Annotated in this window: 195 protein-coding genes, 6 pseudogenes and 1 riboswitch (1 of these 202 cut by a window edge); of the genes and pseudogenes, 91 read left to right on the forward strand and 110 right to left on the reverse strand. The window is 59.7% G+C overall.

Annotation, left to right across the window (positions count from 1 at the left end):
• The 3 genes and pseudogenes from AB6803_RS16870 to AB6803_RS16880 form a co-directional block, all read right to left on the reverse strand.
• Positions 1-3,788, reverse strand: partial view of an amino acid adenylation domain-containing protein gene (locus tag AB6803_RS16870; RefSeq protein WP_371109971.1) — the beginning only. 10,780 nt of this gene lie to the left of the window's left edge; 3,788 of the gene's 14,568 nt are visible here — the first part of the coding sequence; the start codon lies at positions 3,786-3,788; its stop codon lies off the left edge, out of view.
• Positions 3,789-4,064: 276 nt separating this feature from the next.
• Positions 4,065-4,775, reverse strand: a pseudogene (locus tag AB6803_RS16875) (IS6 family transposase).
• Positions 4,776-4,907: 132 nt separating this feature from the next.
• Positions 4,908-5,123 (reverse strand): hypothetical protein, encoded by a 216-nt coding sequence (locus AB6803_RS16880; protein WP_371110265.1) that lies wholly within the window; start codon positions 5,121-5,123, stop codon positions 4,908-4,910.
• Positions 5,124-5,273: 150 nt separating this feature from the next.
• Between AB6803_RS16880 and AB6803_RS16885 the strand changes: the two genes are divergently transcribed.
• Positions 5,274-7,373, forward strand: a complete 2,100-nt coding sequence (locus AB6803_RS16885) for a TonB-dependent receptor (protein ID WP_371110245.1) — start codon at positions 5,274-5,276, stop codon at positions 7,371-7,373.
• 152 nt (positions 7,374-7,525) lie between these two features.
• Here AB6803_RS16885 and AB6803_RS16890 read toward each other — a convergent pair whose 3' ends face one another.
• From AB6803_RS16890 to AB6803_RS16930, 9 genes are all read right to left on the reverse strand, one after another.
• A complete protein-coding gene (locus tag AB6803_RS16890; RefSeq protein ID WP_371110246.1) occupies positions 7,526-8,650 on the reverse strand; it encodes an ABC transporter substrate-binding protein in 1,125 nt (374 codons plus the stop codon).
• A 29-nt stretch (positions 8,651-8,679) separates the two neighbouring features.
• Entirely contained in the window at positions 8,680-9,909 is a 1,230-nt protein-coding gene (locus tag AB6803_RS16895; protein ID WP_371109972.1) for an MFS transporter, read from the reverse strand.
• A complete protein-coding gene (locus tag AB6803_RS16900) occupies positions 9,906-11,783 on the reverse strand; it encodes an IucA/IucC family siderophore biosynthesis protein (RefSeq protein ID WP_371109973.1) in 1,878 nt (625 codons plus the stop codon). Before AB6803_RS16900 ends, AB6803_RS16895 begins: the two co-directional genes overlap by 4 nt.
• The gene (locus AB6803_RS16905) at positions 11,783-12,922 is read right to left on the reverse strand and encodes an NAD/NADP octopine/nopaline dehydrogenase family protein (protein ID WP_371109974.1); all 1,140 of its coding nucleotides are present in this window, start codon (positions 12,920-12,922) and stop codon (positions 11,783-11,785) included. Before AB6803_RS16905 ends, AB6803_RS16900 begins: the two co-directional genes overlap by 1 nt.
• On the reverse strand, positions 12,919-13,929 hold the full coding sequence (locus tag AB6803_RS16910) for a PLP-dependent cysteine synthase family protein (protein ID WP_371109975.1): 1,011 nt from the start codon (positions 13,927-13,929) through the stop codon (positions 12,919-12,921). Before AB6803_RS16910 ends, AB6803_RS16905 begins: the two co-directional genes overlap by 4 nt.
• Positions 13,926-15,302 carry a Y4yA family PLP-dependent enzyme gene (locus AB6803_RS16915; RefSeq protein WP_371109976.1) on the reverse strand — a complete coding sequence of 459 codons (1,377 nt, stop codon included), beginning with the start codon at positions 15,300-15,302 and terminating at the stop codon, positions 13,926-13,928. Before AB6803_RS16915 ends, AB6803_RS16910 begins: the two co-directional genes overlap by 4 nt.
• Entirely contained in the window at positions 15,299-15,736 is a 438-nt protein-coding gene (locus AB6803_RS16920; protein WP_371109977.1) for a hypothetical protein, read from the reverse strand. Before AB6803_RS16920 ends, AB6803_RS16915 begins: the two co-directional genes overlap by 4 nt.
• A 543-nt stretch (positions 15,737-16,279) precedes the next feature.
• Complete coding sequence (locus AB6803_RS16925) at positions 16,280-17,002, reverse strand: alpha/beta fold hydrolase (RefSeq protein WP_371109978.1); 723 nt, start codon at positions 17,000-17,002, stop codon at positions 16,280-16,282.
• Positions 17,003-17,060: 58 nt separating this feature from the next.
• Positions 17,061-17,609, reverse strand: a complete 549-nt coding sequence (locus tag AB6803_RS16930) for a carboxymuconolactone decarboxylase family protein (protein ID WP_371109979.1) — start codon at positions 17,607-17,609, stop codon at positions 17,061-17,063.
• Positions 17,610-18,347: 738 nt separating this feature from the next.
• Between AB6803_RS16930 and gcvA the strand changes: the two genes are divergently transcribed.
• The gene (gene gcvA, locus AB6803_RS16935) at positions 18,348-19,265 is read left to right on the forward strand and encodes a transcriptional regulator GcvA (RefSeq protein ID WP_371109980.1); all 918 of its coding nucleotides are present in this window, start codon (positions 18,348-18,350) and stop codon (positions 19,263-19,265) included.
• Positions 19,266-19,342: 77 nt separating this feature from the next.
• Here the strand turns inward: gcvA and AB6803_RS16940 are convergent, their stop codons facing one another.
• From AB6803_RS16940 to AB6803_RS16985, 10 genes and pseudogenes are all read right to left on the reverse strand, one after another.
• On the reverse strand, positions 19,343-21,409 hold the full coding sequence (locus tag AB6803_RS16940; protein ID WP_371109981.1) for an acetate--CoA ligase family protein: 2,067 nt from the start codon (positions 21,407-21,409) through the stop codon (positions 19,343-19,345).
• Positions 21,410-21,419: 10 nt separating this feature from the next.
• On the reverse strand, positions 21,420-22,220 hold the full coding sequence (locus tag AB6803_RS16945) for an enoyl-CoA hydratase/isomerase family protein (RefSeq protein WP_371109982.1): 801 nt from the start codon (positions 22,218-22,220) through the stop codon (positions 21,420-21,422).
• A gap of 132 nt (positions 22,221-22,352) precedes the next feature.
• Positions 22,353-23,696 carry an MmgE/PrpD family protein gene (locus AB6803_RS16950; protein WP_371109983.1) on the reverse strand — a complete coding sequence of 448 codons (1,344 nt, stop codon included), beginning with the start codon at positions 23,694-23,696 and terminating at the stop codon, positions 22,353-22,355.
• 90 nt (positions 23,697-23,786) lie between these two features.
• On the reverse strand, positions 23,787-25,757 hold the full coding sequence (locus AB6803_RS16955; RefSeq protein ID WP_371109984.1) for a 3-hydroxyacyl-CoA dehydrogenase NAD-binding domain-containing protein: 1,971 nt from the start codon (positions 25,755-25,757) through the stop codon (positions 23,787-23,789).
• Between the two features lie 164 nt (positions 25,758-25,921).
• A complete protein-coding gene (locus AB6803_RS16960) occupies positions 25,922-26,944 on the reverse strand; it encodes an ABC transporter substrate-binding protein (protein ID WP_371109985.1) in 1,023 nt (340 codons plus the stop codon).
• Between the two features lie 51 nt (positions 26,945-26,995).
• Positions 26,996-27,763 carry an ABC transporter permease gene (locus AB6803_RS16965; RefSeq protein ID WP_371109986.1) on the reverse strand — a complete coding sequence of 256 codons (768 nt, stop codon included), beginning with the start codon at positions 27,761-27,763 and terminating at the stop codon, positions 26,996-26,998.
• A gap of 54 nt (positions 27,764-27,817) precedes the next feature.
• Positions 27,818-28,651: an ABC transporter ATP-binding protein gene (locus AB6803_RS16970; RefSeq protein WP_371109987.1), complete on the reverse strand. Its 834-nt coding sequence runs from the start codon at positions 28,649-28,651 to the stop codon at positions 27,818-27,820.
• Between the two features lie 438 nt (positions 28,652-29,089).
• A pseudogene (locus AB6803_RS16975) lies at positions 29,090-29,446 on the reverse strand (transposase); the annotation flags it as partial.
• Between the two features lie 84 nt (positions 29,447-29,530).
• Positions 29,531-30,239 (reverse strand): annotated as a pseudogene (locus tag AB6803_RS16980) (IS6 family transposase).
• Positions 30,240-30,906: 667 nt separating this feature from the next.
• A complete protein-coding gene (locus tag AB6803_RS16985) occupies positions 30,907-31,830 on the reverse strand; it encodes a LysR family transcriptional regulator (RefSeq protein ID WP_371110247.1) in 924 nt (307 codons plus the stop codon).
• A gap of 106 nt (positions 31,831-31,936) precedes the next feature.
• Here AB6803_RS16985 and AB6803_RS16990 point away from each other — a divergent pair, with 106 nt between their 5' ends.
• The 4 genes from AB6803_RS16990 (at position 31,937) to AB6803_RS17005 (ending at position 35,668) form a co-directional block, all read left to right on the forward strand.
• On the forward strand, positions 31,937-33,019 hold the full coding sequence (locus AB6803_RS16990; RefSeq protein WP_371109988.1) for a 4-oxalomesaconate tautomerase: 1,083 nt from the start codon (positions 31,937-31,939) through the stop codon (positions 33,017-33,019).
• 52 nt (positions 33,020-33,071) lie between these two features.
• Complete coding sequence (locus tag AB6803_RS16995; RefSeq protein ID WP_371109989.1) at positions 33,072-34,073, forward strand: ABC transporter substrate-binding protein; 1,002 nt, start codon at positions 33,072-33,074, stop codon at positions 34,071-34,073.
• Positions 34,074-34,137: 64 nt separating this feature from the next.
• Positions 34,138-34,905 carry an ABC transporter ATP-binding protein gene (locus tag AB6803_RS17000; RefSeq protein WP_371110248.1) on the forward strand — a complete coding sequence of 256 codons (768 nt, stop codon included), beginning with the start codon at positions 34,138-34,140 and terminating at the stop codon, positions 34,903-34,905.
• On the forward strand, positions 34,892-35,668 hold the full coding sequence (locus AB6803_RS17005) for an ABC transporter permease (RefSeq protein WP_371109990.1): 777 nt from the start codon (positions 34,892-34,894) through the stop codon (positions 35,666-35,668). Before AB6803_RS17000 ends, AB6803_RS17005 begins: the two co-directional genes overlap by 14 nt.
• A gap of 440 nt (positions 35,669-36,108) precedes the next feature.
• Here AB6803_RS17005 and AB6803_RS17010 read toward each other — a convergent pair whose 3' ends face one another.
• Complete coding sequence (locus tag AB6803_RS17010) at positions 36,109-36,555, reverse strand: winged helix-turn-helix transcriptional regulator (RefSeq protein WP_371109991.1); 447 nt, start codon at positions 36,553-36,555, stop codon at positions 36,109-36,111.
• A gap of 80 nt (positions 36,556-36,635) precedes the next feature.
• Between AB6803_RS17010 and AB6803_RS17015 the strand changes: the two genes are divergently transcribed.
• Positions 36,636-37,574, forward strand: a complete 939-nt coding sequence (locus AB6803_RS17015) for an aromatic alcohol reductase (RefSeq protein ID WP_371109992.1) — start codon at positions 36,636-36,638, stop codon at positions 37,572-37,574.
• 357 nt (positions 37,575-37,931) lie between these two features.
• Here AB6803_RS17015 and AB6803_RS17020 read toward each other — a convergent pair whose 3' ends face one another.
• The 5 genes from AB6803_RS17020 to AB6803_RS17040 form a co-directional block, all read right to left on the reverse strand.
• Positions 37,932-38,957 (reverse strand): ABC transporter ATP-binding protein, encoded by a 1,026-nt coding sequence (locus AB6803_RS17020; protein WP_371109993.1) that lies wholly within the window; start codon positions 38,955-38,957, stop codon positions 37,932-37,934.
• A 37-nt stretch (positions 38,958-38,994) separates the two neighbouring features.
• Complete coding sequence (locus AB6803_RS17025) at positions 38,995-39,825, reverse strand: carbohydrate ABC transporter permease (RefSeq protein ID WP_371109994.1); 831 nt, start codon at positions 39,823-39,825, stop codon at positions 38,995-38,997.
• A complete protein-coding gene (locus AB6803_RS17030) occupies positions 39,822-40,742 on the reverse strand; it encodes a carbohydrate ABC transporter permease (protein WP_371109995.1) in 921 nt (306 codons plus the stop codon). Before AB6803_RS17030 ends, AB6803_RS17025 begins: the two co-directional genes overlap by 4 nt.
• Positions 40,743-40,812: 70 nt before the next feature.
• Positions 40,813-42,081 (reverse strand): ABC transporter substrate-binding protein, encoded by a 1,269-nt coding sequence (locus AB6803_RS17035; RefSeq protein WP_371109996.1) that lies wholly within the window; start codon positions 42,079-42,081, stop codon positions 40,813-40,815.
• A gap of 56 nt (positions 42,082-42,137) precedes the next feature.
• Complete coding sequence (locus AB6803_RS17040; protein WP_371109997.1) at positions 42,138-43,430, reverse strand: glycoside hydrolase family 30 beta sandwich domain-containing protein; 1,293 nt, start codon at positions 43,428-43,430, stop codon at positions 42,138-42,140.
• Between the two features lie 264 nt (positions 43,431-43,694).
• Here AB6803_RS17040 and AB6803_RS17045 point away from each other — a divergent pair, with 264 nt between their 5' ends.
• Complete coding sequence (locus tag AB6803_RS17045; RefSeq protein ID WP_371109998.1) at positions 43,695-44,879, forward strand: ROK family protein; 1,185 nt, start codon at positions 43,695-43,697, stop codon at positions 44,877-44,879.
• 536 nt (positions 44,880-45,415) lie between these two features.
• Here AB6803_RS17045 and AB6803_RS17050 read toward each other — a convergent pair.
• Entirely contained in the window at positions 45,416-46,174 is a 759-nt protein-coding gene (locus AB6803_RS17050) for an SDR family oxidoreductase (RefSeq protein ID WP_371110249.1), read from the reverse strand.
• A 98-nt stretch (positions 46,175-46,272) separates the two neighbouring features.
• On the opposite strand from AB6803_RS17050, the gene AB6803_RS17055 reads away from it, so the two are divergent.
• Complete coding sequence (locus AB6803_RS17055) at positions 46,273-47,172, forward strand: cupin domain-containing protein (protein ID WP_371109999.1); 900 nt, start codon at positions 46,273-46,275, stop codon at positions 47,170-47,172.
• A gap of 17 nt (positions 47,173-47,189) precedes the next feature.
• Here the strand turns inward: AB6803_RS17055 and AB6803_RS17060 are convergent, their stop codons facing one another.
• Positions 47,190-48,080, reverse strand: coding sequence for a LysR family transcriptional regulator (locus AB6803_RS17060; protein ID WP_371110000.1), 891 nt, complete (start codon positions 48,078-48,080; stop codon positions 47,190-47,192).
• Between the two features lie 110 nt (positions 48,081-48,190).
• Here AB6803_RS17060 and AB6803_RS17065 point away from each other — a divergent pair, with 110 nt between their 5' ends.
• The 3 genes from AB6803_RS17065 to AB6803_RS17075 all read left to right on the forward strand — a co-directional run bounded on the left by AB6803_RS17065 (position 48,191) and on the right by AB6803_RS17075 (position 50,307).
• Complete coding sequence (locus AB6803_RS17065; RefSeq protein ID WP_371110001.1) at positions 48,191-49,060, forward strand: NmrA/HSCARG family protein; 870 nt, start codon at positions 48,191-48,193, stop codon at positions 49,058-49,060.
• A 35-nt stretch (positions 49,061-49,095) separates the two neighbouring features.
• Positions 49,096-49,569, forward strand: a complete 474-nt coding sequence (locus AB6803_RS17070; protein WP_371110002.1) for an SRPBCC family protein — start codon at positions 49,096-49,098, stop codon at positions 49,567-49,569.
• Positions 49,570-49,638: 69 nt separating this feature from the next.
• The gene (locus tag AB6803_RS17075) at positions 49,639-50,307 is read left to right on the forward strand and encodes an NAD(P)-dependent oxidoreductase (RefSeq protein WP_371110003.1); all 669 of its coding nucleotides are present in this window, start codon (positions 49,639-49,641) and stop codon (positions 50,305-50,307) included.
• 55 nt (positions 50,308-50,362) lie between these two features.
• Here AB6803_RS17075 and AB6803_RS17080 read toward each other — a convergent pair.
• The 11 genes and pseudogenes from AB6803_RS17080 to AB6803_RS17130 all read right to left on the reverse strand — a co-directional run bounded on the left by AB6803_RS17080 (position 50,363) and on the right by AB6803_RS17130 (position 61,613).
• A pseudogene (locus AB6803_RS17080) lies at positions 50,363-50,975 on the reverse strand (transposase).
• Positions 50,976-51,119: 144 nt separating this feature from the next.
• Complete coding sequence (locus AB6803_RS17085; protein WP_371110004.1) at positions 51,120-51,683, reverse strand: MarR family winged helix-turn-helix transcriptional regulator; 564 nt, start codon at positions 51,681-51,683, stop codon at positions 51,120-51,122.
• A gap of 73 nt (positions 51,684-51,756) precedes the next feature.
• Entirely contained in the window at positions 51,757-52,554 is a 798-nt protein-coding gene (locus tag AB6803_RS17090) for an ABC transporter ATP-binding protein (protein WP_371110250.1), read from the reverse strand.
• Positions 52,554-53,486: an ABC transporter permease gene (locus tag AB6803_RS17095; RefSeq protein ID WP_371110005.1), complete on the reverse strand. Its 933-nt coding sequence runs from the start codon at positions 53,484-53,486 to the stop codon at positions 52,554-52,556. The genes AB6803_RS17090 and AB6803_RS17095 overlap by 1 nt, the downstream gene beginning before the upstream one ends.
• Complete coding sequence (locus tag AB6803_RS17100) at positions 53,483-54,463, reverse strand: ABC transporter substrate-binding protein (protein ID WP_371110006.1); 981 nt, start codon at positions 54,461-54,463, stop codon at positions 53,483-53,485. The genes AB6803_RS17095 and AB6803_RS17100 overlap by 4 nt, the downstream gene beginning before the upstream one ends.
• 39 nt (positions 54,464-54,502) lie before the next feature.
• Complete coding sequence (locus tag AB6803_RS17105; RefSeq protein ID WP_371110007.1) at positions 54,503-55,729, reverse strand: alpha-hydroxy acid oxidase; 1,227 nt, start codon at positions 55,727-55,729, stop codon at positions 54,503-54,505.
• A 36-nt stretch (positions 55,730-55,765) separates the two neighbouring features.
• Positions 55,766-57,193 carry an FAD-binding oxidoreductase gene (locus AB6803_RS17110; protein ID WP_371110008.1) on the reverse strand — a complete coding sequence of 476 codons (1,428 nt, stop codon included), beginning with the start codon at positions 57,191-57,193 and terminating at the stop codon, positions 55,766-55,768.
• Positions 57,190-58,221, reverse strand: a complete 1,032-nt coding sequence (locus tag AB6803_RS17115; protein WP_371110009.1) for a prephenate dehydratase domain-containing protein — start codon at positions 58,219-58,221, stop codon at positions 57,190-57,192. The genes AB6803_RS17110 and AB6803_RS17115 overlap by 4 nt, the downstream gene beginning before the upstream one ends.
• 90 nt (positions 58,222-58,311) lie before the next feature.
• A complete protein-coding gene (locus AB6803_RS17120) occupies positions 58,312-59,112 on the reverse strand; it encodes a class I SAM-dependent methyltransferase (protein WP_371110010.1) in 801 nt (266 codons plus the stop codon).
• Between the two features lie 406 nt (positions 59,113-59,518).
• Positions 59,519-60,382, reverse strand: coding sequence for a DMT family transporter (locus tag AB6803_RS17125; RefSeq protein WP_371110011.1), 864 nt, complete (start codon positions 60,380-60,382; stop codon positions 59,519-59,521).
• Positions 60,383-60,653: 271 nt separating this feature from the next.
• Positions 60,654-61,613: an MYG1 family protein gene (locus AB6803_RS17130; protein WP_371110012.1), complete on the reverse strand. Its 960-nt coding sequence runs from the start codon at positions 61,611-61,613 to the stop codon at positions 60,654-60,656.
• Positions 61,614-61,799: 186 nt separating this feature from the next.
• Between AB6803_RS17130 and AB6803_RS17135 the strand changes: the two genes are divergently transcribed.
• Genes AB6803_RS17135 through AB6803_RS17145 form a run of 3 tightly spaced genes read left to right on the forward strand, consistent with a single transcriptional unit; the run spans position 61,800 to position 63,138 of the window.
• Positions 61,800-62,114, forward strand: a complete 315-nt coding sequence (locus AB6803_RS17135) for an ArsR/SmtB family transcription factor (RefSeq protein ID WP_371110013.1) — start codon at positions 61,800-61,802, stop codon at positions 62,112-62,114.
• Positions 62,111-62,470: an SRPBCC domain-containing protein gene (locus tag AB6803_RS17140; RefSeq protein WP_371110014.1), complete on the forward strand. Its 360-nt coding sequence runs from the start codon at positions 62,111-62,113 to the stop codon at positions 62,468-62,470. Before AB6803_RS17135 ends, AB6803_RS17140 begins: the two co-directional genes overlap by 4 nt.
• Positions 62,471-62,514: 44 nt before the next feature.
• Entirely contained in the window at positions 62,515-63,138 is a 624-nt protein-coding gene (locus tag AB6803_RS17145; protein ID WP_371110015.1) for an ATP-dependent Clp protease proteolytic subunit, read from the forward strand.
• Positions 63,139-63,451: 313 nt separating this feature from the next.
• On the opposite strand, the gene greA is transcribed toward AB6803_RS17145, so the two are convergent.
• Entirely contained in the window at positions 63,452-63,934 is a 483-nt protein-coding gene (gene greA / locus AB6803_RS17150) for a transcription elongation factor GreA (protein WP_371110016.1), read from the reverse strand.
• A gap of 291 nt (positions 63,935-64,225) precedes the next feature.
• On the opposite strand from greA, the gene AB6803_RS17155 reads away from it, so the two are divergent.
• The 17 genes from AB6803_RS17155 to AB6803_RS17235 all read left to right on the forward strand — a co-directional run bounded on the left by AB6803_RS17155 (position 64,226) and on the right by AB6803_RS17235 (position 81,613).
• Positions 64,226-64,936, forward strand: a complete 711-nt coding sequence (locus AB6803_RS17155; protein ID WP_371110251.1) for a GntR family transcriptional regulator — start codon at positions 64,226-64,228, stop codon at positions 64,934-64,936.
• Positions 64,933-65,844 (forward strand): dihydrodipicolinate synthase family protein, encoded by a 912-nt coding sequence (locus AB6803_RS17160; protein WP_371110017.1) that lies wholly within the window; start codon positions 64,933-64,935, stop codon positions 65,842-65,844. Before AB6803_RS17155 ends, AB6803_RS17160 begins: the two co-directional genes overlap by 4 nt.
• Positions 65,837-67,354: an aldehyde dehydrogenase gene (locus tag AB6803_RS17165; RefSeq protein ID WP_371110018.1), complete on the forward strand. Its 1,518-nt coding sequence runs from the start codon at positions 65,837-65,839 to the stop codon at positions 67,352-67,354. Before AB6803_RS17160 ends, AB6803_RS17165 begins: the two co-directional genes overlap by 8 nt.
• A complete protein-coding gene (locus AB6803_RS17170) occupies positions 67,351-68,697 on the forward strand; it encodes an NAD(P)/FAD-dependent oxidoreductase (protein ID WP_371110019.1) in 1,347 nt (448 codons plus the stop codon). The genes AB6803_RS17165 and AB6803_RS17170 overlap by 4 nt, the downstream gene beginning before the upstream one ends.
• Positions 68,698-68,776: 79 nt before the next feature.
• The gene (locus tag AB6803_RS17175) at positions 68,777-69,628 is read left to right on the forward strand and encodes a glycine betaine ABC transporter substrate-binding protein (RefSeq protein WP_371110020.1); all 852 of its coding nucleotides are present in this window, start codon (positions 68,777-68,779) and stop codon (positions 69,626-69,628) included.
• Positions 69,629-69,722: 94 nt separating this feature from the next.
• On the forward strand, positions 69,723-70,814 hold the full coding sequence (locus AB6803_RS17180) for a glycine betaine/L-proline ABC transporter ATP-binding protein (RefSeq protein WP_371110021.1): 1,092 nt from the start codon (positions 69,723-69,725) through the stop codon (positions 70,812-70,814).
• A gap of 28 nt (positions 70,815-70,842) precedes the next feature.
• The gene (locus AB6803_RS17185; RefSeq protein ID WP_371110022.1) at positions 70,843-71,691 is read left to right on the forward strand and encodes an ABC transporter permease; all 849 of its coding nucleotides are present in this window, start codon (positions 70,843-70,845) and stop codon (positions 71,689-71,691) included.
• A complete protein-coding gene (locus AB6803_RS17190; RefSeq protein ID WP_371110023.1) occupies positions 71,688-72,539 on the forward strand; it encodes an ABC transporter permease in 852 nt (283 codons plus the stop codon). Before AB6803_RS17185 ends, AB6803_RS17190 begins: the two co-directional genes overlap by 4 nt.
• A gap of 18 nt (positions 72,540-72,557) precedes the next feature.
• Complete coding sequence (locus tag AB6803_RS17195) at positions 72,558-73,556, forward strand: 4-hydroxyproline epimerase (protein ID WP_371110024.1); 999 nt, start codon at positions 72,558-72,560, stop codon at positions 73,554-73,556.
• A 101-nt stretch (positions 73,557-73,657) separates the two neighbouring features.
• Positions 73,658-74,668, forward strand: coding sequence for a GlxA family transcriptional regulator (locus tag AB6803_RS17200; protein ID WP_371110025.1), 1,011 nt, complete (start codon positions 73,658-73,660; stop codon positions 74,666-74,668).
• A 231-nt stretch (positions 74,669-74,899) separates the two neighbouring features.
• A complete protein-coding gene (locus AB6803_RS17205; RefSeq protein WP_371110026.1) occupies positions 74,900-75,346 on the forward strand; it encodes a DUF805 domain-containing protein in 447 nt (148 codons plus the stop codon).
• Between the two features lie 3 nt (positions 75,347-75,349).
• Entirely contained in the window at positions 75,350-76,105 is a 756-nt protein-coding gene (locus AB6803_RS17210; protein WP_371110027.1) for a hypothetical protein, read from the forward strand.
• Positions 76,098-77,372 (forward strand): hypothetical protein, encoded by a 1,275-nt coding sequence (locus AB6803_RS17215; protein ID WP_371110028.1) that lies wholly within the window; start codon positions 76,098-76,100, stop codon positions 77,370-77,372. The genes AB6803_RS17210 and AB6803_RS17215 overlap by 8 nt, the downstream gene beginning before the upstream one ends.
• Positions 77,359-78,315, forward strand: a complete 957-nt coding sequence (locus tag AB6803_RS17220) for an AAA family ATPase (protein WP_371110029.1) — start codon at positions 77,359-77,361, stop codon at positions 78,313-78,315. Before AB6803_RS17215 ends, AB6803_RS17220 begins: the two co-directional genes overlap by 14 nt.
• The gene (locus tag AB6803_RS17225) at positions 78,316-79,635 is read left to right on the forward strand and encodes a DUF58 domain-containing protein (RefSeq protein ID WP_371110030.1); all 1,320 of its coding nucleotides are present in this window, start codon (positions 78,316-78,318) and stop codon (positions 79,633-79,635) included. It abuts the gene before it with no gap.
• Positions 79,632-80,711 carry a stage II sporulation protein M gene (locus AB6803_RS17230; protein ID WP_371110031.1) on the forward strand — a complete coding sequence of 360 codons (1,080 nt, stop codon included), beginning with the start codon at positions 79,632-79,634 and terminating at the stop codon, positions 80,709-80,711. Before AB6803_RS17225 ends, AB6803_RS17230 begins: the two co-directional genes overlap by 4 nt.
• The gene (locus AB6803_RS17235) at positions 80,708-81,613 is read left to right on the forward strand and encodes an RDD family protein (protein WP_371110252.1); all 906 of its coding nucleotides are present in this window, start codon (positions 80,708-80,710) and stop codon (positions 81,611-81,613) included. Before AB6803_RS17230 ends, AB6803_RS17235 begins: the two co-directional genes overlap by 4 nt.
• A gap of 228 nt (positions 81,614-81,841) precedes the next feature.
• Here AB6803_RS17235 and AB6803_RS17240 read toward each other — a convergent pair whose 3' ends face one another.
• Positions 81,842-82,648, reverse strand: coding sequence for an aspartate/glutamate racemase family protein (locus tag AB6803_RS17240; RefSeq protein WP_371110032.1), 807 nt, complete (start codon positions 82,646-82,648; stop codon positions 81,842-81,844).
• Between the two features lie 97 nt (positions 82,649-82,745).
• Between AB6803_RS17240 and AB6803_RS17245 the strand changes: the two genes are divergently transcribed.
• The gene (locus AB6803_RS17245; protein WP_371110033.1) at positions 82,746-83,288 is read left to right on the forward strand and encodes a winged helix DNA-binding protein; all 543 of its coding nucleotides are present in this window, start codon (positions 82,746-82,748) and stop codon (positions 83,286-83,288) included.
• Here AB6803_RS17245 and AB6803_RS17250 read toward each other — a convergent pair.
• The 6 genes from AB6803_RS17250 to AB6803_RS17275 all read right to left on the reverse strand — a co-directional run bounded on the left by AB6803_RS17250 (position 83,267) and on the right by AB6803_RS17275 (position 89,030).
• A complete protein-coding gene (locus AB6803_RS17250) occupies positions 83,267-84,058 on the reverse strand; it encodes a cyclase family protein (RefSeq protein WP_371110034.1) in 792 nt (263 codons plus the stop codon). The two genes, AB6803_RS17245 and AB6803_RS17250, sit on opposite strands and share 22 nt — an antisense overlap.
• Positions 84,055-85,299, reverse strand: a complete 1,245-nt coding sequence (locus tag AB6803_RS17255; RefSeq protein ID WP_371110035.1) for an SDR family NAD(P)-dependent oxidoreductase — start codon at positions 85,297-85,299, stop codon at positions 84,055-84,057. Before AB6803_RS17255 ends, AB6803_RS17250 begins: the two co-directional genes overlap by 4 nt.
• The gene (locus AB6803_RS17260; RefSeq protein ID WP_371110036.1) at positions 85,296-86,477 is read right to left on the reverse strand and encodes a thiolase family protein; all 1,182 of its coding nucleotides are present in this window, start codon (positions 86,475-86,477) and stop codon (positions 85,296-85,298) included. The genes AB6803_RS17255 and AB6803_RS17260 overlap by 4 nt, the downstream gene beginning before the upstream one ends.
• Positions 86,474-86,902, reverse strand: a complete 429-nt coding sequence (locus AB6803_RS17265; protein ID WP_371110037.1) for an organic hydroperoxide resistance protein — start codon at positions 86,900-86,902, stop codon at positions 86,474-86,476. Before AB6803_RS17265 ends, AB6803_RS17260 begins: the two co-directional genes overlap by 4 nt.
• A gap of 74 nt (positions 86,903-86,976) precedes the next feature.
• The gene (locus AB6803_RS17270; protein ID WP_371110038.1) at positions 86,977-88,593 is read right to left on the reverse strand and encodes an AMP-binding protein; all 1,617 of its coding nucleotides are present in this window, start codon (positions 88,591-88,593) and stop codon (positions 86,977-86,979) included.
• An 8-nt stretch (positions 88,594-88,601) separates the two neighbouring features.
• A complete protein-coding gene (locus AB6803_RS17275; protein ID WP_371110039.1) occupies positions 88,602-89,030 on the reverse strand; it encodes a hypothetical protein in 429 nt (142 codons plus the stop codon).
• 435 nt (positions 89,031-89,465) lie between these two features.
• Here AB6803_RS17275 and AB6803_RS17280 point away from each other — a divergent pair, with 435 nt between their 5' ends.
• The 4 genes from AB6803_RS17280 to AB6803_RS17295 all read left to right on the forward strand — a co-directional run bounded on the left by AB6803_RS17280 (position 89,466) and on the right by AB6803_RS17295 (position 94,820).
• Entirely contained in the window at positions 89,466-91,001 is a 1,536-nt protein-coding gene (locus AB6803_RS17280) for an ABC transporter substrate-binding protein (protein WP_371110040.1), read from the forward strand.
• A 78-nt stretch (positions 91,002-91,079) separates the two neighbouring features.
• Positions 91,080-92,102, forward strand: coding sequence for an ABC transporter permease (locus AB6803_RS17285; protein WP_371110041.1), 1,023 nt, complete (start codon positions 91,080-91,082; stop codon positions 92,100-92,102).
• 2 nt (positions 92,103-92,104) lie between these two features.
• Positions 92,105-92,962: an ABC transporter permease gene (locus AB6803_RS17290; protein ID WP_371110042.1), complete on the forward strand. Its 858-nt coding sequence runs from the start codon at positions 92,105-92,107 to the stop codon at positions 92,960-92,962.
• Position 92,963: 1 nt separating this feature from the next.
• Entirely contained in the window at positions 92,964-94,820 is a 1,857-nt protein-coding gene (locus AB6803_RS17295) for a dipeptide ABC transporter ATP-binding protein (protein WP_371110043.1), read from the forward strand.
• 12 nt (positions 94,821-94,832) lie between these two features.
• Here AB6803_RS17295 and AB6803_RS17300 read toward each other — a convergent pair whose 3' ends face one another.
• The 5 genes from AB6803_RS17300 to AB6803_RS17320 all read right to left on the reverse strand — a co-directional run bounded on the left by AB6803_RS17300 (position 94,833) and on the right by AB6803_RS17320 (position 101,598).
• Complete coding sequence (locus tag AB6803_RS17300) at positions 94,833-95,534, reverse strand: hypothetical protein (protein WP_371110044.1); 702 nt, start codon at positions 95,532-95,534, stop codon at positions 94,833-94,835.
• 128 nt (positions 95,535-95,662) lie between these two features.
• The gene (locus tag AB6803_RS17305) at positions 95,663-96,487 is read right to left on the reverse strand and encodes a hypothetical protein (RefSeq protein WP_371110045.1); all 825 of its coding nucleotides are present in this window, start codon (positions 96,485-96,487) and stop codon (positions 95,663-95,665) included.
• Positions 96,488-96,702: 215 nt separating this feature from the next.
• Positions 96,703-98,094 carry an FAD-binding oxidoreductase gene (locus tag AB6803_RS17310; RefSeq protein WP_371110046.1) on the reverse strand — a complete coding sequence of 464 codons (1,392 nt, stop codon included), beginning with the start codon at positions 98,092-98,094 and terminating at the stop codon, positions 96,703-96,705.
• A gap of 114 nt (positions 98,095-98,208) precedes the next feature.
• Positions 98,209-100,092 (reverse strand): MFS transporter, encoded by a 1,884-nt coding sequence (locus tag AB6803_RS17315; protein WP_371110047.1) that lies wholly within the window; start codon positions 100,090-100,092, stop codon positions 98,209-98,211.
• A gap of 306 nt (positions 100,093-100,398) precedes the next feature.
• Positions 100,399-101,598, reverse strand: a complete 1,200-nt coding sequence (locus AB6803_RS17320) for an MFS transporter (protein WP_371110048.1) — start codon at positions 101,596-101,598, stop codon at positions 100,399-100,401.
• A 352-nt stretch (positions 101,599-101,950) separates the two neighbouring features.
• On the opposite strand from AB6803_RS17320, the gene paoA reads away from it, so the two are divergent.
• The 4 genes from paoA (at position 101,951) to AB6803_RS17340 (ending at position 106,726) form a co-directional block, all read left to right on the forward strand.
• Positions 101,951-102,586, forward strand: coding sequence for an aldehyde dehydrogenase iron-sulfur subunit PaoA (gene paoA / locus AB6803_RS17325; protein ID WP_371110049.1), 636 nt, complete (start codon positions 101,951-101,953; stop codon positions 102,584-102,586).
• Positions 102,583-103,533 (forward strand): xanthine dehydrogenase family protein subunit M, encoded by a 951-nt coding sequence (locus tag AB6803_RS17330; RefSeq protein WP_371110050.1) that lies wholly within the window; start codon positions 102,583-102,585, stop codon positions 103,531-103,533. The genes paoA and AB6803_RS17330 overlap by 4 nt, the downstream gene beginning before the upstream one ends.
• 3 nt (positions 103,534-103,536) lie before the next feature.
• Positions 103,537-105,732 (forward strand): aldehyde oxidoreductase molybdenum-binding subunit PaoC, encoded by a 2,196-nt coding sequence (paoC, locus tag AB6803_RS17335; protein WP_371110051.1) that lies wholly within the window; start codon positions 103,537-103,539, stop codon positions 105,730-105,732.
• 208 nt (positions 105,733-105,940) lie between these two features.
• A complete protein-coding gene (locus tag AB6803_RS17340) occupies positions 105,941-106,726 on the forward strand; it encodes a carboxymuconolactone decarboxylase family protein (RefSeq protein WP_371110052.1) in 786 nt (261 codons plus the stop codon).
• A gap of 21 nt (positions 106,727-106,747) precedes the next feature.
• On the opposite strand, the gene AB6803_RS17345 is transcribed toward AB6803_RS17340, so the two are convergent.
• Positions 106,748-107,653 carry a LysR family transcriptional regulator gene (locus AB6803_RS17345; RefSeq protein WP_371110053.1) on the reverse strand — a complete coding sequence of 302 codons (906 nt, stop codon included), beginning with the start codon at positions 107,651-107,653 and terminating at the stop codon, positions 106,748-106,750.
• A 137-nt stretch (positions 107,654-107,790) separates the two neighbouring features.
• Between AB6803_RS17345 and AB6803_RS17350 the strand changes: the two genes are divergently transcribed.
• A complete protein-coding gene (locus AB6803_RS17350) occupies positions 107,791-108,180 on the forward strand; it encodes a cupin domain-containing protein (protein ID WP_371110054.1) in 390 nt (129 codons plus the stop codon).
• Positions 108,181-108,282: 102 nt separating this feature from the next.
• Here the strand turns inward: AB6803_RS17350 and AB6803_RS17355 are convergent, their stop codons facing one another.
• Positions 108,283-109,443, reverse strand: coding sequence for a multidrug effflux MFS transporter (locus tag AB6803_RS17355; protein ID WP_371110055.1), 1,161 nt, complete (start codon positions 109,441-109,443; stop codon positions 108,283-108,285).
• Positions 109,444-109,694: 251 nt separating this feature from the next.
• Positions 109,695-110,690: an aldo/keto reductase gene (locus AB6803_RS17360; RefSeq protein ID WP_371110056.1), complete on the reverse strand. Its 996-nt coding sequence runs from the start codon at positions 110,688-110,690 to the stop codon at positions 109,695-109,697.
• Between the two features lie 257 nt (positions 110,691-110,947).
• Between AB6803_RS17360 and AB6803_RS17365 the strand changes: the two genes are divergently transcribed.
• The gene (locus AB6803_RS17365) at positions 110,948-111,709 is read left to right on the forward strand and encodes a transporter substrate-binding domain-containing protein (protein WP_371110057.1); all 762 of its coding nucleotides are present in this window, start codon (positions 110,948-110,950) and stop codon (positions 111,707-111,709) included.
• Positions 111,710-111,839: 130 nt separating this feature from the next.
• Here the strand turns inward: AB6803_RS17365 and AB6803_RS17370 are convergent, their stop codons facing one another.
• A complete protein-coding gene (locus AB6803_RS17370; RefSeq protein ID WP_371110058.1) occupies positions 111,840-112,943 on the reverse strand; it encodes a saccharopine dehydrogenase C-terminal domain-containing protein in 1,104 nt (367 codons plus the stop codon).
• Positions 112,944-113,070: 127 nt separating this feature from the next.
• Between AB6803_RS17370 and AB6803_RS17375 the strand changes: the two genes are divergently transcribed.
• Positions 113,071-113,502 carry an Lrp/AsnC family transcriptional regulator gene (locus AB6803_RS17375; protein ID WP_012649282.1) on the forward strand — a complete coding sequence of 144 codons (432 nt, stop codon included), beginning with the start codon at positions 113,071-113,073 and terminating at the stop codon, positions 113,500-113,502.
• A 10-nt stretch (positions 113,503-113,512) separates the two neighbouring features.
• Here the strand turns inward: AB6803_RS17375 and AB6803_RS17380 are convergent, their stop codons facing one another.
• The 5 genes from AB6803_RS17380 to AB6803_RS17400 form a co-directional block, all read right to left on the reverse strand.
• On the reverse strand, positions 113,513-114,787 hold the full coding sequence (locus AB6803_RS17380; RefSeq protein WP_371110059.1) for an NAD(P)/FAD-dependent oxidoreductase: 1,275 nt from the start codon (positions 114,785-114,787) through the stop codon (positions 113,513-113,515).
• 146 nt (positions 114,788-114,933) lie between these two features.
• On the reverse strand, positions 114,934-115,722 hold the full coding sequence (locus AB6803_RS17385) for an amino acid ABC transporter ATP-binding protein (protein WP_371110060.1): 789 nt from the start codon (positions 115,720-115,722) through the stop codon (positions 114,934-114,936).
• 24 nt (positions 115,723-115,746) lie between these two features.
• Positions 115,747-116,406: an amino acid ABC transporter permease gene (locus AB6803_RS17390; RefSeq protein ID WP_371110061.1), complete on the reverse strand. Its 660-nt coding sequence runs from the start codon at positions 116,404-116,406 to the stop codon at positions 115,747-115,749.
• Positions 116,407-116,439: 33 nt separating this feature from the next.
• Entirely contained in the window at positions 116,440-117,123 is a 684-nt protein-coding gene (locus AB6803_RS17395) for an aspartate/glutamate racemase family protein (RefSeq protein ID WP_371110062.1), read from the reverse strand.
• Positions 117,124-117,200: 77 nt separating this feature from the next.
• Positions 117,201-118,049 carry a transporter substrate-binding domain-containing protein gene (locus tag AB6803_RS17400; RefSeq protein ID WP_371110063.1) on the reverse strand — a complete coding sequence of 283 codons (849 nt, stop codon included), beginning with the start codon at positions 118,047-118,049 and terminating at the stop codon, positions 117,201-117,203.
• A gap of 325 nt (positions 118,050-118,374) precedes the next feature.
• Between AB6803_RS17400 and AB6803_RS17405 the strand changes: the two genes are divergently transcribed.
• Positions 118,375-119,292, forward strand: a complete 918-nt coding sequence (locus tag AB6803_RS17405) for a LysR substrate-binding domain-containing protein (protein ID WP_174053980.1) — start codon at positions 118,375-118,377, stop codon at positions 119,290-119,292.
• Between the two features lie 86 nt (positions 119,293-119,378).
• Entirely contained in the window at positions 119,379-120,278 is a 900-nt protein-coding gene (locus tag AB6803_RS17410; protein ID WP_371110064.1) for an alpha/beta hydrolase family protein, read from the forward strand.
• A 71-nt stretch (positions 120,279-120,349) separates the two neighbouring features.
• Here the strand turns inward: AB6803_RS17410 and AB6803_RS17415 are convergent.
• Positions 120,350-120,541: pseudogene (locus AB6803_RS17415) on the reverse strand (2-hydroxyacid dehydrogenase); the annotation flags it as partial.
• Between the two features lie 65 nt (positions 120,542-120,606).
• Positions 120,607-120,738: riboswitch (TPP riboswitch) on the forward strand.
• A gap of 94 nt (positions 120,739-120,832) precedes the next feature.
• On the opposite strand from AB6803_RS17415, the gene thiC reads away from it, so the two are divergent.
• From thiC to AB6803_RS17440, 5 genes are read left to right on the forward strand one after another with little or no spacing between them, the layout of a single operon-like run.
• A complete protein-coding gene (gene thiC, locus AB6803_RS17420) occupies positions 120,833-122,659 on the forward strand; it encodes a phosphomethylpyrimidine synthase ThiC (RefSeq protein ID WP_371110065.1) in 1,827 nt (608 codons plus the stop codon).
• A 1-nt stretch (position 122,660) separates the two neighbouring features.
• Positions 122,661-123,635, forward strand: coding sequence for a glycine oxidase ThiO (gene thiO, locus AB6803_RS17425; RefSeq protein ID WP_371110066.1), 975 nt, complete (start codon positions 122,661-122,663; stop codon positions 123,633-123,635).
• Positions 123,632-123,829, forward strand: coding sequence for a sulfur carrier protein ThiS (gene thiS / locus AB6803_RS17430; RefSeq protein ID WP_371110067.1), 198 nt, complete (start codon positions 123,632-123,634; stop codon positions 123,827-123,829). Before thiO ends, thiS begins: the two co-directional genes overlap by 4 nt.
• Before the next feature lie 3 nt (positions 123,830-123,832).
• Positions 123,833-124,606: a thiazole synthase gene (locus AB6803_RS17435; protein ID WP_371110068.1), complete on the forward strand. Its 774-nt coding sequence runs from the start codon at positions 123,833-123,835 to the stop codon at positions 124,604-124,606.
• The gene (locus AB6803_RS17440) at positions 124,603-125,226 is read left to right on the forward strand and encodes a thiamine phosphate synthase (protein ID WP_371110069.1); all 624 of its coding nucleotides are present in this window, start codon (positions 124,603-124,605) and stop codon (positions 125,224-125,226) included. The genes AB6803_RS17435 and AB6803_RS17440 overlap by 4 nt, the downstream gene beginning before the upstream one ends.
• A gap of 36 nt (positions 125,227-125,262) precedes the next feature.
• Here AB6803_RS17440 and maiA read toward each other — a convergent pair whose 3' ends face one another.
• The 4 genes from maiA to hppD are packed head-to-tail and all read right to left on the reverse strand — an operon-like array spanning position 125,263 to position 129,485.
• On the reverse strand, positions 125,263-125,895 hold the full coding sequence (gene maiA / locus AB6803_RS17445) for a maleylacetoacetate isomerase (RefSeq protein WP_371110070.1): 633 nt from the start codon (positions 125,893-125,895) through the stop codon (positions 125,263-125,265).
• Complete coding sequence (locus tag AB6803_RS17450; RefSeq protein WP_371110071.1) at positions 125,892-126,917, reverse strand: fumarylacetoacetate hydrolase family protein; 1,026 nt, start codon at positions 126,915-126,917, stop codon at positions 125,892-125,894. Before AB6803_RS17450 ends, maiA begins: the two co-directional genes overlap by 4 nt.
• A gap of 37 nt (positions 126,918-126,954) precedes the next feature.
• Positions 126,955-128,316, reverse strand: a complete 1,362-nt coding sequence (gene hmgA, locus AB6803_RS17455) for a homogentisate 1,2-dioxygenase (protein WP_371110072.1) — start codon at positions 128,314-128,316, stop codon at positions 126,955-126,957.
• Positions 128,317-128,375: 59 nt separating this feature from the next.
• A complete protein-coding gene (gene hppD / locus AB6803_RS17460) occupies positions 128,376-129,485 on the reverse strand; it encodes a 4-hydroxyphenylpyruvate dioxygenase (protein ID WP_371110073.1) in 1,110 nt (369 codons plus the stop codon).
• A 130-nt stretch (positions 129,486-129,615) separates the two neighbouring features.
• Here hppD and AB6803_RS17465 point away from each other — a divergent pair, with 130 nt between their 5' ends.
• On the forward strand, positions 129,616-130,095 hold the full coding sequence (locus AB6803_RS17465; protein WP_371110074.1) for an Lrp/AsnC family transcriptional regulator: 480 nt from the start codon (positions 129,616-129,618) through the stop codon (positions 130,093-130,095).
• A gap of 189 nt (positions 130,096-130,284) precedes the next feature.
• Positions 130,285-131,001, forward strand: coding sequence for a cyclopropane-fatty-acyl-phospholipid synthase family protein (locus tag AB6803_RS17470; RefSeq protein WP_371110075.1), 717 nt, complete (start codon positions 130,285-130,287; stop codon positions 130,999-131,001).
• A 66-nt stretch (positions 131,002-131,067) separates the two neighbouring features.
• Here the strand turns inward: AB6803_RS17470 and AB6803_RS17475 are convergent, their stop codons facing one another.
• Positions 131,068-131,529, reverse strand: a complete 462-nt coding sequence (locus AB6803_RS17475) for an Lrp/AsnC family transcriptional regulator (protein WP_371110076.1) — start codon at positions 131,527-131,529, stop codon at positions 131,068-131,070.
• A 123-nt stretch (positions 131,530-131,652) separates the two neighbouring features.
• Here AB6803_RS17475 and AB6803_RS17480 point away from each other — a divergent pair, with 123 nt between their 5' ends.
• From AB6803_RS17480 to AB6803_RS17490, 3 genes are all read left to right on the forward strand, one after another.
• Positions 131,653-132,444, forward strand: a complete 792-nt coding sequence (locus tag AB6803_RS17480) for a phenylalanine 4-monooxygenase (protein ID WP_371110077.1) — start codon at positions 131,653-131,655, stop codon at positions 132,442-132,444.
• Between the two features lie 200 nt (positions 132,445-132,644).
• Positions 132,645-132,854, forward strand: coding sequence for a hypothetical protein (locus tag AB6803_RS17485; RefSeq protein WP_371110078.1), 210 nt, complete (start codon positions 132,645-132,647; stop codon positions 132,852-132,854).
• A gap of 429 nt (positions 132,855-133,283) precedes the next feature.
• Positions 133,284-135,218, forward strand: a complete 1,935-nt coding sequence (locus tag AB6803_RS17490) for a methyl-accepting chemotaxis protein (protein ID WP_371110079.1) — start codon at positions 133,284-133,286, stop codon at positions 135,216-135,218.
• Positions 135,219-135,333: 115 nt separating this feature from the next.
• Here AB6803_RS17490 and AB6803_RS17495 read toward each other — a convergent pair whose 3' ends face one another.
• The 3 genes from AB6803_RS17495 to AB6803_RS17505 all read right to left on the reverse strand — a co-directional run bounded on the left by AB6803_RS17495 (position 135,334) and on the right by AB6803_RS17505 (position 138,467).
• A complete protein-coding gene (locus tag AB6803_RS17495; RefSeq protein ID WP_371110080.1) occupies positions 135,334-135,675 on the reverse strand; it encodes a DUF779 domain-containing protein in 342 nt (113 codons plus the stop codon).
• Positions 135,676-135,759: 84 nt separating this feature from the next.
• On the reverse strand, positions 135,760-137,277 hold the full coding sequence (gene adh / locus AB6803_RS17500) for an aldehyde dehydrogenase (protein ID WP_371110081.1): 1,518 nt from the start codon (positions 137,275-137,277) through the stop codon (positions 135,760-135,762).
• A 221-nt stretch (positions 137,278-137,498) separates the two neighbouring features.
• Positions 137,499-138,467 carry a GAF domain-containing protein gene (locus tag AB6803_RS17505; protein ID WP_371110082.1) on the reverse strand — a complete coding sequence of 323 codons (969 nt, stop codon included), beginning with the start codon at positions 138,465-138,467 and terminating at the stop codon, positions 137,499-137,501.
• Positions 138,468-138,769: 302 nt separating this feature from the next.
• Here AB6803_RS17505 and AB6803_RS17510 point away from each other — a divergent pair, with 302 nt between their 5' ends.
• Complete coding sequence (locus tag AB6803_RS17510) at positions 138,770-140,491, forward strand: peptidoglycan D,D-transpeptidase FtsI family protein (protein ID WP_371110083.1); 1,722 nt, start codon at positions 138,770-138,772, stop codon at positions 140,489-140,491.
• A 154-nt stretch (positions 140,492-140,645) separates the two neighbouring features.
• On the forward strand, positions 140,646-141,146 hold the full coding sequence (locus AB6803_RS17515) for a GNAT family N-acetyltransferase (protein ID WP_371110253.1): 501 nt from the start codon (positions 140,646-140,648) through the stop codon (positions 141,144-141,146).
• A gap of 73 nt (positions 141,147-141,219) precedes the next feature.
• Here AB6803_RS17515 and AB6803_RS17520 read toward each other — a convergent pair whose 3' ends face one another.
• Positions 141,220-142,212, reverse strand: coding sequence for an alpha/beta hydrolase family protein (locus AB6803_RS17520; protein WP_371110084.1), 993 nt, complete (start codon positions 142,210-142,212; stop codon positions 141,220-141,222).
• 184 nt (positions 142,213-142,396) lie between these two features.
• Between AB6803_RS17520 and AB6803_RS17525 the strand changes: the two genes are divergently transcribed.
• From AB6803_RS17525 to AB6803_RS17555, 7 genes are all read left to right on the forward strand, one after another.
• Positions 142,397-142,723, forward strand: a complete 327-nt coding sequence (locus tag AB6803_RS17525) for a PadR family transcriptional regulator (protein ID WP_042470647.1) — start codon at positions 142,397-142,399, stop codon at positions 142,721-142,723.
• A complete protein-coding gene (locus AB6803_RS17530; protein WP_371110085.1) occupies positions 142,720-143,289 on the forward strand; it encodes a DUF1700 domain-containing protein in 570 nt (189 codons plus the stop codon). Before AB6803_RS17525 ends, AB6803_RS17530 begins: the two co-directional genes overlap by 4 nt.
• Before the next feature lie 34 nt (positions 143,290-143,323).
• The gene (locus AB6803_RS17535; protein ID WP_371110086.1) at positions 143,324-144,031 is read left to right on the forward strand and encodes a GIN domain-containing protein; all 708 of its coding nucleotides are present in this window, start codon (positions 143,324-143,326) and stop codon (positions 144,029-144,031) included.
• A gap of 24 nt (positions 144,032-144,055) precedes the next feature.
• Positions 144,056-144,958 (forward strand): alpha/beta fold hydrolase, encoded by a 903-nt coding sequence (locus AB6803_RS17540; RefSeq protein ID WP_371110087.1) that lies wholly within the window; start codon positions 144,056-144,058, stop codon positions 144,956-144,958.
• A gap of 147 nt (positions 144,959-145,105) precedes the next feature.
• Complete coding sequence (locus tag AB6803_RS17545; RefSeq protein ID WP_371110088.1) at positions 145,106-146,128, forward strand: ABC transporter substrate-binding protein; 1,023 nt, start codon at positions 145,106-145,108, stop codon at positions 146,126-146,128.
• A gap of 49 nt (positions 146,129-146,177) precedes the next feature.
• A complete protein-coding gene (locus AB6803_RS17550; RefSeq protein ID WP_371110089.1) occupies positions 146,178-146,945 on the forward strand; it encodes an ABC transporter ATP-binding protein in 768 nt (255 codons plus the stop codon).
• The gene (locus AB6803_RS17555; protein ID WP_371110090.1) at positions 146,938-147,795 is read left to right on the forward strand and encodes an ABC transporter permease; all 858 of its coding nucleotides are present in this window, start codon (positions 146,938-146,940) and stop codon (positions 147,793-147,795) included. Before AB6803_RS17550 ends, AB6803_RS17555 begins: the two co-directional genes overlap by 8 nt.
• Before the next feature lie 89 nt (positions 147,796-147,884).
• Here AB6803_RS17555 and AB6803_RS17560 read toward each other — a convergent pair whose 3' ends face one another.
• On the reverse strand, positions 147,885-148,061 hold the full coding sequence (locus AB6803_RS17560) for a hypothetical protein (RefSeq protein WP_371110091.1): 177 nt from the start codon (positions 148,059-148,061) through the stop codon (positions 147,885-147,887).
• A 157-nt stretch (positions 148,062-148,218) separates the two neighbouring features.
• Complete coding sequence (locus tag AB6803_RS17565; RefSeq protein WP_371110254.1) at positions 148,219-149,109, reverse strand: LysR family transcriptional regulator; 891 nt, start codon at positions 149,107-149,109, stop codon at positions 148,219-148,221.
• A gap of 272 nt (positions 149,110-149,381) precedes the next feature.
• Here AB6803_RS17565 and AB6803_RS17570 point away from each other — a divergent pair, with 272 nt between their 5' ends.
• Together AB6803_RS17570 and AB6803_RS17575 are read left to right on the forward strand one after the other, a co-directional pair.
• Positions 149,382-150,665: an NAD(P)/FAD-dependent oxidoreductase gene (locus AB6803_RS17570; RefSeq protein ID WP_371110092.1), complete on the forward strand. Its 1,284-nt coding sequence runs from the start codon at positions 149,382-149,384 to the stop codon at positions 150,663-150,665.
• Positions 150,666-150,782: 117 nt separating this feature from the next.
• Positions 150,783-152,315, forward strand: a complete 1,533-nt coding sequence (locus AB6803_RS17575) for an aldehyde dehydrogenase family protein (RefSeq protein ID WP_371110093.1) — start codon at positions 150,783-150,785, stop codon at positions 152,313-152,315.
• Positions 152,316-152,454: 139 nt separating this feature from the next.
• Here the strand turns inward: AB6803_RS17575 and AB6803_RS17580 are convergent, their stop codons facing one another.
• On the reverse strand, positions 152,455-153,846 hold the full coding sequence (locus AB6803_RS17580) for a sensor histidine kinase (RefSeq protein ID WP_371110094.1): 1,392 nt from the start codon (positions 153,844-153,846) through the stop codon (positions 152,455-152,457).
• Positions 153,843-154,517: a response regulator gene (locus AB6803_RS17585; protein ID WP_371110095.1), complete on the reverse strand. Its 675-nt coding sequence runs from the start codon at positions 154,515-154,517 to the stop codon at positions 153,843-153,845. The genes AB6803_RS17580 and AB6803_RS17585 overlap by 4 nt, the downstream gene beginning before the upstream one ends.
• 183 nt (positions 154,518-154,700) lie before the next feature.
• On the opposite strand from AB6803_RS17585, the gene AB6803_RS17590 reads away from it, so the two are divergent.
• From AB6803_RS17590 to AB6803_RS17605, 4 genes are all read left to right on the forward strand, one after another.
• Entirely contained in the window at positions 154,701-155,768 is a 1,068-nt protein-coding gene (locus AB6803_RS17590; RefSeq protein WP_371110255.1) for an ABC transporter substrate-binding protein, read from the forward strand.
• Positions 155,769-156,024: 256 nt separating this feature from the next.
• Positions 156,025-156,969 carry a Bug family tripartite tricarboxylate transporter substrate binding protein gene (locus tag AB6803_RS17595; protein ID WP_371110096.1) on the forward strand — a complete coding sequence of 315 codons (945 nt, stop codon included), beginning with the start codon at positions 156,025-156,027 and terminating at the stop codon, positions 156,967-156,969.
• Complete coding sequence (locus AB6803_RS17600) at positions 156,966-157,457, forward strand: tripartite tricarboxylate transporter TctB family protein (RefSeq protein ID WP_371110097.1); 492 nt, start codon at positions 156,966-156,968, stop codon at positions 157,455-157,457. The genes AB6803_RS17595 and AB6803_RS17600 overlap by 4 nt, the downstream gene beginning before the upstream one ends.
• A gap of 9 nt (positions 157,458-157,466) precedes the next feature.
• Complete coding sequence (locus AB6803_RS17605; protein ID WP_371110098.1) at positions 157,467-158,984, forward strand: tripartite tricarboxylate transporter permease; 1,518 nt, start codon at positions 157,467-157,469, stop codon at positions 158,982-158,984.
• A gap of 40 nt (positions 158,985-159,024) precedes the next feature.
• Here AB6803_RS17605 and AB6803_RS17610 read toward each other — a convergent pair whose 3' ends face one another.
• The 3 genes from AB6803_RS17610 to AB6803_RS17620 form a co-directional block, all read right to left on the reverse strand.
• Positions 159,025-160,191 (reverse strand): UDP-galactopyranose mutase, encoded by a 1,167-nt coding sequence (locus tag AB6803_RS17610; RefSeq protein ID WP_371110099.1) that lies wholly within the window; start codon positions 160,189-160,191, stop codon positions 159,025-159,027.
• 6 nt (positions 160,192-160,197) lie between these two features.
• Complete coding sequence (locus tag AB6803_RS17615) at positions 160,198-162,273, reverse strand: glycosyl transferase (protein WP_371110100.1); 2,076 nt, start codon at positions 162,271-162,273, stop codon at positions 160,198-160,200.
• Between the two features lie 273 nt (positions 162,274-162,546).
• Entirely contained in the window at positions 162,547-170,442 is a 7,896-nt protein-coding gene (locus AB6803_RS17620) for a beta strand repeat-containing protein (protein ID WP_371110101.1), read from the reverse strand.
• A gap of 387 nt (positions 170,443-170,829) precedes the next feature.
• Between AB6803_RS17620 and AB6803_RS17625 the strand changes: the two genes are divergently transcribed.
• On the forward strand, positions 170,830-172,029 hold the full coding sequence (locus AB6803_RS17625) for an MFS transporter (protein ID WP_371110102.1): 1,200 nt from the start codon (positions 170,830-170,832) through the stop codon (positions 172,027-172,029).
• A gap of 32 nt (positions 172,030-172,061) precedes the next feature.
• On the opposite strand, the gene AB6803_RS17630 is transcribed toward AB6803_RS17625, so the two are convergent.
• From AB6803_RS17630 to repA, 8 genes are all read right to left on the reverse strand, one after another.
• Positions 172,062-172,799, reverse strand: a complete 738-nt coding sequence (locus AB6803_RS17630) for an ABC transporter ATP-binding protein (RefSeq protein ID WP_371110103.1) — start codon at positions 172,797-172,799, stop codon at positions 172,062-172,064.
• A gap of 4 nt (positions 172,800-172,803) precedes the next feature.
• Positions 172,804-173,646 carry an ABC transporter permease gene (locus tag AB6803_RS17635; RefSeq protein ID WP_371110104.1) on the reverse strand — a complete coding sequence of 281 codons (843 nt, stop codon included), beginning with the start codon at positions 173,644-173,646 and terminating at the stop codon, positions 172,804-172,806.
• A 17-nt stretch (positions 173,647-173,663) separates the two neighbouring features.
• Positions 173,664-174,632: an aliphatic sulfonate ABC transporter substrate-binding protein gene (locus AB6803_RS17640; RefSeq protein WP_371110105.1), complete on the reverse strand. Its 969-nt coding sequence runs from the start codon at positions 174,630-174,632 to the stop codon at positions 173,664-173,666.
• A gap of 234 nt (positions 174,633-174,866) precedes the next feature.
• Positions 174,867-175,100, reverse strand: a complete 234-nt coding sequence (locus AB6803_RS17645; RefSeq protein ID WP_371110106.1) for a hypothetical protein — start codon at positions 175,098-175,100, stop codon at positions 174,867-174,869.
• 351 nt (positions 175,101-175,451) lie between these two features.
• The gene (locus AB6803_RS17650; RefSeq protein ID WP_371110107.1) at positions 175,452-176,105 is read right to left on the reverse strand and encodes a hypothetical protein; all 654 of its coding nucleotides are present in this window, start codon (positions 176,103-176,105) and stop codon (positions 175,452-175,454) included.
• Positions 176,102-177,319 (reverse strand): plasmid replication protein RepC, encoded by a 1,218-nt coding sequence (gene repC / locus AB6803_RS17655; protein ID WP_371110108.1) that lies wholly within the window; start codon positions 177,317-177,319, stop codon positions 176,102-176,104. Before repC ends, AB6803_RS17650 begins: the two co-directional genes overlap by 4 nt.
• Positions 177,320-177,490: 171 nt before the next feature.
• Positions 177,491-178,513, reverse strand: coding sequence for a plasmid partitioning protein RepB (gene repB / locus AB6803_RS17660; RefSeq protein ID WP_371110109.1), 1,023 nt, complete (start codon positions 178,511-178,513; stop codon positions 177,491-177,493).
• On the reverse strand, positions 178,510-179,685 hold the full coding sequence (gene repA / locus AB6803_RS17665) for a plasmid partitioning protein RepA (protein ID WP_007688717.1): 1,176 nt from the start codon (positions 179,683-179,685) through the stop codon (positions 178,510-178,512). Before repA ends, repB begins: the two co-directional genes overlap by 4 nt.
• A gap of 617 nt (positions 179,686-180,302) precedes the next feature.
• Here repA and AB6803_RS17670 point away from each other — a divergent pair.
• Positions 180,303-181,342: pseudogene (locus AB6803_RS17670) on the forward strand (alpha/beta fold hydrolase).
• Between the two features lie 286 nt (positions 181,343-181,628).
• On the opposite strand, the gene AB6803_RS17675 reads toward AB6803_RS17670, so the two are convergent.
• The 3 genes from AB6803_RS17675 to AB6803_RS17685 form a co-directional block, all read right to left on the reverse strand.
• Positions 181,629-181,937, reverse strand: coding sequence for a hypothetical protein (locus AB6803_RS17675; RefSeq protein WP_371110110.1), 309 nt, complete (start codon positions 181,935-181,937; stop codon positions 181,629-181,631).
• 456 nt (positions 181,938-182,393) lie between these two features.
• Entirely contained in the window at positions 182,394-182,819 is a 426-nt protein-coding gene (locus AB6803_RS17680; protein ID WP_371110111.1) for a DoxX family protein, read from the reverse strand.
• A 381-nt stretch (positions 182,820-183,200) separates the two neighbouring features.
• A complete protein-coding gene (locus AB6803_RS17685; RefSeq protein ID WP_371110112.1) occupies positions 183,201-184,007 on the reverse strand; it encodes a hypothetical protein in 807 nt (268 codons plus the stop codon).
• Positions 184,008-184,373: 366 nt separating this feature from the next.
• Between AB6803_RS17685 and AB6803_RS17690 the strand changes: the two genes are divergently transcribed.
• The 4 genes from AB6803_RS17690 to AB6803_RS17705 all read left to right on the forward strand — a co-directional run bounded on the left by AB6803_RS17690 (position 184,374) and on the right by AB6803_RS17705 (position 188,186).
• Positions 184,374-185,234 carry a hypothetical protein gene (locus AB6803_RS17690; protein ID WP_371110113.1) on the forward strand — a complete coding sequence of 287 codons (861 nt, stop codon included), beginning with the start codon at positions 184,374-184,376 and terminating at the stop codon, positions 185,232-185,234.
• A 233-nt stretch (positions 185,235-185,467) separates the two neighbouring features.
• Complete coding sequence (locus tag AB6803_RS17695; protein ID WP_371110256.1) at positions 185,468-186,475, forward strand: hypothetical protein; 1,008 nt, start codon at positions 185,468-185,470, stop codon at positions 186,473-186,475.
• A 40-nt stretch (positions 186,476-186,515) separates the two neighbouring features.
• Complete coding sequence (locus tag AB6803_RS17700; RefSeq protein ID WP_371110114.1) at positions 186,516-187,073, forward strand: RES domain-containing protein; 558 nt, start codon at positions 186,516-186,518, stop codon at positions 187,071-187,073.
• Positions 187,074-187,229: 156 nt separating this feature from the next.
• Complete coding sequence (locus tag AB6803_RS17705) at positions 187,230-188,186, forward strand: S1C family serine protease (protein ID WP_371110257.1); 957 nt, start codon at positions 187,230-187,232, stop codon at positions 188,184-188,186.
• An 83-nt stretch (positions 188,187-188,269) separates the two neighbouring features.
• Here the strand turns inward: AB6803_RS17705 and AB6803_RS17710 are convergent, their stop codons facing one another.
• On the reverse strand, positions 188,270-189,304 hold the full coding sequence (locus AB6803_RS17710) for a fatty acid desaturase (RefSeq protein WP_371110115.1): 1,035 nt from the start codon (positions 189,302-189,304) through the stop codon (positions 188,270-188,272).
• Positions 189,301-189,459: a DUF4167 domain-containing protein gene (locus tag AB6803_RS17715; protein WP_371110116.1), complete on the reverse strand. Its 159-nt coding sequence runs from the start codon at positions 189,457-189,459 to the stop codon at positions 189,301-189,303. Before AB6803_RS17715 ends, AB6803_RS17710 begins: the two co-directional genes overlap by 4 nt.
• A 326-nt stretch (positions 189,460-189,785) precedes the next feature.
• On the opposite strand from AB6803_RS17715, the gene AB6803_RS17720 reads away from it, so the two are divergent.
• Positions 189,786-190,580 (forward strand): aldolase, encoded by a 795-nt coding sequence (locus tag AB6803_RS17720; RefSeq protein WP_371110117.1) that lies wholly within the window; start codon positions 189,786-189,788, stop codon positions 190,578-190,580.
• Between the two features lie 56 nt (positions 190,581-190,636).
• Here AB6803_RS17720 and ctlX read toward each other — a convergent pair whose 3' ends face one another.
• Together ctlX and AB6803_RS17730 are read right to left on the reverse strand one after the other, a co-directional pair.
• Entirely contained in the window at positions 190,637-191,566 is a 930-nt protein-coding gene (ctlX, locus tag AB6803_RS17725; protein WP_371110118.1) for a citrulline utilization hydrolase CtlX, read from the reverse strand.
• Positions 191,567-191,582: 16 nt separating this feature from the next.
• Positions 191,583-192,632, reverse strand: a complete 1,050-nt coding sequence (locus AB6803_RS17730) for an ornithine cyclodeaminase (RefSeq protein WP_371110119.1) — start codon at positions 192,630-192,632, stop codon at positions 191,583-191,585.
• Between the two features lie 146 nt (positions 192,633-192,778).
• On the opposite strand from AB6803_RS17730, the gene AB6803_RS17735 reads away from it, so the two are divergent.
• The 3 genes from AB6803_RS17735 to eutC all read left to right on the forward strand — a co-directional run bounded on the left by AB6803_RS17735 (position 192,779) and on the right by eutC (position 195,679).
• Complete coding sequence (locus AB6803_RS17735; protein ID WP_371110120.1) at positions 192,779-193,216, forward strand: Lrp/AsnC family transcriptional regulator; 438 nt, start codon at positions 192,779-192,781, stop codon at positions 193,214-193,216.
• A gap of 296 nt (positions 193,217-193,512) precedes the next feature.
• Positions 193,513-194,904, forward strand: a complete 1,392-nt coding sequence (locus AB6803_RS17740; protein WP_371110121.1) for an ethanolamine ammonia-lyase subunit EutB — start codon at positions 193,513-193,515, stop codon at positions 194,902-194,904.
• A gap of 1 nt (position 194,905) precedes the next feature.
• On the forward strand, positions 194,906-195,679 hold the full coding sequence (gene eutC / locus AB6803_RS17745; protein ID WP_371110122.1) for an ethanolamine ammonia-lyase subunit EutC: 774 nt from the start codon (positions 194,906-194,908) through the stop codon (positions 195,677-195,679).
• Positions 195,680-195,715: 36 nt separating this feature from the next.
• Here the strand turns inward: eutC and AB6803_RS17750 are convergent, their stop codons facing one another.
• Complete coding sequence (locus tag AB6803_RS17750) at positions 195,716-196,285, reverse strand: helix-turn-helix domain-containing protein (RefSeq protein ID WP_371110123.1); 570 nt, start codon at positions 196,283-196,285, stop codon at positions 195,716-195,718.
• A 120-nt stretch (positions 196,286-196,405) separates the two neighbouring features.
• Between AB6803_RS17750 and AB6803_RS17755 the strand changes: the two genes are divergently transcribed.
• A complete protein-coding gene (locus AB6803_RS17755) occupies positions 196,406-197,527 on the forward strand; it encodes an aminotransferase (RefSeq protein WP_371110124.1) in 1,122 nt (373 codons plus the stop codon).
• Positions 197,528-197,604: 77 nt separating this feature from the next.
• On the opposite strand, the gene AB6803_RS17760 is transcribed toward AB6803_RS17755, so the two are convergent.
• The 4 genes from AB6803_RS17760 to AB6803_RS17775 form a co-directional block, all read right to left on the reverse strand.
• Positions 197,605-198,048, reverse strand: coding sequence for a type II toxin-antitoxin system VapC family toxin (locus tag AB6803_RS17760; protein ID WP_371110125.1), 444 nt, complete (start codon positions 198,046-198,048; stop codon positions 197,605-197,607).
• Complete coding sequence (locus tag AB6803_RS17765) at positions 198,045-198,311, reverse strand: type II toxin-antitoxin system Phd/YefM family antitoxin (protein WP_371110126.1); 267 nt, start codon at positions 198,309-198,311, stop codon at positions 198,045-198,047. The genes AB6803_RS17760 and AB6803_RS17765 overlap by 4 nt, the downstream gene beginning before the upstream one ends.
• A gap of 155 nt (positions 198,312-198,466) precedes the next feature.
• Positions 198,467-198,991, reverse strand: a complete 525-nt coding sequence (locus tag AB6803_RS17770; protein WP_007688673.1) for a DUF992 domain-containing protein — start codon at positions 198,989-198,991, stop codon at positions 198,467-198,469.
• Between the two features lie 229 nt (positions 198,992-199,220).
• Positions 199,221-200,114, reverse strand: coding sequence for a LysR family transcriptional regulator (locus tag AB6803_RS17775; protein WP_371110127.1), 894 nt, complete (start codon positions 200,112-200,114; stop codon positions 199,221-199,223).
• A 139-nt stretch (positions 200,115-200,253) separates the two neighbouring features.
• Between AB6803_RS17775 and AB6803_RS17780 the strand changes: the two genes are divergently transcribed.
• Entirely contained in the window at positions 200,254-201,609 is a 1,356-nt protein-coding gene (locus AB6803_RS17780) for an MFS transporter (RefSeq protein ID WP_371110128.1), read from the forward strand.
• Positions 201,610-201,615: 6 nt separating this feature from the next.
• On the opposite strand, the gene AB6803_RS17785 is transcribed toward AB6803_RS17780, so the two are convergent.
• Positions 201,616-202,857, reverse strand: a complete 1,242-nt coding sequence (locus tag AB6803_RS17785) for an adenylate/guanylate cyclase domain-containing protein (protein ID WP_371110129.1) — start codon at positions 202,855-202,857, stop codon at positions 201,616-201,618.
• 337 nt (positions 202,858-203,194) lie between these two features.
• Between AB6803_RS17785 and AB6803_RS17790 the strand changes: the two genes are divergently transcribed.
• Positions 203,195-204,361 carry a M20 aminoacylase family protein gene (locus AB6803_RS17790; RefSeq protein WP_371110130.1) on the forward strand — a complete coding sequence of 389 codons (1,167 nt, stop codon included), beginning with the start codon at positions 203,195-203,197 and terminating at the stop codon, positions 204,359-204,361.
• Here the strand turns inward: AB6803_RS17790 and AB6803_RS17795 are convergent, their stop codons facing one another.
• Together AB6803_RS17795 and AB6803_RS17800 are read right to left on the reverse strand one after the other, a co-directional pair.
• Positions 204,362-204,655, reverse strand: coding sequence for a DUF1330 domain-containing protein (locus AB6803_RS17795; protein WP_371110131.1), 294 nt, complete (start codon positions 204,653-204,655; stop codon positions 204,362-204,364).
• A 49-nt stretch (positions 204,656-204,704) separates the two neighbouring features.
• Positions 204,705-205,082 carry a cupin domain-containing protein gene (locus AB6803_RS17800; RefSeq protein ID WP_371110258.1) on the reverse strand — a complete coding sequence of 126 codons (378 nt, stop codon included), beginning with the start codon at positions 205,080-205,082 and terminating at the stop codon, positions 204,705-204,707.
• Between AB6803_RS17800 and AB6803_RS17805 the strand changes: the two genes are divergently transcribed.
• Both AB6803_RS17805 and AB6803_RS17810 read left to right on the forward strand, forming a co-directional pair.
• The gene (locus tag AB6803_RS17805; protein WP_371110132.1) at positions 205,058-206,350 is read left to right on the forward strand and encodes an NAD(P)/FAD-dependent oxidoreductase; all 1,293 of its coding nucleotides are present in this window, start codon (positions 205,058-205,060) and stop codon (positions 206,348-206,350) included. The two genes, AB6803_RS17800 and AB6803_RS17805, sit on opposite strands and share 25 nt — an antisense overlap.
• Positions 206,351-206,414: 64 nt before the next feature.
• Entirely contained in the window at positions 206,415-206,999 is a 585-nt protein-coding gene (locus tag AB6803_RS17810) for a nucleoside 2-deoxyribosyltransferase (protein ID WP_371110133.1), read from the forward strand.
• A gap of 119 nt (positions 207,000-207,118) precedes the next feature.
• On the opposite strand, the gene AB6803_RS17815 is transcribed toward AB6803_RS17810, so the two are convergent.
• From AB6803_RS17815 to AB6803_RS17835, 5 genes are all read right to left on the reverse strand, one after another.
• Positions 207,119-208,114, reverse strand: coding sequence for a Tim44 domain-containing protein (locus tag AB6803_RS17815; protein ID WP_371110134.1), 996 nt, complete (start codon positions 208,112-208,114; stop codon positions 207,119-207,121).
• Between the two features lie 111 nt (positions 208,115-208,225).
• Positions 208,226-208,531, reverse strand: coding sequence for a hypothetical protein (locus tag AB6803_RS17820; protein ID WP_047465348.1), 306 nt, complete (start codon positions 208,529-208,531; stop codon positions 208,226-208,228).
• A gap of 255 nt (positions 208,532-208,786) precedes the next feature.
• Complete coding sequence (locus AB6803_RS17825) at positions 208,787-209,836, reverse strand: DUF2218 domain-containing protein (protein ID WP_371110135.1); 1,050 nt, start codon at positions 209,834-209,836, stop codon at positions 208,787-208,789.
• Positions 209,837-209,950: 114 nt separating this feature from the next.
• Complete coding sequence (locus tag AB6803_RS17830) at positions 209,951-212,143, reverse strand: TonB-dependent siderophore receptor (protein WP_371110136.1); 2,193 nt, start codon at positions 212,141-212,143, stop codon at positions 209,951-209,953.
• A gap of 163 nt (positions 212,144-212,306) precedes the next feature.
• Complete coding sequence (locus AB6803_RS17835) at positions 212,307-213,188, reverse strand: helix-turn-helix domain-containing protein (protein ID WP_371110137.1); 882 nt, start codon at positions 213,186-213,188, stop codon at positions 212,307-212,309.
• Between the two features lie 572 nt (positions 213,189-213,760).
• Between AB6803_RS17835 and AB6803_RS17840 the strand changes: the two genes are divergently transcribed.
• Entirely contained in the window at positions 213,761-215,098 is a 1,338-nt protein-coding gene (locus tag AB6803_RS17840; protein WP_371110138.1) for an MFS transporter, read from the forward strand.
• 203 nt (positions 215,099-215,301) lie between these two features.
• On the opposite strand, the gene AB6803_RS17845 is transcribed toward AB6803_RS17840, so the two are convergent.
• On the reverse strand, positions 215,302-215,655 hold the full coding sequence (locus AB6803_RS17845) for a hypothetical protein (RefSeq protein WP_371110139.1): 354 nt from the start codon (positions 215,653-215,655) through the stop codon (positions 215,302-215,304).
• Positions 215,656-216,015: 360 nt separating this feature from the next.
• Positions 216,016-216,303, reverse strand: a complete 288-nt coding sequence (locus AB6803_RS17850) for a hypothetical protein (RefSeq protein ID WP_371110140.1) — start codon at positions 216,301-216,303, stop codon at positions 216,016-216,018.
• 461 nt (positions 216,304-216,764) lie between these two features.
• On the opposite strand from AB6803_RS17850, the gene AB6803_RS17855 reads away from it, so the two are divergent.
• The 4 genes from AB6803_RS17855 to AB6803_RS17870 form a co-directional block, all read left to right on the forward strand.
• The gene (locus AB6803_RS17855) at positions 216,765-216,965 is read left to right on the forward strand and encodes a hypothetical protein (protein ID WP_371110141.1); all 201 of its coding nucleotides are present in this window, start codon (positions 216,765-216,767) and stop codon (positions 216,963-216,965) included.
• A gap of 488 nt (positions 216,966-217,453) precedes the next feature.
• On the forward strand, positions 217,454-218,338 hold the full coding sequence (locus tag AB6803_RS17860; RefSeq protein WP_371110142.1) for a helix-turn-helix domain-containing protein: 885 nt from the start codon (positions 217,454-217,456) through the stop codon (positions 218,336-218,338).
• 279 nt (positions 218,339-218,617) lie between these two features.
• The gene (locus AB6803_RS17865) at positions 218,618-219,073 is read left to right on the forward strand and encodes a hypothetical protein (protein ID WP_371110143.1); all 456 of its coding nucleotides are present in this window, start codon (positions 218,618-218,620) and stop codon (positions 219,071-219,073) included.
• Positions 219,070-220,941: YadA family autotransporter adhesin (locus tag AB6803_RS17870; protein WP_371110144.1), on the forward strand; the 1,872-nt coding region annotated here is incomplete at its 3' end. The genes AB6803_RS17865 and AB6803_RS17870, both read left to right, overlap by 4 nt.

Consider the following 220,941-nt stretch of genomic DNA (forward strand, 5'->3'; position numbering starts at 1 on the left):
GCATGCCAGTGCTGGCTGTAACGGACTATCTCGAAAGGGGTTCCGGTGAGGGAGAGGCCTTCATGCAGGCCGGAGAAGCGGGCAAGCCCCGGAATGACCTGCTGGCGCAAAGCCAGAGCCACCTTTATCAAGGCAGCCATGCCTGAAACGATTTCCCCATGCCCCATGGTCGGCTTCAGGCAGCTCAGGTAACAGACGGCTTCTCTATCGCCGCCGACCTCATATCGGCCGGCCGCATCCTTGTATCCCGATTTCAGTGCATCGATTTCAATGCTGTCGCCGACCGGAGAGGCGATGCCGTGAGTTTCGATATAGGCGACGGTTCTGGGATCGACATCGGCGGCTGTATATGCACGGATCATGGCCGACCTCATGCCTTCTCCGTTCGGAGACGTCAGCGACATGCCCTTGCCGCCATGCGATACGCCCGAGCCCTTCAGCAGGGCATAGACGACGTCTCCGTCCGCCAATGCCTTGCTCAGCGGCTTTAGCACCACGACCCCGACACCTTCCGCCCGCAGATAACCACTCGCACCGATTTGGAAGGACTTCACTTCATTCTGCGCCGACAGCAGCCCCATGGCTTCATATCGGCTGAAGCCTTTGGGCGAGAGCAATAGGTTCACCCCACCGACGATGGCTTGCTCGCATTCGCCGGCACGCATCGACTGGATGGCACGATGGATGGCGACCAGCGACGAAGAGCAGGTGGTTTCACACAGCTCGCTAGGCCCCTGCAGATTCAATGTATAGGAGATGCGGCTGGGGATCATCGCAGTTGCTTCGGAGGTGATCCCGTAGACGCTGTCTTCCGCGTCCACAGCAATGCAATCCTTGTATTCACCCGCCGACGCGGCGATGAACACCCCGGTTGTCTGCTGCGACAGGCTGGAAGGAGCAATCCCGGCGTGCTCCAGAGCTAGCCAGGAATAGGTCATCAGCAATCGCTGCTGCGGATCCATCAGCTCTGCTTCACGGGGCGCTATGCCAAAGAACAACGGGTCGAATTCATCGATTCCGTCGATGAATCCGCCCCATTTAACTCTCGTCTTCCCTTTTTCTTTGACCGGATCTCCGTAATGGCTTTTCCAGCTCCAACGCGTTTCGGGAACCTCGACAATGCAGTTTCGGCCCTGCTCGACATTCTCCCAGAATGTCTCCAGATCATTTGCACCGGGAAATTTACCCGCCATTCCAACGATCGCGATGAGATCCGTATCATCCCCATCAGCCATGCTTGGCCTCGAATGATGCTCTCGGCTTGGTAAGTTACGACTTCCCTTTTCCTCCGCGAGACTCGATATGTACCGGCTCAATTTCCTGATCGTGGTATGGGAAACCAGCGTAGCCAGCGTCATCTCGCAGCCAAAAGCCTGATTGATCCGTTCAACCAAGGCAGTGGCGGAAACCGAGGTGCCGCCCATATCGAAGAATGCGTCGTCCGGGCCGATGTTTCCGAAATGAAGCACATCTTTCCATATCGACCAGATCTGCTGTTCCAGCGCAGATTCAAGGGGCGGCAGCGCTTCGGACCGGAACAATTCCAGCTCGCGTTCCATCAGCGCCTTGCGGTCGGTCTTCCCGTTCGGCGTCAGCGGCAGGGCCTGCAGGTGAACGAATAGGTGGGGCACCATATAGTCGGGAAGATGCTCTTTCAGATGCGTCCGCAATGACTGCGGCTCAAGCTCCTCGGAGGCCTGCGCCATGTAGTAGCACACCAGATGCTGGGTCTCTTCATGGGTCTTCACCACGACCACGCCGTCTTGTATTGCAGGATGCTGATTCAGCCGTGCCTCAATCTCCCCAAGTTCAATCCGAAATCCCCGGATTTTCACCTGGTGATCGATACGGCCGAGGTAGTCGATGGTCCCATCGGCACGCCAACGCGCAAGATCTCCCGTCCGGTAAAGCTTTGAATCTCCAAGAAAGGGATTGGTTATAAATTTTTCAGCGGTGATATCAGGCCGGTTCCAGTAGCCTTTCGCCAAACCGTCTCCCGCGATGCAAAGTTCGCCAGCGGCACCGACGGGAACCGGTTGAAGCTTTTTGTCGACAATGTAGATTTGTGTATTGGCGATCGGCTTGCCGATGTTGACGTGGCTTTCGCCGTCGAGATGCTGCAACGTCGACCAGATCGTCGTCTCGGTCGGTCCATACATATTCCAGACATCACAATTTGCGGCGATGAACTTGCGCCTCAATGTGTCCGGAAGAGCCTCTCCTCCGCACAGGATCTTCAGCCGCTCTTCATTGTCCCATCCGGCGTGAAACAACATGGTCCACGTCGCCGGCGTTGCCTGCATCACCGACGGCTTGATCCTGCGGATTTCCTGCAGCAAACTTTTGCCGTCCCGGGCGACATCCTCACTGCAAATGAAGCACTGGCCGCCCTTCAACAGAGGCAGATATAATTCCAGCCCCGAGATATCGAAACAATAGGTGGTGACCGCCAGAAGCTTGTCCGTACTTTGCAGTCCGGGTTGTTCACCCATCGAAACAAGGAAATTGGTCAGCGCCCGATGAGGAATCATCACCCCTTTGGGCCTGCCCGTACTCCCTGAGGTATACATCAGATAAGCAAGATCATCAGGCTGCACATCTTTCCGCAGCTCACAGGCTCCCTGGGTACCGCCGACGATCACATCCCAGTCACGATCCAGCGCGACGGCTTGCACCTGCTCTCCCGCCCATGCCGCAACGTTGGAAACCAGACGTTCCTGGGTCAGGATAAGCTGGACACCGCTATCTTGCGCCATATACTTTAATCGGTCTTCCGGATAATCGGGCCCCAAGGGCACATAGGCCCCACCGGACTTCAGAATCCCCAGAAGCCCGACGACCATATCCAGGGAACGCTCGACGCAGAGGCCGACCAGAACGCCCGGACCAATTCCCCTTGACTGCAACCATTTTGCTAGCGAGGCGCTTCGATGATCCAAGTCCCGATAGGTAAGATATCGCTCTCCGAAGAAAATCGCCGGCTTGTCAGGTGTTCTTAGCGATTGGATCTCGAACAGGTCGTGAAAACACGTATCCGCAGGATATTCAAACTTCGTGTTGTTCCATTCATGAAGCAAATCCTGCAGATCTGTTTCCGGCAGAATGGAATAATCCTCCGGAAACAGATCCGGTGCCGACAAGATGGATTCAAGCAAATGAAAATACTGATGCCGGACCCGTTCTATGGTAGGGGCATCAAATAGATTTGCATTATATCTCAGGTAAAAGACAAAAGAGTCGTCTTCCTCGATCACCTCGACGAATAATTCATATCGAGGCGGCTGGTCTGTGCTGACTATGGGGTAGAAACCGCCCGGTTCATCTTTTGCCGATCGGTAGGAAAACAGGATTTGAAAATCGGCGCCGTTTAACGGGGAGGAAGCATCTGTTTCCGCTATTGATGTTGTTTGTTCGGAAAAATATGCGTGGATATGTTCAAATAAATTCCGGAAAGATCTGCTGCCGACGTCTTCGGTCTTGATCGGCAGGATGTCAGCGAACATGCCATTTATGTTGCCGCGCCGATGAGGCGGCAGCATACCGACCACTATATCCTGCTGCCCCGTATAACGGCTCAAATAGACATGAAGCGCACCAAGGAAGGTGGCGCAAAGCGCATCCCTGTCGAGAGCCGAAAAGTCACTCACTCTTTGGCACAATTTTTCCGGAAGAACATATCTGAGATATTGTAGAATCGCGGCGGTCGAGGACCGAGGGCGATCAGTAGGCACATCTAACATCTGAACTCCATGCGACAAGAGAACTTTAGATCGAATACGCGATGCCAACCGCGTATCGAGATGTTGGAGCTTACGGAGCCATGAGGTTAAGTCGGCCTGCCCAGCGATTAGTACGTAGGCGGGAGCGAGGATCTGGACAGATGCGCTAAATGAAATAAATGTGATATTAGCGCTCGTTGGATAGAATCAGCGTTCTTGTCATAAGAGCTGTGCGCTGCGGAACGAATGCACGTTATCGTCGCCACAGGGGGAGTGAAAAACCAACAGTCTAGGGGTATCGCCAAGTTGTTTGAAGCAAGTTGCGCGCGAGCAACTGGACCGAGCTCAGGCGGTCATTTCTTCGGTATAGTCATGCCGGAGGGCAAACGCATCCGCCCTGGCTCGACGGCAAGAGGTGGCATTCATTTTGTGGCGGCGGGGGCGGAAGATCACATTGAGCTGGTCGTGAGCAGCAAGGAACCTCTGCGCTTGCCGGGGTGATTTGAACCGCCCGAATATCTTCTCCCGCTTTCGGGTCGGCCTGTGCGAGACTTCGACCGCGTTGTTGAGTCCTTTGTGGGCCCGATGCTCGGCGCCCGCGGCCAGGGTTCGGATCGGCTTGATATAGCTGCGGAGTTTGTCCGTAACCACAACCCTTGGCGTACCGAACCGGGTCATCAGGCCACGCAGGAAACGCCTCGCGGCCTTGGCGTCTCGACGTGGCTGAACCAGAATGTCGAGCACATTGCCGTCCGCATCGGTGAACCGCCATAGCCAATGCTTTGTGCCATGGATCGTGATCACGACCTCATCGACGTGCCATTTGTCGCGAGGCGCAGGCCGATCGCGCCGGACGCAATCTGCGAAATGGCGACCGAAGCGATTGCCTCAAGGCCGGATTGTTTCCCGGCTGACAATGACGCCACGTTCCGCGAGCAGATCTTCCACGTCGGCCGTGCTGAGCGCAAAGCAATGATAAGCCCACACCGCATAGGCGATGATCTCACGAGCAAAGCGAAAGCCTTTCAGGCGCGGCATTCGATACGGGGTATTCATCCAGCTCGAATAGCCCACGCAGACAAGTCAAACAACTTGGCAATACCGGCAAAAAGCATCGGCCAGGCGACTAAGCCAACTGACGACTGCGCAGAGGTGTTCGATCACGATACGATCCTGAAGATTGAATAGCTATTTGCCGATACCGGTGGCGCCAGCGACCATATCACTGTTCTGTTTGTCCTCATCGACAAGCCTTTCGCTCCTTGACTGCGCAACATCAAAGGCTGGAATTTTCGCAAATTCGAAAACGTCGATGCCTATCCTTACAGGTGCCCGTTGACGCTGCTTCAAATACTGCGGCCATTCGCCTGAAATCCCTAATGTTGATAAGCTCCATTGCCGCATCTGCGTTGCTCAATTCGCACCAATTTTTCTTGACTCAATAAATCATATTATATAGCTCCTAGCGTCGCGTGTAGGGATTAATGACTTCGCGTTTTTAGCGAATCCAAGGGGCATAGTGTGAATAAGCGTATTGGACTTCTGTCCGCGCTGATGGCGGGAGTGTGCACTCCCGCGGTGGCGCAGACTGCGACCGAGTTGCAGCCCATCATCGTCAAGGCATCGGAAAACCCGACTGCCCTGCCGGAGGAATATCCGGGCGGACAGATTGCAAAAGGCGGCCGCGTCGGGATGCTCGGCAACCGCGACGTGATGGATACACCCTTCAGCACGACGAGCTATACGGCCAAGACGATCGAGGACAAGGGGGCAAGCACTGTCGCGGACGTGGTTGCGAACGATCCGTCGGTCAGGAACACCCACGCCTCCGGCGGCATGCTCGATTCCTTCTATATTCGTGGCTTCCCCGTCAACGAAGGCAATTTCGGGGAAGTTGCCTTCGACGGTGTCTATGGCATCGCACCAACCTATCGTGTCTTCACCGATTATGCGGAACGGGTGGAAGTGCTGAAAGGACCAAGCGCACTGCTCTACGGCATTTCACCGAACAGCAGTGTCGGCGGCGCGATCAATATCGTGCCCAAGCGCGCCCCGGCCGAGGATCTGACGCGGGTGACCACCGATTACACGTCCGATCTGCAGGGCGGCACGCATCTCGATTTTGCGCGGCGATTCGGTGAAGAGCAGCAGTTCGGCATGCGCTTCAATGGCAGCCTGCAGGGCGGGAACACCCCGATCGACGATCAGACACAGCAAGCCTATGTCGGCGCGCTTGCTCTTGACTACCAGGGGGAGAACTTTCGCGCGACTGTCGATGTCATTGGCCAGAAGCAGCATTTCGACGCTCCGCAGCGCCCCTTCTTTCCAGTGGCAGGGATCGCCATTCCCGATGCGCCCGACGGCCGGCTGAATATTCAGGAGCCTTGGGAATGGTCGAGGAGCCGGGATTTTTCCTGGCTGACCCGCGCCGAATATGATGTCAGCGATACGGTTACGATCTTCGGCGCGGTCGGCGGCGGCAACTCACATGTCGCAAGACTTTTCGGCACGCCAACACTTTTGAATTCGAGCGGCGATGTCAGCGTCATACCGCAGAACTTTGTGTTCGACGTTGACAGAGTGACGGCCGAAACCGGTGCGCGCGCAAAGTTTGACACCGGTCCGGTCTCGCACGCCGTCACCTTACAGGCCACCTACTTGCGACAGACATTGGATCGCGGTTCCAATTCGGGCACTGCGCAGCTCACCAATATCTATGATCCGGTATTGCGTCCCGAGCAGAACGTGCTGGCGCCGCGAAACGTGGGAAGAGCATCGGAAAGCAACCTGTCGGGCATTGCACTGTCGGATACGCTTTCGATCCTCGACGAACGCGTGCAATTGACGGTTGGCGGCCGCTGGCAGTCGATCGATTCGAAGAATTTCAACGCAACGACGGGAGCGGTCACCTCGTCATCCGACGAAACCGCGGTCACACCGCTGATCGGTCTCGTGGTCAAGCCATGGGAAAACGTATCGCTCTACGCCAACTATATCGAAGGTCTCGGCATTGGCGACACCGCGCCGGCGACAGCCGTGAATGCCGGCGAAACGTTGGCGCCGTATCGCACGAAGCAGTATGAGATCGGTGCAAAGTTCGATCTTGGGCGGGTGATCGTCAGCACTGCCGTTTTCCAGATCGAAAAGCCTTTCGGACAGCTTGAAAGCCAGGGATCCGGACTGGTCTTCGTGAACGGAGGAGAACAACGCAATCGCGGCCTGGAGATCAATGTCGCTGGCGAAGTTACCTCCGATGTGCGGCTGCTTGGCGGGGTAGCGTTCATCGACGGCAAGCTCACCAAAACCAATAATGCGGCCACGGTCGGAAACAAACCGATCGGCGTCCCCTCAGTCCAGGCCAATCTCGGTGCCGAATGGGACACACAATTTCTGGAAGGTCTGACGCTTGCGGCGAACATGATCTACACTGACGGGCAATTCGCCGACACTGCCAACAAGCAGGAACTTGCCTCCTGGACGCGGTTCGATCTCGGCGCGCGTTATGCGACTGAAATCCAGCAACGGCCGGTGACTTTCCGTGCCTCCGTCGAGAACGTCTTCAACAGGGACTATTGGTCGGGCGTTGCAAGCTTCGGCACCATCTCACAAGGGGCGCCCTTGACCGTCAAGCTGTCGATGACAACCGACTTCTGAGGAACAGGACTTCCTGGATCGCCGTGTAAATCGTCGGCGCGCCTGCTCAATTTTGACAGGCGCGCCTTTTCTTGCGAGCAGCTCGACAAGACAAAAGGCCGACGCAGGAAATAGAACTCCGTCGGCCATCACACTTTTTGAGAAGCAGGTTCTTACGGCGCTTTTGACGTCAGGCTGACGCTATAACCCGGCTTGTAGGCGATCGGCAAAAAACGCCGATGATATTCCGCGAAAGTCGCATCGGGATCGAGATCGGCGAAGAGATCAGGATGAAACCACTTTGCCAATTGCTGAATGGCGACGAACTCATAGGGGCTGTTGTAGAACTGGTGCCAGATGCCGTGGAAATTGCCGGTCTTCTGCGCCTGAGTCCCGGTATAGGCATCACGCGTCGAATACCATTCAAGCTTTTTCCGCAGTATCTCGGGATCTGCACCCGGACCGAGCGGGATCCAGTGACCGCCCGGAGCATAGGCCTTCCAGTCGGAACTGGTGACAACGACGTGCTGCGGGTCCGAAACGATGACCTGCTCGGGATTGATCTGACCGAAGGTCGTCGGCAGAAAGTCGCTGCCGATATTGTGACCGCCAGCCACTTCGACATATCTGCCGAAATTTTCCGCGCCAAAGGACAGGCAGCAATCGTCCGAATAGCCGCCGATGCGCTCGATGAACACGCGCGGGCGATCCGGTTTCACTTTATCGAGCACGTCGGTGACGCGGGCGACCGCTTGTCGGCGGAAGGCAATGATTTCCTCGGCCCGCTCCTTGCGATCCATAATCTCGCCCAGCAGGCGGATAGTCCGCTCTGTGTTTTCGAGCGGATGGTGGCGGAAATCGACATAAAGCACCGGGATACCCAGAGAGGCGAGCTTGTCGACATAATTGGCATCCTCATTGGCCCGCATAGCCTCGATGTTGAGGAGGACCACGTCGGGTTTGCGAATAATGGCCGATTCGATATCGATCAGGCTGCCTTCCTGTCCCGAAAAGGTCGGCAATTTCGCAAGATCAGGAAAAACCTCGAGATATTGGGCATAGGTTCCCGGATCGGCTTGGATCAAGTCATTGCGCCAGGCGACGATGCGCGACAGCGGGTCCTTGGGCTCCAGCGAGGCGATCAGATAGAGTTGCCGGCCCTCCCCGAGCAGGATGCGTTTGACCGGCGCATTAAGCGTCACCTTGCGATTGGCCACGTCGGTGACGGTGATCGGTGACTGCCCTTCCTGCGCCAAGGCCGGGGCGTGCCAAAAGGCGAGCAGCACCAGAACGGCCATTGCAGCCTGATATATCGAACGCCGTCTTCTCACGAATAAACCTCTTCTTCGAATGTCTTGCGCGACTTAAGCCATAGAGCCAGTGCAAGGAAAAGCGACACTATGTAAAGGGTCGAAACCAATGGAAATGCAGCTTCCAGACCCAGAAACTGCGTTGCGCCGACACCAGCGGCGATACCCGCGATGGAAGCCACCTGCTGGCAGGTCTGGGCAAGGCCGAGCACGGAGCCTTGTCGGTCGGCTGGCGTCGCCGCCGATATCAGGGCGAGCAATATGGGTGTGGTGCCTCCCAAAAGCGCACCCCAGATCAGGTACATGACGGCAAACAGAACGATCGATGTCGTCAGGCCCGCGAAAGTGGACACCAGGGCACAGCTTGCCGAAATGACGATCATCCAGCCAAGAACCATCGTTCTCGGACCGCCTTTCAAAAGCTGTGCCCAAAGCGGCGCGCCGATCACGAAACCGACGGCGAGCAGCCCATAGCTCAGTCCCGCCATCCAGTGACGGGCGCCGAAGACTTGCGTCATGTACAGGGAGAACGGCACCTGAAGCACCATGCGGCTGGCAAGCAGCAGGCCGATCAGCCAAAGGAGCCCGGTAACCGAGGGATCCTTGGCGGGCACTGATTTCTGGGTTTGCGCCTGGGCGGCAGCGACGGGCGCGGCCCGGCTCGACGGCACGGGAAGCGTTGCCCAGGCGACGAGCGCGCACAGGGCACAGACGGCTCCGGCCGTGAGATTGATGTCCGAGAAGGAGGCGGCGTCAAGAATAAGGCCGCCGAAGAAGGCTCCGCCGAGCGATCCGACATTGGTCGCGACCTGCAGCCAGGCGAACAGCCCTGCCCGGTCACGACCGCCGGTGATCTGCACGCCATAGGCCTGGGCCGGCGCGATATAGCCGGCGAAAGCGCCTTGCAGGAACCGCAGCGCAAGGATCGTCCAGACGTCCTGAGCGAAGGCGACGAACAATTGCGTGACGGCAAGCCCCGCAAGCGCGCGCACCATCATCAGCCGATTTCCGTAACGATCGCCCATACGGCCCCAAAAGGCGCTGGTGAGCGAGATGCCGATCATCGGGCAAACATAGACGCCGATGCTGGCAAGGGAAAAGACGCTCTCCGAGGTGCTGAGCGTCTCGATTTGAATCGGCCAGAAGGGGCCGCTCATCTCCATGGCGCCCATGGAGATGAACTGCAATGCGAAGAGAAGCAGAAAGATCGGTCCGAAACTGCGGATCGCAAGAGCGGCATGCTTCATTTCGCAGCCGCCAGCGGATTGTCGAGTTGATGCTCGACCCGGTAGTCGCGATATCGCTCAAGATGCATCCGCAGGACCGAACGCGTCGGCCAGGGCTTTTCAAGAAAGGCTTGCCGCTCTTCTTTCCAGAATACATCCGACAGCATCCGAGGCCTCAGGACATCGAAAGCCGCCTGCGTTTCCTCGCGCAGGATCTGCCATGGATCGTCAATTGTGCAATGCTCCACAAGGCACAGGGCCATCTCGTGAAGATGGCAGACGAAGCAGGCATCGATCACGAAGGAGCGCACGAGGCTGATGTCATCGTTGAACGTCGTCGGCAGGATGCCCTTGCGGCTGAAAGGTGCCAGCCGATAGCCACGCTCCTCGAAAAGTGGCGCGAAGCTGCGCCCGTCCCCGAAGTCGCGAATGAGCAGCTTCCGAGGATTGCCTGACCTGTCAAAAAGTATGGTGCTGTTTTGCTGGTGCGCCTCGAAAGCAATGCCGTAAAGGAGATACATGGCAAGTGTCGGCCGGATGACCGTGCGGGCATAGGCACGGAAGAAGGCGGACGCCCTCTCCTTCTCCACCCCCGAATTCCGGGCGATCAATTCGCAGACGAGCGGCCGCTGAACCACTGGACTTTCAGCGAGAAGAGCGGCCACTGTCACAGGGGTGAGGCCATCTTGACGGGCGAGCGCATTCACCTCGCGATAGACAACCGACAGGAAACGGCCCGGATGCTCGTCGCCGGTCTCCGGATCGTGCAGAATCGCGCCAAGCTCCTCCGTAAAAATCTCAAGAGAAGCCTTGAGCAGATCCTCACTCGCGAGAATATCGCTTATCAGGGTGCTGAGGCGCGGCCCCATATGGATCGACTTCGCCTGCAGGGTTCTCTGCTCGCTGGTCATCCAGATGGCGACCGGCAGCTTGATGAAGGGCTGCGGTTCCGGAGTATCCGGCAGCATCGTCCGGAAGGACATGGCGGGAATCGTGACGATATCTGGGCCGTCCACATCGAGAATGCCCGAGGCGATCTGTGACGCAAACTCGCGGCGAACGAAGTTTTCGAGATGCCACTCGTGGATCGGCAAGGGAAGCCAGTCGCCCACTGTCCTTCCCCGGTCGATAAGACGATCACTCCACCGTTCCCACAAATCCGAAAACGCGCTGGCAAACCACTCGGAATAGTCGGTGACATGCGGCATCGCCTCGACATAGGCCCAATCCTTGCGCAAGGCGGCGATCCGAAGCGGGACGCGGGCGCCGAATTCCGGCGAGAGAGCGCTGATTTCTTCCGCCGACAGTCCGGGCTTGGCCTTCCAGGTGGGATAGAAAGGGTGGCCCTCCAATGAACCCCATTGATCGAGCGCCATCGCCGCCAAATGCGTCGGCAGGCTTTTTTCGAGATGATCGATGAAGCCGGTTGCGCCGGTGGCCGCTATCGCATAGCGAAGCTCGACGCTCCATTCCTCGCGATAGCCGCGCGCCAGCACGTCATTTTTCATGCTGTCTTCCACATCCCGCAGAAGAACCTCGAAGCCGTCAGGCGCGGATGCGACATTGAGGGCCGGCGCGATCTCCTTGAGAAGAGACGCTGGATCATCCAGCCTTCGACGAACGCCGCCTTCCTCGATCACCTCTATGACGCCGCGATTGAGCAAGGTGTCGGCTGGCGCCTGCCTGAGGCTGGTAAAATGCAGGACCCGGCGCGTCGCCCAAAGCGGCAACCATGCCTGATCGCCGCTTTCAGCCCATAGCAGGGCCTTGGCGTCGAGCAGTTTTTCGGCAAAGGCGCAGCGAACCAGACGACGGATCGCATTCTGCGCGGCGGCCTCCCGAAGCCGCCGATCGGCGGACGTATCCTGGTCTCTTTCAAAAACGATATCGGTCATCAAGCAACCCCCGGCCAGTTGGTGGGAATATGGGCATGCGAGGGTTGAGGCAATGCGCCATGATAGTCCCGCGCCCAGGAATAGGTTTTCGCAATCGCCGGGATCGGCACGTGCAGGCGCGAGGCCACCTCGACGAGAAGGGCGAGCCCGAAGGCGATGTCTTCGTGAAAGGCCCTGCTATCGCGGTCGATCAGGTAACCGGCACCGTGAGGATTGGGCACAAGCGGCGCCTGGATTCCGGCATAAGCACGGTTGGTGCGCAGCAGGGAATACATGCTGCGATCATCCTCGATCTGATCACCGTAGGCCTCGATGAGCTCCTGGCGCAGCGGCTTGACCGAGCTCAGGTCGATGTCGAAACGCTCTCGCGCCGCGTTGCAGATCGCCTGATTTTCGGCGTCACAGGCTTCCAGCAACTCTGCTCCTTCGCGCGGGCAATCGCTCCACCAGTATAAAGGCGTCTCGAACGGTTTGTCGTGCCATGGGGCTTCGGGACCGAGGAGCCCGTAAAGGACGGCGGGATGCATCAGAGCGTTGCCCGGCGTCAGGGTGATTTCGAGATAGTTGTCGAGCATGGTAACCGGCGCTTCGAAAAGCTGTCCAAGCATGTGTTGCAGTCGGCTACGGTCGGCCGCGCTTTCGCGCGCATGCAGGGCGGCGAAAAGCTCGGCCTTTGCGCCGCCCATGCGAACCTGCTTGCCGGCAATCAGCTCGAATGCGGTATGGGGCACGTCTTTCATGCCCCAAATCACCACATTGTCCTGACCGGCAAACGCCTGTGCGGCCAGCCAGTCAAACCCGCAAAAACCGGGAATGGCGCCGACATAGACCGGCTTGTTGCGCGGCAGGTGCGGAGCGATCTTCGCCAGAAGATCGGGACGGACATGGGCCGGCTGCGTGATCACCACGATATCCGTGTCTTCGAGCGCTTGCCCGGGATCGATGCCGACATAATCGGGCCGCCCGGAAAGTACCTGACCCTCCGGAGCAAGCGCCTGCCATATGTCGTTTCCAGCAGCCCACTGCTCGGCCACCGAAGCGGAGCTGGTCAGCACGGATACCACCGTCTCCGGTCGTTGTTTGAAGAGGACGGCGTTCAGATGGCCGGTACGACCTGCCCCGCAGATTGTTACTTTCATGCTGCCCGCGCCCTGTTTGCCAACCAGCCGTCGAGTTGGTCAGCGATCGAAGGATCGAGAAGGCCACGCTTTTCCATCCACTCGTCGTCAAAAAAGGAGCTAAGATATTTCTCGCCTCCGTCGGCGACGGTCGTTACCACGTTGCCGCTCAGTTTGCCGGCCACGATGAATTCCAGCGCCTTGTAGATGGCGCCGCCGGTCGAGCCGCCGACCAGAAGCCCCTTGCGCCGGGCAATATAGCGGGCCGTCTCGAAGGCCTGGATGTCAGTGACCTGAACGCCTTCGTCGATGCAGGAATAATCGAGCACCCTGCCGACCTCGTCGCCGGCGGGTGTCCCCGTGCCGGACTGGTAATAGGGGTAGCCCGGCTTCCCGAAGACGATCGATCCGGCGGGCTCGACGGCAATGGTCTTGATGCGGGCATCATGCTTCTTGAGGCCTTGGGAAATACCAGTCATCGAGCCGCCGGTGCCCACGCAACCGACGAATGCGTCGATGCCTTCAGGCAGCTGGGTCAGAAGCTCCTCGACGAAACCGGCATAGCCTTCGGGATTTGCCGGATTGTCGGACTGGTTCATGAACAGTGCGTCCGGAAGCTGGGCGCCGAGTTGCGAGGCGAGACGCTGGCGTTCGACCACGGCAACCTCATCCTCGCGGTAGGTGCCTTCGACATAGCGGATCTCCGCCCCTAGCGCCCGCATCGTGCGGATCTTGTCGGGAGCGGCGTGATGGTCGACCACGGCGATGAAACGCATGTCAAATTCAAGGGCGGCGAGCGCAAGGCCGATGCCGGTATTGCCGGAGGAGGATTCGACGATGGTACCGCCCGGCTTCAAGCGACCATCATTCAGCGCGGCAACCACCATGCTACGCGCCATGCGGTCCTTCATCGATCCGCCCGGATTGTTCTTCTCGATCTTGAGGATCAGGGTCGCGTTCCGACCGGGCAGCGCTATCGACATCAACGGCGTCTGGCCGATAAGCTGGGTTATCGTCGTATAAGTCATAGGTACATCTCCAAATCGTCGAGGGTGAGAAAGGGCGTGCCGTCTGCATCGTGATGCACGCGCAAGCGCTTGGGCATTGGATGGCGATGGAATTCGTTTTCGAGCAGATCCATCTGGTATCCGGCCGTATTGGCATAGACCAGAAGATCGCCAGCGCGAGGCACCGCTGGGAAATCCAGCCAGCGGTTGGTGAGCACGTCCTCGTCGAGGCAGCTATGGCCTGCGAGATAGGCCTTGATCGGCTTATCGGCAGGCGTGTAAGCAGCAACGGGAACGATGATCGGATCGATCAGGAACTCCGATGCGAACCAGGTCTCGCAGGCACTGAAGCTGCTGCCTTCCACGAAGATCACCGCCGTATCCGGCCCCAGCGCCTTTACGCGGCTAATCCTGAAGACGGAGACGGCCGCTTGGTCGGCCAAGGCGCGGCCGGGCTCCAAGGCCAGCGTAAGGTTCTCCTCCCTGAAATAGTCGGCAATGCTTCGGCCGTCGTCGAGTTCCGCAGCAAGCAGGCAGCCCAGCCAATCGGCGGCGGAAATCTCTCCGCCATAGGGATAGAAGGAAGACGGCAGTTTCCTGTTGCGATAGTCCGCGGCGCTCTGACGCTCGATGTGAGCTTGGTAAGCACTTGCGTCGACATAGCGTATCGGCATTCCGCCGCCGATATCGATCATTCTGGGAGCGAGGCCGATCGCCCGCGCCTCGCTGATCAACCGGGAGGCTTCGCGGATTGCGACTGCCCGCGTTTCCCAGCGATAGCCCGAGAGATGGAAATGCAGACCGTCGAAGCGAAGCCGACTATCGGCAACAATGACTGACAGGCAAAGCCGCACATCATCCGCGTCCATGCCGAAACGACTGCCAACCTGGCTGCCCGGCCGCAGGCGCAGCAGCACCGGCTGCGATTCTCCATCCTCCGGCAGACGGGCAGACAGATCGTCCAGCTCTTCCGGCGAATCGATAGAGATCAGGGCCTTGCAGGCAATGAGCGCATCGTGAAATGCTCCTGTTTTCGCTGGGCCGGTTGCGACAATCCGCTCTCCGGTGGCACCGAGCGCCAGCGCGTCTTGCAATTCGTAGAGGCTGGAGACGTCGACGCCGATACCGGCATCAAGCGCGGCATGCATCAAACCCGGCGACTTGTTGACCTTCGCTCCATAGTAGAGCGCGTGATTTATACCGTTTTGCGCGAGCAGGCCTGCCAGTGCATCTACATTTTCGCCCAATGCCTCGGGGCTTACCAGATGAAATGGCGAGCCATGTTTCTCCGCCCATTCGATCAGCAGCGTACCATTGCAGCTAATGAGGTCGGCTGTTCGGGGCCTCAGAATGGGAGAGAGACCGGCATCGGATCCTTGCCTATACAGCGTCATAGCGAGGCCCCCGCGCCAGCGGTCGCAAATGAGGCGTGCGCTCCCGGCCAATCCGAACGCAGGCGCTCAAGCGGTACCATGCACGGCGGCAGAGGCATATCGACGATATGGCGCGTCGTTTTCAACGGGAATTTGCCGCCGCTTCGGGCCATGGCGAAAATCTTTTCGGGCGTGATGGTTTCGCCGCTACGCCAGCCTTCCACCCGGACGAGATCGTAGCTCAGCATAAAGACAGGGACAGCAGTCAGCTGCAGCCGTCGTGCAACGCACAGGCGATGGTGGCCGTCCATGACGAGAAGCTCGTCCTTCTCCATCATGATCGGCACCGTCCAGTAGCCGGCCTGGAGGATCTGAGCCTCAAGAATTTCGACACGATCTGGATCGACCTCCTCGGTCGGGATCAACTGATCGGGGCATAAGAAATGGTATTTCATCGATCCGCCTTCTTGGTCCGTGGCTGTTGGCGAAGGCGATAAAGATGAGAGATTTTGTCGAGTTTAAGGCAGCGAGTATTTTAATTTTAGGCCACTATAAATTGTAGTAAAGCGGTAAAATCTTCGAACTACGCCAGGCGTAAGCGTTGCAAAACACGATCAAGACACGCGATGATAGTAATCTGATTTCTCCGTCAGCCTCGCCCATTGTAATATGCAGCCCATGCTTCAGACGCGGCGTGGCTTTTTACCTGACGACTATCGACGACGACATAAATATGATGGCTTTCATCATATTTATTGGCGAGTAATTTAGATAATTACTATCATGCATTGTGCAAACATCACTTTGGCACATTGCGATGCCGTCGGGAGGGGGCATCCACTCCATCAGTTCTGCGTGGAAACCAACACCCAACTGCAGAACAATCCCGCACCATTAAGTGCCCAGTGGTAGGCACGTCCGCCGAAGTTCAAAAAAGGGGCTCCTCAAGGAGTAAATCGGCTACCGTTACACTCGAGGCACGATCTAAGCGCTTCACGTCAGGGAATGTTGTTGAATATATCAAACAGCGCCTCGGGCGCATCCAACATGGGGTCGTGGCCACTCTTATCCAAGACGACCGTGCGCCAGCTTGCATCCTTCTGGCAACGGTCAAGTGCGGCATCGAATATGGGCTGTGGGAAGAGCGGGGTCCGCACATAGATCTTGGTCGGCACGCGATCACGCGCGCCCGTCAAGCTAAGCCTTTCGAGAGACACGCCAAGCGGTTGCGGAGTGATCTTGGAATCGAGCCATGCAGCATTTTTGGGATCCTGTATGCGAAGGCCCACTGCCGTTGGGCCGGGCCGCGCGAATTCACCTTTCTCCTGCGCCGCCAAGAATGCCGCCTTTTGCTGCTCGTTCAGGAAGTCAAAACCGCACTGGCCATCGTCGGGCAGGAAAGCATCCAGGTACACGATCCCGGCGACTTTTCCTTCCAACCTCTCAATGGCTCCGCTTACTACCCAGCCCGCGTAAGAATGCCCGACGAGGACCGCGTTTTCGAGGTCCTCCCACCGAAATACGTTAATCACATCGTCTACGTGCGTCGAAAGCGTGATCGATCCGCTTAGCAGGTGGGAGCGTTCTCCAAGGCCCGTCAACGTCGGAGCGAACACACGATGACCGGCGGCGATCAATAGATCAGAGAGGTGACGCCATACCCAGCCGCCATGACCGGCGCCAGCGACAAGAACAAACGGCCTAGGCGATTTTTGCTTCATAAAGTGTCTCGGTGACAAGGATTGGGAGGGTTTCAACTGGGTATTGGCCCGGCCGAGGTTACTGCGGGAAAGCCGCAGGCACGCCCTCCGGCAACGGAAGTTCGAAGGTGTTTACCGTCATCGCGACAAGCGTGTAATAGCCAATAAGCCCGATGAGATCGACAAGGCCGTCGCCGCCGATAGCCGCCAGTGCGGATTCGTAGGTCCCCTGCGATAGGCGTCGGGTAGTGCAGATTTCTACTGTCACGGCGTAGGCCGAACGGCCGGCGGCATCCTTTATGTCCGGCATGGCACCCAGTCGGATCGCTTCTATGACGTCAGCTTCAACACCTGCCTTAAGGGCGTCCTCTCTATGGGCATGCCAGGGCAGTTCCGAATTCCAAATCCGCGCAAGCGTCAACACGGCGATTTCCGCAAGGCGCGGCTGTAAAGAACAACCATATCGGCAATATTGGCCCAGAGCCTGTGCCGTTTCGGCCAATTGGGGGCGATGCAGCCATAGCGCAAGCGGCCCCCTGACGCGACCGCGCGGACCGCCGGCAATCGTGGAGTACACCCTTTGTTGTTCGGGGCTAAGATCATCCATATCCGGGTAGGCCAGCCGCATTTTATCTCCTCCACCTCCATCCAATTTCCACGCGGCGCGTCGAGGAACTATCAATTTCTCCCCGAGATCCTTGCATCATCCAACACCGTTCCAAAGCGCAGCCGAAAGCCGGCTGCGTGCAGGTCAATCCAGGCACAGAAACCGCACGAGACAAGCGCCCATTTCCGCGGAGGGTGCCCTTGTCTAATTGCTGCTTCAATTGACATTCGAGGCTCTTTTGCCCAATTAAAGATTGGCCATCATAGCCGCAAACACCGCCGGTGCGACATATTGGGCACGGTCGTCGAGAGGGCAATGGAAGAACGATAGGGAAGCTTTTTATCGAGTGTCTAGAACCCTCTTAGGTAACTGCTAGCACTACCGAGGATCTGGTTTTTTAAGCAAGTATGGAGCCGGCGAACCGTGCGGACGCGACGGCTGATGGCCGCATTGAAGTGGCAGGGGGCTTATTCAATGAGAGACTTGCTGCTTCTTGCCCGAAACGCCGTGAGGGGATTGAAAGAGAGCCACCCGAAACCCAGGATAGCAAAGGCGGGACTGACACTGACACTCCGGATTCTTTGGGAGGATTCGGTCGTATATCTCACGCTCCAATCTCCACAGTTCGACGATTGCCGGTTTGAATTGACTTTGAATGAAAAGAGATGACATTCGTTTCACAATTAAGGAAACCTGGAGCAATGGCAGCGGCCGGTCGACGCGCCATTATCGAGGAAAGCCAGGGCGTTTCGAACTTATATGCCAATATCCCTTCCTCCACTCAATCCGCTTCGGGCCTTTGAAGTCGCCGCGCGCCTTAACAGCTTCACACTGGCGGCAGACGAATTGAACGTATCCCAGGTGGCCGTGAGCCGTCAGGTGAAAGCGCTCGAGAACTACCTCGGCGTTGTTCTTGTCAATCGCCTGCACAGGGGCATTGAACTTACGCGCGAGGGGAAAGACCTTTATCGGGATATTACTGGTGCGTTTCATCAGCTCGGCGAGGCCGCGAAGCGGGTCTCACGGCGTGGACGTCGAGATATTCTCGCAATTCAGGCTTATACAACTTTCGCGCAACGCTGGCTGATCCCGCGCCTGGTTCATTTTCATACCGCCAATCCTCGCATCGAAGTGAGGCTGTCGTCGTCCGCCGTTGCGGCAAACTTCGAGACGCAAAACCTGGATGCGGCAATCCGTTCCGGTGATGGAAACTGGCCCGGCCTTCATGCCGAGAAGCTCGTAGAAGTAGACCTTGTGCCCGTATGTTCTCCAGCGCTTCTCGAAGAATTTCCTTTGAAGGTTGCAAACGATCTATCCAAGGTCCGTCTGCTTCACTCCATGGCCCGGCCAAATGACTGGGCTACGTGGCTTGAAAAAGCAGGTGCGAAGGTGGATGCCAGCCAAGGTGTCCGCTTCGAAAACTCGGCGCTCGCCTATGAAGCGGCATCGGCTGAAGTTGGCGTGGCGATAGCGGTACGGGTTTTCGTGGAACGCAATCTTCGATCCGGTGTCCTTGTCGCTCCCTTTGCCCAAACGTGCCACACAGGCGATGCGTATTATTTGACATGGCCCCGCAATACCCGCCCATCCCAGCCCTTGATGAAGTTTCTGAGCTGGGTCCGTGAGCAAATGGATAAAGACGCCACGTCGCAGGCCACATTGACGGCTGGCGATTGAAGAGCAGGAGCCAACTCAAGCGCCCCAGCTCTTACAGGGCAGTGAATGGCTCTGTCTTGACGATCATGCCTTCAGTACTACCCAAGCACGACGAGAGCGTCACCAACTCGCACGCCCTGTCCTTCAGGAAGTACGAACACCGGGTTGATCTCAGCTTCCATCAGGCGGCCATCGAGCGCCTGCGCCATGTCGGCAAAGGAAAGGACCGTCTCGATCAGACCCTCCACATCGGCGATCGGTCTGCCGCGGAAACCCTTCAGCAGCGGCGCACATTTGAGCTCGTCGATCATCGAAACGGCCTGGGATCGGTCGATGGGAAGCAATCGAAGCGAGACGTCCTGGTAGAGTTCGGTGGTGACCCCTCCTGCACCCAGCAAGATATAAGGTCCAAGTTGCGGGTCGCGGTTGAACCCAAGGATGAGTTCGACACCGCCCTTGACGAGTTCCTGAACAAGGAAGCCGTCAATGCGGGCATCCACCCTTGAGCGCACCTTCGCAAGCATCTCGATACAGACGCAAACGACCCGTTCGGGAGGGACATCGATTTCGACACCTCCAACTTCGGATTTGTGCAGAATCTCGTCCGACAGAATCTTGATCACGACAGGGCCGGCAAAGCTTGCCGCTGCGTCTCCTGCTTCTTGCGGGGTTCCGGCGACAACTTCACGCGTGACCGGTAGGCCGAAGCGTGCATAGAGCGACTTGGCGACGGCTTCGTTCAGCGCGCCCGCAGCGAAATCGGAGCAATCGACATTCGGTATCGGCCTTGTGTTTGGCGGCGATGCCGTTCCCGATCTATACAGAGCGGCGAGTGCCGAGGCACAACTTTCAGGAGCCGCGAAGGCCGGCACTCCGTTGCTGTTCAGATGTCTGACGATACCCGGCGCTTCCGGGCTGACGTAGGCGATAAGAGGTTTGTCGGTGATGGCCATCGAATCCAGCAAAGGGCGCGACACGACCTCGGGCTGGCCGATCGAGGAAGAGCCGACTACGACCGCAATCGCGTCGTAACTCGGGCTATCTGCGAGTATCTTTAGGATTGAACGAAACAAATCTGGGCGAAGGCCGGCAAGAGTAACGTCGATCGGATTTCGGTCCAGAACCGCTTCGCGCAGATCAAGCCCCAGAAGTCTCGAGGCAGTTTCGGGATCGGGGGACGGCATCTCAAGGCCATTGAAGCCAATATTGTCCGCAACGATCGTTGCTGCACCACCGGTCGAGGTAACAATTGCAATGCGTTTTCCACGAATGCGCCGGCCCGACGCCAGGATTGCTGGAATATCCAGAAGATCTGCGAATGTTTGCGCGCGAATGATGCCAAGCTGTTTGAAGAGAGCGTCGTAAACCTCATCGGCACCGGCGAGCGCACCCGTATGCGAGACAGCGGAGCTAGCGCCGGTTTCCGACCTTCCGACCTTGTAAGCGACAATGCTTTTTCCCGCGTTGAGGACGCGCTGCGCCGCCGCCTTGAACTTCGCCGCGTTTCGGATCGTTTCGAGATAGAGTGCCACCACCGTGGTCGCCGGATCGTCGACAAGGCAGTCGAGGAAATCGGACACTTCCAGATCACATTCGTTGCCAGTCGCAATCAACTTGGAAAAGCCAATTCCGCGCCCCACGGCGCGTGAGAGCAGCGATCCCATGATGCCACCGCTTTGCGATAGCAGCGCGATCGAACCGGTGGGAAATTCCTCCAATTCCATAGCGCCGGTTGCGGTAAGCATGATCTTGTCGGTAAGGTTGGCAAGGCCGATTGTATTCGGTCCGAGAATGCGCATTGCCCCGGCAGCCTCCATCAATGCAGCCTGCCTGATGCGCCCTTCTTCACCGCTTTCGCCGAAACCGGACGCCAGCACGACGGCTGCTTTCGTGCCGGCCTGCGCCAGTTGCCGGACCGACTCGATAACGCGATCCGCGCCGACGAGCACCAGGCCGAGTTCCGGCGAGGTCGGCAAATCCCGCGGATCGGCATATGCTTTGAGGCCAGCGATCTCCTGATATCTCGGATTGATGGGATAGATTGTTCCGCCGTATCCATGCCTCTGAAGATAGGCGATAGGCCTTCCCGTAAGTTTGGACGGATCATTGGATGCACCGACAACGGCAACGCTGGCAGGTCGGAGAATGATATCGACTAGGTTCATATTCCACCTATCACTTTGCTGCCTTGCTGAGGAAATCCTCGACGGACGAACGATGCTCGGCCGTCGTGTAGCAGATGGCTTGTGCTTCACGACCGAGGGCGAAGATTTGCTCGTCGGTGCTCTCGAACGTCTTGTCGAGAATGGCCTTTGTGAGTGCTATAGCTGCCGGCGACCCTACACATAGTTCCTCGGCCCATGCCTGCGCATCTTCAAGCAGCATGGAAGAGGAGGTAACGCGGTCGACCATGCCGATGCCGAACGCTTCTTCCGCCTCCAGGATACAGCCCGTCAAAATCAGTTCCTTGGCCTTTGCAAGCCCGACGCGTCGGGGCAGGAAATACATCCCGCCACCGTCCGACACCAATCCCCGCTTGATGAAACTCATCGAGAGCTTTGCGTTTTCCGAAGCGATGATGAAATCACATGCGAGCGCCATGTCGAGGCCCAGACCGAAGGCGGCTCCATTGACGGCGGCGATGACTGGCTTTGCAACCCCGTGAATGGCAGCAATGCCCTTGTGAGTGGACTGCTGCCGCCTCCAGCCGTTGAAAGCAACCTCGCCGGCAGGTGCTTCAAGCCGTGCCCGCATGCCGCCAATATCCCCGCCCGAGCAAAAGCCCTTGCCGGCGCCGGTCAGAATGATGCCGCGAACTGCCTTGTCTGCTCCCGCTGTGTCGAAGGCGGCAATCAGTTCCGCCCGCATCTGGTCATTGATCGCGTTGCGCATGTCGGGCCGGTTAAGCGTAATCGTCGCAATGCCGTTTTTCTCGGTTACAAGAACAAATTCGGCGGAGTGGTTTGCAATAGTCATTGGTCTACAGTCCTGAGCTAGATAAGGCGGAACGACATACGCCTCGGCATCTTCCGAGTTCATATGGATGTTGGCTTTGCATGATTGTCTCAACCGATTTTCGCGGCGAGTTAGCCCAACAAAAAGTTGGATCTATTCAATGAGCGGTCCCGGCAATTCGTTGCCGTGGAGGAGTGCTTGCTTTAGGTCTGTGGCAGCAGCTCCCGACAGGACCGAGCCAGCAAGCTCGTCAAATTTGGCAGCGATTTCGACACTGCCAAGCGGATCTTCAGGATCACCCTTTCTGGTTTCCTGCAGGCGCTCGAAAACGCGACCGTCACGCAAAGTGACCTTGATCCTGGCCATACGCTGACGGGGATAGAGGTCCGACAATGTGGCATCCTCTTCAACGGCGATCACTTGCATGAGCGCCCTTATCTCCTTGTTTGCCAAGGCATCATCATCGAACGCGCGCAGACGGACGTTACCGAGCAAGAGATCGGCGGCAAGGCAATATTGGACACTGAACCTGGCCTCCTGAGCGGTTTCGGGCTTGCTCCTGTCGCACATGCGTTTGGTAGCTCCGTATCCGCTGACATGGATCGAAGAAATATCCGCGTTGTTGAAGCCGGCTTGCGCCCTCAGGACCCGCAATCCATCTATCGACGGGAAGATGTGGCCACAGCATCCATGGTTCTTGACGGTTATCCGTTCGATTGGCGTCCACTTGCCAAGCCCCTCCAACGCTGCCGCCCAATCTCCGCACGAGTTGCTTGTCGCAGCTGCAAAGCCCGAACGGCCGTGAAGGGCTTCCACGGAGCCGGTCATACCTCTGGCTGCAGCAAAAGCCGCCAGCATTCCCGCTTCTGCGGCATGCCCGGCATGCAGTGCCTTTGCCATGCCGACATCGGAAAGATTTTGCTGGTGGCCGCCTGCAAAGCTGGTGGCGAGGGAAATGGCATGGGCGATTACCTCGACGTCGCAATCCAGGAGCAGTGCACAGGCAACCGCCGCGCCGATCGTGCCAACGGTTGAAGTGGTATGCCAATATTCATAGTGACTTGGCTGGATGGCGAGCGAAATCCTGCAGCCGACCTCATATCCGCCTATGATCGCCCGATGCAGATCGTCCAAGGACAGATCGTGATACTGGGCTAACGCCAGGGCTGCAGATATTGTCGGGCTGCCGGGATGATAGCCTCCATCTCGGAAAATGTCGTCGAACTCGACAATATGGCTGCTGGTTGCATTGAGAAGGGCTGCCGTCCTTGGCGGCTTTCTGCTGTTGTCGATATAGCAGATTGCGCCACTCGCCGTAGACTGATCTTGAAAAACGTCAAGCAACAAGCGCGCCGGACGCTGCTGGCGCCCCGCCAGGGTGGTTGCGAACCAATCGAGGATCGCATGGCGCACCGCCTGACGAGTATTGTCGCCGACGAGAGCCGATTTCCACGACGCCGCTTGGGCGGCTAAGCAAAGCTGAGGATTGTCAGGCAATTAGCGCCTCCCTAAAGTCCCATGCAACTACCGCTTCATGGCGTAATTAAACCCGAACGAGACTCTTTTCCGAACTCTCGGAGCCATCGTTCATGCGATTGGCAGGAGGTGTGCCTTTGACATTTCCAGCATATGCATCGGCCCTCCGCGGAAACGGGGGAAGCCGTAGCCGTTGATCATGACGACATCGATATCGGCGGCGCTCTCGGCGATCTGTTCTTCCAGGATGGCCAGCCCCTCGCGTTGCATAGTCTGCAGGATCCGCGTGATAATTTCGGCACCTGTGAATGGTCTGCGTTGACATCCCGCCTTTCGGCTTTCATCGAGAATGATCTCGATGACCTCAGCGTCAGGTTCGGGACGTCCGTGGGAATAGTCGTACCAACCCCTGCCTGCCTTACGTCCGAGGCGCCCCGCCTCGCATAATCTGTCGGCTATGCAGGCCGCCCTCCCTTCGGACAGCTTTTCAGATCTCTTCGCCTTCCTTTGGGCCCAGGCAATATCGAGACCGCTCATGTCCTGCACTTCGAATATTCCCATCGCAAAGCCGAATTCGCGCATGGCGGCATCGACGTCGGAGGGAGTTGCGCCCTCCTCCAGCATCAACTCGCATTCACGACGATACGACGCCATGATACGGTTGCCGATGAACCCGTCGCATACCCGCGAAACGACTGCGATCTTCTGAAGATGCTTTGCCAGCGCGCCGGCGGTAGCGAGCGCTCGCTCGCCCGTGACGCGCCCTCGTACGACCTCGAGGAGCTTCATGACGTGGGCGGGCGAGAAAAAATGCAAGCCCAGCACACGTTCCGGATATCGGGTCGAGGCTGCAATGGCGTCTACATCGAGGTAGGACGTATTCGTTGCGAGAACCGCATTCGGCGACATGACGGCATCGAGCCTCTCAAATACCGACGTCTTCACATTCATGTCCTCGAATACTGCCTCTATTACCAGCTCACAGTCCTTCAGCGCCTCCAAGGAATTACGGCAGACGAGTCGGCCCAAGGCCTCCGCATCTTTTCCTTTCGCCACTGCTCCACGCCTTGCGCTTTCACCGATCGTCTCCCGGACCCTTTCAAGCGCGCGCGCCACCGCCCCGTTATCCTGCTCGACCAGGATCACCTTGGAGCCGGCGAGAAGAAACGCCGTTGCAATTGCCGCGCCCATCGTACCCCCGCCGATGATACCAATATGACGGAGATCGGCAGGGTCGGCGGCGATCGCCTTCAGGCTCCTTCCAGCCGCACGCTCGGCAAAAAAGACGTGCCTCAGCGCCCGCGACTCCTCCCTATCCGCAAGACGCAAAAAGCGCTCGCGCTCGTTTTCAAGCGCAATTTCCGGCTGGAGAAGCATAGCCTCTTTCAGAGCAGCAAGGGCTTCCAACGGAGCGTTGGCGCCTCTCGCTTTCGAGCGGATTGCCTTTTCCTGTTCCTCCCAATTGATATCGGCAGATATCAGAACCGGTCGCTCCAGCAACGAAGCCCTACCCGCGCTTGCCAAATTGATCGCCAATGCCGCTGCCGCGTCTTCGATGCTGCCGCCGGGAATGTCGTCCACCAATCCCCATTCAAGGGCCTGGGTCGCAGATATCGGCTTGCCGCTTGTCGCCATTGTTATGGCGTGTTGCATTGGAATGAGACGCGGCAGGCGGACGGTGCCGCCCGCGCCGGGGATAACGCCAAGTGTTACCTCAGGAAGACCCAATTTTGCTCCCGCTGCCGCGACGCGGCCGTGACAGGCCATGGCGAGCTCCAGACCGCCGCCGAGGACGCTGCCGTGAAGCGCAGCAACCCAAGGGCGCCGAGAACTTGCTATCTCGTTGAGAATGTCCGGCAGATATGGTTTCTGCGGCTTTCCAAGTTCATTGATGTCGGCTCCGGCGACAAAGGTTCGACCAACGCCACGAAGCACAATGGCGATCGCTTCCTTTGAGGTCTCGATCTCGCGAACCACTTCGAGCAGCCGTTGGCGTACCGGTTGAACGAGCGCATTAACAGGCGGATTATTGATGGTGACGAAGACGATGCCGTCATGGATGTCAAAACCTATCAATGCCAATGGTATTCTCCCATTATTGTAATGGCTTCGGCCAAAGCACCGACGTCATCGCGCGTACTGTGTTTTTGCATGGCAGTTTGGTCCGCCTGCCCCGCTTGCTCGACGTCGAGAACATTGGCTCGCACTGAGCCTGCATGCACGGCAGCCGCGGCCGGCTTTGCATGTTATTGAAGGAGACCCTTCACCGCCTGTTCCGAGTAGCTGCTATCGAAGTAACTTTCAGGCGAACCTGCAATTGCACTGCCTTGAAGATCACTCAGGAATTTTATGACTCGCGAAATGGTCTCGGCCTTCAGCGTGGGTGTTTCAGGGTAGGTCCCGAGGTTTGACTTCCAGGCAGCTTCGAACACTGCGTCCGGGGTCGATTCAAAGCGGCTACGCACGGCTGCCTTTGCTTTTTCCGGTTCCTTGCGGATCATATTATCCGCCTTTGCGATCGCACGGAGGAACTTCACGGCCAGATCGCGGTGCTGGCTCAACCATTCCTCTCTCGCCGAAATGGCTATCGAGGGGTAGCCTGCCAACGGCTCGTACTGCCCGGCCGACATGTCGATGAGAAGCTTACCCTTGTGGTCCAGAACGGCGATGTCGGACGCCGGCGATGACAGGGCGAAACCATCGATACGATTGCGGGCGAATGATGCGAGCATCGCCCCGCTGTCATTCATGTAAAGCAGGCTCATGTCGCTTTCTGGAGATAGTCTTGCTGCAGCCGCCAAATGGCGTACGAGGAAGTCGGCGCTACCGCCCGAGCCGGCCGCCGCGATGCGAAGACCCTTGAGTGCTGCAAGCCGCTTATCCATGGGCATATCCGCAGTGAGCCCGATACGGTTTGCCGTTTCCTCGGTCACGACGATATTGCTGGCATATTGGCCTATCATCGCGCCTATGAGCTTGACCGGAGCGCCTTTCTCTTTGGCGTTGATCGCATTCTGTACGGCACAGGAGCAAATATCGACGCTCTTTGAGACAAGGCCCGACATGGCCGCTCCGCCTCCCTTGAACTTGATCAGTTCGACATCAAGCCCCTCCTCCTTGAAAATACCGCCATCCGCCGCAACGAACAGGGGAAGGTGAACGAAGCCATCTGTTCCGAGACCGACGTTGATCGTTTCCGACGCTCGCACGGGGTTGCCGATGAAACCGGCGGCAAACATGAGGGCAATGATAATTGAGCGATAATTCATGGCTTCCTCCCAATGAATTTTGGATGTGGTCTGATCTGCCGATCACCTCGACTAGATCGTCAGCTCTCGCTCATTCGCCACCGTTTTCCATGGCATGAGCAGCTTTTCGGCAAATTTGACGGCTGCCTGCAGGCACAGCGCCAGAAAGATAATCGCGATCAAGGCTGCGAAAACGCCACCAGTATCGAGCTGCCCCGCGGCGTCTTGAAGCAGGTAGCCGAGACCGCGATTGGACGCCATGATTTCACCGACGATGGCGCCAATCAGCGCATAGGGAACGGAAAGCTTGAGCCCGGTGAAAACCCACTGGATCGCGGAGGGCATGATGACCTTGGTCACCAGATGGCGTTCCTTTGCACCCATGAGGCGCAGTATTTCGACGAGTTCGCCGCTGACGCTTCGAACGCCGCTGTAAGTGTTGAGGAATACGAGAAAGAAGACGATCGCAGCAGTCAGAATGATCTTCATCTCCATCCCGATGCCGAACCACATGATGAAAAGCGGCGCGAGCGCGACCTTCGGAAGGCTATAGAGCGATATGAGAATAGGATCGAGCAACTGGGCCAGCGTTTCGTTCCGACCGAGAAGGAGGCCGACCGTTATACCGACGCTTGCTCCCACGATAAAGCCGCCGAGTGTCTCGACCAGCGTAATCCAGCCGTGCGCAAAGAGGCGCCCCGTTATCACCAGTGTCCAGAAGCGTTCGGCCACTTCCATCGGGCTACTGACGAAGAAGGGATCGGCAAACGTGCCCGATGCGAATTGCCATATGACCAGCAAGGTCAGTATTAAAACAATCCTGCCCAAGAATATGTTCATGATAGTTTCCTCCCGATCGTTCGGTGCGACAAACGCCAAGTCATGGCAAACGTCTCAGTGCTTGTCCTCAATTGACGGTGAGAGGATATCCCAGAGGTCGGCACAGAGTTTTTGGTAGGTCGTATCCTTGCGAAGCGCGAGGATCGACCGCTCGCGGGGCAGAGGAACTTCGAAGTCCTTGACGATTGTCCCCGGACGTCCGGAGAACACGAGACAGCGATCGCCAAGCGCAATAGCCTCGTCAATGTCATGCGTTACGAAAAGAACCGTCTTCTTCAACCTTCTGGAAAGTTGAAACAATTCAGTTTGCATCTTTATCCTGAGCTGTGCGTCAAGAGCTGCGAAAGGCTCGTCCAGAAGCAGCGTTTCGGGATCATAGGCCAGAAGCCTCGCAAGGGCCGCGCGCTTTCGCATACCGCCCGACAATTGGCTCGGATAGGACTGAACGAATTGTGTCAGCCCCACGAGATCAACGAGTTCTTCAACTCTCGCCTTCCTGTCGGCCTTGGCCATCCCATTTATCTCAAGAGGGACGGAAATATTGCCAGCAACAGTTCGCCACGGGAGAAGATGATCGCTTTGGGTCATGTACCCGGTGCGGCCGTTCACGTCGGTGATCGGCACCCCTCGATACAGGACGGAGCCGACCGTGGGAGAAAGCAATCCCGCCGTCAAATTGAGCATGGTAGATTTGCCGCATCCGGAAGGACCGACGATGGTCACGATCTGACCTTCCGATATGTCGACATTGATGTCCCTGGTCGCCTGGATTTCAGCTTGACCGGCTTTGAAAGTCTTGCCTACGCCCATAAAGGAAATGACACTGTCGTTGACACATTCCAGCGGAGAAGCAGAAATCGTCTTTTTGGTTCTGTCCGTGGCCAACATAACTCCTCCCAATCCATTTCGATCACATAGCGCACGGATACCAACAGCTTCAGCTCTCCCTGCCCATCAGAAATATCTCGACGAGCGGGTACAACGGCTTGACGAAGCGTCCGACCGTGTCGTGATCCTCTCAGACCAAGGGCTTAAAAAGTCTGGCGCACTGGGTGCCTCCCCGCTCCTGCCGCCAGACGCCTCGTCAAAAACAATGGTAGCGTCGTTGGGAAATGGTGCCTTTCCCCCCGATACGAGGCAACCAACTTTCCCGATCTCCTTGCCCAATCAAAAGTTGGCCATCATATCGAGCAACGGCCTGTCCGGACTTTCGACAGATCAATCTCAGTTCCTTATCTACGAGTGCTAATTGCGTGATGACAAAGCTGAATTAGACCGTGTTGCACGGATCAGGTCGTAATCAGCATCTAGCCTTTCGGCAAATGATCAGCTGACACGCCCGTAGTTGGCCCGCCCGAAGTCGGACATGCGGTTCAGCGCGTTAGCGGCGATGTGCGTTTCGGTGGTCTGGTTTTCGATGTTCCTGGCATGCAGGCGATCGCCGATGACCGACTTCCAGCGCCCTATCTGAGTTTCGATCCGGGATCTCTGGTTGTAGCCGGTCGCAGCCTGCCAGGCCATCCAGCCGTGTTTTGCGATATGCTCGATATGCTGGTTCCGCTGGTAATTGCCGCCGGGAACAGCGTTCTTCGGAGGCGGGACGACGACATCGACCTCGTATCCGAAAGCGGCCGCCAGGCAATCTGAAACGCCAGAGCCATCATAGGCGCCGTCTGCCAGAAACCGACCTACTGGTGCGTCGACAGGTCCAAGAAGAGCATCGTAACGTTAACAGGCGAGGAGCAGATGGGTGGCGGCAGACATCGCTCATGCGTGAGCGATTTTCGTCCACAAGTTCATCGCTGCGGCACGCAGTTTGCGGGAATGGCTGAAGGGGATGTCATTGTGCGGGATGTGGAACAGGTTGGCAATTGGATCATGGATGGAGACGAAGCGTTGCAGATGCCCCTGTGACTTGAAGCGCTTCACGATCCGCTCTCGCCGCCGGACTGGTTGGTGGGAATTCTCCGCCCGTTTGTTAAGGCCCTTGTGGGGGGCGATGATCGACACCGGGCATGATCTCCCGCTTTGCAGCGCCGTAGGATCGAAGCTTGTCCGTGATCATCACCCGCGGCGCCCGGCCGTGGCTCTTCAAGAGCTTGCGCAGCAGGCGCTTGGCCGCTTTGGCATTGCGGCGGCTTTGCACGACAACGTCCAGGACGAAGCCGTCGTGATCCACGGCGCGCCACAGCCAGTGCTTGTTGCCCCGGATCTCGATGACTGCCTCATCGAGGTGCCACTTGTCGCCAAACTTGCCTGTTGAACGCCGGCGGATCTCGTTGGCAAAAGTACGGCCGAATTTTTCCACCCACAATCGGACCGTCTGATGCGAGACAATGATCCCGCGAGCAGTCAGCATATCCTCGACCATCCGCAGGCTGAGAGGGAAAAGGAAATAAAGCCACACCGCGTGGACAATGATTTCGGCGGGAAAGCGATGGCGACGGTACAGAGGATCACGGGCAAGTCTGGTCATGCCGCCAATTCACACATTTTGATCGCCGCCCGGTTAATGTGACAGTGCCATCCTTATTGCAGCGGTGATGTTACCGCTGTTCCTGTTTCTCGTATTCGCGGCGGCGGATGCGTTGGGCTTTCGTTCGCCGACCGCGTCCTTGGGGTAGCCGTCCACGCGGTGATAATCGAGTTCGCCATAGGTAGCGTCGTTAACGTCGTTGGCGGCTTCGCAATAGTTGCCTTGGCGATCTGGGGAAACTTGTATTTTCCGGAGACGGCGCACCGGCTCCTGTCGCTCATCCTTATTCCCGTCGGTTTGTGGCGCGTGTGGCGGGGTGTGGTGATCTGGATTTCGGGTGATCGGACGCAGCCATCGTCCGATCAAGCAAAAAAATCAGGCGAGGCGCTGAGACCGTTTAGGGGCATAGGGCTGAGAGGGTCACTTGAACTGGTGGAGTTGGAGCCTTCGAATGGTCCGCAATGCCTTCGGGGAGTGTTACTCGGAGCGGGCGCGGCTGTCCCCCAAAAATACCCAAACTCCGGATTGAAAAAGGCCGCCACACCGGGCCTCCGTCATCCCGCCGGATCTTCGCTATGCGAAAATTCCCCCAAATGCCAAAAATCGAGGTAACCGCCCTCAGCTCGAAGATTGGTGTTAAATTCCGTCATGACTTGCGCCGCGGGGGTCAAGTCACGACGGAACCCAACAGTTCTGGCCGTTTCCAGGCCGTCAAAAGCATATCGATGAAACGGTCTGCTGCGGGGGACAGGGTGGCACTCCTGCGTCTGACAATGCCGATCGTCCGGGTGACGACAGGATTGACGATCGGGCGGGTGACGAGAAACGGATGCTCCTCCTGCGGCGTTGCCAGCCTTGGAAGCACGGAAATTCCCAATCCCGCCTCGACCAGTCCCAGAGAGGTATTCAAATGGGTGACCTCATAGAACCAGTTGAGCCTCAGATTCGCCCGGGCGAGCGCCGCGTCAAGAAGTGTGCGGTTGCCGCTGGAGCGATCGACCACAACAAGTGGGTGGCCCTCGAGCTGGTTCCAGTGGATCTCGTCAAAGGCGGCAAGCGGATGGTCTTTGCGCATGGCCAGCACGAATGGATCGTCGATCAACGGCTCGAACGATAGATCCGGATCGGAATTGCCCATCAAATTAATACCGAACTCGACTTCTCCTCGAGCCACCGCTTGTAGCCCCTCATTGGCGGTCAGATCCCGGATCCTCAGCCGTATGTGAGGATAGTCGCGGCCAAAGGTGCGAATAACGGTCGGGAGGAAGTAGAAGGCGGCGGTCGGTACGCAGGCCATCGTTATCAGTCCGCGACGCTGTGATCCACTGTCCTTGATGGCAAACAGCGAGCCGTCGAATTCCTCCAGCATGCGCCGAACGAGTGGGATCATCTCTTGACCGGTGGCCGTCGGCGCCACATGGCGTGTGGTCCTGTCGAGCAGCGGCGCGCCGATCGATTGTTCCAGTTTCTGGATGCGGCGCGTCAAAGCCGGCTGAGAGATGTGTAAGGCTTCCGCGGCCCGATGAAAGCTTTCGAGCTCGACCACGGCCTGGAATGCGCGAAGGTCCAAAATCTCGCAATTGATGCTCATAATGAAATAATCCTTCCGAAAATTGCATTTCACAAATAACCCGCTCTTGCGCATATTGCAACAAGCCGGTGGATTGATCCACTTTATGAAACTTAGAAGGTTTGTTATGAACGATTTGGTGCGGATTCCTTGCGTCTTGATGCGCGGCGGAACCTCTCGGGGGCCGTTCTTTCTGAGCGCGGACCTGCCGTCGGACGCCGCCAGCCGCGATGCGGCTTTACTGTCGATCATGGGGTCGGGCCATCCGTTGCAAATCGATGGCATAGGTGGCGGAAATCCCGTTACCTCGAAGGTAGCGATCATCGGTCCGCCAAGCGTCGCCGGCGCCGATGTCGACTATCTATTCGCTCAGGTCCGGACCGACCGGCAGATCGTCGATTACTCGCCGAATTGCGGAAATATGCTGGCGGCCGTCGGGCCCTTTTCGATCGAAGCCGGTTTGGTAAAAGCCCGGGAGACGGAAACGCTCGTGCGTATCCATAATGTCAACACCGGCAAGGTGATCGAGGCGAAAGTGCCGACCCGCAACGGCGAGGTGATCTATCTCGGCGATGCCTCGATCGACGGCGTACCGGGGCTTGCCGCGCCGATCGCACTCACCTTTCTCGACGCCGCGGGCGCCAAGACCGGCAAGCTGCTCCCAAGCGGCAACGCATCGGATATCATTGACGGTCTGAGGGCGACGATCATCGATTGCGCCATACCCATGGTGCTGATGCGCGCCGCCGATCTCGGTGTAACCGGATATGAAGACGCCGCCACGCTATCCGGAAATGAAGAGCTCATCGCGCGCATGTCGGCGATCCGCATTCAGGCCGGTGAGATCATGGGCATGGGCGATGTGTCCGACAAGGTCATTCCGAAGCCGGTCCTGATCGCGCCGCCGCAGAAGGGCGGTACGCTTGCGGTTCGTTATTTCATGCCGAACGACTGCCATCCGGCCCTTGCGACGACAGGTGCGGTCGGCATAGCAACTGCGGTTGTCACGCCGGGGACGATTACCGCCGATCTTGTGGGCGGCGCATCTCTTCCGACGACCGTGCGACTTGAACATCCGAGCGGCCGTCTCGACGTCGAACTGGAGACGCGCGGCGGTTCGACCATCGCCGGTCTCGTACGGACAGCGCGTCGCCTTTTCGAGGGCTACGCGTTTGCCAAGCCCGCCGAGTTTGTCGAACACGCGGCTTAGACCATTACCAATCGATCCGGTGAGGACCGGATATAGTCAGGGAGGAAATTCCATGCGCAATTATCTGCTCGCGGCAACCGCCATCATGGTGCTTGCCAGCGTCGCCCATGCCGAACCGGTTCGGATGAGCGTCGGCTCCTATAATCTCAACAACCTGCCATTCCCCATCGCCGAAAGCCTCGGCTTCTACAAGGAAGAGGGGCTGGAGGTGACCACGGAGAACTTCGCTCAGGGTGGCTCCAAGGTTCTGCAGGCCCTTGTCGCCGGCTCGACCGACGTTGCCGTCGGCTTTTATGATCACACGATCCAGATGCAGTCGCAGAGCAAGCATGTCGTCGGCTTCGTTCAGCTGGCCCGCAATTCGGGGCTGGTCCTCGTCGGAAAGAACGACACCGATTTCGATCCGGCCAAGCCGGCAACGATCAAGGGAAAGAGCATCGGCATCACGGCGCCGGGCTCATCCTCCGATTTCTTCATTCGTTACTATCTTCAGCAGCACGGCTTGACGGAAGACGACATCTCGATCATCGGCGTCGGCTCCGGCGCTGCCGCAGTGGCGGCCTTGCAGCAGGGGAAGGTCGATCTTCTTGTCAATTACGATCCGGCCGCGACGATCGTCGTCGAGCGCGGCATTGGCAAGATCCTGATCGACGCTCGCAGCGATGAGGGCGCCAAGGCCGTCTATGGCGGTATCTATCCGACCTCGGTTCTCTATGCCAATCAGGCCTATATCGAGGCCCATCCGGAGGTGATCCAGAAGGTCACCAACGCCACGGTCAAGGCACTGCATTGGATGAGAAATCACTCAGCAGCCGAAATCGTCGAGCAGCTCCCTGACGATTTCGTCTCCGGCGACAAGGCGACCTACATCAAGGCGGTCGAGAACGCAAAAGCGATCTTCTCGAAGGACGGCCTGTTCGTCGCGCAAGATACCGAGACGCCGCTCGCCGTTCTCAAGAGCTTCAACGAGAGCGTCCACAAGGCAACAATCGATCTCAATGCCACCTACACGAACAAGTTCGTAGAGGCCGCAGCCCAGCGCGCCGCCAACTAAGAGGCCTCCAATGTCAGTGACAGCAAGGAAAATTCAGGCTGTGCCCCAATCAAACCCGACACCCATGGTTTCCATCAGCGGCGTCACCATGGCGTTCGGATCATTCGTGGCCGTCGAAAACGTCAACCTGGCGGTCGGCGACGGAGAATTTCTCTCCATCGTCGGACCGACGGGCTGTGGCAAGTCCACCATCCTCAACGCCATCGCCGGCCTTTTGAAGCCTTCGGTAGGCGAGGTCTCGATCGACGGCGCCGCAGTGAAGGGCGTCCAGAACAATATCGGCTATCTCTTCCAGCAGGACGCACTCCTTCCCTGGAAGACGGCTTATGAGAACGTCGAGCTTGGTCTGAGGTTTCGTGGCGTGTCCGCCGGCGAACGGCGTGAGAAGGTCATGGGATGGCTTGAAAAGGTCGGCCTCAAGGGCTTTGAAGCCCGCTTTCCGCACCAGCTTTCCGGCGGGCAGCGCAAACGCGTGCAGATGGCGCAGGCCTTGATCACCGAGCCCAAGGTCATCCTCATGGACGAGCCGTTTTCGGCGCTGGACATCCACACTCGCCATCTCATGCAGAACGAGCTTCTCAAGCTGTGGCAGGAAGATCGCCGCGCCGTGGTCATGATCACGCATGATCTCGAGGAGGCGATTGCACTCGGCGATCGTGTCGTCGTTCTCGCCGCCGGCCCCAGGAGCCGGGTAATCGAGACCTTCGGCGTCGATCTGGAACGGCCGCGCGATGTCGCAGAAATCAAACTAGACCCGAAATTCATGACCCTTTATCGCGACATTTGGGCGTCGCTGCGCGGCGAAGTGGAGAAAAGCTATGCAGGCCATTAACGTTCGTCTCATCCAGATAGCGCTTCTGGCGATCATCCTTGGTGGCTGGCAATTCGGGGTTTCGTCCGGGGTAATCGACCGCTTCTTCTTTCCGGCGCCATTGGACATCGTCAAACAGGTTACGACCTGGATCAGTGATCACGGCTTCTACAAACATGTCGGCATCACGCTCGGCGAGACCGTTCTTGGCTACCTGATCGGGACCGGTCTCGGCGTGGCGGCGGGCGTCTGGCTTGGCCTCAGCCCGTTCGTCGCCAGAGTTCTTGATCCTTTCATCAAGGCCGTAAACGCAATCCCGCGCGTCGTGCTCGCTCCCATCTTCGTTCTCTGGCTGGGGCTCGGCCTCTGGTCGAAGGTCGCACTGGCGGTCACGCTGGTCTTCTTCGTCACATTCTTCAACGCGATGCAGGGCGTCCGCGAAGTCAACCCGGTCATCCTGTCCAATACCCGCATCCTCGGCGCCAAGCGTTCCGACCTGCTTCGCCACGTCTATTTCCCGGCCGCTGCGACCTGGATCCTGTCGTCGCTGCGTACCTCCGTCGGCTTTGCCGTCGTCGGCGCGATCATCGGCGAATATCTCGGCGCATCGGCGGGTCTCGGCTACCTCATCGCCCGCTCGGAAGGCAATTTCGATGCCGTCGGTGTTTTCGCAGGCATCATCATTCTCGCCGTCTTCGTTCTGATCATCGACCTGATCCTCGATGTCATCGAAAGGAAGCTCATCACCTGGCGTCCGAACGCCGGCGAAGAGCGTCCCGCCTGAGTTCACTCTCCGAGAAATTAAGGAGGGCAGCCTGACTGGATGCCCTCCTGTTGAATTCCGCCCTGTTGACCCGTTCATCCTCTTGGCGTTGAACCGAACTATGACGCCGTCGCCACTCACAGCGTCGTCAATCGGCCCTTTAATTGCGGGATCTAGTCAAGCCTGTTTTGTCCGTGCCGGGGCCATGATACTTTTCGAGGTCACGGCCTCATGATGATGTTCGTCTCGGATGACCGCTATCATCGACGACCACAAGCAGAGCCGGGTCTAAGAGCTAATGCCGTGGAATTACCGGATCGGATAAAATTAAGCTAACCAGGCCGAAGGAGTTCGCCCGCAATCGGATATACGCGGCAACGGCAAGCCTCGAACATCTCGTACTAGCACAACCCTGAACTCAATCGGTCTCGCACACGCCCAAGGGCCGCTCGACACTCTTATCAGAACGTCTGCCACGACGGCTTCTCATGCGGTCGGGAATCGTATTCCTCACGTGAAGTCCGAAACTGATCCGAGTTTTCGACGACCCACGTCCAAAGCGGGATCATGCGGAGCAGTAACCCCATTCCCAGCTCGGTAAGCTCGTATTCCACGCGTGGCGGCATCTCCACGAGATCATAGCGTGTGACCAGCCCATCTCTCTCAAGCTGTCGGAGAGTGCGTGTGAGCATCCTCTGAGTGACGCCGTGCATTCTGCGGCCGATATCCGCATGGCGCAGGCGGCCATACACACCCAACGTATGGATGACACCCAGCGACCAGCGGTTTCCTGCGTGGGTCAGCACTTCGCGTCTTACGCCGTCTTCGTCTTCGCGAAGACCATCGCAGACGGCTTGAGAGTAGCTGAGGATTTCATCTCTAGTCAGTGTCCTGCCCTCCGGTATCACGCGTGTACCTTCTTACGACCGCTTTTGAAAGATGCCACTTACCGGTCATATCAACGATGAGATTAGGAAGGATTTCCAAAATGAACTCTTCGCGAACAGTAAAGGCACAGTCGATCCTGGTTATTGGTGCCGGAGAACTTGGCATGCCGGTTCTCCGCAATCTAGCGCGTAAAGCCGAAAGTCATGAAGGGACAACGATCAGCGTCCTGTTGCGAGCCGCGACAGTCGAATCCAACGACCCGGTAAAACAGCGTGATGTCTCCGAAATACGCGAACTGGGGATCGAGATCGTACCGGGCGATATCCTTGCTGCTTCAATAAGCGAGCTGGCAGCGATCTTTGCGCCTTATGATACGGTGATCGGATGCGCAGGCTTTTCAGCTGGCAGAAACACTCCAATGAAACTCGCAAGGGCTGCGCTGGAAGCCAACCTCAAGCGGTATTTCCCCTGGCAGTTTGGCGTCGATTTCGACATCATAGGTCGTGGCAGCCCTCAGGACCTGTTCGACGCTCAGATCGATGTACGTGAACTCCTGCGTGGCCAGGACAAAACGGACTGGGTGGTGATCTCCACTGGAATGTTCACGAGCTTCTTGTTCGAGCCGATATTTGAGGTCGTCGATCTCGAAAAGAACGTGGTCAACGCGCTGGGCAGCCTGGATACAGAAGTCACGCTGACGACCCCTGATGATATCGGTGCCTTGACCGCAGAGGTAGTCTTTGCTCAACCGACGATCCGCAACGAGATCGTCTACCTTGCTGGTGACACGGTGACGTACGGCGAGGTTGCTGAGAAGCTTCGGAAGGTGCTTGGGCGTTCATTTACAAAAGCGGAATGGACAGTTCCTCAGCTCAAATCAGATCTTGCACAGGACCCTGACAACCACATCAAGAAATATCGGGCGGTCTTTGCGGAAGGTAAGGGCGTGGCATGGCCGAAGCACGACAGCTTTAACGAGCGAAATGGCATCAATGTCACGACCGCCGAAGAGTGGATCAGGAAAAATCTTCGCTCCTAAGGGCGATGCGGCTCGGCGGGGACAAGAACCCGCCGAGCCCATTTTACGTGGATTGCGGAGTGAAAATGCATCTGAGGCGGGTCGCCGCTTCTTTCCGCCGCTTTCGTCAATGGCTGAACGCGACCATCACCCCGATGATCCGCTCCATCGGGGCGCGGACCTTCGAGGACGTTGCCGAGCGGTTGCCGATGGTCATCGAAGAAGTCTGCAATGCCAAGCGGCTACACTCTGCCCTTGGCTATAGATCGCCAATGGAATTTGAAACCCAACTTGCCCAGCAAGCGGCTTACTTTGAAGCTCCTCGCTGGTCCAGCCCCAGGGGTTCACTCCATGATCGCCAGCCCCACTCGAATTCGGTCATCCTACAGGGGAGCGAATTGCATTGTCCGGCAGGCGTAGTCCCTGCTCGTCAAATCGATGGAGATGATTCATGTCGGGTGTCATATAAACCGTCTCGCCAGGTTTGATTTCCTGATGCCCGACGACCCGAATGACGAGTTCTCCTACATCGGATTGCACATATGCGATCGTCTCGTTGCCAAGGTGCTCGACCACGCGTAGCCTGCCGGTCCAGGTGCCTCCTTCGCTCCCAACGTCAATATGTTCAGGACGAATACCTATCGTGCTGGCGCCGTACGCTCGGGCGGCGTCGCCCGCGATCAGGTTCATTTTCGGCGAACCGATGAAGGTCGCAACGAACTCGGTTCTAGGTTCGCTGTACAAGTCCATCGGCGCGCCGACTTGTTCGATACGGCCGGCGTTCATGACCACGATCTGATCGGCGAGTGTCATCGCCTCGACCTGATCATGGGTCACGTAGATCATCGTGGCTTTTAGGCGCTGATGAAGATCGGCGAGTTCAACCCGCATCTGGCTACGCAAGGCTGCGTCGAGGTTCGACAATGGTTCATCGAACAGGAAGACCTCCGGATTTCGCACGATGGAGCGACCGATGGCGACGCGCTGTCGTTGCCCGCCCGAGAGTGCTGCCGGCTTTCTCTGCAGGAGGGATTTCAGATGCAGGATCTCGGCTGCGGATGCAACGCGGGCCCGACGCTCGTCTTCCGGTACCTTTGCAAGCCTGAGGCCAAAATCGATATTTTGCTCCACCGTCATATGTGGAAACAACGCATAGGACTGAAAGACCATCGAAATGCCGCGTTTGGACGGCTCCGTGTCCGTGACGTCTCGCCCACCGATGGCGATCAAGCCTCGTGTCGGCTTTTCCAGCCCGGCGATCATGCGCAGCAGCGTCGATTTTCCGCATCCGGATGGCCCGACAAGGACCGTAAACGAACCGTCTGGTACCCGAAGGGTCAAATTCGGGATCGTTTCAACGGTACCGAAGGTCTTGTTGATGTCGTTTAGAATTACGTCAGCCATGTCTTCCTCCGGGTTTTATTGGTTGCGCTCACAATGATCATCCCTTCACCGCACCGCCGGTTAATCCGGCGACGATGTACTTCTGCGCGGCGACGAAGAAGATGATTGCTGGCAGTATGGTGAGCGAGATAAACGCAAGGATACGGTTCCACTCCACCAGGTATTCGCCTCTGAATTGCATCATGCCAAGTGGCCAGGTGAAGAGATCACGTGAGTTGATGACGACCAGCGGCAGCAGGAAATTGTTCCAGCTTTGCACAAACACGAAGACGCCGACTGTCGCGAGAATGGGCGTGGAAAGCGGCAGAGTGAATTGAAAGAAGAAGCGGATGTAGCCGCAGCCTTCCACATAGGCGGCTTCAAAAAGCTCCTTTGGTAGCTGTTCGAAGAAAGTTTTGAACAGGAGGATGGATAGCGAAAGGCCAAAGGCGGTTTGTGGCAGGATCACAGCCCAGTAGCTGTCGAGCAATCCAAGGTCTCGAACTTTGATGAAGAGTGGCAGGATTGCTGTTGCGAACGGAAAGACCAGGCCGGCGAGCAGATAGGATTGGATCATGCGTGTGCCGAGAAAGTGGATCTGTGCGAACACATAGGCGGCGGCCGCGGCCACGATGAGGGTCAGAAAGACGGTCGAAAGAGAAATGAAGAGAGAATTACCCATATAGCGCCAGAAGCTCGGAGCGGTGATGAGCGCACCATAGAATTCCAGATTCCACTGGGAAGGCAGGCCGAAGGGGTTGCTACGGAGCTCGCCATTGGACTTGAAGCCTCCGAGTATGGCCACAGTCAGAGGCCCCAAAACGAAAGCGGTAAAGAGAAGAAGGATTGTCATGCGCCCGAGCGCCGGCAGAAAGCGGAAGCTAGTCATACGTCTTTCCTCTTCATGGTCGCACGTTGGTAGAAGATCGCCACACCGACAGCGCTGACGAACAGGATCACGCCGACGGCACTGCCAAAGCCGATACGCTGGCGGGTGAGGCCAAAGGAATAGAGATAGGTCACGATGGTGTGGGTCGAATTCGACGGGCCGCCGTTGGTGAGCGGGATCACGACGTCGAAGAGCTGCAAGGAGCCGACGATCGCGAAGAAGACCGAAACGCCGATCGCCGATTTGATCATGGGTACCTGGACATGCCGGATGACGTTCCATCGGCCTGCGCCTTCCAGACGTGCTGCCTCGAGCAGCTCCTTCGGCACGTTCTGCAGGGCGGCAACGTAGATCATCATGTGGAAGCCGAAATATTTCCAAACGACGACGACCGTAACGGCCGCAAATGCCCATTGCCGATCGGCCAGAATGAAAACAGGTTCCATGCCCAGTATTTTGAAGACTGCGGCAGCAACACCCGTATTGCCGTCGAAGACGAAACTCCAGATGAGCCCCGATGCAATCTCCGCCAGGATGTAGGGAAGAAAGAAGATAAGACGGAAGAGCGTGTTTGCTGGCGTCTTTTCGTAGACGAGCAGCGCCAGACCGAGCGCCAGCGGCAGCTGCACGAAAACTGAAACAATGAGGATAATGAGCGTGTTGACGACTGCGCGGTAGAAGATGTCGTGGCTCAGTACCTGTTTGAAGTTCAAGAGACCGATGAAGTCGGTAGGTGTGCCGTACCCGTTCCATTTGAACAGGCTGTAATAAGCGGCATCGAAAAGCGGCAGGGCCACGAACAGCGTGAACAGGATGAGCGCAGGTGGAAGCATCAGCAAAATCGCGCCATTTCCCGCCTTGAACAGGGAGCCAAGGCCGGCGTCGCTTTTGCCTTGCAAGGTGGTCAGGGTAGTCACATCCAAATCCTCCAGGGACCGGTTACGTCTGACGGCCGGGCGGCGATTGCTGCGCCCGGCCGCTTGCGGGTCAGTGGGTGGACCAGGCGTCCTGAACCGTCTTTGCCGCCTCTTCCGGTGTCGTCGCCCCCTGCGCCAGATCGGCGGCAACATCGTTGATTGTCGCACCGACATCCGCACCCAATTCCTGATCGAGGAAGAGCTGATGGTAGGTTGATGCACCGAGCGCCTCAGACATCTTGCGCATGAACGGATTGGTGATTGCCGTTTCCGCACCATTGGCTACGGGAATGAAGATGCCGGCAGCGCCGCCCTTCTTCTGGTTTTCCAGGCTTGACAGCGACTTGAGGAATTCGACGGCCTCGGGCGGCGCTCCCTTGATGACGGACCAGCCGGTAATTCCGCCAAAGGTGTCCGATGGCAGGCCATCGCCACCGGGAACAGCGGGGAAGCGGACCGTCGTCAGCTTGTCGTCGGGGACACCCTTGCCGGTCACGGAATTTTGCTTGGACGTGCCGTAGTCCCAGTCACCCATCAGGTGGAACAGCGCCTTGCCGTCGCCGAACTGGCCTGTGGCTTGCTCATAGGTCGTGTCCATGAAGCCCGGCTGGAACGGTTCCAAGGCAAGCAATTGCTTGAAGTCTTTACCGGCCTTGATGAACGGTCCGGCGGCAAACCCATCGTCTTTGCCCGCGATGGCGGCCGCCAACCCGGCCTTTCCTGCTTCCCTGAGCATGAGATAGCCGTAGTAGAAGTGGAGCGGCCACTTGTCTTTCCCACCCACGACAATCGGCGTTACGCCCGCGGCTTTGGCCTTTTTGACGGCGTCCAGAAAGTCGCTCCAGGTTTTGAGCGCCTCCGGGTTAATGCCGGCTTTCTGCGCGAGTTCCTTATTGGTCCAGAAGACGACATCGCTGGCGCCGAGCGGTACGCCGTAAACCTTGCCATTGACCGTGAAGGCCTGGACGCTTGCGGGCGACAGAGATGATGCCCAATTGCCTGTGAAGGATGCCGAAATATCTTCGAGCACACCCGCTGCGGCTTGATCCCGCAGGACGCCACCAGCCCAGGAAAAGATGATATCGGGTTTCTGGTTGGACTGAAGAAGCGTTGTCAGCTTCTGCTTATAGGCTTCGTTTGCCAGGTATTCGAAGACGACGTTAACGCCCGGATGCGTCGTCTCGAATTCCTTTACGATCGTGTCGTAATAAGCCTTTTCGTCTGCTGGAACTTCAGCGCGCAGCACGCGGACGGTGGTGTCCGCAAGCGCGGCAGAGCCAGTCAGAGCGAAGAGAAACACAGCCGTTGTAAAGCGGCGCACAGTAGATGCACGGTTCATAGAGTATCCTCCCTTTGGGTTGAAGCGGCCGGCTGCTCGATGCCGCCGGCTTGGTGTCAAAAGACCAAGGTGTTTATGGACTGCGGCTGGAGCGTCACGCTGACGGCCCCAACGTCACTTTCGAGCGTTACAGTTCGCTCGCTATCGAGGCGATTCTGGATCACATAGATCAGCGTGCCGTCGGGATTGCGAAAGGCGAGAGAATTCGCTGCCAGAGGCCCCGCCGTCTGCAGGACCTGTGCGCCTGGGCGCACATAGGCCGCGAAGTGCTTCATCACGTAGAATTCCGGATTGAAGGTCGCGCTGCGTGTTGCCGGATCGACGGTGATCATCGCGTTCTGCTCCCACCCCCAACTGCTTAACCCGCGTGGTTCGAGCACCATGTTCCAGTAGACATAGGCCTCCGAGCCATTCGATAGGTAGTGTTGAATGAGGTCGAACACGTAATGCGCGTAATCCCAGGTATTCGCGCCGTCGCCGCACTCGTTCTCCGTCTGCACGATCGGCAGGTCGGGATAGGCTTGGCGAGTACGCTGGACCGCGAATTTACCCGCCCACTGGAACCCCATACCCTTGACGAATCTCGCGGTCTGCGCGTCGGAAAGTATGGTTCCAGCCCAAGCGTTGAAGTCACCCCGCTCGACTGTGCCGGCCCAGATCTCGGTGCTGAGGCTTGCAGCCTGGAAGGCTGGTCCGAGATCGTCGCGAATGAAATCGCGCATCTTTGCGCCCGTCCATTTGCAAGACGGGAATTTCTGATCGGAGTTGGGCTCGTTCTGTACGTGAACCGCATCGATATGAATGCCGATGTCTTCATAAGCTTTCAAGAAGCGAACAAAATATTCGGCATAGGCTTTCCGGTAAGACGGCTCCCATACGAGTGTTCCGAAATTATAGGCCATCGGAAACTTCATCCAGGTCGGAGGGCTCCAGGGAGAAGCGAAGAGGTAGAGATCTTCGCCTCGCACCTTGCGTGCCGCCTCGATGTAGGGAATGAGATATTTGTGGTCGCGGGCGATGGAAAAATTTTCCATCGCAAAGTCACTTTCAGTTTCGTTGTGGCTGTACCAGCTTTCGGCATAGTCACTGGCGCCGATCGGCAGACGGCAATAATTGAACGCGCAGCCTTTTGCGCCAAACAGCTCTTCCAGAACTCCCAGACGATCGGCATCGTTCAGCAGCGCTAGCGCCTTCCAGCCGAGTTCGTTAAAGCAGCCACCGAAGCCCTTGAAATTTGCCGTGATGGCGTCACCAGCCCGAAGCGAAACCAGTTGGCTTGCGTCTGCGGCTTTTGTCGTGGTGGAGGCCCATTGTCGTGTTGGGCAGGACGAAATCCACTCGAAAGTCATGTCTTGATCCGTTTCTCTGGGCGCCGGCGAAGTGGGCGCGGCATAGCCTTGCCCATGGGCTCGTTCCCGAAGCCATGGGCTTGTAATGGTCCTCGATCCGGCGTGTCTTTGCCGATCAGCTGGTTCTGTTTGTCTGGAGTTCCTCCCAGACGCCAATTGGGCGTGTCCTCACACTGTCGCAATTGATCTAGGGAGGATATCTATCGCAATATAGGCGCATTTGCAATACTTCATTCACTGAATGAAGTAAGTTTAGGAGAGGTCATGAAACTCAAAGGCGATCAGAACACGACAAGGGCTTTGAACCGTCGCCTTGTGCTCAATTGCCTTCGACGTGAGGGGGCTTTGAGCCGCGTTGATATCATCGCCATGACCGGGCTCAGCCCCGCGGCGATCAGTGGCGTTGTTGGTGAGTTGATCAAGGAGGGCTTCGTCATCGAAGGCGAAGTCGGCCGCAGCAGTGGCGGCCGCAAGCCTATACTTGTCAGTATTGATTACGGCTGTCGCTATTCCCTGGGGCTGAAGCTGACCCAGGGCCGACTTGAAGCCACCTTGACGGATCTCTCCACAACACCGATCGGCGCATGGACCGTTTTGCTGTCCGAGCAAACGCCAGCAGCGGTGGCTGCGGCGGCACGACAAGCTGTCGAGCATCTCTTGCCTGACGAGAGTGAACGCAGAAAAAAGCTGATTGGGGTCGGCCTAGCCATGCCGGGGCTCATTGATGTCAAGCGTGGCGTCTGCCTTGTGTCGCACCGGTTCGGTTGGCGGGACGTGCCGATCGCTGCTCTATTGGCAGCGCAGGTCAAGGCGCCGGTTTGGGTGGACAATGACGTTAACGCTTTCGCGATCGCGCAGCAGCTCTTTGGTCACGGCCGTTTGCGCGCGTCCGTGCTCGTGCTGATCATCGGTACGGGGGTCGGTGCGGCCTTGATCATTAACGGGCAAATTCATCATGGCGCGCGCTTTGCCGCGGGTGAAATTGGTTTCGCAGTCGAAGAGGGTCATGGAAATGCGGCTGCCGAAAGCCGCCGCAGCTGGGAGCAGCTCTTTTCTGAACCGGCAATGGTCAGGGCGTGGGGGCAAATACGCGAAAGCGGTTCGAGTGATCCTCTTCCTGCCGCGGATCTCGAACTGGCTGCCGCACAGGGAGATCCACGCGCGAACGCTTATCTGAACAAGGTTGGCCATGACATCGGTCTGAGACTTGTAACCATGATCGATCTGATCGACCCCGAAGTGGTCATCGTTGGTGGCGAGGCAATCCGTTTCGGGTCTCCCCTGGTGGAGCCGATAATATCGATCGTAAGAGAATGCTGCTTTGAGACCCCTCCACCAGTCGAGATAGATTGGGAAAACAATGTCTGGTCGCGGGGCGCGTCAGCGCTCGCCATTCAGCAGTTCTTCGACTTCGAAAGTACGGGTGCCTTCGAAAATGATGTTTCATAGTTCCGAACGAAGAAAACTTGCCACACAGAGTGTCGTCCCGGCGAAACGGCCTTCGTGCGATGGCCTCTGATCTCCTGCCCTTGTCACGGTTTGAGCATCTGTCGGCGACGCACGGAATGTCTTTAAAGGGATATCACGAGCGTCGCCACAGAGGTGAATGAAGGCTAAGAATGCTACTGCTGACACGCTCATGTCTTGAATGCAGCGCGCCGTAGACCTCCAACCCGGTGCTGTCGATGAGAACATGGACGGGCCTTTTTCCTGGGAGTCGATGACCTTGCCGTTTGTCCGGCGATCGCCAATTTGTTTGCCCAACGGCTCAGCGCCGTACGGTCGGGAACGGCGAGATCCAGTCCTATCAGTTGCAGCACCGACGTTCAAAAGCGCTGCGCACCGCCCCGAAGATCATGGTGACGAGAGTCCGGTTGAGCGACTGAACATCACTAAAGGTTATCGAACGTTACGCCCTTCTTTCCGGCGTCTTCATGATGATCTCGATACCCTGCCTCGGCATCTGGACCACCGCCGGATCAAGTTCAGGCCACCGAGTGGCCCGCCTCGCGGAACCAGGTTTGCGCATCCGCGCCGGCGGGAATTTTCATGGGTGCGGCCGGTTCCGTTACGGCACGCCAGACTGCCTCTGCCACGTCATCCGGCGTCGTGAATTCTGTGCCGGAACGCAGCGTTGTCAGGTAGTCGAGGACGAATGCGCTATACGGCTCGGGGATATCCATTCCCATGCGGACGACGGCATTTTTGCCGAACCCTGTGGTCGGCGCCGAACCCGGGAGAACAAGTTTCGCACGCACTCCGAACAGAGCGGCTTCAAGAGCGAGACTTTCGGTGAAAGCGTTTAGCGCTGCCTTGCTGGCGCTGTAAACGGAGAGTGCGGGCAGCGGCTTGATGGTGACGCTGGAGCTGACGTTGACGATGACGCCTGAGCGACGGATACGCATGTGCGGAAGAACGGCTTTGGTCATCGCCATCGCGCCGAACACGTTCGTTTCGAACAGCTCGCGGATTTTCGACATCTCGGCGCCTTCCAGTACATTGAGCATGCCGACGCCTGCATTGTTGACCAGAGCATCGATCGGCCCGGCCGCTTCGACCGCCTTCATGATGCTATCCGCGTTGGTCACGTCCAGCGCCAGGATTTTGAGCCTTTCGTTAAGGGGTATCAGATCGGTCTGCGGAGTACGCATGGTGGCGACCACGTCCCATCCTGCCGTCACAAATGTTTGCGCGATGGCGAGACCGAAGCCGGATGAGCAACCGGTGATGAGGATGTTTGGCATGTTCTGTCTCCTGACGATTAACTTGCCAAGAGATGGACCAGCCAACTCGGACTTACTATATTTGATTATCCGAAATCTTTTAGTATGAGTCTGAAACCATGACCGATCCAGTGGCCGAAGTCGTTTCCCTGCTCAAGCCAAGCCCGTCGATCTCAAAGCTGGTGACAGGCGGCGGTCAGTGGCTCGTCGAGCGCACGGAACTTGGAAGCCCCTTTTATTGCGCGGTGGTCGAAGGCCATTGCCGGATGACGATCACAGGTCGTGAGCCGATGCTTTTGACTGCCGGCGACTTCGTTCTGGTTCCGGAAATCTTCTCGTTCACGATGAGCAGCCTGGAACCGCCGCCGCGCGGAGCGCTTGCCCAGCGTCTTGAGACCAGCCCGGGTGTCTTCCGGCTCGGAGACCCAGAAGCGCCCGCCGAAATCAAGGCGATGGTTGGCCATTGTGCCTTTGGCTCGGATGACAAGGCTCTTCTCGTTTCGCTGCTACCGGAGGTCATCCATGTCCAAGGCGAAGAGCGACTGATGATGCTGGCCCGGATGATAAACGACGAAACGAGAGCCGACCGTACCGCCCGTGAGATGGTGCTTCAACGGCTGTTGGAGGTGCTGTTAATCGAGGCTTTGCGATCAACGGCAAGCGCTGCGGCCCCGCCCGGCCTCCTGCGCGGTATGGCCGATCCGCTGCTGGCACCGACCTTGCGTCGAATCCATGCGGATCCCGGTCGCAGCATGACTGTGGAAGCACTGGCTCATGACGCCGCCATGTCCCGTTCGACCTTCTTCGATCGTTTCCGGAGGGAGGTTGGCGTGGCCCCGATGGAATACGCGACCGGCTGGCGCATGGCGCTTGCGAAGGAGCTGCTCCGCGACGATGTCGCCACGGCGGAGATCGCACAACGCGTCGGCTACGGTTCCGTAAGCGCGTTTAGCGTCGCTTTCAACCGCCATGTCGGAATGCCTCCCGGAGCCTATTCCAGGAAAGGCGCAGCTGCATAGAGCTGGCTTAGATAATGCTACCTGCCAATATAAGCAGCCAGTTCGTCCGGCGTTCCGTTGGGAAAAGCCTGTTTCAAGAAATCCAGGAACGCCGAAACGCGAGCGCTGAGCAGTCGCCGGGATGGGTAGAGTGCCCATAGCGCGACCTCCGATTCCTCAATATCTCCCCAATGTAGCAACGTGCCGTCAGCAAGATCGTGGCTCACCAGCGAGATCGGCAGGCGTGCAGCGCCGACACCTACCCGTACCGCATCCCGCACCATGATGATCGACGACAATGCAAGGACTGGCTCGATACTGAATGTCGCGGACCCTGCTGATGTCGTGCATTTCCAGGCCTGCCGATGACCTGCGCCTCGCACTACGCCCGGCACTGGAGCGTCTCCAACCGGGCGGATAAGCTCGGGGCTTGCAACGACAACGAGCCGGTCGCGCAGGAAGACTCGGCCGACGAGGGCTTCGTCTGGTTCCGGGTTGACCCGGATGACCAGATCATAGCCTTCCTCGATCATATCAACGGCTCTGTCTTCAGTGGTGATTTCCAGTCTCACATCCGGATATTTCAACGCGAAACCTGCGGCAATCTTTCCCATGGCGGTCTGGGACAACAAGAGTGGCGCGCTGATCCGCAACCTGCCACGCGGCTTCTCAGCGCCCGAGGCAATACTGGCTGCCGTCTCATCGAGTTCCGTAAGGAGAGCGGCTGTCCGCTCGTGAAGGGCACGTCCCTCCTCGGTGAGCTTTAGGTTACGCGCGCCACGCTCGAACAGCCGGAGTTCAAGAGCAGCCTCAAGTTCTGTTACCCGTCGCGACAGGGTCGCCTTCGGACGACCGGAGGCCCGCGCCGCTTTGCCAAAGCCACCATGGCGCGCAACGAGATTGAAATCGGCAAGAGCGAGGAGGTCCATGAGTGTTCCACCTGTGAGACGGAGTGTCCAAATAAACGATCTATCGGGCCATCAATGAACCTTCCATATTCCGGGTGTCAAGCGAAACCAACCAACCCGGAGATACTCCCATGACCATTCTTGTTACCGGCGCCACAGGCAATATCGGCGGCCAAGTTATTCAACATCTTGTCAATCGCGGCGCCGATGTCCGCGCTCTCGTCCGCGATCCCTCGAAGTCAAGCTTTCCGGCGGGTGTTTCCGTCGTAAAAGGCGACTTCCTGGACATCGACTCCCTGCGCAGTGCCTTCGATGGCGTGTCCACGCTGTTTTTGTTGAATGCGGTCGTACCCGACGAGTTCACCCAGGCTCTGATCGCGCTTAATGTCGCCCGCTCGGCAGGCATCGAACGGATCGTCTATCTCTCGGTCATCCACCCTGACGTCTACGTGAACGTACCGCATTTTGCCGGGAAGTTCGGCGTCGAGCGAATGATCGAGCAGATGGGCTTGGCAGCGACGATCTTGCGCCCCGCCTATTTCATCCAGAACGATCTGACGATCAGGGACGTGATCACTGGCTACAGCGTCTACCCGATGCCCGTCGGCGACAAGGGTCTCGCCATGATCGATGTGCGCGATATCGCGGAGATCGCCGCCCTTGAGCTGCTTCGTCGCGAACAGGCTGCACAGCCGCTCCCACTCACACGCATTAACTTGGTCGGCCCAGACACCCTCACCGGAGCGGACATCGCCGCCATCTGGTCGGACGTTCTCGCTCGCCAGATCAACTATGGCGGTGGCGATACTGCTGCCTTCGAGCAAAACCTTAAGCAGTTCATGCCGGCCTGGATGGCCTACGACATGCGCCTGATGGGCGAACGCTTCCTGACCGACGGAATGCTGCCCGAGGGCGGTGACGTCGAGCGACTGACGACACTTCTCGGCCGTCCGCTCCGCTCCTATCGCAACTTCGCCTCGGAAACCGCTGCCTCTGCCTGAGGCAAACGCCCACAGTTCAACTAAGGACCATCACCATGATCTATTCAACAGCTACCGTGCCGGTAAATCCGGCAGGCGAGACAAAGCTCACCCGCGATCAAGTCTGGAAGGGCTTGGAACTGAAAGTTCGAGACGCCCGCGAGTTTCTCCCGCCGGGTCTCTGCACTCGCTGCGATGTCGTCGAGGAAAGCGCGACCCACTTCGTGCGCGAGGTCACCATCGCCGGTTCTGACCTGCGTGAGATCATCACCCTCGAGTCGCAAAGCAAGGTCACCTTTTTCCAGGCCACCGGTCCGCGTGAAGGCGCTATCGTCAATGAGTTGTTCGAGGATGAGGCCGGCGCGTTGCAGCTGAAATTTTACTGCTACATCGGCTTGCGCGGCAAGCAGCCGAACGGCCCTGAGGAACATGCAGAGCAGACGCAGTTCGATAGTGACAAGGGCTACAAATCGGCCGTGCTGTCGACATTGAAGCGAACCCGCGAACTGCTCGCAGAGGGCAGACTCTGATTACCCCCAGCATCAAACCCGACAGGGCGGCCTCCTGAGAGGCGCCCTGCCTTAAAGAGGACCGAAACCATGACCACCTCCGTTACTGAAACACATCTCGTCGCTGCACCGAAGATCCTGATCCTCGGCGCAACCGGGCCAACCGGCCGCCACATCGTCAGCCAGGCCGTCAGCCGCGGCTACGATGTCACCCTCCTGGTGCGCTCGCCGGAAAAGGCCGCAGACATGAAGGGAGCGAAGATTGTCGTTGGAGACGCCCGCGACGAAAAGGTGCTGCGCCAGGCCATCAAAGGTCGGGACGCCGTCATCAGCGCAATCGGCACACCCGCAAGCCCATTTCGCGAAGTCACGCTTCTTTCGACCGCAACCCGAGCGCTTGTCAGCGTCATGAAGGCAGAGCGCGTTTCGCGTCTCGTCGCCATCACCGGTATGGGCGCTGGCGACAGCGCAGGACACGGTGGGTTGCTGTTCGACAACGTATTTTTCCCCCTGCTTTTGCGCAAGGTCTACGCCGACAAGAACCGGCAGGAAGCCATCATCAAGAACAGCGGACTCGACTGGACCATCGTCCGACCATCGATTCTCAATAACAAGCCGAGGAGCAACGCGATCCGGACACTCACGGATCTAAGCGACTTCCATGGCGGCTCGATCTCGCGGCAAGACGTAGCGACCTTCATACTCGATCAGATTAGCAGTGAAACCTGGCTGCGCGGATCCCCGTTGATTACTGGGTGAAAGCGTTGGCGCATGGATCAGCACATGAGCGGAATTTGGTCTTTGATGGCCCCGCTTATTTGGTTGCTCCCGCCGAGGCTGGGCAGCGAACGGATTTCGGGCGTCCGCAGGCAAGCATTCGGTTCAGGATGGCAACTCCGATCGCAGCTTCTGTCTGTTAAGCAAGGAATGACCGAGCACGCAAACGCGGTCCAACGATGCCTTTGTATCGACCGATCGCAGTTTCAACCAAAGCTCGTTTGCCATCACCGGTGGACGCCTGCCATGTCAGCCGGCCATCTATCTGCAGGGAGGCGATATGGTCGTCTCTCTGGCATGCGGCTTGGATGTTGGGCCGTTCCACCGCGTTCGAGCGCGGTGGAATGACGACCTTTGCGCCTGCGCTGTGACGGGGAACTGCGTCGTAGGTTGGAGTGCCATCATAAGCTCCATCGGCGGTGAACTGGCTGATCTCATCGTCGATCTGATCATTGCCAGATCCGAATAGAGAGGCTGGCCTCCTCTCGTCTTGCGTCGTGGGCAGCCCAACCGCCAAGTGCTTCCGGCGTTACCCAAAGGGTCATACTGCCACGGCGGCGAAGGCCCGCCTCATACTCCGCCCAGTTCGTCACTTTGAACTGCATCTTACCGATGTGATGGCGGCGGGCGGCGTTATGTTTGTGCGGCATGCGGGATCGACCAGCCTATTTTCGATCCCGGCCACATAGATGCTAAACGTTGAAATTTGATCCCTGCACCAATTCCCACCAGCGCGGCACACCCTGAAGCCCCTTATCCGCGAAGCCATGGGTTCGCCGGGTTCGTTTCCGTCCCTATTGGTCGTCCCCCGAGGCTGCAGTGCGAGCATCCGACGCGACCGCGTGCCAACCGCGCGCGACCGCGCCGGCGCAGGCATCCTCGATACGGTCAAGCATGGAGTGCAGACTTTCGCGCTCGCCCTCAGAGAGGCTCTCCAGAATGCGCGCTTCCATGGCCTGGCCGATGGCAACGATCTCTTCGAGCACCTTGTAACCTTCCGGCGTCAGTTCGACCGCGGAGAAACGCCGGTCGCCGGCGCCGGCATTGCGGCGGGCGAAGCCGAGCGAGACCAGTTGCGCAATGCCACGACTGACGGCGAACTGATCGAGCGCGCCGGCATGGCAAATCTCCTTGCTGGAAAGGCCCGGCCGGCCACCGGCGATGGCGAGAATCCGCCAGGACGCCTGGGACAGGCCGTAACGCGGTCCATAATAGGACGCGAGCAGTTCCGCCGTGCCGCTGGCCACCAGAAACATGCGGTAGGGAATCCAGCGGTCGAGTCGGAAGACGGGCTTCTCCGTCTGTTCCCCCTCGCGTTCCTCCACCATGGCGTCTGACAAATCGTCTTTTATTTGCATATTGCAGATTTATTCCAACACAGGACCAAAAACAAGCAACGGGCCGCCAGCGCGGCTCTCGCTGTGGTGCTCATCAACCGAGCAGAAGGCGATCTTCCGCGACCTCGCTGCCGCTCGCCGCACCGAAGAGAGCAATCAGATCGGCGACATTATAGCCGGCGCGAGTCTCGCCCGCGACGTCGAGCACGATGCGGCCGCCACTCATCATGACCGTTCTCTGACCGTGATCGAGCGCGTGACGCATGCTGTGCGTAACCATGAGCGTGGTCAGGCGCTGGCTTTCGCTAATCTCCGCCGAGAGCGTCAGAATGCGCGCCGCGGCCTTCGGATCGAGCGCCGCCGTATGCTCGTCGAGAAGAAGAAGCTTCATCGGCAGCAGTGTCGCCATGAGCAGGCTCACCGCCTGGCGCTGACCACCGGAAAGCGTACCGATGCGCGCCTTAAGTTTCGTCTCAAGCCCGAGGCCAAGACCGGCGAGCTGCTCCTCGAACCGCGCACGGTTCGCGCGGCCGCCAAGCGCGAGCGAAAATCCGCGCCGCCCGGAACGGGCGTCGGCAAGCGCAAGATTCTCCTCAACGGTCAGCACCTCGCAGGTGCCGACCCGCGGGTCCTGGAAGACCCGTCCGATGAAACGGGCACGCGCCTGGGTCGGCAGACGCGTCACGTCAACACCGTCGATGACGATCCGACCGCGATTGGGCATGATCGCACCGGCGATAGCCGACAGGAGCGTCGATTTGCCGGCGCCATTGCTGCCGATCACGGTCACGAACTGCCCCTCCGGGATCGCCAGCGACACGCTACGCAGCGCGGCCACTTCAAGGGCAGTCCCGGGATTGAAGGTGACCGACACAGTGTCGAGATTGAGCATCATGTGGCCGTTCCTTCTACCTTTGATGGTTCCGTAAACCGCGACCGCCTCAACGCCGGCAGCTTCCTCAGGCGCGCCTTGGAGGCAACAACGGCAACCGCGACCACGACCGCCGTAACGAGGTTCAGATCCTGCGCCTGGATCCCAATCACCCCGCCGTCGAGCGCCAGCGCGATGACCAGGCGATAGATCAGCGCGCCGAGGATGCAGCCGAGCGTCGCCCGCATGACCGATCCCGCGCCCACGACGGTCTCGCCGATGATCACGGCGGCAAGGCCCGTCACGATGGTACCAATACCCATGGAGACGTCGGCCACACCCTGGCTCTCGGCATAGAGCGCTCCGGCAAGGCCGACGAGGCCGTTGGCAAGCGCCATGCCGAGCATGATCATGCGGCCGTTGTCGACGCCCTGCGCTTCGGCCATCCTCGGATTGGCGCCGGTCGCGCGCAGCGCCAGCCCGATCTTTGTGGCCAGGAACCAATCGACCGCGAGCTTTGCGGCGACGACGATGCAAAGGAGCAGCACCGTATTGGCCCAGACCCCGAGTGCCGCGATCCCGTCAATCCAGGAGAATATGGTGTCGACGCCGTAGAGCGATACGTTCGGCTTGCCCATGACGCGCAGGTTGATGGAGAACAGCGCAACCATAGTCAGTATCCCGGCAAGCAAGTTCATGATTTTCAACCGGACCGACAGGAAAGCCGTGGTGAGGCCCGCGAGCGCACCGGCGGCAAAGCCGAGGAAAGTCGCGATGATCGGCGGAACGCCAGCCACGATCGCCGAGGCTGCAACCGATGCACCGAGCGGGAAACTGCCGTCGACGGTCAGATCCGGGAAGTCGAGCACCCGAAACGAGAGATAGACGCCAAGGGCGACGAGGCCAAACAGCAGGCCCGCCTCACAGGCTCCGGAAAGGGCGATCAGGCTCATTGTGCGATCACCTTCGCCGCGCCCAGTGTAACCGCCTCGGACAGTGTTACTCCCATCTTCTTGGCCGATACGGCATTCAGATAGAGATCCTCGCTATCGAGCGTGCCGACCGGGATATCGCCAGGCTTGGCGCCGTTCAGCACCTTGGCCGCGATCTCTCCAGTCAGCCGACCGAGCTTGTAATAATTGAAGCCGAGCGCCGCCATGGCGCCTCGTTCGACCGAGTTGGTATCGCTGGCATAGACCGGGATCCTTGCGTCGACGCCAACCTTAACCACGCTTTCGACCGCCGAAACCACGGTGCTGTCGGTCGGCAACAGAATGACGTCGGCCTTGCCGACGAGACTGCGCGCGGCATCCGGCACGCCGGCTGACTGTGCCGCCGTCGCCTCGATAATGCTCAGGCCGAGCTTTTCGGCCTCGATCTTCATGTCGGCGACCTGCGCTACGGAATTGGCTTCGCCGGCATTGTAAATCACGCCGACCTTGGTCGCGCCCGGTGTCAATTTGTGGATCAGCTCAAAGGTCAGATTCAAGGGCTGTTTGTCGCTGGTGCCGGTCAATGCACCGTCAGGACGGGCAAAACTGTCGACCAGTTTGGCGGCGACCGGATCGGTGACGGCTGAGAACACGATCGGGATCGCACCCTTTGCCGCAGCTTGACAGGCCTGTGCCGAGGGCGTCGAAATGGCAACGATCAGGTCCGGTGATTTGCCGGCGAAAGTTTTGGCGATCTGTGTCTGCGTCGGCATACTCCCCTGCGCGCTCGCCACATCGAGAGTGATGGTCTTGCCGTCCACGAAACCGGCATCGGCAAGCGCGTCGACAATGCCCTTGCGCGCCGCGTCGATAGCAGGGTGCTCGACGATATAGGTAAGCGCTACCGTCTTGCCGGCGGCAAATGCCGTCGCTGCGGACAACGGTACAAGAAAGGCTGACAGGACGAGGGCATGAAAGAGAGCAGTTCTACGGCGCATGGGATGATCTCCTCGGGATGAGTACTTGGGAAGATTTGTTCAAGCGGCAACGAATGCCTGTGGACGGGACAAGGCAGGCTCACGGGGGACCACTACCCGCTCGGCCTGGACGAGTGGCGGCGGCAGGCGGAGCCTCGCGGGGCCGATGTCGGCGATGGTCGGTGAGCCCATCATCGCCTGCGCAACATCGAGTTCGCCGGCGATGATGCCCAGCGCCCGAAAGACTGCCTCCTCCCCGCCGCTTGCGAGCGCATAGAGCGTAGCGCGGCCGATCTGTACGGCGGTGGCGCCAAGGGCGAGCGCCTTGACGACATCGGTGCCGCTGCGAAACCCGCTGTCGACCAGAATGGCCAGCCGGCCACCGACGGCTGCGACGAATTCCGGCAGGATGTCGATGCTTGCCACGGCACCGTCGAGCTGACGGCCGCCGTGGTTGCTGACGACGATGCCGTCAAGCCCCAGTTCCGCTGCCCGCGCGCCCTGCGCCGGATCGAGCAGGCCCTTCAGGATCAAGGGACCCTTCCAGCGGTCGCGTATGAAGGCGATATCATCCCAGGAGACGGTGGGGTCGAGCTGCTGTTCCATCACCTCGGCAATGGTGCCGGCGGACCTGAGGTCGAACTCGGCCGCCATGACCTCAAGCCGCGGCGCACCGGCACGCGCCATTCGCAGCGCCCAGCCGGGATGGCTGGCAAGGCTCAGGAGCTTCTTCGGCGTCCAGCGAAACGGCAGCGAAAACCCGTTGCGCGCGTCGCGCAAGCGTCGGCCGGGAACGGCATTGTCCACCGTGATTTCGATTGCCTCGAAGCCGAGCGCTTCGGCCCGTTCCAGGAGCCTGAGGCTCACCTTGCGGTCGCGGAAGAGATAGAGCTGGAACCATTTGCGCCCCTCGCCCGCAGCGCCAACGGCCGCCATCGTAGCGGTTGCCGCCGAGCTCATGACGAAGGGAATACCGGCGCGGCCGGCCGCGCGCGCAAGCGCAAGATCGCCCCAGGGCCAGGCCGCGCCGGCAAGCCCGGTCGGACCAATGATGACCGGCATCGCCATGGGTTTGCCAAACAGCGTGATCGCCGCGGAACGATTGCCGACGTCAACCGGGGCCGAACCGACGAGGCGAATCCGGTCGAGGGCGGCCCGGTTTTCGGAAAGCGTCAATTCCATACCGCCGCCACCATCGAAGAAATCGAAAATCATTTTCGGTAACGCTCGTTGCGCGGCTATGCGGAACTCGGCAATCGAGGCCGGACCTTGTGGTCGTTCGGACATGAATTTTCTTGTGCCTCCCTGAAATACACGTCTCATTCAACTGAAAGGGGGAGCCTCGGCGAGAGTGAAGATCTTGCCGGGGTTCATGATGTTGTGAGGGTCGATGGCGCGCTTGATCGCGGCCATCACGCGGACGGCCTGACCGTGCTCGGCGACAAGCGCGGCCATCTTGCCGTGGCCTATGCCATGCTCGCCGGTCGAGGTGCCGTTAAGAGCAATGGCGCGGCTGGCGAGCCGCTTGCTCAACACCTCGACGCGATGGCGCTCGTCCGGATCGGCGGGATCGAAAAGCACGCAAAGATGGAAATTGCCGTCACCGACATGGCCGCAGATCGGTGCGACAAGACCGAGTTCGCTCACATCAGCCTTGGCGGCGAGAATGGCCTCCACCAGTCGCGAGACCGGCACGCAACTGTCGGTCGGAAGGGCGCTCGCGCCGGGACGGAGCGCGAGATTGGCCCACCAGATATCGTGCCGGGCCTGCCACAACCGGCTGCGCGCCTCGGCCGAAACCGCCGTCTCGAACCGGCTCGCTCCGGCCGCATGCGCCTCCTCCTCGACCAACGGCAGTGCCGCGTCGACCGCGCCGCGGCTGCCATGCAGCTCGATGAACAATGTCGGTTCGACCGGCAAGGCCAGTTTCGAGTAGCGGTTTACGGCTTCGACCTGCAGCTCGTCGAGCAACTCGATGCGCGCCAGCGTATCGGTGAGCCGTGTCGCCACAAGCACGAAGCCGACCGCCTGCTCCAGCGTCGAGAAACTGGCCGAGACCGCAACAACGTGATCCGGAATCGGATGCAGCTTGACCGTTACATCGGTGACAATACCAAGCGTGCCCTCCGATCCGACCCAAAGCCTTGTCAGGTCGTAGCCGGCGGCCGACTTGCGGGCATGGCTGGCGGTCCGGATCCGATCACCGTTGGGCAAGACCACGCCAAGCGAGATGACATTGTCCTTCATCGTGCCGTAGCGCATGGCGTTGGTGCCGGAGGCACGCGTCGAGGCCATGCCGCCGAGCGAGGCGTCGGCGCCCGGATCGACGGGAAAGAACAAGCCCGTATCACGCAGCTCGGCATTGAGCCGCTTGCGGGTCACCCCCGCTTCCACGGTGGCGGTCATATCGTCCGGTTGGACAGCCAGGATCCGGTCAAGCCGCGAAAGGTCGACGCAAACGCCGCCCTGCAGAGCGGCGACATGGCCCTCGCAGGAGGTGCCCGTTCCGAAGGGGATTACCGGTATGTCGAACGTGTGGCAGATGGCGACGATCCGCGACACCTCCTCGGCCGTTTCCGGAAACACCACCGCGTCAGGCGGATGCGGCAGATGCCAGCTCACGTCGCGGCCATGCTGATCACGAACGGCCACGGCCGTGGTTAGCCGATCGCCGAAATGCGACTTCAGACGGTCGATCGCTCCGCGCAGATGGTCATCGCGGCCCCCGGACAGGTTGGTCGCGGCCGTCATCGCCCACCCTCCGTCTGATCATCGGTCCATTGAAATGCCGGAGGCGGTTCGTTCCCCCGAGGACGGAGTGTCTCATCGCTGCGGGTCCGCAGATGATGGCCGGCCATCGGAAAAGTGCCGAGCACGACAATCTCACGGGCGTGCTGGCCGAGAATGCCGAGCGCGGCGGCGACGGCGGGCATGCGCGGGTCGCCCTCGAACTCGCACAGGAAGCGCGACGGTACGAACTGACCGCCGACAAGATAGCTCTCGAGCTTGGTCATATTGATGCCACTGTCGGCGAAACCGGCAATGGCGTGGTAGAGGCAGCCCGGCCGATTCTCGGTGCGGAACACGATGGTCGTCAGTGGCTGGGGTTCGTTTTCGAGTGGCTGCGGTTCGGCGGAAAGGACATAGAACCGCGTTGTATTGTGCGGATCGTCCTCGACGTTGCGCTTGAGAACCTGCAATCCATAGAGGTCGGCGGCAACATCGGACGCAATCGCCGCCTCGCTCGGGTCATCGCGTAGCGCGACGATCTCGGCGGCGTGCGATGTCGTCGAAGCCGCGACAACCTCGAGATCGAGAGCGGCGATGAGCCGGCTAATTTGACCAAGCGCCACTGGATGGGAATGGACGCGCCGGATGCCGGCAAGCGAAGCCCCTCGCGGTGCCATCAGGCAATGCTCGACACGCTGAAAATGCTCGCCGACGATGTGAAGACCGCTATCGGGTACGAGCCTGTGAACATCCGGGACACGACCCACCAGGCTATTCTCGCAGGGCAGAAGGATACGATCGACCTCACCATGCGCGACGCTCCGCACCGCCGCTTCGAGGCTTGGCATGGCGATGCGGGTTGCGGCTGGGAAGGCCGCTCGGCAGGCAACGTCCGCGAAGGCGCCGGGCCGACCGTTATAGCCAACGGAATGGACCACCCCATCCGATTTCAACCAGCCCTCACCCGAGGAGAACCGCTCGGCCTGCGGGTCAAGAACGATCGAGGGCGGCAAAGCCCCGGATTCATTATGGGCTGCAGACAACGTCATAATGGCAATCTCCGGAATTTGACGCGCAGCCAGGATATGCCACGACTGGAGCCAGTCCGTTCCGCGGCAGCATCGGCAGGCGTCTATGGTTCAATTGCGGATCGGCAGCCGTGTCGTTTCCATGACCGTCATCGGCCAGAGCAAAGCAATGCCCTTGCCATCGGCGACGACGTCGAGATGGCGCTCGGCGGCTATCAGACAGTCATCATCGCTGAAGGCCTCCGTTGCGGAGAACAGCAGCCAGAGGAAATGACCGAGATCGGCTTTGGTCCTGAAACGCCAGCGCGTGGTGACATCAGTGAAACGCGGCTCTTCCCAACCCGTGAGCGCGCACAGGCTCGTGGCGAACTCCCGCGACAGAAATGCAACCTCGTGACCGGTGCAGCAACTCCGCGCGATAAAATCGTCGAAATAGGCGGCAACCCGGGTGCCGGCAAAGATGTCGGCGATCACAAACCGACCTCCGGGCTGCATGTGAGCGGCAACCGCCTTCCACGCGGCGGTCTTGTCGGAAATATGGTGCACGGCGCCGCGAGACCAGGCGGCATCGAAATTGCGGATCGGCAGGTCGAGCGTATGGGCTGCCTGGCCGAACACCTTGATCCGGCCACCAGCCTCGGCTTCGAGATCATCAAGCTGCTCGGTCGAAGGATCGGTCGCGACCAGAAGGCCGGTAGGGCCGAGATCTTCAGCGATGGCCCGGCTAAAATGGCCGTTCCCCGCACCAATCTCCAGAACGCGCTTACCGGTCAGCGGATGCAAAAATCTGCGCATCAAATCAATGTCGTCGCGCCAGACATCCGGAAATAGATGAAGCGCATCACGATAGGTCGCCGAACGGCGGCCGGAAAAAACAACCTCGGGCTCGATTGCTGAGGGTGACATATACATGGCCACATGCCTCCAAGTGTTGCGGTGACCTGAGCATCTCCTCAATTTCAATGTTAGCGAGCAATTCTCGTCTGGATTGCTCTTAATGATAAAAGTACATCATACATTTTATTGGAAATCAATTGCTATTTGCAAGTAAAATAGACATGCATAAAATTTATGCAATTAGCGCAAATTGGGGCAAATTTGATATCGTTATTTCGATTTTCGACGCGCGCTCGGTCGACGTGATGGTTACCGCCGCTATGGTCGAGCCGGAAGGTGGCGAGCCATTGGACCTCTTCCGTCTTCATGCGTCTACACACAGGCCGCGGCCTTGATCTCGGCCACATTGAATGTGGATTAGAACCTCAAGCGGGATCCGAATTGACAGCCTTCGGGAAGAACGCCGCAGGGGCGCCTGCCTTCAGGCGTTCAGTACCAAGATATTCCCGATGAGAATCGTCGCACCACCGAAGGCAAGATGCAGGTCGACATGCAGCCCTTCGAACAAGACCGATAATGCGATGGCCACGATCGGTACCACCGAGAGCGCATAAGCAGCTCGTGCTGGGCCGACTTTCTCGACCAGCGTGAAATACATGAAGAAGGTGGCACAAGATGCAACGATCGCAAGATAGGCTAATTGCGCGACATAACTGGGTGTGAGGGCCACGGTAAAGGATGCTCCAGCCATGATCGTCCAGGCGAATGCGAAGCCACTGCCGCAAAACGCACCCCAGCCCATCAGCACCATGATCGGCACGCCGCGCCGTTGGTTGCGTGCTGCGATCGCCGTTCCCGCACCCGTCGCAACTGCGGCGACGCCGGCCCAAACGAAGCCTTCCAGGGTGTGCGGATCGAGATGCAGTGCAAAGATCTGCGGTGCAGCGACAATCGCAAGACCGGCGAGGCCACAGCCAATACCGATCATCGCTCGACGGCTGATCCGCAAATTTAAGAGCACGCTCCCGGTGAGAGCCGCGAACAGTGACGAACTCGACAAGACCAACGCCGCGATCCCGCTGGGCACCCCCTTCGTTGCCTTGTAGAAAGCGATGAACGCCAGACCAAAGAACAGCACCCCTTGTGACGCGACCCAGATGCGGTCATCCCGCGCGATCGTGACTGGTTTGCCCGTAGCGAATGTATATCCAAGCACACACATGCCGACGAGAAGCATACGAATCGCCACGGAAAGTTCTGGTGCTGCGGCACTTGCCTGGAGCGACGTTACGATCGCTCCCGACCCCCAGAACAGGACGGTTGCAAGAAAAAGGGCTGTGGTCATCTGACATCCTTTCCCGACGCGCCTCCCTCGACAGCGTCATTGCCTATTCGACGACTCGGTCGGCACAACGACGCCGGATCGAATAGCCGATCCTCAAAAGATTCTCTATTTATTTGTAAAATGCAACTATTATGAAAACACACTGGCGATCCGCCCTTCGTTCTTCGGCATCCTATAGATGTGAAGAGCTCGAGCAGGCGGCCGATGGTTCACTAGAGTCCATCGATGGTACACTCGACTGTTTTGCGCGGCAGAATCGGAACTTGAGTGCTTACCGGGCCAGTTCAGTCGCCGCCGTTTGACCTAGGCCGCCGGAGATGGCCTCGTTTACCGCCAAATCTGCCATGGCAAGAGCAGCCTCGCGGGTCTTCGCAGCCGCGATGAAGCGGCCATTATGGCAGAAACTCGCCCCCTTGACGCCGCAAGCCGCCTCCAGATCGTCATTGGTGAGACCGGCCCAGGCCGCGGGCAGATCCGCGCGCAGCTCAAACCCTTCGTCCGCGCGGCGGATGCCGGTCAGGCACCAATCCTTGTCGCGCGGGTGAACCACAAACAGCAGATGATCGGCGCCCGCCTTCACGATGGCCGGACGGAAGGGCATTCCCATTGGAAGCTCCAGGATGCGGCCATGGCCCGTATCCTCGATTGCCTGATGCACAAGCGCCTCGGCCCGCAATTTTGCGGCGATTTGACCTATCCGTGCCTCGACGAAACTACGAGCAATGGAAAGGGCATTTTCGAACCCGCGGTCTTCAGCCTTGGGGTCGGTCTCGTCAAAAACGGGCTTCAAGGTTTCCAGCAGGGCCGGCAGCGTGAGCCCGGCCAGTTGCCCTGCGACGGAGGGGCTAAGTGCGCCATTGTCCACCAGATCGACCGGCAGCACAAAGCCGGTATCGAAAGAGGTGTGCACTGCCTCGATATGCGCTTCCGAAAGGCCCAAGGCGGCAAGATAATCACGACCATAATGCTTCCAGATCAATCCAAACGAACTGTAGGGCTGGCCATTCTCCCGCAGCGGTGCTCCGCGCTGATGGTGATCGAAAATCCGCTCTGCGGCATCATATTGTCCGCCGACATCGTAGATGATCCGGTCGGCGCCGGGCGTGATCCATTCCGGCGCCCTGCTGCGGATGATACGAGCCTGCGGGAAAAGTCGGGTCAGGATGACGCTGGACAGCAGTTCGTCAGCATGGAAGCCACCGGAATGGGTGACGAGGAAATCTGGGATCATGCCGGGATGCACCTTGTTATTCGCAAAGGGGGGCTTCTAGGGTTGGCACCAGATAGCCGTTGCTGGATGTCATCTCAACCCGTCATTCACTCATTTGAGTGCGTTGACCCGGCCATATAAGCTCGTGACACTCTTCAAGCCTATATTGAGCTTGCGAATCTCATAAGTGTGTGCTTATGTGTTTGCATGATCGAGACCGATATTTTCAAGGCTCTGGCCGACCCGACCCGCTGCGCGATCTTTGAGAAACTGGCGACCGGCAGCATGAATGCCAGCGCCTTGCGCGAAGGCATGAAGATCAGCCAGCCGGCCATGTCACAGCACCTTTCGGTTCTGCGCAATGCAAGACTGGTACGGGAAGAACGGCAGGGCCGGTTCGTGAACTACGAGGTCGATCCGGATGGCCTGGTACTCATCGCCGGATGGCTGGCGAAGTATCGCGCCTACTGGCCGGCGCGCATCGATGCTCTGAAAACCTTGCTGAAGGATATGGACCAATGATCGACATCGAGGCCGACGAGCAGACGAAAGACCTCGTGCAGGAATATCAGCTCGACGCGCCACCCGAAAAGGTCTGGCGAGCGATCAGCATTCCCGCGTTTCGCGAGAGATGGCTGCCGAAAGGAGACCTGGCTGACCCCAATCCGGTGTCTTCGGCACCGGGTGAGGAAATTCGCTACAGAATGCGGGACGGCGAGCCGCCCTTCCTCGAAAGCATCGTGACGCTTCAGATCAGGCCCAATGCCGTTGGCGGCACCAGACTTAAGATCATTCATGAGCTGGCGGACGCCCGACTAGAACGTCGTCCGCCAAGGGCTGCAAACAGCAACCGGCTGTGCGTCATGCGCGCCGCCTGAGACTTCGGTTCTCCCAAGAAAATCTGGAAAAAAGGAATTCGCCCATGCGCGAAGCGATGCAACTCGTCCCTATGGTCGTCGAACAATCCAGCCGAGGAGAGCGGTCTTTCGACATCTACTCCCGCCTTTTGCGAGAACGGATCATCTTCCTCAACGGCGAGGTGAACGACGGTGTTTCGGCGCTCGTCTGTGCACAACTCCTCTTTCTTGAAGCGGAAAACCCGAAGAGGCCGATCCATCTCTATATCAATTCGCCGGGCGGCGTCGTGACCAGCGGCCTCGCCATGTATGACACCATGCGCTACATCCGCGCGCCAGTGCATACGCTCTGCATGGGAACGGCGCGCTCGATGGGATCGTTCCTGTTGATGGCGGGTCAGCCCGGCGGGCGGACCGCCTTACCCAACGCCAGCATCCACATTCACCAACCGCTAGGTGGCTTCCAGGGACAGGCCTCAGACATGCTTATCCATGCCGAGGAGATCAAGAAAACCAAGCATCGCATGACGCGGCTCTATGCCGAGCATTGCGGACGCAGCTATGAGGCGTTCGAGCGCGCGATGGATCGCGACCACTTCATGACAGCGGAAGAAGCACTGGAGTGGGGTCTTATCGACCGCATATTGCAGGTGCGCGAAGAAGATCCGGACGTAGCCGCAGAGACCTGATTGCGATCGGGGCTTTCCCGATCAAGGCGACTGACGCCTCTCGGAGATATATTCGGCGGGAAATGCATGCGGCGGTCCGATGCAGCACTGTCATCTACTTGGTTTCCGCATTTTGGTTGGAGACTACGTGAATCCATAAACTTGCGCAGGCTGAGCCGATGGAGCTAAGCAGGTGGTGCTCTCAGCCAGGCCGGGAGGTAAACGACTTGGCGAGGGGATCAGCTGGGGCTCCGAGAGGAGCAGAGGGGTTTCTCCCGCCCTCCCAGCACCAGCCTGTATCACCGCGGCGTTTGCACGGCGACCAAATGGACGTCTACGAGATGGCAATGATCTCGAGTTCTTGATCGCCCGCCCCCACGACATCCCCAACGGCTTTGCCCATCAAAAGCCTTGCCACCGGGGAGACGTAGGAAATCGATCCAGCCTTAGGATCCGCTTCGTCCTCTCCGACGATACGATACGTTTGCACGCGCCCATCGTTACGGCTGAAGGTCACCGTGCTGCCAAAGCCAACAATGTCGATTGAACTGGGGGCGGGAACAAGCTGAGCCGTGCGAACTCTTTCTGCAAAGTAGCGCGTATCGCGCAAGGGGCTTGCCGCTTGCCGGCGTCGTTCATTCACGTCTTCGATTGTGCTTGCGGCAACATAGGCCTCGCGAGCGAGCTGGAGCTGCGACTCCAGAGCCTTCAATCCCGCTTCCGTCACCAGGTTCGGGTGCGGTGAAACCGGACGGTCAGGCAGCAGGGTTTCCGAAGCAGTTTCGAAACTCTCTTCCTTGGTGAAGGCAACGGCCAATGTCTAACTCCGTCCAGGTGCGATGCGGTCTTGCAGCCGATGGGGCGATAGTCCCACGCTTTTCGGAACCATCCATACACCGACAACAGGCCGATCGCCAATCGTGACCGATCCGTGCCCTTCAAGGTGCGAGAGCGGGAGCGCAAGCTCCATAAATTGTATTTCTATAATATTGCTATTGTGTACTTAAAAAATACAATTTTGTTGACTCATGCCGAAACCCATGCAAACTTTCTGACATCGGCCATCAAGCGCGCCTTGGAGTGGCACCAAACTGTCCGGAGGTTCTCGATGAAAAGCAGCAAAAACAGTCTGTACGACGACCTGAAGCGCCAGATCCTGACCATGGAGCTTGATCCGGACGAGGACCTGGACGAGGCAACTCTAAGCGAGCGCTACGGGCTTTCGCGCACGCCGGTGCGGGAGATTTTTCGCCGTCTTGCGGGTGAAGGATATATCGACATCCGCGAAAACAGAGGTGCTCGGGTCATCCCGATGAACCACTCGACGCTCAGGAACTTCTTTCTCGTCGCTCCGATGATCTACGCGGCGATCGGCCGTCTGGCGGTCCAGAACTTCAAGCCCAGACAGCTTTCCGATCTTAAGGATACCCAGGAGCGCTTTCGCGCGGCAAGCCAATCCACTGACCCGCTTGCCATGGTTCTGGAGAACAATCGCTTTCACGAGATCATGGGCGAGATGTCGGGCAATGTTTACCTGCAGCCCAGCCTCGGACGGCTTCTCATCGATCACGCCCGCATCGGTCATACGTTCTTCCGGCCACGCAACGAAAACATGAACACCCGCTTGAGGCTGTCGGTCGAACATCACGACGGCTTCATTGCCGCGATCGCCGCGCATGATGAAGACGCCGTGGTCGATCTTGTTTTCGAGCATTGGGAACTCTCCCGCGAGAACATGGAGATGTTCATCGCACCTGAAGGATTGAAGGCGGACGCGCTCGTGGGAACCGTTTCCGCATCGTTGGAGAAACAGTCGTGAAATTTGAAGGCATCTACCCGCCGGCGGTTACGCCCTATGCGGCCGACGGCACTATTGACAGGCAAGCATTTGCCGACGTCCTGGAGTCCCTCGTCGAGGCCAAGGTTCATGGCATCATCGTTGGTGGATCGACCGGCGAGTATTATGCCCAGACAGCCCAGGAGCGCTTCAATCTCGCAGCCCATGCGAAGGATGTCCTTGGAAGCCGGATGCCACTGATTGTCGGCACGGGTGCGACGCGCACCGAGGACTCCGTCGCCTACGCCAAGGCAGCCAGGGAAATCGGCGCAGACGCAATCCTCGTCTCCTCTCCTCCCTATGCCATGCCGACCGATCGGGAAAATGCAGTCCACGCGCTTGCGATCGATCGGGCCGCTAATCTGCCTATCATGCTCTATAACTATCCCGCCCGCATGGGCGTTTCCATGGGCGAGGAATACTTCTCCCGCGTCGGCAAGTCGAAGAACGTCATCGCCATCAAGGAAGCCTCCGGCGATATGGCGCGCGTCCATATGCTGGCACGCGACTTCCCACATATCGGCCTGTCCTGCGGCTGGGATGACCAGGCGCTCGAATTCTTCGCCTGGGGCGCGCAAAGCTGGGTTTGCGCCGGCTCAAACTTCCTGCCGCGGGAGCACGTCGCGCTCTACGAGGCGTGCGTTCTCGAAAAGAATTTCGACAAGGGTCGCCGGATCATGTCCGCGATGCTTCCCTTCATGAACGCGCTGGATGGCGGCAAGTTCGTGCAGTCGATCAAGTTTGGTTGCGAGTTGAGCGGACTGAAGGTTGGTCCGGTCCGGGCACCGCTTCGTCCCCTCAATTCCGAAGAGAAACGCGCCTTTCAAACCGTCGTCGCCAATCTCAAGCGCACGGTTGCGCAGATCACATCGGGAGCCAACCATGCATGACGTTCTGACCGCGGGTGAATATGCAGCAATAGCGCAGACGCTCGAGCTTCCCGGAAACGCCTTTATCAACGGCGCGTTTCGTCCGGCCGCATCCGGAAGAACCTACGAGACGATCAACCCTGCCACCGGCAAAGTCCTGACCTCCGTCGCTGCCTGCGATGCCGAAGATGTCGACTATGCCGTCAGCAAGGCCAAGGAAGCCTTTGACGACGGTCGCTGGCACCTGCGTTCGCCTGGAGAACGCAAGACGGTTCTCCTCAAATTCGCAAAGCTCTTGGAGGAAAACAGCCATGAGCTGGCGGTCCTGGAGAGCCTTGATAGCGGAAAGCCGATCCGTGAATGCCAGACTGTCGACGTGCCGGACACCATCCACACGATCCGCTGGCATGCGGAACTGATCGACAAGATCTACGACAACACCGCTCCCGTCGGCGCGAACGCCTTGACGCTTGTCGTGCGCGAACCGATCGGCGTCGTCGGTTGCGTTCTGCCATGGAACTTCCCATTGCTGATGCTGGCCTGGAAGATCGGGCCCGCACTTGCCGCGGGATGCTCCGTGATCGTGAAGCCGGCCGAGCAGACCTCATTGACGACCTTGCGTGTTGCCGAACTGGCCCATGAAGCCGGCATTCCTGAGGGGGTCCTTAACATCGTCACCGGGACCGGCAAGGATGTCGGGGAGCCGATCGGTCTGCACAAGCATGTAGACATGGTCAGCTTCACCGGCTCGACGACGACCGGAAGACGGTTCCTTCGTTACGCCGCCGACAGCAACCTGAAACGCATCGTGCTGGAATGTGGCGGCAAGAACCCTGCCGTCGTCATGGACGATTGCGAAGACATCGATCTCGTCGCCGAACAGGTCGTGGCCGGTGCATTTTGGAACATGGGCGAGAGCTGCTCGGCGACCTCAAGACTCATCGTTCACGCCTCGATCAAGGATGAGTTGCTGACGCGTGTCGGCGCCTATCTGCGTGACTGGAAGATGGGAGATCCGCTCGATCCGGAAAACCGTGTCGGTTCACTGGTGAGCCCGGAGCATTTCGAGAAGGTGAAATCCTATCTCGATCACGCCGCCAAGGAGAAGCTCTCCGTGATGTTTGGCGGTCAGACTGACAAGTCGATCTTTGTGGAGCCGACGGTGATCGATGGCGTCGGTCGAGACAGTCGCCTGTTTCAGGAAGAAATCTTCGGACCGATCCTGTCGGTCACCACCTTCAGCACCCTGTCGGAAGCCATCGCACTGGCCAACGATACGCCCTACGGCCTGGCGGCATCGGTTTATACCGGCAGCCTTCGCAATGCGATCAAGCTTTCCCGCGAAATCCGCGCGGGTGTGGTGACCGTCAATTGCTTTGGCGAGGGCGACGCGACCACGCCGTTTGGCGGCTTCAAGGAGTCGGGCTTTGGCGGGCGCGACAAGTCGATCCACGCGCACGACCAGTACACCGAGCTGAAGACGATCTGGATCGATGTCTCGGATCGGTCGGTGGACGAGACGGTCAGATGACCACCAAGTCCGTTAAGCGTCTGCCGGTGGAAAACGGCATCTCGGGCTGGGAGGCGCTCAGTCAGCGTTCGTTTCCGGTCCGGAGCCTGGAAGGCGACGTGACGGCGGACTGGCTGATCATCGGCGCCGGTTTTGCAGGCCTTTCCGCCGCGCGTCGCCTGCTCGAGCTTCGCCCGGATGACAGGATCGTCATTCTGGAGGCGAGCGAAGCGGGCAAGGGCACCGCGGGCCGAAATTCGGGCTTCATGATTGATGTTCCGCACAATCTCTCCTCCGGCGAATATTCGAGTGGCGGCACGGACGCCACCCGACAGGAGATGGCTCAAAACCGCTCTGCGATCGCATTCGCCACGCAGGCGGCGGCCGAATACGGAATGTCGCGTGAGACTTTCGACCCCTCGGGCAAGATCAATGCCGCAGCAACGGCGCGGGGCATGAAGCTGAACTCGAGTTTCGGCCAGTCCCTGAAGGGCGCGGGCGAGGAGCATGCCTTCCTCGACGCGGCCGAGATGCGCGAGATCACCGGATCGGACTACTATCTCGGCGGGCTTTATACGCCGGGCGCGGTCCTGATCCAGCCGGCGGACTATATCCGCCAGTTTGCCGCCGGGCTTTTGAGCAAGGTGGATATCTTCGAGCGTTCGCCCGTCACGTCGCTCGCGCGAGAGAATGGGACCTGGACGGCTGCATCCGCGCGCGGAACGGTCACTGCGCCCAAGGTGATACTGGGCGTTAACAGCCACATAGAAGATTTCGGCCATTTCCGCGGCCGTCTGATGCACATCTTCGCCTACGCCTCGATGACCGCGCCGTTTCCGGCGGAAGACTTCGGCCGCGATGTCTCGGGGCGTGATAGATGGGCGCTGCTTCCAGCGGATGCGATGGGCGCGACGGTTCGCAAGATTAGCTCCGGCGGACAGTCGCGCATCGCGATCCGCACCAAATACACCTACGAGACGACCATCAGCGTAACGGACCGGCGCATGGCCAGGATGGCCGAAGAGCACAGGAGCTCGCTGGATGCGCGGTTTCCGGGTCTGAAGGACATACCGTTCGCACATAGCTGGGCGGGGCGGCTCTGCCTTAGCCGGAACCACGTACCCGCCTTCGGCGAGATCGACGAAGGGCTTTACTCCGCCTGCTGCGAAAACGGGCTCGGAACCGTGAAGAGCACCCTGGCCGGGATGATGGCGGCCGAACTGGCGACCGGGACCACATCCCGGCATCTCGAACAATACATGGATCACCCGCAGCCTGCGAGGCTGCCGCCGAAACCGTTCGCATGGCTCGGCATCAACTCGGTGATCCGATTGCAGGAATTGCGTGCTGGCCGCGAAGGATGACCCTTCAGCCGCGCAATGGCGAAGACCGGGCACGCCAGGTCCTCGGTAAAAATGGGAACAAAAAACTAGGAGAAAAGCCGTGAAGACATTGTGGAAAGCATTATGCGCCGCTGCGATGGTCGGAATGACCATGCTGCCGGCACACGCGGAAGAAAAGACGATCATGATGGGGACGCTGTCGTGGGAAGACCTGACGCCGATCACCGGGATTACCAAGAAGGTGCTTGAGGATGCCGGTTACACCGTCAAGGTAACCGAATTCTCCGAATGGGGCATTGCTTACGCTGCGCTCAGCAAGGGCGACATCCAGGTCCTGGCCTCACAGACCGACTATGTGGCCCAGGACTACTGGGACAAGAACAAGAACCGCCTCGAGAAGATTTCACCCGTCTCGCACGGTCTCTATCAGGGCATCGCCGTTCCAAAATACGTGCCCATCGACTCGCTCGAACAGCTCAACGAAAACGCCGACAAGTTCGGCGGCAAGATCATCGGTATCGAGCCGGGCTCTGGCCTGATGCGCGATGCCTCGAATGCAGTCAAGGACTACGGTCTCAAGCTCCAGCTTGTCGAGGGTAGCACAGCCGCCATGTCGGCAGCGCTGAAGTCGGCTTATGACCGCAAGGAATGGATCGCTGTCACGATCTGGGAACCGTCATGGATGGTCCAGAAGTACGAGGTGAAGTACCTCAAGGACCCGAAGGGCGTCTTCCCGCCGCCGCAGAGCTACTACTGGATCGGCCACAAAGGCTTCTCGGCGGACCACCCGCATGCGCGCGAAGTCATGGCCAGTGTCTACGTCCCGATCGCGGACATCACCTCCATCAACGGCGCGGTCAAGGACGGCAAGACCATGGACCAGGCCGTCAAGGACTGGACGGATAGCCACGCGGATCTCCTGAAGCGTTGGGAGAACATCAAGAAGAACTAACCGACGGATTGATCGCCCGGTCCTTCTCCGGGCGGTCAATCCCAACATCAGTCGACAAGAGAAGCCAGCTTTGAACTGGTTCCAGGGGATCGAGATGAACAAATCGGATATCGGCAACAGCGACATTTTGATCGACTGCCAGTCGATCTGGAAGATCTTCGGCGACAAGGCCGGCGCGGCCGTAAAAGCTGTGGTGGAAAAAGGGCTGACCAAGAAGCAGGTCCTTCAGGATTACAACTGCGTTGTCGGCGTCTCCAATGCCAGCCTTCAGGTCCGTCGCGGCGAGATCTTCTGCATCATGGGATTGTCCGGCAGCGGAAAATCCACGCTCATCCGGCTTCTCAACAGGCTGATCGCGCCGAGCCTTGGCAAGGTGCTCGTGAAGGGGCAAGACCTTGCCACGCTGAGCGCCGCGGACCTCCGCCGGACGAGAGCCCGTCACATCGGAATGGTGTTTCAAAGCGTAGCCCTTCTGCCGTATCGAACGGTTCTCGAGAACGCTGCCTTTGGGCTGGAGGTTCAGGGGATCGGCAAATCGGAGCGCAACAAGATAGCGGCCGAGGCGCTCGAGAAGGTGGGCCTCGCCGACTGGCTGTCTCGTTACCCGGCAGAGCTGTCAGGCGGCATGCAGCAGCGCGTGGGCCTCGCTCGTGCAATTGCCGCCAACCCGGAAATCATTCTGATGGACGAGCCCTTTAGCGCGCTCGATCCGTTGATCCGACGCCAGCTTCAGGATGAGTTTCGGCAGCTGACGAAGGAGCTGGGAAAGTCGGCGGTCTTCATCACCCACGATCTGGACGAAGCGATCCGCATCGGAGACCGGATCGCGATCATGAAGGATGGTGTCATCATCCAGGTCGGCACGGCTGAGGAGATCGTCCTCAATCCCGCAGATGATTACGTGGCGGAATTCGTCGCCGGCATATCCCGTCTCCACCTCGTCAAGGCCCACTCGGTCATGAGTTCGGTCGCTGAGTATCAACGGGTCTATCTGAATTCCGATATCGCGACGCTGACGACCACGACGCCGGAAGCGGACATCGACGAGCTGATCGGTCTCACCATGCAGTCCGATCGCGATGGCATCGCGGTGGTCGATAGCGGCTCTGTCATCGGCGTCGTCACCACCCGAAGTCTCCTGCGAGGCGTCAAAGGCACGCAACCTGACGAACTTGGCGCGGCATAATCCGTATCTCTAGTTGGAGCGTTCCGAGATGGACAGTTCAAGTTTTGCAGATGCCTTCGACACGACGACGGACGCCGCACTCGAATGGGTCAGCGACAATGGCGGGTTTGTTTTCGACTTCTTTCGAGCCCTGCTTGAGGGGTTGTACGACAGTGTCCTCTGGGCGCTGGATTTCGCGCCTTTCTACGTCATTGCAATCGTCATCGCCGCCCTGGGTTGGCGGTTGGTCAATGTGTGGTTCGGCCTGTTCGCGGCCGTGGCCCTGGTGTTCTGCGCGGCGATCGGCCTCTGGCCCGAGACCATGAGCACGCTGGCGCTTGTCATCACCGCCACATTCCTGGCGTTGCTTGTTGCAATTCCCGCTGGTGTTCTCGCAGGGTTTGTACCGGCGCTCGATCGGATACTCGAACCGGTCCTCGATCTTATCCAGACCATGCCTCCCTACATCTATCTGCTGCCAGCAATTGCCCTTCTCGGATACGGGCCTGCAACGGCGCTGGTCGCAACCGTCATTGTCGCGATGCCGCCGGCATTTCGGCTGACCTCTCTCGGTATCCGGATGACGCCGGTGGAGTTCGTGGAACTGGGTCAGGCCAGCGGCATGACCGGCCTGCAAACATTCTTCAAGATACGATTGCCGTTTGCGATGCCGAGCATCATGGCGGGAATAAACCAGAGCCTGATGATGGCGTTCGGGATGGTGGTGATAGCCGGGATCGTTGGCTCCGGCGGGCTTGGAGAAACGATCTATGGTGCAATCCGAACGCTCGATATTGCCAAATCCATCAACGCCGCGATTGCGATCGTTGTCTTGACGATGGTTCTCGATCGACTGGCGCAGGGCGCTGCGCGCGTCAGCTATGGAGGACGGATATGAATCCTTCAATTCTGGACTATTCGCCGGGAGTGTTGCTTGCGCCGACGGTCGACTGGCTCAACACCAACTTCCACCCGCTGTTCGCGACGATCAGCGCCGTGATCGAAGCCGTGTTGAATGCCATTGAAGCCGTACTGCTGTCGCTGCCGCCTTACGCGATGATCGCCTTGGTCGTCATCCTCGCCTTTTCGGTCGCCGGTTGGCGAGTTGCTCTTCTTGCCGCATTCGCCCTTGGCTTTTGTCTGGCAGCCGATCTCTGGGTGCCTTCCATGCAGACGATCTCGCTCGTTACCGTTGCCGTCCTCATCTCCGTCGTGATTGCCTTCCCGCTCGGGATCCTCGCATCGCGAAACAGGAGCATCGAGGCAATTATCCGGCCCATTCTCGATATCATGCAGACCGTACCGCCCTGGGTCTATCTGATACCGGCCGTCATGATCTTCAGCCTCGGACGGGTGCCCGCGATCATCGCGACGATCGTCTACGGTGTCCCGCCCATGCTGCGTCTGACGACGCTTGCCTTCCGTCAGGTGCCGAACGATCTGAAGGAGCTCGGCCAGGCAATCGGCGCGTCGCCGACCTCGATCCTCCTCAAGATCGAGATCCCGTCGGCCAAGCCGACGCTCGTGGTCGGTCTCAACCAATGCATCCTGCTCTCCCTGGCCATGGTCGTCCTGGCCGGCCTCGTCGGAGCGGGCGGTCTTGGCGCGGAGGTAACCAGAGGCCTGACACGCATGGAGATGGGTCTCGGGCTTCGCGCCGGGCTGTGTATCGTCGCGGTCGCTCTTCTGCTCGATCGACTTTCGCGTGGCGCGCTTCAGCGAAAGCGCGCGACACCCACATTCTAGCATCTTCGGAGTCTACCCATGCGCCGCAGTTTCTTTTGCATCGATTCACACACCTGCGGGAACCCGGTTCGCGTCGTCGCCGGCGGCGGACCGTTGCTGCCACACGTCCCAATGGCGGAGCGTCGCGAGATCTTCGTCCACGACCATGATTGGGTTCGCAAGGCGCTGATGTTCGAGCCGCGAGGCCATGACATCATGTCGGGCGCGATCATCTATCCGTCCGTTCGGGAAGATTGTGATTTTGCCGCCCTGTTCATTGAGGTTAGCGGCTGCCTTCCAATGTGCGGGGCAGGGACGATAGGCCTTGCGACCGTGGCGATAGAAGAAGGTCTGATCACGCCGAGGGTGCCGGGCAGGCTGTCGATCGAGACGCCAGCCGGGAAGGTCGACGTCGACTATCAGCTGAAGGACGGTTTCGTGGAGGCAGTCCGGCTCTTCAATGTCGCGAGCTATCTCCATAGCAAGGACGTCGTTGTCGACGTCCCCGGTTTGGGTTCGCTGTCGGTCGATATTGCCTATGGCGGGAATTTTTACGCCGTTGTCGAGCCCCAGGAAAACTGGAGCGGACTGGACGCCATGAGTGCCAGCGATATCGTCCTGCTCAGCCAGAGACTTCGCGATGCGCTCTCTGCAGTCTGCGATCCGGTTCACCCCGATGACGAACGCATCCGGGGTGTACACCACGCGATCTGGTGTGATGCGGCCGGCAACGAAAACTCGGATGGTCGTGGCGCCGTCTTCTATGGGGACAAGGCCATTGACCGATCTCCCGGCGGGACGGGAACCTCGGCGCGCATGGCACAGCTTCATGCTCGAGGCCGTCTTGGGATCGGCGATTCATTTCGCAATGAAAGCCTGATCGGAACGGTGTTCGAAGGACGCATCGAAGGTGCCGCCATCGTGGGCAATATGCCAGGCATTTTGCCGAGCATAGGCGGGTGGGCCAGGGTTATCGGCCACAATACAATCTTCGTCGACGACCGCGACCCACTCGCCCATGGTTTTCAAATTCTGTAAATGACAAGGGGATAAGGACGGAGCATCTTCCATCGAGACGGCTAAGGTCGCATGCCTGACAGTGCTGGCACTTTCGACGGCATGAAACACGAGGTTCTGAAATGAAGACGAGAGATCACGTGCAGCCTTCCGGCAATGCCGCGCAAAAGAAACGGCTGAAGATCGGATTCGTGCTCGCGAGGTCCTTCACCCTCTCGGCCTTCGCCCTGTTTGTCGATACATTGAGATTGGCAAGCGACGATCTGGATCGATCCGGCCGTGTCCTTGCCGATTGGCACGTTCTCGGCAGTACCCGGCACCTCATCACCGCAAGCTGTGGTGTGCAGGTGGCGCCGACCTCAGACTTCGTCGATCCCAGCCAGTTCCACTACATCGTCGTTGTCGGGGGATTGCTGAACCTGGAAAACCCCGTTGACCGCGAAACCGTCGAATTCCTGCGGCTGGCCGATACCAAGGGCGTGCCGCTCATCGGGTTGTGCACCGGCTCCTTCATCCTTGCGGAAGCCGGCTTGATGAAACGGCATCAGACATGCGTGAGCTGGCTGCATTATCAGGCCTTTCGCGAACGTTTTCCCGATCACGATGTCCGCTCGGATCGCATCTTCAATCTCGACCGGACGCGCGGCTCATGCGCCGGCGGCAGCAGTGCCGCCGATATGGCCGCGTCGCTCGTGCGGCGCTATATCAGCAGGGATGCGGAGCGAAACGCGCTGGAGGTGCTACAAATCGAGAAGGCACGGTCCTCGACGGACATCCAGCCCCGGCGTCCTCTCTATGAGGATTTCGAGGATACCCGCGTGAAGGCGGCGCTGATCACCATGGAGCAACATCTCGATGGGGAGCTTTCGATCGAGAAGCTTGCTGCATTGGTTGGGTTATCCCGCCGGCAGCTTGAACGGATTTTCCTGGAAAAAGCAGGCATCTCCCCCGCCAAGGCTTACAATCTCGTCCGGCTCGAGCGCGCCAGGACACTTTTGACGCAAACCAAAAGCTCGGTGATCGAGGTCGCCCTGGACGTCGGCTTCGAAAGCGCCTCGCATTTTTCGCGGTGCTGCAAGCGTATGTACGGACGGACACCAACGCAGATTCGAGCCGCCGCGGGGCAATCATGATGTCTTGGAGCCATGCGTGCGAATGCATCGCTGCCTATGTATCCTTGACCTTAAACGGGATCCGGACGGGATTTGTCGATCCCTGCTACGCAAATGAGACCTGAGACGATCCGCTTATTGCAATTCTAACGATCAAACTGTACCTCTTTCTCTCGGGATCACCCTTGAACTAGGACAACGTTGGGACTGACGATCGCGGCACGTCCCACAAGACAAACGGAGCCCCAAAAGATGGGATTTGCTGAAGCTGTTCGGACGGTTCTGAAACTAAAATACGCTACATTTTCCGGTAGGGCTTCTCGCTCGGAGTTCTGGTGGTTCCAGCTATTCTATCTGCTGGTGGCGTTGGCAATCGGATTGACCGCTGCATTGACTGGTGCCGTTTCCAATCTCGAAGATGGCCCCTCATCCTTGTTCATTGCGCTCGCAGTTATCGGCGGATTGTTTGCGCTCGCGGTATTTCTGCCGCAGCTAGCCGTTCAGGTTCGCCGTTTTCACGACCGCAACATTTCCGGTTGGTGGTATCTCGGGCTGTGTATCTTGAGCATGATTCCTTACGTCGGTTTCATCGCGGGTATTGCGATCTTTGTCATCACTGTGCTGAGGGGCACGGAGGGGCCAAACAAATTCGGCCCGGATCCGTTGCGTCCCGAAGCGAGGGCCGAGGTTTTTGCCTAGAGCATGTTGATGCGTGGCGCCGGCCTGTTGGTACTGGGCCTATTTTTAGCTGTATCGGCTCAATTCCAGCCTGTGCGGGCGCAAGGCAATAGCATTGAGCCCGTCGGAAGAATTGATCACCCCACCAGTACGGTCGGTGCTGAATATGCCTCGCAATGCCTAGGGAATGGGCTGCGCTGCACGCTCGTCTACGCCGACACGGCCAAAGCGGTTGAAACGGCGCCGACTGTAACATCGTCTCCCGAAAGGCCGTCATTTAGCCCACGAGATCCGATCGTAACCGGTCCGCTGGGCATTGTCGTGGTCCTCGTTGGGCTTGTGGCAATCATCGGCCTGTGGATGCGCTTCGGAAATGGTGGCGTATTGCTGTCGCCTGCTCCGCGCGAAATGAAGCAGCGCCAGGGAGAGACGCCAGAAAACTGGCATTCCCCCACACCTGAAGCGCAAGAGCGGCCGAACGACTTCCTGCAACGAATTGCGGCGATGGCAGACCGACGGCAGGCGCTTGTGCTGCTTCTCAGGCATTGCCTGCTTCACGCGGCGGATGTCACGGGAACGCGGCTTTTTCGTTCCGACACCGAGCGCGCGGTTCTCGGCCGCTTGCCGGCGGGAATGCCGGGGCGCGACCGTCTCGAAAATCTGCTGAACGAGGCGGAGCTCGTTCACTATGGTGGCCGCGTTCTGGCGGAAAGCCAGTTCACCGCTCTCCTCGCCACGGCACGCGGTCTCCTTTCGAGCGGTCGATTGGCCAATGCGTAAAGCCGGCCTCATATTATTTCTGGGACTGCTGCTCGGACTGGCAGCTTGGGCGCTATTCGGATCGTCGCGGGACAGCGGTTATGATCGCTCGCCTCTCGGTAACAAGGGGCTTCAGTTGTGGCTGCAAGCCAAGGGAATAGCCGTTATCCGATCCGATGTTCATGTCACACGGGCACGTTCCGAAGTCTCGCTGCGGATCCTGCCTTTGCCGGCATCTCAAGGCGATACCGCCGAAACACAGGCAGACGACGAGAAAAACAGCGATCGCTTGGAGTCCTGGATCTATCAGGCAAAGCTCTACGAGCTGCCGACGCTGATCATATTGCCAAAATGGCGCGATAGCGTGGTGAAGGATGAGGTTGCGCGGGAATCCGGGCTGCTGCCATTTGCCGATATCTATCGCGATCTGGAAAGGATCTACCGTCCGGATCTATATCTCAAGCGATCTGGGCCAGACTTTGAAGAAGCACAGCTAACCCTGATGCCGGACAAGCCTGAAAAGGTAGCCCTGTATCGGGCGCAATTGTTCGACCGTTCCAGCCTGCCAAGTCATTGCACGGAGCTTGCCGGCATGCGCTCAGGTGCCCTGCTTTTGCGTTGTGAGGACGGCGTTACCATTTACCTCTTGTCGGATCCCGACCTGTTGAACAATCATGGGCTGGCTCTGGCCAATAACGCCGCCTTCGCTGTGTCGATGATCAGGAATTTGCGCGGAGCCGATGAGACACGGCCGGTTTATCTGGATACAAATGGCCAGCTGCTCGATAGCGAGAAACCGGTTGATGAGGGCAAGACCTATGAGCGCTCCGCGACCGATCTGAAGCGATTTTTCGCCTACCCATTGTCGGTCATCTGGGGAACGATCCTGCTCGTCGTCGCGATATGTTTCTGGCGGGGAGCCTATCGCTTCGGGCCGCCTTTGGTCGAGACATCTCCCAACATTGAAATATCGAAGACGGCGGCGATCGAAGCCACGGCGAGACTGCTGCGCCTGTCGGGCAATGACGGCCGAATGACAGCGCAATTCGTACAACATCTGCTTGCGGACAAGGCGATATTGCTCTTTGGATCCGGAGCCGGAAATCAGGCGGGCATAGAGCGGATGTTTCAACGCCTGGCTCGTCGCGATCAGGTATCGGCGCATGCATTGCAATCGGCGGCTCAGGCGCTGATCGAACGAGGAGATGTCATGACGCGGTCAGATCTACATCGCAATCTCGAAACATTCAGGAAATTGCTAGGGAGCACTGAGCTTGGATCTAGGTGAATTTCGCAATCTCATCGCTACGGTTCGTGGCGAAATTGGCAAAGCGGTGCAAGGGCAGGACGCACTTATCGACCTCGTTCTCATCTCGATTTTTGCCCGTGGGCACTGCCTTGTCGAAGGCCCTCCCGGCACGGCCAAAACCCTGCTTGCCCGTGCTGTTTCCGCGGTGATGGATCTGGAATACCGCCGCATCCAGTTCACGCCCGACCTGATGCCCGGCGATGTCCTCGGCATCAACCTCTTCAATTTTCAGACCAATCAGTTCCATTTGACCAAGGGGCCGGTTTTCACCGACATCCTCCTTGCCGACGAAATCAATCGCGCGCCGCCGAAAACGCAATCCGCCCTGCTGCAGGCGATGAACGAGCGGATGATCACGATCGACGGCACCGACTATTCCCTGGGGTCGGATTTCTTTGTGCTTGCCACGCAGAATCCGATCGAGCAGCAGGGCACGTATCCCCTCCCCGAAGCACAGCTCGATCGCTTCCTTTTCAAGCTCGTCGTGGACTTTCCCGAACGCGCCACCGAAATCGCCATTCTGGCCAAGCATGCGGGGCAGGCCCTGCAAACAGATCTGCGCAATGCCGGAATTCGGCCGCTCGTCTCGAGCGCGACGCTCGCCGCAGGTCGGGCGCTGATCGATGAGATCCATCTGGACAGCGCGATTCTGGCCTATGTCGTCGACCTGGTGCGCGCCACACGCTCCGATGCCGATATTCTTCATGGCGCATCCACTCGCGCCGCCGACGCCCTTGCATCCGCGGTCAGGGTACGCGCGGCTTTTGAAGGCCGAGATTATGGGCTGCCGGACGATGTACAGGCGTTGCTGGTACCAGCACTGCGTCACCGCATCGTGCTGTCACCCACGGCGGAAATCGACGGACGGACGGCGGATGAGGTGCTCCGCAACATCAAGAACCGCGTGGATGCGCCCCGTTAAATGCGGCCATCGTCACGCCTGATCGCTCTTGCCCTGATTTTGACTGCTGTGACCGTCATCACCAGCGTGTGGTGGCCCGACATGAGCTTGCCGCTGGCCTGCGCGTGGCTGGCACTTGCGGTATTGACAGTCGGCGATCTCACACTGTCGAGCTTCTCGAGCCGGATGAGGATCGAAATCGACCTGCCACGGCAGGGCTTTGTCGGCCAGACTGTGCAGCTTACCCTCGACATATCGCCACGGAAGCGCTCACTGCCCGCCAAAATTGAAACGCGCCTCGATCTCGCTCCCGAACTTGCCGTTGGTGACAGCAGATTGGCGGTGGCCACGTCGGATGCCGAAAGGAAACACACGAAGACCTCCATCAGCCTTCGCCTGACAAAACGGGGGCAATACGCGATCCACAATCTGTGGCTAAAATGGCCGTCGCGATTGAAGCTGCTCGATATGATCGCGCGCATGCCGATCAAGAAGGAAATCACTGTCATGCCCGACATATCGCCCGTGCTGTCGGGGGCGATACAGACCCAGATACTGCCGCTCGAAGCCGGCCAGAAAGATTTGCGGCTGCGTGGCGAGGGATCGGAATTCCATCAACTGCGCGAATTTGCGACCGGCATGGATCCACGCAGCATCGATTGGAAGCGATCCGCCCGAATGCGCAGCCTGGTTGTGCGCGAGATGAGGGCTGAACGGAACCACCAGATCATATTGTGCGTCGATTCCGGACGCCTCATGGCCGAACAATTAGCCGGATTACCGAAGCTTGACCGCGCCATCAATGCGACACTCGCAATGTGCTGGGCGGCAGGGCTTGCCGGCGATCTTGTCGGGTTCTACAGCTTCGACAGCCGCCCGCGCCTGTTCGTGCCCGCCTTACCTGGACGATCCGCGTTTCCGCGCCTGCAGACGCTTTGCGCGCAACTGCGTTATGAAACTCAGGAAACCAACCATACGCTGGGGCTGACCCATCTATCCGGACGGCTGAAACGGCGTTCGCTGATTGTGATATTCTCCGACTTCGTCGACAGCATCACGGCCGAGCTGATGATCGAGAACATACAGGTCCTGGCTCGACATCATTTCATCGTCTATGTCGCGTTGCGCGATCCCATGCTAGCAAAGCTAACGGAACCAGAGGAGATGACCCTGGACACCGTTGCCCGCTCCGTGGCCGCCCGCCAGATCCTGCAGGAGAGGCGTGCCGTACTGGAAAAGCTGGCGCGCTTGGGTGTGCTTTGTCTCGACAGTACGCCCGATGCGCTGACCGCGGATCTCGTGGCGCGCTACATCGAAATTAAATCGCGCGAGATGATATGACTGAAATCGAGATCGATGACAGTATAGAGATGGGCATGACGGTAAACACCGGTGCGACGCAGAACGATACGCTTCGTTCCGCGCGGTTTCGGCTGGAGCGTGAAACGCATTGGCGTCGTCTGGACGGGCTCGTGACGCGCGCGGAAAAAGGGGGCGCCGCAGCCCTGAGCTACGATGAAATCCGGGATCTCGCCGCGGAATATAGGCAGGCGATGAATTCCCTGAGCGTCGCACGCGACATTTCTCTCGATCGCGCCTTGATCGCCTATCTCGAAAGTCTGTGCGCGCGCGCTTACCTGGTGGTCTACGCTCCGCAGGAAAGCCTTGGCGGCTTGACGACCCGTCTGTTGACACATGGCATTCCGCAGGCGGTGCGGCGATCAGCGCTGCCTCTGTTCATAGGCTTTCTGGCACTTATCCTGGGGGCAATCGTCGGATACAAGCTGTATGTTAATGACCCCAGCTGGCTCTATACGTTCGTACCTCCGGAATTGGCCGATCAGCGAACGCCGGATGCGTCGGCCGATTATCTTCGCTCTACGATCTATGGCGACGAGCACCATGGCGGTGACAAGCTGGCCGCGTTTTCGACATACCTCTTCTCCCACAACACATCGATCGTAATCCTGATCTTTACGCTTGGAATTTTCCTGTCGATACCGAGCTTCATCCTGACCTTCTATAACGGCTTGATGCTGGGCGCGTTTTTCGCGATGTTCAATCAGAAGGGGCTGGGCTACGATGTGTTCGCATGGCTCTCGATCCATGGAGTGACCGAGCTTGCGGCAATTGCCATTGCCTGCGCCGGTGGCGCAAGGCTTGGTCTGGCTGTTCTTCTTCCGGGTTCACGAAGCCGCAGAGAGGCCTTACGCCATCAGGCGCATGATGCGGTGAAACTCGCTATTCTCGCGGCGCTGATGCTTATCGCGGCGGCGTTTATCGAAGGTTTTCTTCGCCAGCTCGTCCAGGACCCCACCCTGCGCCTGGTCATTGGTTGGGGGATGGGGGCCTTTTGGGCAAGCTGGCTGCTATTGGCGGGTCGCGAAAACAAAACTCCGCGCGAGGCTCTGGGATGAACCAACATCTTCAGGGCGACAAGCGCATGGAACAATTCGTTCCGCCGGAAGGGGTGCCGATCAATTTCGCGATCGCCTCGCTCGGAACGCGTTTAGGAGCACAGTGTCTCGATTTCATCTTCACCTTTCTGCTGGTGTTGGTTTGTGCGATCGCCATCATCCTCGGCGGCTCCCTGTCTCCCGAGGCCGCGGAGACATTGATTATCCTGTTGGCGTTCCTGACACGCACTCCCTACTACATTCTTTCCGAGCTCATCTGGAATGGGCGCACGCTCGGAAAGAAGATAACCGGGATTCGCGTCGTCAACGTCAATGGGCGCCGCCTCACGCCACACCAGGTCACAGCAAGAAACCTCATGAAGGAGGTGGAGATTTTCACCCCCCTAACCCTGGTTCTTGCCGCAAGCTCGCTGTCGGCGGTGGAAATCGGTTTGACGATCGCCTGGGTTCTGGTGATCGTGATCGTCCCCCTGGCCAATCGGCGCAGACAACGGCTTGGCGACATCATGGCCGGCACTTTGGTGGTCGACAATCCGCGTTCCGTGCTGTTGTCCGACCTTGCAATAGCGGCTCCGGCAACCCTATTGTCGCAGGCAGAGTTCGATTTCCTCCCCGAGCATCTCGATGTGTATGGGAAGTACGAGTTGCAGACGCTTGAAGACGTCCTTCGCGACCCGACGAAGAATTCCAACAATGAGGAAGTCATACAGATCGTCAGAACTATTGTCCGGAAAATCGGGTATCGCGACCCCGTCAAGCCCGGCCAGCAACTGCTTTTCCTGACGGCCTTTTATCGGGCGCAACGCGAGCATCTGGAGACGTTGAGGCTTTTTGGCACGCGCCGCGAAAACAAATTCCACCAAGCTGAAAAGGAGGCCGGGAAAGCGGGGATCGAGACCTGATCACTGTGCCTGAGCCGCCCTTGCCGATTGGTCGACAGCGCTCCCCATGCTTGAGACTGCCTTCCTTATCTGCATTGCCATCAACGCCGTTCTTTCTTTGGTGCCCTTGGCTTTTGAAACACCAAGAGCCCGCTGGTTCAATGGTGGATTGCGCCGAAGCGCATCTGCTGTGGGAGGTTGGCGCCATTGGGCGCGGACAATCTGGCGCCAACGACCGGATGAGATCGCTCACACGTCGTCTGCAAACAACGGCGTTTGCCGGCCATGGGAGACGAAGCTGCGGAAATCCTTGACAGCCTCAGTGGTCGCGAGCGAGCAGAAGGGACCACGGCTCACCTCGATGCCGTTGAGCTTGCGCAGGCGCACGTCCATTTCGGCGCTCTTCAAGACCACCGCCGCCGTATTGACCACGGGTGCATGCAACACCTTGAAGCCATATTCGCCGCCGACCAACAGGCCGGGCAGGATGCCGGCCGGCACCACGACATCGGCACCATCTCGCACCAGCGGTTCGGCGCAAGCGGTGAAGGCTGCGAGCATGCGCTTGCGCGCCTCGTCATCGCCGGCAAAAGCGGCGCTGAAATCGGACGGCACGCAATTCATGCCGGCCACATGTTTGACCCGGCCGCCCAGTCCGTAGAGATCGGCCTGTTCGTAGTGCCAGGTCTGAAAGACGTCATCGAGGGTGACGAGCGCCATGCGCCGGCCGAAGCGCGCGGCATAGTGCATCGAGACCTCGCCCGCACCGATCACCGGGATGGCCAGCGCCGACTTGAGTTCGTAAAGGCCCGGATCCTGGAAGTGGCCGAGAACCACCGCATCATAGCCGCGCTTTTCAGCCTCCAGCCCGTTGTCGATCGCGATTGCCGCGCAACGGAATTCCGCCAACCGGCCGAAATGCCGGTCCGGCGGGCTGATGCCGAAAACCTCGACCGTCGTGCCGGGTTCGGCGATGCCGTTCAGATAGTCCGAAAGCTTCTGCATGTAAGCGGCGCTGGCCGTGGCGTCGATGAAGCTTTGCCAGAATATGCGCATTGTTCCCTCATCCTGTTCGTTGTCGCGCGTCGTTTTGCTCTCGTCAAAACGGGAATTTAAGGCTTTAATCGTAGCCATATCCACTCTGGAGAGCCAAATGAATTCGCCTGCAGCACCCGAAAATCCACTCGAAGAGACGGCAACCGAGGTGTCGGAAGCCGCGCTCACCGAATTCGAATGGTCGCTGTGGCGGATTTCCGCGGCCTTCGTACGCTGGCAGTCGGAATGTGCCAGCGAACTTGCCGGATCGAGCCTCAGCGGTCTCGACACCGCCGTCCTCCATACGATCCGCTACCGCAACAAGCCCAAGGGCCTTGCCGAAATCACCCGTCTGCTCGGCCGCGACGACACCGCCAACATTCAATATGCGATCAAGAAACTGCAGACCCTGCAACTGATCGAGCGGGTCAAGGGCCGGTCGCGCAAGGATACGCTCTACGTAACCACGCGAAAAGGAAGCAAGCTGACGCAGGACTACCGCACCCTGCGCCGGCATTTGCTGATCTCGCTCATCCAGAAAATGGACCACGCAGAAAAAGGGCTCGGCGACGCCACCGAGATGCTCGAGCTTTTGACGAGCTTCTACGACACCGCCGCCCGGCGCGTGGCGATCGGCCCTCATCCCGTCGAGCGCGACTGAACCAAAGCCAGCACGCGCAGCGGGCTTCCCGATCCACCCTCGATCTTCAGCGGTGCGGCAAGGATCATCGCGCCGGTTGCCGGCAACTGGTCGAGATTAGCGAGGCATTGCAGCCCGTAGCGGCCGGCGCCATGCAGATAGTGATGTGCCGGATAGGGCGGGGAGAAATGGCCCGCCTGCCCAGCATCGGTGCCGATGGTCTCGGTGCCGAAGCCGAGAATGTCGCGCTCGGTCACCAGCCATTGCATGACCTCCGCATTCGGCCCCGGCGTGTGTGCGCCATCGGCGAGAAGATTGGCATAGGCTGCACCCTTGCGCTTCGACCAATCGGTGCGAAGCAATAGCCAAGAGCGCAGCGGAATTCGGCCATGCTGCTCTTCCCACGCCGTCACATCGGCAATCGTCAGCAGGAAATCGGCATCCTCAGTGCTTTCACGCGAGCAATCGATGACGCAGGCCCGCCCAATCATGTCCGCCGGCGGCAGCGTATCGACCGAATTGAGCGGCAGATCGCGGCCCGTATACCAGTGGATGGGCGCATCGAAATGCGTGCCGGTATGTTCGCCGAAAGAGAGGTTGTTCCAGTACCAGGCCGGCCCGCCGGCATCGTAACGGGAAATGCGCTCCATGCGGAAGGGCGCGGACTGGCCAAGCTCCGGCGGCATGACAATGACGGGAAAGTCCGGCGAAAGCGTATGGGTGAGGTCCACGATATGGACACCACCGGTGGCAAGCGAGCCTGCCAGAGTTTCAAGAATATTCGCGCTCATTGTCCGGCCTCCCGTTCGACGGCCTTCGGATTGTCGAGAAGCCGCGCATGCAGATCCCTGGCGACGTCACCGACATAAATATCCTCAAGCCCACGCTTCAGCCCGTCGACAACGGCATCGGCCAGCGCCTGAGGGGCAACCTTCGGCGGCGGCACAGTCTGGAACCACTCGGTGTCGAGCGGCCCGGCAAAGGCATTGATCACCCGCACGCCTCCGGGACGAAGCTGTGTGCGCAGCCATTGCGAGAGCGACAGGCAGGCGGCATGAGCGGCCGAATGCACACCGAATTGCGGGTCGCTGCTAAGTGCATGCACCGATAGGATATTGACCCAGGCAGCAGCGCCCGCAACGCCATCCGCACCACGCGCCCGCATCACTGGCCCGAAGGATTGGGCAAGGCGCATCAGGCCCATGACCGTATGATCCATGGTGTCGCGCACGGTGTTGGCCGCGCCCGCATCGAAAAGCTGGGCAGGTCGCACATGGTCGGCGGTATTGATAAGGAGTTCGACCTTGGCGCCGATATCGGCGGCCAGATCCCGCACCGACTTCTCGCTGGTGAGATCGAGATCGACGATCTCGACACCGTCGATCTCCTCGAGCTTTTTCTCTTCATCGAAAGGCTTCCAGCGGTCGGCGATGCCGACATAGATCGTGGCCGCACCCGCTTTTTTCAGCGCGGCGACCAGGGCCTGCACCGCCGGGCTGCGACCGTCGGTGATCAGCACGCGCCGATGCTTCGGGTCGGCTGTCATTTCACGCCATTGAGGATCGTCTTCCATATGCGGCGTCTCCAAAACGGGTTTGGCGAAGAAAACGGCCTGGCCGCTTTTGTCGAGTTGCAGCGACAGCGTCACCCGGCTGCCGGCGCCGGCACAGTCACCATGCAGATGCGTGACCATGCTCGGCCCGCAATCGAGCTGAACGAGCCCCACCCGCCACGGCATATGCTCGCGAAAATAGGGATCGCTGGTGACCTCGACCGAAGTCTCGGAAAGCAGCGTGCCACCCGCCGGCGCATCGATGAAGGGAAGCGCTGCCGACAGGCAGCGGGGGCAGGCGTCGCGTGGCGGATAGGTGTATGTTCCGCATTCGGCACAGCATTGCAGCATGAAGCGGCCGGTGGCGGCAGCAAGCGTTAGCCCCTGGGCCTTTCGGCTGCGCGCCGATGGCGGCAGCAAGGGCACTTTGGTGCGGGAAAGCGGGTTCTTGCGTGGTGGTTTTGCGAGCGGACGGGTCATGCCGATTGCCTCGCCAGGATCGCTGCCGCCGATGCCAGGCCACGATCGTAATTGATCATGCCGAAGCCGGATACGAGACCGATTTTTGCGTCCACCACCTGTGTGCCGCCCGCCAGGCCCAAAAGCTGGCGCATGGCCTCGACGATGCCGAGATGGCCGCCGGCAGCACCCGCCTGCCCGACCGAGAGCTGCCCACCCGAAGTATTGTGCGGAAAGGAACCATCCGTCGTGAACGTGTGCTGGCGCACGAAATCCGGTCCCTCGCCCTTGTCGCAAAAGCCAAGATCTTCGAACTGCATCATGGAGATCACCGGATAATCGTCATAGGTCTGCACGAAATCCATATCATCGGGAGTCAACCCGGCCATGCCGTAGAGCTCGTCGCGATCCATCACCCAGCCACCGCGCGTCTGCACGGCGTCATCGGGGAAAGCATTGTGGCGCTCGATCGCCGACAGCAGCCGTACGAAAGGAAGGCGAAGCGACACGGCAGTTTCCTCACGCATCACTAAGAAAGCCTCAGCGCCGGCGCAGGGCATGACGCAATCAAAGAGATGAAACGGCTCGGCAATCGGCCGCGCCGACATATACTGTTCCAAAGTCAACGGCTTCTTCATCAGCGCATGCGGATAGCGCAGCGCATTGTCGCGTTGCGCGACGCAGAGCTTGCCGAAATCCTCGCGCGTTGCGCCGTAGCGATCCATGTAGGCACGGGCGATCAGTGCGAAACTGGCATTGGGTCCACCGGCGCCATAGGGATAGGAGGTGTCCTGTGCAAACCGGGAGAAATTGGCGAGCGTCTTGCGAAACGTATCGACCTGATTGGTATCGGCCGCGACACAGGCGACGATATCCGCGTCACCCGCCTGCACGGCGCGCGCCGCGCGCCGGATCGAGACGATGCCGGCTGCACCGCCCATCGGCACATGATCCAGCCAGCGCGGCATGAGCCCGAAATGTTGCGTCAGCGCAATCGCCGTATCCGGCGCCATAGTGAAGCTCGAGACGGCAAAGCCGTCGAACTCCTGATGGCTGATGCCTGCACCATCGGCAAGCGCCCGTAACGCCCGACCAATCCACCAATGCGCGCTCTCGATCGAATAACGCTCGTAGGGCACCGTCACCGGCACCGCCAGAACCACGTCGTCATAGGATTTGCGGACGCGCGAAGCCGTCATCCGGCCACCGTCAGCACGACATCGACATTACCGCGCGTCGCGTTGGAATAGGGGCAGCGCTCATGCGCGCCGGCCACGATCTCTTCCACCAGAGCCCTATCGATGCCCGGAAGCGAAGCGGTGAGCTCGACGGCGAGCGCATAGCCGACCGGCACCGGGCCGATGCCGACCTTGGCGGTCACGGATGTATCGTCGGCAAGCGCGATTTTCCGGGTGCGCGCGACCAGTTTCACCGCGCCAAGGAAGCAGGCGGCATAGCCGGCGGCAAACAATTGCTCTGGGTTGGTGCCCTCCCCGCCCGGTCCGCCAAGTCCCTTCGGCACGGAAAGATCGACGGCAAAGCTGCCATCTGCGCTTTGTGCCTTGCCGTCCCGTCCGCCGAAAGCGGTGACGGCGGTTTCATAGAGGATCTTCTCCGGGGTCATGTGATCTCCTTAGAAAGGATTTTAGCTTTTATTTATTGTATAACAGACATGCTCATCATTCGGAAGGCTCTGCTTCAGCCACCCCTACGGATCGCCGCCTTCAGCTTGCGCAGGTCGATTGCCGAACCATCCGCGACCGCCTTCCCCGCCATGGTCTTGATCTCGCCGCGCTGGAGCTTCTGGGTGGAGCTGACAGGCAGCTTTTCGGTAAAGACCACGTAGCCGGGCAGCTTGTGATAGGCGATGTATGCGCCACAAGCCTCGATGATGTGCGAGGCGCGCGCTATCGGATCGTCGCCAGTTGCAGCCTCGCTCTCGACGATGAAGGCGAAAACCTCCTCGCCGCGCAGATCGTCCGGCACCGGTGTCACCGCCGATGCCTTGACGCCGGGGAACTTGGCAAGCGCTGCCTCGACTTCCAGCACGGCAATATTCTCGCCGCTGCGACGCACGATGCTTTTCTTGCGATCGAAGAAGTAGAGCAGTCCCTTCTCGTCGGCATAGACGACATCGCCGGTGTGGAACCAGCCGCCTTCCCAGGCCTCCTCTGTCGCTTTCTCATCGTTGAGATAGCCGCTGAAGAAGCCGTCTCGCGGGTTGTCGCCTAGAGCCCGCACCAGAAGTTCGCCCGGCGTGCCCAATGCGACCGCGTGGCCGGCATCGTCGACGATCCTGTATTCCATACCGACACGCGGCCGGCCGATGCAGCGCAGTCCCGGCGTATAGTCGTCGGCCGCCGTCGTGGTGACAGCCCGCCCGCCGGTCTCGGTCATGGCCCATGCCTCAACGATCGGAATGCGATAGCGCGCCTCGAATTCGACCTTGTGCCGGGCATCCACGCCGGGGCCGAGCGCAAATTTGACCTTGTGCGCGCGTTCAGCCTCGACAGGCGGCATCTGCAGCAGGATGGCTGGTATCACGCCAAGGCAATGAATGATGGTCGCACCGGAATCGGCGATCGAGGTCCACCAGCTCTTCGAATGGAAGCGATCCAGCGGCACGATCGCACCGCCTCTCATGATCATGCCGACCGCCGTGCAGCCGAGCGCATTCATATGGAACATCGGCAGCGGCGTGAGCGCGATCTCGCTGCCTTCCGCCATGTCAGCGACGCCGCCCTGGGTGGTGTACCATTCGGCAAGGCGGATGAAATAGATGTTGGAGAGCATGCAGCCCTTGGGCTTGCCGGTGCTGCCGGAGGTGAAAAGCAGGGCGCACTCCGCGTCCGGGCCGCCCGACCAGGCCTCCAGTGCGACAGGTGACGGCGGAATGTCGTCGTTCGTCCCGATCACCGTGACCTTGCCGGGATTGATGTCGGCAAGGTCGGCCAGCCGCTCGGCAATCGCAATCAGCAGCGGCGCCTCGGCCATGTCGAGCTGGAAGAGAAGTTCGTCGCGCCGCAGATCCGGATTGATCGGCACGATCGATGCGCCGATGGCATTCAACGCCAGCCAGAAGGTGAAGAATTCCGGCCGGTTTTCCAGAAGCAGGGCGACCCGCGAGCCGAGACCATAGCCGGCGGCCGCAAACCTCGCACTGAGCGCGGCGACATCGGCATGTACCTCGCCATAGCTGTGGCGGAATCCTTGCGGCGCGTAAGGAAGGCCGGCGCTTACCGGCGCGACCAACAGCGGCGCTTCGGGATTCGCGCGCGCCCGGTCTTCAAACAATAGATAGGGAGAATGTGTCATCTTGTCCTTCAGTCGCGCTCGAGAAGACCTTTGATCAGGAACATCTCCGCCTCATGGATCGTGCCGAATTGGATCCATTCCGCGTCGGTCTGGGTTTGCAGCCGCCAGGTTAGCAGCGTAACGACGCATGCGTCCGGCCCCATCTTCAACAGGTCGCCCGGAATGACGCGGGACATGTTGCGGAACTGCATGGCCTCCTTCGACCCACCGACCTCGTAGTCCACCTGCAGACGCGCCCGGTCCACATCGAGGCGGACATAGGTCTCCTTGCCGGAAAAAATCGATGTGCCGCAGAAGAGGCCCGGCTCGACCTCTCTCCGGTCGAAGCTGCCCCATGCCCAGCGCCCTTGCTTCAGCCCATCCGACATCAATTCGAATGCGATCGCGGCGGGGCGCTCCACCATGATGCTGCTGGAATGGCAATGCGGGTCTAGCATCAACGTCCCCTCTTCGGATTTTACCGGAGCAATAGGTTCAATTCGCTCAAACAACATTTTAAGCATAAAATAACTTGAAAGAGCGTCAATGTTTTTTTCGATCTGGACCGGATCGGACGCATGCCAGCGCCGGGGAAGAAGCAACACCTCGCGCTAGTCTTCGCCTGAAACGTCCAATTTCCTAGCTTTTCGCCCAGCATGTCCTTCGCCGGGCCAAATTCGAGCGATCAATAAATTTTAGGCTTGAAGTAATTTTTAGCCCGTTCTACGATCCCCTCAATTGCTAAGGGGAAGCCCGTGAAAAGAGGCTAAAATAGCAAAAACCAAAAAGCCCTCGGCAAGATTGCAGGCTTGCGTTCAACAACCGCCGCAGGCTCACCGGCCCCTATCACTGCGCAAAGCAGAGAGGCCCGTGTGCACACCAGAGGGATCGTGATGACTTTTGAACTAGACCGCAGAAATCTCCTGCAGATGCTCGGCCTTGCTGCAGTCAGCGGCGGCGTGCTCTCGCGCGCAAGCTTCGCCTATGCCGCCGACACCGACAGTGTCTCCATCGGATGGCCGAGCGACGTGCCGTCCTGGGATCCGAACCAGCGCTTCGTTCCGGATGCGCAACCGATCTTCAAGCTGGTTTTCGACCAGCCGCTCGATCAGTCGCCCGATCTGAAGCTCATCCCCAATCTCATCACCAAATGGGACCTTGCCGCCGACGGTCTTTCCATGCCGTTCGAGATCCGCAGCGACGTCAAGTTCCACAATGGCGATCCGATGACGATGGAGGACTTCAGCTACACCTTCGTCGATCGCATCAAATCCGGCCTGAAACTCGATATCGCCAATTCCTGGCGCAATCTCACCGCGATCGAGGCGATATCGCCGACCAGCGGCATCATGAAATTCTCCGCGCCGACCCCGACCGCGCCGCAATGGCTGGCTTTTCTCGGCAGTTATCTCGTTCCGAAGAAATACATGGAATCTGTCGGCCAGGATGGCTTCCTGAAAAAGCCTGTCGGCACAGGACCCTACAAGCTTGTCGACTACCAGATGAATTCACGCATCGTGCTCCAGCGCAACGACGACTATTTCGGCGCAAAGCCGAAGATCAAGAACGTCACCATCGAAATCATTAAGGATCCCTCGGCACGCACCGCCGCTATCCAGTCCGGCCAGATCGACCTCACCGTCAATATCCCCGTCCGCGAGGCCGAGCGCCTCGGCAAGACGGAGGGGCTCACCGCCGAGATCAATCCGTTCACCCGCATCATCCTGCTGCAGATCCGCAACGACATGGGCTTTTCAGACGAGAATGTCCGTCTTGCCGCCCATCACGCCATCGACAAGGCGGCCCTTTCCAAGGCCTTCTATGGTGGCGCGGCCGTTCCGCTCTCGGTACCCGCGACGCCCGGCACGCCCGGTTTCGTGGAGGGCTACAGCTTCAAATACGATCCCGCGCTATCCAAGGAGTTGCTTGCCAAGTCTGGGTTCAGCGCCGACAAGCCGGCGACCATCACGCTTGCGGCCACCAACGGCCAGTTCCCCAGCGATTTCGACATCGCCCGCGCCCTGGTGCAGATGTGGGGGAAGGTCGGCATCAAGTGCGAAATCCAGCAGATCGAATATTCGAAATATTTCGAGCTCAATCGCGGCGGCAAGCTGCCGGAAGCGACCCTCTACAGCTTCGACAATGCCACCGGCGACCCTGAGATCTTCTCCGGCTACCTGCTCAACCCGAAAATGCCCTTCGGCGCATGGAAGGGGATGGAGATCGGCCAGAAGGTTCTCAATCTCTTCGCCGAGCCTGTCTATGACAAGCGTGTAGCCGGCTACCGGGATCTTGCAAAAGAGGCTGTGGAAACCGGCGCCACCATTCCGCTCCTGCAGAGCGTGCAGACATTGGTCCGCAAAAAGAACCTCGCTTACGTCAAATATGGCAATGCCTGGATCCTGGGCAACACCATGTCGTGGTCGTGAGTTTGCGCCGCATCGCTTGAGAGACCATGGGGTCCGGGGTCCTCTCCGGGCCGCATTCCTGGCTTCGTAAGACAAGGCATGCGCATGTTCGTAACCATCGCCAAACTGCTGGTAAAACGTGTTCTGACCGCGATACCGATCCTGCTCATCGTGTCCGCGCTGCTCTTCTGCATCCTGCGCGTCCTGCCGGTCGATCCCGCGGCGATGTCGATGCCGCCCAATGCCACGGTCGATGAGATCGAGGCAATGCGCATGGAGATGGGGTTCGACCGACCTCTTATCGAACAATACGGTATCTGGCTCGGCAAGCTCCTGCATGGCGATATCGGCCGCTCGATCCATTTCCGCCAGGACGTGTCCTCGCTGATCGGCTCGACGCTGCCCGCCACCATCGAGCTGGCCATCCTTGCCATGGTCGTCGCCACCGTCTTCGGCCTCGCTGGAGGGCTCCTCCTGTTCTATGTGCGCGGAACGCGTGCCGAGGCCGTGATGGATTTTCTCTCCATCCTGCTTTTGTCGCTGCCCGAATTCCTCTGGAGCCTGTTCCTGCTCCTGATCTTCGGCGTCTTCTTCAATCTCTTGCCGTTTACCGGACGCCTCAGCCCCGGCTTCGAGCGGCCGATGGTGACAGGCTTCCTTCTGCTCGACAGCCTCATCACCGGTAACATTGCGATCTTCTGGGACGCGATCAAACATATGATCCTGCCGAGCCTTGCCCTCGGTATAGCGCTGTCGCCGTCGCTCATGCGCGTGCTGCGATCGAGCCTTCTCGATGCCTATCAGGACGACTACATTCAGCAGGCGCGGCTGCGTGGCCTCTCCGAGAAGCGCATCCTCATCCGCCATGCCCTCAAGAACGCCATCCTGCCGACACTCAGCCTGATGGGCGTGCAGTTCGGCTTTCTGTTTGGCGGCACGCTGCTGGTGGAACTTATCTATTCCTACCCGGGCATGGGCAATCTGATGGTCGATGCGATCCGTAATGCCGATCTGCCGATCATTCAGGGCGCAGGGCTGACCTACTGCGTCGCCGTCCTCGTCATCAATACCGCGGTCGATAGTCTGTACCTGATCCTCAACCCGAAACTGACGGCGCGCTGACCATGAAACATCTTCCGCTCTGGTTGAGATCCGGCCGCGTTCAGACAGGCCTCGTCATCATCGCCATCCTGGCAGTCTGCGCGATTTTTGCGCCCTGGATTGCGCCCAACGATCCGAACGAACAGAACCTTTTGTCCATCCTGACGCCGCCGGCCTGGGCGGATGGCGGCGATGCGATGTTCCCGCTCGGCACCGACAGTCTTGGCCGCTGCATCCTCTCGCGCCTGATCTTCGGCACGCGCGTTGCGCTCACCGTCGCCTTCACCGCGTCGATCGGCGCCATGATCATCGGCGCGATCCTGGCGCATATCGCCGGCTATTTCGGCGGTTGGGTCGATTGGCTGATCGGGCGCATCGTGGAAATCTGGCTCTCTTTCCCGCCCGTCATCCTGTCGCTAATCCTGATGGTCGGCCTCGGCACCGGCATCCGCAATGTGATCCTCGCCATCGTGCTCGTCGACTGGACGCGCTTTTGCCGGGTGCTGCGCAGCGAGGTGCTGGTGCTGCGACGGCGAGACTATGTCGCCGCCGCCCAGCTCGTCGGCTTTTCCCATTGGCGCACGATCACACGCGAAATCCTGCCCGGCACGCTGCCACTACTGATCACGCTGATGAGCCTGGAAATGGGCGTCGCCGTTATCGTGGAGGCGATCCTCTCCTTCGTAGGCATGAGCGTCGGTGCCGACACGCCGGCCTGGGGGCAGATGATCGCCGACGCCCGGCAGAACATTTACGAGGCGCCGCTCAATCTCCTCTGTCCGGTCCTTGCGATCTTCTTGGCGGTCTTCGGTTTCAACATTCTCGGCGACGGCCTGCGCCGATCCCTCGACACCCGCCTGACGCAGACGGAGAGGAGCTGACATGACCATATTGGCTGCACGGAACCTCTGCGTAGACTCCCTCGGGGGCAAGGAATCCTTCCCCGTCCTGAGCGATCTCAATTTCACGCTGGAGCCGGGCAAGATCCTCGGCCTCGTCGGCGAATCCGGCGCTGGAAAGTCGATGATCGGCCGCACCATCTCGCAATTCCTCCCGAGTGGTTTTGCCGTCACCAAGGGCACGCTCGAATTCGCTGGCGAAGACCTTGTGACGATGATGCCTGCGCGCCGCCGCAATCTGCTCGGCCGCGAGATCGCCTTCATTCCGCAGGAGCCGCTCTCCGGCCTCAACCCGGTGCTGACCGTCGGCCAACAGATGAAGGAACATCTCCTCCGAATTGGCCTTGCTCCGGGCGAAAACTGGCGGAAGCGGGCGCTTGCCGAATTCGAGGCGGTGCATCTGCCGCATGGCGCGGCACTGCTTGGTAAATACCCGCATCAGCTTTCCGGCGGCATGTGCCAGCGTATCCTGATCGCCATGGCCTTTGCCAGCCGGCCGCGCTTGCTGATCGCCGACGAGCCGACCACTGCCCTCGACGTCACCATCCAGGCCCGCATCGTCAAGCTGATCGCCGAGATGCAGAAGCGCGACGGCACGGCGGTCATCTTCATCACCCATGATCTGCGGCTCGCCTCGCAGATCAGCGACGAGATCATGGTGCTCTATGCCGGGCGCCCGGCCGAGCGCGGGCCCGCCAGGCAACTGTTCTCGGCGCCGGCGCACCCCTATACACGCTGCCTGCAGCTCGCCAATCCGACCATCAGCGGGGAGCGCCGCGGCCTCTATATCCTGCCGGAGCGCATGCCGGGGCTGCGCGTGCTCAAGGATATCACCGGCTGCCGCTTTGCCTCCCGCTGTCCGAATGCCATTGCCGCCTGCACCGAGGCCGAGCCGCCGCTTGCGGAAATCGCGCCCGGCCATATCGCTGCCTGCATCCGTACCGAAAAGACGCCTGACATCACGCCGCCGCCCCTGGCGCCGTCCCGTAACGTTGAAACGGCGAAGACCTATCTGCAGGGCGAGAACCTGACCAAGGCCTATACGGTCGCCTGGAGCCCCTTCAACAGGAACCCCAAGTTCCGGGCGGTCAACAGCGTCGATTTCACGCTCGGTGAAGGCGAATTCGTCGGCATCGTCGGGGAAAGCGGCAGCGGCAAGAGCTCGCTAGCGCGCCTCGTCGTCGGGCTGGATACACCGACAGAAGGTCGTCTCACGCTTGCGGGCCGCGATATCACCGCCAATGGATCATCTGAAAAAGCCTATCGCCGCGAGTATATCCAGATGGTGTTTCAGGATCCGCAATCAGCCCTCAATCCGCGCCGTCGGGTCGGTAGCATCGTTACCCAGGCGAATGAGGCGAGTGGCCTCCACGCCGGCAAGCGCGAGCGCATGGACCGCGCCGCCGAGCTGCTCGCAGAGATCGGCCTGCCGCCGGATGCGGCAATGCGCTTCCCCTCGCAACTGTCCGGCGGCCAGAAGCAACGCGTCAATATCGCTCGCGCCCTCTGCACGGTGCCGCGCATTCTGGTCGCCGATGAGATCGTATCGGGCCTCGATGTCTCGGTTCAGGCGCAACTGCTGGATTTGCTGTTGAAGTTGCGGGACGAACACGGTTTCTCGATGATGTTCATCTCGCACGATCTTTCCGTCGTGCGCTATCTCTGCGACCGCGTCCTGGTGATGTATCGCGGCGAGGTGGTGGAGAGCGGGGCGACCGAAACAGTCTTCGCCAATCCGCAGCATCCCTATACGCAAAGCCTGCTCGCCTCCGTACCGCCGGACGATGTCCAAGCGGAATGGTCGCCGGTATTGGCCGAAACAGGGTATCAGGTGGAATAGGAACGCCTTCGTTTACGGCACGATTATCCGTGTCGCCATCGGAAAGTGCGAATTGCCGCCGTCAAAGGGTGGGAGCGTCTTGAAGTCCTCGCGCATGGCAATGCGCGCGGGAGACTGCAAAGCCGTTTGCAGGGCGGCCGGGCTATCGAACATCACGCGGTTTCGCTGAATGTGGTTGACGCGCTCCCAGGGCAGGAAGCCGCACCAGTCGACCCGTGACAAAACCTCGATCTGGCGGATGTCCGGAAAGGTGCGCATGACCTGCGGATGGTGGCTGACATAATGATGCAGCCAGGCGTTCAGATCCTCAGCGGGGCCTGGGTAGTGAACCACATAGCTGCACGGCAATTCGCCCTCACCGGTGCGCAGCCTGCCGTCATCGACCGGAAACGGCCGCACATACATTGCCTGCTGCGTCGCCCTGGCGCCTTCTATGCTGGTGAGAACGTCGGGGGCGGCAAGCTGCTGGAGGTGGCCCGAGGGGCCGACAGCATTTTCGAGCGCGGTCAGATCCTCAAAATAGAGCTGGAGACCAAGGACCGGCGACCGCTCGGTCCTGTTGTACATGTCCTTGGTCGTTTCGGGCGTATAGAGATTAGCGGAAATAAGGGCCGGCGTTGCCTTGATGATTGCAGCAACGGTTGCAAGATCCGCTTCGCTGATTGCGCGGTCGTCGTCGGAGCTTTCGAAAAAGGCAAGATAGGCGAAGGCCATGTCGAACTCTCCGTGCTCGCGAGAAAACGGTGACAGGCCAAACCGGTATTCAAAGCCCACCGCGGAGATTTCAGTATCAAGCGGCGCAATGGAAAAAACAAGTTTAAACTTAAACTATATCGCGCCGATCAGCTCCACCACGCCTCGCGGCGGCGCCATGACAGATCGCTCTTGCGGCTTTTCCCCGCCGCCTTCCTGTCGCCCTTCAAGTGATCCATGTAACCGCCAAGGACACTGTTGATGAAAACATGAGACTTGGTCCGGTTCGAGCCCAGAAACTTGAAGCTTGCTTCCTTATCCTGCTTCATCTGCTGGACGATCTTCCAGAAGACGAAACTGTCGTGGCTTTCCTTGAGGGCCAGGAAATAGCCGGACGAATAGGTGCTTTCGAAACGCTCGACGAAGGTCAATATTTCGCGATGGTGGAGATTATATCCCACCCATCCGCATTCCGGGTATATTTTGCGGTTGAGATAGGCCGCGAGCTGGTTTCCCCGCGGGGCAATCCTGTCGATCAGGTTGCGCGGGATCTCGCTGTGCGTGAGCGTATCGGCATCGAGCCATATCAGCTGATCAGCCGACGTCCGGTAACGCCGGATGGCATCGGTAACGGCAAAGACCTTGTTGGAAAAGCGAACGGCGTCCCACCGGTAATCACGCTCCAGGCTATTCGTGGATAGGCGTACTCCGTTGGCCAGCGGGTTTTCCGCGAAGTCTTTCCGAAATTCGAGCAAGCGCGGCAGCGTCTCATTGTGGTCGAAAATCTGGAGCCGGTCATCCTTCTCCTCGACATGCACATTCTCGGCGTAGACCACAAGCGAGATATCCTTGGGCCAATATTTGAGAAACGTCTCGATGCATTTCTTCCCATAGTCGCGATAGCCTTTTTCATGAAAGGTCGTCACGACGACATGCTTTAGCTGCTCCTGCCGCCAGAAATTCGGGAAAGGCATTGACGATTTAGCTCCGCGACAAAATTGGTATCAATCGGCCCCGGTTATGGGTGAACCGTGTCGTTTCAGTGGCTCGCGCTCTGAACGACATCCCGATATCTAGCCCCCAATTGTGTCTGAACGTTTCCAACCCATGAAATTTATGGGGCATGTTATTTCGAAATATGACGAACGCGCCGACATGTCCCTATCACTGGATTCGAGGTCAGCCCGGCTCAAATCGACAACACCTTGCCGGTGTTGAGAATATTGTTCGGGTCGATAGCGCGCTTGATGCGCTCCATCAGCGCCAGCTCTTCCGGCGTGCGGGATAGCTTGAGATAGGGCTTCTTCAGGAGACCGATCCCGTGTTCGGCGGAAATCGTGCCGCCCGCCCGGCCGACGACCGCAAACACAAGTTCGGTGATCTCCTTATGCGGCTGCACCTTGTCAAGCGAGGGGATATTGCAGACGAAATGCAGATTGCTGTCGCCGATATGACCGTAGCTGAGCGCAATTGAATCCGGCCAGCGGCTCTTCATCGCTGCTTCGATCTCGCTTACCACGCCACCCGCGATACTGGTGGGAAGGCCAACGTCGAAGGCGGTCTGCGGCCCCATCAGCCGCCCATATTCCGAAACGCTGTCGCGAACCGCCCACAATTCGCGGGCTTCACGCTCGGAGGACGACAGGACCGCGTCGGACACCCAGCCCTCTTCAAGGGCGTCGGACAACAACTCTTCCAGCATCGCCCGATTTTCGTCGGCATCGCGCCCACCCGCTTCGATCAACACATAGATGCCGTGTGGTTCGGAAAGAGCTCGGCGCAGCTCCGGGAGATTGCCGGTCATGAAATCATAGAAACTCGGCCACATCACCTCGAAGGCGATCAGTGCCGATCCCATGCGCAGCCGGGCACTCTTCAGCAGTTCGAGCATGGCCGGAAAATCGGGGCAGCCGCAAAAGGCGCTGGCGAGCGCCGCCGGTTTTGCCTGCAGACGCAACACGGCGCGGGTGATGATGCCGAGCGTCCCCTCGGAGCCGATGAAGAGCTGCTTCAGGTCATAGCCGGCATTGTTCTTCAGCATCTTGTTGAGCGACCGCACGATCGTACCATCGGGCAGCACCACCTCAAGGCCAAGTACATGCTCGCGCGCCATACCGAACCGGATGACGCGATTGCCGCCGGCATTGGTGGAGAGATTGCCGCCGATGACACAGGAATCGCGGGCGCCGAGATCAAGGCCGAAGAACAGTCCCGCGTCCTCCGCTGCCCTCTGGATGACGCCGAGCGGCGTTCCGGCCTGCACCGTCATCGTCGCCATGACGGGGTCGATTTCATCGATGCCGCTCATGCGGTCGAGCGACAGCGCGACACCGCCTTCGATCGGACGGGCGCCGCCGGCAAGACCCGTCAATCCACCCTGCGGCACGACCGGGATCTTAAAGCGATCGCAAAGCCTGAGTGTCGCCGATACCTGCTCGGTCGTGCGCGGACGCACCAGAGCCAATGGCATGACTGGCGCAAGCCCCGCCCAGTCATTGTGGAAACGCGCCGGGATATCCGCGCCAAAGAAAACGTCGGCGCCAAGCGCGTCTCTGAGCGATTGAATAAAGTCTTCTCTCATCAAACCATGGCCTCGAATTGCCTGAAATATCGGCCAAGTCTGATCCCAGATTTGCTCAGGAGTAAACATAAAAAGGCCCGGCGCGATCGCTCGCGCCGGGCTTTTCTTGCACCGTTACTTGATGGCTTCGAGATCGACGCCCTTGGTGTCGCGGATGAAGATGAGGCCGATGACCAGCGTCATCGACGCAATCGCAATCGGATACCAAAGGCCATAATAGATATCGCCCTTGGCGGCACTCATCGCAAAGACCGTTGCCGGAAGCAGGCCGCCGAACCAGCCATTGCCGATATGATAGGGCAAGGACATGCCGGTATAGCGGATGCGGGTCGGGAACATCTCGACCAGGATTGCGGCGATAGGGCCATAGACCATGGTCACGTAGATGACGAGAATGGTCAAAATGGCGATGGTCAGCGGCCAGTTGATGGCGGCGGGATCGGCGACCATCTTGAAGGCACCACCGTTCGCCACCGTGTAGACCGGCATGTCGGTTGCGCCGGCGGCGTGTTCCGCTGTGAGCAGCTTTGCCTTGATCAGATCGGCAACCGGAGTGACCGTCTTTTCACCGGCCCGGACCGTTGCCGCGTTCAAGCCAAGTTCCGGGTTGGCCGTGATGAAGCCATCCAGCTTGGCGTCCGGCACTTTGGCCGGATCGCGCGCCAGCGGGAAGCCCGCTTTCTGCAGGGCGAGGTTCAGGTCATGCGTGAAGGCGGCGCTCTTTGCCGCAGCCGTCGCCCCGGCGGCAACCGCGTCATAGGAGGCCACGATCGTGTCGCCAACCTTGACCGTTGCCGGCTGGCCGGCGGGACCTTCGACAACTGCGTAGGGCACCGAGCTCTTGGACAGGAACGAGGTGGCAATGTCGCAGGAGTTGTTGAACTTCGCCGTGCCGACCGGGTTGAACTGGAAGGTGCAATCGCCGGGTGCCGCCGTCACGGTGGCGCGGATGGTTTGCTCTGCCTGGGCGAGTGCCGGATTTGCCGCGTAGGTCAATGCCTTGAACAACGGGAAATAGGTGAGGATCGCCAAGGCAAGTCCGGCCATGATGATCGGCTTGCGGCCGATCTTGTCGGACAGCCAGCCGAACACCACGAAGAAACCGCTGCCGATCAAGAGCGCAATGGCGATCATGATGTTGACCGATTGGCCATCGACCTTCAGAACATTCTGCAGGAAGAACAGCGAATAGAACTGGCCCGCATACCAGACAACGGCCTGACCTGCGGTGAGACCAAAAAGCGCAAGCAGCGCGATCTTGGCGTTCTTCCATTGTCCGAAGGCTTCCGACAGCGGCGCCTTGGAGCCCTTGCCCTCTTCCTTCATCTTCTTGAAAGCCGGCGATTCACTGAGGGACAGCCGGATCCAGACGGAAATACCGAGAAGGACGAAGGACAGGATGAAGGGAATACGCCATCCCCAGGCAGCAAAGGCATCCTTGCCGAGCCAGTTCTGCACCACCAGGATGACGATGAGCGACAGGAACAGCCCGAGCGTTGCCGTCGTCTGGATCCAGGATGTGTAAAAACCGCGCCGCTCGTTGGGCGCATGTTCGGCGACATAGGTCGCCGCGCCACCATATTCACCGCCAAGCGCCAGGCCCTGCAGCATGCGCAGCGCAATCAGAATGACTGGGGCGGCGAGACCCCAACTGGCCGAACCGGGCAGGATACCGACCAGGAAGGTCGACAGGCCCATGATCAGGATGGTGACGAGAAACGTATATTTGCGGCCGACGAGATCGCCGATCCGTCCGAAGACCAGCGCGCCGAAGGGCCGGACCAGGAAGCCCGCCGCGAAAGCGAGCAGCGCGAAAATATTGCGGGTTGCCTCCGGATAGTCGCTGAAAAAGGCCGCTCCGATAAAGGCGGCCAGGGAACCATAGAGATAAAAGTCGTACCATTCGAAAACAGTTCCGAGCGAAGATGCGAAGATCACCTTCTTCTCTTCCCTGGTCATCCCTCGACCAGAAGTCTGGTCCACAGACGTGGCTACCATTCCTAATTCCTCCCAATTGCACCAAGGCCATGACGGCAGTGCCCGCGCCATGTCCCCCCAACATTCACATTGCGCATGGGTCCCCCGGCCCTTCTGGCGCGGGAAACCGGCGCCGATGGATGCCCTCAAGATTTCCTCCCCAAGAGGTCCTGCATCCAATGCAGGGGAAGTGTTGGCTAAAAATTGAAAAATGCAATGGCTGCAACTTGCGTCCACCGTCTAAAATTGTGTGTAAGGTGCCAAAAGACGAAGGGATTGCCCCGAAGCGGGGCTTAAGCCGCGCCGGCAGCGGTCGAAGGGCCGTGCTCACGCCGGCTGAAGCCTGAGACGTTGCATCGGCGGAAAGGCGAGCGCGATGGCCACGGCCCCAAGCCCGACCATGGACGACCCGATGAACAGCCAGGAATAATTCCCGAACGTATCGAAGATCCAGCCGCCGGCCAGCGGACCGAACGCCATGCCTATGCTCGACAGCATCGTCGCCGCGCCAAAGACGGTGCCGATGACGCGCGGCCCGAAATATTCTCGCGCCAGCACCGCATAGAGCGGCATGACCCCGCCATAGGCGCTGCCAAAGATGACGGCGAGCGCATAGAATTCGCCGAGTTGGCTGACAAGCAGATAGGTCGCGAGCGCCACGGCCTGCACCAGGAGCCCTGCGACCAGTACCGGTTTGACGCCGATTCGGTCGGCGAGCGTGCCATAGAGAAGCCGGCCTCCAAGCCCCGCCAGCCCCTCGACGCTGTAGATGCTGACCGCCGCCATCGGCGCGACACCGCAGATCGTCGCGTAGCTCACCATATGGAAGATCGGCCCCGAATGGGCGGCACAGCAGGCAAAGAAGGTGCCGCCAAGAACAAGAAACTGCGGGGAGCGGAATATCTGTCCGAGCGGCACGCGGGGACCGTCGACAGCCGCATCGACGGCGGGATCGTTGGTGCTCGCGGGCGGGCGTCGCACCAAGAGTGCCGCCGGCACCAGCAGGACCCAGGCAAGTATGCCGATCAGCATCATCGCCGTCTGCCAGTCATAGGCCGAAATCAGCCAACGGGCGAAGGGCGAGATCGTCATCGGCGCAACACCCATGCCGGCGGAGACCAGTGAAACGGCGAGGCTGCGGTTCTTATCGAACCATGCCGTCGTGGTCGCGATCATCGGCGCGAAGAAGGCGCTGGCTGCCAGGCCGACGAGAATGCCGTAGGTCAGTTGAAACTGCAGCAGCGATGTCGCTCGGCTCGCCAGCACGAGCGCCAGCCCCAGCAATACTGCTCCGATCAGGACCACGATACGCGGCCCGAAACGGTCGCTTGCCGCGCCCCACATGAAACCACCCAGACCCATCACCAGGAAGTTGAGGGTCATGGCGCTCGCGATGCCGGCATGCGACCAATTGGTGGCGGCCACGATCGGAACCTGAAAGATCGCCAGCGAAAACATCGCGCCGAGTGCGACACAGGTCATCAGCGCACCGGCGCCCACGATCACCCAATGATAGGAAATGCTCATCCGCTCAACTCCCCTGCCCACGAGATCAACCGTCAGCCCGACAGTCGCCGTACCGACTATGATCTAATGACGTTCGACCCCACCCGATTTCGACATCGCCTTCTCAATTCTTCTCGTACGAACCAATTTTTTCGACATGCCGTTCATTTATGAACTCAGTTCATAGGCCTTATCAAAAATCGATCCCTAATCGACGCGGCTACCGCACCCTACTTCTTAAGCCGGGTCAGTAGTCCGTTCAGGTCCCTTGGATCGAGCGGGTGCACCCGACAAGTGTCGAAGCTGTTGCAACAGCGTTTGCCGCATGAGCCGCGCTTTATGCGCTTCACCTCATCATGACATGGAGCTTGATATGCACAATCCTGTCGACCTGGAAATCTCCCGACGCGACCTTCTGGTGGCAACTGCCGCATCCGTTGCGGTCACGGCGGCACCGTCTGTAGCGGGCGCTCAAACGCCCACCCCCGAAACGCCCTTCTCCGCCAAGGTCTCCTTCACCGTGAACGGCGAGGTTCGCGACCTCGATATCGACACGCGCACGAGCCTGCTGGACGCCTTGCGGGAACATCTGCACCTCACCGGAACCAAGAAGGGCTGCGACCATGGCCAGTGCGGCGCCTGCACCGTCATCGTCGATGGCCGGCGCATCAACTCCTGTCTGACGCTTGCCGTCATGCACGAGGGCGACACAATCACCACCATCGAGGGGCTCGGCAGGCCCGGCAACCTCCATCCTATGCAGGCGGCCTTCGTCAAGCATGACGGCTTTCAATGCGGTTATTGCACACCCGGCCAGATCTGTTCGGCCGTTGCGGTGCTCGAAGAGATCAAGGCCAACGTGCCGAGCCATGTCAGCGGCGACCTGACGGTCGAGGCAAAAGTAAGCCCCGACGAGATCCGCGAGCGCATGAGCGGCAATATCTGTCGGTGCGGCGCCTATTCCAACATTCTCGATGCCATCAGCGAAGTTGCGGGGAGACAAGCATGAAAGCCTTCAGCTACGAACGCGCCTCCTCGGTCGAGGCAGCCGCAAAAGCCGCGGCAGGCATCAAAGGTGCAAAATTCATCGCCGGCGGCACCAACCTGCTCGATCTGATGAAGTTGCAGATCGAGACGCCGACACATCTGATCGACGTCAATGGTCTGGCGCTCGACAAGATCGAGGTAACGCCCGAGGGCGGGCTTCGGATCGGTGCGCTGGTGCGCAACACCGATCTGGCGTCCGACGAGCGGGTCCGCCGCGACTACGGCCTCCTGTCGCGCGCCCTGCTTGCCGGCGCTTCCGGCCAGTTGCGCAACAAGGCGACGACCGCCGGCAACCTGCTTCAGCGCACGCGCTGTCCCTATTTCTACGACACCAACCAGCCGTGCAACAAACGCCAGCCCGGCAGTGGCTGCGCGGCCATTGGCGGCTTCAGCCGCCAGCATGCGGTGATCGGCGTCAGCGACGCCTGCATCGCCACGCATCCAAGCGACATGGCGATCGCCATGCGCGCGCTGGACGCGACCGTCGAAACCGTACGGCCCGATGGCGCCACACGCCGCATCCCGATCGCCGATTTCCATCGCCTGCCGGGAGACACCCCGCATGTGGAGACGGTGCTCGAGCCCGGTGAATTGATCACCGCAGTGACGCTCCCCAAGCCAATCGGCGGCAAGCACATCTACCGCAAGGTCCGCGACCGCGCCTCCTATGCCTTCGCGCTGGTCTCGATCGGCGCGATCGTGCAGCCGGATGGAACCGGCCGTATTGCCGTCGGCGGCATCGCGCACAAACCGTGGCGCGTCGAGGCGGCCGAAGCCGATCTTCCGAAGGGCGCAAGAGCGGTTACGGATAGGCTGCTCGCCGGCGCACATCCCACCGAACAGAATGCCTTCAAGGTTACGCTCGTCGAGCGCACGCTCGGCGCTGTTCTTGCCGAAGCAAGGGGATAAGAGATGAGATTCGACACACCAGCCACCACAAACCCGATCGACCAGCTCAAGGTGGTCGGCCAGCCCATCGAGCGTATCGACGGCCGGCTGAAAACGACGGGCACGGCCCGCTATGCCTATGAGCAGCACGACGTGGTGCCCAACCAAGCCTATGGTTATGTCGTCGGTTCGTCCATCGCCAAGGGGCGGATCACATCCTACGATCTCGCCGAAGCGCGCGCGGCACCCGGCGTCATTACCATCGTGACGGCAGCCAATGCCGGCAAGCTCGGCAAGGGCCGTTTCAACACCGCAAAATTGCTGGGCGGGCCTGATATCGAACACTACCATCAGGCCGTTGCCCTCGTCGTCGCCGAGACCTTCGAACAGGCCCGCGCGGCGGCGCAGCTCGTCCGCATAGGCTACGCAGCCGAAAATGCCTCCTACCTGCTTGCCGGGGCAAAGGACACAGCGGCGACACCGGACCGGGGCACGCCCGATACCGCCGTCGGCGACTTTGCCGGGGCCTTTGCGGCCGCCCCCGTCAAGCTGGATGAAGCCTACACCACACCCGACCACGCGCATGCGATGATGGAGCCGCATGCCTCGATCGCGGCGTGGACCGGCGACGATCTGACGCTGTGGACATCGAACCAGATGATCGCCTGGAGCAAGGGCGACGTGGCGACGACGCTCGGCATTGCACCGGACAAGGTTCGCCTGATCTCGCCCTTCATCGGCGGCGGCTTCGGCGGCAAGCTGTTCATCCGCACCGATGCCATCCTTGCCGCACTCGGCGCGCGTGCCGCCCGCCGGCCGGTCAAGGTGGCGCTGACGCGACCGTTCATGTTCAACAACACCACGCATCGCCCGGCAACGATCCAGAGGATCAGGATCGGCGCAACGCCGGACGGCAAGATTACCGCGATCGGCCATGAAGGCTGGTCCGCCAATCTGGAGGGCGGCGGGCCTGAAAATGCCGTGCAGCAGACACGGCTGCTCTATGCCGGCGCCAACCGGATGACGGCGACACGCCTTTCCGTTCTCAACCTGCCGGAAGGCAACGCCATGCGCGCGCCGGGCGAGGCGCCGGGCCTGATGGCGCTCGAAATCGCCATGGACGAGATGGCGGAAAAGCTCGATCTCGATCCTGTCCAGTTCCGCATCCTCAACGACACGCAGGTCGATCCGGAAAACCCGGAGCGTCCCTTCTCGCAACGTCGATTGATCGAATGCCTGCAAACCGGCGCCGACCGCTTTGGGTGGAACGACCGCAATGCCAGGCCCGGCAGCCGGCGCGACGGACGCTGGCTCATGGGAATGAGCGTCGCCGTCGGTTTCCGCAACAACCTGCTGATGAAGTCCGGCGCGCGCGTCCGGCTCGATAGCCGTGGCGTCGTCACCGTCGAGACCGACATGACCGACATCGGCACGGGAACCTACACCATCATCGCCCAGACGGCTGCCGAGATGATGGGCCTGCCCATGCACAAGGTCGAGGTCCGGCTGGGAGATTCCTCCTTCCCCGTCTCCGCCGGTTCCGGCGGTCAATGGGGTGCCAACAACGCCACCTCGGGCGTCTATGCGGCCTGCGTGAAGCTGCGCGAAGCGGTTGCCCAGAAGCTGGGCTTCAATTCGGCCGATATCGTCTTTGCCGACGAGCAGGTCCGCTCTGGCAACCGATCCGTTCCACTCACAGACGCCGGCGGCGACGGCCTGGTCGGCGAGGACAGCATCGAATACGGCGATCTCGACAAGACACACCAGCAGTCGACCTTCGGCGCCCACTTCGTCGAGGTCGGTGTCGACATGGCGACCGGCGAGACACGCGTCCGGCGCATGCTGGCCGTCTGCGCGGCGGGGCGCATTCTCAATCCGATCACGGCACGCAGCCAGGTGATCGGCGCGATGACGATGGGCGTCGGCGGGGCGCTGACGGAGGAACTCGCCGTCGACACGACAAGGGGCTTCTTCGTCAACCATGATCTCGCGGGCTACGAGGTGCCTGTCCATGCCGACATCCCGCATCAGGACGTCATCTTCCTCGACGAGACCGACCCGATGTCATCGCCGATGAAGGCCAAGGGTGTCGGCGAACTCGGCCTTTGCGGCGTCGCCGCCGCCATCGCCAACGGCATCTACAATGCAACCGGCGTCAGGGTGCGTCATTATCCCATTACCCTCGACAAGCTCATCCACGACCTACCCGAGATGAGCTGACCGACCTTCGGACAGGCGGCTGAAAGCTTCCGCTGCCTGTCCTGCTCCAACAGCAGACCTGCGGCCGTGAGGCTGTCGGCCCACTCATGAACTGGTCGCATAAGCCCATGCGGTCCGGGCGATATAATCGCGGGATCGGGCACGCGCTATACTGCTCGGCGGAACGGGCGGAGCGGTATATCCGGACACCCAACGAAAGGACTTGTCGATGAAGCATCTTATCGCCACCGCCGTCATCATGGGACTGCCTGCACTGGCTTTGGCTCAATCAGAACAATCAACACATAGGTTCGACATGCCGACGACATCGATCGAAGAAATGAAAGCCGTCTCTCCTGCCCTGGAACATTATGCTAGAGAACGGCTTGCCGCCGATCTGTGGAAGCGCACGGACCTCAACCCACGCGACCGGAGCCTCGTCACAGTGGCCGCGCTCATTGCCACCGGCCAGTCGGGCGAGCTGCCGCAATATATGGATATGGCCTTGGAAAACGGCGTGAAGCCGGCCGAGATTTCAGAGACCATCACCCATCTCGCCTTCTATACCGGCTGGCCGAATACGATGTCGGCGCTCAAGGTCGCCAGGCATGTCTTCCAGAGCCACGGCATCGGCGCCGACCAGCTTCCGCCGGCCCAGGATGCCACCCTCCCCTTGAACGAAGACGCCGAAGCACGGCGGGTCGCGATGGTCGATCAAGCATTGGGGCCGGACTTCAAGGATCTGGCGTCCTATACGACCGACGTCCTGTTCAAGGACCTGTGGCTACGCCCGGCGCTTGCGCCGCGTGACCGCAGCCTCGTCACCATCAGCGCCCTGGTCGCCACCGGCCGCGTCGCCCAGCTCACGGGCCACACCAATATCGGCATGAACAACGGCCTGACGAAGCAGGAAATTTCCGGCGCAGTCACGCATCTGGCCTTTTATTCCGGCTGGCCGAACGCGATGTCGGCGGCACCGGTCGTGAGGAAAGTGTTCGAAGAACGCGGAAGCTGAGCCGGAGAAGAAACGTCCGGATTAAGCCGGCCCTCGATCCCGATAGCGCAACGCGTCCACCAGCAATGCGAAGGCGGCCGAGGGCTGGCGCCTGCTCGGGTAATAGAGATGATAGCCGGGAAAGGACGAGCACCAGTCCTCCAGCACGCACACCAGGCTGCCGTCGGCAAGATGTTCTCTGACATGATCCTCCATCACGAAGGCCAGACCGAAGCCGGCGACGGCGGCGCGGGCAATCATGTTGCTGTTGTTGAAGACGAGTTGTCCATCGACACGCACCCGCACCTCGCGCCCATCCTTCTCCAATTCCCAGGCGTAAAGACCGCCGGCACTGCGCAGGCGTAGGTTGATGCAACGATGATCGGCCAGATCCTGCGGCACGAGCGGGACTTTTCTCTGCTCGAAATAGGCGGGCGAGCCGACCACGATCATGCGGACATCGGGGCTGATACGTGTCGCGATCATATCCTTGGCAAGCGCCTCGCCAAGCCGAACCCCGGCATCGAAACGTTCCGTGACGATATCGGTGAGCCCGGAATCGATGCTGAGCTCGACATGGATATCCGGATAATCAGGCAGGAATTTCTCAAGCGCCGGCCACAGGACAGTGTTGGCCGCATGTTCGGAGGTGGTGATGCGGATCGTACCGGCTGGTTTCTCGCGCAATTCGCCGAGCGAGGAGAGTTCCGTGCCGATACTGTCGAGCGCCGGCTTCAACGTAGCAAGCAGCCGCTCCCCGGCTTCGGTCGGCGCGAGGCTGCGGGTGGTGCGGGTCAACAGGCGCACGCCGACCCGCGTTTCCAGCCGCCTTATGGTATGGCTCAATGCGGATTGGGAGGTGCCGAGCTTGGCGGCGGCACGGGTAAAGCTCCGCTCCTCGGCCACGATCAGAAAAGCATTGAGATCGACCAGTTCCTCGCGTCGCATTCATGAACTCCAGACATGACTACATGCGACTTATAGTGGCTAATTGTCGGAATGTCCCACGACTAGGTTAGCTTTGCGATTTTTGGAGGCTGGCGGCCATCGACACGGCCGGCCGCCTCTTTGCAAGGAGACTGAAAATGCAGATCAAACACAACGGCGCGCAGCCTTCGCGAAAGGGACCCGAGGACTACTTCACCGGGACGGTACGCGTCGACGCACCGTTCAGCGGCAGCGGCAATCTGAGCGGAGGAACCGTCACCTTCGAACCGGGCGCGCGAACCGCATGGCACACGCATCCGCTTGGCCAGACGCTGCTGGTGGTGTCCGGTCTCGGCCGGGTACAGCGGGAAGGCGGACCGGTCGAGGAGATCCGCTCCGGCGATATCGTCTGGTTCGAGCCCGGCGAAAAGCACTGGCATGGCGCCGCGCCTGATTGCGCGATGTCGCATGTCGCCATCGTCGAAATGCTGGATGGCAAGGCCGTCGACTGGATGGAGAAGGTCACCGACGGGGAGTATGGCGGCTGACGGCACAATTCGACGAAGCATGAAGGAGATCAGCCGCGGGTTGCAGTAGCGCCCGCGGCTGATTTTTTGTATTCGCTCGATAGTGTCGCGGATTGATGTCGATCAAACCTTCCGGCCTGAGGCGAGCGACCGTGCGCAAACGAAGCTACCGATCCCGGCAAGGGCGATCACCCAGCCCATCGGCCACGGCGTGCCGTCGGCAAAGGTGCCGACGAGGGCCGAGCCGAAGATCCCGCTGCCGTAATGGAGCGCACCGACCAGCGCGGACACGGTGCCGGCACGCTCTGGAAAATCGGTCAGCGCGCCGGCAATCGAGTTGGCGACGATGAAGCCGGTTGCGGAGACGAACAGGAAGAGCGGCACGACAAGGCCCCACAGCCCACCCCAGTCCGTCCATGCCGCCACGGCAAGCACGATGCCGGAAAGCGCGGCGGCGGCACTGCCATGGAGCAGCAGGCGGTCACCGCCGAAGCGGGACACCAGCCGCGAATTCACGATATTGGCGATCATGATCCCGACAATGCCGATGGCAAACAGCAGACCATAGAGCCCGGCCGGCACATGATGATAGGTGATATAGGCGAAGGGCGTACCCGCGATATAGGCGTAGATGCCGCCATAGAGGAAGCCGCCGGTGCCCGCATAGCCGAGCAGGCGGCGATGACGCAGAAGCGTACCATATCCGATGATCGCGCGCCCAAGCGGCTGGAGGTTGCGCCGCTCGACCGGCAACGTCTCCGGCAGCGTGAAGACCGCCGTAAGGGTCAGCAGCCCGACACCCACCAGCGTCCAGAAGATCGCCCGCCATCCGGCAAGCGCAAGGATCTGTCCACCCACGACTGGCCCTAGCAAGGGCGCGATCGCCATGACTGTCATCAGCGTCGACATCATCTGCGCCGCACGGTTGCCTTCGTAGAGATCGCGCACCATCGCCCGCGACAGCACGACCCCAGCACAGGCCCCGACCGCCTGTACGATACGCCATCCGATCATTGCCGAGGCGCTGCCGGCCATGGCGCATCCGGCCGAACCGATGACGAACAGCACAAGCCCGATCGCCACCGGCAGGCACCGCCCGTAACGGTCGCCAACCGGACCCCAAAGAAGCTGCCCGAGGCTGAAACCGATGAGGAAACCGGAAATCGTCAACTCGATGGCGCCCGTGTCGGCGCCGAGATCCCGGCCCATCGCCGGCATGGCCGGGAGATAGAGATCCGTCGAGATCGATGCGAAGCCCATGAGCGCGCTCAGGACCGCGAGCACGCGCCATCCGTGGCTTGCGGCCCCAACGATCTTTCCCGTGTCTGGAGCATCTGCAACGGGAGTGCCGGCAGTTCCTGTTGTTAATTTGACTGCGGTTTTCGCCTGGTTGGGCATCGGGTTACAGTTCCTGTGCGATCGAGCGGAAGACCGTGCCGTTGATGTTCTCAAACACGGCCTGCTCCACTCTTGAAAAGGATGGAGCCCGCGCGACAGGCACACGGGCTCGGATCACAATAGGGATTGCTGGCGTCTCAGAGACCGACGGTCTTCAGCAGGTGCTCGGGATAGCGCTCGCCCTCGACACCGATCTCGGCCGCCGCGCTCTGGATCTGCGCCAGATCGTCTGGCGTCAGTTCGATATCGGCGGCGGCGAGGTTTTCTTCCAGCCGGTGCAGCTTGGTGGTGCCGGGGATCGGTACGATCCAGGGCTTCTGCGCCAGGAGCCAGGCAAGGGCGATCTGGGCGGTCGTCGCGCTCTTTGCTTCGGCGATGCTCTTGAGCAGGTCGATCAGGGCCTGGTTCTTTTCCATCGCTTCCGGCGTGAAGCGCGGCAAGAGCTTGCGAAAGTCGTTCTCGCTAAGCTTCGTATCCTTCCCCATCGCGCCGGTCAGGAAGCCCTTGCCGAGCGGGCTGTAGGCGACCAGGCCGATGCCGAGCTCCTCGCAGGCCTCAAGGATACCGTTCGTTTCCGGGCCGCGCGTCCAGAGCGAATATTCGTTCTGCAGCGCCGTGATCGGCTGCACGGCATGCGCGCGGCGGACCGTTTGCGCGCCGGGCTCCGACAGACCGAAATGCTTGACCTTGCCCTCGGCAATCAGATCCTTGACGGCGCCGGCCACATCCTCGATCGGCACGTTGGGGTCGACACGATGCTGGTAGAAAAGATCGATGACCTCGACGCCCAGCCGCTTGAGCGAGGCGTCCGCCACCTTGCGGATATTCTCCGACCGGCTGTCCAGACCGTTCGATTTCCGGGTCTCAGGATCGATCGCGAAGCCGAATTTCGTTGCGATCACCACTTGATCGCGAACCGGCGCCAGCGCCTCTCCGACCATTTCCTCGTTGGTGAAAGGACCATAGATCTCCGCCGTGTCGAAGAAGGTGACGCCGCGTTCGACCGCCTGGCGGATCAGCGTGACCCCTTCCTGCGTGCCCAGTGCATGACCGTAGCCGAAGTTCAGGCCCATGCAGCCGAAGCCGATGGCCGAAACTTCAAGCCCGCTTTTGCCGAGTATACGCTTCTTCATTGCATTTCCTCTTGGCCCACCCGTCGTGAGCGTTCGGTTTTATGATGAAGAGAAAATAGACGACGCCATGCATCCCGATTAGACGGTGGAATTGGCATGACGTTATCTCTGCAGTTCATGAATGCTTTGCGGGGTGCATCAGGCAAGCGAAACGGGCAGATTGTCGCGACGCCTGGGAACGGCTTTATTCTCTATCCCGTTCGGAACGATTCTTGCTTCCATCAGACGTGTTCGAGCATGCAGAGAAAGAGAGAACAATGAAGAGAGCGTATTTCCTGGCGACGGTGTTCGCGGCGCTGAATTTGACAGCGAGCATGGCCGTCGCCGAAGACGGCGCACTGGCAGAGATCCAGAAGGCCGGCGTGATCAAGATCGGCACGACGGGCGACTACAAGCCCTTCAGCTACAAGGGCGCGGACGGCACCTTGACCGGTGCGGACATCTCCATGGGCAAAGATCTGGCGACGAGCCTGAACGTCAAGCCGGAATTCGTGATGACGACATGGAAGACCATGCTGGACGATTTCAAGGCCGGCAAATTCGACGTCGCGCTGGGCGGCATCACGGTCAACCCCGCGCGCGCCGAAGTCGGTGACTTCTCAGTGCCCAATGTCAGCGACGGCAAGCGCCCGATCGCCCGCTGCGCGGACAAGGACAAGTATGCGACGCTGGAAGCGATCGACCAGCCTTCGGTCCGCGTGATCGTCAATCCGGGCGGCACCAACGACAAGTTCGCCCATGAGCATTTCTCCAAGGCGCCGATCCAGGAGTTTGCGGACAACAAGGCAATCTTCGACGAGATCGCGGCGGACAAGGCCGACGGCATAGAGGTGGATATTCAATCCAAGCTGCATCCCGGCGTGCTGTGCCCGGTTGCCGTCAAGGAGCCTTTCACCCATTTCGACAATGCCTATCTGTTGCGCAAGGACCCGGCATTGAAGGCGGCCGTGGACGCATTTATGCGCAAGCAGCTGGACAGTGGCGACTGGAAGAAGAAGCTCGACGCCGCGATCCAGTAAAAACGATCAGGGCGGCTTTTGCCATGTTTTGCGCAGTGAGCGCGTACAACGAAGGGAGGACGGCTGTCTTCCCTTCGTTAGTATCTGCAATGTAATCGCCGATAACGTCTACCGGCAATTTCCCGTCAAATCAGCTTGCCATCTTCCGCGTATCCGCGGCCTGCTCATAATAATGGCCGAACTGGCTCTTCAGGAACAGGTCGAGCCCGATATCCTCCTGACGGACGAAACCGCGATTGGGCAGATGTCCGTGGCTGAGCATATCGAGCACGGCGCAAATGCTCGATGCCGTGGTGATCTGGATGGCACTCATGGGGCGTCCGGCAACCAACGCGCTATAGACCTTGTTCGCATAGGTTTCCTGCACGAGACGGCCGTTTCTCCAGCCGGAAACGGTGACGAAAATGATGACGACGTCCTGCAGGGTCGACGGCAGAGAATGCTCGAGGATGTCCTTCAGGACTTCGCGGCGATGGCGCAGGCCGAGATCGTTCAGAAGCGCTTTCATGATCGCCGCATGCCCGGGATACCGGATCGTGCGATAGTTCAGCGTCCTGACCTTGCCCTCCAGCGTTTCGCAAAGGGTGCCGAGCCCGCCGGAGGTGTTGAAGGCCTCATAAGTGACGCCATCCAGCGAAAATTCTTCCCGCTCTTCCATCGCCGGGACCTGAACGAGCTTCCCCTCGACGATTGCCTCGCAGGGCTCGATATATTCGTTGATAACGCCGTCGGTGCTCCAGGTCAGATTATAGTTCAGGGCATTGGACGGATATTGCGGCAGAGCGCCGACGCGCAGGCGGACGCTGTCGAGGCTGTCGAAACGGCTGACGAGGTCGTTGGCGACGATCGAGATGAATCCCGGCGCCAGCCCGCATTGCGGAATGAAGGCGGTGTTTGCGGTTTGCGCGATGGCCTTTACCCGTCTGGTCGATGCGACATCCTCGGTCAGGTCGAGATAGTGAACACCGACCTTTGCTGCCGCTTCCGCAATCGCTATCGTCAGATGGAACGGGGCGGCGCTGAGAACGGCGAAGCTGCCGGAGAGAACTGTGGTGAGCGCCGAGGGGTCCGTGATGTCAACCTTGGCCACCCGCAGCGCAGAACTGGTTTCGATTTGCGCAAGGTGATCTTCGCTGCGGTCGACGACCGTTACATGGTATTCGCCGGAATGAACAAGCAGGCGGGCAATCGTCGATCCGATCTTGCCAGCGCCGATGATAACGATGTTTTTCATATCAGTCCCCAAACAGTGATCGTAATTTTTATACTTTTTTTATTCTCGACAGCTTGGTTGATTCACAGCGCTGGAATGATAAAAATGAACGGTAATTTCCTACAAAATGCCGTTGGATTTGATCAGAATGACGTTATCGGAAAAAGACCGGCAGCTCCTGTCCTTCCTCAGCGAAAACGCCCGGATTCCAACCGCCACGCTCGCCCGCAAACTCGGGCTTTCGCGCACGACCGTGCAGACGAAAATCGAGCGTCTTGAGCGGGATGGCGTGATCGCCGGTTACGGTGTTCGGCTGTCTGATGGCTTCGAAAGCGGCCTGGTGAAGGCACATGTGCTGATCACATTGACGGCAAAAATGCTCGGCCGCGTGACGCAGGAATTGCAGGCGATCCCTCACGTCAGGTCGGTCTATTCCGTCAGCGGCAGCTTCGATCTGATCGCGATTATCGCCGCCGCGTCGATCAGCGAACTGGACAAGGTGATCGACAGGATCGGCGAGATGGACGGCGTCGAGAAAACGCTGTCATCGATCATTTTATCGACCCGCATCGACCGCTGACGGCAAGGCCCTATCGGAAGCGCGATGCCGCGAAAGGCCCGATATCGATCGGCGGCGGCCGTCTGGAAAACGAGGTAGCGACCAGCTCTCCGGTTTTCGGGCCGGCTGCAAGCCCGACATGGCCGTGACCGAATGCGTGCATGACGTCGGCCGTGGCACTTGAGCGCGAGATGACGGGCAGGCCATCGGGGGTTGAGGGGCGGTTGCCCTGCCAGCGCAGAACTGTCAAATCCTCCGGGTTGTTCCCGAGATCCGGATAGGTGCTGAGAAGCTGCCGCAGCAGGATATCCGCCCGCCTCCAGTCGGGCGCAGCATCGACGCTCGCCAGTTCCACCTGCCCCGAAGCCCGCAGCCGGCCGGGCATCATGGTATTGGCCATCTTGCCGTCGCTCGGCATGATCGGAATGCGCGGCCCTGTCTTCGGATCGACGACCTCGACATGATAGCCTCTCTCGCTTTCCAGCGGGATGCGGTCGCCGACCATTCTTGCCAACGCCTTCGAGCGAATTCCAGCCGCGATGACGGCGCCGTCGCATTCGATCGGACCGGCATCGGTGTCGACCGCCAGCAGTCGCCCGTCCTTTAGCTTGAAACCGGTTGCGCCTGCCTTCACCAGCCGAGCCCCTTCACCAAGCGCGCCCTGCACCAGCAACGCAACGTAAGCGCCGGGGTCGATACAATGCCCCCCGGCCTCCACGAGCACGGCAAATGTATAGCGCCGATTGAGGGAGGGCTCGAAAGCCTGCAGCTCCTCGCCCGACAGTTCCCGCCACACGACACCATTGTCACGCCGCAGCCGCCAGGCGAAAGCGTCAGCCTCAAAGCTTGCCCGATCTGGATAGACATAGAGCAGGCCGTCCTGCCGGATCATGTCCGCTTGCCCGCAGTCGGCCGCAATGGCGCGATGGCGCATCGGCGCGTCGGACAGCAGCGAAGACAGGATCTTCGCCGTCCGCTGCACCTTGGCAAGCGTCGAGCCAGCGCTGAGAAAACGCAACAGCCATGGCGCAAGCGGCAAAAGATGTCCCCAGCGAATGGTCAACGGCCCCTCAGGATCGAGAAGGTAAGCCGGCACTTTCTTCCAGAGGCCAGGAACCGACATGGGGATGATCGAGGCCGGGCTAAGGAAGGCGCCATTGCCATAGCTCGCCGCCTGCCTCTCGCCCGGTTCGCCCGGCTCGATGATCGTCACACGATGCCCGTCCTTCAGCAGCGCAAGCGCGCTGCAGGCGCCAACGATGCCACATCCGATGACGGCGATGTGCTTTGGGGCGGTGTTTGGCATTCTGGTCCCTCGAAAGAACAATGGATGATGTTGTCCCATGCGCTGCATACAGCGCATGGCTGCGCGAGGCAGGAGCGCTGTCCTGCGTCAACCTCAAGCGTTGAATTTGATGCCCCGGCCTGTTTGCCGAAGCGCAGCAGGCGCGGTCAGCTTGGATGCGGCGGGCCTGCAAGCCCTGTATGAAAGTGGCTGAGAAAGCTGCGTGTTGCCGGATGGCTCGGATTTTCGATCATCTGCCGGGCATCGCCCTGTTCGACAACGCATCCGTCGCGCATGAAGATCACCTGGTCGGCAACATCGCGCGCAAAGGCCATTTCATGCGTCACCAACAGCATGGTCATGCCTTCGGCAGCCAGCGAGCGCACCACCGAGAGAACCTCGCCAACCAATTCGGGATCGAGCGCCGAGGTCGCCTCGTCAAACAGCATCACTTCCGGCTGCATGGCAAGAGCGCGGGCGATGGCGACGCGTTGCTTCTGCCCACCGGACAGCTGTTCGGGCTTTGATTTGGCCTTGTCCGCCAGGCCGACCTTCTCCAGCAGCGCATGTGCACGCTCGCGAGCCTCGGCCTTGGTCACGCCAAGCACCGTGACCGGCCCTTCCATCACGTTTTCCTCGACGCTCATATGCGGAAAGAGGTTGAAGCTTTGGAAGACCATACCGGTTCTCGCGCGGAAGGCTGCAAGCTCTCTATCCCGCGGGAGTTTGGTTGAATGTGAGAAATCCATCGTGTGACTTCCCACCCGGATATAGCCTTTGTCGGGCACGGTCAGCAGATTGATGCTGCGCAATAGTGTCGATTTACCCGAACCGCTGGGGCCGATCAGCGCCACGACACTGCCTTTCCCGACACTCAAGGTAATATCCTTGAGGACCTCCACCGGGCCGAAGGACTTCTTGACGCCTACGAGTTCAATCATCTTGTCGTCAGACATGGCTGCATTCCTTCTCGGCGCGCATCATTTTGCCATCCGCGCTTCCAGCCTATGCGCGAGGCGCGTGAGCGGAAACAGGATGATGAAATAGATCACCGCAATCATCGTATAGGTTTCCAGCGGGCGATAACTCGCCGAGGTGATCAACTGGCCCTGATAGAGAAGATCCGGCACGGCAAGCACCGACAGCAGCGACGTGTTCTTCAACTGCAAAACGCTCTGGTTCACGAGCGGCGGCAGCATGCGCCTCAGTGCCTGCGGCATGATCACCCGGCGCATGAGCTGATGGCGGCGCATGCCGATGGCGCGCCCGGCGTCCCATTGTCCGGCATCGACGGAGACGATACCGCCGCGAATGATCTCGCTGTAAAACGAAGCGCCGTAGAGCGTCAGCGTGATGAACGCCGCCACCGCCGGCGTCAGTTCGATGCCCGACAGGATCGGTAGCGCGTAATAGCACCAGACGAGCTGGACCAGCACCGGCGTACAGCGGAAGATCTCGATGAAGCCGGTCAGGAGCAGGCCGACGATCTTGATATTGGAAAGCCGCGCCAGCGCAATCACACAGCCGACGGTAAGCCCAGAGATCACCGTGATAATGGTGAAGCCGCAGGTGTAGAGCGCGCCGATCCAGATCAGCTTGCTATATTGCAGCAGAAAGCCGAAATCCCATTGATAACCCACTGAGCAATATCCCTCTTTTATTCTATTCTGCGGCTATCCAGCCTGCGTTCCCGCAAACAGCCAACGGCCCATCGTCAGAATGTCGAAGACCGGAAGGCCGAAACGTCTGGCAATTGCCGCCGAGAACGGAGGCAGGTTGGTGCACTCGAAAACGATCGCGCCGATATCGGCCTCGCGCGCAAGAAGATCTTGCACCGCCTCGATCAGCTCCCTTTCGAGATTATCCCGATCATAGGCCTCTCCACGCTCGATCAGACCGTGAAAATATCCCTCTTTCGGCAAGCCCACCGTCGGTGTGTCAGGATCGGCGCCGGCCTGCTCAAAATGCGCTGGGGTCAGCGAATTGCGCTCGTAGGTCACGACCCCGACACGCTTACCCGCCGGCAGGCACCGCATGACGAGCGGGATCTGCATCAGGCTCGATGTCGCCACCGGCAGCGAAAGTCGGCTTGCCAACAGCGACTGTCTGAGCACGAGAAAGCCGCAGGAGGTGGTAAGCGCGCGCGCACCTTGCCGCTGCAACTCTTCGCCGGCTTCAAAAAAAGCTTCGAGGAGGCTCTCGTCTCGCCCCGCAACCACGGTTCGCGCGGTTGCGCCGGACACTTTCCGATAAAGAACCGGGAAGGGCCAGCTCTTAGCATTACCGACATCGCCGACCGGACGTTCGAATGCCGTGTCCAGCATGATGATACCGAGCGCGTTGGCAGGGTCAGACATGAATTGGCAACCTTTTTACCAGGAAGCACCGAGCGTGCGTCCGGGCCGGGCGTTGCCGCACGGCCCGATTGCCCACGTCAGAATTGAATCTCGGCGGGAATTTCCTGCTTCTGCACGCCGACCAGTTCAAGGCTGGAGGTGATCCAGCTCGTGACCACGCCGGAGGAGCGGTTATACTCCAGCCAGTTGTCGACGAAGGTGCGAAAACGGGCGCTGTCCTCGACACGAACGCCGGCGCAGGTCGGCTGGCGGATGGTCGGTGTCGGAACGAAGATCTTGCCGAGATTTGGGATCTTCTTGATCGTCACGAGCGATAGCATGGCGACCTGAATCACCAGGTCGGCGTGACCTGCTTGAACCGAAAGCGTCGCCTCGTCGGCCGTCTTCAGCGCGACCAGTGTCGCCTGCGGCAGGACGCGGCGCGCAAAAAGGTCATGGGTCGAGCCGATATCGACAGCGACGCGGATCTCCGGCTTGTTCAGCTCGTCCCAGGTCTTCGGCTCCAGACCGGGCTTGGCGATGACGGTAAAAGTGTTCTGCATGATTGGGCGGGTGAATTCGACAACCAGCGCCCGGCTGGGCGTGGGGCTTAGGCCGAACATGATGTCGATCTTCTTCGACTGCAGATCCAGCACCGCGTTGCCCCAGGTCGTCTCGCTGATCTCGACTTCCGCTTCCATCGACTTGGCGAGATCGCGCGCCATGCTCATGCAGAAGCCGGACCATTCGCCAGTCGCGATGTCCTTGTGGTAATAGGGCTCGGTCCCGACGATGCCGGCGACGCGCAGCTTCTTGCTATTGCGGATCCGGTCGAACGTCGATTCATTCGGCGCCGTCTGCGCCAGGGCGGGCGTGGACAATGCCACCGCTGCGGCACCGGTCGCGGCGACCCCGATGAGGCCTGCGAAATCTCTGCGTTTCATCATGTTCATTCCCCTTTTTGTTTGATGATTGATGGAGTGCTTGTTTGCAATAGGAAGGATCAGCTCCCGCGCTCCGATGCCTAAAGCTCGGTTTGAAGCTCTTGTCCGACGATCGAAGAGGCGCGTTTTGCAACGCATCCGACGCCTGTCGTGTGAGCTTCGCCGTCGCAAAAGCGGGCTTGCAAGTTTCTCGTTCCTTTGCGGGCGTCTATTTTTCGCGCACCTGTTACAATTGCCCGATTAATGGCCTGCCGCGCGTGAAAACACAAAACTTGAAAACTCGGTTCGTCATGAGTATTTGTCATGCCGAAGACATAATAGGGACTTCATGCGTCGCTTCCTTCCTTCATTACCGGCCCTGCAAGCATTCGAAGCTGCTGCTCGCCACATGAGCTTTACGAAGGCGGGGGAGGAGCTTGCGATGACGCAAAGCGGCATCAGCCGCCATATCCAGAATCTCGAACGCTATCTCGGCGTCCGGCTGTTCGAGCGCTCCGGATCGAGGCTCGTGCTGACCGATCCCGGCGCCAAATATTTCCAGGAGATCGAACAGACGCTCAACAAGCTGGAGGAGGTTTCCATCGACGTCGTGCGCGGGCGCAAGGCCGATGCATCGCTGATGATCGGCGCCTATCCCACGCTTGCCGCGCGGTGGCTCGCACCGCGGCTCGAAGGCTTTGTACAGGGAAATCCCGATATGCCGATCGAGATCATGCTGGTCGATCCCAAGCTGGATTTCGACCACAGCCGGATCGATATCGCCATCCTGCGAGGGGTGGGCTCCTGGCGGAATGCGCGCGCCTCCTTGCTGTTTCCAGAGGAGCTTGCCGTCGTCGCCTCCCCGAAGCTGATCCCGGCGACGACGAAGCTCGACTGGCTCGATTTCGCCCGGTTTCCCACGCTTCAGAATGCCAGCAGGCCGAGCCTCTGGCTCAACTGGCTGCGGGCCGCCAATCTGAGCTACAGCGGCGCCATCCAGGGGGTCCGCTTTGCCCATAGCGAAATGCTCATCAACGCTGCCGTCAGCGGTCTCGGCCTCGCGGTCGTGCCGGTGCAATATGTCGAGCGGGAACTGGAAAGCGGCGAATTGCATTTGCCTCTCGGAAAGCCCGTTCGCTCCAGCGAATCCTATTGGGCCGTCTATTCGGAGCGCAAGTCGCAAAAACACAGCGTCATCGCATTCCGCGACTGGCTGCTGCATGAGAGCCGGAAAAGCCGCCAAGTGACGGGTGGGACTGCGGCGTAACAACACCCCGGCCTGTCCTTGACCGCACTGCCTTTTTCTCTAGTCTTCATCGGTATTTGCAACACCGTGGCCGTTGAGGATTTAATATGTTTGGAATGACGAAGGCGAGCAAATTTGGGCTCGTGTGCCTGGCCGTGGCGGCCATCTCCAGTTTCGCGTCCGCCGCCGAGACGAAGGTTTCCTTTAGCGTCGACGGGCAAAAGGTGATCGGCACTCTAGCGACGATCGATAGCAACCCCAAAGCACCCGTCGTTGTCATGTTCCACGGCTTTAGTGGCTCGCGCGACGAACTGCCAATCAAGGACACCAAGGACGGGGTCTTTTCCCGCAGCGCCCGGCTTCTTGCCGAAAGCGGTTATGCGAGCCTGAGGATCGACTTCCGCGGATCCGGGGAGAGCGACGGCAAATGGGCGGACACCACCTTCTCCGGCCAGATCAAGGATGGCATTGCGGCGGTGGACTGGCTGACGGCCAGCGACAAGGTCGACGGCTCCAGGATATCTATCCTCGGATGGAGCCAGGGCGGCCTCGTTGGCGCTCATGTGGCCAGGGCGCGACCGGAGGTCAAATCGGTGACCTTATGGGCGCCGGTGGTGACGCCGCTTTATACCTACGGCAACCTCCTCGGTGCAGAGAATGTCGCGAAAGGATTGACCAGCCCGCCGGACACGGAGATCACCGCTAGGTTGCCCTGGGGCGTCGATACCACACTGAAGGCGTCCTTCTTCAAGGAAATGCCGACCACCAGCCCAATCGCGGCGATTGCGCATTACCCCGGCCCGCTGCAAGTCATTGTCGGCAGCAAGGATACGACCGTCACGCCTCAGCCGGCATCCGGCCAGGTCCTCCTCGACTATCATGATGGCGAGGAGCGTCTGGACGTTTTCGACATGGATCACGTCTTCAACGCCTTTACCGGGCCGCAGACGATCGACAGCCACCTGGTTCCTGCAACGCTGGAATGGCTGAAGAAATTCAATCCCTGATAAGGTCACAGATCAAATGAGCGGCGTTGCGTCCGCTCATCTTTTCTCCATTAAGATCCAGCTTCAGCTCTTCAGACGACAGCTGTCGGCAGCGGTATGCCGGCGAAATGGGCGTCGAGATTGGCAAGCACCAGATCGGCCATTGCCCGCCGGGTCTCGTGTGTGGCGCTGCCGAGGTGCGGTGCAAGAAGCACGTTGTCCACGTCGAACAGCTCCTCCGGCACACGGGGTTCGTCCTCGAAGACATCAAGCGCCTCGCGGCCATGCTTCGGTCTCATTGCTTCACCTGTGGGGTTGACATCACCCGAACCGAGAGCATAGCCTTCACGACATTCACCAGGGGGGTCCCGGCAAGGGGCTGAGATACTGCTGGACAACTCGGCTTTGCCGATTGTGGCGCAGTGACCCGTTGAACCTGATCCAGTTCATACTGGCGTAGGGACGGTGCAAGCGCTCGAAAGGCTTATGGATTCACGCGTGGAATCCTTGGCCGGCGTCTTTTCATCATTCCGGCTGAGGACTGGGTCTCCAATCGCAACTTGGAGCCTCAAACCATGAATATCGCCGCAAAGAATGTAACCCCGACAGTCACCACCGGCCCCTTGCCGGCATCCCGGAAGATCTACATTCCCGGAGACATCCACCCCGACATCCGCGTACCGATGCGCGAAATCAGCCTCCACCCGACCTCGGGCGAGCCGCCGGTCATCGTCTATGATTCCTCCGGCCCTTATACGATCGAGGGCGCCGATATCCGTATCGAGCAGGGTCTTGCCGAACTCCGTCGTGATTGGGTACTCGCCCGTGGCGACGTCGAGGCCTATCAGGGCCGCCATGTCCGCCCGGAAGACAATGGCTTTGCCAGCGGCGACAGGCTGACGCCCGAATTTCCCACGCTACGCCAGCCGCTGCGGGCAAAGGACGGCAAGGCCGTCACCCAGCTCGCCTATGCGCGCGCCGGCATCATCACGCCCGAGATGGAATTTATCGCCATCCGCGAAAACCTCGGCCGCAGGGCGCAAGCAGAGGCCATGGTCCGCGACGGCGAGAGCTTCGGCGCCCATATTCCGGACCATGTGACGGCGGAATTCGTCCGCCAGGAAGTGGCGGCGGGACGTGCGATCATCCCGGCCAACATCAATCACCCAGAAGCCGAGCCGATGATCATCGGCCGGAATTTTCTGGTCAAGATCAACGCCAATATCGGCAATTCGGCCGTCACCTCGTCGATGGCCGAAGAGGTCGAGAAAATGGTCTGGGCGGCACGTTGGGGCGCCGATACCGTCATGGACCTTTCGACCGGCCGCAACATCCACAATATCCGCGAATGGATCATCCGCAACTCACCGCTGCCGATCGGCACCGTGCCGCTTTACCAGGCGCTGGAGAAGGTTGAGGGCATTGCCGAGAACCTGACCTGGGAGGTCTATCGCGATACGCTGATCGAGCAGGCCGAACAGGGCGTCGACTATTTCACCATCCATGCCGGCGTGCGGCTCCACTACATCCCGCTCACCGTCAACCGCGTCACCGGCATCGTCTCGCGCGGCGGTTCGATCATGGCCAAGTGGTGTCTCCATCATCACCGCGAGAGCTTCCTCTACGAGCATTTCGAAGAGATCTGCGATATCTGCCGCGCCTATGACGTCTCCTTCTCGCTTGGCGACGGCCTGCGCCCCGGCTCGATCGCCGACGCCAATGATGCGGCCCAGTTTGCCGAGCTGGAAACGCTTGGCGAGTTGACGAAGATCGCCTGGGCCAAGGATTGCCAGGTGATGATCGAAGGCCCCGGCCATGTGCCGATGCACAAGATCAAGGAAAACATGGATAAGCAGCTCAAGGTCTGCGGCGAGGCGCCCTTCTATACGCTCGGGCCGCTCACGACCGATATCGCACCCGGCTACGACCACATCACCTCCGGCATTGGTGCGGCGATGATCGGCTGGTTCGGCACGGCGATGCTCTGCTACGTCACGCCGAAGGAACATCTGGGTCTTCCGGATCGCAACGACGTCAAGACCGGCGTCATCACCTACAAGATCGCCGCCCACGCCGCCGATCTCGCCAAGGGGCATCCGGCCGCGCAATTGCGCGACGACGCGCTGTCGCGCGCCCGCTTCGAATTCCGCTGGGAGGATCAGTTCAACCTCTCGCTGGACCCGGAAACCGCGCGCAGCTTCCACGACGAGACGCTGCCGAAAGAGGCACACAAGGTCGCGCATTTCTGCTCCATGTGCGGCCCGAAATTCTGCTCGATGCGGATTTCGCACGACATCCGCGCCGAGGCACAGAAGGAAGGTCTGGAGGCGATGGCGGCAAAATACCGCGAGGGTGGCGATCTCTATATGCCGGTCGATGCTGTCGAGCCCTCGGCCGGCTGAGATGCGCGTCCTTGTCAAAGGGGCCGGCGTCGCCGGCCTCACGGTCGCACATGAACTCCGCGCGCGTGGTGCGGAGGTGAGCGTCTTCGATCCGTGCCCGGGATTCGGTCGCGCCGCATCCTGGCTCGCGGGCGGGATGCTCGCGCCCTGGTGCGAACGTGAAAGCGCCGAGGAAGCCGTGCTCTCACGCGGCCTCGACGCCAGTGAGCGCTGGGATGCTATCCTCCCGGGACACATCGTCCGCAACGGAACGCTGGTGGTCGCACCGGCGCGCGATCATGGTGAGCTGAAGCGCTTCGCCGGCCGCACGACGGGTTATGAATGGCTGGAGGAAGACGCGATTTCCACACTGGAACCGGCGCTTACCGGACGCTTCCGGCAGGGCCTGTTCTTTCCCCGCGAAGCTCATCTCGATCCGCGGCGGGTGTTGAGCGCACTGCAAGAAAAGCTCGGCAGGCAAGGCGTCACCTTCGTCAGCGAGACTGCAGGCGGACAGGATTTCGACGATATTGTCGACTGCACGGGCAGAGCACGCATCGGACAGACCCGCGAATTGCGAGGCGTGCGAGGCGAAATGCTCTACCTTCGGACCGATGAGGTCGAACTCATCAGGCCTGTCCGGCTGCTGCACCCACGCATTCCCGTCTATATCGTGCCTCGCGGCAACGGCCTTTTCATGGTCGGCGCAACGATGATCGAGACCAAGTTCGACGGGCCAATCGCGGCGCGTTCATTGATGGAATTGCTGAACGCCGCCTATGCCCTGCACCCGGCTTTTGCGGATGCCGCCGTCATTGAGACCGGCGCCGGTATCCGCCCAGCCTTCCCCGATAATTTTCCGCGCGTCAGGCGAGAGGGAGACGCAGTCATCCTCAATGGTCTCTATCGCCACGGTTTTTTGCTGGCACCGGCCATGGCCGCTGAGGCCGCTGATCTTGTCTTTTCCCGAACCATCATAGGAGCGCATTCCCCATGAGACTGATCGTCAATGGCGAGCCCCAGACTATCACTGTCACGACGCTTTCCGAGCTGCTGGCTACGCTGGACTATGAGGGCGACTGGCTTGCGACCGCCGTCAACGGCGAACTCGTTCATCGCGAGGATCGCGCCGACCGCGCCCTCAATGACAATGACAGGATCGAAATTCTGACCCCGATGCAAGGAGGCTGACCCATGCTTGTTCTCTATGGAACCGAAGTCGCGTCGCGCCTTCTATTGGGCACCGCCCGCTACCCCTCTCCCGCCATTCTCGCCGAGGCCGTCAGACAATCGGCAACGGAGATCGTAACCGTGTCTTTGCGCCGCGAGACCGCCGGCGGGCGCAATGGCGGCGCGTTCTTCGAGATGATCCGCGCACTCGGCGTCCGAGTCCTTCCCAATACCGCCGGCTGCCATGGGGTTTCCGAAGCCGTGCTGACGGCCAAAATGGCCCGCGAGGTGTTCCAGACCAACTGGATCAAGCTCGAAGTGATCGGCAATCACGACACGCTACAACCGGATGTCTTCGGGCTCGTGGAGGCAGCGCGCATTCTCGCCAGCGAGGGCTTCGAGGTGTTTCCCTATACGACCGACGATCTGGTGGTGGCCGAAAGGCTGCTGGACGCGGGTTGCAAGGTCCTGATGCCCTGGTGCGCGCCGATCGGCAGCGCCGCCGGGCCGCTCAATCTGTCTGCTCTTCGGGCGATGCGGGCGCATTTCCCTGATGTGCCGCTGATCGTCGATGCCGGCATCGGCCGGCCGTCGCATGCGACGACGGTCATGGAGCTCGGCTTCGATGCGGTGCTCTTGAACACCGCCGTTGCCGGCGCCGGCGACCCAGCCGCCATGGCCGGCGCCTTTGCCAAGGCGATCGATGCGGGCTGGCAGGCCTTTGGCGCCGGCATGCTGGAGCCGCGCGACATGGCAGTGCCATCGACGCCGGTGATCGGAAAGGCGGTCTTCGCATGAGGCTCGACCCCTTCTACCTCATCGTCGACAGCGCCGACTGGATCGCCCGGCTGGTTCCGCTCGGCGTCAAGCTGGTACAGCTCCGCATCAAGGATCGCACGCCGCCGGAGATACGCGCCGAAATCCAAAGGGCTAAGGCGATCTGCGCGGCGCATCAATGCCAGCTCATCATCAATGACTACTGGCAGCTTGCCATCGAAGAAGGATGCGACTTCATCCATCTCGGACAGGAAGACCTGGCCGTCGCTGATCTCAGGGCTATCCACTCGGCGGGCCTGAAGCTCGGGCTTTCGACGCATGACGAGGCAGAACTGGCGACAGCCCTTGCCGCCAGCCCGGACTATATCGCGCTCGGCCCGGTCTATCCGACCATCCTCAAGAAAATGCCATGGGCGCCACAGGGCCTCGACCGTCTGCGCGAATGGAAGGACCGGATCGGAGGACTGCCGCTCGTCGCCATCGGCGGTTTGAACCTGGATCGCATTGCGGGCGTGTTCGAGAACGGCGCCGACAGCGCCGCTGTCGTGACGGACATCACGCTGAACGCCGATCCTGAGGCGCGAACCATGGAATGGATCGCCGCAACCAATCAAGTCAGGATGAATGACGACGCCGTGTGAAGCTGCTCTTCACACTCCCCCTGGTCCGGTCGGCCATTACGGTTTCACGCGATCGGGATGTGCCGCCTGAAACGCCGGCAGTTCCGCGCATTTGCCGTCGATACCGGCGATGCGCCCGAAATCGGTCAGGTCCACGCCCCAGCGGCGAGCATTGTAGACTTGTGGAACAAGACAAAGGTCAGCCATCGTCGGGTGATCGCCAAAGCTGAAGACACCATCGCCATCGTTGAGCATGGCTTCCAGTTTACGCAGCCCATCCGAGATGAAGTGCTTCATCCATTCCTCGCGGGCCTCAGCCTTGCCCGTCAGGGTCATGACCTCTGCCACGACATGCATGTTGCATATGGGATGGATGTCCATGGCGATCGCATAGGCGAGCGCTCGAACCTGTTGCCGACCCGCCATATTCGATGGCAGCAATCCGCTCTCCGGTTGCAGCTCGGCTAGATATTCGATGATCGAAAGCGACTGCGTCAGCGTCCTCCCGTCGATCACCAATGTCGGCACCAGACCCTGCGGATTCAGCGCAAGATAGGCCGGCTTCTTGTGTTCGCCCTCCAACAGGTTGATCGGCACCGTCCCGTAGTCAATCCCGAGCATCTTGAGCGCAATACGGACGCGATAGCTCGCGGACGAACGCCAATAGTCGTAGAGGACGATTTTGTTCATCGCGAGCCGTCCGCATCATACCGCTCGACAGTCTGCTCGATGGCCCCGAAGATCGAATGCCCGTACCGATCCTTCATCTCGATGCGGACCTGATCGCCGAATTTCAGGAATGAAGTTCTCGGCGATCCGCTTTCGATGGTCTCGATCATTCTGATCTCGGCGATGCAGGAATAGCCATCTCCTCCACCCTCGATCGGCTTGCCCGGCCCTCCGTCCAGCTTGTTGGACACCGTTCCCGAACCGATGATCGTGCCTGTCACCAGATCGCGGGTCCTGGCGGCATGGGCGATCAGCTGGCCGAAATCGAATGTCATATCGACGCCGGCATTCGCCTTGCCGAAGGCCCTGCCGTTCAGGCTCACGAGCAGCGGCAGATGCAGCTTGCCGCCATCCCAGGCCTCTCCAAGCTCGTCCGGCGTCACCGCCACCGGAGAAAAAGCCGATGCGGGCTTCGACTGGAAGAAGCCGAATCCCTTTGCCAGTTCTTCGGCTATCAGACCTCGCAGGGAGACGTCGTTGACAAGCATCACCAGCCGGATGGCACACCGAGCAACTTCAGGATTGGAGCCCATGGCCACATCGCCAACAATGACGGCGATTTCGCCTTCCATGTCGATCCCATAGGCCTCGTCGGCCGCGACGATCGGATCGCGCGGTGCGAGAAAGCTGTCCGAGCCGCCTTGGTACATCAGCGGGTCGACCCAGAAGCTCGCCGGCATCTCGGCATTGCGCGCCTTGCGCACCAGCTCGACATGATTGACATAGGCCGAGCCGTCGGCCCACTGATAGGCCCGTGGCAAGGGCGAGGTGGCGTCGTGCTCGTGGAACCGGATCGTTGGCTGGGCACCGGTCTCGATCCCTTCGGCAATCAGCGCCAGTCGCGGCGCCACATGCTCCCAGTCGTCAAGGGCTGCCTGCAGGGTGCGGGCGATATGACCGACCTCGGAGCAGCGGGTAAGGTCGCGGGAGACGACGACGAGCCGGCCATCCCGTGTGGAATCTTTCAATGTCGCGAGCTTCATGTCCTGGTCCCAGTGTCGGAGGATGAATGGCCGGTCTTCACTTGATGCCAGGTGTCCCGTCGAACCTGCGTTCCAACCCGTCCCAGCATTCCAGATAATTGTCCTGGAGCGTTTCGAGCTCCGCGGCGTATTTTGTCACCTGCTGCGGGTAGCGGGTCTCGAACATGAAGGCCATGGTGTGATCCAGCTTCACAGGCTTGAGTTCGGAAGTGGATGCCTTTTCGAAGCCTGAAGCGTCCGGCCCATGGGGAAGCATCATGTTGTGCAGGCTGATCCCGCCCGGCACGAAGCCTTCCTCCTTGGCATCATACTGACCATGGATCAGGCCCATGAATTCGCTCATGATGTTGCGGTGATACCAGGGCGGGCGGAAGGTATGCTCGGCGACCAGCCAGCGCGGCGGAAAGATCACGAAATCGACGTTCGCCGTGCCCGCACTTTCGGTCGGCGCGGTCAGCACGGTGAAAATCGACGGATCAGGGTGATCGAACAGGATCGCTCCGACGGGGGAAAATGTCCGCAGGTCGTATTTGAAGGGCGCGTAGTTGCCATGCCAGGCGACCACATCGAGAGGCGAGTGGCCGATGTCCGTGACGTAGAACTTTCCGCACCACTTCACATGCACGCGACAAGGCGTTTCCTTGTCCTCGTATGCGGCGACCGGCGTCTTGAAGTCGCGCGGATTTGCCAAGCAGTTCGCACCGATCGGCCCACGATCCGGCAACGTGAATTTCGCGCCGTAATTCTCGCAGATATAGCCGCGCCAGACCTTCTCGTCGCCTTTGCGCAGCACCTTGAACATCATGCCCCGGGGGATGAGAACTATCTCCAAAGGCTCGACATCCATGATGCCCATTTCGGTGAACACGCGGATAGCGCCGACCTGCGGGACGATCAGGAGTTCGCCGTCGGCGTTGAAGGCATAATCATCCACCATGTCCTCGTTGAAGACATAGACATGGGCGGCCATCCCGGTCTGCGTCAGGACATCGCCCGCGGCCGTCATCGTCCGCACGCCCTCAAGAAAGGTCAGCTTTTCCTCCGGCGCCGGCACGGGACCCCAGCGAAGCTGGCCAAGGGGAAGCGAATGGTCGTCCAGACAGGGCGCGGATTTCCAGAGCGGATAGGAGGCATTCGAAAAGCGACGGGTATGGCGCACGCTCGGGCGAATACGATAGAGCCAGGATCGTTCGTTCGTCCCTCGGGGAGCGGTGAAGGGCGAGCCGGAAAGCTGTTCGGCATAAAGACCGTAGTTGCATTTCTGCGGACTGTTCTGGCCCTGCGGCAAGGCGCCCGGAAGCGTTTCCGTTTCAAAGTCGTTGCCGAATCCGGGCATATATTGCAGCTTATCCACCACCGAGGCCTCTTTGTCCGAAGCCTGGGTCATTGTCTGGTCCATCGCTCAATTCCTCCCGAAAACTGAGGGCGATCCCACGCAGGCGCAGGATCGCCTAGAGATCACTCGGCCGCAGTACCGATCACGCCACGTTTGATCTGATCCGCCTCGATCGACTCGAAAAGGGCGCGGAAATTGCCTTCGCCAAAACCCTCGTCGCCCTTGCGCTGGATGAATTCGAAGAAGATCGGGCCAATGACGGTTTTTGAGAAGATCTGCAGCAGGATCTTCGTCATGCCGCCATTCACCACACCTTCGCCATCGATGAGGATACCATGTTTCTTCATGCGCGCGATGGGTTCGTCATGGCCGTTCACGCGTGCATAGGACATATCGTAATAGGTTTCCGGAGGGCCGGGCATGAAGCGCAGCCCATTGGCGGCGAGCCTGTCGGTGCCCCCGTAGATGTCTTCCGTTCCGACCGCGATGTGCTGGATGCCCTCGCCCTTGTACTTCTTCAGGAATTCCTCGATCTGGCTTGTGTCGTCCTTCGATTCATTCAGCGGAATGCGGATCTTGCCGCAGGGCGAGGTGATGGCGCGACTCACCAGACCGGTGATGCGCCCGTCGATATCGAAGAAGTGGATCTGCTTGAAGTTGAACAGTTCACGGTAAAAAGCCCACCACTTGTCCATGTTGCCGCGGAAGACGTTGTGGGTCAGATGGTCGAGATAATAGAAGCCGACCCCTTCGGGACGCGGGTCGCGCTCGCCCAGCCAGTCGAACTCGGCGGCGTAAGCCGACCCCTTTTCACCATAGGTCTCGATGAAATAGAGCAACGAACCGCCAATACCGACGATCGCCGGGACATCGAGCGCCTTGTCGTCCCCCTCATAGGGAACGGCACCTTTTGACACCGCATGATCAAAGGCATGTTTGGCATCGACAACGCGCCAGGCCATTGACGGGGCGGCGGGACCGTGCTCTCCAACGAAACGGGCGGCATGGCTTCCCGCTTCGGCATTCAGGATATAGTTGATATCGCCCTGCCGCCAGACGGTGATGTCCTTCGTCTTGTGCCTGGCGACCGGAACATAGCCCATGCGCGTGAAGAGCTCGCGCAGCTTCTCAGGCTCCGGATGGGCGAATTCAACGAATTCGAAGCCGTCGGTACCGGCTGGATTGTCAGCGCTGATTTCCGGCGGCGGCGCATCATGCGGGAAAGGGCCCATTTTCTCCTCCAGAGAAATTTGTATTTCGACTGCGCAAAGTGTGATCCAAAATGCGTGCAATGTGCTTGCATTCTTTATGGGTAGAGAGGATTTTATGCACGGATCGTGAGGATTTAAGGGATTTCGCGCAATGGATGAACAGCTCGATAAGTTCGACTTACGCCTGCTCCAGGAGCTGCAGAAGGACGGCAGGTTGACGAACAACGAATTGGGCGAGCGGATCGCACTTTCACCCTCGCAATGCTCGCGTCGACGGACCAGACTGGAGGTTGAAGGCTATATCCAGGGCTATCAGGCCAATCTGGATAGGCAGAAGCTAGGCCTGGATATGCTGGTGGTCATTTCGGTGACGCTTGCGACCCACAACAGAGACAATGCTCAACGATTTTCCCAGCTAATCAGCGGACTGCCGGAAGTCCTCGAAGCCTATGCGCTGACCGGTGAAATGGACTATCATCTGAAGGTAGCGACCCGCGGGCTCGCCGACCTCTCGAGATTCGTCAACGATGTCCTGCTGCCCCACGAGTCCGTGCAGCACGTAAAGACGTCGATTGTTCTCGACACCCTCAAAACCTTTGAAGGATTCCCCGTGCTCATGCCACATGGCTGACATGGCGCTTTGATTTTCCAGGAGCGCCAAAGATGCGGATCAAACGAAGCAGGTTTTAAAGCGGGCGACGGCTGATTTGGCCGCACTCATTCCATTGAGCGCAATCCGAACGGAGAGCTTGCTTTTCGGCGCATGCTCGCGTTCCAATCATCCTTTAAAAATACACTGCCTTTTCGAGGAAAAATTTATATGGAATGCGTCGAAGGACAAACACGACATCTCGAAGAATTCGCAAAAGTCCTGCTTGGATGTCATCACCTGTATCACCCGACCACCGATTCCATTGCTCTGCTCAATACTGTCAAAAGCCGGCGCCAAATCGAGATATTCGATTATAGCCGCTCTGCAGACGCGTTTACCCGCGCATTCGGAATACGCAATTCACTGAAGTGCCTGCAGGCGCTCCTCAATCTCGGAACCGCGATCCACAGATATCGAAGAGTCTGCGATCTCGGCTGCGGTTCGGGCGCATTCAGTCTTGTCTTTGCCTATCTCGCCGGCAATCCCGACCTTGAACTTCATGGATTGGATGCATCGGAAAGCCAGCTTTCCCTGGGCAGGCAGCTCATGTCGGCTGCTCGGCTTCCGGGACGGTTTGCGTTCGAGCAGCGAAGCCTTCCAGCGAGGATCGGCTACCTGCCCGATCTGGCGATTTCGTCCTACTGGTTCTGCGAGAACGCACATGTGATCGCCGATCCCGAACTGTTCGATCTCATGGTCGGATGGGAGTTGCTGATCGTCGATTATGAAAAGATAGTCGATCGTATCGAGAGCTGCCTTCCAAAGCACTTCAGCGTCCTCGCAAGACACAGTGCGGACGTGGAAATTCCAGCGGTACTGACTGAGTTTGTCGCCCAGGAAAAGGCAAAGGTTCATAGCATCCACATCCGCCGAGTGACGGGCTAGGTATGCCGCGGAGCTGGCATGGCCTGCGGCTTTAAAATATTAGCCAGCTATTTTTTTTGAAGAGCGCTAGAGCGGCAGCTCGGTCGAGAATTTCAGCTCGCGCAGCACGAAGCTCGAGACGACCGTGCGCACATGCGGGTTGCGCATTAGATAGCGGGTCATGAAGGCCTCGTAGCTTTCCACGTCCCTCGCCCGGATCTTCAGCATATAATCGAAGGCGCCCGACAGCGCGTAGCACTCCATGATTTCCGGCCGTTCCAGCACCACCGAGGCGAAAGACGCGACCGCCTCTTCATGGTGATCCTCGAGCGTCACATGCGCGATCACGCAAAGCTTGAGATCGAGTTTTCCGGGATCGAGCAGCGTCACGCGCTTGCGCACGACTCCATCCGCTTCCAGCTCCTGGATCTTTCGCCAGGCCGAGCTTTGCGACATTCCGGCTTTTTCCGCCAGATCCGCCAGCGAGAGGCTGCCATCGGCCTGAATCAGCTGCAGAAGCTTACGGTGAAAATTCCCAGGTTCTTTCATTTTCCGCACCAGATCCGAGAATATTTGCCATCAGCATGCCAATATCCAGCAGGAAAGAAAAGAAAATCCTCCAAATCCGGAGCATAATTGCAAGAATATCGCGGTATCTGGGAGGATCGAGCTATGGTCAAGGAAAGCAGCTACACCGCCAAATTGCCCGGCCCGGATGGCCTGTATGCCTACACCGCCGAGGAGGATGCGATCTGGGGCGAACTCTACGAGCGCCAGTTGAAGCTTCTGGCCAACATGGCCTGCCGCGAATATCTTGATGGCGTCAAAACCCTGGGGCTGAAGCCGGACAAGGTCCCCCAGCTCCTCGACGTCAACCGACGCCTGAACGACACCACCGGCTTCGGCGTCGAAGGCGTGCCGGCGCTCATTCCTCCCTCGCGCTTCTACGAACTCCTGTCGCAGGGCAAGTTTCCGCTGGCAACCTTCCTGCGCCGCCGCGAGCATATCGACTATATCGAGGAGCCGGATCTGTTTCATGAGGTCTTCGGCCACTGCCCGCTGCTGACCCACCAGAGCTATGCCAATTTCGTACGGCATTTCGGCGAGACCGCCGTCCGCCTCGGCAAGGGCTATTCCTGGCATCTGTTCCGCATCTTCTGGTTCACCGTCGAATTCGGCCTGATCAACACGCCGGAGGGCCGGCGCTGCTTCGGCGCGGGCATCGTCTCATCGCCAAGCGAGGCCAAGGCCGCCATGGAAGGCAAAGCCTGTGAGTTCCGGCCGTTCGATCTGCTGGATGTTCTCAGAACGCCTTACCGGATCGATATCGTCCAGCCGATCTACTATGTCATCGACAGCTTCGCCGACCTTGAGGCGATCGTCGAGCAGGATATCGAGAGCCTGATCCTCAAGGCAAAGTCGTTGGGCGATTTCCCGCCAGCGTTCGAAGCCAAGGCCTCCTGAGCCGAAGATCGGCCAACCCTTGGCCGCTCCTCGAACGTGGAGCAATAGATGCTCAAGGTGAAAAACTGTTCCTGAGCCAATGGTTGTCGAAGACAAGGAGCGGTTTTCTGGTTAAAGAAACCATCAGATTTAAAATGCCACAGCGACCTTTGCGCGTCAGATGCGACGCGGGGCGCTGTAGCGTCAATCAGGTATGTTCGATGAACGAAGACGATTTCATTGCTCTTTGCAAAGACGGAAAATTCAAGGAAGCGCTTGCGCTCGCTTTGCAGGGACGTGAGAAAGCGAAATTTTCACCCAGCCGGTTTTCCATGGACAAGAACACAGGAAAACCGATCTTCTACCGCGGCAACAAACGTGTGGAAATGGATGCCGAGGGGGAGTGGCAGCTGGCGAAAAATACCCGGTAATCTATCGCGTCGATTGCGAGCGGTAAGCTCCTCACGATCCACCGTCGCAACCCGCAGTCTGCTGGGCAGGCGACTGCGTCCCATCATTATTGCAGGGCCTCGTTGCCGTACTATGAGCGGCAATCAACATGATTGAAAAGCACATCCGTAGAAATTGAAAGGCCCGAGCGATTATAAACTTCTGATAACGCCGGGTTTGTATTTTATAAATACTTTGACGGTTACATTATTAGATGGCCGTAATATTGATTAGCGTTAATAATTTCGTCAGGCTGGCATAATATTTTATTGATGCAGCGCCTTCGGCGAAGAGCAGGACGCTCCCTCTCTGTAATGTCTCCCCGACCCCGAGGCAGGCAGTCGCTAACGCGTGCGATCACCCCCCAATCGCAGAACATTGCCTGCTTTTCATCACGCGCGAGCCAAGCCATGTCATTCCTGCAGAACGCCAAGATCAGAACCAAAGTCCTTTCCATCATCATCCCGATCTGCCTGATCGGGATCGCGGGTGTCCTCGTTGTTTCGAGCCAATACAAGGATACCGTCGCAACCTATTCCGATTTTATTTCGAATGACGAAACCGCCGCCGTGGAGATGTCGCGTGCAAGTCAGCGGGTGACTGCGCTCAGCTATAATGCCTATCAAATCCTGGTCTACAGCTCAAAAGACCCGGAAATAGCAAAAATTACCAAGGACTATGACGACAACAAAAAGGTCCTTCTCGAGCGGCTGGCAAATGCCAAGCGTCTCATGCCCGCTGAGGCGACGGCGATCGACGCACTCACGGTTCAGGCCAACAATATCATTGTACTGACTGATCAGGCCGTGAAGGCTGGTTTGGTTGACGACAATGATACGGCTAACCGTCTGTTGAAGCAGGCAGACCCCCTTATCGACAAGGAGATGCAGACGGTTCGCAGCTGGCTCGACGCCTTGAACAAGAGCATTGCTGCCGAAAGTAAAAGACTTAGCGAGCAAACGGTCCATACCATCACCTATACCTTAGTTGTGCTCGGCATCATCTTTGCCGCGGCAATCCTAGTTGCCCTCCTGGTCTCTGCCCGTGGCATCACATCGCCGATCGAGCGGCTGCGCGCCCGCATGGCGTCGCTGGCCAAGGGCGAGACCGAGGAAGCCGTGTCCGGTATCGAGCGCCAGGATGAGGTCGGTCATATGGCCGCAGCCGTGTCGGTCTTCCGCGACAATGCAATCGAGCGCATCCGCCTGGAGCAAGAAGCCGATGCCGGCCGCAATCTCTCGGAAAAGGAAAGGCTGGAACGCGAAGCGCAGAAGGCTAAGGATGTGGCCGACACCCAGTTTGCCGTCGATGGACTGGCCGCGGGCCTCGCCGAGCTTTCAAACGGCAACGTGACCTATCGCATCGACAAACCCTTCGTTGCCCATCTCGATCAGCTCCGGGCCAACTTCAATTCCTCGATGGCGAAGCTCCAGGATACGCTGCGCGCCGTCGGCGACAATGCCCAGGCCATCGAGGCCGGCGCAAACGAGATCCGCTCGGCATCCGACGACCTTTCCAAGCGGACCGAACAGCAGGCTGCTTCAATCGAGGAAACCGCCGCCGCGTTGGAAGAGATCACAACCACCGTCAAGGATTCCACCCGGCGGGCAGAGGAAGCAGGTTCGCTGGTCGGCCGCGCCCGCATCGGCGCGCAAAAATCGGGCGACGTCATGCGCGAGGCGGTTGCCGCAATGGAGACAATCTCGAAGTCATCGAGCGAAATCAGCAACATCATCGGCGTCATCGATGATATCGCCTTTCAGACGAACCTCCTGGCGCTGAATGCGGGTGTCGAGGCGGCCCGTGCCGGCGAAGCGGGCAAGGGCTTTGCGGTCGTCGCCCAGGAGGTGCGTGAACTGGCGCAGCGCTCGGCTCATGCGGCCAAGGAGATCAAGGCGTTGATCTCGACATCCGGACAACAGGTTCACAGCGGCGTCGACCTCGTGACAAAGACCGGAGATTCGCTGCAGCAGATCGTCAAGGAAGTCGAGGAGATCGACCATAATGTGCGGGCGATCGTCGAAGCCGCTCGCGAACAGGCAACCGGCCTTCAGGAGATCAATACGGCGGTCAACACCATCGATCAAGGAACGCAGCAGAATGCCGCCATGGTCGAGCAGTCCACCGCGGCCAGCCACAGCCTCGCCAAGGAAGTGGCTTCCCTGAACAATCTGCTCGGCCAGTTCACCCTCCAAAACGGCCGAAACCAGCAGCGGCCGGCGGCGGCCACCCAGCAGTCGGCCCCGGCAGCCTCGCCGGCGCGATCGCTCCGTGCCAAGCTTGCCGGTGCCTTCGGGGGGTCGGGCAGCGCTGCGGCAACAGCCGGTGCATGGGAAGAATTCTGACGAGTACGCGATGCTCAAGGCGCAAGCACTTGCGTGAATTCAATGTGACAATTAAGGCGGCCGATCATCACGATCGGCCGTTCTCATAGGGTTCTACCGCTATGATCCGAAATAGCTACGATCCCGGAACGGCGCAGATGCGTGAGCGCGTCAGGAAGCGCACCTCGCGGCCATTGTCGAGCGAGAACATGCCGCCCCGGCCGGGCACGACGTCGATGATCAGTTCCGTGTGTTTCCACGCTTCGTATTGCGGCCCGCTGATATAGACCGGCGCACCGCCGATTTCCCCTAGCTGCACATCATGATCTCCGACGATGAAATCGTTCTGCGGATAGCACATCGGCGAGGAGCCGTCGCAACAGCCACCCGACTGATGAAACAGGATCGGCCCGTATTCTGCCTGCAAGGTCCGGATGAGATCGAGGGCGGCCGGGGTGGCGCTGACCTGATCGTTCATGATGCTTCCTCCCAATGAAGTGCCGGAGGCGGAGCCCATTGCTCCGCCTCCGGCGAGTTGCGCTCGGAACAGGCGTCTCCGGGCTCAGAAGAAGCCGAGCTTCTTCGGGCTGTAGCTGACGAGCATGTTCTTCGTCTGCTGGTAATGCTCCAGCATCTTCAGGTGGTTTTCACGGCCGATACCGGACTGCTTGTAGCCGCCGAAGGCCGCGTGCGCCGGATAGGCATGATAGCAATTGGTCCAGACGCGCCCGGCCTGGATGGCACGACCGAAGCGATAGCACGTATTGACGTCGCGGCTCCAAATACCGGCACCGAGACCGTAAAGCGTGTCATTGGCGATCGAAAGCGCCTCGTCATTGTCCTTGAAGGTGGTCACGGAGACGACAGGCCCGAAGATTTCCTCCTGGAAAATCCGCATGCGGTTGTGGCCTTTGAAGACGGTCGGCTTGACGTAATAGCCGGCAGCCAGATCGCCCTGCAGGACATTGCGCTCGCCGCCGATCAGCACCTCGGCGCCTTCCTGTTTGCCGATGTCGAGATAAGAGAGGATCTTTTCCAATTGCTCGCTGGACGCCTGCGCGCCGATCATCGTCGCCGGATCGAGCGGATCTCCCTGGACGATGGCTTCGACACGCTTCAGAGCCTTTTCCATGAACTTATCGTAGATGGACTCATGGATCAGGGCACGGCTCGGGCATGTGCAGACTTCACCCTGGTTGAGAGCGAACATGACGAAGCCTTCGATCGCCTTGTCGAGGAAATCGTCGTCCTCCTCAGCCACGTCCTTGAAGAAGATGTTCGGGGACTTGCCGCCCAGTTCCAGCGTGATCGGAATAAGGTTCTGGCTGGCATATTGCATGATCAGCCGGCCTGTCGTCGTCTCGCCGGTAAAGGCGATCTTGGCGATGCGCGGGCTGGAGGCCAGTGGTTTACCGGCCTCGAGACCGAAACCGTTGACGATGTTGAGAACACCGGGCGGCAGGATATCGGCGATCAGTTCGGCAAAGACCAGAATGGATGCCGGGGTCTGTTCGGCGGGCTTGATCACCACGCAGTTGCCGGCGGCCAGTGCCGGCGCGAGCTTCCAGATCGCCATCAGCAACGGAAAGTTCCACGGAATGATCTGGCCGACGACGCCGAGCGGCTCGTGAAAGTGATAGGCGACCGTATCATGGTCGATCTCGGAGAGGCTGCCTTCCTGCGCCCGGATGACACCGGCGAAATAGCGCAGATGATCAATGGCAAGCGGAAGATCGGCTGCCGTCGTTTCACGGATCGGCTTGCCGTTGTCCCAGGTCTCGGCCTGCGCCAGGAGCGCCAGGTTGTCTTCCATCACCTGGGCTATTTTGTTGAGCAGAAGGCTGCGCTCAGTCACGCTGGTGCGGCCCCAGGCATCCTTGGCGGCGTGGGCTGCATCGAGAGCGGCTTCGATGTCCTGCGCATCGGAGCGGGCAATCTCGCACAGCACTTGGCCGTTGACCGGCGAGGTGTTTTCGAAATAACGCCCTGATTTCGGTTCGACGAATTTGCCGCCGATGAAATTGCCGTAGCGCTTCTTGAAGTTTGGTCTCGTGGTTCGGTGAAATTCTACCTTGTTCATTGGTTTTCCTCCCTGGCGAGGTCTTCGGGATACAAAGAACTGCATTGGCGAAGACAGCGCAATTGTGACAATACCGCCTCCCGCGGCATCGACATCACAATGGCGCCGTTCCTGCCGGTCTGTCTCCCCAGGTGATGAAACGGAATCGGTCATCTGTCGCAGTTTTGCGACAGATGACAATCGGAATGTCGGTGCTGCCCCCGCGCTCCTAAGACCAGCGGTTAGTCAAAGCCGAGCTTCTTCAATTTTCGATGCAGGGTGGCGCGGCTGATGCCCATGGTCATCGCTGCAGCGGAGACATTGCCCGACGTGCGAGCGAGCGCGCGCTGAATCACGCTACGCTCAGCCGTCGCATAATCCGATCGGACATTCTTGCTTTGGCCGAGTAGATCGGCTGCCGGCAGCGGGCGGCTGAGCGCTTCGTCGGTCAGGCCGAGAAGATGCCGGGCCGAACGGGACGCACCGATGACGAGATCGTCGTCGTCGACGGCAAGCAAGGCGTTCGCGGCGCGCTCCTGTAGGGGGTCGGCACCGCTCTGCGCCAGCACGATCCGCGCCTTCGGGAAAGCCAGACGGAAGTTTTCAGCCTCGACATGCCGGGCGGCTTCGCCGACGGCAAGCCCAATCAGCTTGACGAAATCCTCCGTCAGGTCGGACCGGGCCGAAGAGACGTCGATAGCCGCCATCAGCCGGCCGCGATGATCGAAGATCGGCGCGACCGTGCAGGACAGCGCCGTGTTGCGGCTGAAGAAATGCTGGTCGCGATGGATGGTTAACGCGCGCTGTTCGGCAAGCGCCGTGCCGATGCCGTTCGTGCCGGCGCGCTCTTCGCTCCACACCGCACCGGTCCAAAGGCCCATCTTGCAAAAGATCGCGTCGTCAGCGGCTGATCCGCGCCGATCGACCGGCACGCCGTCCTTGTCCGCCAACAGCACGCAGCATCCGGCACCGCCGACCGCCAAATAGAGGCGGTCGAGGCTGGCCTGCGCCGCCTGCACAAGCGACCCCAGACGCTCCCGCGCATGTCTGAGCTCGGCTTCCGTCAAAACATCCGGCGGCGCACCGTCTTCTGGATCGAGCCCGTAGAGGCGCATCGAACGGCTCCAGGACGCAATCACAGCCGATTGCGCCGCCGCGCTTCCCACGAGGGCGGATTGAACCTGCGAGGCATGCAATTCATGGTCCGACATTCCCACGGTCTCCTCCCAAAGCCCAAGCGGTCGTCAGTTGCGGGAGAGGGTAGCGTTGCCACGACTGCCGTCAAGCTAAGTTTGCAAACAGTCATATAACCGGCATGTGGCTGGATCAGGTGATATCGAGGGCGAATGGTATTTTGAGAATGGGCGCCAATGCCGTTGGACGGGAAGACATGCGTAAGCTTTGTGAACAAAATTTAATGTGCTGTTAAGATTTATTTAAACGCCTTAACCTAAAAATCGGGCTTATAGGAAACCCCTCTTTCCCCTCCTCAATCCTCTGAATTTTCATAGAAATGTCGATCCTTCACACGTTCAGTATAAAGAGCGGTCGTCTCGTGGAATTGACATTCAGTTCCGGGGCACGCAGGCGCAATATTGTGGCATCGGGCCGCAAGAACAGGCAGGCAAAGTCTCGTATCCTGACTTTGGCTGGCGTGCTCACGATGGCTTATCTCGCCATATGCGGAAAGCTCGTCTACTTCGACTCTCAGCCGGCGGTCGATACGGCGAATATCCCGTCTGGTCCCGTGATCGCGTGGCGCCCCGACATTGTTGACCGTAACGGCGAGCTTCTGGCGACCGACATACGGACGGTGTCGATGTTTGCCGAGCCGTTTCATATCGTCGATGTCGACGAGGCGGTGGAGAAGCTTTCGACACTCTTCCCTGACCTCGATAAAAAGACGCTGTATCAAAAGCTTTCCGACAAGCGATCGCACTTTGCATGGCTGCGGCGCCAGCTGACCCCGAAACAGCAGAATGAGGTTCTGGGGCTTGGAATTCCAGCAATCGGCTTCCGTCCGGAGGTAAAGCGTTTCTATCCGGGGGGGCGCACCGCCGCCCATATCCTCGGATATGTCGACATCGACAACCATGGTGTCGCTGGCATCGAGAAGTATCTCGATGGGCAGGGGCTTTCGGATCTCACCTCCGCCGGCATGACGAGCCGCGACAGCCTGCAGCCTGTCCATCTGTCGATCGATCTTCGTGTCCAGAACATCGTACACGACGTCGTGTCGGATGCGATCGGCCAATATCAGGCTCAGTCGGCCGGTGCGGTCATCCTCGATATCCATACCGGCGAGGTGCTGGCCATGGCATCGGCTCCCGATTTCGATCCGAATGACCCGCAGGCGGACATCAAGGGTTGGCTAAATCGCATGTCCGATGGCACCGACGAAATGGGCTCGGTGTTCAAGACGTTCTCGATCGCGATGGCCATCGACACCGGCACGATCAAGCTGACCGACACATTCGATGCCAGTGCCCCCCTGCACTACGGCGGCTTCACCATCCACGACGACCGTGACGTTCCGCGACGCGCGCTGTCGGTCCCAGAAATCTTCCGCTACTCGTCCAACATCGGTACCGCCAAGATCATGGACAAGGTCGGGATGGACGTCCAGAAGGCCTATCTGACCCGCTTCGGCTTGCTCTCGAGGATGCAGACGGAGCTACCCGAGGTGAAAGCTCCGAGCCAGCCGAAAGTGTGGAAGAAGATCAACTCGATCACCGTCGCCTTCGGCCATGGCGTCGCCACCACGCCGATGCAGACGGCAGTTGCTGGAGCTGCCCTCATCGACGGCGGTGAGCTGATCGAGCCCACCTTCCTACCACGAACACAGCAAGAAGCTGAGAAGACCGAAAAGATGATCGTCAAAAAGAGCACCAGCGACGTCATCAAATATCTGTTCAAGCTGAACGGCGAACAGGGCACCGGCAAGACCGCCGATGTCCCCGGCTTCCACGTCGGCGGGAAGACGGGCACGGCGAACAAGGTCATCAATGGCGTCTATTCACACAAGCTGAGCTTCAATTCCTTCCTCGCCGCTTTTCCGATGGAAAACCCTAGATATGTGGTGCTGTCCTTCATCGACCAGCCGCTGACGGGTTTGCACAATTTGAACCTCGCAGCCGAAACGGCGGCACCCATGGTCCACGACATCGTCAGCCGCGCTGCGCCACTGCTCGGTGTCGAGCCGAATTTTGGGCAGAATCTGCTGAGCGCTTACTGAGCAGGCAAAGCCATATCGATGGAGTGCACTGCACTGAATATGTCCTTTGATGGCGCAGCATGTGCTGTCACGTTGATCCGCGGCAAAGCTCTCATTCAAGTTAGGGATTACATTGGTGTACACACCACCCGCCTCATTGCCAACGCCTCGGCTGATGTTGCGCGCTGCCCGCCGAGAAGATGCGGCATCCTTGTTCGAGGAGTATACTGGGAGAAACGAAGCTTCGCATTATCTACAGCGCCGCGCCCACCCATCACAGGCCCGAACCGAGGCAGTCATTGACGCTTGCGGGGAAGGCAATTGGCTGACAGGCACCCGCTTTGTCTGGAGCATTCTTCGTCGCTCCGACGAAAAGCCGATAGGTCTGTTTCTGATGTTCATCGACGGGAGCAGCGCCGAGATCCACTATGGCCTTGGGCCTGCATTCTGGAGCCAGGGATTGGCCACCGAGGCAGGCATTGCGGTGATGGACTGGGTCACCCGGCAATCATCGCTGTTGGAGGTTTCGACCTCCTGTGCCGCCGAACATGTCGCCAGTCTTCGAATGCTCGAAAAAATTGGCCTTCGCCGCATGCAGTTGCTCCCCGGTGAGCTGTTGCTGGGCGAAACAGGTATCCGGGTGGATGCCTGGCTCTATAGCTGGACCCGCTCCTGAGATCAGTTTGCTGCAAATTCCCGGGTTTTATCGAATAGCTGGGAGTTTCGCCGCTTCATTCCGACAGGGTCGATCATGGCGATCGCGCTTCCACCAAATGCTGACGGAAGAAAGCGACTATCGCGTCATTGAAATCTCTGTGAAAGGCCGTTCGATCGAACCCTGGAGCATCGATACAAGCGTCCGAGGACGGCCGTATTTCCGGACAGGGCGTCAGGAATGACAAATGCATGGCTTTGGGGGCGACCCTAAAGTCCGGCTTGTTTGTCAATATGTGGGCAAGCATCGCGACATCTTCCGGCGATGCTCCACCACCGCCTCCGAGTTCCGCCCCCCATAGCTGAAGTGGAATTCTGACATTCTTCACGCTGTCAATGGTCTGGAAGACGACGCTTAAGGGATCCGCCACTACCATTGCCTTGATGCGAGGATCGTGGGTCAACGATTGAAGTGGCAGTTTCGGCCGTAGAGGGTGAGCCTGGGTGGAGGGTGGGCAGCCAGTTGCTTTCGGGTCTGCACACCGCGGCGGCAGCTTGTTGAAATCCGGATTGGCCCCGGCGATCACAAGACCCGTATAGCCGCCCTGGGAAAATCCGTAAAAACCGACACGTTGCGGATCGATCTTGGCGGCGTCAGGGGAGGTAGTAAGCATAAAATCAACGGTCCGCTTGATGTCGACAGGGCGCTCGACCAACACTCCCAAGCCGTTTGCGCGGCTCATGTCGGCGTAATTTGCGTGCGGATGGTTGATGGCAACGACAATAAAACCCGCATCGGCAAGCGCTTCGGCAGTATCATGGTGGCCGAGATACCAGCCGCCATAGCCATGCGAGATGATGATAAGCGGGAGTTTTTCACCCGCAATCGGACAGTCCGGTACCGCTGGCACAGACAACGCTCCGATCCTCATTTCTGCAGGTGCTTCCAAACAAGGCGACCACATTGCCGCGTCGATTGCCGGGCCATCCGCACCGCCGGGAACTTGAATAAACTTCAAGCCAGCGGCATGGGTCAACGGTGCGATGAGACAGAGGGTAGCAGCAAGCACTCGGCTTAAGCGGATCATTATATTTGCTCCATTTGACGAGAGATACTCGCGTTCAATCGGCAGAGAGCTGCCAAAGGAAATTAGCGAGGGGCAAGCTGACGACGATGGTTCGCAGGCTGCAAGCGCCCACATCTGGCTATTAATCCACTACCTTGCATAAACAGATAGCTTGTTATATGCATATTGTAAATCCGAGGCATTCATGACCGACTCGATCCAAGTTCAATTGCGAAAAGGCGCCCTTGATCTCTGCGTCCTGGCCGTGCTGTCGCGGGGTGAAAGCTACGGCTATGAAATTGCCAGCACACTGGTCACCGCCGTCGGCATGGGGGAAGGCACGATCTATCCGCTGATGCGACGAATGCAGAATGACGGCCTGGTGGCCACCCGCATCGTCGAATCGAGCAACGGTCCACCCCGCAAATATTACCGGCTCACGCCGCTCGGCCGGACGATTTTCGAAGCCCATCGCCGCGACTGGCGCTCCTTTGCGGGCGCCGTCGATAAACTTCTCGAGGATTTGCCATGACCAGGGACGCCTTCTTGCGCACGCTGAGACTGGGGCTTGCCGGCCTGCCGCCTCAAGAGATCGAGGATATCGTCGCCGACTACGCTGCCCATTTCGCCGAATCCGATGCTTCCGGCCGCAACGAGGCGGAGGTCGCGGCGGCGTTGGGCGACCCGGCCAGAATTGCCAGGGAACTGCGGGCCGAGGCTGGGCTGCGCCGTTTCGAGGCCCATTGGAGCATGTCGAACATGTTGGCGGCCGCGATGGCCCTGGCCGGTCTTGCCATCGTCGATATCCTTTTCCTGCTGCCGCTGCTTCTTGTGACGGTTGTCATCACCTTTGGCCTTGCGATTGCTCTGGCGAGCATCGGCGCGGTCGGGGTAAAAATCATCTTGACTACGCTGCTGTTCGACTTCGGCGGACCGGTGATCGGAATACTGGCGCGCCTGCTCATCGGCGCCGGACTGGTGAGTTGCCTCCTGGGCGGCGGCGCTCTGCTCCTGATGGGACTGGGTGCTGGCATACGCATGCTCGGCCACTACGCCCGGCTGCATTTCCGCCTGGCTGAACTGGACCAGCGCGCTTGAGCGCTGCATGACACCACGTTGAAGGAACGGGACAATGACTGGAAAGTTGGCATTCGTCGCGACAGCAGGATTGATCGGTGCAGTCGTCTTTCTGGCGGTGGGTATCGGACTGTCCGGACGGGATTGGGCCGAGGCGGGGCATTTGTGGGGGGCGATGCCGTCCACCTGCGGATCAGCCGCATCCACCAGCCAGCAGGTTATCCTGCCCTTTACCGCCGTCGACAGGCTGGTGATCAACCTGCCGGCCTCGGTTCGCTACCAGCCGGGAGACAAGGCGGAGGCAATCGTCAGCGGCGATCCCGCTCTTCTCGACCATGTTCGGATGGAAGGCGGAAAGCTGAGCCTGGATTGCGATCCGGGCTGGGTTGACACCCGGCTCGATGTCAGCCTGTCGGGACCGGCGATAACCGACTGGAAATTGCTTGGCAGCGGCAATCTCACCCTGTCACAAATCAACCAGCCTCAGCTGCGGCTGAGCATCCGGGGAAGCGGCAGCGTTGCCGCGACCGGAGCCGCCGATACGGTCGACCTGGATATCTCGGGTTCGGGCGCGGCGCGGCTCAAAAACCTGACCGCAAAATCCGCCGAGATCAAGGTTCGCGGCAGTGGCGATGTACAACTTGCCGCGCAAGTGGATGCCGACGTCTCGATTTCCGGAAGCGGCAATGTCGAGCTCTTCGGCCGCCCGGTCTTGCGCCGCTCGGAAATCAGAGGCAGCGGCCGCATCGTGCAAGTGCCGTAACCGTTCCCGCAGGACAATTAAGCCATGTATCGACACGCAAACACGCTTTTCCCGGATTTCGATGACAGGCACATCGAGACGACCCAGGCCGAGTTGGCCGTACTGACGGGCGGTTCGGGGCCGGCGGTCCTGCTTCTGCATGGCTATCCGGAGACACGCTCTGCCTGGCACCACATCGCACCGGTTCTCGCAACCCACTACAGCGTGATCATCCCCGACCTGCCCGGCTACGGCGACAGCCGCCTTGTCGGTGACGCCCAGGGCGCCGGCTCGAAGCGCCAGATGGCGAAATGTCTGCATGAAATGATGAAAGCGCTCGGCCATGAACGCTTCACCGTCGTCGGCCACGACCGGGGCGGTCGCGTTGCCTACCGCATGGCGCTCGACTATCCGGAAGCGGTGACCGCGCTCGTGTCGGTGACGGTGGTGCCGACGCCGGAAATGTGGGAAGGTGCCAGCAAGGCTTTCGGCATGGGCGCCTGGCATTGGTTCATGATGGCGCAGCCCGCGCCCCTGCCGGAAAAGCTGATGGCGGCTGATCCTCGCTTCCTGATCGACCTCACTCTCGACAAGATGGCTCTCGGTATTGACCGGCTTCACCCGGTGGCGCTCGAGGACTATCGGGTCGCCTTCGACAGGCCAGAAGTGCGGCACGCCATGTGCGAGGACTATAGGGCCGGCGCCACCACCGATGAAGCCGACGATCTCGCTGATCGCGCATCGGGGCGCAAGATCCAGGTACCGGTCCTTGTTCTGTCCGAGGCAGGACGGCTCTATGGCGGCGGCCGGGAACCGTTGAACATATGGGCGGACTGGGCCGAAAATGTCGAAGACATCGGTATTGGCGGCGGCCACCTGCTGCCTGAAACCGCAGCCGAGGAGGTGCTCGGCGCGCTGCTACCCTTCCTGGAGAATATCTCTCGATGACACGCGACGGGTAGCCTGCCCCCTTGTCTGAAGCTTAGGCGCAGAAGGTACCGGAGACATCGTCATAGTTGGTTGTCTTCCACCGCGGGCAATGGCAAACAGGAGCTAAGACGCCCCAGGCGCTGCCCCATCGGAGGAGATACCGGAATGACGCTTACCTTGAACCGCCGTCAGGCGCTTATCGGCATGGGCGCTGTCGGCGCTGCGACCGCCTTCGGCATGCCGGCGCGTGCGGCGACCCGCAATCTTGCGGTGCTGCATCTTGCCAGCCATGCGCCGAGCTTCATCGCCTATGAACGCGGCTACTACAAGGAAGCCGGGCTCGACATCGACCTGAAATTCTTCGAAGCCGCCCAGCCTATGGCCGTGGCGATCGCCTCCGGCGACGTCGATTTCGGCGTGACCGCGATGAGCGGTGGCCTGATCAGCCTGGCGCAGAAGGACGCGATTAAGGTGATCGGCGGCGCGCTGACCGAAGAGAAGGGCACCGTCGGCGCCATCATCCTCGCCTCGAACAAGGCCTATGATGTGGGCCTGACGGACCCGTCAAAGCTCGCCGGCAAGAGTTTCGGCATCACCACCGCCGGCTCGTCCTTCCATTTCATGATCCACAAGATCGCGCAGGCGAACAATATCAAGCTCTCGGACATCCAGCTTCGCCCGCTGCAAAAGCTCGGCGCCATCATCGGGGCGCTGTCGACCGGGCAGATCGATGCCTGGGCGATCCAGCCGAATGTGGCCAAGCAGATGCTTCGGGAAGGTGCTGCCAAGCAGATCGGCCTCGTTTCCGACTATGCGCCGAACTACCAGGTGACGACGGCCTTTACCTCGACCAAGAATGCCAAGAGCGAGCGCGAGCTGACGGAAGCCTTCGTCAAAGCCTATTCCAAGGCGATTGCGGACTACAACGCGGCCTTCGTCGACAACAAAGCCAATGATGCTGAGCGCGACGACCTGGCGAAGATCGTTCACAAATACGTCGAAAGCGACAGCCCCTTCGAGACTGCCAAGCAGAACCTGATCGACGGCGCGATGCGTATCAACAACGGACTGGCGCTCTCGCTCGGCAGCTGCGTGGAGCAGCTCGAATGGTTCAAGTCCGAAGGCATGGTCAAGGAAGCGATCACCAACGACCAGCTCTTCGACACGTCCTACGTCAAGACCATCTGACGGCCGAGGCTGAATGCGGGGGCTTTCACCGCTCCCGCCTGGAGGACACATGGACCTGAAGCTCAAGAATGTCAGCCATCGGTACGGATCCGTAGAGGTTCTGAAGGACATCTCGCTCGACATCCCGCAGGGCCAGATCGTCTGTCTGATCGGCCCATCAGGATGCGGCAAGTCCACGCTGCTGCGCTTCCTCGGTGGTCTCGAACGCCCCTCATCGGGCGAGGTCCTGCAAATCGGCAACCCGCCGGCGGGTTCGCTCAATCCGCTCACCTACGTGTTCCAGCATTTCGCCCTGCTGCCTTGGCGCACGGTCGAGGGCAATATCAAGCTGGTGCTTGAGGATCACGGTCTCAGCAAACGCGAGATGGACACGATCGTCACCGATGTGCTTGAGCGCACGCGCCTTTCCGAATTTCGGCGCACCCTTCCCAAGCAACTCTCCGGGGGCATGCGCCAGCGCGTTGCCATCAGCCGGGCGCTGGCGGTTCGCCCCGCTGTCATGCTGATGGACGAGCCGCTTTCGGCGCTCGACAGCCAGACCCGCGAACTGCTGATGGATGATCTGATCTCGCTCTGGACCCGCCAACCCTTCACATCGGTCTATGTCACCCACAACCTCAACGAGGCCGTACGGCTGGGTCACCGTGTCGTCGTCCTCTCCCGCCGCCCCGGACGCATTCGCGACATCGTCGATATCGATATTCCGCTTGCCGATCGCCATCTCGGCGATCCGGTGCTGGAGGAAAAGCAAAAGCAGCTCTGGGAGCTGATGCGGGAAGAGGCCATGGCCGCCGACAAGGAGCTGGTCAATGTCTGACATCACCACATTTTCAACGCCGTCAGGCACGGCCGATGACGACAATGCCGGAACGAATGCGGCGCCGGTTCGCGCTGTCGCCTTTCGCGGTGGCGGATTTGCCCCGACGCCGGTTCGCGGCATGGCGATCGCTGTTTTCGTCATCCTGATCGCACTTGCCGAAATCGGCACCCGTACCGGCATCATCTCGAACCTGACGCTGCCGCGACCGTCGGCGGTTCTTGAGACCTTTCTCCAGCTCTGGCGGACCGGGCTGCTCTGGCAGCATCTGCTGCCGTCGCTACAGCGGCTTTTCGTCGGCGCCGCCCTCGGCATTACCACCGGCATCTCGATCGGCGTCTGCATCGGCCTTTTCAGCCATGTCCGCGCCGGTCTCGTGCCGCTCGTCGCTGCGTTATTTCCGATCCCGAAGATCGCCCTGCTGCCGCTGTTCGTCATCTGGTTCGGGATCGACGAAACCTCGAAATACGCGCTGATCGCCTTCGGGACATTCACGCCCACGGTCGTTGCCACCTACGGCGCCGTCGACAATGTCGACCGTTCGCTGATCCGCATGGGCCAGAGCTTCGGCTTGAGCTGGTGGTCGATCGTCCGCAAGATCGTCCTGCCGGGCGCTTTCCCGGCCATTCTTTCCGGTCTTCGCGTGTCGATCTCGATCGCGATCATCCTGCTGGTTGCCGCGGAAATGCTGGGCGCGCAATTTGGCGTCGGCGCCTATATCCTCGAAGCGGGCTCGCTTTATGATCTTGAAAAGCTATTCACCGGCGTCGCCATCTTGTCGATGATGGGCCTGATCGTGAACTTCGTCATCGCCCAGATCGAACGGCGCTTCCTGAACTGGCGCGGATAGTCATCCGTCCCTATCGCTCGCCGATGTCCAGTGGACTTGCCGTAAGCGACAGGATCAAGGAATGCGGCGAGGAAACCGGGCCGGCAGTCTCAGCTATTCGCTGTTCCAAGATTGTCGACTGGCATCGTGGCCGCTCTGTCGACCATGTCGGTCTTCGGCGCGCGTCCAAGCGACGAACGCTCGACCTGCACCGACCGCCACTCGCTTTCGAGACGATCAACGACGTGTAAGGGTATCTCGTTCCGCACGGCTTCACGCTCTTGCATCAGGACCTCCTTGGTGTGAGGCTCTTTGGATGGCACGAAAGAAATTCTTTGTAAATCATAGCATTAAAGGGTTTAAACGATTGAATTTATTTTAATCGATTAGAGATTCCTCAATTTGCAGGCACCCTCGACTTCTCCACAGGGACAGGGTGATCCTTCAACGCTGATTCACAATCCACTCGCGAAAGCGGACAAGCGGCGGGTATGCCAGGCGCTCGAACGGACAGGCAAGATAATAGCGCTCATCGCTTTCCAGTTCGTTGGACGAGGCCGCTACCAGCTCCCCGCGCTTGAGTTCCTCCTGGATGAGAAATGTCGGCAGCAAGGCGACGCCAAGGCCAGAGATGGCAGCCTGAGCGGCGGTGGCGAACTGATCGAACAACATGCCCCGCACACCGGAGGCAGGGGCGCCGTTCGCGGCCAGCCATTTTTCCCAGGCATCCGGCCGGGTTGTCAGATGCAAGAGCGGCACCTGCAGGAAATCGGCGGGCTCCACCAGTCGGTGGCGGGCGAGGAAATCGGGGCTGCAGGCCGGCACAGTCCGCTCCGACATCAGGAATGCAAGTTCGGCGCCCGGCCAATGCGGATGGCCGAAATGGATGGCGGCATCGATCGAATCCAGCCGAAAATCGAATGGTGACAAACGGGTCACCAGATTTATGGTGATGCCCGGATTGGTCGCAAGGAAATCGCCGAGCCTCGGGGCGAGCCAGCGTGTCCCGAAAGTCGGCAGGATCGCCACGTTCAATGTTCCGCCATTCGGGTTGGCGCGCAGGTCGAGCGAGGCCGACGAAATCCGCCGCAATGCCTCGCGGATTTCGCGGGCATAGCTGTCGCCGGCAAGCGTCAGGCGGATGGTCTGGCGCTCCCGCACGAACAGCTCCACGCCAAGCTGCTCTTCCAGCGCCTTGATCTGGCGGCTGACGGCGCTCTGGGTCAGATCCAGTTCTCTTGCCGCAACGGTAACACTGCCGGTGCGTGCCGCTGCCTCGAAAGCGGATAGCAGGGACAAGGAGGGCAGAAATCGTCGCGGCGTGATCATGTTCATTCCCATACGGAATTAACTCTTGAAGAAATATCAATTTCTTCCACGAAAATGCCGCCGTAAAGGGGAAGAAGCGGAATAATCGGAATGATGTCGCCATATTTCCATGAGCGTCGCTCCCTTCGATCTGCCCAACCGTTGCGAGATAGGCCAATGCAGGCTACTGCTTTCATCTCCAGACACAGGCTGCGGCCGGGCCACGCGTCTCTCAGGATGCCGGTTCCAGTTTGCCGCACAGGCATTGCCCGATATTTTCGTATTGATGGACAGGATCGATGCTGAACAATCCCCGCTCTCACGGCCTTTGGGAAAAGACCGCGCCCGCCGGTCCCGTCACATCAGCGCTTGCCGGCGATCTCACCACCGATGTCGTCATCGTCGGTGGCGGATACACCGGCCTCTCGGCAGCCCTGCATCTAGCGGAGGCTGGTCAGTCGGCGGTGGTTCTGGAGGCGGTCGAGATCGGCTTTGGTGGTGCCGGCCGCAATGTCGGCCTGATCAATGGCGGCATGTGGGTGATGCCGGACGATATTCCCGGCGTGCTGGGACCGGTCCACGGCGAGCGGGCGCTCAATTTGCTCGGCGGCGCGCCGCTTCTGGTGCGCGAGATCGTCGAGAGACACGAGATCGCCTGCGAGATCGAAAAGAACGGCACGCTGCATCTGGCCGTCGGGGCCGATGGCCTGAAAGAACTGCAGGAGCGGCATCGCCAATGGACCGCCCGTGGCGCGCCGGTGCAACTGCTGTCTGCCGAAGAGACTGCCCGCCGCGTCGGCAGCGCCGCCTACACCGGGTCGCTGTTCGATCCGCGCGCCGGCACCATCCAGCCGCTTGCCTATGCGCGCGGCCTGGCGCATGCGGCCATCCGTGCGGGCACGAAAATCTTTACTGGCAGCGCCGTCATCGCCACCGAACGCCAGGGCGATGGATGGAAGGTGAGCACGGCGCGTGGCTCGGTCTCCGCAAAATGGATCGTCGTCGCCACCGACGCCTATTCCACTGGTCCTTGGGAGCATGTGCGTACCGAGCAGGTGCATCTGCCCTATTTCAATTTCGCCACCGTGCCGCTCGGCGACAATCTGCGCAAATCGATCCTGCCTGGCCGCGAAGGCTGCTGGGACACGAAGGAAATCCTGTCCTCTTTCCGCATGGACCGGGCCGGACGTCTTGTGATCGGCAGCATCGGGGCGCTGCGCAACACCGGCCTGGCTGTTCACAGGAGCTGGGCGCGGCGGTCGTTGAAGAAGCTGTTCCCGCATCTGGGCGACATCGCTTTTGAAAGCGAGTGGTACGGCAAGATCGGCATGACCGACGATGCCGTTCCTCGCTTCCATAAATTCGCAGAGAACGTCATCGGCTTTTCCGGCTATAATGGCCGGGGCATTGCACCGGGCACGGTGTTTGGCAAGACGATTGCGCACCACATCCTCGGTGATATCAGCGAAGCCGAGCTTCCCTTGCCGCTGACCGCGCCAAAGGACCCAAGCTTTCGTGCCGCCAAGGAATTCTATTACGAAGCCGGAGCCCAGATCGCTCATCTGACCAGCGACCGCTTCTAGCGAGGCCAATTCAAAAGCCGGGCGCGGACAGAGATCAGGTTAGACAACTCTTCCGTCCCACGCCGACAGTCACCAGATATCACCGAACAAGCTTCCATCAGAAAGACGATAACGACCATGTCCACACTAGATCTTGCCTTCGAAGTCTCGAAAATCCTGACCGACCTCGGCGTTTCCGCTGATCGCTATACGGGCGGAACGCTTGCCGTGACCTCGCCGGTCACCGGCGCCGAAATCGGCCGTCTCAGGGAAGATTCGGCAGCCGACGCCAAGGCCGCGATCGACAAGGCACAGGACGCCTTCCTCGCCTGGCGCAATGTGCCGGCACCGAAGCGAGGCGAGCTCGTCCGTCTGCTTGGCGAAGAGCTGCGCGCCGGCAAGGCGGCGCTTGGCCGTCTCGTCTCCATCGAGGTCGGCAAGATCACCTCCGAAGGTCTCGGCGAAGTGCAGGAAATGATCGACATCTGCGATTTCGCTGTGGGCCTGTCGCGCCAGCTCTATGGCCTAACGATTGCCACCGAACGCTCCGAACACCGGATGATGGAGACCTGGCATCCGCTCGGCCCGATCGGCATCATCTCCGCCTTCAACTTCCCGGTCGCCGTCTGGTCGTGGAACGCGGCACTCGCCATGGTCTGCGGCAATTCGACGATCTGGAAGCCCTCGGAAAAGACGCCGCTGACGGCGCTTGCCACACAAGCCCTGTTCGAAAAGGCGCTGAAGCGCTTTATCGCCGAGGGTGGTGAGGCCCCGGCCAATCTGTCGACACTCATTATCGGTGGTCGCGATCTCGGCGAAATCCTGGTCGACCATCCGAAGGTTCCGCTGGTCTCCGCCACCGGCTCGACGGCCATGGGCCGCGCCGTCGGTCCTCGGCTTGCCAGCCGCTTCGCCCGCGCCATTCTCGAGCTCGGCGGCAACAATGCCGCGATCGTCAGCCCGACGGCCGATCTCGACCTGACGCTGCGCGGCGTCGCCTTCTCCGCCATGGGTACCGCCGGCCAGCGCTGCACGACGCTGCGCCGTCTCTTCGTGCATGAGAGCGTCTACGATCAGCTCGTGCCGCGCCTGCAGAAAGCCTACGGCTCAGTCACCATCGGCAATCCGCTGGAACAGGGCACGCTGGTCGGCCCGCTGATCGACAAGCAGGCCTTCGACAGGATGCAGGCAGCTCTTGGCGAAGCGAAATCCGCTGGCGGCAAGGTGACCGGCGGCGAGCGTGTCGAAAACGGGTCTGCCGATGCCTTCTACGTCCGTCCGGCTCTGGTCGAGATGCCCTCGCAGACCGGCCCGGTCGAGCAGGAAACCTTCGCGCCGATCCTCTATGTGATGAAGTACAGCGATTTCGACGCGGTACTGGCGCTGCACAATGCCGTGCCTCAGGGCCTGTCGTCGTCGATCTTCACCAATGACATGCGCGAGGCGGAAGCCTTCGTTTCGGCACGTGGTTCGGATTGCGGCATCGCCAACGTCAACCTCGGTCCTTCCGGCGCCGAGATCGGTGGAGCCTTCGGCGGTGAAAAGGAGACCGGCGGCGGCCGCGAATCCGGTTCGGATGCCTGGAAGGCCTATATGCGCCGCGCCACCAACACCATCAATTACGGCCGCACTCTTCCGCTCGCGCAAGGCGTCAAGTTCGACGTCGAGTAAAAGAGCTAACCGAACCAATGGATGGGGCGATAGTCCGCCCCATCCACAGCCCCCCAGAACGAAGTGCTTGTCGGACTGGTTCCCGGCGAAAGCTTCTTCGGTCTGCCCGGCAACAGTGCGCGATCAGGCGGACTCCCCATCAGCCCGATTTGCCGGGGAAGATCACGGAGGCTTTCAGCCCTTTTCCGCCGGCTCCTTCGCCAAGCGTCAGCGAGCCGCCGAACAGGCCGGCGATCTCCTCGACGATCGGCAGCCCCAGTCCCATTCCGGGCGCCTGCCCGCCTCCCCCGCGGGCAAATCGCTGCCGCACACTTTGTCGTTTGTCGAGCGGGATACCCGGGCCGTTGTCTTCCACGTCCAGGCGGACCGCCTCTCCCTTTGCCTGCACGCGCACAGTCACCTCCGTCCCGCGTCCGGCATAGGCAATCGCGTTCTCGATAAGATTACGCAGAAGTTCGCCGATCAGAAGCGGCTCAGCTCGAATGAGCGCGCTCCCCTCACCTTCAAAGCCGAGATCGATACCGGCTTCGCCGGCGCCGGGAACATGGTCGCCGGTGATCCGCTGTGCAAGCGACACGAGATCGAGGGCCGTCTGCGATTGCGGCTCTTTCGAAGCCGCCGCTTCGACTTTCGCCATGAGCAGCAGCTGCGCCAGGATGCGTTCCGCATGAGCCACTGCCTCGTCGCCCTTGCGCGCGGCCTCCCGCGCCTCGTCGAGCGACGTCGCGCGCGCCGACAGCGCAAGCTGGGTACGGATGATGGCAAGGGGCGTGCGTAGCTGGTGGCCGGCATTTCCGGTGAAATGGCGCAATGCATCAAGCGCCGATTGCAGCCGCACCATGAAGGAATTGACCGTCTCCACCAACCCCTCGACCTCGCTCGGCGCGGATTGCCGGATCGGGTGGAGATCGTCGGGGCTGCGCTCCGCAATCGCTTCGCCAAGACGGTAGAGCGGCCGAAGCGATACGGTGACGGCGATCCAGACGATAATGGCGGCACCGAGAATGAGGATCAGAAGGCGCAAGGCCGAGCGGAGCAGAATGGCCTGCGTCAGCTGCGTGCGGCCGATCGTCGTTTCGGCGACGGTCACCGTAAACGGAACCGAATTGATGCCCGTCGACGCCGAACGCTCGAGCACAGCAAGCCGGATCGGTTCGCCGCCGAACATGTGATCGGCGTAGACCGCCGCCTGTCCCTTCATGTCGGCAATCGATGGCAGGTTCTGATAGCCGGTGATGAACCGGCCGGGCGGACCATCCACGCGGTAGAAGACGCGATCCTGGGCCGCCGATGTCAGCATTTCCAGCGCGACATAGGGAATATCCACTTCCAGCGTGCCGTCTTCGGCGACGACGACGCGTTCAGCGATAGCAAGCGCCGAGCCAGCGAGAACGCGGTCCGAAACGGTGTTTGCGGTTGTCAGCGCCTCGCGATAGGTGTCGGCCAGCGCAACGACGCCGATGACGACGGTCGCGATCAAAAGCCACGCAAGCAGCCTGCGACGGAGGGAATAGGCGGACTGTGCCTTCATCCGCCCGCCAGCTTATCGAGATAATAGCCGATGCCGCGTGCCGTCCTCACCGTCAATCCGTGCGGCGCGAGGCGCTTGCGCAACCGGCTGACATACTGCTCAATGGCATTGGCGCTGAGATCGTCGTCGAAGGCGGTAAGAGACTGGATGATCGCCTCCTTGGCAACAACCCTGCCGGCGCGCATGAACAGGGTTTCGAGAAGACCGAGTTCGCGGGCGGGAATATCGATGGGAACGCCATTGGCCGAGAAGGTGCGTGAATTGAGGTCGAGAGAGACGTTGCCATAGGCAACAAGCGACGCGCGAAGCCCCGCTTGCCGGCGCAGGAGCACGCGAACGCGTGCCTCGAATTCGCTGATGTCGAAGGGCTTGATCATATAATCGTCGGCACCCAGATCGAGGCCGCGCACCTTCTCTTCCTGCGTGCCCCGCGCCGTCAGGATCAGCACGGCCGCCTTGTTCTGGCGGGCGCGCATGGCCCGGAGCACATCGAGCCCGTCCATCTCCGGCAGGTTGAGATCGAGGATAACGAGATCGAAGGTTTCGGCGGCAGCCGCCGCATTCGCGGAGGCACCGTCGCCCACCACATCCACGGCATAGCCGGCCCCACGCAGGATCGCGAAAAGCCCTTCGGAAAGTGCCTTATTGTCCTCAACCAGCAATATACGCAAGATGACTGTTCTCCCCCCAGCCCGCATCCTAGCGCATTCCGCCTTGGACCGGAATCGATTTGGAAAAGCGCCAGGCAGCAATCCAAGGTGTTACGGTACTTTTCCGCAACCGAAACGACAAGCGGAGCTCGGGCAGGTGGGCATGCGCTTGTGAACGATCTGTCGCTGCGGCAATATCACCCCATGCGGTTTCTTTCGGTCCTCCTTACCATCTGCCTCAATGCGAGCCTTGCCGCCGCGGAGCCGGTTGTCTTTCCGGCGCTCTCGGGGAATGAGAAGGCGCCCGAGGTCATCGTCTACTCCTCGCTGGACGAGCCGCTGGCGACGCCGATGATCCGGGGGTTTCAGGCGGCCAACCCCGATGTCGCCGTGCGCTACGAGGACATGCTGACGGGGGAGATCTACGACCGGATCGTCAAGGAAACCGACGCCGGCGGCAGGACGGCGGATTTCGCCTTCTCCTCGGCGATGGATCTTCAGGTCAAGCTCAGCAATGACGGATACGCCCAGCGTAGCGACCTGCCCATGAGCGGCCGCTGGCCAGAATGGGCAAACTGGCGCAACACGGCCTACGCCCTGACTTTCGAGCCCGCCGTCTTCGTCTATCACAAGCCGAGCTTCACAAGCGAGAAGCCGCCCTCGACGCGCGCGGAACTCGTCGACTACCTGAAGCGGCACGGAAACGACGTCCGTGGCCGGATCGGCACCTATGATATCGAGCGATCGGGTGTCGGGTTTCTATTCATGGCGCGCGACCAGGAGCAATTCGGCGATATCTGGTCGGTCATAAAAGCCATGGGGGCGGCCGGCGTGAAAGTCTATTCGACCAGCACGGCCATTCTCGAGCGCGTATCCGACGGCCGCTTCACACTCGGCTACAATATCCTCGGCTCCTACGCCGCCAATTGGGCCTCGCGTTACCCCGATGTCGGCATCGTTCTGCCGCGGGACTATACCGTCGTCATGTCGCGCATCGGGCTCGTGCCCCAAGCGGCGGCCTCCCCGGATCTCGGAAAGCGCTATCTGGCATTCTTCATGTCCAAGGAAGGCCAGACGATCATGGCCCGCGAGCTGCAGATCCCGGCGGTAAGCCCGGATGTCGCCGGCGCCAACACCGCCAATACCATGCGCGAAATGCTCGGCGGCCAGTTGCGACCCGTGCCGGTCAGCCCCGGCCTGATGGTCTATCTCGACCAGGTCAAGCGGGCGCGGCTGATTGCCCGCTGGAACGAAGCCTTGCGCCTGCAATAGCTCCACTCAGGCAATACTCGTGCGACATGGGACCGGCCGATGTCAGCTAGATGTCAGCTTCCTGTGATGGCTTGCAGCTCTTCATCATTCGTGGAGGCGAATGATCGAAGCGTATGGGAGGAGTATTTCATCCGGACCCGGCGCAAGCAGGCATTTGACGTCCTGGCGCCGCTTAATCGATGAAGCCAATCCCCGTCCGCAAAGAGGATGAACATCGCGCCGATCTCCAAGGAGCGCGCCCGACGGAGGACTAATCTTGAAACAGTTTTTTCTGGCTTCCATGCTTGCCGGCGCCCTTGCGCTGCCGGCTTTCGCGGCGGACTACACCATTATGGCACCGGCCAATCCCGGTGGCGGTTGGGACCAGACCGCCCGCTCCATCCAGTCCGTGATGCAGCAGGAAGGGATCTCCCGTAATGTCCAGGTGCAGAATGTGCCGGGAGCCGGCGGCACCATCGGTCTGGCGCAGTTCGCCAGCCAGGCGAGCGGCAATCCGAATGCCCTGATTGTCGGCGGCTACGTCATGGTCGGTGCCATCCTGACCAACAAATCGCCGGTGTCGCTCAAGGACGTGACGCCGATCGCGCGCCTGACCGGCGAGTATGAAGCGATCGTCGTTCCCGCTTCCTCGCCGCTGAAAACCATGAGCGATCTTGTCGAGGCATTGAAGAAGGATCCGGGCTCCGTGTCTTGGGCCGGCGGTTCGGCCGGCGGCACCGACCATATCGCGGTCGGCCTGATCGCAAAGGCGGCGGGCGTCGATCCGACCAAGATCAACTACATCGCCTTTTCCGGCGGCGGCGAAGCGCTGGCCGCCATTCTCGGCAGCCAGGTGACGGCCGGGATTTCCGGTTACGGCGAATTCGAATCCCAGGTGAAGTCCGGCGCGCTGCGTCTGCTCGCGGTGTCGAGCGGCGAACGCCTCGACGGTATCGATGCGCCGACGATCAAGGAAAGCGGCCTCGACGTCGTGGTCGAAAACTGGCGCATGATTGCGGCGGCACCCGGCTTGAGCGACGAGCAGAAGGCCGCCGTGTCGTCCGACGTCGAAAAGCTTGCCAAGTCCGCCGGCTGGCAGGAGCTTCTGAAAACGAAGGGCTGGGAGGACACCTATCTCGCCGGCGACGCCTTCAACGAACAGCTCGCCAAGGATATTTCCGCGACCGAAGGCGTCCTCAAGGACATCGGGCTCGTCCAATGACGACGGGCAATTCCCCTCCGACCCAGACACGCCGCCCGGATCGGGCGGCGCTTGTCATCGCCGCCTTTCTCGCCGCCCTGGCCGGCCTGATCTTCTGGGACAGTTCGCGGCTGGCGAAAATTGCAAGCTATTCGGGCATCGGTCCGGCAAGCATCCCCCTCGTGATCGCCGGCGGGCTGCTGTTTCTGTCCGCCTGGACCGTGCTTGCGGCATTGCGCGGCGATTTTCCCGTGCGCGAACGTCAGGAAGTTGCGCCCGTGGTCTGGATCGTCGGCGGGCTTGCCGCCCAGATGCTGCTGTTGAAGCCGCTGGGTTTTTCGATTGCGACCGGACTGCTTTTTGCGGCGACCGCCGCCGCTTTCGGCAAACGCAAGCTCTGGATATCGATCCCGCTCGGCATCGCGCTCTGTCTCGGAGTCTGGCTGATTTTTTCCGGGCTGCTGCAGCTGTCGCTTCCAGCCGGTCCGCTCGAACATCTATTTTGGTGAGGCCCCGACGTGAGCACATTTGATTTTCTGTTGCAGGGCCTGATGATCGCGGCCCAGCCGATGAACCTGCTTTACGCCCTGATCGGCGTTACGCTGGGAACGGCTGTCGGCGTGCTTCCCGGCATCGGCCCGGCGCTGACCGTGGCGTTGCTCCTGCCGGTGACCTACAAGCTCGATCCGGCGGGGTCGCTGATCATGTTTGCCGGGATCTACTATGGCGGCATGTATGGCGGCTCGACGACCTCCATCCTGCTCAACACACCCGGCGAAAGCGCCTCGATCGTGACCGCGCTCGAGGGCAACAAGATGGCGCGGGCGGGTCGCGGCGGACCGGCGCTCGCCACCGCCGCTATCGGCTCCTTCGTTGCCGGCCTGATCGCCACTCTGGGGCTTGCCTTCATTGCACCGATCATCGTCAAGCTGGCGTTGGTCTTCGGTCCGCGCGAATATTTCGCGCTGATGGTTCTGGCTTTCGTGACGGTTTCATCGGCCTTCGGCGATTCCACCCTGCGGGGCCTGACATCGCTGTTCATCGGCTTTGCGCTTGCCATCATCGGCATCGACCAGCTCAGCGGCCAGGCGCGCATGAGCTTCGGCGTTCCGGATCTGCTTGACGGCATCGAGGTGACGACGCTTGCCGTTGCCATGTTCGCCATCGGCGAATCCCTCTACATCGCCGCGCAGGGCAATCGCGGACCCGACAAGATCGAGGCGGTTAAGGGATCCGTCTGGATGACGGCCCAGGATTGGGCGCGGTCTTGGAAAGCCTGGCTGCGCGGAACGCTGATCGGTTTCCCGATCGGCGCCATGCCGGCGGGCGGCGCCGAAATCGGCACATTCCTGTCCTATGCAGCCGAAAAGCGCCTGACCAAATATCCGGAAGAATTCGGCAAGGGCGCGATCGAAGGTGTGGCGGGTCCGGAAGCTGCCAACAATGCGTCGGCCGCAGGAACGCTCGTTCCGCTTCTGACCCTCGGCCTGCCAACGACGGCGACGGCGGCGATCATGCTTGCCGGTTTCCAGCAATATGGCCTGCAGCCCGGCCCGCTGCTGTTTGTCACCAACCCGCAGCTCGTCTGGGGCCTGATCGCCAGCCTGCTGATTGCCAATTTCATGCTGCTGGTGCTCAACCTGCCGCTGGTCGGGCTTTGGGTGAAGCTTCTCACCATTCCGAAGCCGTGGCTTTATGCCGGCATTCTCCTGTTTGCCACCCTGGGAACGATCGGCGCCAATCCGTCGGTTTACGAACTCGGCATGCTGCTCGCCTTCGGCGTTCTCGGCTATGTCATGCGGATTTTCGGCTATCCGATCGCTCCGGTCGTGGTCGGTCTCATCCTCGGGCCGCTGGCGGAGCAGCAGCTTCGACGAGCGCTTGCGATCAGCCAGGGCGACGTCACGGTGCTGTTCACCTCGCCGATCTCGGCGGTGCTGCTGCTGATCGCCGCGGCAGCGTTGATCGTACCGTTGATCCTGAGGGCGCGCGGACGCGGTGAGACTCTATCGCAGCTTGCTGCCAACGAGGATTGAGTTCCCCATTGTTGTCCAGTGTGGCTGTTCCGGACGCTCGTTAAGGCGTCTGGAGCGGCGGATGCAGGAATGCCGGCATCGACATATGATCGGCGCTTGCGGATAGATAAAGCCGGGCGGTGTCCAGCGCCTCGCGGATCGTGACGTCCATATCGAGATAGCGGTACGTCCCGAGCCGGCCGACGAAGGTGACGGAAGTCTCTTGGAGGGCTCGCCTGACGTATTGGGCGAGCTGCTCCTTTTCCTCCATCAGGCGGATCGGATAATAGGGGATATCGTCCGGGCCGCAGGCCCTGGAAAATTCGCGATAGCAGACCGAGCCGGCATGGTCTTCCCATGGGGAGAAATGCTTGTGCTCCGTCACGCGCGTATAGGGCACGGAGACATCTCCGTAGTTCATGACCGCACACCCCTGGTAGTCGCCCTCGTGGGTGAAGCGCTCGAAATCCAGCGTGCGATATCCCAGACGGCCATATTCATAGTCGAAATAGCCTTCGAGCGGGCCTGAATAGAATATGTGGTCAAAATCCTCGCGCAGATCGCCGTGAAACCTGGTTTCCAGACGGACTGCTATATTCGCATGATCGAGAATTCGCCCGACCATGTCGGTATAGCCGTTTTCCGGCATGCCTTGATATTTGTGGAAGAAATAGTTGTCGTCGTAGTTGAAGCGGACCGGAAGCCGTTTCAGGATAGAGGCCGGAAGCTCGGTCGGCGCACAGCCCCATTGCTTCTGGGTATATCCCTTGAGGAATGCTTCATAGAGGTCATTGCCGACGAAGCGCAGTGCCTGCTCTTCGAAGGTCTTCGGATCCGTTATGCTTTTGTCGGCGCGCTCCTCGATGAAAGCACGCGCTTCGTCCGGCCTGAGCGTCTTGCCGAAAAACTGATTGATCGTGTGAAGATTGATGGGCAGGGAATAGACTTGGCCCGAACTCGTCGTCTTGACGCGGTTCTTGTAGGGCATGAACCTCTCGAAGAGGTTCACATAGTCCCAGACTTCCCTGTCATCCGTGTGGAAAATATGCGGCCCGTAGACATGCACCATGACGCCGGTCGCCGGATCGCGCTCGGTGTGGCAATTCCCGGCAATATGGTTGCGCGTATCGAAGACGTCGATTTCGTGACCCGCCATGGCGAGTTCACGACCGATGACCGCGCCGGAAAGCCCGGCACCGACCACGGCAATTTTCTTGATCCGCGGCATTCCCGATCAGTTCTTTCCGGCTGCATGCGGTGTCGAGACTGCGGCTTCCTGCGTCCACAGTCGGCTGTCGTGCGGAACCGGCGCGTAATCGTGCCATTCGACCAGCTTGTCGCGGTAGGCCTTTCTGTAGGCCCGATCGTCCGAAAACGCGATATTGTCCTGAACGAGGTCCACCCCGATATCGTAGTAGATGTCGAGGTTGCTCAGATCGGGCACCGGTGTTTCGCCGCGTTCGCACTCTGCCTGCATCTGCCAGAACAGTTCCTCGAGGCGAAGGGCAAGCGCCGGAATGTCGCGCAGGGCGGATGTCTCTCGTTTCGCCTGCAAGGATTCGCGGATGTCTCTCAGGCTTCTGGGATTGTTCGCAAAGCCGATCGCCCTTTCGATATAGTCCTCTGGGTCCGAGCAGATCAGCTCCGGCACGCCGGCGGCGGCAACGATGCTATGGCAGAAGCGGGCCGCAAAGCTCTTGCCGGGGAATGTCAGGACAGGCAGTCCCATGGTCAGGGCATCGCCCGCGGTTGAGTGTGCCCCGTAGGGAAACGTGTCAAGGAAAAGATCGGCGACCGCGATCCGGGCGAGATGCTTGGCATTCGGCGCTTTGGGCGCGAAAATCAGCCGCTCCGGCGCGACACCGGCATTCTCCGCCAACTGACGCAAGCGTTTATCCACATCGTCGCCGCCGGTGAGCAGCCAAAGCACGCTGCCGGGCGTTTCGGAGAGAATCTTCATCCAGTGTGCAAAGGTTTCCTGCGTGATCTTCTGCATGCCGTTGAAGCAGGCATAGACGAAAACACCGTCCGGCAATCCGGCTTCGGCGCGAGACGGTTTTTCGGCGATCACCCTCTTGCGATCGAGCGGCTGATTGCAGGCAATCCGCAGCACTTTTTCCGAGTAATAGATCTCGTTCTCGGGTGGGATGATGTGTTCGTCCGCGATGATATAGTGATGGAACGGGCTGGCCATCGAACCCGGATAGCCGCAGAAATTGACCACGACCGGTGCCGGTCGATAGGCAAAGATCTTTGTCCGGGCATGTTTGGTATAGCCGTTGACGTCGACGAGAATATCGATGTCGTCATCGGCAATCTGCCTTGCGGCGTCCACATCGCTAAGCGCGCCGATATCGCGCCAGCAATCGACGACGGCTTTCATGCGTGCCTGGGTCGCATCACCCTGCACAGGATCGCCACAATAATAGGCGTAAATCTCAACGCTCCGCTTGTCATGCAGCTCCAGCACTTCCCTGAGCGCAAAGCCAACCGCATGGTCGCGCAGATCTGAGGAAACATAGCCGACGCGAAGGCGTTGGCCGGTCCCGGTCTTCTGTTTCGGCGTCTTGCGCGTGAAGCCGCTGGTATCGGGACGTCCGACGAAAGACTTATTGTAGCGGTAGGCCTTGGCGAGCTGGAACAGTGGATCGTCGGAAAAACAAGCGAGCGTCAGCGGCGACATGGCATCGAGCAATTGCCGCGTGGAGACATGGTCCGACGAGATCAGCGTCGGCCACTTGCACTGGCGCTGGCGCAGCGCGCTCCAATGTTGCCCGGCTTCCGTCTTGTCGGGCCGCAGCTCGATTGCTTGCCACAGAGAGGTTTCCGCATCTTCCAGGAGACCGGCATTTTCCATGACGCGACCGATGTGCTGAAGTGCCAGGAGGCGATGCGTCAGCCGGTCGGGCGTGCTTTCTGCGGTCAGCTCCACGAAGCTCCGCCATTGCAGAATTGCCTGTGTGGCAATGCCGCTATCTTCCAGCGCCCGTCCCAGATTGATATGCGCCGGCCCAAAGCGCGGATCGAGTTTCAGGCACGCCCGCAATGCATGGATCGATCCCGCGACATCGTCCAGCTGCCTGAGGGTCACCGAATAATTGAAATAGACGAGATGCAGGAAGGGATGGGATTCGTTGAAGGCAATCCAGACCTTATAGACCTCTGCCGCCTGTAGCCTTTGTCCGGCAGCGCTTCGGCCTTCGGCGAATTGGAACAGATCCGTGAAGGAAAGGCGCTGGGTGCGCGCGAGCTCCAAAATTCCAGCAAGAGATGGAGCAGGAGTCGAAGCTGATGCATCATTGGTGACCATGGACATCCCACGAATTGACGGCCGGCATTGCAACCATTTGTGAAATGGTCGTCCGTCATTAACTGTGCTAGCTTGCTTTAAGCATGTCACGCGCCTGCTCTCTGAATCAGCAGGGCCTCGTCAGCCATCAACAGATTTCGTTCGGCGGGCTCTCATTATTGCCCGGCAAATGTCATAGCAAATTTCCAATGCGACCAGACATCAACGGTGCCCCTTTCGCTCCTGAGGCGCCGTCCGGCTTCAATGAGATTGCAAGCTGATCAAAGACAAAGATCATCCACCCACATAATGCGAAATGACCGCCGCGATCTGGTCGGAACTCAGATGCCCCATCTGGGATTTCATCAGAGTATCCAATTGCGCGCTCGACAGGCTCGCTATGTCTTCGGTGGACAATCCCGCCACGCCGGTTGAGCTGAACGACGCGATATCGTCAGTTGAGAAGGTCGCCAGCTCCGCCGTGGTCAAGGCCGCAACTTGCGCCGAAGTCAGGCCGCTGACCTGGCTCGAGGTCAAGGCCTCGGCCTGCTCCGTCGTCAAGCTGGCGATGACGCTGGTCGTCAACCCCGCAATCGCGCTCGAATTGAGGAGGATGATTTCATCCGTGGAGAAGAGAGCGAGATCGTCCGCGTCCAGCGCGGCAAGCTGCACTGCGTTCAGCGCAGTGAGCTGCGACGTGGTCAAGGCAGCGATTTGAGCCGTGCTCATGGCCGCGACCTGGCTATAACTCAGCGAAGCCACCTGGTTTGTGGTCAAGATGGCGATCTGATCGGTGGACAGGGCGGTGACAAAAGCCGTTGACAATCCCGACATGGCGTTCGAGCTGATCGCCACGAGTTCGGCGGTCGAGAAGGTTCCCAGATCTTCCGTGCTCAGGCCCGCCGCACCGGCCGAACTCAGGGCGGCAATCTGCGTGGTGGAGAGCGTTTCAATCTGCTCGATACTAAGGGCTGCGACCTGGGCGCTGCTCAGACCTGCAATGCTGGCCGTACCCAAGGCGGCAATCTCGGCCGTGGAAAGCGACGCGATAAAACCCGTCGCCAATCCTGCTACGGCACTCGAACTGATCGCCGCGATATCGGCAGTTGAGAACGTGTCGAGATCATCCGTGGTCAGGCCTGCGACGCCGGTCGACGTCAAGGCGGCAATCTGGCTGGTGGAAAGCGCTTCGATCTGTTCAATGCTCAGAGCACCGACCTGGACGCTGCTCAGGCCCGCGATGCCGGCCGTGCTCAGCGCCGCGACCTGCGCGGTCGAGAGGGCGGCGATATCGGCGGTGGTCAGGACAGCAACCTGTTTGGAACCAAGCGCCCCGACCTGGGCCGTCGTCAACGCCTCGATCTGGTCGGTACTCAGCGTGGCGATCTGCGCTGTGGTCAGTCCGGCAACCCCGGCCGCGCTCAAGGCTGCGATCTGGGCTGTCGAAAAGCCTGCGATCGTGTCCGTAGACAATCCTGACATGGCGCTCGAACTGATGGCCGCGATGTCGGCGGTCGAGAAGGTCTCGAGATCGTCCGTCCCCAGGGCTGCAATCTGCTTGGAGCTGAGCGCGCTGACCTGGGCGGTGGTCAGGGCCTCGACCTGGTCGGTGCTGAGCGTGGCAATCTGCTCGGTGGTCAGGCCGGCAATGCCAGCCGTGCTCAGGGCCACGATCTGCGCGGTCGTCAGGGCTGCGATCGTGGCCGTCGACAATCCCGATATGGCGCTCGAACTGATCGCTGCGATATCAGCGGTCGAGAATGTCTCAAGATCGTCCGTTCCGAGCGCGGCAATCTGCTTGGAGCCGAGAACGCCGACCTGCGTCGTCGTCAGGGCCTCGGCCTGAGCGGTACTCAATGCGGTAATCTGCTCGGTGGTCAGACCGGTGATACCGGCCGTGCTCAGCGCCGCGATCTGCGCAGTCGAGAGGGCGGCGATATCGGCGGTCGTCAAGACGGCAACCTGCTTGGACCCGAGCGCCCCGACTTGCGCGGTAGTTAGGGCCTCAAGCTGGCCGGTGCTCAGGGCCGTGATCTGCGCGGTGGTCAAACCCGCAATGCCGGCTGTACCCAGAGCTGCAATCTGCGCAGTCGAAAGGGCCGCCAGAGTATCTGTCGACAGTCCCGATATGGCGCTTGAGCTGATCGCCGCGATGTCGGCGGTCGTGAACGTCTCAAGATCGTCCGTTCCGAACGCCACAATCTGGGTTGAACTCAGTACCGCGACTTGGGGCGTCGTCAAAGCCTCGACCTGGTCGGTACTCAATGCGGCAATTTGCCCGGTGGTCAGACCAGCAATGCTGGCCGTGCTCAACGCCGCGATCTGCGTGGTCGAGAGGGCTGCGATATCGGCGGTGGTCAAGACGGCAATTTGCTTGGAGCCAAGCGCACCGATCTGGGCGGTGGTCAAAGCCTCAAGCTGGCCGGTGCTCAGAGCCGTGATCTGCGCGGTGGTCAAACCCGCGATGCCGGCCGTACCGAAAGCCGCGATCTGCGCCGTCGAAAAGGCCGCCAGCGTGTCCGTCGACAGTCCCGATATGGCGCTCGAGCTGATCGCCGCGATGTCAGCGGTTGAAAAAGCCTTAAGATCATCGGCTGCGAAGGCCGCAATCTGGGTCGAGCTCAGCACCGCAACCTGGCTCGTCGTCAAAGCCTCGGCTTGTTCGGTGCTCAATGCGGCAATCTGCGCGGTGCCCAGACCGGCGATACCGAGGGTGCTCAAGGCCACGATCTGCGTGGTCGAAAGCGCAGCGATATCGGCAGTGGTCAAGGCAGCAACCTGCTTGGAACCGAGCGCGCCGAGCTGGGCCGTCGAGAGGGCCGCAGCCTGCCCGGTGCCCAGGGTAGCGATCTGCGCGGCGGTCAGGCCCACAATGCCCGACGTGCTGACCGCAGCAACTTGCGCGGTGGAAAGGGACGCGACAGCTGCCGTGCTCAGGGCAGTGATCTGCGTCGAATTCAACACCGCAACCTGCTTGGTCAGCAGGGCATCGACCTGGCCGGCTTTCAGGGCGGCCATCTGTTTGGTGGAAAGGCCGGTGATGCCGGATGTGCTCAGCGCCGCAATCTGTCCGGTCGAGAGAGCAGCGATCACCGCCGTGGACAATCCCGATATGGCGCTTGAGCCAATCGCCGCGATATCCGAGGTCGAGAAGGTCGCTATGTCGTCCGTATCCAGAACCGCAAGCTGGGAAGAATTCAGCGCTCCGACCTGGGCCGTCGTCAGGGCCTCGGCCTGTGCGGCAGTCAGGGCGACGATCTGTTTGGTGGAAAGGCCGGTAATGCCGGATGTGCTCAGGGCAGCAATCTGATCGGTCGAGAGGGCGGCTATGACGGCTGTGGACAATCCCGATATGCTGCTCGAACTGAGCGCCGCGATATCCTTGGTCGAGAAGGTCGCGATGTCGGCCGTATCCATCGCGGCAAGCTGTGTAGACGTGAGGGCCGCGATCTGAACAGAGCTCAGAGCCTCAAGTTGGGCGGTGCTCAGGGCAACGATCTGAGCGGTCGAAAGACCTGAAATGCCGGATGTGCTCAGGGCGGCAATCTGATCCGTCGAGAGCGCAGCTATGACGGCGGTGGTTAATCCGACGATGACACTCGAACCGATTGCCGCGATATCCTTGGTCGAGAAGGTCGCGATGTCAGCCGTGCTCAAAGCTCCAACCTGCTTGGAGATGAGAGTTCCGACCTGAGTGGTCGTCAACGCCTCAGCCTGTGCGGTGCTGAGAGCGGCAATCTGTTTGGTGGAGAGGCCGGTAATGCCGGACGCGCTCAGGGCAGCGATCTGCGCCGTGGAAAGGGAGGCGAGAAGGCTCGTGCTCAGGGACGCGACCTGTGTCGAACTCAGCGCCGCAACCTGTTTGGTCAGCAGGGCGTCGACCTGGCCGGTGCTCAGAGCATTGATCTGTTCGGTGGTCATACCCGTAACGCCGGACGCGCTCAAAGCGGCGATCTGATCCGTCGAAAGGGTTGCAATGGCCGCCGTTGACAATCCCGCTATGGCACTCGAGCGGATTGCCGCCATATCCTTGGTCGAGAACGTCGCCAGATCATCCGTCTCAAGAGCGGCAATCTGGGTTGAACTCAGCGTTGCAACCTGGCTCGCCGTCAGCGCCTCGGCTTGCGCCGTGCTCAGGGAGGCGATCTGATCGGTGGTCAGGCCGGCAATTCCCGCAGTGCTGAGCGCAGCCACCTGCGCAGTCGACAGGGCAGCAATAACAGCCGTGCTCAAGACAGCGATTTGGTCTGAACTCAGCGCCGCAACCCGTGCGGTGGTCACGGCGGCGATTTGCGCCGTGCTCAAAGCGGCGATCTGGCTGGTCGTCAGACCGGCAACACCTGACGCGCTCAAGGCAGCGATCTGATCCGTCGAGAGGGCCGCAACAACAGCCGTGCTCAGGCCCGACATGGCCTTGCTGGTGATCGCCGCGATATCGGCGGTCGAGAAGGTGGCGATGTCATCGGCTCCCAGGGCAGCGATCTGGGTCGAGCTCAGCACCGCGACCTGGGTCGTCGTCAAGGCCTCAGCCTGCGCCGTACTCAGAACATCGATCTGACCGGTAGTCAGACCCGCCATGCCAGACGTGCTTAAGGCGGCAATCTGCACGGTGGAAAGAGATGCGATAATATCGGTGCCCAGCGCAGCGACTTGCGTTGAACTCAACGCCGCTATCTGACTGGTGAGCAAGGTGGCTATTTGACCGCTGCTGAGAGCGTCAACCTGTGTGGTGGTCAAGCCTGCGATGCCAGCCGTACCCAGAGCCGCGAGCTGCGCCGTTGAAAGAGCGGCAATGACAGCCGTGTTTAAGCCCGATATGGCCTTGCTGGTGATCGCTGCGATGTCGGCGGTCGAGAACATCGCCAAATCATCTGTCTCCAGAGCGGCAATCTGGGTTGAACTCAGCGCCGCAACCTGGGCCGTCGTCAACGCCTCGGCCTGTGCCGTGCTCAGAGTATCGATCTGGTCGGTGGTCAGACCCGCGATCCCGGAACTGCTCAGGGCAGCGATCTGCGCTGTGGAAAGGGATGCAACGACATCCGTCTCCAGGGCAGCGACTTGCTTTGAACTCAGCACCGCGACCCGGGCGGTGGTCAAGGCGGCAATTTGCGCCGTGCTCAGGGAGGCGATCTGGTCGGTCGTCAAGCCTACGATGCCGGCAGAGCTCAGGGCTGCAATCTGACCCGTCGAGAGGGCTGCGACAACAGCCGTGCTCAGTCCCGACATGGCCTTGCCGGTGATCGCCGCGATATCCGCGGTCGAGAAAATGGCGATGTCATCCGTCCCGAACGCGGAAAGCTGTGTTGAACTCAGCGCGGCGGCCTGGACTGTCGTCAATACCGCAACCTGCGCCGTTTTCAGGGCGGCGACCTGGTCGGTGGTCAGACCCGTGATGCCGGAGGTGCTCAGGGCCGCGATCTGTGCGGTGAAAAGAGATGCGACGACATCCGTTTGCAGCGCCGCAACTTGCGTTGAACTCAGGACAGCAACCCGGCTGGCGGTCAAGGCAGCAAGCTGGCCGCTACTCAGTGTTGCGACCTGGCTGGTCGTCAGGCCGGTGATCGCGCTCGTGCTCAAGACAGCAATCTGCGTGGTGGAAAGTCCCGCGATCAGACCCGTGCTCAGCCCCGATATGGCTTTGCTGGTGATCGCAGCAATATCCTCGGTCGAGAAGGTCGCGATGTCATCCGCCCCCAAGGCGGAAACCTGCGCGGAGCCGAGTACCGCAATCTGGGTCGTCGTCAGGGCCGCCGCCTGGCCGGTGCTCAGGGCTGCAATCTGGCTGGTCGTCAGACCAGTGATCGCGCTCGTGCTCAGCGCAGCGATCTGATTCGTCGATAGAGCCGCTACAAGGCTCGCGCTCAAACCCGATATGGCTTTGCTGGTGATCAACGCGATATCGGCGGTCGAGAAGGTGGCGATGTCATCCGTCCCCAGGGCCGCGATCTGGGTCGAGCTCAACACCTTCACCTGCAAGGTGGTCAGCGCCTCGGCCTGCGCAGTGGAAAGGGCATCGACCTGGCTGGTCGTCAGGCCGGTGATCGCGCCGGTGCTCAAGGCAGCAACCTGCAGGGTGGAAAGCACTGCAATATCATCCGTGCTCATGACCGCGATTTGCGATGCTCTGAGAACGCCGAGCTGGGTCGTCGTCAAGGCGGCAACCTGCGCCGTGCTCAAGGAGGCGATCTGGCCGGTCGTCAGGCCGTTGACCATACGCGTGCTCAGAGCTGCGATCTGGTCCGTCGTCAGGGCTGCGATCTGGGCGGTCGTCAGGCCAGCAACCGTGCTCGTATTGAGGGCCGCAATCTGATCCGTCGTCAGGGCTGCTATAACAGCCGTGCTCAGTCCCGCTATGGCCTTGCTGGTGAACGCCGCCATATCGGTGGTCGAGAAGGTGGCAATGTCATCCGCGCCCAAAACGGCAGCCTGGGTCGAACTCAGCACCTTCACCTGCGAGGCAGACAAAGCTTCGGCCTGCGCCGTGGAAAGGGCGGCAATCTGATCGGTCGTCAGACCGGCAATGCCAGCGGTGCTCAAAGCGGCAATCTGCGCCGTGGAAAGGGAGGCGACGATATCCGTCCCCAGAGCCGCAATCTGCTTGGAACTCAGCGCTACGATCTGGGTCGTTTTCAAAGCTTCGGCCTGCGCCGTGCTCAAAGAGACAATCTGATCGGTGGTCAAACCCGCAATGCCGAGTTTGCTCAGGGCTGCAATCTGATCCGTCGAGAGGGCGTCTATAAGCCCCGTGCTCAAACCCGCAATGGCCTTGCTGGTGAGCGCCGCCATGTCGTCGGTCGAGAAGGTGGCGATGTCATCCGTGCCCAGAATCGCGATTTGGATTGAACTCAGCACTGCGATCTGCGTCGTCGTCAAGGCCTCAGCCTGCGCGGTGGAAAGAGCAGCAATCTGGTCGGTGGTCAGACCCGTGATGCTGGAGGTGCTGAGGGCGGCAACCTGCGCGGTGGAGAGCGCCGCGATATCGTTCGTGTCCATAACCGCGATCTGCGATGCCTTGAGGGCACCGAGCTGGGTCGTCGTCAAGGCGGCAATTTGCGCCGTGCTCAGGGCGGCGATCTGACTGCTCGTCAGACCGGCAACCGCAGTCTTGCTCAAGGCGGCAACCTGCGCGATGGAGAGCGCCGCGATATCGTTCGTGTCCATAACCGCGATCTGCGATGCCTTGAGGGCACCGAACTGGGTCGTCGTCAAGGCGGCAATCTGCGCCGTGCTGAGCGCTACGATCTGACCGGTCGTTAGGCCAGAGATCGCGCTTGTGCTAAGGGCGGTAATCTGATCGGTCGAGAGGGCCGCGATCATGCTGGTGCTCAAGCCCGGGATGGCCTTGCTGGTGATTGCCGCGATATCATCGGTCGAGAAGGTGGCAATGTCATCCGTCCCCAGGGCGGCGACCTGGGTTGAGCTCAATACCTTCACCTGCGAGGTGGACAGTGCCTCTGCCTGTGCCGTGCTGAGTGCTACGATCTGGCTGGTCGTCAGGCCGGTGATTGCACTGGTGCTAAGAGCAGCAATCTGCGCGGTGGAAAGCAACGCGATGTCGTTCGTGCCCATAACCGCGATCTGCGATGCCTTGAGCGCGGCGACCTGGGTGGTCGTCAAGGCGGCAATCTGCGCGGAACTCAGAGCAGCGAGCTGGCTGGTCGTGAGGCCCGTAATGCCGGAGGTGCTCAAGGCAGCGACCTGATCCGATGACAGGGTTGCGATAGAGGCGGTGGACAAGCCGGATATGGCTTTGCTGGTGATCGCCGCCATATCGTCGGTCGAGAAGGTGGCGATGTCCGCCGTGCTCAAAGCGGCGAGTTGCAATGAACTAAGGGCACCGACTTGAGACGTGCTCAACGCTTCCGCCTGGTCCGTCGTCAAGGCGCTGATCTGCGTGGTGGTGATCGCCGCGATCTGAAGCGAGGTCAGGCTTTCGATGTCGGAGGCCGTCAGAACCGCCAACTGGTCCATGGTCAAACCAACGATGGCACTTTGTGAAATGGCGCTTAGCTGCTGGGTGCTGAGGACTTCGACGTCTTCCGTGTCCAACGCCGCGATTTGAGCTGACGAAAGCACATTGATCTGTTTTGTGGAAAGCGACGCAACGTCTTCCGTCGTCCAAGCCGCAACGGCGGCGGTGGAAAGCGACCTGATCTGACTGATGCTCAGGGAAGAAACGATCGAAGTCATGTGTGAAAACTCTTGCGTTAGCTAATACAAAAATCCAGCGCCTCGAAGGCCGGCATCGCCCGTTTGGCCAGGTTCTGAAAAACGAACGGTATAAAAATTCAACGCCCGGCAAAGAGCAGCATAGTCAAATTGGCTTGCCCGAACCTGTGGTTGACAGAGTGGTGGTGGTCGGAGCGTGTGCGCTCTTCCGGGCGCGATGCCACTTCGTTCGACATGGACGGAACCGGACTGCGGGGAGAGTTTCTGCGCAGCATTGCGGCGACTGATTTCCATTTCTTCAAAAGGAGTTAGTCAGCGTGAAATTTCCCATGAATAGGGGATGGCCAATGCCATATCTTCTGCGCCATTCTCCCCCCACCTTTAGCCCTGATCCCTGTTTGGAGACCCATGATACCAAAGCTCCCCCGACAGCTATGGCTGCTGGCCGCCATCGCCTTCGTGAACTTTCTCGGCTTCATGGTTACGCCATTTCTGGTGCTCTACCTCACCAATGCCGTCGGCCTGTCGATCGAGACGGCGGGTATTATCCTCACCGTTTTTGGGATCGGCAGCATTTTGGGCGCATGGGCCGGCGGCCATGTCAGTGATCGGATCGGTTCGGAGAACGTCCTGATCTTGAGCTTTCTATCGAGTGCCGCCGCCCTGTTTCTCATCCCTGCCCTCGGCGATAGCATCTCCATCGGGATTGCCATTGCCATCATGGCATTTGCAAATGGCGCGTTTCGGCCGGCCTATGATGCCTGCGTGGTTCGCCTGTGCCCAGAGGATGAACGTTCGCAAGCCTATGCGGTTTATGTCGTGGCGATCAATGTCGGCGCCGGTATAGCCGCGGCGATGGCGGGGCATTTGTATGCCCGTCAACCAGGCCTGATATTCTTCATCGATGGCCTTACGTCTGTGGTCGCGGCGATTGCCGTGTTTGTTTTCCTGGACAGATCGGCACCGCGTCATGTCGCTCCCGCGGCGAAGGCGGATGCATCGAAGCCTGCGGGGCTGCCCTATAGAAATATGGAATTCATTCTCCTGTGTTTGGCGGCCTGCGTCCTCGACATGGTGGGGCGCCAGACCTCCGCCGCCCTGCCTCTTTTCGTAACGTCCTATTACGGCATGACGCCGGAGCAATACGGAAACCTGCTGACATTGGGCCATTTCGTCTTCGCAGCCGCCATATTGCCCGTGAGCCGCTGGGCTAAATCGAGGAACCATATGGCCGTGACGCTGATCGGGATGATGATCGTGGCCGTCAGCTTCGGAGCCCTACCTCTCGGCGGGAGCGTGGCCGCTCTGGTCATTCTCTACCTGCTGCTGACGGCGGGACAGCTGATGTTCTATCCCGCCATCATGGCCATGGTCATGGGGCAGGCGGCGCGCAGCGGTGGCAAAAGCGGCGCCTATATGAGTTTCTACCGCACGGCTCAAGCCGCTGCCGGTATCGTGGCACCGGCCATCGGTACATTCATCTATGTTCAGTTCAGCCCGACGTCGTTGTGGCTCGGCTGCTCGCTCATCACAGTCCTATGCGCGATCCTGCTTGCCATGCGGCTGATGCTTCGCACGTCATCGGATCGTGAGGCGCTCGAACCCTAGATCGAGGTAGAAAGCGTCAGCAAGATAACGCCTTAAGATGGCTGCAGCGAAGCATTCAGCGACAGGAGCAGCTGTCTCTTCGCAACCTCGAAAGCCTCTGACGCGCGATCGCGTTTTCTTGGCAGATCGATGCTGATCTCATCGAGAATGCGGCCCGGCCATGGCCGCATGACGACAATCCGGTCGGCAAGAACAAGAGCCTCGTCGATATCGTGCGTCACGAGAATGAGCGTAGGGCGGGTCTCGGACCATATGTCGAGCAGGTGGTCCTGCAGATCCGCACGCGTGAAGGCATCCAGAGCTGAGAAGGGTTCATCCAGAAGCAGCACCTCCGGCCGGGTGACCAGCGCACGCGCGATCGCCACCCTCTGGGCCTGGCCGCCTGATAGCTCCTTCGGCCAGCGGTGACCGAGTTCCGCAAGGCCGACTTTTTTTAGCGCGGCCTCGACCCGGTGACGGCGGTCATCGCCCTCGAGTTCGGCAAGTCCGAAGCCGACATTGTTGGCAACACTCAGCCAGGGCAGAAGACGGGGCTCCTGAAAAATGAGGTTGATCAGTGAATGCGGTTTGACGACCGGCTCGCCGTTCAGCTCGACCGTTCCGCGCGTGGGCGTTTCGAGACCGCTGATCAGCCGCAGCAGCGTGCTCTTGCCACAACCCGACCCGCCGATGACGGCGACGATCTCGCCCGGCGCCAGGTCGAGCGAGAATCCTTCGAGCGCGCGAACGCCGTTTGCATAGGTCTTTCCCAGATGTCGCAGTGTCAGCATCGGCTCACCCCTCCCGCCTGTAGTTGTCCTGCCATGTCAGGAAAGGCGCCGTTACGGCCAGCAGCAGACTGTCCGTCAGCTTGCCGATGACCGCGAAGGTGATGATGGCGGCCATGATCTGGTCGGGCTTGCCCATTTGTTGACCGTCGACGAGAAGATAGCCCAGCCCCTCCGAAGCCCCCATGAATTCGGCGGCGACGACGAACATCCAGCCGAGACCAAGACCGGATCGCAAGGCGGTCACATAAGCGGGAAAGACCGCTGGCAGCATGACCCGCCGCACCAGCGCAAAGCCCGATAGCCGGAAAATCCGCCCGACCTCGACGATCTTGCGATCTACCGAAAGGATGGCGCCCGATACGCCGAGATAGACTGGAAAGAAGACGCCAACGGCGATCAGCGCCACTTTCGATGCCTCAAAGATCCCGAACCAGAGGATGAACAAAGGTACCCAGGCGATCGAGGGAATGGAACGAAGTGCCTGCAGCGACGGATCGATCAGCCGGCGCGCAAGTCCGAAATATCCGGTGACGGCACCGGCCATGGTGGCCGCCACGGCACCGATGATGAATCCGAAGAACACCCTGACGGTGGTAATGCCGATGTGAGTAGAGAGCTCACCGGACTTCGAAAGTGCCCATAAGGTTGCGGCAACCTTCGACGGCGGCGGCATGAGACGACCGGAAAACCAGCCGGCCGCAACCGCGACTTCCCAGAACAGCAGCCCGAGGGCAGGTAGGATGATGGCGACCGTCGCCCTGCCGCCTATTCCATAAAACGCAGACGCCGCGACTGAACGCGACGCCTTTGTTTCCGTTTCGATGCCGGTCCCGGCCAAGTCTGCCATGGCGTTGCCTTCGGTCTTTACTGCGTTTTCCCGACGGCGAAGCGATCGTCGATCAACTCGCTCGTGATTTTCTGGATATCCACGTCAGCGGGAAGGACACCGGCACTCTGCAGGGCAATACCGGCTTTCGAGATCGTGTCGCGCTGCTGATCGCCAATCGTTGACTGGGAGATGTCCGTGCGCTCCAGCTGCTTGGCGATTACGTCGTCCGGCAGCTTGGCAGCTTCGACCAGCGCCGCCTTCAACGCGGCGGGATTGGCGATCGCGTCAGCTCGTGCCTGCTCGTAGACGGCGATGACGCGCTTGACGATATCGGGATGTTTGGTGGCGAAAGTCTCTGTGGTGTTGAGCACGCCCCATGTGTTGTTTTCCGGCTTGCGGTAGAAGAGCTTTGCCTTGTCCTCCACTTCGGCGGCCGCCATCAGCGGATCGAGGCCAGCCCATGCATCGACATCCCCGCGCAGCAGGGCAAGCTTTCCGTCGGCATGCTGCAACAATACCAGCTTCACATCCGATTGTTTCAGCCCGGCATCGGCCAGGGCACGAACGAGAAAGATGTGCGGATCGGTACCACGGGTGACCGCGATCGTTTTGCCCTTGAGATCTTGAACAGTGGAAATCGGACTATCGGCCCGGGTGACCAGGGCTGTCCATTCGGGGCGCGAAAAGACATAGATCGATTTGACCGGATTGCCGTTCACCCGTGCGATCAAGGCCGCGGCACCCGCGGTCGAACCGAAATCGATCGAGCCGGCATTCAGGAACTCCAGCGCCTTGTTCGAGCCCGCGGACTGTACCCAGCGGATGCTGATATTATCCTTGGCGAATTCCTTTTCGAGCAGGCCTTCCTTTTTCAGGAGAAGCCCGACGGGATTGTAAGTCGCCCAGTCAATCCTGATCTCGGAAAGATCAGCCGCTTGGGCCGAGGCCAGCCCAAAACCTAAAGCCGCGACGACACCGATCATTGCCGAACGAAACACACCCATATCCTTCCCCTCTTCCTGGCTATTGCCATTTACACATTGGGGGTACCCTACGGTCATGGGTGCCGGGGCGTGAAAGCTGGAATGTCTATTTCTATAGAATTTATAGGAATATTTTTCTGTAAGTGGAGCAGAATGGGTGGCGCTCTGCATTTGATTGGGAATGGGGCCAACAGAGCCAACGGTACGCAGCGGCGTAGGTCGCACGACGAGCGTTTTCCACAACAACAATTATCGTCATGCTTTATCGGGATTCAGCTCGGGAAAAAGTTTCTCAAGCGGGACAATGATACCCATCATGGCCTGCCCCATGATTTCAGCGAGAGCTCCCCTTAGCTCCCTCGAAAGCTCGGTGTTCTCAATCGATGTGACTTCTTCGGCGAGCTTATTGAGGATGGGATCTAGTGAAACCACGAGGTCTATAATTCGCTTCGCGTGGGCTTTGTCTATGATCATCTTTGCATTTCCCATGTCCTGATCATCACATGCAGCCTATTGTATTTCGTCTCCAACAAAATAGAGGCTGATTGCGGATATCAGTTTGATCTGCGGTCGTTTGCCACCCAATCTGCCCCACTTACTATTTTTCTCAATGAAGGTTGTGCGACTGGCTGCTCTTCGGTCAAATACTGCAAGTGCCTTGCGTCAAAGGCCGAATTTGAGTAGATTTAACTCAGATATTTGCTTCTGGTTGCCCTTGGTTGGAAAAATAATCGGCCATTTAAGCATTTGAATTAGCGCTATAAGTTTTCTTAACGGAAGCAAAAAACCGGATAATTTCCACTATCCCGACAAGCGCATGGATGCCTTCATCATCATCCACTAACATCCTCCATGGATTCTGGTCGTTTTTGAGCCGGATGGGACTCCTGGCAAGCCTGCGATAAGACGATCGAACACCTCCATGTCGTACCGATATTCAGACGAGTTATCGATAGTCTCCGTCACCGGGAGATTGTCTGGTAATGCCCATTTGACCCGTCTTGGAAGTATGATCGCGAGCGTTTCGTACCAGATGTGAAGAGAAGCTTGCAGGCGAGCGTGAAGATCGAAATTCGTCCTCATCTTGATAGTATCTTGCCCCCTCTGCTGCCTTGCGACGCGTGGATCGATCCTCTTGACGAGGTAGAGATCCGCAAAGCCCAACTGGCACTTTTGCAGCGCATCCCGAGTGGCTTCCATCTGATAATGCCAATGGCTCTCGGGTGCTTCGCCTATCTGCCATAGACCCCAGATGTAATGCAGCTTCAAGGGATCGGTATCACAGACGGCCCTTTCCTGTTCGCGCTCGATCTCAATGGCCTCAGACCAGCGTTTCACATTCCAATCCGTCCAGAGAAGGGCAGCTCCGCGTGCGTCTGCATTCCTGTCCGGCCGGAGCTCGGGATAGCTCTCCTGAACAAGAAACTCCGAGGCATGCTGTCGGCACCAGGTCGTCTTACCGGCGGCGCTGATCCCTTCGACGACGATGATCATGATGCCTTCCTTGCCTCGGCGTCACGACCCCGCATTTGTGCCATCAGCATCGGCCCGAGGGAAAACTCGCCTCGACGTGCCCTTGCGGTGAGATTGCGCAGATAGCCACCGGCTGAGCTGATGTGCTGTGCTTTTTCGAGGAGACAGGCCATGACGACAGCCGTGTTTTCCGGTCCCATGGTATCGCAAGCATCCTGATAAGCGCCGGATGTCACACCCAGCATGGTTCGAACGACAACGGCTGCTGTCATCAGCTCTCGCCAGCTGGCAATCCCCCCGGAAGGGCCATAATTGGCGATCTCTGGGCAGGCTCGCAATACCGTGGTCAAGGGATAGGCCTTGATCGGCTGTTGTGAGAGTTTGCCGATTTGCTCGGCGGGCTGGTCTGGTTCTACGGATGTTGCAGCCTGAGGGCTCGCTTCAGATTCTATTTGGGATTCGGTATTTGAATTCTGTATATGCCGGTCATTTTGAACATCATTGGCAACTGATTTTTCGGAAATCAGCTGTGTTTCCAGAAGGTTGATGATCTCATTGCGCAGCATTTCCATTTCTTCGGCGATGGGAGCGATATCCACGGCTGTTGGCGTGCGTGGCAGGGTGTTGACCAGGCTGAGATAATGCCTCTCTATCGCCTGCCAGTCACCGGGAACGCCTTCTTCGATCGCGGCGGCAATCAGCTTGCGAACATCACGGCGGCAAATGGTGAGCTGCTCCTTGGCCTGTCGGAGATGTTTTCTCTCGGCGGCAATCTGCTGCGCGAGATCCCCAAGCTCCTCGGAACGGGCAAGCAGCGGCGCCAGATTGAAGCCATAGGCATCTTCGACAGCCCCTGCCCCATCCTTGCGGGCAAAGCGCTTGCCGTTCGGGCTATCCTTGCGAAGGATCAGGCCGGCCTCGACCAAGGCAGCCAGATGCCGCCGCAACGTCGTTCCGGTAATGCCATGGGCTCGAACAGTGAGCTGATTGTTGGAGGGAAAGACCACCAGCCCTGCGTCCTCGCTGAGTTCCTTCTCCGGATAGAAGGTCAGAAGAGCATTCAGTACCGCCAGCGTGCGATCTGAAATGTTCAGCAGGGGTCTTGCTTCGCAGACATCGCGAAACACCCGCCATTTATCGACAGTCTTGCCTTGTCTGATAGACGTTGCCTTGATCTGATTTCTCATCAAGGCAAGCGACATCGACCGCCGCCCGAAGGGCGTCGTGATATGCATCTCCATTTCCTTCACCTTTTAACAGGCAAAAGAAAGCCGCTCACCAAAAACGGTGCCAAAGACTCTTGACTATGATTCGCGGAAATGTGATTCTCGTATTGCTACATACTGAGAAGGGCTTCCGCTACGGCAACGTTCGGGGGCCTTTTTCTTTTGCTATTCAGTCTCCTGTTACAGCTTGGTCTTGTTCTGCGCGGTCTGTGGAGATTGATCGAGATATTCCTCGTGCAATCCCTCCATTCGACGCAGCAGGTAATTCACGAAATCGTCCGGGACGGCTTTCGTGAAGGTAAGCTTGGTTCCCGCCTTGGCGTAGTTCACGACAGCAAGGGTCATTCCCTTGGAAACGACCTCCTGGGTGCGATCCGCAGGGGCTGTGGGGGCATTCTCGGCCTTGGAAACGGCATTCAACACGGCCGCGAACCTGTCATCGCTGGACAGCGACTGAACGGTCAGCTCTTCCAGCACCCGGTCTGTGACCGCTTGGGCTTTGGCATTGGCGCTCCAGCGTTCGGCCAGTTGCGCCCAGCGCCGGCGGCCGGTCTCGGGAGCAGCACCGATACGCGTCAGGACCGCTTTCGGAAAAACCTTGGCGATCTGCAGCATTTCGGAAACATGCGATTTGCCGGTCGCGAGCGATGAGCAGATCACCTCGCGCTTGAAGCCGGCCTCTTCCTGGCTGAGAGCGAAAACGCATTTCTCGATGAAGGACAGGTCGTCGCGATTGGCGTTTTCCTCGCCCTGGATGACGATTGCCTGTTCGTCAGTGAGATCGCGAACGATGGCGCGGAACTTGATGCCAAGAAGCTTTGCAGCGGCAAGGCGGCGGCGTCCGAAGACGATCTGAAACCGGCTGCCCTCGCCCGGCATAGGCCGAACGAGACCGGGCGTCGTTTGCCCGTGCTCACGCATGGACTGGACGAGATCCTGCAGCCTGTCGGCATCATAGGCGCCGTCAAACCGATCCCGGATGGAGGACGGCAAAACCGCGTCCACGTCGAGTTGGATAATGTGATCGGCACCCTGCAGCAGCTTGTCGGCAAGCTCGCCACGCTCCTGCAACTGCCTAACGCCGGCTGCGACCTTCAGAAGATGCGGCGACGGCGATGTTGTTGGAGTGGGCACGGACGTCGTGTCCTGGCCGAGGCCGACCAGGACGTTGGCAAACATGCCCTTGGAATCTTTCCTGCTCATTCGCGTCCCCATGCTCTCGAAAGAAGCTCTTCGATTTCGGCATTTGCCGCATTGATCGATTCGATCGCCCTGTCATAGGTTTTGGGCGCGGAAAATCTCGACCGCTGCACCTCGTAAAGGCTTTGTTTCCAGGTCAAGGCATCGGCAACCGCGGTCGATTTGATCACGGAGTTAAGCAACAGGTCCTCGCCGAAAACCTGCCGCATCAGCGCGGTCATATTGGCCTGCGGATGATCGTTCGGCTCGAACTTGGTGATCAGGAACTTGGCGAAATCCCATTGGGCCGACGTGCCAACCTGTTCGAGGATCTGCATGTAGGACCCGGCGAGTTCGAGGAACTTTGCCGTGGAATCCACATCGAGCATATGTGCCGGAACCGGTATCAAAACGCCTGTCGCCGCAGTCAGGGACGATAGCGTCAGGAAGTTCAGCGACGGGGCCGAATCCATCAGGATGATGTCATAGCGATCAGCCACTTGCTCCAGTGCCTGCGATACGCGCAAGAGGAAGCTCGTGCCGCCGGACTTGCGCATTTCCAGCGCAACGGCAGTTTCGAACTCCGTCAATTCCAGGCCGGCGCAGATGACATCGAAGCCGGCGATGTGGGTCTGATGAATGACTTGCTCGGTCGGGATCGGATCCTCGAAGCGGATGGCGGAATAAAGCGTATCGCCGTCACGGTAATCGAAATCCGGCAGACTGCCGTGCAGGCTGGTCAGCGATGCCTGGGGGTCGAGATCAACGGCCAGCACGCGATACCCTCTCAAGGCGAGGTAATGACCGAGATGGATAGTGGTGGAGGTCTTGCTGGAGCCGCCCTTGAAATTGGTGATTGCCAGGATCTGGCATTGCTCCTCGCCTACCCTGCGTGGGTTCATCCACTTCTTGCGGCCGTTCTGCGCCAGATGCATACGCAATTCGAGGATCTGCTCGAGCGTATAGAGACGCCGCCCATTGGCGACTTCCGGCGTCGGCCCCTGCTCCTTCAGCGAAACTTGCCTGATATAGGCTTCGGTCACGTTAAGCAGCGCGGCAACCTCGGGAGAGGTGAACTTGCGCATCGTGCGCCGGGCATGCGGGGGGAACTGGGCTAGGCTGAGATTGCCCAATGCGGTATCCAGCTTCGCAGAGAATGTCTGCATGAAGGCGAGGCTGCTCAGATGTCGGGTCATGGTTTTCTCCCATTTTTGGCCACGTTACTAAGCGCCTTTATGGTTGGGTTTTTGTGACTGGTTTCTTTATTTACGCAGAAAGTCGGTACTACCGGCAATTTCCGTAGATAAGAAGTACTCCGATTCTATGATTCGGGGCAACCGGGCCTAAAATAGCGTTCCCCGCGGGGAACTTTCGGTCTGTCGCTGTCAATTATGCGTCATCGAAAACGAGTTCCCCGCGGGGAACGCTGGCCGATCTTGGCATCTTCAATGGTTGGTCGCAAACGGTGATAACGGCATTCGCTCCCATTTATGTTGGGCGGCGTTCGCCAGGCGGGTGGTCGCTGCGAATTGGCTTTGCGATGCGCTCTCCCGGTCCGTGAAATCCGACATGTCGATGTCGAGATGACGTTCCGGTTCCTCCGATCACCACTGTCCTCAATTTGCTGGTGATCAATGCCAGTGTCGTGGGATTGATCTTCGGCTCGTGAATCGTGGTTGAAGGATCGCCTGCGCTCCAAAGTATCTGCGCTGGAGACTCACATTGCCAGTTAAAACTGTCCGATTGGGACGCATGGCGGAAGCGCGGGCAAGTCTTCCCGCCAGGCAGAGTCATGCTTGTTGGAGAAAGGTCAATGTCCGAAAACATCAATCGCCCTCGCCGCGGCTTCTTTGCTATTGCGCGCCGGCGCACTCGCTACCAATCAACTGGCCTGCCTGGCTCTGCCGCGGCGTAGTCCAAGGAGACAAAGTCGGCGGTCAAGTCTGGAGCCAGCGCGTCGTTCGCTTCACTGAAGCAGATTGACGCCGGCGTGCTGACCGTCGGATATGCGGAGGCAGGCCCCGCCGGTGGCGCTCCGGTCGTTCTGTTGCATGGCTGGCCCCATGACATCCAAAGCTTCGTTGATGTTGCTCCGCTGCTCGCATCACGAGGCTACCGCGTGATTGTCCCACATCTGCGTGGCTACTACGGGACGCCAGGCATTCTTTCGAGCGAGACTGCGCGCAACGGTCAGCAGTCGGTCGTGGCTGTCGATATACTCGACTTGATGGATGCACTGAAAATTCCGAAGGCGATCCCCGGCGGCGTTGACTGGGGCGCGCTCGGCCAACATTCTGGCGGTGCTCTGGCCCGAACACTGCAGGGAGCTGGTCTCCGTCAGCGGCTCTTTGATCGGCAGTCAGGAAGCCAACAAGATGCCGCTGCCGCCGAAGGCCGCGCTTCAATGGTGGTGCCAGTATTATTTCGCCGTCGAGCGCGGGCAGGAGGGCTACGATAAATACCGGCGCGATTTTGCCAAGCTGATCTGGCAGATTGCCTCTCCGAAGGGACTTCGATGATGCGCAGTTTGATCGCAGCGCCGCAGCCTCCGACAATCCGGATCACGTTGCCATCACTATCGACAATTATCGCTGGCGGCTGCGACTGGCGAAGGGCGAGCCGCAATATGATGAGCTGGAGAAGCGCCTGGCAATGGCGCCGGTGATCAGCGTGCCCACGATTAACCTGGAAGGTGACGCCAACGGCGCGCCGCACCTTGATCCCGCATCCTACCGCGGCAAGTTTTCCGGCAAGTATGCGCACCGGATGATCGGTGGCGGCATCGGCCACAATCTGCCGCAGGAGGCGCCGCAGGCCTTCACGCAAGCGATCATCGACGTTGACGGCTTGTGAGCCTTCAGGCGGATCGATGGGCAATGGCTGAGAATGCCAATGCCCATCCGGTTCCATCGGTGCGATGAAGACGGCGCCGCAATGAGGTTCACGCTGCGCCGATGTCAGCATGTTTGTTTGGTAGAGGAAATTTCGATTTGGGGTGGCGCGCGAAGTTCTTATCCGTCGGCACAGATCCATTGGTCGCGACCTGTATGCGATATTGAGATTGCTGGATCACTTCAGACAGGGACGGGGAGGTGAGGGCCGTCGGCTCGGGTCGGTTGTGAGCGGCGTCCGGGCGAGGTCAGATCGTCGAGTATTCGATTGGGATAGGCCATCGTTTCATCCAAAGGCAGTAGACGATCGGCTCCATTCGCGACGACATGAATGATAAGCCCGATTTCCGCCAATGAGGTCTTTCCGGCAACCGGGTCGCCAGTCCGAAGCCGGCGGCGTTCAATCGGTCGGTGTTGTCTTCTGCTGGTTCGGTGATCGCCAGCTGCGTCTCGTTCCCGGATTCGGCGCCGAGGCCAAGTCCGAGCGCGGTGACGATATCGATGCATGCGGTAATCGCGGTTTGATCGCCGAGACAGGCTGTCGCGAGCGCGCTCATGAGGCTGCCGACGTTGAAGAACGAGGCTTACTGATCTGCTTTTGGCTTTCGGCCCCGAAACCGTCGCCGGCCCCCTAGAGAAAGAAATAGCAATAACGGAAGTAAAGACGTTCTAAGCTTCTGTTTAATGTCGGGACGTGAGCAACCCTATGGGCTTCATCACAAGGCGATGGAGGATTGCTGAGGGCACATGGGGGGTAAGTGGAGCAGATTAGGTGGCGCGACTCGAATTTGAGGAGCGAACGGCGAGCGTCAAGTTTAACCAGTAATAACTCTGCGCTTGGGCAGGAAACTGGGTGCTAAGCTACATGAGCGCCTCATATGCGACCGGAGTGCTGTAACCCCGGCCTTAACGCGTGCAGCTCTTCGACAAGCCCGCCACCTGTGCCAGCGCATTGTTCATCTGTCGTCGAAAGGGGAAAAGTGCGGCAAGCTTCAGATCATGATGAAGCTGCGTCACACTCTGTCCGGCCAGAGTGTCCACTTTACGGCAAATACCCGACCCGGGCCATGTACCGCAGCGAAGAGCAAACCCGCCACGAAAACAAAGTGATCCACGAAGAAGCCGAATTCAGCTTGGTTGCCGGCCCAAAGTGCAGGACCATGGAATGAGAATCCGAGGAAGATGACATAAACCGCTGCAGCGAGCGCTGCCGGGACAAATAACGCACCGGTCAGGAAAGCGGTGGCAAGTAGCACTTCAAGGATCGCGGCGCACCAAGCCAAGAATAATGGGAACGGGAAGCCGGCGGCTGCGATATAGCCGGCAGTCGCGCCCATATCCATGAACTTGAACGAGACGGCCATCACGAAGACGACGGTGAAGATCAGGCGAGCGATGAGAATGGCAGCAGTCTGCCAAATTGATTGAGCGTTTTCCACGATATTCCTCCAGGTTGACGCGGTTGATGCTCCAAGGACGGCCAACAGAAGGTGATTCCGACAATGAGGATGGAAATTATTTGGCGGTGCTGATCCCCTGCAGCATGAGCAAGTAGTCGAAAGCGCTCTTCCTAAGGTTGGAGGCTTACGTCCTCTCGGCAGGGGCCGAATTGCACAAAGCATTGCTTTGCCCCAATCCACATGAGGGTGTGTGGGGCAAAGATGAACGCTATGCGCTCAGTCAAAGAGGAAGCATGGCTATACGCGCATCGTCCAGATAGCCTCGCTCGGAGCTCGGGACGAAAGCCCGCGGCTTGTTCAGTGCCGGAATCTTATTCCAATCGTCCGACATGAGGCCGCGGGCCAGGCTCTGTCTGCCTGTCACTGTTGTTTCCGCACGGTGCCAACGGTCAGCCGGCCGGTGCTCCCGTCGGACAGCTTCACCTTCCCCCACGCCGACATGAGGTCCGGCGCTCTCGTGACCACGGCCTGCCCAGTGCGACCGTCCGAGCATTTGACGAGAAGAGTAATTGTCGGGCGCCGGTCCTTCAGGTCGTAGGTACCGGAGCATTTTGCCGACCGCCGTGACGACTTGACCGAGAATCGGCCATTGCCGCGCGATGCTATCGTCGAGCCTTTGAATGTCTCGCCGGAATCCATTTTCGCCAAAAGCGGAAGAACGATCTCATCCTGTCCACCGCCCTGTGGCTTCCGTGGGGCCGAACCTGCGATCTTCAAAGCCCTCGCAATGCTTGGAGCCATGACGCGGCTCGCGGCAAACTCAATGTAGTCATCATAGGGGATCGCACCCTTGGCGTAAGCGGTGAGGATTCGGCGGCAAAACTCGCGACGGACATTGGCCGCGGGAACGTTCATGAGCTTTGCAAGCTTCTCTTGTGCTTCCGGTGTGATGCCACGGTGGCTACAATCCTCGATATTCCAGTTGAGAGCCGCGGGATCACTCAATATATTTTTATCATATTCATAGCCGCTCTTGCTCGCGACCGATGCGGCATTCGCCGACACAGAAAAGGCCACCATAGTGGCGGCCACCAAGATCATAAGCTTTTTCATTCTGCCCCTTTTTCCTCTGGTATGCTTAGTACTCGCGCATCGCCTCGGATGAGATTTCAGCGATGGTAAAAACAGATATTCCAGAATACGGCGCCTGCCGGTCCCGATGTCCAACGTGGCTGGCACCGTTCAGCTTGTTTTATCTGAACTTGTATCTCCCATTTTTCAATCCCCTTATACGTGCATTATTTTTTGACGTTGAGCGAGCGTTTTCGGCTCATCAGGGAGAACAGCGGCGAGCTTTGCAATGTCTCTGGTTTCGGGGCCGGGCTCCCGATGTCGCATTGGCAATCTTATGACGTGCAGCCGCCATTATACGATGGTTCAATATCGCTGATGCGGCGACAGGGCTATATATCTCCCGATCAAGGCATGGACGCAGACTAATGGCAGTCGGCAGATTTGCATAGTGTACGATCTAAATGTCTTGATAGACGGTCGGACTCCGGTCGCGTCGTGTTGCTTTAAAGCGAGGCTGGCATGGATATAACACGCCGACAATTTGCCGCTCTGGTATGTGCCTTGGCGGTTCCCCTTCCTCGAGGCGCTTGGGCGGATGAGGGCAACGCGCTATTCTGGGACGCGACCCGAGCAGATCGTTCGATCACCATATTCGGCTATGAGCGCATCAACGCGCAGATCGTGCCGGATATTGTAAGCGATGGAGATCGCATATCCGACGAGGCCAGTTCGGTTTATACCGATTTCAGCCCAAATGTTGCATTGCAGACGCTTTCGGTGGATCGAAAACAATTATCTCCCGTTCTTCCCGAACTGTCGTCGACGGATGCGGATGATCTGCGCCGCATGATAACGGCGGTGGGAGGCCCTCCGCTTGAACGCCTCTCGGGATTTGAGGTGAGCCTGTTTCTGATGGGCGAGGGGCAGCATCGTCCGGTTCCGAGTGTCGGAGGTGTGATAACAGATCATGTTCGCTCCGGCGGAAAACAGCTGTCCCCGTTGATAAGCGATGCGGAACTGAGATCGATATGGCATCCGCTGGATACTGCCGCCGTGAAATCAGTGGGGGCACATCAGGTCAGCTATCTTCTCGAAAAACGCAAGCAGCTGGGACCTATTGGCGGCTATCTGGAAACGCTTTACCAGCAGCGACGGGCGCCTGAGATCATGACATTGACAGCGGAGATCGCCCAGAAAGGGGTCGTCGATCCGCTTCGCTCTCTCGGAGGCGAGCAAATCAAGTCCTTACTTCTCGCGCAAATCCTCAAGATTGATTCGGTGAAAAATTTTATTCTGCTGCCGTTGGGCACCTTGGCGGGCGACGACGGCATCCTGCAGATGATGAGATCAAATGGCTTTGAAATAAGATCATTGGCATGAGGAAATGTGGTCGCGGTACTAGCCTCCGTTACGGCCTCGTTCAATAAAGCGGTTTACGACTATAATTGCCAAATCGGAAAAGGCTTTGGCTGAATCCTCTGGAAGGGACTGGTCGTTCTTTTCAATGTCAAGGAAGTCGATATTGTTGCTGCCTAATTTTGCCGAATGCTGCCGGTAGCCTTGCCGGCAGAGCGCACACAGATGCCAAACGCTTCAACAGGAGATTTCATTCCGTGCGGTCGAGATATGCTCTTCTGAGTATCGTCAATATACTCAGCCTCTGCACCGTCGCCCTCGTCTTCTCGGCATCGCCGAAATTATTTGCCGCAGGCCGGACATCGGACATGCCGTTGTGGCTAAGGGCTGACGTCGGTGAAGGTGACGGCCAGATCGCGCAGCCGGTCTTGCAGAGGGCTCGTGCGCTTTACATGCGCAAAGTCAGCGAAGGCAAGGTCAGCAATCCCTGCTACTTTGCTATGGATGCCACCCGTCCAAACGATTTGGGTGACGGCAAATCGGGCGGCCGGTTTTACATTGTCTGTGAAGCCGCCCAGACGTTTCGTGTCATTTCGTCCGGACACGGCAGCGGCCGCGATTTGAAGGGCGTTGTCGATTTCGCCAATGGACGAGAGTGCGCCCGGAACTTCGGCAATGCGATGGATTCGAACCTGACCGCCGGCGGCGCTTATATGACGGACGAGACGAAGACGACGTTCAAGGGCTACTACCGTGTCTCTGGAACAAAAGACGCACCCTTGCTTCGCTCGTTTGTCCAATTTGACGGCGAGGGCGAAACAGCCAATGCACGGCAGCGCGCCATCGGTGGGCACGCAGCCGCGGTGGTCGCGGGCGTTTGCCTGAAGAAAAATTCGGAGAGCCCCTACGCGAACCGGGACGGATACGTTCCGCTCGGCAAGCTGGTGGAATATGCGGGCGGCCGCAGCGACGGCTGCACCAGCTGGACAGCATCGGACGCCAGCCAGATCCTCTCCATGGTGAAAGGTAATCCCACGACGCTCTACATCTATCCTGAATCAGCCGATATAAACGCCGTGGCCAAAGCGGTAGCCAGTGGTCGCGCGCCATCGACAGCCGGCTTGTATTGGAACGATTCCTGCTTGAAAGAAATCGGCGCTCCGAAGTTCTGGTCGAAAGAGACCTTGGAACCGATCATTGCCCAGTACAAAATAGATCATCCGGCGCCGCCACCGCGGCCAATACCGATTTGCAACGCGCCATAAGGTTTGTTTCCCAGCGGGGTCTCCCGCTATGTAGGTCTTCATGGAAGCACACGTTACAAAGGATGAGCCCGCAGGCGCTTTTCGCAAAATCAGTGGTCGTTTTTTCCGTTCGGTCGTCACCGAGCGCCTTGATCATGTGCTCGATCCTCCGGATGCATCGAGCGCCGGACGCTATCATCGCCTTGGTCAGCCGACGCTCTATATGAGCGCTTCGCTTGAGTGGTCAATCATCGCCATCTCCGGCTACATGCGCGAAGACCAGCGTCCGCGCGTTGTCGTACCGCTGCTTGTCAGCGACGCGATGGTTGTCGATCAGCACGACCGGCAGGCATGTGAGCAGCTTGGCATCGATCGGGAATTATCCAACCTGTCTTGGCGCTCTGCTTTAGCTGCGGGTGGGGAACCGGCATCATGGCGTACCGCCGATGCGGCGAGGGCCGCCGGCGCGGACGGCATAATCGACCGGTCAAGATTGATACCCGGCGGTTGGCATCTGAACCTGTTTCGCTGGAACGCGCTCGGTGGCCCCTCGGTCGAGGTTTGCGGTGAGCCTGTTGAAATCAAGCTCTCTGAAAACGGCCCGAAGTGGGGGCTGTAGCAACGGAGGTTGCGATCAGCCTCACACCTCCCGGCTTGAATGCGAGCCTGCGCCCATCCATCTAAGTCTTACGCAACAGCGCCATGGCGAACGCCTGCACCAATGTGGGTCCGCCGGCGGTAGCGACGATGGGCGCCGCTGTTGAAGGATCAGATGATGGGTCTCATAGATAAAAATATTACGGCCGCCGACGATGGCGCGCTGATAGATGCTTATTCGCAATCCATAGCAAGCGCGGTCGACATGGTCGGCGCGGCGGTCAGCCGCATCGAGCGGGTGGGCGGCAGGGGCGGGCACGGCTCCGGCTTTGCCATCTCGCCGGACGGGCTGATCGTCACCAACAACCATGTCGTCGACGACGCCAAGCTTGTCCTTATCACCACGCCGGACGGTTCGGTCATGGAAGGACGCGTGCTGGAGCGCGACGTCGACACCGACATTGCGCTTATCCGCGCGAATTCCAGCGTCAGCGCCTGGGCGCGTCTTGGGGACTCCAAGCGTCTGCGCCGGGGCCATATCGCCATTGCCATCGGCAATCCGTTGGGTTTCGAATGGACGGTGACCGCCGGCATCGTGTCGGCGCTCGGACGCTCGATGCGGTCGGCAAGCGGACGGTTGATGGACGACGTCATCCAAACCGATGCCGCGCTCAATCCCGGCAATTCCGGCGGCCCGCTGGTTTCCTCCGGTGGCGAGGTCATCGGGGTCAACACGGCCGTCATCCAGGGCGCACAGAGCATCGCCTTCGCGGTCGCCTCCAACACGGCGAATGTCGTGGTTTCGGAGATCCTTCGCTATGGCTATGTCAGGCGGGCTTTCATCGGCATTGCCGGTGACACGATCGAGCTGCCACGCCGGATCGCGCTTGAGGCGGGTACCGGGCAGACGACATCCGTGCGTATCCGGCGGATCGAACCCGGCGGCCCGGCCGAGCGTGCCGGCCTCAGGGATGGTGATTATATTCTGGCGATCGACGGTATCCCGGTCGGCGGCGTTGACGATATCGTCCGATTGATGAGCGGCGACAGGATCGGTCAGGACACGGATCTGCTCGTCTTCTCGGTCGCGGGCCGGTTGGAGAAGCGCACCTTGCTACCGGTCACCCGATCGTAGGCCGGAGAGGGTGAGCTCGAGAGCTTTGATGTTTTCGAGCGTCCGAAACTTTTGTGGATCTACCGGAGCCGGAGACCAGCCATTCAAAGCGCCCTTTGGCGCCTTGCCTCGCGAAATGAAACGAGCCGGTGGGTTTTTTCGTCCCAAAGGACGAGCTTGACGCAGCGCAGGCTGTCCAAAAGGGTGATGCGGCTGACATTGCCCAGTTCGGGATGGTCACGCAGCACTTCGGGAAGGCGGTAGTAGGGCACCCGGCTCGAGAGATGATGCACATGATGGATGCCGATATTGCCGGTAAGCCATCTCAGCACCAGCGGCAGGTCGTAATGGGATGCGCCGTGCATGGCGGCATGTTGAAACTGCCATTCCGGCGGCTTCGACCAATGCGTGTCCTCGAATTGGTGCTGGATATAGAAGAGCCAGACACCGGCCGCGCCCGCCAACAACACGATTGGAAGATGGACGAGCAAAAATGGAACGATACCGACCGCCCAGATCAGCAGCGCTGCAATGACGGCGACGGCAAGATTGGTGGCCATGGTCGATATCCACGGAACGGGGCCTGAGCGCATCATGCCGAAGGGCAGACGCTGCTTGAGCAGGAAGACCCAGACGGGTCCGATGCCGAACATGACCAGCGGATGCCGGTAAAGCCTGTAGCCGAGCCGCCCCCACCAGGATTGTGCATTGTATTCGGCAACGGTGAGGGTGGTGATATCGCCGACGCCGCGCTCATCGAGATTGCCGGCGGTGGCGTGATGCTGGGCATGCGCCCGGCGCCAATAGTCATAGGGTGTCAGGGTCAGCACCCCGATCGCGCGTCCGGTCCAGTCGTCGATGCGGCGGCGTGCGAAAAAAGAGCCATGACCGCAATCATGCTGGATCGCGAACAGCCGCAACAGAAATGCGGCGGCGGGGATGACCAGGATCAGGCCGTACCAGAGACCATAATGAACGGCCGCCCATGCGCCGGCCCAGAGGATGGCGAACGGAACGGCGGTCACCGCAAGTTCGAATGTACTGCGCCCGGCATGCGGATTGCGATATTTCGAGAGAACCTTGAGCCAAGCCTTGTCGCCAGCGTCGCTGGGTTGCTCAAAGGTGGACGTGGCGTTCATTGTGGTTGGTCTACCTTCTGTGCGGGCGAGGCGAGCTCTGCGGCGCCGCGGAAATAATGTTCTGCTTGCTGATAATAGGTTTCGGCTTCGATGCAATCTCCCGCCAGGGCCTTTTCGCGAGCAAGCGCGATATAGTGATCGTAGCGGGACGGCAATCGAAAGTGCCTCAATGCAATTGGTATCGTGTTTTTCATGTGGTCCGTAAGCGACCATCGAACTCGGCTGCATTCATTTTTGGGATGACAAGATGAAGAGCGGCATCGAAAATTCGGTGGCGATTAAAATGCGATATCACCCTTTGTGCTTCTCTTGGAGCACGGACAGCCAACTCAATCATTCGATGATGAGAAATCGATATCGCTGCAATGTGGCTGTTTCAAGTTCAATGACGAGGGACGTTTGCATTGACAAGAAGCGCCTGCCACGGATCAATACCGGCTAAGCAACCTGAAAATACGACGGTCTCATCGAAGGATTATCCATGGCACATTCACTAAAGACCCAGACCGCTCCCGGTGCCGCAGGCCCAAATCAGCCGGCCCTCGACTCCGAGGAAGTCTGGCAGGCCCGCGTCGATCTAGCCGCATGTTTTCGCATGGCTGCCAGACATGGGTTGGAAGAAGGCATCTGCAATCATTTCTCCGCGGTCGTGCCGGGATATGACGACCTGTTCCTTGTCAATCCCTATGGCTATGCCTTTCGGGAACTGACGGCATCCATGCTGTTGATTTGCGATTTCCACGGCAATGTCGTCTCAGGGGCCGGCCAGCCGGAAGCGACGGCGTTCTATATCCACGCCCGTATCCATAAGAACGTTCCGCGCGCCAAAGTCGCCTTCCACACGCACATGCCCTATGCCACCGCGCTCTCGATGACAGAAGGAGAGCCGCTGATCTTTGCCGGGCAGACGGCACTGAAATTCTACGGCCGGACGGCGTTTGACAGGAATTACAACGGTCTGGCGCTGGACGAGCGTGAAGGAGACCGCATCGCTTCAACGATCGGGGATGCGGACATCGTCTTCATGAAGCACCATGGGGTCATGGTGCTTGCTCCCAATATCGCCGAGGCTTGGGATGACCTCTATTATCTCGAGCGGGCTTGCCAGGTTCAGACGCTTGCCCTGTCGACTGGAAGAGAGGTTGTCGCGGTTGATCCGGCCATCGCGGAGGCGGCTTATCGGCAGATGCGGGAGGGTGACCCGGAATCCGCTCGTCTCCACCTTGAGGCGATTAAGCGCACGCTCGATGTGGAAGCACCACACTATCGCGATTGATGCCTATTTCGCTCGCTGCGATATGTGGAAGAATGCGGTCACGTCGATCTCGGTTATCAGCGCTTTACCAGATGGATGCCCGCCAAGGTGCAGCGGACGGATCCGCCCGCTTTTTCGATCGTCGGGATATCAAGGGCAACGGGTTTGGCGCTTTCCTCGATCACGGCAAGCTGATGCCGGTCGAGGCAGGCGAGTGCCGTCGTCGAGAGCGCCAGGATACGGCCGCACTTTCCCTGAAGCTCCAGAGCATTGCCCGCAAAGTGCGCAATCTGTTCGTTCGTCAGCGCAACGATGTTCCGGCCGGAACGCTCCAGTCGGGTGACGATCTCCCGCCGCCTGGCCGGATCGGCCATCATATCCAGCCCGATCATGGCGAAATTGGTGGCGATGCACATCAGGACATTGGTGTGATAGACGGGGATGCCATTTTCGTCGCGGGCGTCGAACACCATCGGCTCGTAATTGAAATGAGTCGAGAAGCGTTCGAGCGCGATCGGATCAGTGCGGTCGGACCGCACCGCATAGGCGACCCGGTCGATATGATCGAGCACCATGGCGCCGGTGCCCTCGAGAAAGAGCCCGTCGGGTTCGAGGCCCGAATAATCGATGACTTCCTGCACCCGATAGCGGGTCTTCAGCATGTCGATGACGTCGCCGCGCCGCTCGCGCCGGCGGCTGACGGCTTTCATCGGATAGATCGCGACGTGACCGCCGGCATGGGTGGAGAACCAGTTGTTGGGGAAAACCGAATCCGGTGTCAGCCGACCGGTATCCTCGAACAGATGTACCTCGACGCCGTGACGTCCGAGTGTCTCGGCCGCCTCGGTTATTTCCCCATGCGCGACGGACGAGAGGTCTTCTCTGATGTCCTGGCTGCTCTGGAAATGATTGTCGGCCGCCGTTTCCGTGTTCACGGTGAAATGGTGCGGACGCACCATGACGACTGCGGAAGGTACCTGGATGGAATAGGCTGAATGTCTAGGCATCGTTCCGTTCCTACACCTATTTTGCCCGCTGCAGCATGCCGAAGAGATCACGCGGATCGTCGGGGTCGGCGATGATATCGAGGTCCAGGTAAAACCCTGTACCCTTGAGCCTGTCGCGGACGTAGCGGAGAGCCGAGAAATCCTCGACTGCGAAGCCGACGCTGTCGAAGAGGGTGATCTGGCCGGCGGTGCGGCGCCCCGCGGCCTGCCCGGTGACCACCTTCCACAATTCCGTAACGGGGTAGTCCGGCTCCATCTGCTGGATCTCGCCCTCGACGCGCGTCTGCGGCGGATATTCGACGAAGGTGTCGGCGCGCAGGAGGATATCGCGATGCAGTTCGGTCTTGCCGGGGCAATCGCCGCCGATGGCGTTGATGTGGACGCCGGCGCCGATCATGTTGTCGGTGAGGATCGTCGCACATTGCTTGTCGGCGGTGCAGGTGGTGATGATGTCGGCGCCTTCGATCGCGGATTGCGACGAGGTACAGGCGGTGACCGTCAATCCGGTGCCTGAGAGGTTCCGGACCATCTTCGCCGTCGCTAAGGGATCGATATCGTAGAGCCTGAGGTGATCGATGCCGCAGACGGCCTTCATGGCAAGCGCCTGGAACTCCGCCTGCGCGCCATTGCCGATCATCGCCATGGTGCGCGCGCCCTTCGGCGCCAGATGCCGTGCCGCCATGGCCGAGGTTGCGGCGGTGCGAAGTGCGGTCAGCAGCGTCATTTCCGTCAACAGCACCGGATAGCCGGTCGAGACTTCCGCCAACAGACCGAAGGCGGTGACGGTCTGCAGGCCCTGCGCCATGTTCTTCGGATGACCGTTCACATATTTGAAGCTGTAGATCTCGCCATCCGAGGTCGGCATCAGCTCGATCACGCCCTCGCGGGAATGGGAGGCGACACGCGGTGTCTTGTCGAACAGCTCCCAGCGGCGGAAATCCGCCTCGATTACGTCGGTGAGCTCCGCGAGCAGAGTCTCCAGCCCGATATGATGGACGAGCCGCATCATGTTCTCGACGCTGACGAAGGGAACGAAGGCTTTTTCCGATGGAAGGGGTGACGACATCACGGATTCCTCTGGCGCTGGGCTGATGGACAGAAGCTAGCGTTCCCGAGTGTTGGCCGAAAGCGCAAAACTGTGCTAATTCCGGCAGTCGATTGTACAATTCGTTCAGTCGTCTTACATAAATTTACTAGTCTGGAGTGGCAAACATGGATGTCGCGAAATATTCGCCCGATGATCTCGACCGCCGCATCATCAGCCATCTGCGCGCCGACGGACGCGCCTCCCTGACCAAGCTTTCGGATGCGCTCGGCGTTGCGCGCGGCACCGTGCAGAACAGGCTGGACCGCCTGATGGAGACGGGGACGCTGCTCGGATTTACCGTGCGGGTGAGAGAAGATTATGATCTGAGCGCGGTGCATGCGGTGATGATGATCGAGGTCGTCGGAAAATCGACGACACAGGTCATTCGCAGGCTGCGCGGTCTGACGGAGATTTCAGCCCTGCATACGACCAACGGCAACTGGGATCTCGTTGCCAATATCCGGGCGGCGAGCCTTGCGGATTTCGACCGCGTTCTGCGCGAAGTGCGGATGATCGATGGCGTTGCCAACAGCGAGACGAGCCTGCTGCTGAGCAGCGTTTGATCGGGTTTCTCGGATCTGATGGTCAATGCCGGGGCATTCGCGCGGCTTTTAGAACTTACTGAACTGCGGCGTTTCGGTGGCGGTTGCGATAATACGGCTTGCTCGCGTCCGGTCATGCAGACATTGTAGTTGAAATCGGCCTCCGGCCGTATGATGACATAGCATGGAGATCGGTGATGCGCGGCACGGGAGGCTGCATCGCCGGTTGGGAGGGGACCGAACTGACGATCCACTCGGAGTGCCCAAAAGCTTCGCAATGAAGCTCTGGCTCTCCTCAACCGATAGATTTGCCTCCCATGTCCTTTACGACGACGATCGAGAATACGGTCTTCCGCTTTGGTGATTTGAAGGATCTTCTTGCCAAGGCGACACCGGAGCGTTCCGGCGACCAGCTTGCGGGCATCGCGGCCTCCGGCCCGGTCGAGCGTCTGGCCGCGCAGATGGCGCTGGCCGATCTGCCGCTGAAAGCGTTTCTGAGCGAGGAAGTGATCTCGTCCGACGATGACGAAGTATCGGCGCTGATCGCCGCGCGCCACGATGCGGCGGCCTTTGCGCCGATCTCGTCTCTCACCGTCGGCGAATTCCGCGAGTGGCTTTTGAAGCCCGAGACTGGGCAGCGCTCGCTCGAGGCGATCACCTATGGCGTGACGCCGGAGATGGTGGCGGCGGTGTCGAAGATCATGCGGCTGCAGGATCTGATCTCGGTCGCGGCCAAGCGCGAGGTCGTCACCCGCTTCCGCAACACGATCGGCCTGCGCGGACGGCTATCGACGCGCAACCAGCCGAACCATCCGACTGACGACAGTCGGGGGATCGCCGCCTCCGCCATAGACGGATTGCTGATGGGATCGGGCGATGCGGTGATCGGCGTCAATCCGGCGACCGACAGTGTCGCGGACTATATCCGCATCGTCTCCCTGCTCGATGAACTGCGTGAGCGGCTGGCGATTCCGACACAGACATGCTGTCTCGGGCATGTGACCACGGCGATCAGGGCCATCGAGGCTGGAGCACCAGTCGATCTCGTTTTCCAGTCGGTCGCCGGCTCACAAAAGGCGAATGCGGGTTTCGGCATCGATCTTTCACTTCTGAAGGAAGCTTATGAGGCCGGGCGCTCGCTGAAGCGCGGCATGCCGGGCGCCAACGTCATGTACTTCGAAACGGGGCAAGGGGCGGCTCTGTCCGCCGACGCGCATTTCGGCGTCGACCAGCAGACGATGGAAGTGCGTGCCTATGCGGTTGCGCGCGAGTTCGATCCCATGCTCGTCAATACGGTCGTCGGCTTTATCGGGCCGGAATATCTCTTCAACGGCAAGCAGATCATCCGCGCGGGGCTCGAGGATCATTTCTGCGGCAAGCTTCTCGGCCTGCCGATGGGGGTGGACGTCTGCTACACCAACCATGCCGATGCCGATCAGGAGGACATGGATACGCTGCTGACGCTTCTCTGTGCTGCCAACGTGAACTTCGTCATCACGGTGCCGGGCGCCGACGACATCATGCTCAACTATCAGTCCCTTGCCCATCACGACGCCATCTATTGCCGCGAAACGCTGAACCGCGCGCCGGCGCCGGAATTCGAACGCTGGCTCTGCGAGATTGGCCTGACGGATAGGGCGGGCGCCCTGGTCGGGGCGCCGGCAATGCTGACCGACTATTTCTCCAGTTCAACCCTTGTTGGAGCCTGACATGGCCAATTCCGTCATCAATGCTCGTGCCATAGGCATCGCGGACCTCAAGGACATGACGGATGCGCGCGTCGCGCTCGGTCGTTTCGGCGCGGGCGCGCCGACAAAGGCGGCGCAAGCCTTCCTGCTTGACCATGCGCGGGCTCGCGAAGCCGTCTGGTCCTCGGTCGATCAGGAAGGTCTGCAACGGCAGTTGCTGGATCTGGAGCTCGATGCCGTCGTGGTCGAGAGCCTCGCCGGGGACCGGAGCCAGTATGTGCGCCGGCCCGATCTCGGCCGCAAGCTATCGGCGACATCGCTGGCGCGGCTGGAGGAGGTTCGGCATCGCGACGAAGGGTTTGATGTCGTCATCATCGTTGCCGATGGCCTTTCCGCCAGTGCCGTGGATATCAACGCCGCCGCCGTGGTCGGCGCACTTGCCGATCGGCTGCGGCGGTATGGGCTTTCGCTCGCGCCCATCGTCATTGCCAGCCAGTCGCGTGTCGCCTTGTCCGATCCGATCGGTGAAGCGCTCGCGGCCAAGACCGCGATCATGCTGATCGGCGAACGCCCGGGTCTGTCCGCCGCCGACAGCCTCGGGGCTTATGTCACCTATTCGCCCCGATCGGACACGCCCGATTCCCGTCGCAACTGCGTCTCCAACATCCGCGAAGGCGGATTGCCCATCGCGGCGGCGGCCGACCAGATTATCGAACTTGTTATCGCCATGCGGATGACCGGCATCAGCGGCGTCGGGCTCAAGGATGCCGTGGCGAAGCTGGAGGTGACGGCGTAGTAAAGCTCCCGTGGAGCTGGCCGAGTGCTAGGAAAATCACGAGACGACGTTTCGCACGAAGCGGACCGGCGTCTCGCCTGGGTTGATGTAGGCATAATCCTGAGCGGTGCTGTAAACGGCAAAGGTCCCGGCCTTGTAGTCGCGTGTCTCGCCAGAAAGTTCGAGGCTCAGCAAGCCTTCGATGACGTAGATCATTTCGTGCCACCCCTGTGGGTCCGGTTCGGCGTCGTAGCGATCGCCGGGTCCGAGCGACCAGAGCCACATCTGGGCTTCGAGGGAGGCTGGGGCCGAGCCCAGGAGCACCGCCAGACTTTCCCCGTCTTTGCCGCGCCATGTCACCTGGTTGATGTCGGCACGCGATGCGCGCGTGGGGTCACGCACCAGATCGACGAAATCCACGCCGAGAGCCGCCGCCAGCTTGTCGAGGCTGGACAGGCTGATATTGGCATCGCCTGCTTCCACGGCGATGATCATGCGCCGGCTGATGCCGGACGCCTCGGCGAGCGCCGTCTGGCTGAGGCCTACGGATTTTCGCAGGCGACGCAAGTTGCCGGAAACATGGGCGAGAACATCGCCACGTTCTTGACTGTGCAATATATTGCTCATAGTGTCTTTCTATTCCAATCGCTGTCGCCGTTCAACAGCCTTTCGACGCGTCTGCCAAGGCAGGATCGCGACGGATGCGTTGTGCGCGTGATCCGCCAGATACGAGTGAGGGAGCAGGACATGAAAATCCGCGATTTCGGCGTCGAAATATGGATGAACCGCTATGAGACGACATGCGAATGGAACCTCGCCGAGACCTGTGTCGAGTCCCTGACCGTGGCCGAACTGCTGGACATGGCGGGAAAGACGGAGACGATCCTGTCGGAACTGTTGCCGCTCAAGCTGACCTATGGCGCGATCGAGGGCAGCGATCGGCTGCGACGGCTGATTGCCGGCCTCTATGAAAAGCAGGCCATCGAGAACGTCGTCGTGACCCATGGCGCGATCGGCGCCAATGTCCTGGTGCACGAAACCCTGGTAGAGCCGGGAGACCGGGTCATTTCTGTGCTGCCGACCTATCAGCAGCACTATTCCATTCCGGAGAGTTACGGCGCTGACCTGCAGATCCTCAAGCTTACCGAGGCGAACGGTTTCCTGCCGGATCTCCAGGAATTGCGGCGGCTGGCGACGCCCGACACGAAACTGATCGTCCTCAACAACCCGAACAATCCGACGGGCGCCCTGATGGACCGCGCCTATCTCGAAAAGATCGTCGAAATCGCGCGCATCTCCGGGGCGTGGATCCTCTGCGACGAGGTCTATCGCGGCACCGATCAGCAGGGAGACGGCATGACCGCCTCGATTGCTGATCTCTATGAGAAAGGCATCAGCACCGGCAGCATGTCCAAGACATATTCGCTGGCGGGCCTAAGGCTCGGCTGGATCGCCGCCCGGAATGAATTGATCCATGCGGTATCGATCCATCGCGACTACAATACCATCAGCGTCGGCATGCTGGACGATCATTTCGCGGCCATTGCGCTTGAAAACCGCGACAAGATTCTCGCCAGAAACCAGGCCATCACCCGAACCAACCTTGCCATTCTGTCCGAATGGGTCGAGAGCGAGCCGTTGATCTCCTGGGTCAAGCCGAAGTCCGGCACGACGGCGCTCCTCAAATATGATCTGCTGATGTCGTCCGAAGCCTTCTGCATCAACCTGCTCGAACGGACCGGCGTCATGCTGACGCCCGGCAGCGCCATGGACATGGAGGGCTATCTGCGCATCGGCTACGCGAACAGCGAGGCGATCCTGCGCGAGGGTCTCAAGCGTTTATCGCAGTTTCTGAAGGAGCAACGATAGGCGGCTTGCGCCTGATTTTTTGTTACTCGGTAGCGGTCACGGGTGAGCTTACCTGACCCGTCGTTTGGTTCGTTCCATTAGCGACCAACCTGATCCGGTGACTTGACCGGAATGCCGAATGGCTGGAAGTGCTTTAGGTTCGCAGTGATGACGGTGAGCTTATGAACGCTTGCGGTCCCTGCAATGATCGCATCGGCGGCACCCGGACTATGTCCGGCAGTGATCGCTCTCGCTTCCAGCTTGCCGGATTCAAGAGCGACGACATTATCGACCGGCAAGATATGGTCACCATATCCAGCGATCAGGCCTTGTAGCCAGATGTGAATTCCCGAGGCTTTTGCCTTCGCACCTTTTGCGTCCAGTAGGCGGATGCCCTTTTCAATTTCATGGATCGTCAAGACCGAAAGATAGATCGCGTCTAGTTTGTCTTGCTCGCTAACCCAATCAACAAAAGTGTCCGATGCGCTCGCCTTGGAAGGCGAGAACATGGAAATGGTGTTGGTATCGAGAAGAAAGCTCACAAATCGACCTCGCGGGAGGGGGCGGGATTGCGCGCGAAAACATCCTCGTCATCGCTGAGATCGGCTGGGAAGGTCCTCAGATACTCGATCAGGCTGGGCCGGTCCTTCCGGAGCGCCTTCCTTGCGGCCTCTGCTGCTCCCACGCTGACAAGCACAGCGGCAGGACGGCCGTGGCGCGTGATCGTTACAAACTCGCCGCCGGCGGCCTGGTCGATGACATGAGAGAACGACGCCTTTGCGTCCTTCAAGCTAACGGTTGACATCGCAGCCTCCTAGAAAAGGGTCACTTATGACCTTTTTTAGGAGTTGAAGTGGACAAAATCAAGGGGAATTCAAACACAATGGCCGCCCCCGGTGTGGAGGCGGCCATTGGTTCGAATAGATGTGGTCCGTTGCCGCCCTTGGACGGCAGTGGATATCAATCCACCGAGGTCAGGGTCACCGACGTGCCGGTGGCGGCGACGTTGAGGCCGAGCTGGCCGGTCACGCTCACCGTCTGAAGGTGGATCGAGCCGGAGGTGCCGCCGACCAGGATATTGGTGCCGATACCGACGCCGAGCGTCGCCTCGGCGGTTGCGCCCTGATAAAGGCCGCTCAGCGAACCATGATGATAGCCGGCTGTCGGTGCGAACACGGCCCAGACGAGCTTGCTGCGGGTGGTGAAGCCAAGATCGACGCCCATCTTGCGGATGGCGCCGCTATAATGGTCCACGCGCTCCTTGCCGACGGTCGAGTGGAAGGTGCAATCGACTTCCTTGGCAGAGCCGAGCACATAGCCGACACCGCCGCCGATCTCGCAAGTGAGATAGCCGATCTTCACGCCGTTGCGCTGATCCTGGTCCTGCTCCTGATAGGAGGGCGACAGGTCAGCCGCGCGCGTTACGGCCGTGCCGGCGACGATCAAAGATGCCGCCGAAAATGCCAGGGTGAGTATTTTTTTCATCTGTTTTCTCCTTGTCAGAGTATTCCGGGTGTCATGCACCCTTTTGATCGAGCCGTTTACGGTCAGCTCTTACTAACGTTTGTCGTCGCAGAAGGATCCCACAAAATTAAGGCGGCCATCGCACTTATCCCGATGATAATATAAGGATCTCTGCAAGAGACGTCATCCCCGCCGGCTCTTCACGTTTTGCGACGGACTTTATTACGGAATTGTGATCGGCCGGGTCGGCCTATGACCGGAATGCGTCAAAGATCAATGCGCGTATCCACCGATGCACGGGATCCGCATCCATGCGAGGATGCCATATTTGTGAGACGGTGATCTCGGGTGTGGCCAGCGGCAGTTCGAACATTTCGGTCTTGCCGACCACTCCCGCCTGGCAAAACGAACGCGGCACGAGCCCGATAAGATCGGATGCCGCCGCGACGGCGATGACCGCCGGAAAACTCGGCACCACGACGCTGACTTTTCGGGAAAGACCGAGTGCGGCAAGCGCCTCGTCGATAGGGCCGATGAACTGTCCGCGTCTAGAGGCGACCACATGTCCCCACGTCGTATATTGTTCTGTTGTTATGCGGTCCGTCTCCAATAATGGATGCCCCACCCTTGCGATCCCGACAAAGGTGTCCCGGAACAGGGCTTGGCCACGGAGTTCCGCGCCATCCCCGGAAATGACCCCGATATCCAGGTCAACCGCTGCGTCCCTGAGCGACTGAATTTCCTTTTCCGGCTTTGGCGCGAAGCGCAATCTTATGCCGGGCGCAGCATCCGTGACGGCAGCGCTGAGACGCGCGGCATTCAGAAGGACAAACGCTTCATTGGCGCGGATCGTGAAGTCACGCCGCACCTCCCGGATATCAAGCTTTGGTGGTGGGGCGAGCACGGCCTGCACCGCGACTGTCAGTGAACGCACCTGGTCGGCGATCACTTCGGCATGGGGTGTTGCGACCATGGCACGTCCCGCCGGCACCAGAATAGGATCGCTCAACGCGGTCCGCAGCCTCGACAAGGTCCGGCTCATGGCGGAGGTACTGAGTCCGAGCTTTCGCGCGGCAGCCGATACGCTGCGCTCACGAAGCAAAGCGTCCAAGGCTACCAGCAGGTTCAAATCTATATCGGGCATGCGCGGATTTTAATGAAGTGAGGCGTTTGGTGCAACAGTTGGTTTCCTTTGTTGCGTCTGGTGCAAATCGTGCATCGGAGATATCGATCGCACGAGCAAACGACAAACAAAGTGAACGCCGATGTCCGCAATATCACCCATGAGCCTCAGCCACGACGGCCTGCCTTCTCCGCGACGATATCTGGCGGTCGGCGTACTGCTTATGACGCTCGTGCTCGTCGTGTTGGATGGTGCCATTGCCAATGTCGCGCTACCGTCGATCGCGGCCTCGCTGGGTGCCAATGCGAGCGACACTGTCTGGGTCGTCTCCAGCTATCAGCTTGCTGTGCTGGTCGCTCTTCTGCCCTGCGGCGCGCTGGGTGAAATTCATGGTCCGCGACGGGTCTTCCTCATCGGCGTCGCTCTCTTTACGGTGGCGTCGGCGGCCTGTGCCTTCGCCGGAAATCTTCCTATTCTCATGGCCGCGCGCTTTGCTCAGGGATTGGGCGCAGGCGCGATCATGGCATTGGCGACGATGAACCTGCGCTTTGCGGTGCCGCAACGGCTGTTGGGAACCATCATCGGCGTTAACGCAATGACGATCGCGATTTCCGCAGCCGCGGGGCCAGGCATTGCCGGGGCAATCCTCTCCGTGGCCAGCTGGCCTTGGCTGTTTGCCGTGAACATACCCCTTGGGGCAATCGTCCTCTTGTGCGGCGGGCTTCTGGGCCACTTACAAGGCGTGAAGCGGCAATTGAATGTCACGGCACTGCTGGCCAATACGCTGATGTTTATTTTGTTCTTCTCCGGTGCGGAACGGATCGCCAGTGCCCCGATCAGCGGCTCTCTCCTGATCGGCTGCTCCATTCTGTCCCTCATCGCGCTGCTGCGCCTTGAGCGCAACAACACCGCGCCGATTGTCCCAACGGACCTTTTGGCCGCGCCCGCCTTTCGGGTTGCCGTCATCGCGTCCGTCGCATGCTTTACCGGCCAAATGCTCGGCTACGTCGCGCTGCCGTTCTATCTTCAGCACAGCTTGCATATGAGCCCGGTTCTGGCGGGGCTTTACATGATGCCTTGGCCCGCAGCGACGATTATCATGGCCCCGATTTCAGGGCGGCTGGCCGGTCGCGTCAAGACGGCGTGGCTCTGTGCCGCCGGCGGTGCGCTGCTTGCAACGGGCCTTTTGATCGCGGGCCTGTGCCCGCCTGATCCGAGAGCAATTGGATTTCTGGTCGGCACGATTATCGCCGGTGTCGGGTTCGGTCTTTTCCAGACTCCGAACAACCGGATTCTCCTTCTGTCGGCGCCAAAGGCGCGCAGCGGTGCCGCGGGAGCCATGCAAGGCACGGCCCGCCTTCTTGGACAAACCTTTGGTGCTATCTCCATGTCGATCATTTTCGAAACCATGCCGCAGACGGGCGCGCCTAGCGTCGCACTTGTTTTGGCCGGCATCTGCGCGGCCGTCTCCGGCGGCGTCAGCCTCAGCCGCGCGCGTTATGAGGTGGTCGGATAGAGATCGCTACGAGCCGCGGTTTGCCGCTGGCGTGAGGGCAAAGACCTCAACTCGCTCGCCAAGACCCTTGAGAGGAAAGGCGCCGAGGCTTTCCATCTCGCTTCCGCAGCCTGCCATGTCGACGAATGCCTTGGATAGAAGAACCGGCCGCTTGACCTCCTTGGTCAGTGTTTCCAGCCGCGAGGCGATGTTCACGGCTGGTCCGATCACGGTGAAATCGAGGCGGGTTCGGGAGCCGATATTGCCATACATGACGTCGCCGACATGCACGCCGACGCCATAGCGCAGCACTTCGCGACCATTGTGGCTGTTTTCCTCGTTTAGCGCGGCAACCGCTGCCGCCGCTTCCTTGATCGCCTGGAGAAGATTGGCGCAGGCGTGGGGATTGCTGAGCGGGAAAATTGCCAGCAGCCCGTCGCCCATGAATTTGAGGATCTCGCCGCCGTGTTTTTCGATCGGCTCCGACATCGCGTCGAAATAGCCGTTCAGAAGCTCGATGACATCGTCGCGCGGCCACATGTCAGAAATTGTCGTGAAGTCGCGCAGATCGCAGATGAGGATGGCAGCGCCAACGGTGGTGCCACTGCCGCGGGTGGTCGCGCCAGCGAGAATCTGTTCGCTGGCATGCGGCCCGACATAGGTGTTCAGCATTGTGCGCGCCAATATGTTTTTCAGCCTGATCTCGGTCACCAGCGTCAGGGCCGGCAGCAAGTCTTTCAGGAAGGCGACGTGCTCTTCGGTGAAGCCGCCTGGCGCGTCGGAGGCGAAGGCGACGATGTGACGCTTGCCAAGCGTGTGATAGATCGGCCAGGCGATGTAGTCCGTCAGCCCGTCGGCTCGCATTTCGTCGTAAATGCTATAGACGAAACCATCCGGGCCTGGCTGTTCGAGATTCTGGCGAACCTCGATCGCGCCGTTGAAGATCTCGTTCAGCGGGCTTGATAGAAACTGCTGCGTCTTTTCGATACCATGGCTGAATGTGGCGATATCAGCCTCTTCCAGCCCCTTGCGCCACAGGATCCGTGCGCCGAGCCATTGCGGATGAAGCGTCCTGAAATGCAGCGTCGCCCTTCCAACAGGGACGCCGGCGGCGCGCAATCTTTCGCAGAGATCCACGAGAATATTGTCGATGAAACGTTCCTCGCGCGTGTCCTGGATCAACCAGTCGAGGATCTTGCTCCGCTTGGTCGGCCAGGTGCCGTCGCGCTCGTCATGCGAATCGGCAGCCGCCTGCGTTGAGAGTTGCATTATCCATACCCCACAAATACTTGGCCTGTTTCGGCAGCAATGTTGATTGCAGTCAAAATGCGAATATACGCCCATTGCTGCTTCGCTGGAACGACAATCGCCCTGGCCTCGGTTTTTGTGAATCGCAAGGAAGGCGCGCTGCACCTTTCGCCGGCTCGGTACTGTGCATCCTCATCCAGATCGCCTCGCCAGCTTCATCCTCCGACCGAAAACGCCCACATTCGCGCAAGATGACTGTACGCCCATGCTGCGCGGCGCTATGTCTGATCTCGACCCATTTCGCTCGCTATCGGCGATCCCAAGCGCTGGTACCTGGCCATTTTGAAGGAGACCTCTCATGAAGCCGTCCGAAGCATCGCGCATCATCGCGGACGAAGCCAAGATATGGCGTCGCGATATCCATCAGCATCCGGAAATCCTGTTCGACCTGCCGCGCACCTCGGCATTGGTGGCGGAGAAACTGCGGGAATTTGGCTGTGACGAGGTGGTGACCGGGATCGCCACGTCCGGGGTTGTCGCGGTGATTTCAGGCAAGAGAGGCGCCGGCAAGACGATCGCGCTTCGCTGCGACATGGATGCGCTGCCGATGTCGGAACAGACGAACCTGCCCTATGCCTCGAAAGTGCCGAACATGATGCATGCCTGCGGGCATGACGGTCACACTGCGATCCTTCTCGGCGCGGCCAAGCGCTTTGCCGCCGATCGCGATTTCGCCGGCAAGATCGTTCTCGTTTTCCAGCCCGCGGAAGAGGGTGGCGGTGGCGGCCGCGTCATGCTGGAGGAAGGCCTGCTCGAGCGTTTCGGCATCGAGGAGGTCTATGGCATGCACAATCAGCCGGGCCTTGATGTTGGCTCGTTCGCCATCCGCAGTGGCCCGATGATGGCAGCGGGGGACCGCTTCGTCATCACCATGACCGGGCTCGGCGGCCATGCGGCCACGCCACATCTTGCCCGCGACCCGGTGCTTGCCGCCTCTCATCTGGTCGTCGCGCTGCAGTCGATCGCATCCCGTTTCATCGATCCGCTCGATTCCGTGGTCGTGTCCATCACCTTCATCAGCGGCGGCGACCGGAAGGCGCTGAACGTCATTCCGCCCGCGGTTGAGGTCGGCGGTACGATCCGCACCATGCTGCCGGCAACGCGCCGGGCGGTTGAGCAACGGTTCCGCGACGTAGTCAAGGCAACGGCGGCGCTCTACGACGCCGAGGCCGTGATCGATTGGCGCCCGGGATATCCGGTGACCGTCAACGATATCGAGAAGACCTCGGTCGCGATCGCCGCTGCTGAAAGTATCGTCGGCGCAGAGCGTGTCGATGGCAACTGGCCGATGACCATGGGCTCGGAGGATTTTTCCTACATGCTCGAAAAGCGGCCCGGCGCGCTGATCTGGCTCGGCAACGGCGACAGTGCCGATCTGCACAATCCGGCTTACAACTTCAATGACGATGCCATCGCCTATGGCATCGATTATTGGGCCGCCGTGGTTGCGCAGCGGCTGTCTTGATCAGGGACTGATGCCGTCGACCAGGATCAGGTTGCGGCTCAAGGCCTCATCGCGGACCTCTAAGGCTTGCGCATATTCGGGCGAGCGATACCAGGCCCGCGCCCGTTCGATGTCGGGAAATTCGACAATGATGATCGTGCGCGGCGCCCATTCACCCTCCAGCGGTTCGACGGAGCCGCCGCGCGCAAGGTAGCGTCCGCCATAAAGCGCGATCGATGCGGCGGCGCGGGTGCGATAGGTCTGGAAGGCTTCGGGGTCTTTGGGCGTGACGTCGGAGATCAGATATACGGGCATGGGGGCTCCATGGTTGTTATGATCCCGCGGCGCCCCGCTCGTCTTTGTTTCAATAGATAGCCGGCGTCGTCACCATCAGGATCTCGACCGGAGCGTCTCCCTCGCACCAGAAGCGATGGGAGGCGGCTTCGTCGAAGGCGAAGCTGTCGCCGGCCTCCAGGATACTGGTATGTCCCATTATCTGGAAGCCAAGCCTGCCCGAAATCGCGGTGCCGCACTCGGCCGCCGGCAGGCTATATTCCTCAATGTCCGTCGCTGTTCCCGGATTTAGGATCGTGCGTATCTGAATGCGCGGGGATTGGGCAGCGGATTTGGATAGATGGAAATAGGTGATTGCGCCGATGGCTACGGCGATGCCTTTTGTTTCGTGGAACTGACGATGATGGAAATAGGATAAGTCCCATGTATATCTCCCCTCCGACCCCAGCGGAGAACCTCTATCTCAAGACGGCAGTACCCGCGCCAGCCACCGAGCCGCTGGCGGGCAACGCATCCGCCGTCGTCGGGATTGTCGGCGCCGGCTATACCGGTCTTTCAACGGCCCTGCATCTCGCCGAAAAGGGCATTTCAACGATCGTGCTCGATGCCAGCGAGATCGGCTGGGGATGCTCGGGCCGCAATGGTGGCCAGGTCAATTCGGGGCTGAAGGCTGATCCCGTAGAGGTGGAACATGCGTTCGGGCGCGAGCGTGGCCGACGCATGCTGAAGCTCGCCTATGGCGGACCCGACGAGGTCTTCGGTCTGATCCGGCGCTTCGACATCGATTGCGCCGCCCGTCAGAGCGGCACGATCCGCGCCGCGTTTTCGGAAGTGGGCGGCAAGGCGGCGGCATCGCTTGTCAGCCAGTGTGTCGAGCGCGATGTGCCCGTGGAGCTTCTGAACCGGCAGCAGGTCGCCGAGCGCACCGGGACGACGCGCTATCATTCGGCCTGGTTCGATCCGAGGGGCGGCCAGCTCAATCCGCTCGGCTATGCGCGCGGTCTCGCCCGCGCCGCCATCGCCGCCGGCGCGCGCATTCACACCAGAACGCCCGCCTTGTCCGTTCACCCGGAAAGCTCCGGCTGGTGTATCGTCACGCAGACGGGCAAGGTCAGGGTGGAAAAGCTCATTATCGCTACCAACGGCTATACCGGCGATCTCTGGCCGAGGCTGAAGACGGCGATCGTTCCGGTCTACAGCTCCGTCGTCGCGACCGATCCGCTGCCGGCGGAGCTTGCGGCGTCGATCATGCCGACACGCTCGGTGCTTTATGAAACCGGCAGGGTCACCGTCTATTATCGCATCGACGATCAGGGAAGAATGCTGATGGGCGGTCGCGGCAAACAGGCACCGAGCGACGCGGCGGCCGATTATGCGCATCTCGTTGCCTATGCGGAACGCCTATGGCCGGCCCTCAAGGGACAGCGTTGGCCGCATCGCTGGTATGGGCAGGTGGCGATGACCAGGGATCATTATCCCATTCTCGCCGAACCGGCCCCGAACGCCTTTGTCGCGCTTGGTTATAATGGGCGGGGCGTCGCCATGGCGACGTTGATCGGCCGCCTTCTGGCGGACCGGTTTGCCGGCGTTCCGGAAGAGGAGATCGTTTTTCCGATCCAGCGCGATTTCCAGACATTTGCTTTCCATCGCTTTTGGAAGCTTGGAGTTCTTGCCCGGGTCGTCTCGGGGCGTGTACAGGATGCCATGGAAAAGTGATCACGGCGGATTTTTGCACCGCCCGATCATAGCGGCACGGTACATTCGATAAAGAGGCAATAAATTGAGAGCATATTTGGCAGGCCCGGAAGTCTTTCTTCCGAACGCACGGGAAATCCTCGACCGCAAGATCGCCTTGGCGCGCAGCTACGGCTTCACGCCGGTATCGCCGGGCGATCTGGCCGTTCCGGAAACCGAAACGAAGCGGCAGCGTGGTCTCGCGATCAGCGCCATCAATGAAAGCATGATGTTGGGCGCCGACCTGATCATCGCCAATCTGACCCCCTTCCGGGGCGTCGCAGCCGACGTCGGCACGGCCTTCGAACTGGGTTTCATGTGCGCCCGCGGCTGCCCGGCCTTTGCCTTTTCCAACAGCACGAAGAGCCATTTCGAACGGGTGAGCCGCTTCTACGGCGATTCCCTGTATCTCGGGGACGATGGGCGCTATCGCGGGACGGATGGAATGGCGCTCGAGAATTTCGACATGGCCGATAATCTGATGCTGGACGGCGGCATCGACAGGCGCAATGGAACGATCATCACGCGCGAAGTCGAGCCCGACAGGCTGTTTCTCGATCTCACGGCCTTCGAAGCATGCCTGAAGGTGGCTGCGGAGAGATTGCTGGCAGGGGTAGCGCAGGTAGGGTAATCCACTTCGCATTACCCAACAAACGAAGGCTGCGGTCTTCTCATCTTCTCGCAAAGCAAATGCCGGGAGCGCATATCCCGGCATTCATTATGGATATATTACCCGCCCGGAAGGCTGGTTCAAGCGTGGTGCAGCTCTGTTCCCTGGATAGCGGAGAGTATCCAGTCCGAACCGGGCTTGCGCACGAAGGTCCAGATTTCGGTGGTTTCCGAGGCGTTGCGGTCGTCGCCATCGACAAGCCGGCCGGTTTTGCGGTCGAGCAGTGCGTCGATGCTCGAATAGCGCATCGCCAAGGTGGCGTATTCGGCATTGTCCTCGCGCCATGCCTCGGCAATGTCGCCCTGCAGCAGGCGAACATCGGTGACGCTGTTGCGGACGCCCTTCGTGGCGTTTTCGCCAAGCTCCTCGGCAAGATAGGACATCGCCTCCGGCGTGGTCAGCCTGCGCAGCGTGGCATAATCCTCGGAACCGTAGGCTGACTGGACCTCGGTCAGAAGCTTTTCGAAGCGGTCGAGATCGGCCTGTTGAAGCCCGATCTCGTCATTGGCTTGCGCCGGCTTTTTCTGTGTCGAGCCGCCCATGCCGCCGCCGATCGGTGGGATGGGGAAGGAGGAGGGCTTGGATGCGTTCATATTGAACGACGCATTCGCTCCGGAAGGTGCATATTGCGGTTGCTGGCGGTTTGCGAAGAACCGCATGGCGAAGCGGATGGCAAAGAAGATCAGCGCGGCTTGCAGCAGCAGGCCGAGGAAGCCGAAACCGCCGCCAAAGCCATGGCCGATCAGCATGCCGAGAAGACCGCCGGCGATCAATCCGCCGATCATCGACCCACCGAAGCCGCCAAAGAGGCCGCGACGCGGCTGCGCGCCGGGCGCCCCAGTCACTGACGGCGACGCGGTCTGCTGTTGAGGCGTCATCGTCCGGTCGATCGGAGCGGCCTGCGTCGGCGCCGTCCGCGTTACGGCCGGTGCGTCGAAGGTTCGCGTGCCGCGGCTACCAAACCCGCTGGAGCCGGCGCGACGTGCGTCGGCATCGTCAAAGCTCACAATGGATGTGGCGGCGGCGAGGATGACGATGGCTGCGACCTGAGCGAAACGTGGAATTGCGCGGAACATTGGTTCTCCTGTCCTTGGGCAGAAAGACGAATTTCTGCCTATATAGGAACGTCATCTTGCGATTGTAAGTTCGTAGGGGAACTTCCTTTTGGGCGAGGCAGGCGCGAGTTCTTAAATGCCTGACCCGTCAAGGTTCTTGTCGTCGTCGCCTTCCCATGGCGGAGGCATCGAGGCGCGACGAAGGTTAGCCGAGGGCATCGGCATCCAACATTTCAATTCCGGTTCGGCATATTCGATGATCTGCCCGGGGGAGGAATCGGACGCACGCCACCCTTCTCCTGCAAACTGATCGCCATTCGACCAATATGCGAGGTCAACTTCCGCCGGCCCCTGCTCAGATGGTCGGATCGTGACCAGAATCCGGCTGCCGTCTTTCGGTGCACTTGCCATATGGCGCCAACGGTCTGCCTCGTCCATCGCTTTTCCTCCAGCTTGCTGTTGGTCGCGAATGTCGCCTCGCCATTGAAAGTGGTCAACTCAAACTTTGCACAACCTATTTCTATTGATTGTCTAGCTAGACGCTCTCGATGAGCGACGCGGCTGTATCGCGCGGCCATCGAAGCCAATTCGCGCGGTCGTGCATTTTGGGAGCGCGAAGGCTTTGGCCCAACCGATGTTAGCCGTATCGATACGACTGGCGGCAAAAAATGTACTTCACCGTCTCTCAGGTGCTCACCGCTGCCAATATGCCGCGACGCTGAAGCGGGAACGGTCGGCGGCCATCTCGGTTTTCATGAAGCTGCGGATGGCGCGGGCTTCGGCCTGTTCGCAGGCAACCCAGACGAAGGTTTCGGGATCGGAGGCGGGTACGAGATCGCGCAGGATACGTTCCAGCACGCCGGTGGTTCCAGCAGCCGCCTCGTTGCGATGAAGCCATGTGACATTGAGCGATGCGGCCGAAGGCAGCGATTGTTCCTCGTGCCTGTCTGCCACTTCCAGGAAAATCCGCAGTTCGGCTTCCGCAGGCATAGTGGCCGCGATGCGGGCGATGGCAGGCAGGGCGGTTTCGTCGCCAGCGAGGATGAGCTTGCGAGCAGCGGGCACACCACCGCCACCGGGGCCGATGAGGCCGACCCGGTCGCCGGGACGGGCGTTCAAGGCCCATGATGCGCCGGGAATATTGTCGCCATCATGCAGCACGAAATCGATATCCATCTCACCCTTGGCAAGATCGATACTGCGGATCGTATAGGCACGGATGGTCAGCGCGTCGTCGCCCCTGGGCCAATGAATGCGGCCGTCCGGCTCCGTATGCGGCCAGACCGGCGTACGGCTCTTCGGCGGGATCAGCAGGCGCACATGCAGGCCGCCGTCGAGGAAGTGCTTGGCGTCCTCGGTTGCGACAGTCACGCGGCGAATATGCGGGGTGATGTTGCGCGCGCTGACAACGGTGATCTCGCGGAAATCGGGAATGACGGCGGCCTGTGGTCCGTCGGCCCAGGTGAGGTCGAGCGTCTCGCCGGATGATGTAAAGAGGCGTTCGGCAACCATGCTGCGGACCGTGAACAGCTTGGAGGCGGTCGGGCAGCGCAGTTTGATGTCGAGGCGGTTTTGCGACACGGCGATATCGGCGCTGCCGATGACAGTTTCCAGCCGCGCACCTTCGGCGCTTCGCGTCACCGTCACATGCTCTGCCAGGTGCTCGCAGAGTTGATCGAGCAGGCGCCCGGCATCGGCATGGGTGGCGACACCCGAGGCGGTGAAATCTCTGGCATGCATCATTGGGTAGCCTCCTTCTGCATCGCCTTTGTGTTTCAAACGAGGACGAGGATCGCCGTCGGGCGATCCTCGGTTCTCTGCCATAGTCGAGAGTTAAAGTATACTTTTATTCTCCACTTACCACTTCTTGCTGAGCTTGAAGGTAATGGTCCGCGCCTCGCCGTAGCCGCAGACATTTTCCCCGGCGCAACCCGCGACATAGGTCTTGTCGAAAAGATTGGCGACGTTGAGCGAAGCGCCCCAGCCCTTCTTCTCGTAGCGGATGCCGGCGTCGAAGAGCGTCGCGGAAGGCACGCGCAGGGTGTTGGCCTCGTCCGCCCAGGACTTGCCCTGATAGCGCACGCCGGCGCCGATGCTGAGACCGTCAAGCGCGTCGCTGGTGAAGGCATAGTCGAGCCAGAGAGAGGCGGTGGAGTTCGGCACGAGATAGGGCGAATTGCCGACGACGGAGGAATCGATGTCCTTGGTAATTTCGAGATCCGTGTAGGAATAGGAGCCGAGCAGTTTCCAGTTGTCGTCGAGATTGACCTTGCCTTCGAATTCGACGCCGCGTGAGCGAACCTCGCCGATCTGCCGCTGCAGGAAAGTGACGGGATCGGTCAGCGCCATGTTCTTGCGGTCGATCTGGAAGACCGACGCAGTGAACAGGCCGTCGATGAAGTCGGGCTCATACTTGACGCCGGCCTCATACTGCTCGCCCTTTTCCGGTGTCAGGCCTCCGCCGGTGACACTGGTGCCGACCAGGGGCCTGAAGAAGGTGCCGGCGCTGACATAGGGGGTGATGCCGTTGGAGAATTCGTAGGCCAGGCCCGCGCGGCCGCTTGGCGCATTTTCGTTCGAGCTGTAGGTGGTGCCGACCGTTGCGTCGGAATTGGTGTCGACGAAGTCATAGCGGCCATTGAGCGTCAGCAGCCAGCCGCCGCCGAAGCGCATCTGGTCCTGCGCGTAGACGCCGAGCTGCTGCTGCGTCAGCACTTGATCGAGGTAGACGAAGTTTGCGCCTTGTGCCGTGCCGAAAACCGGGTTGGTGGCGCTGATCGGGTTGGAGCCGCAGCAGGCCTGGACCTGGTCGAGCCGATAGATCGAATAATCGGTGCCGATCAGGAAATCATGGCTGATGGGTCCGGTGTCGAACTTGTTCTCGGCGCGGGTGTCGACCGAGAAAGTATCCACCTTCGAGCGCTCGAAGAAGCCGATGCGGCTCAGCATATAATTCGGATCGTCATAGGACGGATCGAGCGGATTACCATCCACATAGCCGTTGAGATAGGGGCCTTCCTCGCGCTTGTAGAGATGGCCGTAGCGCGCATTCTGCGACACGGTCCAGCCGCCGTCGAAATCGTGCGAAAATTCGTAGCCGAGCATCTGCTGGGCATATTTCAGATTGTCGATACTGCGTTCGCCATAGAAGGCATCGCGCTTGATCTTGCCGAAGGGTGCGTCGACCACGGTGCCGACATAGGGGAAGAAGCCGTTGCCGCTGTGAATCTCGTCAAGGCCGCTGAGCATGCCGTAGACGGTGAGCTTGGTGGAATCGTCGGGAGAGACGGTGATCTGCGGCATGATGAAGCCGCGCAGGTCATGAGTGCCATCGCTATAGGTATCGCCGCCGGCGATCTTGCCGGTCAGCCGGTAGCGATAGACGCCGTCGGCCGAGAGCTTGTCGGAAAAGTCGAAGCCGACAAAGGCGTTGCCGAGATTGTTGATGCCGATCTCGGTGTAATAGGAGGGATCGTCGGTTGGCTCCTTGCGGACCATGTTGACGAGGCCGCCCGGATTGGATCCGCCGTAGAGCACCGAGGAGGGGCCTTTCAACACTTCCACGCGCTCAAGCATGAAGGGATCGATCTGGAAGCCGCCGAAGCCATAGCTGTAGAGCGTCAGGCCGTTCATGAAGACGCCGGTCTGGGTGGCATCGAAGCCGCGAATGTAAAACCAGTCGGTATCGCCGTCATTGCCGAAGGGCTGTGTGGTGACGCCCGGCGTGTAGCGCAGCGCTTCGTCGACCTTGTTGGTGATGCCGCGATCCTGCATTTCCTGCCGGCCGATGACGGAGACCGATTGCGGCACCTCGGTGATCGGTGTGTCGGCTTTCGAACCGGCCGTCGTCTTGGTGGCGACATAGCCCTTGACCGGGGCGGTGCCGTTCTTTTCGCTGTCTTTCTGCCCGCCCTGAATGACCAGCGGCTGCAGCACCGTCGGGCTCTCCTGCGCCGCAACCTGCGTGCTGGATAGTATCGTCGCGATGGCCACGCCCGCCATCAGCCGCCACATCGATATGTCTTTGGTCAATCCCTGCATGTCCGTCATCAGTCCCAACTTCGCGCCCTGTCGGCTCGACCAAGTGGCCAGCCCCTCAAATAAGATGAGCAATTAACTCATATTTATAGGCGCGGCTTGTCTGATCCTGGGGAAATTGAATATTTTTGGGCAATTCTCCGCGATGTCGGCAATTGCCCGTGCGGTGTGGCATTTAGGCAATCTGGCTTCTCTTCCAGCTTGCCGGGGTAGTGCCGACATTCTTGCGGAAGACGCGGGTGAAATGCGCCTGATCGGCAAAGCCGGTTTCGACGGCGACATTGGTGAGTGGGGTGTCGCCTTTCAGCAGCAACTGCTTGGCTCGCTCGAGCCGCGCCTTGGTCTGCCATTGATGCGGCGGAAGGCCGGTCGAGGCCTTGAAGGCGTGGCTGAAATGCGATTGCGACAGGCCGGTCAGCGATGCCAGTTCCTCCAGCCGGATCGTGCGCAGGCAATTTGCCTCGATGTAATCGACCGCGCGCCGCAATTGCCAGGCAGCGAGTTCGCTGCGCCGGCGCGGCTGCGGACCGCGCAGCTGCAGCACATTGATCAGCAGCGACAGCGTTAGGCCATCGCCGTAGAGATCGTGCAGCGGCTCTGGATTTTCGCATTCGGTTGCGATCAGCTCGGCAAGCGCCATCAGCCGTGGATCGGAGAAATGCAGGCGCGGATTGTCGAGACGCGATGGATCAATATCTTCCATCAGCCTTTGGCCGATGATCTCGGCATCGAAATGAATATCGAGATGGCGGACGAATTCGATGCCGGCAAGATCGGCCCAAAGTTCCATACCGGCGGGAATGTAGGACATTCTCTCGTGATCATAGTTCTGCGGCCGGCTTTGGGCGCGCGGCGAAAGCCTGACGCCATTCGTGCCGGAGCCGCGTTGATCGAGCAGGATGAAGAGGCGGGGATCCTCGGCGACATAATAGCCGCCGGCGCGGGCCGCACAATTGACGTTCCAGACATCGGCGACGATGCCGTTCCATTGCCGCCGGTGGACACCGCCGACAACGGAAAAGCCGCCAATTCTGTTTTGCATCCTTGGCTGAAACATCGTCCCCAGCACTAAGCTTTGCCGCCGGCAATAATCCTTCTTCATATACTCAAGTTATTATAGCAACAAAACCACCATTGCAACGCGGTGCTTAGAGGGTTGTGTGGGGCGAGGCTCTACTGGTTCGTTACGTTTTTATAACGACATGATGATTGACTCATCATACCAGATGAATTATCACTCCTTCAAATTGGGGAGGGTTGGGGTGTTGAGGATCATGCTTTTTTATGCCGCCAATAAGAGGGGCATTGGCTCCCCGGCGATCTGAGGGGATCGCATCGCGGCTCGAAAAATCGAGGCAAGTGCGGCGGATCCTGACCTGCAATGTCACTCATCCTTGATGCTCGCGATCTTTGTCGACGAAGCAGAGGCAGCACTGAGAGAGCCGTTCCGGCGTCCTTCGCAGGCAAGCGGCATGCGCTGGATCTTTCGATGCAAGTCCGGGAGGCGCGCAAGTCACCCTTAGCCGGCACGCAAGCAACCATAATTGACCATCTGAAACGAGGCTGTGTCACGCGCCGCGATCGGGGATCGTTGGGAGGCAAAGCCGTATAGGGAGGAAATCGGATATCATGAGTGACGTGCAAACTGGCATTGCTCCCGAAGAGCAATCGGCGCTTAGAAAGATTTCGTGGCGACTGGCGCCCTTCATCGGGCTGATGTTCTTCATCAATTTTCTGGATCGAACGGCCATCTCGTTTGCCGGCCCCAATGGCATGACGACCGACCTCGGCTTGACCGCCGCGCAATTCGGCTTTGCCGCCGGGATCTTCTTCCTGGGCTACATCGTTCTCGAAATTCCAAGCAATCTGGCGCTCCATAAATATGGCGCGCGCCGTTGGCTGGCGCGTATCATGGTGACGTGGGGTATCGTCGCGCTGCTGTTCACATGGGTGAGCAGCGCAACGGAGCTCTACACGCTGCGTTTCCTTCTCGGTGTCGCCGAAGCCGGCTTCTTTCCAGGCGCCATTCTTTTCCTGAGCGGCTGGGTACCCTCCCGCCATCGTGCAAAGATCCTGGCGCTGTTTTATCTCGCCCAGCCTCTGACGACCGTCATCGGTGCTCCCGTCGCATCCCTGCTCATTCAGGCGCACGGCGCGTTCGGGCTGGAAGGCTGGCGCATCATGTTCTTTGGCGTTGCCGTTCCCGCCATCATCGTCGGTATCATCACCTGGTTCTACCTGCCGGACACGCCAAAGGACGCGAAGTGGTTGACCAAGGCGGAGAAGGATTGGCTGGTCAGCGAGCTTTCGAGCGAGGAAAAGGCAATCAGCAAGTCGCACGGCAGTATGGTCGGCAAGGCGCTGACGAGCGGCCGGGTTTGGCTGCTTGCCCTGGTCTATTTCGGAATGATCTATGGCCTTTATGCCCTCGCCTTCTTCCTCCCGACGATCATCGCCGGCTTTGAAACGAAATTCGCCACGAAGTTCGACGTGTTCGACAAGGGGCTGATTACCGCCATTCCCTATCTGCCGGCGGCAGTTGCCCTGTACTTCTGGAGCAACGATGCTTCAAAGCGTGGGGTACGTACCTGGCATGTCGGCATTCCCGCGCTGGTCGGCGCAGCGAGCATACCGCTCGCCCTCTATATGTCCTCGCCTGAAGCAACGATCGCCGTGATCGCCATAACGGCCTGCGCGATCTTCTCCGCCCTGCCGAATTTCTGGGCGCTGCCGAGCAAGTTCTTGACCGGCGCCGGAGCCGCCGCGGGGATAGCTTTGATCAACACGATCGGGAATCTCGCCGGCTTTGCCGCGCCATACATCACAGGTGCCGTCAAGGATTTCACCGGCTTCTATCAGCTGCCGATGTTCATCGTCGGAGCGTTCATGTTGCTGTCTGCTGTCCTCGTCTTTTCCATCAGACAGCCTCGTGCGCCGGAAGGTGTTTTGACTTTGGCATCTCAATAGAAAAGCGGCTGTCGCAATTCTGGAGGCTTATGGGGTCACGATCGAAGCCGGTCGTGATCCCTACTCGTTCGGAAGCCAAATCAGTTTCAATAATTGAACTCCCCCCTCGACAGGGTGTCCTTGGATGCTTTTTTCCAGTCTGGTTCACGAAACACCTGGCAGACATTCGTGGTGCCGAAAGTTTTCTGACACGCGATTGGTTGTCAACCATTCCGGTTCCGTTCGTCCGTATCAATCTGACCTTTCTCGGCGAGAATGTTCAACGCGGTCTCATGCTGCGTTTCGCTCGCTATCTGAACCGTGACTAGCGTTCCGCCGCGCTCGAGCGCCTCCGCATAGGCGGCGCGTTGCTCTGCATGGAAGAAAATCCCCGTTAGGGCATCGAGGAAGCCAAGATGATCGATTGGCGGGACCTCCGGTCGGTTGCCCGGCGTCATGGTGATGACATCCTTGGGGATGCCGGCGTCCATTAGCGCCCAGGCGGCATCCTCGGCATCATTCTCGTCCATGAAAAAAGCACTAAGGGCATAGGTGTCATCTTTGCTTCCGGTGTTCATGACGTTCCTCCGCCATTGTGACCTTCTGTCTAAACGATAGACACGGGCAGGGGTTCCCTACCTCCGTCAACGCAATGTGGACTAAAGGGAGTGGCGGCCCGGCGATCGCGACGCTTTAGATCGCAGCAAGCCAACGGACGGGACAGAGGCGGCGCAAGGCACGCAAAGACGGGAGATCAGCACCAGCTCGATTGACGGCGCCCTTCGGGCCTCCGCTTCAGCACCGTCAGATAGGCCGGATTTGTGCCGCGGCGCCTTTGCAAGACAGCGACGCGGGTGTTCCGATGACACCCGTTTCGCATAATTGCCCGCAACGGCGAGGCCATGATAGACGGAGGATCGGCCCATGCGGCCTTCACCCTACTTGTTCTTCAGAAGCCATATCTTGCCGGCCATGGTTATGGCGTAAGCATCCTTTCCGGCATCGTCGTCAAGATGGAGACGCTCTAGAAAGCCAGGCTCACGCAGCTCTTCCAACGTCTTGTCGCTGATGAACTTGATTTTCTGCGGTCGTTCTTTCCAACGGTCGGTTTTCGCATATGTCACGGTTGCGTTCTGGTGGGTCCACTTTTTCGCTGACTGCGGATAAAGGTCCCCTTGCTGCGCAAGTTTCAGTCCTGCGATCTGTGACGGTGTTAGTTCAATCATGAGAGCGAAAAGTCTCCATCGCTATTGCTGTTGGGCGCACTTAGCACAAAAAAAGTCCGATGTTTTCCAAAAAAACGCGTATTCAGCATGCCTTACAGATGCCGGAGCACGCGGGACATTGATCCCGGCGGCGGAATTCTCTAAGGGCGGCCGAGGCTTGTATGCGGTCGCTCTCGATTGCGGTCAGTGCGGGCGAGGCCAATGTGACGTCCTACGGAGCAAGGCCATTTTTACTGATTACTGGACTGTTCAACAGAAATCTTATCATGTCTAGTATTTAGAGGGGGATGCTTCATGAACTGCCAAGTCATGTCTTAAGGCCGCCCCGACCCATGTTGGCGGGATGAAGCATAAATTTGGTGTGAACTGGCCTCGCACGACAAAGTTTCTATGTTGCTTCCGGAATTTATTTTATATTAGGAATACGGTAATCAGTATATATTCATAGCTCGGGAGCGTTAATGGCAGATTTTAACTTCGATGAGCCTCCAGCGGCTGACGCCGCTATCGACATCGCCACCGAATGCCAACGCCAATTGCGGCCCCTCGTCCATGATATTCTCCAGGCGGCGGTTGTGGCCGGCTGGAGCCAGAAAGATGTTCTTCTGGCCTTGGTGGACGTTGCTTGGGATCTGTACGAGGACCGTCGCGGGGATCACTGACAGCCAGAGGTCGCTCGGTGATCGGCCTTGCCGACAGCGACGCGAACTGAGGAGCCGGAAAAATACGTATGAATGCGGTCAGCGGTACGGGTTCCGACTGGTGGGAAAATTCTCTTTTTCGTTGCAGAATCTGCGCGTCCTTATCACTGGCTGTGTCAAATTCAGCCCTGTACGGCAAGTGTTAAAAAGGTCGATCGCCAATCTGACGCGTGACCCCAAAAGTCGATCGGTTGGCCTCAAGGCCGCTGGACTTTCTGGTGAAAGGCCTAACTGTCGCTAGATTGCATCGGCCATTTCTTTCTTTCGCCTCGCTCACGATTTCTCCTTCACAACCGATTGTTTTGCCCTATTTGCACTTCGCGCGATACGCTGACTTTGCGGGCGGCGTTGAGCAAGCGGGGTTGGGAAAAAAGGAATTTCAATCTTTGATTGAAATTCTGCCTGCTTACTCGTGCGTACTACATTTCGTTCGGGCGGGGCGACACAGAATGAAAGATACGGAAGAGGCCCGGGAACGGGCCGATCGATATGTCTTCGACATAATTCCTGAAAGTGCAGGCCCGAGAAAGGCCACCTTGCGGGGGAGCGTCATACACTCCATCCGCAATCCTGGGTCGCAAACGTTCCTGGCCAAGGAACATGCGGTCGGCATCGTATTGTCCCCTGCACCCAGGTTGAGAGCTTCGCTCGGCAGTGACCGGATCACGGAGTACGATGCACCCGTCGGCTGTGTCGTCATTAATCCTGCGGGCGTGGATAGTAGTCTCGCCTGGTCGGAAACCAGAAAAAATCTCGTTGTCGCGATACCCCCCGAAACATTGTCGGAGCTGGCTCTCCAGGAGCTCGATCTCGCCAATGTGGAGCTTGAGCCGCCCGCTTTCGGCACCGTCGACCTCCGCGCCCTCGACGTGGCCCGGAGGATTTCCGTCGAGTTAACTGGGAAGGCTACTCCGAATGAACTCTATCTGGATTCATTGGTTACCCTATTTGGTGTTCATCTGCTTCGTACCTATGCAAGTCCAATGAAACAGCTTCCGCCGCCCAGGGGAGGGCTCTCCGCCAAAAGCGCCCGACGCGTGGAAGAGTATCTCCGCGAACATTTTACCCAAAAAGTACACGTCGCCGAGCTTGCGGCAGTCGCCGGCATTTCGCCGAACCATTTCATCTTAAGGTTCGCCAGGACATTTGGCATGCCGCCGCATCGCTATCTGATCAACCTGCGCCTGGACTTCGCGGAAAAACTGCTGATCGACGGCGAGATCGCGATTGCCGAAATCGCCTATATGTCCGGATTCTCAGACCAAAGCCATTTGGCCACCACCATGAAGAGATATAGGGGAAAAACGCCGACGGAGCTGCGATTCGCAAGATAATCGCCACGAGGCTTCATCATGGAGTCCCGCGCAGACCCGGCTAAGGGCCGATTTTCCAAACTGGTCACCGAAACCGCTTGCCCAAGGAGGGCCATGCGTGGCGGCGACGCTATTCCGTCCAATTCGCAAATCGAGGCGGATGCTACCCTCTCCATATCATTGAAATATTAGCGGTCGGAAGTCAGTGTGGTAAAGTGGATACACCTGTCGCTGGCTAAGCAAAAACCGTAATTTCCTAAAAATAGTCCGTAGTTTTTTAAAATACCAATATGCTGAAATATGGTCATCCTCGCCATCGTAACCATTCGGTGCGCTATGGACACTCAACTCTCAGGTTTTGAAATCTTTGCTCCGAAAGTCGAGGTGGCCTGGACTGCCTTGCAACGGCAATACGCCGACCGCCTAACCGGCGCTGAACTCGACCATCTATTTGCCTGCCTTGTCTATGGATTGACCTCACCGGCCTATGCCGAACGGGAGCCAACTCTTCATTTCAATATCTGCCGCGCGCTGGTCGCGATGAAGCTTCCTGCCGATCGCGCCGATGCCGCGCTGCATACGGTTCCGGAGGCGACGCAGCCTTGGGCCGTGGACGCTCGCGAGCAGATCGAAAGCCAGGCCATCAGGATGGGGCGCACACTTCAGGAAATGCATAATTTCGACGACGACACAGGCGCGGATGCGGATCAGGGCGCGCTTGGCCGTTCAAGCAACAGCGAGGAGAAAGCAGCATGATGAAATGCGTTGGGGACCATCTGCAGTTTAAATCTCATACTGGATTTGTCGAAAATTGGATTTCGGGGGGGACCGAAAGTCGCTCGCTTCGTCGACGGCTGATAGCCGTGCTGCGTATGGCGCATCGGGCGCTCGGCATGAGGCGCAAGCGGTTGGGGCTTGGGTCGCTGGGGATTGGTGGGGCAGTCGCGCTGGGTGCGATCGCATTCGGAGGCATCGCCACGCCGGCGATGGCGCAGTATGCCGCTGGCGGTGGCACGGCGAATGGGATACGTGGTATCGCGATCGGATCTGGAGCGGTGCAGAACGGAGCCGATTCCATCGCCCAGGGCACGAATGCCACAGCGGGCAGCCAGAATGGCGTCGCAATCGGCTTCCAGTCGATCGCGTCGCAGGTCAATTCCATCTATCTCGGCTCGCGCACCGCCGCCGGAACAGGTGCCACCGCCCAGAGCGCCATCGGCATTGGCACGGATGTTACCGCATCCCAGGTCGATGCCATCGCGGTAGGACGTTCATCCGTTTCATCAGCGCAATATGGCGTGGCTCTCGGCCTGAACGCGCAAGCGACAGGCACAGGCGGCGCAGTCGCGATCGGCCAAGGTACAGTCTCAAGCAGTATCAATACGGTCGCGTTAGGCGTTCAGGCCAACGCCACCGGGGGCGGTGGCAACGCCTTGGGCACCTTCTCCCTTGCTTCGGGATCGAATTCCACCGCTGTTGGCACCAGTACGGCGGCGACCGGTGCCTTGTCATTCGCAGGGGGCTGGGCGTCCGTTGCCAGCGGCGCCAGCGCCACCGCCGTCGGTACGCAGGCTGCGGCCTCGGCGACTAACTCGGTTGCCGTCGGCTCTAGCTCCGTCGCCTCGGGCGCTTTCGGGGTTGCCCTGGGTAACCAGGCGCAGACGCTCGCTGCGGGTGGTGCTGTTGCAATAGGTTCTGGCGCAATCGTTGCAAGCACCGCGACTTCCGGTATCGCGCTTGGCAACAATGCAAATTCCGGCGGTGTTCTATCGGTTGCCACGGGCGCCGGTGCCAACGCCAGCGGCGACAATTCCACTGCCACGGGACGTCAGGCTGTCGCCAGTGGCACAAACGCCTCCTCGTATGGATCAGGAACGCGGGCGACAGGAGATAATTCACTCGCCGCTGGCGTCAGCGCTAACGCCAGCGGAATCAGTAGCACTGCACTCGGCATCGGCGCAGTAACCAGCGCCTCGAATGCCGTTGCTGTCGGCGCTGCGGCGACGGCGTCCGGCGTAAACTCCGTCTATATCGGGTCGCGCACTGTTGGAGCAGGCGCCAGTGGACAGAGCGCAATTGCTATCGGCACTGACGTGGCAGCATCCCAGGCCGATGCCATTGCGATGGGGCGCGCAAGCGGGGCGACTGCAACCAGTGCCATCGCCGTGGGCGCCGGCGCGAAAGCGGATTCGGCCGAAGCGGTCGCCATGGGCAAAAATGCGACGGCAACCGGCGGCAAGGCCGTCTCTATCGGCTCCGGCAACACTGCTTACGGCGACGGTGCGGTCGCCATCGGCGATCCAAGCTATGCTAGCGGCACAGGCGCCTTCACCGGCGGCGCCAATAATATCGCCAACAGCGACGGCACGGCGACCGCCACCGCCGCCAACCAGGCTGCCGGCGCAGTCGCGATCGGTAACAACAACAAGGCGATCGGCCAGGGCTCCGTGGCGCTGGGCAATGGCTCCACCGCAGGCGCATCCGGCTTCGTCGGCAACGTCGCCCTGGGCAACGGCGCAACGGCGACGGCGAGTTCCGGTGATGTAGCGCTTGGCTCTGGCTCGGTGACAGCGGTCGCGGTCGGCACGCCCAATGCGGTGATCAACGGCACGACCTATGCCTTC

It is taken from the genome of Rhizobium sp. RCC_161_2, from assembly GCF_041355235.1.
Taxonomy (GTDB): Bacteria; Pseudomonadota; Alphaproteobacteria; order Rhizobiales; family Rhizobiaceae; genus Rhizobium.

Excerpts from the sequence above, each read along its gene's own strand:
- AB6803_RS16880 (WP_371110265.1), bottom strand. The coding sequence starts at position 5,123 with ATGCGGCAATGGAGCTTATCAACATTAGGGATTTCAGGCGAATGGCCG.
- AB6803_RS16885 (WP_371110245.1), top strand. The coding sequence starts at position 5,274 with ATGGCGGGAGTGTGCACTCCCGCGGTGGCGCAGACTGCGACCGAGTTG.
- AB6803_RS16890 (WP_371110246.1), bottom strand. The coding sequence starts at position 8,650 with ATGGCCGTTCTGGTGCTGCTCGCCTTTTGGCACGCCCCGGCCTTGGCG.
- AB6803_RS16895 (WP_371109972.1), bottom strand. The coding sequence starts at position 9,909 with ATGAAGCATGCCGCTCTTGCGATCCGCAGTTTCGGACCGATCTTTCTG.
- AB6803_RS16900 (WP_371109973.1), bottom strand. The coding sequence starts at position 11,783 with ATGACCGATATCGTTTTTGAAAGAGACCAGGATACGTCCGCCGATCGG.
- AB6803_RS16905 (WP_371109974.1), bottom strand. The coding sequence starts at position 12,922 with ATGAAAGTAACAATCTGCGGGGCAGGTCGTACCGGCCATCTGAACGCC.
- AB6803_RS16910 (WP_371109975.1), bottom strand. The coding sequence starts at position 13,929 with ATGACTTATACGACGATAACCCAGCTTATCGGCCAGACGCCGTTGATG.
- AB6803_RS16915 (WP_371109976.1), bottom strand. The coding sequence starts at position 15,302 with ATGACGCTGTATAGGCAAGGATCCGATGCCGGTCTCTCTCCCATTCTG.
- AB6803_RS16920 (WP_371109977.1), bottom strand. The coding sequence starts at position 15,736 with ATGAAATACCATTTCTTATGCCCCGATCAGTTGATCCCGACCGAGGAG.
- AB6803_RS16925 (WP_371109978.1), bottom strand. The coding sequence starts at position 17,002 with ATGAAGCAAAAATCGCCTAGGCCGTTTGTTCTTGTCGCTGGCGCCGGT.
- AB6803_RS16930 (WP_371109979.1), bottom strand. The coding sequence starts at position 17,609 with ATGCGGCTGGCCTACCCGGATATGGATGATCTTAGCCCCGAACAACAA.
- gcvA (WP_371109980.1), top strand. The coding sequence starts at position 18,348 with ATGCCAATATCCCTTCCTCCACTCAATCCGCTTCGGGCCTTTGAAGTC.
- AB6803_RS16940 (WP_371109981.1), bottom strand. The coding sequence starts at position 21,409 with ATGAACCTAGTCGATATCATTCTCCGACCTGCCAGCGTTGCCGTTGTC.
- AB6803_RS16945 (WP_371109982.1), bottom strand. The coding sequence starts at position 22,220 with ATGACTATTGCAAACCACTCCGCCGAATTTGTTCTTGTAACCGAGAAA.
- AB6803_RS16960 (WP_371109985.1), bottom strand. The coding sequence starts at position 26,944 with ATGAATTATCGCTCAATTATCATTGCCCTCATGTTTGCCGCCGGTTTC.
- AB6803_RS16965 (WP_371109986.1), bottom strand. The coding sequence starts at position 27,763 with ATGAACATATTCTTGGGCAGGATTGTTTTAATACTGACCTTGCTGGTC.
- AB6803_RS16970 (WP_371109987.1), bottom strand. The coding sequence starts at position 28,651 with ATGTTGGCCACGGACAGAACCAAAAAGACGATTTCTGCTTCTCCGCTG.
- AB6803_RS16985 (WP_371110247.1), bottom strand. The coding sequence starts at position 31,830 with ATGAGCATCAATTGCGAGATTTTGGACCTTCGCGCATTCCAGGCCGTG.
- AB6803_RS16990 (WP_371109988.1), top strand. The coding sequence starts at position 31,937 with ATGAACGATTTGGTGCGGATTCCTTGCGTCTTGATGCGCGGCGGAACC.
- AB6803_RS16995 (WP_371109989.1), top strand. The coding sequence starts at position 33,072 with ATGCGCAATTATCTGCTCGCGGCAACCGCCATCATGGTGCTTGCCAGC.
- AB6803_RS17000 (WP_371110248.1), top strand. The coding sequence starts at position 34,138 with ATGGTTTCCATCAGCGGCGTCACCATGGCGTTCGGATCATTCGTGGCC.
- AB6803_RS17005 (WP_371109990.1), top strand. The coding sequence starts at position 34,892 with ATGCAGGCCATTAACGTTCGTCTCATCCAGATAGCGCTTCTGGCGATC.
- AB6803_RS17015 (WP_371109992.1), top strand. The coding sequence starts at position 36,636 with ATGAACTCTTCGCGAACAGTAAAGGCACAGTCGATCCTGGTTATTGGT.
- AB6803_RS17020 (WP_371109993.1), bottom strand. The coding sequence starts at position 38,957 with ATGGCTGACGTAATTCTAAACGACATCAACAAGACCTTCGGTACCGTT.
- AB6803_RS17025 (WP_371109994.1), bottom strand. The coding sequence starts at position 39,825 with ATGACTAGCTTCCGCTTTCTGCCGGCGCTCGGGCGCATGACAATCCTT.
- AB6803_RS17035 (WP_371109996.1), bottom strand. The coding sequence starts at position 42,081 with ATGAACCGTGCATCTACTGTGCGCCGCTTTACAACGGCTGTGTTTCTC.
- AB6803_RS17040 (WP_371109997.1), bottom strand. The coding sequence starts at position 43,430 with ATGACTTTCGAGTGGATTTCGTCCTGCCCAACACGACAATGGGCCTCC.
- AB6803_RS17045 (WP_371109998.1), top strand. The coding sequence starts at position 43,695 with ATGAAACTCAAAGGCGATCAGAACACGACAAGGGCTTTGAACCGTCGC.
- AB6803_RS17050 (WP_371110249.1), bottom strand. The coding sequence starts at position 46,174 with ATGCCAAACATCCTCATCACCGGTTGCTCATCCGGCTTCGGTCTCGCC.
- AB6803_RS17055 (WP_371109999.1), top strand. The coding sequence starts at position 46,273 with ATGACCGATCCAGTGGCCGAAGTCGTTTCCCTGCTCAAGCCAAGCCCG.
- AB6803_RS17060 (WP_371110000.1), bottom strand. The coding sequence starts at position 48,080 with ATGGACCTCCTCGCTCTTGCCGATTTCAATCTCGTTGCGCGCCATGGT.
- AB6803_RS17065 (WP_371110001.1), top strand. The coding sequence starts at position 48,191 with ATGACCATTCTTGTTACCGGCGCCACAGGCAATATCGGCGGCCAAGTT.
- AB6803_RS17070 (WP_371110002.1), top strand. The coding sequence starts at position 49,096 with ATGATCTATTCAACAGCTACCGTGCCGGTAAATCCGGCAGGCGAGACA.
- AB6803_RS17075 (WP_371110003.1), top strand. The coding sequence starts at position 49,639 with ATGACCACCTCCGTTACTGAAACACATCTCGTCGCTGCACCGAAGATC.
- AB6803_RS17085 (WP_371110004.1), bottom strand. The coding sequence starts at position 51,683 with ATGCAAATAAAAGACGATTTGTCAGACGCCATGGTGGAGGAACGCGAG.
- AB6803_RS17090 (WP_371110250.1), bottom strand. The coding sequence starts at position 52,554 with ATGCTCAATCTCGACACTGTGTCGGTCACCTTCAATCCCGGGACTGCC.
- AB6803_RS17095 (WP_371110005.1), bottom strand. The coding sequence starts at position 53,486 with ATGAGCCTGATCGCCCTTTCCGGAGCCTGTGAGGCGGGCCTGCTGTTT.
- AB6803_RS17100 (WP_371110006.1), bottom strand. The coding sequence starts at position 54,463 with ATGCGCCGTAGAACTGCTCTCTTTCATGCCCTCGTCCTGTCAGCCTTT.
- AB6803_RS17105 (WP_371110007.1), bottom strand. The coding sequence starts at position 55,729 with ATGTCCGAACGACCACAAGGTCCGGCCTCGATTGCCGAGTTCCGCATA.
- AB6803_RS17110 (WP_371110008.1), bottom strand. The coding sequence starts at position 57,193 with ATGACGGCCGCGACCAACCTGTCCGGGGGCCGCGATGACCATCTGCGC.
- AB6803_RS17115 (WP_371110009.1), bottom strand. The coding sequence starts at position 58,221 with ATGACGTTGTCTGCAGCCCATAATGAATCCGGGGCTTTGCCGCCCTCG.
- AB6803_RS17120 (WP_371110010.1), bottom strand. The coding sequence starts at position 59,112 with ATGTATATGTCACCCTCAGCAATCGAGCCCGAGGTTGTTTTTTCCGGC.
- AB6803_RS17125 (WP_371110011.1), bottom strand. The coding sequence starts at position 60,382 with ATGACCACAGCCCTTTTTCTTGCAACCGTCCTGTTCTGGGGGTCGGGA.
- AB6803_RS17130 (WP_371110012.1), bottom strand. The coding sequence starts at position 61,613 with ATGATCCCAGATTTCCTCGTCACCCATTCCGGTGGCTTCCATGCTGAC.
- AB6803_RS17135 (WP_371110013.1), top strand. The coding sequence starts at position 61,800 with ATGATCGAGACCGATATTTTCAAGGCTCTGGCCGACCCGACCCGCTGC.
- AB6803_RS17140 (WP_371110014.1), top strand. The coding sequence starts at position 62,111 with ATGATCGACATCGAGGCCGACGAGCAGACGAAAGACCTCGTGCAGGAA.
- AB6803_RS17145 (WP_371110015.1), top strand. The coding sequence starts at position 62,515 with ATGCGCGAAGCGATGCAACTCGTCCCTATGGTCGTCGAACAATCCAGC.
- AB6803_RS17155 (WP_371110251.1), top strand. The coding sequence starts at position 64,226 with ATGAAAAGCAGCAAAAACAGTCTGTACGACGACCTGAAGCGCCAGATC.
- AB6803_RS17165 (WP_371110018.1), top strand. The coding sequence starts at position 65,837 with ATGCATGACGTTCTGACCGCGGGTGAATATGCAGCAATAGCGCAGACG.
- AB6803_RS17170 (WP_371110019.1), top strand. The coding sequence starts at position 67,351 with ATGACCACCAAGTCCGTTAAGCGTCTGCCGGTGGAAAACGGCATCTCG.
- AB6803_RS17180 (WP_371110021.1), top strand. The coding sequence starts at position 69,723 with ATGAACAAATCGGATATCGGCAACAGCGACATTTTGATCGACTGCCAG.
- AB6803_RS17185 (WP_371110022.1), top strand. The coding sequence starts at position 70,843 with ATGGACAGTTCAAGTTTTGCAGATGCCTTCGACACGACGACGGACGCC.
- AB6803_RS17190 (WP_371110023.1), top strand. The coding sequence starts at position 71,688 with ATGAATCCTTCAATTCTGGACTATTCGCCGGGAGTGTTGCTTGCGCCG.
- AB6803_RS17195 (WP_371110024.1), top strand. The coding sequence starts at position 72,558 with ATGCGCCGCAGTTTCTTTTGCATCGATTCACACACCTGCGGGAACCCG.
- AB6803_RS17200 (WP_371110025.1), top strand. The coding sequence starts at position 73,658 with ATGAAGACGAGAGATCACGTGCAGCCTTCCGGCAATGCCGCGCAAAAG.
- AB6803_RS17205 (WP_371110026.1), top strand. The coding sequence starts at position 74,900 with ATGGGATTTGCTGAAGCTGTTCGGACGGTTCTGAAACTAAAATACGCT.
- AB6803_RS17210 (WP_371110027.1), top strand. The coding sequence starts at position 75,350 with ATGTTGATGCGTGGCGCCGGCCTGTTGGTACTGGGCCTATTTTTAGCT.
- AB6803_RS17215 (WP_371110028.1), top strand. The coding sequence starts at position 76,098 with ATGCGTAAAGCCGGCCTCATATTATTTCTGGGACTGCTGCTCGGACTG.
- AB6803_RS17225 (WP_371110030.1), top strand. The coding sequence starts at position 78,316 with ATGCGGCCATCGTCACGCCTGATCGCTCTTGCCCTGATTTTGACTGCT.
- AB6803_RS17230 (WP_371110031.1), top strand. The coding sequence starts at position 79,632 with ATGACTGAAATCGAGATCGATGACAGTATAGAGATGGGCATGACGGTA.
- AB6803_RS17235 (WP_371110252.1), top strand. The coding sequence starts at position 80,708 with ATGAACCAACATCTTCAGGGCGACAAGCGCATGGAACAATTCGTTCCG.
- AB6803_RS17240 (WP_371110032.1), bottom strand. The coding sequence starts at position 82,648 with ATGCGCATATTCTGGCAAAGCTTCATCGACGCCACGGCCAGCGCCGCT.
- AB6803_RS17245 (WP_371110033.1), top strand. The coding sequence starts at position 82,746 with ATGAATTCGCCTGCAGCACCCGAAAATCCACTCGAAGAGACGGCAACC.
- AB6803_RS17250 (WP_371110034.1), bottom strand. The coding sequence starts at position 84,058 with ATGAGCGCGAATATTCTTGAAACTCTGGCAGGCTCGCTTGCCACCGGT.
- AB6803_RS17255 (WP_371110035.1), bottom strand. The coding sequence starts at position 85,299 with ATGACCCGTCCGCTCGCAAAACCACCACGCAAGAACCCGCTTTCCCGC.
- AB6803_RS17260 (WP_371110036.1), bottom strand. The coding sequence starts at position 86,477 with ATGACGGCTTCGCGCGTCCGCAAATCCTATGACGACGTGGTTCTGGCG.
- AB6803_RS17265 (WP_371110037.1), bottom strand. The coding sequence starts at position 86,902 with ATGACCCCGGAGAAGATCCTCTATGAAACCGCCGTCACCGCTTTCGGC.
- AB6803_RS17270 (WP_371110038.1), bottom strand. The coding sequence starts at position 88,593 with ATGACACATTCTCCCTATCTATTGTTTGAAGACCGGGCGCGCGCGAAT.
- AB6803_RS17275 (WP_371110039.1), bottom strand. The coding sequence starts at position 89,030 with ATGCTAGACCCGCATTGCCATTCCAGCAGCATCATGGTGGAGCGCCCC.
- AB6803_RS17280 (WP_371110040.1), top strand. The coding sequence starts at position 89,466 with ATGACTTTTGAACTAGACCGCAGAAATCTCCTGCAGATGCTCGGCCTT.
- AB6803_RS17285 (WP_371110041.1), top strand. The coding sequence starts at position 91,080 with ATGCGCATGTTCGTAACCATCGCCAAACTGCTGGTAAAACGTGTTCTG.
- AB6803_RS17290 (WP_371110042.1), top strand. The coding sequence starts at position 92,105 with ATGAAACATCTTCCGCTCTGGTTGAGATCCGGCCGCGTTCAGACAGGC.
- AB6803_RS17295 (WP_371110043.1), top strand. The coding sequence starts at position 92,964 with ATGACCATATTGGCTGCACGGAACCTCTGCGTAGACTCCCTCGGGGGC.
- AB6803_RS17300 (WP_371110044.1), bottom strand. The coding sequence starts at position 95,534 with ATGGCCTTCGCCTATCTTGCCTTTTTCGAAAGCTCCGACGACGACCGC.
- AB6803_RS17305 (WP_371110045.1), bottom strand. The coding sequence starts at position 96,487 with ATGCCTTTCCCGAATTTCTGGCGGCAGGAGCAGCTAAAGCATGTCGTC.
- AB6803_RS17310 (WP_371110046.1), bottom strand. The coding sequence starts at position 98,094 with ATGAGAGAAGACTTTATTCAATCGCTCAGAGACGCGCTTGGCGCCGAC.
- AB6803_RS17315 (WP_371110047.1), bottom strand. The coding sequence starts at position 100,092 with ATGGTAGCCACGTCTGTGGACCAGACTTCTGGTCGAGGGATGACCAGG.
- AB6803_RS17320 (WP_371110048.1), bottom strand. The coding sequence starts at position 101,598 with ATGAGCATTTCCTATCATTGGGTGATCGTGGGCGCCGGTGCGCTGATG.
- paoA (WP_371110049.1), top strand. The coding sequence starts at position 101,951 with ATGCACAATCCTGTCGACCTGGAAATCTCCCGACGCGACCTTCTGGTG.
- AB6803_RS17330 (WP_371110050.1), top strand. The coding sequence starts at position 102,583 with ATGAAAGCCTTCAGCTACGAACGCGCCTCCTCGGTCGAGGCAGCCGCA.
- paoC (WP_371110051.1), top strand. The coding sequence starts at position 103,537 with ATGAGATTCGACACACCAGCCACCACAAACCCGATCGACCAGCTCAAG.
- AB6803_RS17340 (WP_371110052.1), top strand. The coding sequence starts at position 105,941 with ATGAAGCATCTTATCGCCACCGCCGTCATCATGGGACTGCCTGCACTG.
- AB6803_RS17345 (WP_371110053.1), bottom strand. The coding sequence starts at position 107,653 with ATGCGACGCGAGGAACTGGTCGATCTCAATGCTTTTCTGATCGTGGCC.
- AB6803_RS17350 (WP_371110054.1), top strand. The coding sequence starts at position 107,791 with ATGCAGATCAAACACAACGGCGCGCAGCCTTCGCGAAAGGGACCCGAG.
- AB6803_RS17360 (WP_371110056.1), bottom strand. The coding sequence starts at position 110,690 with ATGAAGAAGCGTATACTCGGCAAAAGCGGGCTTGAAGTTTCGGCCATC.
- AB6803_RS17365 (WP_371110057.1), top strand. The coding sequence starts at position 110,948 with ATGAAGAGAGCGTATTTCCTGGCGACGGTGTTCGCGGCGCTGAATTTG.
- AB6803_RS17370 (WP_371110058.1), bottom strand. The coding sequence starts at position 112,943 with ATGAAAAACATCGTTATCATCGGCGCTGGCAAGATCGGATCGACGATT.
- AB6803_RS17375 (WP_012649282.1), top strand. The coding sequence starts at position 113,071 with ATGACGTTATCGGAAAAAGACCGGCAGCTCCTGTCCTTCCTCAGCGAA.
- AB6803_RS17380 (WP_371110059.1), bottom strand. The coding sequence starts at position 114,787 with ATGCCAAACACCGCCCCAAAGCACATCGCCGTCATCGGATGTGGCATC.
- AB6803_RS17385 (WP_371110060.1), bottom strand. The coding sequence starts at position 115,722 with ATGTCTGACGACAAGATGATTGAACTCGTAGGCGTCAAGAAGTCCTTC.
- AB6803_RS17395 (WP_371110062.1), bottom strand. The coding sequence starts at position 117,123 with ATGTCTGACCCTGCCAACGCGCTCGGTATCATCATGCTGGACACGGCA.
- AB6803_RS17400 (WP_371110063.1), bottom strand. The coding sequence starts at position 118,049 with ATGATGAAACGCAGAGATTTCGCAGGCCTCATCGGGGTCGCCGCGACC.
- AB6803_RS17405 (WP_174053980.1), top strand. The coding sequence starts at position 118,375 with ATGCGTCGCTTCCTTCCTTCATTACCGGCCCTGCAAGCATTCGAAGCT.
- AB6803_RS17410 (WP_371110064.1), top strand. The coding sequence starts at position 119,379 with ATGTTTGGAATGACGAAGGCGAGCAAATTTGGGCTCGTGTGCCTGGCC.
- thiC (WP_371110065.1), top strand. The coding sequence starts at position 120,833 with ATGAATATCGCCGCAAAGAATGTAACCCCGACAGTCACCACCGGCCCC.
- thiO (WP_371110066.1), top strand. The coding sequence starts at position 122,661 with ATGCGCGTCCTTGTCAAAGGGGCCGGCGTCGCCGGCCTCACGGTCGCA.
- thiS (WP_371110067.1), top strand. The coding sequence starts at position 123,632 with ATGAGACTGATCGTCAATGGCGAGCCCCAGACTATCACTGTCACGACG.
- AB6803_RS17435 (WP_371110068.1), top strand. The coding sequence starts at position 123,833 with ATGCTTGTTCTCTATGGAACCGAAGTCGCGTCGCGCCTTCTATTGGGC.
- AB6803_RS17440 (WP_371110069.1), top strand. The coding sequence starts at position 124,603 with ATGAGGCTCGACCCCTTCTACCTCATCGTCGACAGCGCCGACTGGATC.
- maiA (WP_371110070.1), bottom strand. The coding sequence starts at position 125,895 with ATGAACAAAATCGTCCTCTACGACTATTGGCGTTCGTCCGCGAGCTAT.
- AB6803_RS17450 (WP_371110071.1), bottom strand. The coding sequence starts at position 126,917 with ATGAAGCTCGCGACATTGAAAGATTCCACACGGGATGGCCGGCTCGTC.
- hmgA (WP_371110072.1), bottom strand. The coding sequence starts at position 128,316 with ATGGACCAGACAATGACCCAGGCTTCGGACAAAGAGGCCTCGGTGGTG.
- hppD (WP_371110073.1), bottom strand. The coding sequence starts at position 129,485 with ATGGGCCCTTTCCCGCATGATGCGCCGCCGCCGGAAATCAGCGCTGAC.
- AB6803_RS17465 (WP_371110074.1), top strand. The coding sequence starts at position 129,616 with ATGGATGAACAGCTCGATAAGTTCGACTTACGCCTGCTCCAGGAGCTG.
- AB6803_RS17470 (WP_371110075.1), top strand. The coding sequence starts at position 130,285 with ATGGAATGCGTCGAAGGACAAACACGACATCTCGAAGAATTCGCAAAA.
- AB6803_RS17475 (WP_371110076.1), bottom strand. The coding sequence starts at position 131,529 with ATGAAAGAACCTGGGAATTTTCACCGTAAGCTTCTGCAGCTGATTCAG.
- AB6803_RS17480 (WP_371110077.1), top strand. The coding sequence starts at position 131,653 with ATGGTCAAGGAAAGCAGCTACACCGCCAAATTGCCCGGCCCGGATGGC.
- AB6803_RS17485 (WP_371110078.1), top strand. The coding sequence starts at position 132,645 with ATGAACGAAGACGATTTCATTGCTCTTTGCAAAGACGGAAAATTCAAG.
- AB6803_RS17490 (WP_371110079.1), top strand. The coding sequence starts at position 133,284 with ATGTCATTCCTGCAGAACGCCAAGATCAGAACCAAAGTCCTTTCCATC.
- AB6803_RS17495 (WP_371110080.1), bottom strand. The coding sequence starts at position 135,675 with ATGAACGATCAGGTCAGCGCCACCCCGGCCGCCCTCGATCTCATCCGG.
- adh (WP_371110081.1), bottom strand. The coding sequence starts at position 137,277 with ATGAACAAGGTAGAATTTCACCGAACCACGAGACCAAACTTCAAGAAG.
- AB6803_RS17505 (WP_371110082.1), bottom strand. The coding sequence starts at position 138,467 with ATGTCGGACCATGAATTGCATGCCTCGCAGGTTCAATCCGCCCTCGTG.
- AB6803_RS17510 (WP_371110083.1), top strand. The coding sequence starts at position 138,770 with ATGTCGATCCTTCACACGTTCAGTATAAAGAGCGGTCGTCTCGTGGAA.
- AB6803_RS17515 (WP_371110253.1), top strand. The coding sequence starts at position 140,646 with ATGTTGCGCGCTGCCCGCCGAGAAGATGCGGCATCCTTGTTCGAGGAG.
- AB6803_RS17520 (WP_371110084.1), bottom strand. The coding sequence starts at position 142,212 with ATGATCCGCTTAAGCCGAGTGCTTGCTGCTACCCTCTGTCTCATCGCA.
- AB6803_RS17525 (WP_042470647.1), top strand. The coding sequence starts at position 142,397 with ATGACCGACTCGATCCAAGTTCAATTGCGAAAAGGCGCCCTTGATCTC.
- AB6803_RS17530 (WP_371110085.1), top strand. The coding sequence starts at position 142,720 with ATGACCAGGGACGCCTTCTTGCGCACGCTGAGACTGGGGCTTGCCGGC.
- AB6803_RS17535 (WP_371110086.1), top strand. The coding sequence starts at position 143,324 with ATGACTGGAAAGTTGGCATTCGTCGCGACAGCAGGATTGATCGGTGCA.
- AB6803_RS17540 (WP_371110087.1), top strand. The coding sequence starts at position 144,056 with ATGTATCGACACGCAAACACGCTTTTCCCGGATTTCGATGACAGGCAC.
- AB6803_RS17545 (WP_371110088.1), top strand. The coding sequence starts at position 145,106 with ATGACGCTTACCTTGAACCGCCGTCAGGCGCTTATCGGCATGGGCGCT.
- AB6803_RS17550 (WP_371110089.1), top strand. The coding sequence starts at position 146,178 with ATGGACCTGAAGCTCAAGAATGTCAGCCATCGGTACGGATCCGTAGAG.
- AB6803_RS17555 (WP_371110090.1), top strand. The coding sequence starts at position 146,938 with ATGTCTGACATCACCACATTTTCAACGCCGTCAGGCACGGCCGATGAC.
- AB6803_RS17560 (WP_371110091.1), bottom strand. The coding sequence starts at position 148,061 with ATGCAAGAGCGTGAAGCCGTGCGGAACGAGATACCCTTACACGTCGTT.
- AB6803_RS17565 (WP_371110254.1), bottom strand. The coding sequence starts at position 149,109 with ATGAACATGATCACGCCGCGACGATTTCTGCCCTCCTTGTCCCTGCTA.
- AB6803_RS17570 (WP_371110092.1), top strand. The coding sequence starts at position 149,382 with ATGCTGAACAATCCCCGCTCTCACGGCCTTTGGGAAAAGACCGCGCCC.
- AB6803_RS17575 (WP_371110093.1), top strand. The coding sequence starts at position 150,783 with ATGTCCACACTAGATCTTGCCTTCGAAGTCTCGAAAATCCTGACCGAC.
- AB6803_RS17580 (WP_371110094.1), bottom strand. The coding sequence starts at position 153,846 with ATGAAGGCACAGTCCGCCTATTCCCTCCGTCGCAGGCTGCTTGCGTGG.
- AB6803_RS17590 (WP_371110255.1), top strand. The coding sequence starts at position 154,701 with ATGCGGTTTCTTTCGGTCCTCCTTACCATCTGCCTCAATGCGAGCCTT.
- AB6803_RS17600 (WP_371110097.1), top strand. The coding sequence starts at position 156,966 with ATGACGACGGGCAATTCCCCTCCGACCCAGACACGCCGCCCGGATCGG.
- AB6803_RS17610 (WP_371110099.1), bottom strand. The coding sequence starts at position 160,191 with ATGCCGCGGATCAAGAAAATTGCCGTGGTCGGTGCCGGGCTTTCCGGC.
- AB6803_RS17615 (WP_371110100.1), bottom strand. The coding sequence starts at position 162,273 with ATGGTCACCAATGATGCATCAGCTTCGACTCCTGCTCCATCTCTTGCT.
- AB6803_RS17620 (WP_371110101.1), bottom strand. The coding sequence starts at position 170,442 with ATGACTTCGATCGTTTCTTCCCTGAGCATCAGTCAGATCAGGTCGCTT.
- AB6803_RS17625 (WP_371110102.1), top strand. The coding sequence starts at position 170,830 with ATGATACCAAAGCTCCCCCGACAGCTATGGCTGCTGGCCGCCATCGCC.
- AB6803_RS17630 (WP_371110103.1), bottom strand. The coding sequence starts at position 172,799 with ATGCTGACACTGCGACATCTGGGAAAGACCTATGCAAACGGCGTTCGC.
- AB6803_RS17635 (WP_371110104.1), bottom strand. The coding sequence starts at position 173,646 with ATGGCAGACTTGGCCGGGACCGGCATCGAAACGGAAACAAAGGCGTCG.
- AB6803_RS17640 (WP_371110105.1), bottom strand. The coding sequence starts at position 174,632 with ATGGGTGTGTTTCGTTCGGCAATGATCGGTGTCGTCGCGGCTTTAGGT.
- AB6803_RS17645 (WP_371110106.1), bottom strand. The coding sequence starts at position 175,100 with ATGGGAAATGCAAAGATGATCATAGACAAAGCCCACGCGAAGCGAATT.
- AB6803_RS17650 (WP_371110107.1), bottom strand. The coding sequence starts at position 176,105 with ATGATCATCGTCGTCGAAGGGATCAGCGCCGCCGGTAAGACGACCTGG.
- repC (WP_371110108.1), bottom strand. The coding sequence starts at position 177,319 with ATGCATATCACGACGCCCTTCGGGCGGCGGTCGATGTCGCTTGCCTTG.
- repB (WP_371110109.1), bottom strand. The coding sequence starts at position 178,513 with ATGAGCAGGAAAGATTCCAAGGGCATGTTTGCCAACGTCCTGGTCGGC.
- repA (WP_007688717.1), bottom strand. The coding sequence starts at position 179,685 with ATGACCCGACATCTGAGCAGCCTCGCCTTCATGCAGACATTCTCTGCG.
- AB6803_RS17675 (WP_371110110.1), bottom strand. The coding sequence starts at position 181,937 with ATGAGCGCGCTCGCGACAGCCTGTCTCGGCGATCAAACCGCGATTACC.
- AB6803_RS17690 (WP_371110113.1), top strand. The coding sequence starts at position 184,374 with ATGGATATAACACGCCGACAATTTGCCGCTCTGGTATGTGCCTTGGCG.
- AB6803_RS17700 (WP_371110114.1), top strand. The coding sequence starts at position 186,516 with ATGGAAGCACACGTTACAAAGGATGAGCCCGCAGGCGCTTTTCGCAAA.
- AB6803_RS17705 (WP_371110257.1), top strand. The coding sequence starts at position 187,230 with ATGGGTCTCATAGATAAAAATATTACGGCCGCCGACGATGGCGCGCTG.
- AB6803_RS17710 (WP_371110115.1), bottom strand. The coding sequence starts at position 189,304 with ATGAACGCCACGTCCACCTTTGAGCAACCCAGCGACGCTGGCGACAAG.
- AB6803_RS17720 (WP_371110117.1), top strand. The coding sequence starts at position 189,786 with ATGGCACATTCACTAAAGACCCAGACCGCTCCCGGTGCCGCAGGCCCA.
- ctlX (WP_371110118.1), bottom strand. The coding sequence starts at position 191,566 with ATGCCTAGACATTCAGCCTATTCCATCCAGGTACCTTCCGCAGTCGTC.
- AB6803_RS17730 (WP_371110119.1), bottom strand. The coding sequence starts at position 192,632 with ATGTCGTCACCCCTTCCATCGGAAAAAGCCTTCGTTCCCTTCGTCAGC.
- AB6803_RS17735 (WP_371110120.1), top strand. The coding sequence starts at position 192,779 with ATGGATGTCGCGAAATATTCGCCCGATGATCTCGACCGCCGCATCATC.
- AB6803_RS17740 (WP_371110121.1), top strand. The coding sequence starts at position 193,513 with ATGTCCTTTACGACGACGATCGAGAATACGGTCTTCCGCTTTGGTGAT.
- eutC (WP_371110122.1), top strand. The coding sequence starts at position 194,906 with ATGGCCAATTCCGTCATCAATGCTCGTGCCATAGGCATCGCGGACCTC.
- AB6803_RS17750 (WP_371110123.1), bottom strand. The coding sequence starts at position 196,285 with ATGAGCAATATATTGCACAGTCAAGAACGTGGCGATGTTCTCGCCCAT.
- AB6803_RS17755 (WP_371110124.1), top strand. The coding sequence starts at position 196,406 with ATGAAAATCCGCGATTTCGGCGTCGAAATATGGATGAACCGCTATGAG.
- AB6803_RS17765 (WP_371110126.1), bottom strand. The coding sequence starts at position 198,311 with ATGTCAACCGTTAGCTTGAAGGACGCAAAGGCGTCGTTCTCTCATGTC.
- AB6803_RS17770 (WP_007688673.1), bottom strand. The coding sequence starts at position 198,991 with ATGAAAAAAATACTCACCCTGGCATTTTCGGCGGCATCTTTGATCGTC.
- AB6803_RS17775 (WP_371110127.1), bottom strand. The coding sequence starts at position 200,114 with ATGCCCGATATAGATTTGAACCTGCTGGTAGCCTTGGACGCTTTGCTT.
- AB6803_RS17780 (WP_371110128.1), top strand. The coding sequence starts at position 200,254 with ATGAGCCTCAGCCACGACGGCCTGCCTTCTCCGCGACGATATCTGGCG.
- AB6803_RS17785 (WP_371110129.1), bottom strand. The coding sequence starts at position 202,857 with ATGCAACTCTCAACGCAGGCGGCTGCCGATTCGCATGACGAGCGCGAC.
- AB6803_RS17790 (WP_371110130.1), top strand. The coding sequence starts at position 203,195 with ATGAAGCCGTCCGAAGCATCGCGCATCATCGCGGACGAAGCCAAGATA.
- AB6803_RS17795 (WP_371110131.1), bottom strand. The coding sequence starts at position 204,655 with ATGCCCGTATATCTGATCTCCGACGTCACGCCCAAAGACCCCGAAGCC.
- AB6803_RS17805 (WP_371110132.1), top strand. The coding sequence starts at position 205,058 with ATGTATATCTCCCCTCCGACCCCAGCGGAGAACCTCTATCTCAAGACG.
- AB6803_RS17815 (WP_371110134.1), bottom strand. The coding sequence starts at position 208,114 with ATGTTCCGCGCAATTCCACGTTTCGCTCAGGTCGCAGCCATCGTCATC.
- AB6803_RS17820 (WP_047465348.1), bottom strand. The coding sequence starts at position 208,531 with ATGGACGAGGCAGACCGTTGGCGCCATATGGCAAGTGCACCGAAAGAC.
- AB6803_RS17825 (WP_371110135.1), bottom strand. The coding sequence starts at position 209,836 with ATGATGCATGCCAGAGATTTCACCGCCTCGGGTGTCGCCACCCATGCC.
- AB6803_RS17830 (WP_371110136.1), bottom strand. The coding sequence starts at position 212,143 with ATGACGGACATGCAGGGATTGACCAAAGACATATCGATGTGGCGGCTG.
- AB6803_RS17835 (WP_371110137.1), bottom strand. The coding sequence starts at position 213,188 with ATGTTTCAGCCAAGGATGCAAAACAGAATTGGCGGCTTTTCCGTTGTC.
- AB6803_RS17840 (WP_371110138.1), top strand. The coding sequence starts at position 213,761 with ATGAGTGACGTGCAAACTGGCATTGCTCCCGAAGAGCAATCGGCGCTT.
- AB6803_RS17845 (WP_371110139.1), bottom strand. The coding sequence starts at position 215,655 with ATGAACACCGGAAGCAAAGATGACACCTATGCCCTTAGTGCTTTTTTC.
- AB6803_RS17850 (WP_371110140.1), bottom strand. The coding sequence starts at position 216,303 with ATGATTGAACTAACACCGTCACAGATCGCAGGACTGAAACTTGCGCAG.
- AB6803_RS17855 (WP_371110141.1), top strand. The coding sequence starts at position 216,765 with ATGGCAGATTTTAACTTCGATGAGCCTCCAGCGGCTGACGCCGCTATC.
- AB6803_RS17860 (WP_371110142.1), top strand. The coding sequence starts at position 217,454 with ATGAAAGATACGGAAGAGGCCCGGGAACGGGCCGATCGATATGTCTTC.
- AB6803_RS17865 (WP_371110143.1), top strand. The coding sequence starts at position 218,618 with ATGGTCATCCTCGCCATCGTAACCATTCGGTGCGCTATGGACACTCAA.